Consider the following 230,686-nt stretch of genomic DNA (forward strand, 5'->3'; position numbering starts at 1 on the left):
GTTCTGCGCCGGCATGGACCTGTCGAGCGAAGGGAACGTGTTCGGCCTCGACGAGTCGAAGTCACCGAGCCTGGCCGACATGACCGACCTCGACAACCCCGAGCTGCGGCGGGTCAGGGATACCGGCGGCCGGGTAACCCTGGCGATCTACGCCTGCCGCAAGCCGGTGATCGCCGCGATCAACGGGGCCGCAGTAGGGATCGGCGCGACCATGACGCTGGCCATGGATGCCCGGCTCATGTCGTCCAAGGCCCGCTTCGGGCTGGTGTTTGGAAAGCTCGGCATCACTCCCGAGGCGTGTTCAACCTGGTTCCTCCCCCGGATCGTCAGCATGCCAACGGCTTTGGACCTGGTGTACCGCTCCGACATTCTCACTGCCGACGCTGCCCACGAGATCGGGCTGGCGCAGGCTGTCCACGAACCGGACGCATTGATCGCCGAGGCACGGGCGCTGGCCGACGCGTGGACGCGCGACCGCTCACCGGTCTCGGTTGCGCTCATGCGGCAGATGCTCTACCGGAATTCGACCGAGCCGCACCCGGTCGACGCACACCGGGTGGATTCCCTGGCGATGTTCTACACAAGCATCGGTGATGGCCACGCCGGTGTGCGAGCCTTCCTCGACAAGCAGCCACCGCAGTTCTCCGGCCAGGCATCCGAGATGCCGCCGTTCTACGAGGAGTGGATCACCGGCGGCGAAGTACGTCACTGATCAGATGCGGTTCGGTGCACGTTTGCGTCAACCGCAGTGGCAGCCGGCCCATACGATTGTTTGATGTCAGTGGGACGGCCTGGCCCGTGCGTTGGGTGATGCTTTCAGTTCTGTGCTGGCTTGTGCTGATTGTGGGTGGCTGTGCGCCGCAGCCGGATGTGACCGCGACCGATGACGACAACGGTGGCCATGTCCAACTCCGGAGCGGTCAGCTCTTCGACATTGTGCTCGCTGACGATTACGACCAGACCAGGTGCCAGTGGCGTCAGGAGCACAACTCCGGCCCCGAGGCCGTGGAGTACCTGGGCCAGCGTTACGAACCAGCCCGAAAGCCGCCGGCCGGAATCGGCAATGGCACCAATACGACGAGGTACCGGGCGCAGCAGACGGGAACTGCGCGGATCAGTCTGGTTGAGTCCGACAACAGCGACCGGGTGTGCCGCCGCTTCGTAGTAGATGTCACGGTGGGTCCGCCGAGCGTGTGGGACGGCTTCGCATCGGGAGCCGAGTACGTTTTTCCTTACGTGGCCGCTGTGGTCGTGTTGGCGACGGTGCTCGGATTGGTTGGGCGTCTGATGTACCTGCTGTTGCGGCGTCGGCGAGAGTGACTGCGGGCACCAGAGATCTTCAGATCAACCAAGAGTGCCGAAGGGACGCCTTCGATACCGAGCGCTCCAGTCCGTTGTCTATTTCGTGACGGCCTTCAGTTGTGCTCGTACCTGGTCGATTTGGTCGTATGCGTAGGTCACCATGGCGGTGACGCTGCTCGTCTCGCCCGTGCGGGCGATCGATTCGTAGACCTGGTCACCGAGGACCCCGCGCAGGTGAGTGATCGCGGTGCCCAGCTCGGGGTAGGCCGTGCTTGTGAGGGGACTGAACGCGAACCCGGCGATGATGGCCGCTGGTTCATCGCCCCCGAGCCGGGCGAAAAGGGCAGCGAGGACAGCCAGCGGGAAACGGATCATGGTGGTGTTGCCCGCGTCGTGAAAATTCCGGACCGCCAGTGCGACATAGTCGAGCGCGGCCAGCGGGTCGCCGTACTCGGCCTCGAGGCGAGACAGACTGCCGGCGATGCGTGTTTCGGTATTGCGGTTGCCGCTCTCCTGGGCGATCACCAGACCGCGACGCTGGGCGTCCAGCGCCGCGGCGGGATCAGTGTCGCCGAACGCGTAACCGTAGGCGTAGAGCGCGAACGAGAGCGCAGCCGGGTTGTCGGTGGCCTCGGCAACCTCGATCAGGCCGTTCGCGGCGGCCCTCGCCTCCTCGTCACACCCCGCAACCGTCAGCGCAATGGTCAGGAATGCCTTGGTGATCCCGTGGGTGTCGTGACCCAATGCGAGCCGGGCGCGGCACCACTCGACCTGCCGTTCGGGCTGGCCGGAGTGCAGGTATGCAGCGCCGAGCGCGCCCTCGAAGCCGAACGGCACCTCGTCGTGACGGCCACTGCCCATCACCAACTGGCCGGCGTCGCTGTAGCCGACAGCTGCCTCGATCCGTCCGGGCCACCAGCACAACGACGCCATCGCATACAGGAATGCGAGTGACGGATGGTCGGCGGGACGGGCGAGCTCGATGAGCTCCTCGGTCCACGCTATCGGCTCGTAACTGTGCATCCAAAAGCCAAGCCATGCCGTCCATGTCGCGATGGTGGCGGCGACGTCGAGGTCACTTTGGTCCACTGCCCACCGAAACGCAGACCGTAGATTGGACAGCTCAAGGGTGTACCAGTCGTAGGCGTCCCGTTGGCGGGGACCATCCCACAAATCGAGAATGTCGGCTTCGCGCCCGGCGAAATGGCGAGCATGCGCGGTCCGGGCCTCGGTTGCCGAACCGTGCGCGACGAGTTGCTCCCCGGCGAACTGGCGGATCGTCTCCAGCATCGAAAACCGGGTCCGGCCTGAGGAACGTTCGGTGATCAGCAGTGACTTGCGCACCAGGGCGTCGAGCGAATCGAGGACAGCGTACTCGTCGGGGAAATCCAATCCCGCTACTGCGCAGGCGCTTTGGAGGTCAAAGCCCCCGGCGAACACCGAACACCGCTCCAGCAACACCCTTTCAGGATCATCGAGGAGATCGAAGGACCACGCCACCGTGTGGCGCAGCGTCTGGTGGTGTTCCAAACCCCGCCGTGACCCGACCAGTAGCTTGAATCGGTCATCGAGACGATCCCGCACCTCTGTTGGTGTCATCGACGCTATCCGCGAGGCCGCCAACTCGATGGCCAACGGGATCCCGTCGAGACGGCGACAGATCTCCATCACCGCCTCGGCTTCATCGGCCCCGGCTAGCGAGAATCGTTGTGCCACACTACGGGCACGCTCTGTGAATAACGTCACGGCTGCCGAGTCGACGCCTCCGGTCACATCCAGCGAGGGCACCAGCCACAGCTGCTCATCGGCCACTCGCAGTCCTTCGCGGCTCGTAGCCACGATCCTCACCGTCGCCGACTTCGCCAGGATCGCCTCGATCAAGTCGGCGGCGGCGTCGCGCACGTGTTCGCAGTTGTCTATCACCAGCAGCCGGACTCGGCCCTCCAACGCTGCGGCGACACTCTCGGCCACACTCTTGTCCGGTTGCTGAGTGATGCCCAATACCGTCGCCACCGCATCGGGTACCGCAGCCGGATCAGCCACCGCGGCCAGTTCGAAAAACCAGACCCCATCGGGAAATTCGTCGGCGAGGCGTCCCGCGACCTCCAGAGCAATGCGCGTCTTGCCCACCCCGCCTACGCCGGTCAGTGTGACCAGCCGATGCGAACGCACCGCCACTCGGATATTGGAGACCTCGGTGTCACGGCCTATCAGGCTGGTGACCGCCCGGCGCAAGTTCCCCGGGGTCGGGTCCGGGGTCCGCAAGGGTGGAAAGTCCGTGGCCAGGCCGGGCGCTTGTAGCTGAAACACCGTGATCGGGGCCGGCAGGTCTCGCAACCGTCGCGGCCCCAGATCGACCAGGTCGAGGCCGCTCAGCAGGTTGGCCGTCGAGTCCGACAACAGGATCTGGCCGCCGTGCCCGGCGGCCATCACCCGTGCAGCCCGATTGAGCACCGTGCCGAAGTAGTTGTCGTCCCGCAGTTCAGCCGCCCCGGTCGCGATCCCCATTCGCACAGGCAGCCCGAGTTCTCGCTGGGCCGCGACCGCAGCGTCGACAGCAGATTCGGGAGACGCGAAAGCAGCGACCACGCCGTCCCCGGTGTGACTGAACAGAAACCCAGCGTGCTTCTCGATGACCGAGCGCAGGACCTCGTCGTGCACCAGCAGGGCTGCCCGCATCTGGTCGGCGTCAGCTTCCCACCGACGAGTCGAACCCTCGATGTCGGTGAACAGGAACGTCACGATCCCCGAAGGTCGGCCCCCGGCTGACACTCGCACAGGATGTCACATAATACGCTGCTCAACGCCGCAATCACGACGAACTTTCGAGGTTCTCGAAGCTTTCACGATTCCGGTTTCGACGGCGCTTCTGCCATTCCAGAACGGAGTTCGCCGCACCGGACTGGAACCTACAACGATGCGACCGCGTTCACCTCTTGCCACATAACGCTACGCGCAGTAGCGTAACGCCGCGTGACCCGGAGCTTCCATGTCGGCCAGCCATTCACCACGCCCGATGCCGACATCGCGGCGGCGTTAGAGCAGGTCAGCGTCCCGACGCTGCTGCTCTCGCTCGTGCACATCACCGGCGACCCGCGCTACATCCGCGAGTTCAAACAGGCCGGACTGTTCCTCAACGAGGTCCAGGGCTTCATGAGCGAAGAGGACAAAGCGCGGGTCCGTGAAGTAGCCCTGCCGATCGTCGCCGACTACCGCGATCGCGGTTGCCCGGTCCCCGACCCGCTGCCCGCCGAACTGGTCAGGGAGATGCTGGACTGGGCGGCCTGCGAGCCGGTCGACGAGGACAACCTGCCACTGATGCTGGAGGAGCTCGACCTCGAGGGTGTCGACCCGCGCAGGCCCACGACACTGCAGGACACTGCAGACTTCAGTGTCATCGTGATCGGCTGCGGAGAGTCCGGGGTGCTGGCCGGGGTGCGCCTCAAGCAGGCCGGTATCGATTTCACCATCGTGGAGAAGAACGCAGGCCCCGGTGGAACCTGGTGGGAGAACAGCTATCCCGGCGCCCGCGTCGACGTGGCCAATCACTTCTACTGCTACAGCTTCGAACCCAGCAATCACTGGGACCACTTCTTCGCCGAACAGCACGAACTGCGCCAGTACTTCCGCGACGTGGTGGACCGCCACGATCTCGAACAGAACATCCGGTGGAACACCGAGGTGGTCTCCGCCGCATGGGACGACGGGATGTGGAGCGTCACCGTGCGCTCGGCTGCCGGCACCGAGACACTGCAGGCCAACGCCGTCATCACCGCGGTCGGTCAACTCAACCGGCCCCAGATCCCTGACTTCCCCGGCGCGGAAACCTTTGCGGGACCGGCATTTCACTCCGCGGCGTGGGACCACGACGTCGACGTCACCGGCAAGCGGGTCGCCCTGATCGGCGCGGGCGCCAGCGGCTTCCAGATCGCCCCGGCCATCGCCGACAAGGTCGCCCACCTCACGGTCTTCCAGCGCACCGCGCAGTGGATGTTCCCCAACCCGATGTACCACGAGCCGGTCGCCGACGGGGTGCGCTGGGCGATGGAACACCTGCCGTACTACGGCCGCTGGTACCGGTTCCTGCTGCTGTGGCCCGGAGCCGACAAGGGCCTGGACGCCGCCCGGGTGGACCCCGACTACGACGACCAGGGTAACGCGGTCAGCGAGATCAACGCCATCGCCCGCATCATGTTCACCGACTGGATCACCACCCAGGTCGGCGACGATGCCGAACTGCTGGCCAAGGCGCTTCCTGACTATCCGGCCACCGGCAAGCGCACGCTGCAGGACAACGGCAGCTGGCTGGGCACGCTCAAACGCGACAACGTGGACCTGATCCGCACCCCGATCGAACGAATCACGCCGACCGGGATCGTCACGGCCGACGGCCAGACGTACGACGCCGATATCATCGTGTACGCCACCGGTTTTCGTGCCACCGACGTGCTGTTCCCGATGACCATCACCGGACGTGACGGCATCGACCTGCACGACGCGTGGGGACAGCGTCCCTACGCCTACCGCGGCATCACGGTGCCGGGCTTCCCCAACTTCTTCATGACCTACGGTCCGGGGACGCACCTGGCCCACGGCGGCAGCCTGATCCTCAACTCCGAGCTGCAGATGCGCTACATCAACCAGTGCCTGGAGCATCTGATCACCGAGGGCCTGCAGACCATGGAGCCGCTGCCCGAGCCGACGAAGGAATGGCACCGGCGCTCGCAGGAGGCCATCCGCCAAACCGTGTGGGCACAGCCCTCGGTCAAACACTCGTATTTCAAGAACGCCGACGGTGAGATCCACACCGTCAGCCCGTGGCGGCTGAGCGAATACCGTTCTGCCATCAACGAACCCATCTGGTCAGACTTCACAGTGCAGGAGGCATGAGTATGCGCGCAGTCGTCGTCGACAGCGCCGGCCAGGTCAGCGTCGAAACCCGGCCGGACCCGGTCCTGCCCGGTCCCGACGGGGCCATCGTCAAGGTCGAGGCCGCCTCGATCTGCGGCTCGGACCTGCACTTCCTGGAGGGCCACTACCCGATCGCCGATCCGGTCTCCGTCGGGCATGAGGCCGTCGGAACGATCGTCGAAATTGGCCCGGAGGTCACCGGATTCGCCGTCGGCGACCGAGTGCTGGTGTCCTCGGTGGCGGGGTGCGGGCATTGCAGTGGCTGCGCGACCCATGACCCGATCCGCTGTGTGCAGGGCCCCCAGATCTTCGGTACCGGATTCCTCGGCGGCGCCCAGGCCGAACTTCTCGCGGTACCCGCTGCGAACTTCCAGCTACTGAAGATGCCGGAGGGCATCAGCACCGAGCAAGCTCTGCTGCTGACCGACAACCTGGCCACCGGCTGGGCCGCGGCCAAACGCGCCGACATTCCGGTCGGCGGTTCCGTCGCGGTGATCGGCCTGGGCGCGGTCGGCATGTGCGCCCTGCGCAGCGCCATCACCCTTGGCGCGGCAAAGGTTTTCGCCGTCGACCCGGTTGAGGCCCGGCGCGAACGCGCGGAGGCCTCGGGAGCCATCACCTTCGCCCCGCCCTCGGCCCAGGCGATCCGGGAGGCCACCGGCGGTCTCGGCGTGGACTCCGTCATCGACGCGGTGGGCATGGACGCCTCGATCAACGACGCCATCGACGCCGCCCGCGCCGGCGGCACGGTGTCCATCGTCGGCGTGCACGATCTGCAGCCGTACCCGATGCCCGCGCTGGGCTGCCTGCTGCGCAGCCTGACCATCCGCTTCACCACCGCGCCGGTGCAGCAGACCTGGCCTGAGCTGATCCCGCTGCTGCAGGCTGGCCGCCTCGACGTCGACGGCATCTTCACCACCACGATGTCGCTCGATGACGCCGCCGAAGGGTACGCCAAGGCGTTCTCCCGCTCGGGCGAGGATCTGAAGGTTCAGCTCAAGCCGTAGCCGCCCAGTAGCACTGATTGACAACGTCTTTCGAGAGAATAAGAGACGTCACGAGTCAGCTCGCTGTCAATTCACTGTGAACTTCATGAAAGCCTCTACCTCCCAGCACAATCGGCCCCGCATACAACACATCGTTGTTCTATGCAAATTTTCGTGAGTCGCTTCACAATCCGGAATTAACTCGCCGACAACGGAATAACCGCTGCGGGGTGGACGGTTAAACGGACACGTGCGCCAATCGAACTCGATAGTTGACTGTCCGAACGCGGCGCCCCGGCGCCGGACACTGCCAACAGCCCACTTCGGGTGGCGCTGATGCGTCAGGGACCACTCGCCGGCCGATATCCCGCCGTGGCCACCATGGTCACGTTGGCGTTGATCCCCTACCTGGCGCTGTCGGCAGCCGTCGACCCGCTGGTCCCGATCATCTCCGAGCAGCTGGACATCTCGACCCAGACCATGAGCCTCGGCTTCGGCCTGGGCAATGCCGCCTATGCGGTGGGCACGGTCCTGGCAGTGCAGTTCGCTCAGCACCTGCCCCAGCGCAGGATGCTGCTGGCCTATGCGGTGGTACTCGTCGTGGGCTCCATGTTGGCGGCCTCCGCGCTCAACGGGGCGATGTTCATCGGCGGTCACATCCTGCAAGGGCTGGCCACCAGCATGCTGCTGATCGCCGCGGCTCCGCCGCTGACCATCGGCTTCCCCAGGGACAAGCTGCGCTACACCGCCGTGATCATGAACATGGCCGTGTTCGGAGCCGTCGCTCTCGGCCCGTTCATCGGCGGTGCGCAGGCCGAGGCCCTCGCGTGGCGCCCATTGTTCTGGATCGTCGCGGCGATCGCCGTCGGGGCCCTGATCATGGCGGCCCTGACGTTCGAAGACGCGCCGCCGGCCGATCTCGACGCACCGCGTGACCTGAAGGCCATCGGCCTGGCATCGGTCGGCTGTGCCGCCGCTTTCATCGGTGCAGCGCAACTCACCAGCCACGATTTCACCGACCCCGCGGTGAGCGTGCCGATGCTCGGTGGGCTGGCGCTGATCGTGGTGCTCATCGTCTACCAGTTCAGGGCCCGCCGCCCGTTGCTGACCGTCCGCACGATGCTGACCAGTTCGATCCCCGTCGCCGGGGTCGGCGTCGCCCTGTTCGCGGCGGCCGCGTCGGTGGCGGCGACGGCTCTGACGGCAGAAGTTTTCATGCAGACCTACAGCCCGGTGCGGGTCGGTCTGTTGTTCCTGCCCGAACTCGGCGGTGCCATCGTGATGGCCTTCGTGTTCGGGACCGTCATCTCCAAGCGCTCGATCCACTACCTTCCGCTCATCGGCATGGGGCTGCTCGCGGCGGGAATCGTGGTGTTCCGGCTCGCGATTCCGGCGAACCAACCGCTGGCTCTGCTCGCCTCGGCGCTGACCGGGCTGGCGTTGGGCGCCACAGTGGCGCCCGCATTGTTCGTCGCCGGGTTCTCACTGCAGTCCAATAGCCTCCAACGGGTTTTCGCCATCATCGAGTTGTTGCGGGCCGTGGCCGCCTTCATGGTCGCGCCAATCTTCGCCCATTTCGCCGCGACTGCCGCCGGTGGCCTGACCGCAGGTACGGGCGACGCCTTGTGGATCGGATTCGGACTGTCGGTCGGCGGTGCGATCTTCGGGGTGGCGGTCTATGCACTCAGCGGGGCCCGGCCTCAGCGGCCCGACCTCGACCTGTTCCTCGACGGCGAATCCCCGGCCTGGTATTCGCCACCGCTGCTGGCGCGCCTACGTCCGGGCCTGACCGCGCCGGTTGCGCCACCTGACCGGGCCCGTCCGGCCCTGCCATCCGAGCGCGGCACGCCCGGCGCCTCCGCCGGGCCGGTGCTGCTCGCCTACGACGGAACACCACGTGCCGCGTCCGCCATCGAACAGGCCGCGGCCGAACTGTCCGTCGACCGCGCTGCTCTGGTGGTGTGCGTGTGGCAGCCCGTAGATGTCGGTTTCACGCCTGTGGAGACAACGCATTTCGACGCCGACCGGGCCACCGAGGTACGCCGGGCCGCTGAGCAGACAGCTGCCCACGGAGCGTCACTGGCGACCCGGGCCGGTTTCTCGGCGCGTAGCGTGGCCGTGGAGGCAGCGCCCATCTGGAAGGGCATCGTCGAGGCCGCTCACGAACACAACGCGAGCCTGATCGTGGTCGGCCCGCACCGGCGCAACGGTCTGCTGGGACATCTGGAAGGCAGTGTGGCCGGCGCAGTCGTCGCACACGCCACCACGCCGGTCCTGGTCATCCCCGAAGACTGTCGCCGTTCACCCTGCGCCGAGGACGCAGCCCACCCGAACTTTCACGCCGTGGCCGCAGGATCAACCGGGGATCGCGCGTAGTTTCGCAGATTGTCCCGCAGCGTGGACACACCGCGCTGCATGGTCTTGAGTTCGTCCAGTGACAGACCGGTCGCCGCCAGCAGGTCCATCTCCAGGGCCTGCTCGCGGAGTTCGCGGCCGGCGTCGGTGAGGCTGATGACCACCTGACGCTCGTCGCTGGGATCACGCTGCCGCGTCACGTATCCCAGCGCTTCGAGCTTCTTGAGGATCGGCGTCAACGTGTTGGACTCCAGGAACAGCTTGTCCCCCAGGCTGCCGACCGTCTGGTGATCCTGCTCCGAGAGCGCGACGAGCGCGATGTACTGCGTGTACGTGATGCCCTCTCTGTCCAGGATCGGCTTGTAGGCCTTGCCGTACGCGAGGTTGGCCGAGTAGATGGCAAAGCACAGGAAATCGGACAGTTGCGGAGACTCGGGTGCCATGGTCAAAATTATATCGGATCCGATTTAATCGGATGGGATGAAATGTACGACCCTCCACGTTCATCTCTAACGCATCCAATTGGATCCGACCATCCACTCGAAGGAGAACGCCGTGACCACCAGCCAGACCGACAACGTGCTCTACACCGCCCAGACCCACACCACCGGCGGGCGTCAGGGTGAGGCCTACAGCTCCGACGGCAACCTGGACATCCAGCTGACCCCGCCCGGCGGCACCGGTTCCGGCACCAATCCCGAGCAGTTGTTCGCGGCCGGGTGGTCGGCGTGCTTCCTGAGCGCCATGGGCCTGACCGCGGGCAAGCACAACGTGAAGCTGCCCGCCGAGACCGCCGTGGACGCCGAAGTTGACCTGATCAACACCGACGGAGCATTTTCCCTGCGGGCGCGGCTGAACGTCACCATCCCGGGCGTCGATCGGGAGACCGCGCAGGCCATCGCCGATGACGCCCACCAGGTCTGCCCGTACTCGAAGGCGACCCGCGGCAACATCGACGTCACCATCAGCGTGGCCTGACACTCAGCGGCGGGCCGGGGTCACTCCTTCATATCCAGCACCGGTGTCGGCTGCCGGAAACCACGGGTGACCCCGGCAAGCCACACGAACCCCACTGCTAGCCAACACATCCCGACGATCAGCGTGAACCCGGACAAACTCGTCCACAGCCACGCCGTCAGCAGGAAGCCGATCACGGGCAGGACCAGGCTGCTGATCATCTGGGCGCCGTCACGTTCGCGCCGGTCGACGAAATAGTGCTTGATGACCGACAGGTTGACCACCGAGAACGCCACCAGCGCACCGAAACTGATCAGCGATGCCAGCGTGGCCAGGGTGATCACAGTGGCCAGCAACGACACGACCGACACCGCCAGGATCGCGTACACCGGGGTGGCGAACCGCGGCGAGACATGACCGAACACCGGGCGCGGCAGAATGCCGTCGCGGCCCATCGCATACAGGATCCGGGACACCGAAGCCTGCGACGTGATCGCGGATCCGAGCGCACCGGCAACATAGGCCGCAGTGAAGAAGGTCTGCAGGAACTGCCCGCCCGCGGTCATCATCAGGTCCAGGGATCCGGACTCGACGTCGGCGAACTGGTTGGAGGGGAACACCAGCTGACCGAGGTAGGACAGCACCACGAAGATCACGCCTGCCACCGCGGTGGCGATCATGATCGCCCGTGGCACAGACCGCTTCGGGTCCTTGGCTTCCTCTGACAGCGTCGATACCGCATCGAAGCCCAGGAATGACAGGCACAGGATCGCCGCGCCGGCCAGCACCGGGCTGAATCCGGTTGCGCTACCGTCCCCGTGGATCGGTGCCATCAGGTCGACCGTGCCCAGGCTGAACACCTTGGAGCTGGCCAGCACCAAGAACGTCACGATGAAGATCGCCTGTACCGCGATGATGACGAAATTCGCCCTCGCCACCGACACGATGCCGACCACGTTGAGCACCGTCACCGCGGCGATCGAGACCAGGACGAACACCCAGCCCGGAATCGCCGGCACCGCGGCATGCAGGTAGATCCCGATCACCAGATAGTTGATCATCGGCAGAAAAAGGTAATCCAGCAGGAGCGACCAGCCGGCGAGAAATCCGACCGGGGCGCCGAAAGACTTCTGCGCGTATGTGTATGCCGACCCTGCCACCGGGTAGGCGACGGCCATCCTGGCGTAGGACCGCGCGGTGAACACCATGGCGGCCAACGTCACCAGATATGCGACCGACAGCCTGCCGCCGGTGGTCTGGGTGACGATGCCGTAGGTAGTGAACACGGTGAGCGGCACCATGTAGACCAGGCCGAACAGCACCAAGGACGGCAGCCCCAGGGCGCGGCGCAGCCGCGTCTCGGTAACTTCAGCCAAATCGGACAAACCAGTTCCTCTCACTCCGCGGCCGAATAGACCTGCGTGCCCTGCAGATAGGTGGCGCGCACCTTCACCGCGGGAAGCTCCGATGGGGCGACGTACCTCGGATCACGGTCCAACCACACCAGGTCAGCACTCGCGCCCGGCACGATCTGGCCCCAATTACCCTCTGAGAACGCCTGATACGCCACGGCTCCGGTGTACGAGGACAACGCGTGCTCGACCGGAAGGACCTCTTGCGGAGTCCAGCCACCCACCGGCTCACCCTCGGATGTGCACCGCGAGACCGCGACGGCGATGCCATCCAGCGGCGCACCCGAGGAAACCGGCCAGTCCGATCCGAACGCCAGCGCGGCACCGGAACTCTCCAGCGTGCGCATCCGGTACTGCCGGTCCGCCCGTTGCGCCCCGAGCCGCGGGATCGTGAGCACCGTCATCAGGGCATCCATCTGCGCCCACAACGGCTGCATGTTCGGGATGACCCCGAGCTCGGCGAACCGGCCCAGGTCGTCGTCGTCCACCAGCTGAGCATGGGCGATCACCGGCCGCCGGTCCCGCGGACCATTGTGCCGCGCAACGTATTCGATGGCATCCAGCGCCTGGCGGACCGCGGCGTCACCGATGGCGTGAATGTGGATCTGCAGGCCCAGGTCGTCGACCTTCTTGGCCGCCTCGGCCAGTGCGTCGCCCTCCCACAACCGCATGCCGTGCGAGTGCAGGCCCGAACAGTACGGCTCCAGCAGTGCGCCGGTCTCGTTCTCCACCACGCCGTCGGCGAAGAACTTCACCGTCTGCGCGGTCAACAGCGGAGAGCCCGACGCCTGGACCCGGTCCCTGGCCGCGGCGTATTGGGTTGCCTGCGTATCGAAGTGGCGCGGATCGGCATAGAACGCCAGATTGAACCGCATGCGTAGGGCGTCCTGTCCTGCAGCAGCGAGGTAGGCGTCCAGTTCTGCCGGCTCAACCCACGCATCCTGAACCCACGTCACCCCGCGTGCCAGGTAGTAGTCGGCGGCCGTGCCCAAAGCGCCGATCCGCACCGCGTCGTCAAGGGCCGGCATGGCCGCGGTCACCAGGTCTGTGGCACCCCACTCACGCAGGGTGCCCAGCGGTGAGCCGTCGTCACGGCGCGGAATCTCACCGAGCACCGGCTCGGGAGTGTCGGCAGTGATACCGGCGCGCTGCAACGCAACCGAGTTGACCCAGACGGTGTGGTAATCCCAGGCCCGCAATACCACCGGTCGGTCCGGGACCGCCGCGTCGAGCCATCGCGCGTCGAACAAGCCACCGGGGGCGAGGCTGCCGTCATACGACGCGCCCACGATCCACTCCTGATCGGGGTTCGCGTCGGCGAACTCCTTGACCACTGCCACGATCTCGTCGATCGACCGGCAGGGTCGAACCGCGGGGCCCGCCGACTCCAGACCGCCGAACAGCGGGTGCGCATGACCGTCACCAAACGACGGCATCAGGAAGCCGCCCTCGAGGTCGATCTTCCGATCGGCCGCCGATGCCAATGCGTCGTCACCCACCGCCTGTACCACTCCATCGCCGACGAGCAGCGCATCGGTGGTGGTCGAGGGTGTCCAGACGGCACCGCCGTGGAAGAGAGTGGTCATGCGACTCCTAAAGCGAATAGAATTCGTTTATTCTGTGACCCAGACCACCCCGTTGTAAAGCGGTGGGATGAAATCAAGGGGGACAGATTTATGGGGCGTCCATCGATACCGATCCTGTCAACGGACCGGATCGCGAGTGCGGCAATGGATCTCGTCAGTACAACGGGTGGATTCACCATCCCCGAACTGGCCCGCAAGCTCAAGGTCAGCCCGTCATCGCTGTACAACCACGTCTCGGGACGCGAGGAGATCGTCGAACTGCTCCGCGAACGGGCGATGTCAGAAGTCGAGTTACCCGACATCGACGCCGACCGGCCGTGGGCGGAGACCCTGGCCGACATCATGCGCTCGTACCGCAACAGCTTCGCCCGCTGCCCGCGACTGATTCCCCTGCTCACCGCGCATGCCGTCAACAGTCGCCAGGCTCTGACGATGTACAACGCACTGGCCGTCACCCTGGCCCGCGCCGGGTTCAGCCCCACCGACACGCTGCGGACCATCACCCTGGTCGACAACTACGTGCTGGGGTCGGCCCTCGACCTCACCGCCCCCGACAAACCGTGGGAGTCCGGGGATCCAGTCGGCCCGGAGTTGACCGCCGCACTGGCCACCGGCGCACCCAGGCCGGCGCGTGCCGACGATGCATTCGAATACGGCCTGGCGGTGCTCCTGCGTGGGTTGGTCCGGACCTGAGCTACCTCATGTTGTGAATGCGACTATCCGCAGCGGTTGCGGAAATCAGTCGCCGGTTGCCGGATCCCCGTCAGTTCGGCCCGGATCTGCGGCTTGTCCTGGAGGTAGACCCGCACCGAATCGGCCATCTGGTCGTTCGACTGTCCCTTGAGGCTGGTGAAGAACGCGTTCACGTCGGGATGGGTGAACAGATACGCCGACGTGGCCGCGCGGACCCCGGCCATCACCCCGGCCAGGTCGGCGGCTGTGCAGTTCGGCCCCTCGGCAGCAGCGACGGGCGCGCCAACGGCCAAGAGCGACAGGCTGATTGCGCCGGAGGCGATCACACGGCTGAACATCGTGGCTCCTAAGTCGACTCGGATGAATGAGCTGAGGCTCATGGACGGCCCGGGCGCCAACCGCCGCCGCCTCCACCACCGCCGTTGTCAGGCCGGCCGGGGTCGAGGTTGATCTCCAGGCCCCAGTCGCCGCAATACCAGTCGTTGGCACACGGATACGGGTAGTAGGGACCGGCCTTCGGCGGCGTCGGTCCCCCGCCGCGGACACTGCCCTGTGCGCACACCGTGGAACCGCCGGCATCGACGCAGTCGGCGACGGCGGCCGGCGCGGCGGCAATGGAAATGGCGATCGGGATGGTCAAACCGGTCAGTCCGAGTAACACCGGACGCCACATGCTCCGCATGACCACTCCTCAATCGGTCCCGTTCACCCGAGAATAGAACCGGGGGACGCCCAATAGGCGCGATCGACAATAACCCGTCGCCGACGATTCTGCATGGGGCACCGGCGGAGTTCGTAACCGGTTGAACTCGCGAAGATCGCAAGCCTCCCTGCGGAACCGGGTGCTACCTAGCCTGACGCGCGTGAACGAAGACTGGCTGGCCGTGATCGTCGGCCTCACCCTACTGACCCTCGTGCTCGTCGGCGCCATCCCCGGCAGCGTGATCCCATGACCAGCACCGAGGAACTATCCGAACAGCGCTCGCCGAAGATCGGCTACGCCGTCGCCGGTGCGCTCGTGGTCATCGCGCTGGGCGCGGCGACCCGATTCCTGGAAACCCAGGTGCCCCACTGGGCATCCGGGACACCGCTGGCCAAAGTCGCCAAATCAGTCGAATTCCCGGTCTATGCAATCGCTCTCGGCCTGGCCGGCAACGCGATCCTGGCCAGGTTCGCCCTCCGCGACGCCCTCTCCCAAGGGTTTCGCACCGAGTTCTTCATCAAGACCGGCCTGGTCCTGCTGGGAGCGTCGATCAACCTCAAGGTGCTCGCCACTGCCGCGGGACCGGCGATCATCCAAGCGCTCCTTCTGATTTCGATCGTCTTTGGGTTCACCTGGTGGCTGGGCGGCCGGCTCGGCCTCGATGACAAACTGCGGGCGCTGCTGGCGTCGGCGGTCTCCATCTGCGGGGTGAGCGCGGCCATCGCCGCAGCGGGCGCGGTTCAGGCCCGGAAAGAGCAACTGGCCTATGCCGCATCGCTCGTCATCGTGTTCGCACTACCCTCGATCTTCCTGCTGCCCTGGCTCGCCGATGTGTTCGGACTGTCCGACGCGGTCGCCGGAGCCTGGATCGGCGGCAACATCGACACCACCGCGGCCGTGGCCGCCGCAGGCACGATCGCCGGTGAACAGGCGCTGCAGATCGCCACGATCGTCAAAACCACGCAGAACGCACTGATCGGCATCGTCGCGATCGCCCTCACCGCGTACTTCGCCCTGAAAGTCGAACGCAAGTCTGACAACCCTGACCCGGCGGTGGCACGCCCGTCCCTGCGCGAATTCTGGGACCGCTTCCCCAAATTCGTGCTCGGCTTCATCGCCGCATCGGTGATCGGCACGCTGTATCTGCAGTTCGCCGCCAACGGCAAGGCCGCGATCGCCACCGTGAACGATCTCCGGACCTGGTTCCTGATCTTCGCTTTCGTGGCCATCGGGCTGGAGTTCTCCCTACGCGGCCTGAAGGAAGCCGGATGGCGGCCCGTCCTGTTGTTCGCCGCGGCGACCGTGGTGAACATCGTGGTCGCACTGGGTTTGGCCTCGGTCCTGTTCGGCGGATTGTTCGGGACCTTCGCCACCGGGTAGCTAAACGGTTACCCTGGCTAAGTGGCGACAACCTGGTCGCGGCGACGGTTTTTCACGGTCACCGCTGGGATGGCCCTGGTTGCCGCATGTAGCACGCAAAAGCCCGGCGTAGTTGCGAAAGACGGTTCGGTGACCGTCCGCCACCTGTTCGGTGACACCAACATCCCGGGGCCACCGCAACGGGTGGTCAGCGCGGGATTCTCCGAGCAGGACGACCTGCTGGCCCTCGGCGTCGTGCCGGTCGCGACGACCGAGTGGTTCGGCGGTGAGCCGTTCGCGGTGTGGCCCTGGGCGCAACCGAAGCTCGGGGCCGCCCAGCCCACCGTGCTCGGCCTGGCCGACGGGATCCAGGTCGACGCGATCGCAGCGCTCAAACCGGACCTGATCGTGGCCACCAATGCCGGACTCGATGCCGACACCTTCGCCAAACTCTCCGAGATCGCCCCGACGATCGCGCAGCCCGGCCCCGACGCGTTCTTCGGACCATGGCGCGACCAGGCCACCCTCATCGGCCAGGCACTGTTCCAGAACGACGCAATGACGGGACTGGTCGCCGGCGTGGACGACCGGTTCAAAGCGGTGGCCACCAACAACCCGCGGTTCGCCGGCAAGAAGGCCATGCTGCTGAGCGGCACCTTGTTCCGCGACAGTGTGCAGACCCAGACGGGATGGCGTACCGAATTTCTCACCCAGATGGGCTTCGTCGTGCCCCCGACACCCGAGCTGATCCCACGCTCGGACTTCGCCCCCGTGCTCGACGCCGCCGATGTGCTGATCTGGACCACCGAGAGCGATGAGGAACGCGACGCCCTGCTGGCCGATCCGGGAATCGCCGAGCTCAAGGCCACCACCCGCAAACGGCACGTTTTCACCCCCAAAGACCTGTCCGGCGCCATCGCATTCGCCTCGCCGCTGTCCTACCCCCTGGTGGCCGACCACCTGCCGCCCCTGCTCAACCGGGCGCTGACCTGACAAGATGACCGGGTGACAAGCACCCAGGAACACTCCGAGCACCGCGGCACCGCCATCGTCGGCTCGGCCTACTATCCGGTGCTCGTCGCGATCTTCACGGCCCTGGTGATCGTCTCCAACGTCACCGCCACCAAGGGCGTCGCCTTCGGACCGGTCATCGGCAACTGGTCGATCATCACCGACGGCGGGTTCATCGTCTTCCCGCTCACCTACGTGATCGGCGACGTGCTCTCCGAGGTGTACGGATTCAAGGCCGCCCGCCGCGCCATCTTCCTCGGGTTCTCCATGAATGCCCTTGCCGCGCTCGCATTCTGGGTCACCATCTATCTACCTGCAGCGGACTTCTACACCAACCAGGAGCACTTCGAGAACATCGTCCACGCCTACACCCAGTTGATCGTGGCGGGCCTGGCCGGGTTCATCGTCGGGCAGACCATCAACGCCTGGGTCGTGGTCGCCATCAAGGAACGCACCAAGGAGAAGCACCTGTGGGCCCGCCTGGTCGGATCCACCTTCGCCGGCCAACTCGGTGACACCCTCGTTTTCTGCGGTATCGCGGCCAGTGCGATCGGCATCAGCACCTTCGGCGACTTCGTCACCTACACCGCGCTGGGCTGGATCTACAAGACCGCGGTCGAGGTGATCATGCTGCCGATCACCTACCGCGTGATCGCCACAATCAAGCGTCGCGAGCCCACATATCAGCTCGCCGTTTGAGGCTTCGATAAGGCACCTCTGGCAAGGTTCATAGAGCGGGCGCTTTCTTAGCTACTCGCGGGTAGCTTCAGGTCATGAGTGTGACATCAGAGGTGATGGACGCGACGGGACCCAGCCTGAACCCCGGCACCCCTCGCGACTATGGCGATCAGGCTCTGCTGCTCGAGTTCGACAGCACTGCCGACGTTTTGGCGTGGACCGCCAGTCTCACGGCGGCCCAACTCCTGGGTGTGGTCGATATCGTGCCGGCGTCACGCACGATCTTGATCAAACTGGCCGATCCCCGCTACCAGGCGCCCACGCGGCAACGGCTGGGCAAGTTGCAGCTTCAACCCGGGTCAGCCCCGGTCCGCCCGGTCGGCCAGGCCGACGTGACCATCGACGTGGTCTATGACGGTGCCGACCTGCGCGACGTGGCGACACTGACCGGGCTGACCCCGGAACAGGTGATCGCGGCACACACCGGAAGCCAGTGGCAGGTCGGATTCATGGGTTTCGCACCTGGATTTGCCTACCTCGTGGGCGGTGACGAACGACTACAGGTACCGCGCCGAGCCGAACCCCGCACCAGCGTCCCGCCCGGGGCGGTGGCACTGGCCGGCGAGTTCAGCGGCATCTACCCGCGACAGTCGCCCGGTGGCTGGCAGTTGATCGGGCGCACCGACGCAGTGATGTTCGACGTTCATCGAGACCAACCGGCGCTGCTCACCCCCGGTACGTGGGTGCAGTTCCGGGCCATCGGCTAGTCGGCGAGGAGCACACCATGACCACCAGATTGGAAGTACTGCGCACCGGACCCCTGGCCCTCGTCGAGGATCTCGGCCGCCCAGGAATGGCCCACCTCGGTGTCACCCGCTCAGGTGCCGCCGACCGTCGGGCCCACACCCTGGCGAACCGCCTGGTTGCCAACCCCGGTGAGAACGCGACCATCGAGGTGATGTTCGGCGGGTTCTCCGCCCGGGTGGTCGGCGGCGATGTCTCGATCGCGGTCACCGGCGCCGACACTGACCCGGCCGTCAACGGAATACCGTTCGGCACCAACAGTATTCACCATGTGCACGACGGCCAGGTGATCTCCCTGGGCGCCCCGCATTCGGGCCTGCGCAGCTACCTGGCGGTCCGCGGCGGCATCGCCGTCGAACCGGTTCTGGGTTCACGGAGCTACGACGTGATGTCGGCGATCGGGCCGGCTCCGCTGCAACCCGGCGACATTCTGCCTGTCGGTGAGCACACCACCGACCTGCCCGAAACGGATCAGGCCCCGGTCGCGTCGATCAGCGACGACGTGCTGGAACTCAATGTGGTGCCCGGCCCGCGCGACGACTGGTTCGTCGATCCCGATGTCCTGATCCGGACCAACTGGCAGGTGACCACCCGCAGCGACCGGGTCGGGATGCGCCTGGTCGGCATGCCGCTGGACTACCGCTGGCCGGACCGTCAGCTGCCCAGCGAGGGCGCGACCCGCGGAGCAATCCAGATACCGCCCAACGGTTTTCCGGTGATCCTCGGCCCCGACCACCCCGTCACCGGCGGCTACCCGGTGATCGGTGTGGTGACCGACGAAGACATCGACAAGCTGGGACAGGTCCGCCCCGGGCAGACCGTGCGGTTGCACTGGGCACACCCGCGCCGACCGTTCGAGGGTTAGTCCCCGGCCAAGGTAGAGACACCGGCGCGTGGCGCTGGTAGAACATGGGTGTGCCTTTCCAGGATGTGAGCTCGCCGTCCGTCCGAGGCGGGATCCTGCACACCGCGCGCCTGGTTCACACCTCCGATCTCGACCACGAGACCCGCGAGGGTGCCCGACGCATGGTCATCGAGGCGTTCGAGGGCGATTTCAGCGACGCCGACTGGGAGCACTCACTCGGCGGCATGCACGCGTTCATCTGCCACCACGGCGCCCTGATCGCGCATGCCGCAGTGGTCCAGCGGCGGCTGATCTACCGCGACACCCCGCTGCGCTGCGGTTACGTGGAAGCCGTGGCGGTACGCGAGGATTGGCGCGGCCAAGGCCTGGCGACCGCCGTCATGGACGCCGTCGAACAGGTCCTGCGCGGCGCCTACCAACTCGGCGCCCTCAGTTCGTCCGACGCGGCCAGGGACATGTACCTCGCCCGCGGGTGGGTGCCCTGGCAGGGCACGACGTCGGTGCTGCGGCCTGCCGGTGTGACGCGCACACCCGAGGACGACCGGTCGCTGTTCGTGTTGCCGATCGATCTGCCGGCAGGCCTGGAACTCGATACCACCGCCGAGATCACCTGCGATTGGCGCGACGGGGACGTCTGGTAACCACCAGAACAACACGGGCTCACACACCTTCCGCGAAGCGGGTGAGCGGAATTTCACGGCCGGGTCACCGCAGGGCGCATCAGGGCAATAAACGCTTCCTAGCGTGTGCGCCATGCCCACTCTGCTGAAGTCGAATCGCGTCACCAACTGGGATCCCGAGGACACGCTGGCCTGGGAATCCGGAAACAAATACATCGCGCGCCGGAATCTGATCTGGTCGGTGTTCGCCGAACACATCGGCTTCTCCATCTGGTCCATCTGGTCGGTCATGGTGCTGTTCATGCCCGAGGCCGTATACGGCTTCACGGCCGGGGACAAGTTCCTGCTGGGCGCGACGGCCACTCTGGTGGGCGGATGCCTGCGGATCCCCTACACCCTGGCCACCGCGACGTTCGGTGGTCGCAACTGGACCGTGTTCTCCGCCTTCGTGCTTTTGATCCCCACGGTGGGAACCATGGTGCTGCTGGCCAATCCCGGCCTGCCGTTGTGGCCCTACCTGCTCTGTGCCGCGCTGGCCGGCTTCGGCGGCGGCAACTTCGCCTCCTCGATGACCAACATCAACGCCTTCTACCCGCAACGCCTCAAGGGCTGGGCACTGGGCCTCAACGCCGGCGGCGGCAACATCGGCGTGCCGATGATCCAGCTGGTCGGCCTGTTGGTCATCGCCACGGCGGGCAACCGGGCCCCGTACTGGGTCTGCGCCGTCTACCTCGTCGCACTGACCGTCGCCGGTATCGGCGCAGCGCTCTACATGGACAACCTCGAACAGCACAAGATCGACCTGAAAGCAATGAAAGCGATTCTGGTAGAACGTGATACCTGGGTGATCTCGCTGCTCTACATCGGCACCTTCGGATCCTTCATCGGCTTCGCCTTCGCCTTCGGCCAGGTTCTGCAGATCAACTTCACCGCCGGCGGCCAGACCGCGGCACAGGCATCCCTGCATGCCGCGCAGATCGCCTTCATCGGCCCGCTGCTCGGCTCACTGTCGCGGGTCTACGGCGGCAAGCTGGCCGACCGGATCGGCGGCGGACGGGTGACCCTGGCGGTGTTCGGCGGCATGATCCTGGCGGCCGGACTGCTCGTCGCGATCAGCGTGCTCGACGATCACACCGCCGGTGCGGCCAACGGCCTGATGATGATCGGCTATGTCATCGGGTTCATCGCCCTGTTCCTGCTCAGCGGCCTGGGCAACGGCTCGGTCTACAAGATGATCCCGTCCATCTTCGAGGCCCGCAGCCACTCCCTGCAGGTCAGCGAGGAAGAGCGGCAGCGGTGGTCCCTGTCGATGTCGGGCGCATTGATCGGATTCGCCGGCGCGATCGGCGCCCTGGGCGGTGTCGGCATCAACCTGGCCCTGCGCCAGTCGTACCTGTCCAGCGGATCAGCCACCGCCGCATTCTGGATCTTCCTGGCCTTCTACGTGCTGGCCTCGATATGCACCTGGTTCCGCTACGTCCGCCGGCCTGCTGCGACGGGCGTCACAACGGCCCCGGAAGACCGACACGCCTCGGCAATGGCCGGGTAATCACTTGGAAACACGAGAAACCTTCACTGAACCCATGAACGAGCCCGACTGGGCACCGCTCACCGGCTTTCGTGTGGCGGTGACCTCCGCCCGACGTTCCGACGAGCTGAGCGCGCTGCTGACCAGGCGCGGCGCGACGGTGACCAGCGCGGCCGCCATCACAATGGTTCCGCTGCCCGACGACGATGAACTACGCGCTCACACCGAGTCGCTCATCGCCGTGCCACCGGACATCGTGGTGGCCACCACGGGGATCGGCTTCCGCGGCTGGTTCGCCGCGGCGGACGGGTGGGGCCTGGCCGCCGAACTCGCCGACGCGCTGGGCAAGGCCCGCATCGTCTCCCGTGGCCCGAAAGCCACCGGGGCGCTGCGGGCCGCGGGCCTGCCCGAGGAATGGTCACCCGAATCGGAATCCTCCCGGGAAGTGTTGCGCTACCTCCTCGAACAGGGTGTGGCGGGGCAACGGATCGCCGTGCAGTTGCACGGGGCCACCGACGACTGGGATCCGTTCCCCGAGTTTCTCGACGAGCTGCGGGCCGCGGGCGCCGAAGTGGTGCCGATCCGGGTCTATCGCTGGCATCCCGCGCCACACGGCGGTGAGTTCGACCAGATGGTCGCCGGGATTGCCGAACGACGTTTCGACGCAGTCAGTTTCACCTCAGCCATGGCGGTTGCCTCGGTCTTGATGCGGGCCACCGAAATGGATATCGCCGACCGGGTGCTGTCAGCGCTGCGCACCGACGTCCATGCCATGTGCGTCGGCCCGGTCACCGCGCGACCGCTGGTCAGGCTGGGGGTGCCGACCTCGGCGCCGGAGCGGATGCGGTTGGGCGCGTTGGCCCGTCACATCACCGACGAGCTGCCGCTGCTACAGGCGCGGACCGTCCGGGTCGCCGGACACTCGCTCGAGATCCGGGGCACCTGCGTCCTGGTCGACGGCGCGGTCAAGTCGCTGTCGCCGGCCTCGATGGCGACCATCCGTGCACTGTCGCACCGGCCGGGGGCGGTGGTGTCGCGGTTCGATCTGCTCAGCGCGCTGCCGGGCACCGGAACCGATACCCACGCCGTGGAGACCGCGGTGCTGAGGCTCCGTACTGCATTGGGAGACAAGAACATCGTGTCGACGGTGGTCAAGCGGGGTTACCGGCTGGCCGTCGACGAAGCCGAGATGGCTCGGACACCATGAGCCTGGTCCTGGTGGCGCACGGAACCCGCAAGCCGGGCGGGGTGGCGATGATCGGCGATCTCGCCGCGCGGGTGTCCGACCTGCTGGGCCGGCCGGTGCACGTCTCCTTCGTCGACGTCGTCGGGCCGACCCCCAGTGAGGTTCTGACGTCCCTGCCCACCGACTGCCCGGCGGTGGTGGTGCCCGCCTTCCTGGCCGCCGGATATCACGTCCGCGTCGACGTACCCGCCCACGTGGCGGCCAGCGAGCACCCGGCCGTCACCGTCACCAAGCCGCTGGGCCCCTGCCCGGGAACGGTCCGGGTTCTGGCCGATCGACTCGTCGAATCGGGATGGCGGCCAGGCGATTCAGTGATCCTGGCGGCCGCAGGCACCTCGGACAGAAATGCCCAATCCGACCTTCGGCGCACCGCCGCGCTGCTGTCAGCGATGACCGGCGATCGCGTAGAACTGGCCTTCGCCGCCACCGGCGCGCCGAGTGTTGCCGAAGCCGTCTCCGCGCAACGCGGCCGCGGCCATCGCCGCATAGCTGTGGCGTCCTACCTGCTCGCCGACGGGCTTTTCCAGGACCGGCTGCGTGAATCCGGCGCCGACCTCGTCAGTGAACCACTGGGGACCCACCCCGGCATGGTCCGGCTGATTGCGAACCGCTTCCGTCGCGCCGGGGTACTGAGCCTGCCCGTTGCGGCGTAGCCGGATCGACCGCGCCAGGAGCGGCCCGGCCCACCCCGCGATCAAGAGAGCTCCGCCGGCACCCGCGACCGAGAACGTCGCAGATCGTCGCGCACTGACCATCGCCGAACATTGCTCGACGTAATCACTGGCCATGTATCCCGGCCCGGCGAGCGTGTGTTGATCCAGGTTCAGCCGGTCCTGCTGGGCGGCAACTTGGTAATCCGGATGTGCTCCGTTACCGCACGGGATGGGTTCACCGGCGCGATCCACGGCATTCAAACCCAAGGGCACCAACGTTGCCCCGAGTGCGCCCAGCATCGCTGCCGCCCCCACCAGATTCAATACCGAACGCCCAAACATCCCTTGTCAGCCCCTCTGACGACGCTTCCTTGAGAGGGAGTCTAAACACACCCAGCGAACTATTCTAGTTAGCCAGCGAGAGGCGCACCACACCTTTGATGACATTCACCGATGGTGCAATTCTGGCAAATTTCCCGGCGAAACCACCTCTGTACAGGTAGTTGACCGTTCAACTGAACTCTTCCGTCTTTGCCGGCGGCTCGCCGTGTCAGATCGGACCCGAATACTCAGCTATCGTTATCGCGATCATCGGGCGATTCGGCGGGAGTGCAGGTAAAGGTGCAGGTGACAACACCGGCGGGCGCTGCCCGCCACGGCGGCGTACTCGGCCGTGCGACCCGGTAACCGGGTCCCGGCCGAACGTCTGCGTGAACACCTGCTGAACACTCTGGCACGCACGTCCCGGCCGATGACGACCGCACAGCTACGCGACGACATGCACGAGCATTTCCGTGCACCGGTCGTGATCGAGTCCGTGTACCGCAATCTGACGGTGCTCGAACGACGCGGCGCCGTGGAGCGCCGCAAGCTCCAGGGGCGCGACGCCCACTGGAGCCGGGCGACCGATCAGGCCGCGAGCTGAACAAACCCGCCCGGCGTGACCCTGGTCCGGTAGACCGGGATCGCCACGGTGGTGTCATCGAGGCAACGACCGTCATCGAGCGCAAAGGCCTGCTTCTTGATCGGCGATTGCACCGTCGCGCACCCGCCACGATCACCCACGATCCCGCGGGACAGCACCGCCGCACCGGAGAACGGGTCGATGTTTCCCACCGCGTGCAACGAGCCGTCGTCGAGCCGGAACAGTGCCGCCTGCGAACCGTCTGGCAGCAGCACCGCGACGCCCCGGCAGGGCATCAGATAGTCATAGCGGCAGGCCGTCGTCCATTCCGAGAACCCGGGGGTGTAAACGTCTTTGCCGTCGTCGAGCAATGTCATTTCGCCTCCTGGAATCCACGGACCTTCGGCATCCCGATATCGGTAGCGCCCGGCACCTTCCGGCCGGCCCGCTCGGTGAACGTGATCGTCGGATCGTCCACGTCGGGCGCATTGACGAACGAGACGAAGCGGGAAAGCTTCTCCGGGTCCTCGAGCACGCCCTTCCATTCGCAGGCGTAGCCGGCGACGTGGCGCTCCATTGCCGCCTCGAATTCGGCTGCCAGACCGAGGGAGTCGTCGCACACGACCTCGCGCAGGTGGTCCAGTCCGCCATCAAGACCTTCCAACCAGGGGGCCGTCCTTTGCAACCGATCCGCGGTGCGGATGTAGAACATCAGGAAGCGGTCGATGTAGCGGACCAGTGTCTCGTCATCGAGGTCGCCGGCCAGCAGCTGGGCGTGCCGCGGTGACATCCCGCCGTTGCCGCACACGTAGAGATTCCAGCCCTGTTCGGTGGCGATGATCCCGACGTCCTTGCTCTGGGCTTCCGCGCACTCACGCGCGCACCCCGAGACGGCCATCTTGATCTTGTGCGGTGCGCGCAGGCCCCGGTAACGCTTCTCGATCTCGACGGCCATGTTCACCGAATCCTGTTGGCCGTACCGGCACCACGTGCTGCCCACGCAACTCTTCACGGTGCGCAGCGATTTGCCGTAGGCGTGCCCGGACTCCATCCCACCCTCGACCAGCCGCGCCCAGATCTGGGGCAACTGCTCCACCCGGGCACCGAACATATCGATACGCTGGCCGCCGGTGATCTTGGTGTAAAGGTCGAAATCCCTTGCGATTTCACCGATCAGGATCAGCTGCTCGGGGGTGATCTCACCGCCGGGCGACCGAGGCACCACCGAGTAGCTGCCGTTCTTCTGGATGTTGGCCAGGAAGTGGTCGTTGGAGTCCTGCAGCGAGGCCTGCTCACCGGAGAGCACGTGATCGGAGCTGGTGGATGCCAGGATCGATGCGACGGTGGGTTTGCATATGTCGCAACCCTTTCCGGTACCAAACTTCTCGATCAGACCGGAGAACGTACGGATCTCGGTGGCACTGATGATCTCGAAGAGTTCGGCCCGTGACTGGCTGAAGTGCTCACACAACGCCTTGGACTGCTCGACCCCCTCGGCCTCCAGCAACTGCTTGAGCAACGGGACGCAGGAGCCGCACGACGTGCCGGCCAGTGTGCACTTCTTCAGGCCGGGGACATCGGTGCAGCCACCACAGATGGCTTCCTTGAGATCGGCTTTGGTCACGTTGTTGCACGAGCAGATCTGCGCGATATCGGGCAGTGCACCGACACCGAGAGCCGAGGCCCCAGCCGCGCCTTCAGCGGCCGGTGCGATCAACGACAGCGGGTCGCCGGGCAGCTCGCTGGCGACCATCGGACGCAGCACCCCGTAGGCCGACGCGTCACCGACCAGGACGCCGCCGAGCAGCGTCTTGGCGTCATCGGAGAGGACCAGCTTGGCGTAGGTCTTCTTCACCGGATCGTTGACGACGACGTCCAGGCAGTTGGGCGTCCGGCCCTGGGCATCGCCGAAGCTGGCCACGTCGACGCCGAGCAGCTTGAGCTTGGTGGACATATCGGCCTCGGGGAACTCGGCGGCGCCGCCGAGCAACCGGTCGGCGACCACCTCGGCGCTGGTGTAGCCGGGGCCCACCAAGCCGTAGCAACGGCCCTCGATCGCGGCCACCTCACCTATCGCGTAGATACTGGGATCGCTTGTGACACACGATAAATCGGTCATCACGCCGCCGCGCTGCGCGATGTCGAGACCCGCTTGACGGGCCAGCTCGTCGCGCGGACGCACACCGGCTGCGAACACGATCACGCTGGCGTCGACGCTGCTGCCGTCATTGAGCGACACCCGCACCGAGTCGTCGGTCTGGGATTTCTTCAGCGGCTTGTGCCTCTGCACCGGTTGGATGCTCTCGGTGCCGACTCCGGTGTGCACCTCGATGCCGAGACCCCGGATCATCCGGTTCAGCAGTGCGCCGCCGGCCGGATCCAGCTGGGCCGCCATCAGGTGCGGCGACATCTCCAACACGTGGGTCGCCAGCCCGAACGCGCGCAACGCATTCGCGGCTTCCAGGCCGAGCAGGCCGCCACCGATCACCACACCGACCGGCGTTTTCGAGTCACGCGCGGCCAGTGCGCCGGCCCGGATGGCGTCCAGGTCATCAAGCGTGCGGTAGACGTGGCAGTGCGGCAGGTCGTGACCGGGCACCGGCGGCACGAAGGCATACGAGCCGGTCGCCAGTACCAGCGCGTCGTAATCGATGCTCTGACCGTCGACGGTCCGCACGGTCCTGCCGTCCCGGTCGATCTCGGCCACCGCACAGCCCAGCCGCAAGTCGACCAGGTCGTCACCGGCATAGTCGTTGCCCGGCAGAGCCAGCCGGCCCCGGTCCCAGTGCTCGGTGTAACCGGTCAGGCCGACCCGGTCATAGGCGGCGTCAGCTTCCTCGGACAAGACGGTGATCCGCCAGGTGCCCGCGGCGTCACGGGACCGCAACGCCTCGACGAAGCGGTGTCCCACCATGCCGTGTCCGATGACCACGACGTTCTGTGTTGACGACATACGGCGAGGTTAGGAACCTGAAGTTGCCGAAATGTCGCCCTGTGTGAATCGCCCGTCACGGTGTGCTCACGGTCCGCGCGCCGCACATGTGAGATTGCGGCGCGGTACGCCGGTCAGCCCAGTTGATGCGCCAGCGCCCGGCCGATGACCCGGGCAGCCTCGTCAAAGCGCTGCGGATCGGGCCCGGAAAAGTTGAGCCGCAGGTACGGTCCGGACGGCTCGGCGGGAAACCACTCATTGCCCGCCGCGACCAGCACCGACTCGGCCTCGCACTCACGCACCAGTCGCTGCAGGTGGATCGCATCGGGCAGGCGCACCCACAGGTGCAGCCCGCCGCGGGGCACCTGCTCCAACTGCACGCCGGGCGCATGCTCGGTCAGCGCGGCGATCAACAGGTCACGCCGGGCCCGCAATTGCTGACGCACGTCACGCAGATGCGTCCGCCAGGCCGGCTGGGTCACCACATCCAGCGCGGCGGCCTGCAACAACCCACTGACATACATCGACTCCGCACCGCGATCGGCCAGAATCCGGTCGCGCGCAGGACCTCTGGCCACCATCGCCGCCACCCTGATCGACGGCGACACACTCTTGGTCAGCGACCTCAGATAGATGACGTGACCCGCGTCGTCGGATGCCACCACCGGTCTGGAGGTGCTGTCGATGCCGAAATCATGCGCCCAGTCATCCTCGATCAGGAAGGCGCCGCGACTGCGCACCACCTCCAGCACCTGGCCGGTGAGTTCAGGATCCCATTGGGCACCAGTCGGATTGGAGAAATTCGGCTGGGCGTAGAACACCCGGGCACCACTCTCGGCGAAAGCGCGCGAAAGTTCCTCGGGCTCAGGCCCTCTCGGACCGCTCGGCACCGGCACCAACCGCACACCACACTGGGCCGCAGCCAGAATGGCTCCCCAGTAGCTGGGCGACTCGATCAACATCGGCTGCCCGAACCCGACCAGGGCCCGGAAGATCGAGCTCAGACCGCTCTGACTCCCGGGCAGCACGATCACCTCACGCGCTGTCGGCGCGGTCACACCGGCGCCGAACGCCTCAGCCAGTTCCTGGGCAAACCAGGCCTGTAGGTCGGGCCGGCCGGGTGCCGGCGCCGGGCTCAGCGCAGCGTCCCCGCGGGCGGCCCGCGTGATTGCGGTGCGGACAAGTCGCTGAGGAAGCAATTCGCTGACGGGATAGCCGGAGTGCAACGCGATCAGGTCGGGCGCGACGCTACGCAGCGGAGTCGACAGTGCCGGGATCCGCGCCTGCGGGGACCGCAGGGCGGCCGTCTGCCAGCCGTAGTCGGGAAGACGCGCGCTGCGCACCGCACGCACGAAGGTCCCGACCCCCGGCCGGCTCTCCACCAGACCCAGGCTGCGCAGTGTGCGCATGGCCTTGGCCACCGTCACCGGGCTGGCCGCATAGTCCGCCACCAGAGCGCGGTTGGACGGTAGCTGGGCACCCGGCGGCGCGGTGGTGATCCATTTTCGCAGGCCGGACACGATGCGCTCAGTGCTATCGTTATCCATGTTGATACAGAGTAGCGCTACTCGGAATAGTTCGTCGGCGCTATCCCACCCTGGCTTGTGGTGGGGATTGCTGGGCGTGACGGCCTTCTCGTTCACCATCGTGTTCACCAAGTTCGCCACCGGCGGACTGTCCCCGCTGTTCATCGGTGCCGGGCGCGCCGTCGTCGCCGCCGCCATCGCGGTGGCCGCCCTGGCGCTGACCCGGCAGGCACTGCCCAGAGGCGGGCAGTGGGTGCGGTTGGCCGTGGTGGCAGCCGGCGTCGTCGCAGGGTTTCCGCTACTCACCTCGTATGCGCTCACCGTGGTTCCGGCCAGCCACGGTGCCATCGTGGTCGCACTGCTTCCGGCCGCCACCGCGGTGTGCGCGGTACTCCGCGGACATGAACGCCCGCCGGCCGCGTTCTGGACGTTGGCCGCCGCCGGGGCCCTGGCGGCAGTGGTGTTCGCGATGGTGCACGGCGCCGGACTCGGCCATCTGAGCTGGCCGGACCTGCTGCTGTTCGGGGCGGTGCTTGCCGCGGCCGTCGGGTACGCCGAAGGCGGGTTGCTGGCCAGGGAACTCGGCGCCTGGCAGACCGTGTCCTGGGCCCTGGTGGTCGCGGCGCCGGTGATGCTGGGCTTGACTGCGCTGGCCGTCGTGCAGCAACCGCCGCACGCGACGCCGGCACAGTGGGCCGCGTTCGGCTACCTGGCGGCCGTCAGCATGTATCTGGGCTTCTTCGCCTGGTACCGCGGCCTTGCCATCGGGCCCATGACCCAGGTGAGCCAGGTGCAGCTGATCCAGCCGGTGATGACGATCGGCTGGGCCGCCCTGTTACTGCACGAACGACTGGCCTGGTCGACGGTGCTCGGCGGCGCCGTGGTCATCGGGTGCGCGGCGCTGGCCGTCCGCGTCCGACTCAGGTGATTCCGATCCGACATCGAAAGCCGGTGGAATCCCTTGGATTCCAACGGCTTTCGGATGATTCAGAGCTTCACCGGGTAATCTGAGCTGTACACGTCGCTACGTATCCGTCCGGGTGCCGGGGGGCCTTCGACCGACACCCAGGCCTCGGTCGCACCGTCCATCGCCGGTCCGGAGACAGTGATGGTGGCGGAGCCGGCCGCATCGGTGTGCAGCACTGCGCCCGCCACACCGGGATCTCCCGGATTGCACGTCGCCACACTCGCCCGCGGCAGCTGGATGAGCCTGACCCGGTAGTCGGTGTCGGCCGTGGCCGACTGCAGCGTCACCTGGGCACTTACCTGAGCGCCGTCAGATCCGACGTGGGCGAACCCGCCCCCGCTGCCCGACCCCATACCGTCGAGGAACAGCCCCTTCTGGAAATCGCACCCCCGGATGTGGTTCGACAACGGCACCATCGTCGTCGCCCCAGCCGGCGCCGCGCCGACCCCACTGAGCACCACCGCACCGGCGGCAACCAGTGTCACCACACTTCTTCTGCGCCAACCCATCGCTGCATCCCGCCTGCTCGACGTATCAGTGCGTCATTATTGGCACAGAACGCACGTCGAGAAGCGGCAGTTTGCACAAAATGGCCGATCGGCTCGGCAGGGGATGACTACCGCCAGCGCCCGAGCACCTCTTTGGCCCGCGCGCTCAGCACGGCCTGCAGGAACGGTCCGAAGGTAATGCGCCCCACGCCGATGGCCGCCAACGCGGCGAGGTCTGCGGAATCGGCCGGAACAGTCACGCTGACCGGCAGCGGCACCGCAGAAACGAAGCGCCCCAACCCTTCCGGGTCGGCCAGGCCGGCCGGGAACAGCGAATCGGCGCCGGCGGCCGCCGCCTCGGACAGGCGGGCGATCCCCCGATCCACACGATCGGCGGCGTCGCCGTCTTTGCGCAGGAACAGGTCGGTGCGCGCGTTGATCACCACGTGCACCCCCGCGGCATCGGCGGCCGCGCGCAACTGCCCGACCAACTCGGCATGCTCAGCCGGGCTGCGCAGCCGCTTGTCCTCCTTGTGCACGGTGTCCTCAAGGTTGAAGCCGACCGCGCCGACGTCGAGCAAGCCTTCGATCAGCCGCTCCGGCCGCTCGCCATAGCCGGATTCGATGTCCACCGACACCGGCACATTGACCGCGTCGGTGATCTGACGTACCCGGGTCAGCAGGTCGTCGAACGACATCACCTCGCCATCGGCCTTGCCGATGGACTCGGCCAGCGGGTGACTGCCCACCGTGAGCGCGGAGAACCCCTCGCCGACCGCCAGCCTGGCCGACCAGGCGTCCCAGACCGTGGGCAGCACAACGGGGTTGCCGGGTTGGTGCAGCGCCAGCAGGGCCGCGGCCCGCTCCTGCAACGTGGTCTCACTCATAGGTCCTCCAGGTGCTCAGATGTCCTGCTCAGATGTCCTTCGGCCGGCCGCGAAGCCGGCGAAACCAACACTACGACCCCGGTTCCCGGGGCTCATCTCGTCAACGGCAAGTCGAGGATCCTGACGTGATGCGCATCACGTCCCGATCGTGATGTGGCTAGCATTGGTTGTCGTACTGTGAGCCCCGACACCTTCAGCCCGAGGAGGTCACTTGTCCACCACCACTGAGTTCTCCGAACTGCACAACCTGATCGGCGACATGCGTCGTTGCGTCACCACGTTGGCGTCAAAGTACGGGGATTCCCCCGCCATGCGCCGCGTAGTGAACGACGCCGAGCGGATCCTCAACGACATCGAGCGGCTGGACATCGATGCCGAAGAGTTGGAGATGCGTCACGGCGTGACTCGACAAAAACCAGGCCGCGAAAAGATCGGCATCCCCGACACCCAATACGGCAGCGAGTTCTGGCAGGACGTCGCTGACGAGGGTCTCGGCGGATATCGCTGAGCTCACGGGCGCCTGCCGCCCGAAGCACAACTGAAACTGAAGAAAGGGAACCGTGAGCGCACCCACTGCTGACCGTCGCGCGACCGGGGTCTTCTCGTCCACACGAGCGCAGATCCCCGAGCGCACCCTCCGGACCGATCGGTGGTGGCAGTCGCCCCTGGTCGTCGATCTCGGCTTCGCCGCGTTCGTCATCTATGCGACTGTGCGCGCTTTCCTGCAGAGCAATTACTACGTACCGCAGTACCACTACCTGACGCCGTTCTACTCACCGTGCGTCAGCCAGGGCTGCACCCCCGAGGCCAGCCACTTCTGGCCACAGATCCTTCCCGACGTGTGGTGGCTGCCCTATGCGGCCCTGTCGCTGCCGTTCCTGCTGCTGTTCCGGCTGACCTGCTATTACTACCGCGGCGCGTACTACCGCTCCGTCTGGCAGTCGCCCACCGCATGCGCGGTCGCCGAACCGCACGCGAAATACACCGGCGAGACCCGGCTGCCGCTGATCATCCAGAACACCCACCGGTACTTCTTCTACATCGCCGGCGTCATCTCGCTCATCAACACCTACGACGCGATCATCGCGTTCCATTCGGACAAGACCGCCAGCGGCTTCGGTTTCGGGCTCGGCAATCTCATCTTGCTGGGCAACGTCATCATGCTGTGGGTCTACACGCTGTCCTGCCATTCGTGCCGTCACGTCGCGGGCGGACGCCTCAAGCACTTCTCCAAACACCCTGTGCGGTACTGGATGTGGACGCAGATCAGTAGGCTCAACGTCCGCCACAAGCTGTACGCATGGATCACGCTGGGCACCCTGATGCTGACGGACTTCTACATCATGCTGGTTGCCAGCGGAACCATCTCGGACCTGAGATTTATTGGTTAACAACCAATTACACAAATAAGGGATAAAGACTGCATGACTTCTCCTGATGCTCTTCGCGCAAGCGGCTCATCGGAACCTGATGGTCCTCGCGCAAGCGGCTCATCGGAACCTGATGGTCCTCGCGCAAGCGGCTCATCGGAACTGGAACGGCACTCCTACGACGTGGTCGTGATCGGTGCCGGTGGGGCTGGACTACGCGCCGTGATCGAGGCACGCGAACGCGGTCTGCGGGTCGCGGTGGTGACCAAGTCGTTGTTCGGTAAGGCCCACACCGTGATGGCCGAGGGCGGCTGCGCCGCGGCGATGCGCAACGTCAACACCAAGGACTCCTGGCAGGTGCACTTCGGTGACACCATGCGCGGCGGCAAGTTCCTCAACAACTGGCGGATGGCCGAACTGCACGCGCAGGAAGCCCCGGACCGGGTGTGGGAGCTGGAGACCTACGGCGCGCTGTTCGACCGGACCAAGGACGGCCGGATCAGCCAGCGCAACTTCGGCGGGCACACCTATCCGCGCCTGGCCCATGTCGGCGACCGCACCGGACTCGAGATCATCCGCACGTTGCAGCAGAAGATCGTCTCGCTGCAGCAGGAGGACAAGAAGGAACTCGGCGACTACGAGGCCCGGATCAAGGTCTTCCACGAGTGCTCGATCACCGACCTGATCAAGGATGGGGACCGGATCGCCGGCGCCTTCGGCTACTACCGCGAGACCGGCAACTTCGTGCTGTTCGAGGCCCCCGCGATCGTGCTGGCCACCGGCGGTATCGGCAAGTCATTCAAGGTGTCGTCGAACTCCTGGGAGTACACCGGCGACGGCCACGCCCTGGCCCTGCGCGCCGGGTCCGGCCTGATCAACATGGAGTTCATCCAGTTCCACCCGACCGGGATGGTCTGGCCGTTGTCGGTGAAGGGCATCCTGGTCACCGAGGGTGTCCGCGGCGACGGCGGAGTGCTCAAGAACTCCGAGGGCAAGCGGTTCATGTTCGACTACATCCCCGCGGTGTTCAAGGGCCAGTACGCCGAGACCGAGGAAGAAGCCGACCAGTGGCTCAAGGACAACGACTCCGCGCGGCGCACCCCTGACCTGCTCCCCCGCGACGAGGTGGCCCGCGCCATCAACTCCGAAGTGAAAGCGGGCCGCGGAACGCCACACGGCGGGGTGTACCTCGACATCGCCTCCCGCATGACGACCGAAGAGATCAAGCGCCGGCTGCCGTCGATGTACCACCAGTTCATGGAGCTGGCCGAGGTTGACATCACCAAGGACGAGATGGAAGTCGGCCCCACCTGTCACTACGTGATGGGCGGTATCGAGGTGGACCCGGATAGCGGTGGAGCCGGCACGCCCGGTTTGTTCGCGGCAGGCGAGTGCTCGGGTGGTATGCACGGCTCGAACCGCCTTGGCGGCAACTCACTTTCGGATCTGCTGGTGTTCGGCCGACGCGCCGGACTCGGTGCCGCCGACTACGTGCAGGCACTGCCCGAGCGACCCAAGGTGTCGGAGGCCGCACTCATCGAGGCCACCGAACTGGCGTTGGCGCCGTTCGAATCTCACGCGAACCCGGAGAATCCGTACACGCTGCACGCCGAACTGCAGCAGTGCATGAACGACCTGGTCGGCATCATCCGCAAGGCCGAAGAGATCGAGGAAGCGCTGACCAAGCTGGCCGAACTGCGGACCCGTGTGCACAACGTCAGCGTCGAGGGTGGTCGCGTCTTCAACCCGGGCTGGCACCTGGCCATCGATATGCGCAACATGCTGCTGGTCAGCGAGTGCGTCGCCAAGGCCGCACTGGCGCGCACCGAAAGCCGCGGCGGGCATACCCGCGACGACCACCCGGACATGGACGCCAACTGGCGCAACACCCTGCTGGTGTGCCGCGCGTCGGGCGAGGATCAGGTGGTGCCGGACGTGACCGTGACGCCGGAGCAGCAGCTGCCGATGCGGGAAGACCTACTCGCCACGTTCGAACTGTCCGAACTCGAAAAGTATTACACCGCACAAGAACTGGCCGAGCACCCCGATCGGAAGGGCTGAGCATGAGTGCCTACAACGCGAACCTGCGCGTCTGGCGCGGCGACGACACCGGTGGCGACTTGCAGGACTACACCGTCGAGGTGAACGACGGCGAGGTGGTGCTCGACATCATCCACCGGCTGCAGGCCACCCAGGCCGGTGATCTCGCGGTGCGGTGGAACTGCAAGGCCGGCAAGTGCGGATCCTGTTCGGCAGAGATCAACGGCCGCCCCCGGCTGCTGTGCATGACCCGGATGTCGACCTTCGACCCGGACGAAACCGTCACCATAACGCCCCTGCGGACGTTCCCGGTGATGCGCGACCTGGTGACCGACGTTTCGTTCAACTACGAAAAGGCCCGCCAGATACCGTCATTCACCCCGCCGAAGGATCTGCAGCCCGGTGAGTACCGGATGCAGCAAGAGGACGTGGAGCGTAGCCAGGAATTCCGCAAGTGCATCGAATGCTTCCTGTGCCAGAACGTCTGCCACGTGGTGCGTGACCACGAGGAGAACAAAGAGGCGTTCGCCGGCCCGCGGTTCCACATGCGGATAGCGGAATTGGACATGCACCCGCTCGACGTCGTGGACCGCAAGGACATGGCTCAGGACGAGTTCGGGCTGGGCTACTGCAACATCACCAAGTGCTGCACCGAGGTGTGCCCGGAGAACATCAAGATCACCGACAATGCGCTGATCCCGATGAAGGAACGCGTGGCCGACCGCAAGTATGACCCGATTGTGTGGTTGGGCAACAAGCTGTTCAGGCGGTAATCGCCGGAGTTCACCCACCGTTCGCCCACCGATCCCCAGGGGTCGGTGGGCAACATTTTTGGTGTGGCTGCCCCCAGCTAGCCGTTGCTAGGCTCAGCTGACATCACGCTCGCTGCGACGGGGGATACGCATGCAGTTGTCCGGACCTCAGCTGTCCCATGAGGACCTCCAACGGGTCGGCGGGACGGTCCAATACCTGCAGAACGCGCTGTCAGCGAAGATCGTCGGTCAGAAAACCCTGCAGCAATCCCTGCTGATCGGCCTCATCGCATCCGGCCACGTCCTGCTGGAAAGTGTTCCCGGCCTGGCCAAGACCACCGCGGCGAAGACCCTCGCAGAGAGTCTGGCCGCGCGTTTCCAGCGCATCCAGTGCACCCCGGACCTGCTGCCCAGCGACATCACCGGCGGTCAGATCTGGGACCAGAAGAACGGTGAGTTCAAGGTCTCGTTCGGACCCGTGCACGCCAACGTCGTGCTGCTCGACGAGATCAACCGGTCCTCGGCGAAAACCCAGAGCGCGATGCTGGAAGCCATGGAGGAGCGTCAGACCACGATCGGCGGAACGGTCTATCCGCTGCCCAACCCGTTCCTGGTGCTCGCGACGCAGAACCCGATCGACCAGGAGGGCACCTACCAGCTCTCCGAAGCGCAGATGGACCGCTTCATGCTGAAAGACATCCTCACCTACCCCACGGCCGAGGAGGAAGAGGAAGTCGTCGCCCGGATCGCCGGCGGGGTGTTCGACGCGCATCCGGAAGCCGGCAACGGGCAACTCGATACCCAGCGGGTGCTCTGGCTGCAAGCCATGTTCAAGCGCGTGTTCATCGACCGCTCGATCGTCAGGTACGCGAGCTACATCGTGAACGCGACCAGGTACCCCAAGAACTACCTGGAGCCCCAGCTGGCCGATCTCATTCAGTTCGGCGCCAGCCCGCGCGCCACCATCGCCCTGTGCCGGGCGGCCTGCGCCCACGCCCTGCTGGAAGGCCGGCCGTACGCGGTACCCGATGACGTCAAGGCCGTCGCCAAACGTGTTCTCCGGCACCGGATCATCCTGAAATTCCAGGCCTCGGCCCAAGGCATCACCCCGGAGTATCTCGTCGACGGTATCCTGCACCGCGTGCCGACGCCGTAGCGAGCCACGATGGGGGACATTCTCAACCGGGTCCGCGCCCAACTCAATTTCGACCCTCGGGCCGTCGGGATGCGGCTGCGGTCACACCGGGTGCTGGAGGGCGGCCACACCTCCTTGCAGTTCGGCCGCAGCGACGATTTCGTCGACCTGCGTGAGTACACCTTCGGCGACGACGTCCGCGATATCGACTGGAAGGCGTCGGCGCGCAACACCCACCTCGTCGTCCGCCGGTACGTCGCGGAGAAGACCCAGGAGTTCCTGCTGATCGCCGACACCGGGGCGAACCTGCTCGCCCACGCCCCCAGCGGGGAGAGCAAGCGCGACCTGGCGATCCTCTCCCTCGGGGCGGTCGGTCTGGTCGCCTCGGCGCAAGGGGACAAACTCAGCCTGGTCTACGGCGACGACCGAGGATCGTCCATCGAGCCGGGCAAGACCGGTGAGGACCATCTGGAGCAGATGCTGACCCTGCTCAGCCATGTCAGTATCGAGGTCGGCAATCCGTCCAACATCGTCAGGCAATTGGAGTTCGTCGCCGGCACCCTCGACAAGCGGTACTCGATCTACATCGTCTGCGATCAGCCACAGGTCACACCGGAACTCGTCGCGGCCGCGATGACGGTGCGGGGGCGCAACGCAATTCACTGGATCCTCATCGAAGACCTCGACATCCTCGGCCAACCGCGCACCGCGGACGAGGTACTCGACGTCGCTACCGGCAGAGCCCTTCTGACACCGTCGGTGCTGGGCGCCAAGGTGCTCGACGCGTACCGCCACTCCGAGGCCGCACGGATGGCCGAATGGCAGTCGTTCATCGCGCAACTCGACAGTCCGTGTGTGCGGATCGCGTCGCGAGCCGACATCGCCCCGGCCCTTTCCGTGCTGAGCGAGGGACGGCGCTGATGCACAGTTCACTCGAATTCCTGTTCCCCCCAATGACCTACTCGGTGTGGTGGGTCATCGGCGCTGCACTGCTCGTGCTGCTCGTCATCGGCTGGATCGTCGGGGTGATCGTGTGGACGCTGCCGATCGAGGTCCTACGACGCGTCCCGGTCCTCCGCGCCATCAGCTACCGGGTGCTGCGGTTCAAGTTCTCCCGATCCCTGAGCAAGGTTGAGCAGCAGCATCACGACGGTCAGCTGTCCACCCGCGATGCATTCCACGAAATCAGCCGAATCTTCCGAAATTTCATCGACTTTCGTACCGGCTATCAGGCGCGACGCATGACGGCCACCGATGTCGCGCAGAGCCCCTTGGCCGGTGCTGCCCTGAATGTCCTGGCCATGACCTATCCGGGACAGTTCGATGAGGCCGACCCGCGCACCGTACCGAGTGTGGTCGACGCGGCGCGGACGGCGGTGCTGACATGGACCTGAAATGGCCCCTGCTTCTGCTACCGATCATCGCCGGTATCGGTGTTGCGGTGTGGTACGCGACGCGACGCACACGGTACGGCTGGCAGGGCGAATTGCCTTACCTGGCAAGGTCGTACCGCCTCACCACGCTTCCCGAGTATCAACGCGCGCTACGCCTGCACGAACGCCTTTCCGTCGCGGCCCTGGTGATGGCGATCATCGCCGTCTTCATGCTCATCGGCGCGACCGTTCGACCGACGAAGACCTACGAACCCCAACTGGCCGGCTCGGACACCCCGCACGTCGACATCATGCTGTGCTTCGGGCCGTACTACAGCATCACCATGTCCGACGGGTTGGCCATCGATCAGCTGATGACGATCTTCCGCGACAAGGTGGACGGGTTCGGCAACCAACGCATCGGAATGACCAAGGAGTTCTATCGCAACTTCCCGGTCACCTCGGACCTCCCGTGGGTGTCACAGCGACTCGGTGAAATCGCCAAGGTTGCCCAAGGTGCGTCGTCGAAAGACGATCCCACTGCGGCCTATTCGACAGACACCGAACTTTTCGACCGCATTTCCGCCCGGGGCACGATCAACGACACCCTCGCCATGTGCGCCATGGGTCTGCCCGCGGTGGGGTCGGACAACGGTCGCGGCCGGGCGATCATCTACGTCGGCGATACCAAGAGCTACAGCGACACTCCCCCGACGTATTCCGACGCCATGCTGGCCGGGATCGTCAAGGACGCCAAGATCCAGGTGAACACCATCGTGCCCGGCACCCTCACCGGCGAGTCAGTCGACAAGCTGGTCAAGGATTCCGGCGGCCGGCAGTACCTCTACACCGAGGTGGGCGGGTTCAACGACGCCCCCACTCCGAGGAAGATCGACAATCAGAAGGACGAGCTGTCCGGTGCGGTCGACAAAATCCTGTCGAACCCGCCGCAGTCCACCCTGGATGACGAGCGCAAAGAAGAACTGCATCCGTTCCAGTGGGATGTTCCGGACATTCTGCTGCAGATTGCCTTGATCGCGACGGTCGCGCTCGCCGCGGCACGATTGGGGATGCGGCTGTGAAACTCAGTGTCGCCCCGGTGTTTCCGATCTGGCTGATCGTCGTGCTCGCACTCCTGGCCATCGGCCTGCGGGTTGGGGCAACCATCGCCACGTCCCGCAGGCAGGGCAGGATGCCGGAGCGAAGGGCATGGCTGCGGCTCGGTATGGCCGTGCTGGCGATCGTCTGTCTCGGGCTGGCGGCCACCCGTCTCGGTGACGAATCCCGCGCCGAACGCCCGCCCCGGCTCACCAGCACCGCAGAGGAATCGAACATCAACGTGTTCCTGGTGATCGACCGCTCGGCGGGCATGACCGCCGACGGTTTCGGCAGCTCGGGATCGACTGATTACCGAGACCTCGAATCACGTATGAAGGGCGCCATCAACGACGCCCAGGTGGTACTCACGAAGTATCCGGACGCCCGGTTCAGCGTGATCTCCTACGCCGACACCGCCCGCGTCGACTGGCCGATCTCGCGCGACGAGTGGAGCCTTGCGCCGTTCCTGCAGAACTTCAAGCCCTATGGGGACCGGTCTGCCGATGCAGTGGTGAAAACCAATGTTGCGGCAGCTAATTCGCTGCTGAAGGAACAACTCAACGCCGCATCGCGCACGTATCCCGGATCTGCGAATCTGGTCTTCGTCTTCGGCGCGGGCAGCGATCCCGGCGAGTGGGCCTTCGACATCCCCCAGGCCCAGGTGTCCGGCGGAGCCGTGTTCGGCTACAGCACCAACGAGGTCAAACCGCGGATCTACGCCGGCGCCAACTACGACACGGTCGACGTACCGCTCAACGAGGAGGCGCTCAACACCGCGGCCGACAGCCTGGGGATTCCGTTCCACAAACGTGAGCGCGGACTGTTCAGCGCCGACGAACTCCCCTCGGCTGCGCCCCAGGCCGTCCCCGCCGACCCGGTGATTCCCAAAGTGCCGCACCCGGACCGGACCGAGTTCTACTGGTTTTTCACTGCGATCGCCGCGGTGCTGCTCGGTGTCGAACTGTACGGACTGGTGGGACACTGGCTGAGGCGCAAACGGGGGGCGGTATCGAAATGACGCAAACGCTCCCACCTGCCGAAACCGGCCAGGCTCAAGAGCCCGAGCCGACAAGGCCCGCCGGCAACCGGCCCAGCCGCCTGCGGTTGCGGCGCAAGCTTCTGCTGTGGTCCATACCCGTGCTTGTCCTGCTGCTCCTGTTCGCAGTCAAGGTCGCCAGCGTCGGCATCCTCGGCAACAAGCTCCCGCGCCAGTTCGCGGCCCGCGATGACGGCGCCATGCAGAACACCTTGGAGTGGATCGATGTCGGCAACTTCGGGCGCGGTTTCCGCGAGAAGCTTGCTGCCGGAGACCTTCTCATGCTCCGCGGTGACATCCCCGGTGCCTTCGAAGAATTCAAGGCGGCACACGAGAAGGAGCCGAGCGCGTGTCCGCCGCGCGGCAACTTCGCCCTGGTGTCGGAAACCCTGAGCGACAACGAACTCAAACAGGGGCACTTCACCAAGGCCCGCGAAATCCTCACTCCCGCGGCGGAGGCGGCCAAGGGCGACACCGGATGCTTCACGACGTTCCCGTCCGCGAGCGCCGACGTCCGCGCCTTCGTCGGCGAGACGCCAGAGCGGTTGTCCAACAAGCTCGCAGCGCTCAAGGCCGGTGCCCTCACCAAGACTCCCGACGGCTACGACTACAAACGGGCACCCGGCGGGGGCATCGACTTCACGGAGTCCAAAACCGGGCCCTGCCCCTACGTGGACGACGAATCCCGCATGAAGGAATGCATCACGCTGCGCGACCGGGAGGTGGCGCAGAAGACCGAGGCCGCGAAGCAAGCCAAGGAGCAGGAAGACAAGGCCAAACAACAGCAACAGCAGCCACCCGCTGACCCCAACCAGCCGCCACCGCCGCCACCGCCGCCACCGCCGGGTCCCCCGGCACCCGGGACAGGCCCAGGCACCAAAGCCAACGGGGCACCGCAGTATCCCGACCACGTGGAGCTTCGCAAGGCCGGCCAGCCCGGCTACTGCGAACCCGACGGGACACCGCTCGGCCGACTGACCGCAGCCCTGTGCGACACGGCAGGACCGCAGCCGTGACCGGGCCCGACGGCGCGCCGAACCAGTGGTCGTATTCGGCAGCTCCCAGCGCCGCGAACCCCCGCAAGCTGTCCCGGCGGACGATCATCGCCGGAAGCGTCGGGCTCGCGGTCGTGGTGTTGCTCGTCGTGGCGCTGGTGGCCTGGTTGGCCTGGCCACGGTCGGCCCCCGTCGAGCAGGCGGACAGTCCCCATGACCGCAAGCCGTTGCTCAGTGACAAGCCGCCGACGATGATCCTCAACGCGATCGACTTCAACTCGCTGTATCCGCCGGGCTACACCGACTACGACTCGTCCAAGTCGGTGCGGCAGTCGGACGGCACCTACGACCCGGACCGGGAATACACGGAGACGTCGTCACCGCCGGGGTGTACCTGGAAAGACGATCCCATCGAAACCGGCAAATACGATTTCACCTTCAACGAGAAAAAGGACCCGGAGCGGTACGAGCACGCCCGCATCTCGCGGTTGATGTTCCCGGTCGACGATCCAGGCGGCAACAAGGCACAGGATGGGGATGACAGGACGTCCTTCGTGCTCACCGTGTTCCCCGCCAAGGATCCGAACAGCCTCGACTACGCCCGCCAGTGGTATGAACGCTGCCAGAACGCGAAGACGACCACGACGGTCACGAAGTTCGGGCAGGTCGTCGAGACCACCACAGGCACGGTCGACAACATGGTGACCAATGCACCCGAGTCGGCGGCCGACGACTCCTTCGCCGTGACCACCAGCAAGAAGGACGTGTGTGACTACTACGGCCTGGTCCGGGGAATGATCGTCAACGTCGCGTGCCCACCCATCCAGAAAGAGGCCGGCGCCCAGTTGTTCCGCAAGGTCATCATCGGCTTGCAGGAGATCTGAACCGCACGCCGGGATTCGGCGCGTAGGCTCAAGAAAGCAGCCAATCAGCGTCGAAAGGCAGCTTCATGAGCATGGGACAGACTCACAGCGTCACCGAGATCCGGACCGCGATCCGGGAGCTGTCACTCCGGGCCGACCTGGCCCGGAAAGAGGGCCGCCCGGACGATGCCGGCGAGATCGAACAACGCATCGCCAAATACCGCGACGAACTGGCCGCACGGCCCTGAGTCGGTGATCCGAAGCCCGAAGGCGCCGGGAGGTCAGGCGCCGAGCTTGCGGAATGTGCTGCGGTGGAACACGATTGGCGCGACATCGGCATTGACGGTGATGTCGCTGACCCGCAGCACAACGATGGTGTGATCGCCGGCCTCCACCAACTGCTCGATGGCGCTCTCCAGCCACACGCTGGTTCCGTGGATGAACACGGCGCCGGATTCGCGCGACTCGGTCTCCAACCCGGCGAACCGGTCCCCGGTCTTGGCGGCAAGCGTGCGGGCCGCGTCGTCATGGGATTCGCCCAGCACGCTGATCCCCAGCGACGGGAGGTCCTTGAGCTTGGGCCAGGTGGTCGAAGAGTTCTGCACACAGAACGACACCAGCGGCGGATCGAGCGACACCGGCACGAAGGTGCTGGCAGCCAAGCCGACCAGAGTGCCCTCTACCTCGGCAGCAATCGCGATGACACCGGACGGAAAGTGGCCGAACGCCTCACGCAGCGTTGTCGGGCTCAGTTCTGTTGCGCTCATAACACCTCCATCTTCACACAGCGCCTTCTCATCCATGATCCGACCTCAGCCGTGCAGCGCCCGGCCCAGTCACGGAATATCGTCGTCTGCCCGCCAGAACCGATGCAGACTGTCCCGCACCGCACCGCGGCGCTCGACATGGCATGGAACTCCTTGGGCGGCAACGCCATCTGAACGGGCGCCGTCGACGGACCGCCGAACCAGGTACCGCACTACTGCAATCTCACGCAGCGCTGGGCGCTCAGGCGTCCAACCGAGCGAATTCGTCCTGCCGATACTGTTCCGCGCAGGCGGCGCGGCGGATCTTGCCGCTCGTCGTGGTGGGTATCGACCCCGGAGGAACCAGAACGAGATCTCCGACATTCAAGCCGTGCGCATTGGAAATCGCGGAGGTGACATCGCTCTTGATCGCGGTGAGCCAGTGCCCCGCCTCGACCGGGGACTCGCCTCGCTTCTTGAGCTCGATGACGGTGACCAGCTTCTCGGTGCTGTTCACCGGAACCGAGATCGCCGCGACCCTGCCCCCGGTGATCTGCTGGACCGTCGCCTCGATGTCCTCGGGGTAGTGATTGCGCCCGCGGATGATCAGCAGATCCTTGATCCGACCGACGATGAAAAGGTCACCGCCGGAGACGAAGCCCAGGTCACCGGTTTTCAGCCACGGTCCGTGGGCTGTACCCGGCGACGGGTCGACGAGGGTGGCACCGAAGCACTGCTGCTCCTCCGGTGGCCTGCTCCAGTAGCCGGCCGCGACGTTGTCGCCGTGCACCCAGATCTCTCCGACCGCGTCCGGCGGGCATTCCCGGTTGGTGTCGATGTCGACGATCCGCACCACGGGCGACTGCGGCAGCGCGTACTGGACCAGCGCTGTGCCGGCTCTGGCCGCACAACGGCGAGCGCGGCCCGCCGCCAACTCGTCGACATCGAAATGAACATCCTCCGCCGACTCAGACCACGTGCCGGTGGCCACGAAGACGGTGGCCTCCGCCATCCCGTACGACGGACGCAGCATGTGGTCCCGGAAGTTGAAGTGCGCGAACCTGTCGGCGAAGCGCTCCAAAGTGGCAGGCTCCACACGCTCGGCGCCATTGATGATGCCCACCACCCCACCCAGGTCGAGTCCGGCGAGGTCCGCATCCTTGGTCTTGCGGGCGGCGAGGTCGAAGGCGAAGTTGGGCGCTGCCGAGAAGGCAGAGGGATTCTCGGCCAGCGCCCGTATCCAGCGGGACGGCTTCTCCAGGAACGCAACCGGGCTCGTCAACGCAGCGCGATAGCCGCTCAGGATGGGTGCGCACACACCCAGTACCAGCCCCATGTCGTGATAGAAGGGCAACCACGACACGATCGTGCGGTTCGCCGTCGATTTGCCGTCCGTATCCGAGAAGAAGCAGCGCATCAACTGCTCGAAATTCGCCTGCAGGTTGCGGTGCGAGATCATCACCCCGGTCGGCAACCGGGTAGAACCCGAGCTGTACTGCAAATACGCCGTATCGGGGAACTCGACAGTGCCGAAGTTCGGAGCGTCGCCGTGTCCTTCCTGCGCATCCACGTCCAAGGCGTCGATCTGAACGATCTTCGGTGCGGTGTCCAGGCGTGACTGATCCACGTAGTCGCCGACATCCTGCGCGACCGCAGAGGTCGTGAGGACAACCGACGGCGCGGTATCGACGAAGACCGCACTCACCCGGTCGTGGGTCGAGCCGCGGTGGGGCAACGGAAGCGGAACCGCGATCAACCCGGCCTGCATGGAACCGAGGAACGCCAGGATGTACTCCAGGCCCTGCGGGGCGAGGATCACCGCCCGGTCGCCGACCGAACCGTTCAGGCGGATCTGCCGTGCGACATTCATCGTCCGACGGGACAGCTGCGACCACGTCACGGTCTCGGAGACCCCGGCCGGGTCGTCGGTGTACTCGGTGAACGTGAAGGCCACGTCGTCCGGACGCAGACTGGCACGTCCGTGCAGCATCGAGAGAATGGTTGATTGGGGCGAAGTCGTCGTCAGCGTCATGTCACGTCCGTACTAAATCGTCGAATCCGTCGGCTCGCGCGCCGCTGTCAGTGTCCGCCGGACAACAGGGACAACGCACCGTTGGCGATCTCCGACATGGGGTCGGTGCCACCGCCGAACGTCGCGTCGTTGGCCGGTGCGGTGACCTCCGCGGGGTCGAAACCATGCACCGGATCCACGGTGATCGGAGCGGTGGCCGGGTCGTCGTTTCGCGAATAACCCGCGTTCACCCGGGGCAGCAGTATCGCGTCCAGCTGATTCAGCGTGCCCTGGTCATATCCGAGGTACTTGAAGGGCAAGACCAAGGGAAGGTGCTCTTCGGGTACCAGGTACGTCGTCGTCGTCGCACCCTTGGAGTTGACCGTCGTCCTGATGTTCTGCGGCGGAACGTTGCTCGGATTGGTGAAGGCGATCGCGGTGTGACCGGTGGCCAGGCCGGCGACCGCATTGATCACGCTCATCCAGTTGTCGGGCCGGTCCGGCCAGTCGGCGATGCTGTCGTAGGCCGAGATGAACTGGTCGGTGTGGTACTGGCTCTCCACGGGCTCCGGGATGCGGTAGTCCATGAACGGCACGACGCTGCCGACCGGGAAGTTCTGGGTCAGGAAGCTCTCCCCGAAGGGATGCTTGGCGATCGGGTCGCCGAACGTCGCGAAGGACAGTTGGTCCGGCGGCGGGGCCGTCGGATCGTTGGCCAGTCGCGCCTTCACCGCATTGAGCACGAGCGCGCCCTCGGACAGCCCCATCGCTCTTCCCTTGCCGCCACTGCGGATGGCGGCGTCGAGGTTTCCTTCTCCCTCGTCGACCGACTCGCCGATGCTGGGACCGTCGAGACCCAGACCGGGATAGATCTGCTCTCCGATCGGCCCGATACCAGGGAAGAGACGCTCCAGGGTGTGCCCCTGAACCTGCCCCGCGGGGTAATCGACCTTCACCCGTTTCATGCCGGGGAACCACTGCTCACCCGTCATCCGGATGTACTCGTCATAGGGAATACCGAGGACGTGGGCGCCACCCAGGGCGTACGCGGTCCCGGGGTCTGCCGGTGCGGGCGCACCGCCGTTCGATGTCCCGGGGGCCTGGGTGTCATCGGCGGCTGCCGATCCAACGCCGAAACATCCTGTGACACCGGCAGTTACCAGGACCGTCAGTCCTGCGAGTAGCTTCTTCATCTTGGCACCTGCCCGCTTTGCTTCGTTTCGAGTTTTCCATACATCACGTGTGCGCGCTTCCTGCCCTGGTCACGCGCTGGTTGCCGGTGTGCGTAGCGATTTCTGATCGCCCATTCGTGACGGCCACCAGTTGGCCTTGCCGATGAGCGCAGCGATGGCCGGCACCGTGATGGTGCGCACCACGAAGGTGTCCAGCAAGATGCCGACTCCGATCACGAAGCCGCCCTGCACCACCATGCCGATGCTGGAGAACATGAGACCGGCGACCGAGGCCGCGAAGATGAGGCCCGCCGCGGTGATCACCCCTCCGGTCGAACTCAGTGTGCGAATGATGCCGTACCGAATGCTGTGCGGAGACTCGTCCCGCATTCGCGACACCAGGAGCATGTTGTAGTCGGCTCCGACCGCGACCAGCACCACGAAGGCCAACGGCGGCACGCTCCAATGCAATTGCTGGCCGAGTAGCGATTGGAACACCAGCACACTGATGCCCAGTGCGGCCAGGTAGGAGATCACCACCGACGCGACGAGGTAGATCGGCGCGACGATCGAACGCAGCAGCAACATCAGGATCAGCATCACGACGACGAGGGTCCCGATGATGATGAACCGGATGTCCTGCTGGTAGTAGTCACGCGTATCCCGCAGCCCGGCGGGGAAACCGCCCATCGATATCGAGGCGTCGGCGAGCGTGGTGTTCGGCTGCGCGCCCCGGGCTATGTCCTGGATCTCGTTGACCTGGTCCATGGCCTCGGGACTGAACGGGTTGAGCTTCGTCTGCACCAGATACCGCACCGACCTGCCGTCCGGCGAGACGTACGCCGCGGAGGCCTTCTTGAACTCCTCCATGTTCAGCACCTCGGGCGGGATGTTGAACCCCGCCTGCGCCGGATCTGCGGCGTCGCTACGCATCGTCAGCAGAAATGCCGAGGCCTGGTCCAACCCAGCTGAGATCACCTTGACCTGCTTGACGAGTTCGTCCACCCCGCCGGCCACTTCGCGACTTCCACCGGCCAGACGGTTGGCGCCGCTCTGCAAGTCCTTCAAGCCCGACTGCGGACCGCCGGGCTTGTTCATCCCCATGGCATTGGCCGCCTTGGTGACGCTGGCGAGTGCCGCGTTCAGCTTCTTGACCGTGGCGTTGAGAGTCTGCCCGGCGCCGACCCCCTGGAGCTGGTGCGCCAGATCGTTGATGTTGTCGAGGCTGCCGTCCTGGTTCGCGTCCATGAGCCGTTGCATCTGGATGCGGCTATCACTGCACGAGGGGTTGGCATCGCAGACCGCATTGCCGTTCAACGCCATCAGCACCGGCCCGATCCAGGCGAATATGTTCTTGACGGCGGAGAAGTTGTAACCCATGGAGTTGGACAGCGCGTTGATGCTGTCGACCAGCTTGGCCGCGGTGTCGACGTCCTTCACGAGCTTGTCGCCACCGTATTCAGTGCGCACGGAGGAGACCGCGTCGACCGCGCTCTGGAGACTGGGCGCAATCTGGTTGATCTGGGTGCGCACGTCGGCGAGGCTGCCGGCCAGCGTGTTGGCCCCGGCCGACAGTCGGTTGAGGTCGCTCGAACGCTGGTCGATCTGGGTGGAACCGTTGGCCAGCCGGTCGCCGACGATGCCGGCCTGGAAGGTCGCCCGGAATTCCGCGGGTACCTCACCCAGGGGCCGGGTGATGCCGCTGACCAGGCCGACGTCCGGTAGCTGGGCGACACGCGAAGCCAACTGCTCCAGGTCTGCGAGACCACGCGGTGAGCGCAGGTCGTGCGGTGACTGGATGAGGATGTATTCGGGAATGGACTGTGCGATGGGGAAATGGCGTTCCACCGCGGCGTACCCGATCGAACTCGGCGCCGACGCGGCCACCACCTTGCGATCGTCGTAGTTGTAGCGGGCAAAGATCGCGGCGCCGGCCAGCAGCGCCAACACCAGAAGGCTGGCGACGAGATGCGGAACCGGTCGGCGAACGATGCGGATTCCCGAACGCCGCCAGAACCGCGCGGTCAGCTCGCGCCGGGGCTTGACCCAGCCGCGGGGCCCGACCAGGGCCAGGATGGCCGGCAACAGGGTCATTCCGGCCAGATACGCCACGCCGATACCGATCGCGGCCGACACCCCGACCGTTTTGAACACACCCATTTTCGTGAAGCTCAGCAGCAGGAACGTCAGCCCCACCGTCGCGGCAGATGCGGAGATCACCTTCCCGATCGACATCATCGCGGCCCGAACGGCCTGGTCGAAATCGTTGTCCGATCGCAGATAGTCGTGATAACGGCTGATCAGAAAGACTGCGTAATCCGTGCCCGCACCGGCCATGATCGCACTCAGAAATACGACGGACTGGTTCGAGACACCCGCACCGGTCAGCTGGGAAAAGCCCGCCACCAGTGCCTGCGCGATAAGCAGGGACGACCCGATCGTGATCAACGGCAGCAGCATCGTGACAGCGCTGCGGTAGACCAACAACAACACGGCCAGGACCAGGACGGCGATCGCGATCTCGATCGGGAGTCGATCGTTCTCCCCCGCGACGGTGAGATCGGCGGCAGTGGCCGCCGGACCGGTGAGATGCACGGCCAGCGGGCTGCCGGCCGTGCTGAGCTTGACGATGTCGGAAACCCGGTTGAACGAGTCCATTGCCCGCGGTGTGCCCAACTCCCCCACCAGGCCCACCGGGAGTACCCAGGTGGTCTTGTCCTTGCTGGTCAGGAACTGTCGCAGTTGTGGGGTGCCGATGAAATCCTGCACGCTCTCGACATCAGTCACGTCGTCGCGCAGCGCGTCCACAAGCTTGCGGTAGGTCGCCTCGTCTGAGGAGCCCAGCCCGTTCTCGTTGATCAGGGCCACCAACAACAGGTCGTTGTTGCCCGATTCGTGGAACGCCTCGGTCATCTTCTGAGCGGTGACGCTCGACGGCGCATCGTTGGGCAGGATTGCCAGCGGGTGCTTCTCGGCCATCGCGCCGAGGGAGGGGAACGTCAGCGGCAGGGCGATCAGCAGTGCGGCCCAGGTCCCGATCACTGCCCAGGGCCACCGCACCACAAAATCGGCTAACCGTCGCATGTCACCCTCACCTTCACCTTGAAGGCGGAGCAAAGCGGAAAATCGATGACCATTGTTTGCTCTCCGCTACGCGACCCGGCCCCAGTGCCCGCTGTCAGCAACTCGTGACGACACCGATTTCATCGCCCCCAAGTAGCGGGTGACCGACTTCTTGGCGACCGGGTTGTCGGGATGCATGATCGCCATGACCGTGCCTTCGCCGTACCGGAAGATGTAGATCGTCAATTGGTATGAGAACCGGTTGTCCGGATACATTCCGATGTTGTTTGCCAGCCCCATGTCGCCCGCCGCGAGGATGGCGTTGAGCGGCGCCGCTCCACCGTGCAGAAAGTTCGATACCGGGAAGTTCGGCTGTGGCCAGTTCAACCACGGCGCCAACTCCAACACGCGGTAATACGGAACTCTCGCCATGTCCAGGCCCGAATCGAAAGACTGCTGCGCCGCCCAGGCCGCATCGTTGAAAGAGGCCGCCGCCACCGGAACGGTGATCGGTATCAGTCCGGTGAACCAACCCTGTGTCATGAAATTGTCGCCGCCTGTGCGGGAATCCCTCGGCGTGAGGCCGTAGTAGGTAAGCGCACCGGTGAACTCGTGCTCTACCAGGCCCAGACATGCGAACAACCCACCGACAAAGCGGGCGCCGGCTGCCGCGCATGCACCGTCGAAACGTTCCGTCTGTGCCGGATCCATCAGGACCTCAGTGGACCAGGCGCTGCTGGTCGACTCGTTCGGATTCCCCAGTGGCAGCGGGAATTCCGGAAATCCGTCCCGGTTGTTCTCGGCGAAGTCGATCCAGGCACGCACTCCAGGCGATTCCAGGGTCAACGCCGACGTGTACTCACGCTCGCGGATACAGAAATCATCGAAGCTACCTGCATCAGGAAGCGTGAGGGCCTGACCGCTGCCGCTCATCGCGGAATACATTCCGTTGGCTTCCATCATTGTGGTGCCGATCAACGTCGCGTCTCCGTGGACGTGATCCATGGCAGCGAAGAAAGTGAAGTGTTCCTCGTTCTGGATGATGCCGAACGTAAAGCAGCCCCATTCCAGGGGATTCGGTATGCCCACGACGTGAGCGTGAATTTCGTCGACGGTCAAGTTGCCCTGGTCGACCGGCACAAACTCGATATCGGACGGGTTTTCGATTGCATGCCTGACGAATTGGCCGTCATCGCCTTCTTTGAACCAACTCCGGAATGTGTCGTGCCTGCGCAGGTATGTATTCACGGCGTGGTCCATGGCCGAGATATCACATTGTCCAGCAACCTCACAGCTAGCGATGATCTGCCGCGAGAAGTTCAATCCCGCCGCTTTACGCTGGCTGTAATTACGCAGATGTTGGCCCTGCATGTAGCTAACCGGCACCGAGCTGACCGGTGCGCTTCTTGCCGTTTCCTGAGCCGCGGCCGTCGGATGCCAGGAGGTCACCGAGCCAGGGCTCAGCGACCATTCATCAAGTGCGCCAACAGTTATCTTACCGATCCGCAAAACTCAGGCCCTCCCAGTAGTGCTCTGCGCACGGCCACTCTCCGGGCCGGCGGGACCCCCCGGGGCATCAACATACCCGTCGTTCCACCAAGACGGCTCAGAGAGCTTGCTGAGGGAAGTTTGACCGGGCAAGGGGAGTCGCGCGCGCCACAGGTTCGCATGCAATAGTGGATCGAAGTTGATCTTCAAGCGCTTTCGGGGGGTGCGCGGAGGTGTAGTTCTGCACGCCGATGCGAGGAGGACAACGGGATGAAATCCGTTGAACGTCCAGACGAACAGTTCGCACGCTTTGCCATCGTTGGCTATGCTGCGCGTTTTCCAGGGGCCCCAGACGCCGACGGTTTCTGGGACCTGCTGAGGACGGGACGCGAAGGGATCTCCGACGTACCCGAAGACCGCTGGGACGTCGAGGAATTCTTCGATCCGGAGCCCGGCACACCAGGCAAGGTGGTGACCCGCCGTGCGGGTTTCGTTGATGACGTAACCGGATTCGACGCGCCGTTCTTCGGCATGTCGACACGCGAGGTCCGGTTGATGGACCCGCAGCACCGGCTCCTGCTGGAAACCGCCTGGCGCGCGGTGGAACACTCGGGTACCGCGCCAACAGCATTGGCTGACACCAACACTGGCGTGTTCGTGGGTCTGGCCACCCACGACTACCTCGGAATGGCCTCTGACGAGCTGACTTACCCCGAGATCGAGGCCTACATGGCCATCGGGACTTCGAATGCCGCGGCCGCGGGCCGGATCAGCTATCGATTGGGTCTGCAGGGACCCTCGGTCGCGGTCGATACCGCGTGCAGCTCGTCGCTGGTGGCGATCCATCAAGCGTGCCAAGCACTTCGCTTAAACGAATGCGATCTCGCCCTGGCCGGCGGTGCGAACGTCCTGCTCACACCCGCCACCATGATCACTTTCTCCAGTGCCCACATGCTGGCACCGGACGGCCGGTGCAAGACGTTCGACGCGGCTGCCGACGGCTATGTGCGCGGCGAGGGCTGCGGCGTCATCGTCATCAAGCGCCTCGAGGACGCCGTCCGCGACGGTGACCACATCCGGGCCGTGATCCGCGGCAGTGCGATCAACCAGGACGGCGCGTCGGGTGGATTGACGGTGCCCAACGGCGTCGCTCAGCAGCGCGTCATCGCTGATGCGCTCAAGCGCGCCGGCCTCGAACCCAAAGAGGTCGACTACCTGGAAGCGCACGGCACCGGGACATCGCTGGGTGACCCGATCGAAGCCCAGGCCGCAGGTGCGGTACTCGGCACCGGACGCGAACCCGGGCAGCCGTTGTTGATGGGCTCGGCCAAGACGAACATCGGCCATCTGGAGGCCGCCGCCGGCATCGCGGGCGTCATCAAGGTCGTCCTGTCCCTCGAGAACGAGTTGCTGCCGCAGCACCTGCACTTCCAGAACCCGTCGCCGCACATCCCGTGGGACCGACTCGCGGTCGAGGTGGTCAAGGAGGCCACCCCCTGGGAGCGCAACGGCACGCCACGCATCGCGGGAGTCAGCTCGTTCGGATTCGCCGGGACGAACGCCCACGTCATCCTGGAGGAAGCGCCCGAACCGGCGGCAGCTGGTCCGGTGGAGCAGCCCCAACCGGAACGGTTCGGCATTCTCCCCCTCTCGGCACACACACCCGCCGCATTGGTGCAGGTCGCTGAGCAATATCGCGATTGGATGAGCGCTCACCCCGAGGCCACCCTGGCCGACGTGTGCCACACCGCGGGGGTCGGACGGGCACATCTCGAGCACCGGGCAGCGCTGGTGGTCGATTCGAGGGAATCCGCCATCGAACTACTCGGCGCGCTCGCCGACGATCGCCCGGCGCCGGGCCTGATTCGCGGCGAATCCCACGACAAGCCCAAGACGGCCTGGCTGTTCACCGGCCAGGGCAGCCAGTACGCCGGCATGGCCCGGGAGCTGTTCGATTCAGAGCCGGTATTCGCCGAGACGCTGAAGCGCTGCGCGGCGGCTGTCGCCGACAAGCTCGACAAGCCCCTGTTGGACGTGATCTTCGATCTGGACGCCGCCGATGAGCGCTCGCGTGAAGAACATGATGCCGAAGCGACACTGCGCAGGACCTCGTATGCACAGCCCGCCCTGTTCGCAGTCGAGATGGGCCTGGCCCGGCTCTGGCAATCGTGGGGCTTCGAACCCGACGTGGTGCTGGGTCACAGCGTCGGCCAGTACTCGGCCGCATGCGTCGCGGGCGTGTTCGGTCTGGAGGACGGCGCCCAGTTGATGGCCGAACGAGGTCGCCTCTTCGGCAGCTTGCCCGCGGGGGGCCGCATGGTCGCGGTGTTCACCGCCGCCGAGCGGGTAGAGAGCCTCATCGACGAGTTCCCCACGCTGTCGGTTGCCGCCTACAACGGTCCCAACACGGTGCTGTCGGGGTCCGCGGAGGAACTGGAGAGGGCCGTCGCCGGACTTACCGCCGACGGCGTGCGGTGCGACTGGCTCGAAACCAGCCACGCATTCCACTCGGCGCTGCTGGATCCGATCCTCGACGAATTCGAAACGTATGCAAACCGTTTCACTTTCAACGCACCACAACGGATTCTGATCGACAACCGCACCGGCGCGGCGCTGGGCAGGAGCGTGAAGCTCGATGGCGCCTACTGGCGCAGGCATGCCCGCCAACCGGTGGAGTTCGCCAAGAGCGTGCGCACCCTTGCCGACATGAACTGCAAGCTGCTGGTCGAGATCGGGCCACGGCCGGTGCTCACCGCCACGGCCCTGGGGGCTTGGCCCGACCAGGCCACCGCGCCGCGGGTGATCGCGTCACTGCGCCGCAACACCACCGACCAGCGGCAGATCACCGAGGCCGTCGCCGACGCGTACGTCCTGGGTCACCTGCCCGAATTCAGCGCGTTCCGGCACCCGCACGCGCGGAAGCTCGATCTGCCCACCTACCCGTTCGAGCATCGCCAGTACTGGTATCGGGACAATCGGGAAGAGCCCAACCAGCGACAGCACGTTGCCGGTCCGCGCACCCAGGCCGTTCGCCTTCTCGAAGACGGCCGCCTCGAGGAACTCGCGACACTGCTCGACGGCGCGGGCGGTGACGGTCAGACCCTGGACGTGCTGACCAAGCTGGCAGCGCAACACAACCGCCAACGATCGACCGAGTCCATCGCCGACGACCGCTACGAGTTCCGCTGGGAGAAAGCGGTTACTCCGCTGTCGGGCGCGGACTCCGGAGAGTCGTTCACCTGGCTGCTCATCGGTGAGCAGACCCCGGCGGTCCAGCCACTGGTCGACGCCCTGACCTCGCGCGGGCAGCAGCACCGGTTCCTCGCGCTGCCGACGTCCGACGCGGACACCGATCAACTTGCAGATGCGTTGCGCACTGCGGCTGCAGACGGTTCAACACTTCGCATCCTTCACGTGGCAGCCCTCGACGGGGAACCGGAAGCCAAGACCGTGCCCTCGATGAGGTCACTGCTGCGGATGCAACACCAAATCCTGGCCGGAACGCGACGTCTCTTCCGCGCCGCGGCCGAGGCCGACCTGAGGGCTCCGATCTGGCTGATCACCCGCGGCGCACAACACGTCACCGATGCGGACACCGTGGCGCCGGAACAGAGTGCCCTGTGGGGATTCGGTCGCGCCGCGGCGCTGGAGCTCCCGCAGCTGTGGGGCGGACTGGCCGACCTGTCCGAAGGCGGTGCCGGCGAGTGGACCGCGCTGCTCAACCGGATCACGACGTCGGCCGACGCGGCCCGGCGGGAAGACCAGATCGCGTTGCGCGATCAGGCGGTCTATGTCCCCCGGCTGGTTCGCCGGGAGGACCTGCCGAGCGGCACACCGTTGGAACTGCGTGGTGACGCAACGTATCTGGTGACCGGCGGACTGGGTTCGATCGGCCTGGAGATCGCCGGATACCTAGCCGCCCACGGCGCCAAGCACCTGGTGCTGACCAGCCGCCGCGCGCCCAGCGAGGCCGCCACGCAACGCATCACCAAACTCGGCGACCAGCACGGCTGCGACATCCGCGTGGTGGCTGCCGACGTCGCCGATGCGCACGACGTCGCACGCCTGTTGAAGACCGTGGCTGCCGAGCTGCCGCCGCTGGCGGGCATCGTGCACGCCGCGGGCGAGCTCGGCACGACCCCGCTGGCCAACCTGGACGACGACGAGGTAGATCGCGTCTTCGCCGGGAAGGTCTGGGGTGCCTGGCATTTGAGTGAAGCAGCGGCAGAGGCGAAGCTCGACTTCTTCATCAGCACCTCGTCGATCGCCTCGGTCTGGGGCGGATACGGTCAGACCGCCTACGGTGCGGCGAACGCCTTCCTCGACGGACTGGCCTGGCGACTGCGCGAGCAGAATATCCCGGGGACCAGCGTCAACTTCGGTCCATGGGCCGCGGGTATGGCCGACGCGGAGTCTCGTGCGCGGCTGGATCAGCGTGGTGTCCGGACACTGCCACCCGCCGACGCACTGGCCGGGCTGGCCGACGTCGTAGCGGCTTCCTCGGCGCAGGGAGTCGTGGCCCGGATCGACTGGGCCCGCTTCCTGCCGCTGTACCAGCAGGCGGGCCGGCGGGGATTCCTGGCAGAGCTGGAACGTGAGGTACCGGCACAACTTTCGAACGCGGCGCCCACCACTGCATCCGGCAAGACGCAGCTGGTCGAACGCCTGGCCAATGCTCCGGTGCAGCAACGCAAGAAGCTCCTGACCGACCACCTGCGCGACGCTGTCGCAGAGGTGACGCGCGTGGACTCATCGGAGATCCGCGAGGACGCCGGGTTCTTCGACCTCGGCATGGACTCGCTGATGGCCGTCGAGTTGCGGCGCCGCATCGAGCAGGGAGTGGGCGCGGAGATCCCCATCACGCTGGTGATGGATTACCCCCGGATCTCCGACGTAGCCGAATATCTGCTCGGCGACGTGCTCGGACTCAACGAACAGGCCAAGCCGGCGCCGCAACCGGCAGCCGTGACAGCACGCACGGACGAGCCCATCGCGATCGTCGCCGTGTCGTGCCGCTTCCCCGGCGCACCCAACCCGGAAGCCTTCTGGGACTTGCTGTCCGGCGGCGTCGACGCCATCAGGGAAGTACCCGAAGACCGATTCGACATCGACGAGTTCTACGACCCGGACCCCGAGACAGCAGGCAAGACCTACACGCGCTTCGGCGGATTCCTCGACGGCATCGACGGATTCGACCCCGAGTTCTTCGGCATCTCCCCGCGTGAGGCCGTCTGGATCGAGCCGCAGCAACGGCTGATGCTCGAAACGGTCTGGGAGGGGCTCGAAAGGGCCGGGTACTCGCCGGCCGCGTTGCGCGGTAGCCGGACCGGCGTCTTCGCCGGGGTGGCCGCCAACGAGTACGCGCACCTGCTGTCGTCGGAGTCGATCGACAAGATCGAGCCGTACTTCATCACCGGCAATGCCCTCAATGCCATCTCCGGCCGGGTTGCCTTCGCACTCGGATTCGAAGGCCCGGCAATGGCAGTCGACACCGCGTGCAGCTCGGCGCTGGTGGCGATCCATCAGGCCTGCCAGGCGTTGCACTCCGGCGATTGCGACCTCGCCTTGGCCGGCGGAGTGAACGTCCTTCTTTCCCCGGTGACAGTCGTCGCCGCATCCCGCGCACGCATGCTCTCCCCCGTCGGGCGGTGCAAGACCTTCGACGCCTCCGCGGACGGCTACGTACGCAGTGAGGGCTGCGGCGTTCTCGTGCTCAAGCGGCTGAGTGACGCGGAGCGCGACGGAGACCGGATCTGTGCGGTCATCCCCAGCAGCGCGGTGAACCAGGACGGTGCGTCCAGCGGCTTGACCGTGCCCAATGGTGGTGCACAGCAACGGCTCATCGGAACGGCGCTGGCCCGCGCCGGGTGGACCGGCGGGGACGTCGACTACCTCGAAGCGCACGGGACGGGAACCCCGCTCGGCGATCCGATCGAGGTCCAGGCGGCTGCGGCCGCCTACGGCACCTCGCGTGATACCGACCGGCCGCTGCTGATGGGCTCGGTCAAGACCAACATCGGTCACACCGAATCCGCCTCGGGCGCAGCGGGTCTGATCAAGGTCGTGTTGTCGTTGCAGCATGAAATGCTGCCGCAGAGCCTGCACTTCGACACCCCGTCGCCGCACATCCCGTGGGATTCACTGCCGGTACAGGTCGTGGACAAGGCGACCCCCTGGCAGACCAACGGCCGGCCGCGCCGCGCCGGCGTGAGCTCGTTCGGGTTCACCGGCACAAACGCGCACGTGCTGATCGAGGAGGCGCCCGCACGACCGGCCGCCGCCGCCGCCGCCGCCGCCGAGGAACATCCGACCGACGAGGTCGCGACGGAGTCGCCGGCTCCGGCCGAGCAGGTCGCTGTGCTGGCGCTGTCCGCGCGGTCACCGGAAGCACTCGTGGCGCTGGCACAGCGTTACGAAGGGTGGCTGAGTGCTCACCCGGACGCCGACCTCACCGACGTATGCCTGACCGCCGGAACCGGGCGGTCGCACTTCGAGCATCGGGCTGCGCTGGTCGTGGATTCGATCGAGGAGGCGCGCCAGGGTCTGGCCGACCTGGCCGACAACCGGACGCGACCAGGTGTGGTGCGTGGCGAGCACACGAACCAGCCGACAACGGCATGGTTGTTCACCGGGCAGGGCAGCCAGTACCCGGGGATGGCACGCGAGTTGTTCGACACGGAGCCGGTTTTCGCCGAGACCGTGACGCGGTGCGCCGACGCGATCCGGGGCATGCTGCCACGTCCGTTGCTCGAGGTGATGTTCGCGACCGGTAGCGGTGCGGCAGAAAGCCTGCGGGACACGTCATATGCACAGCCGGCGCTCTTCGCCGTCGAGATGGGTCTGGCGCGGCTGTGGCAGTCATGGGGCATCGAACCCGATGTCGTGCTGGGCCACAGCGTCGGCCAGTACGCGGCCGCATGCGTCGCCGGGGTCTTCAGCCTGGAGGACGGTGCCCGACTGATGGCCGAGCGGGGCCGATTGTTCGGCAGCCTGCCCGAAGGTGGACGGATGGTGGCGGTATTCGCCGACCCCAAGCACGTCGAGGAGATCGCCAACAAATTCCCGCGGGTTTCGGTCGGCGCCTACAACGGGCCCAACACCGTGCTCTCGGGCCCGGGCGACGACCTCGAGGAGATCGTCACCCAGTTCGGTGACGAGGGGATCCGCTGCACCTGGCTGCAGACCAGCCACGCGTTCCACTCGGAACTACTGGATCCGGTGCTCGATGAGTTCGAGGCGTACGCAGCGCAGGTGCAGTTCGCCGCACCGACGCTCCCCCTGGTCTGCAACCGCACCGGAGCCATCCTGACGGCCCAGACCCCGCTCGACGCTCCGTACTGGCGGCGGCATTCGCGTCAGCCGGTGCAATTCTCCGAAAGCGTCCGTACGGTCGCGGCACTGGGCTGCTCGGTGTTGATGGAGATCGGGCCGCAACCGGTGCTGACCAGCGCGGCGGTACAGGTATGGCCGGAGCACCTGGCCGCACCGCGGGCGATCGTCTCCCTGCGCAAGGGCATCGGCGATCGGCGCCAGGTCGCCGATGCGCTGGCCGCAGCCTATGTCGGCGGCCACCGACCCGACTTCGCAGCGGTGCAGCGCAAGCCCGGCCACAAGATCGAGTTGCCGACATATCCGTTCCAGCACCGGCGCTTCTGGCCCAAGTCGGCCGGGATCGCCATGGACGGCGGGGTCGGATCGGCGTCCGCCGGGATCCAGGGCAGTGCAAAGGATCTCGCGTCCGGCGACTCGGTGTACACCAGCAGGATCTCCGTCAAGTCGCAGCCGTGGCTGTCCGACCACGTCATCTACGGCACCGTCGTCGTCCCCGGCGCGACGTATGCCGCGATGGCGTTGGCCGCCGTCGGCACCCCGGCCCACGCCAAGGACGTCTTCTTCTACGAGCCGATCATCCTGCCCGAGAAGAGTTCCCGCGAAGTGCAGCTGACCCTGCATCCGCTGGACGACGGCGGTGGGTGGAAGTTCCAGGTGCACAGCCGCCCCTACGGGGAACGTGACGCAGATTGGTCGCTGAATGCCGAAGGCACCGTTGTCGCCGGCGTGGGCGACAGCACCGAAGATCCCCCCACCGAGGAAGATCCGATCGACGAGACGATCGAGCGGTTGAACCGGATGCGTCCGCAGGAGCTGTTCGAGACCTTCGCCGATCTGGAATTGGCCTGGGGCCCAACCTGGTCCGGTTCCCTGAAGTCGCTGTGGCTCGGTGAGGGCGAGGCGATCGGCGACATCCTGGTCGGCGAGGAACTCGCCGAACAACTCGGAACCGAGCCGATGCACCCGGTCCTGATGGACCTGTGCACGGGCGTCGCCTTCCCCGCGTTCCCCGCGCTGCTCGCGGCCGAGCAGGGCATCAACGATCTGTTCCTGCCACTGCGGTACGGCCAGGTGACGTTGAAGGAGAAGATGCCCCGGCGGTTCTACTGCCGCGCCAGGTGGCACGAGAGCGCCCTCGACAGCGAAACCCAGGTCTTCGATCTCGACTACATCGATCGGGATGGCCGTCACCTGGGCGGCATTCGCGAGTTCACCGTCAAGCGCGCACCTCGCGAAGCATTGCTGCGTGGTCTCGGTGGCGACGCCACCCGGCTTCTGTACACCCTGGGCTGGCATGAGGTACCGGTGCCGCCGTCGGAGCCTGGGGCCGAAAACGCAAGCGGCACCTGGCTGGTCGCCGGATTCGACGAACTCGCCGCCAAGGTGCCGGGCTGCATCCCGCTCAACCGGAACGCCGATCCGGAACTCCTCGGACAGGTACTGGCGCAGGCTGCAGAGCGCGGTCTGCCGTTCTCCGGTGTCGTCTGGCGCGCCGCCACGCCGAGTGCACAGGAGGCCGGCGCCGATGGCACCGCACGCCTCGAGACCGAGATCGAGAATCTGCTGAGCGCCGTGCACACGGTGCAGGGCGGTTCACAGAACGGCAGTGTGAAGCTTCCGAATGGTCTGTGGATCGTCACCGAGCGGGCCGTGGCCACCGAATCAGGTGAGCCGGTGGATCCGGTGCAGGCGGCGCTGTGGGGATTCGGGCGCACCACGATCAACGAGGAACCGGCGTTGCGCGCCAGGCTCATCGATTGCGACGGCTCACCAGAGGCCGTACAGGCGCTGGCGAATCTGCTGGCCACTCCGGTGGATGAGCCGGAAATCGCTGTGCGGCAGGGCAAGCTGCTGGCCTCACGGCTGTTGCCGTGGGCGCGCAGTGGGCATCTCACGGTGCCGCGCGGGAGCGATTACGTCCTGGCGCCCACCGAACGCGGTGCGATCGACAACCTGCGGATCACCGAGAAGGAGGTGCCCGCGCCGGACGAGGGTTATGTCCAGGTACGGGTGGAGGCCGCGGGGATGAACTTCCGCGATGTGCTCAACGTCCTCGGCCTGTACCCGGGCGATCCGGGGCCGATCGGCGGCGACTTCGCCGGCATCGTCACGCAATTGGGTGACGGTGTCACGGGGCTCGAGGTGGGCCAGCGCGTCTACGGCTCCATGCAGGGCGCCTTCTCCAGCCGGTTCAACGTGCCTGCGCAGTTCCTGGCGCCGATCCCGGACGGGGTGAGCGGTGTGGAAGCCGCGACGATTCCCGCCGCGGCGCTGACGGTTCGGCTGTCGTTCGACTGGGCCGACCTGAAGCCCGGCGACAAGGTACTCATCCACGCGGCCAGCGGCGGCGTGGGCCTGGCAGCCATCCAGATGGCACAGGCCAAGGGGGCGACGGTGTTCGCCACGGCCAGCACCTTCAAGCGGTCGACGCTACGCAAGCTCGGCGTCGAACACGTCTACGACTCGCGCACAACGGATTTCGCCGAACAGATCCTGGCGGACACCGACGGCAAGGGCGTCGACGTGGTCCTCAACAGCCTGACCAGTGAAGGGTTCATCGAGGCGACGCTTCGGGCCACCGCGCAGAACGGCCGGTTCGCCGAGATCGCCAAGCGCGATATCTGGACTGCTGAGCAGATGGCCGAGGTCCGCCCCGACATCGCCTACGAGATCGTCGCGCTGGACACGGTGATGCTCACCGAACCCGACCGCATTCGCGACCTGCTCACCGAGGTGTCAGAGGGGCTGGCCGCAGGCGAGTGGACGCCGCTCCCCGCGGAGATCTACCCGCTCACCGAGGCCAGGGCCGCGTTCCGCCGCATGCAGACCGCCAAGCACATCGGCAAGATCGTGCTGCAGATCCCGACCGCGTTGCAGCCGAAGGCCGATCGGACGTATCTGATCACCGGTGGCCTCGGCGCGATCGGCCTGCACACGGCGAGCTACCTCGCTCAGCTCGGGGCCGGCGACATTGTGTTGACCAGTCGGCGCGCACCCGATGCGGACGCGCAGAAGTTGATCGAGGAGATCACCGACCGCTACAAGACCCGAATCCACGTCTTCACCGCCGACGTCGGCGACGAGGCCGAGGTCGCGAAGCTCCTGGAGCGGATCCGGGCGGAGCTGCCGCCGCTCGCCGGTGTGGCACATCTGGCCGGCGTGCTCGACGATGCGCTGCTGGGCCAGCAGAGTTTGGAGCGGTTCCGGACGACGTTGGCGCCCAAGGCCTTCGGTGCCGGGCACCTGGACCGGTTGACCAAGGACGACGAGCTGGACTTCTTCATCGTGTCCTCTTCGGTGTCCAGCTTGTTCGGTTCACCCGGGCAGTCCAACTACGCGACGGCCAACGCGTTGCTCGACGGTCTGATCGCGCAGCGCAGGGCGCAGGGCCTGCCGGCCACGGGCATCAACTTCGGACCCTGGGGTCAGGGCGGCATGGCATCCTCGGAGGCGGCGACCGCGAATATCAGTGCTCAGGGCCTGATTCCGCTGGATCCGTCGGCGGCGCTCGCCGCCCTCGCCGAGGTCGTCGCCAATGGGACCGGCCAGGCGGCCGTCATCAAGGCCAACTGGCAGCGGGCCGCGAAGGTGCTGGGAAGCTCGCGTCCACCGATTCTCGATCTGGTGTTGCCGAGTGCCGTCGGTGAGATCGTCGGTGACAGCGAGGTTCTCAAGCAGCTGCTCGAGATCCCGGTGCCGCAGCGTGCCGGGTTCGTGACCGAGTTCCTGCAGAAGGAGGTGCAGAACTTCCTGCGCCTCGCCTCACCGCCGGCCGCAACCAGCCGCTTCCTGGATCTCGGCACGGACTCGCTGATGGCGATCGAACTCCGCAACCGGCTGCACACTCAGTTCGGCGGCAAGTTCACGCTCAACGCGACGGCGGTGTTCGACTACCCGACCATCGGAGGGCTGGCCGAGTATCTGGTGGGTCAGCTGCCCGATGCGGAGTCGTCGGAGTCAGCGGAATCTCCGCAGCAGGAGGAGCCGCAGCAGCCGCCCGTGGCGGAAGCCGCGGCGGAGACACCTGCCGAGGCTGCCGAGGAGCAGTTGGCAGACTGACCCTCGCGCGAGAAGACGCGGAGGTACCCGGAAACGCTGGTTTTCGGGTACCTCCGCGTCTGGTCGGCAGGAAAAATCAGGACATGCCGGCTGCCGCTCCACAGCTGACGTGCATCGGAAGGCAATCTGCCCAAGGCTGATTGACCACCATGTCGTCGACGTAGCCTCGCTCGAACTCGCCGGTGGCAGCGTCGACGAGCCGGTACTCCTGTCGCTTGATATGGATCGGTTGCGAATCGAGGATCACCACGCGAACCTCGCCCGGCTCGAACCCGCAGCGCCGTTGCATCGCCTCGACCAGACACTTGTTGTGCACGTGGCCGTCGCCGGAATTCCAGCCGACGAGCATCGCACAGACCTGCTCGCCCTCGCAGATGTTGTAATCGGCTTCGTCATGGCCTGTCATCGCCCGGTGTGCCAACGTGAACAGCGCGCGCCCGTGAGTATCGCCGCGGCACTGCGCGGCACTTTAGATTTGGGCGGTCAGCAGATGCTTGCGTCAGCAACGGTGGGGGTGAGCTCGCGCCACATTCGAGTAGCGAACTACGCAAGCAACTGCGGTCTGTGTGGCGCAATCTGATTGCAGCGGCGCACAGAACCGTGCGAAAGGGAGCGCTTGCGTGGAGGGATCTGCAGATGAATGCCTCAACCGCCAACACGTCTTTCGTCGTAGCCGGCATGTCGCTACTGGGTGTCATGTTCACGCTGGTGTGGAATGCCGCGCAGCAACGGCGGCTCGCCGAACTGCAAGCCCATCTGGCGCGGGAGCAGGAAGCGCAGTCGAAAGCAGCTCAGGCCGCACGCCTGGTAGCCCGATTCCGTGATCCGTTGCTGGAGTCAGCATTCGACCTGCAAAGCCGCCTCTACAACACCCTGAGCAAGCGGGGCACCTTCAGCTGGCCGAATGACAGCTACTACCTACCGAGCAGCCTGTTTCTGGTCGGACAGTTCTTCGGCTGGGTGGAAATTCTGCGGCGTGACATGTTGTATTCCGATATCGCAGACGTCGGAGAAGCGAAGGAGCTCATCGTCCGGGTTCGCAAGATCCAGGACCTCTTCAGCCAAACATCGAGCAAATACCAAGATTATCGGTACATCTATCGCGTTGAGCAGCGGGCGATCGGCGAGATCATGATTCAAGGCGACGGCAACGGCGCGGCGCTCGGCACCACTATCGGCTACGCGACCTTCCGGTGCCGCCTCGACGATGACCAATTCGCACGGTGGTTCTCGCGTTTCGAGGCGGGCCTGCAAACATCACCTCAACCGGACAACCCCGACCGACTCAGAGCGATACAAATCGCAATGGTCGACCTCCTCGACTTCCTTGACCCCGATCACGAGCGCTTCCCCGACAATCGCGATCGTCTCGCGAGCGATGTCGCCGTCGGGTGATCAATCAGATCCAGCGGGTCGCCTCCACCTCGGCTGGAAGCGGTGGGTGCAACGGCACGTCGAGGCCGTCGTAGATGCCGGGCTTCTGGGTGGCCAGCCAATCGATCGCACCGAGCAGACGGTTGGCCGCGGTGGTGTTGCCGCCGTCGGCGCGAGTCCCGCCCGGGACGTCGGCGCGAACCACCATCGTCAGTTGCGGATCGCCGTCGATGATGACGCGGTGGTCGCCCACGCCCTCATCGGGCTCCGGCCAGTCCGGCGCACAGGCCGGGTCGATGCGGGTGATGTGCTCGATGACGACCCGCTCGACACCGCCGGCCCAACCGATGACCTGGAGGCGGAACGCGCCCTGCGTACCGGCCTCGAACCGGCCCATGACGTTGTCGACGGCCTCGGTCAGCGGCAGCCGTTCGACCGTCTCGGTGATCTCGTCGATCTCCAGTCCGAGGCCGCGGCCGATGAGCCTGACATTGCCGCCCCACACCATGGTCGGGATCGAGGGCAGCAGCATCATCGGCGTCTCGTCCATCGAGCCACCGAAACCACACAGCACCCGCACCGAATGCGGCTGGTTGTAGGTGGAGTAGTCGAAGATCTCCTGACACCGGATGGTCCGGATCCGGGTACACAGCCCGGCGGCGATCACCGCCAGAGCGTCATTGCCCCAACCCGGGTCGACGCCGCTCACCAGAAGGGCTGAGTTGCCGGCCGCCGCGGCGTCCGTGAGCCGCTCGACCCACTCGGCCGGAGCCGACGCCGGGTCGTAGAGCGAGTACAGCGACGGGGTCACCACTTGTTTGCCCGCGCGCAGGCATTGCTCGATTTCGGCGATGGCCTCCTCCGGACGGATATCGCCGGAGGACATGTAGGCGACCGCGTCGCACTGGGCGAGCGCCGCGTCGACGTCGGTGGTGGCGATGACACCCGTCGGGGCGTCGAGCTTGGCGAAAGTCGCAGCGTCGCGACCAGCTTTGTCCTCAGATGACGTGATGACTGCAGCCAATTCCAGCCCCGGGAATGCCGTGGCCGATCGGATGGCTGTCGCACCCATGTTTCCTGTACCCCACACCGCGATTCGACGCATCCGCCCACCCTAATGGTGATATTCGTGAGGATCGTCACATTGTGACGAAACTGCAGACCAGAGGCGTTTTGACCAGGGGGTACAAGCTTCGATCAACCACTGGGTTGGTTAGCCCGCAGAAATTGCTCAGAGTCTCTTTGCGTTGAAGTTACCGAACGGTATAGTTGGCCGCAGTTACTGGTGGGTAACTTATCCCGAGTACCCAACCTCAGGTGGCATTCTCACAAGGAGGAAAAGTGAGCCACTACAAGAGCAATGTCCGTGACCAGGTCTTTAACCTGTTCGACGTCTTCGGCCTCGACAAGGCCCTCGGCGCCGGTGACTACACCGACCTGGACGCCGATACGGCCCGCGAGATGCTCAGCGAAATGGCTCGCCTGGCTGAAGGCCCGATCGGCGATTCGTTCGTCGACGGCGACCGCAACCCGCCGGTGTTCGATCCCAAGACTCACACCGTCACGCTGCCCGAGCCCTTCAAGAAGTCGGTGCGCGCAGCCATCGACGGCGGCTGGGACAAGGTCGGCCTCTACGAGGAGCTCGGTGGCGTGCCCGCCCCCAAGGCTCTGCTGTGGGCGCTCAACGAGCACATCCTCGGCGCCAACCCCGCCGTGTGGATGTACGCCGGCGGTGCCGCCTTCGCGCAGATCTTCTATGACAACGCCACTGAAGAGCAGAAGAAGTGGGCCGTCCTGGCCTCCGAGCGTGGCTGGGGCGCCACCATGGTGCTCACCGAGCCCGACGCCGGTTCGGACGTCGGCGCCGGCCGCACCAAGGCCGTCAAGCAGGAAGACGGCTCCTGGCACATCGACGGCGTGAAGCGGTTCATCACCTCCGCCGATTCCGATGACCTGTTCGAGAACATCTTCCACCTGGTGCTGGCCCGCCCCGAGGGCGCCGGCCCGGGCACCAAGGGTCTGTCGCTGTTCTTCGTGCCGAAGTTCCACTTCGACTTCGAGACCGGCGAGCTGGGCGAGCGCAACGGCGTGTACGTCACCAACGTCGAGCACAAGATGGGCCTGAAGGTTTCGGCCACCTGTGAGCTGACCTTCGGCCAGCACGACAAGCCTGCCGTGGGCTGGCTCGTCGGCGAGGTGCACAACGGCATCGCGCAGATGTTCGACGTCATCGAGCAGGCTCGAATGATGGTGGGCACCAAGGCCATCGCGACCCTGTCGACCGGCTACCTCAACGCTCTCGAGTACGCCAAGGAGCGCGTGCAGGGTGCCGACCTGACCCAGATGATGGACAAGGGCGCCCCGCGCGTCACCATCACCCATCACCCCGACGTGCGTCGCAGCCTGATGACCCAGAAGTCCTACGCCGAGGGCATGCGCGCGCTGTACCTGTACACCGCGACCTTCCAGGACAAGGACGTCGCCAAGACGCTGCACGGTGTCGAGCCCGAGCTCGCACACAAGGTCAACGACCTGCTGCTGCCGGTGGTCAAGGGCTTCGGCTCGGAGCAGGCCTATGCCAAGCTGACCGAGAGCCTGCAGACCCTGGGCGGTTCCGGCTTCCTGCAGGACTACCCGATCGAGCAGTACATCCGCGACGCCAAGATCGACTCGCTGTACGAGGGCACCACTGCCATCCAGGCGCAGGACTTCTTCTTCCGCAAGATCGTCCGCGACAAGGGCCAGGCGCTTGCGTTCGTGGCCGGCGAGATCGAGCAGTTCATCAAGAACGAGACCGGCAACGGCCGCCTCAAGACCGAGCGTGAGCTGCTGGGCACCGCACTGGCCGACGTCCAGGGCATGGCCGCCAGCCTCACCGGTTACCTGATGGCCGCTCAGGAAGACGCCGCCAGCATCTACAAGGTGGGTCTCGGCTCGGTGCGCTTCCTGCTGTCGGTCGGCGACCTGCTGCTCGGCTGGCTGCTGGCCCGCCAGGCCGCTGTGGCGATCGAGAAGCTCGACGCCGGCGCCACCGGCGAGGAGCGCACCTACCTCGAGGGCAAGATCGCTGCCGCTTCGTTCTTCGCCAAGAACATGCTGCCGCTGCTGACCAGCACCCGTCAGGTCATCGAGACCATCGACAACGAGGTCATGGAGCTCGACGAGGCTGCGTTCTAAGAAGCTCGTGCGAAATCGCCCCCGGGTCACCCCGGGGGCGATTTTGTTTCTCGGCCCAATGTTGGCTTATGTGTCACCTTCGGCCAAAATGTCGAACACAAGCCAACATTCGGCGGGCAACCTGCACCAGGCAAACTGGTCCCATGACCGAAGCTCGCGGCATCCTGCTGGTCGTCTCCCTGATGGCGACGACCGCGCTCACCCTGGCCCTTGGGATCACCGATCCGGCCGCACCGATGTCGTATCCGACCAAGTTCCTGGTGTGGAACCTCGTACTCGCGTGGATCCCGATGGTCTTCGCGATCGCGTTCGATCTGGTCGAGCGCCGGCTGTGGCTGCTGCCGCTGGGACTGGGCTGGTTGGCGTTCCTGCCGAATGCCCCGTATCTGGTGACCGATCTGGTCCATCTCGGCGAGGGCTACGAGCTGTGGCGCCATGTGCTGCAGTACGGGTTCGCGGCGTGGACCGGGATCCTGCTGGGCGTGGTGTCGCTGCTGCTGGTGCATCAGCGCCTTGACGACGAATTCGGCTCGTTCTGGGGCTGGCTGGTCGTCGTGCTGTCCGTGGCGGCGTGCGCTGTCGGCGTGGTCATCGGCCGCTTCCAACGATGGAACTCCTGGGACCTGGTGACCCGGCCCGATGCGGTGGTCGCGGCGACGTTCGACTGGATGCGCTCACCGCTGTCCTACGTGCAGTCGACGGGCGTGGCGATAGCGGTCGCGGCGTTCTTCGGGTTGGCCTATCTGACGATCTGGGCGCTGCGCGGATTGCGTTGAGCCACCGACCCCGCCGCGCTGCGAAGTCAGAAGCGGGTCAGGCTGGGCATCAAGACATCGTCCACGAGTGCCCGAACCGTCTCCTCGGTCGGCGGACGTCCCGGGATCAGGGATCGAAACACCAGATATCCCGGCATCACATCCCAGAGTTCGTTGTGAACCGCCGCGGCGTCGATCTCTCCCCGGTCGACCGCGTCCGTCAGCACCTCGGTCATCAGCATCTTGCGCTGCAGAACGAACTGGTTCTGTAGGGCGGCGCTCAATTCCGGGCTGTGCGCAACCTCGGACATGATCGCGCTCATCGTGCTGCCGTGCTCCCGTGCCTGGGTGCACACCGACGCGCCGATGCTCAGCAGGTCGGCCCGCAACGAGCCGGTGCGGGGCGGGACCAGCTGGATCCGGGTGCCCTCGATGAAAGCTGCCAGGACGAGATCCGTCTTCGACGGCCACCGGCGGTAGATCGTGGCCTTGCTCGACTTGGCTTCGGTCGCGACGGCTTCCACGGTCAACCGGTCGTATCCGTGCTGCTGCAACAGCCGCAGGGTCACCGCCAGCAACTCCGCCTCACGCTCGGTCCATTGCGAAACCTGGGCCGATACATCCTGCGTAGAAGCGGGCGACACGCGGAGGACCTTTCGTCGGAGGAAGCCAAGTCAACTGGCCATAACTCTTGCCCCCGCCAAGACTGTACCGTACGGTACCGTTCAGACGCATTAGAACGGCCAAGACTCCCGCCGGACGGCGCGGTCACGATCGTTGTCGAAAGGCTCTGAGATGCAGGGGATCTCGGTAGGAAGCCTGGTCCGGCGGCGCTGGACGGTGATCGTTGCCGTGCTCGTGGTGGCGGTCGTCGCCTTCACCGTCAGCCGGCTGCACGGCATATTCGGTTCGGACAACCAGGTGTCACGCCCCAGCGCCGACGCCCTGGAGAACACCGGATACAACCCGAAGCGGGTTCTCTTCGAAGTGTTCGGATCGCCGGGTTCGGTCGCCACCATCAATTACCTGGACATCGACGCACAACCCCAGCGGGCCGAAGACGTGACGCTGCCGTGGTCGCAGACGCTGGTCACCGATGACCCGACCATGTTCGCCGACCTGCGGGCGCAAGGGGACGGCGAGTCCATCGGGTGCCGCATCACCGTCAACGGTGTGGTCAAGGACGAAAGGTCCACCGAGAACGTGAACGGCTACATCGCCTGCTTGGACAAGTCAGCATGAGCGGGCAGCACGCAGAAGGTGAAGTCGTCGGTTCCAGGACGGCGCGGACCATTCGCCTGCTCGCCGTACCGATCGTGCTGGTGTGGGTCGCCATCGCCGCACTGACGAACATCCTTGTGCCACAACTGGAGGTCGTCGGTGCCGCGCGCTCGGTAGGCCTGAACGCGCCCGACGCGCCATCCACGATGGCGATGCGACACATCGGTCAGGTCTTCGACGAGTTCAGCTCCGACAGCGCAGCCATGGTCGTGCTCGAAGGCGACAAGCCGCTCGGGGACGACGCCCACCGCTTCTACGACACGCTGGTGAAACGACTGGCCGAGGACACCAAGCACGTCGAGCACATTCAGGACTTCTGGGGAGACCCGCTCACCGCGGGTGGCTCACAGAGCAAGGACGGCAAAGCCGCGCTGGTGCAGGTGTACCTGGCCGGCAACCAGGGCGAAGCGTTGTCCAACCAATCCGTCGACGCCATCCGTGAGATCGTGGCGAGCCTCCCGCCACCGCCCGGGGTCAAGGCCTACGTCACCGGCGCCGCACCGCTCATCACCGACAACTTCGAGGTCGGCAGCAAGGGCACCGAAAAGGTCACCGGCATAACCTTTTTGGTCATCGCAGTGATGCTGCTGGTGGTCTACCGCTCGCTGGTCACCATGCTCATCATGCTCGTCACGGTCCTCATCGAACTGGCCGCTGCGCGCGGCGTCGTGGCAGCGCTCGCGCATTCCGGGGTCATCGGCCTGTCCACCTATTCGACGAATCTGCTGACACTGTTGGCAATCGCCGCGGGCACGGACTACGGCATTTTCATCATGGGCCGCTATCACGAAGCACGTAGCCGTGACATGGACCGGGAGACCGCGTATTACGACATGTTCCGTGGGACGGTGCACGTCATCGTCGGCTCCGGACTGACCATCGCCGGCGCCGTGGCCTGCCTGCACTTCACCCGGCTGCCCTACTTCCAAACCTTGGGCATACCCGCCGCCATCGGCGTGCTCGTGACGCTGGTCGCCGCACTGACGCTGGGACCCGCCGTACTGACCATCGCCAGCCGATTCGGACTCCTCGAGCCGAAACGCAACCCCCGGGCGCCGCGATGGCGCCGCATCGGTACCGCGATCGTGCGTTGGCCCGGTCCCATCCTGGTGGTGTCGTGCCTGATCGCGCTCGTCGGCCTGCTCGCCCTGCCGGGGTACAAGACCAGCTACGACGGCCGCCCCTACCTACCGGAATCGGCACCGGCCAACGTCGGCTATACCGCCGCCACACGCCATTTCTCGGAGGCCCGACTGAACCCAGAGCTGTTGATGATCGAAACCGATCACGACATGCGCAACCCCGCGGACATGCTGGTCCTCGAACGTGTTGCCAAAGCCGTTCTGCACACCCGCGGCATTGCCCTGGTCCAGTCGATCACCCGTCCACTGGGCACGCCGATCAAGCACAGCTCCATCCCATTTCAGATCAGCGCGCAAAGCGCCAGCCAGATCATGAATTTGGGTTACCAGCAGGACCGCGCGGCCGATCTTCTCAAACAGGCCAATGAGCTATCGAACACGATCAACATCCTCAAGCAGCAGGTCACGCTGCAGCAGGCCAGTGCCGCCGCCACCCACGAGCAGACCCAGGCCTTCCACGACACCGTCGCGATCGTGAACGACCTGCGCGACAAGATCGCCAATTTCGACGATCAGTTCCGGCCCCTGCGCAACTATTTCTACTGGGAACCGCACTGCTTCGACATCCCGATGTGCGCGGCGCTGCGGTCGGTCTTCGACGCGCTCGACGGGATCGACAAGCTCAGCGACCAGTTCGGGCAGATCACCGCGAGCCTGGACAAGCTCGACGCCCTCCAGCCGAAACTCGTGGCGCTGCTACCGCCGCAGATCGCCATCCAGGAGCGCAACCGGGACCTAACTTTGTCCAACTACGCAACCACGGCCGGGACCAACTCGCAGTCCCAGGAAGCCCTCGAAAATTCGACCGCGATGGGACAGGCCTTCGACTCCGCCAAGAACGACGACTCGTTCTACCTACCGCCGGAAGCGTTCGACAATCCCGACTTCAAGCGCGGCCTGAAGCTGTTCATGTCGCCCGACGGCAAGGCCGCCCGCATGATCATCACGCATGAGGGCACTCCCGCTACGCCCGAGGGCATCTCACACATCGACGCGATCAAGGACTCCGCGTTCGACGCGATCAAGGCCACTCCCCTGTCGGACGCCAAGATCTACGTGGCCGGAACCGCTTCGGCGTACAAGGACATTCAGGACGGGGCCAAATACGACCTGCTCATCGCCGCATTGGCCGCGATCAGCCTCATCCTGCTCATCATGATGTTCATCACCCGCAGCCTGGTCGCCGCAATGGTCATCGTCGGGACGGTCGTGCTGTCATTGGGAGCGTCGTTCGGTCTGTCGGTCCTGGTGTGGCAGTACATCTTCGGCATCCAGCTGTACTGGATCGTGCTGGCACTGGCCATCATCCTGCTGCTGGCCGTCGGCGCGGACTACAACCTGCTGCTGATATCCCGATTCCAGGAAGAGATCGGGGCAGGGCTCAAAACAGGCGTCATCCGCGCCATGGCCGGGACCGGCCGGGTGGTGACCGCGGCCGGTCTGGTGTTCGCGGCCACCATGTCCTCGTTCATCTTCAGCGATCTCATCGTCCTCGGCCAGATCGGCACCACCATCGGCCTCGGCCTGCTCTTCGACACGTTGATCGTGCGGTCGTTCATGACGCCGTCGATCGCGGCACTCCTCGGCCGGTGGTTCTGGTGGCCGCAGATCGTGCGACCCCGCCCTGCCAGCCGGATGTTGCGCCCCTACGGATCTCGTACCTCGGTTCGCAAACTGCTCGAGCCGGAGCCCGAGCCCGCTCCTCAACCCGGCTCGGCCTAGGAATTGTCAAGCGAGCGCAGCAATGCCCTTGTGCGGGCCCGGGTTTCGGGCGACGCATCGAACACCACCCCGACATATTCGTCCACGCCAATCGTTCCGAGTGACCGAATACGTTCTGCCACAGTACTTTCGTCGCCGATGATCGCGGCATCCTCAGGTCCGGCGTAACCCTCCCGGTCGAGCATGGCCCGGTAGGACGGCAGATGCCCGTACATCGCGAACTGTTTGGCGGCCTGGGCACGGGCCCCGTCGACATCGTCGGTGACGCTGACCGGAAGTGCCGCGACAACGCGGACCGGACGGTCCCCGGCCGCCTCCCGCAGCGTCGGGGCCACATGTTCGGCCAGGGTGGTCGGGCCCGTCATCCACGTGACGGTTCCCGCCGTGCGACGGCCCGCGAGTTTGAGCAGTTGCGGCCCCAGTGCGGCGATGTACACGTCGGGCGCCGGCGCCCCGGGGATCTGCAGGGCACCGCGCGTGGTCACTGTCTCACCCGGCGCATCGGCGGGTTCGCCGGCCAACAGCGGCTGCAGCCCGTCCAGATACTCACGCAGCCGCCGCACCGGTTTGTCCCACGGAATACCCCACATGCCCTCGGTCACCGCAGCATGCGTCATGCCGAGGCCGAGCAGGAACCGGCCACCACTGATCAGGCTGAGCGTGAGCGCGCGCTGGGCCAGCAGCATCGGGTGCTGATTCTGGATCGGGATGACGCCCGTGCCCACCTCGATCCCGTCGACCTCACGAAACGCGACCGCAAGCACGGTCAGGAGGTCGGGTTCATAGGGCATCTGCGTCATCCAGACCCGCCGGAATCCCTCGTCGTGCAGCTGGGCGAGATTCTCTACCGTGGCGTCGACCGGCGAGCGGCCGCCGGTGTCACTGAGTGAGGCGATAAGGCTGATCTCCATGGCACCACGCTATGCGGAGAGCGGGCCGCATGGGGCAAGAAGAGGAGGGGGATTAAGACAAAAAGGGCGGGTTCGGGAGGACACCTGGGGGCGTTTCAATTCGTCTCACGCAGCCGGTCTTTCACCCCTGTACCGACTCTTTGGATCAGTCACTCCCGAACCCGTCGTAGGCTCGATCGTACGCCTCGGGTACCCCTCAAACCAGAGAAAAGTACGGCCGAATTTTGCCAAGAGTTAGAAGCTAGGTCGCCCCGTGTTGCCGTCGGGTCGGGGGGTCAGACGGCAACACGGAGCTACCCATGTATCGACCTCTATGCCGCGGCCGTTACACATCCCCAAAAGAAACTTTTCGGATGTTTTCGCGGCGGCGGTCAAGCCTGGTCACGCCTCCAGCTCGATGGTCGGGCTCCGCAAGCTACGCCTCCAGCCTGATGGTCGGGCTCCGCAAGCTACGCCTCCAAGATCGCGGTGACGCCCTGTCCCCCGGCCGCACAGATGGAGATCAGTCCGCGCACCGGCTGACCCGTTTGCTTCTTCTTTTCCGCCAGCTGCTTGGCCAACTGCGCCACGATCCGGCCACCGGTGGCCGCGAACGGGTGACCCGCGGCGAGCGAGGAACCGTTGACGTTGAGCTTGGTGCGGTCGATGCTGCCGAGCGCCTTGTCGAGGCCTAGGCGCTCCTTGCAGTACTCGTCGGATTCCCACGCCGCCAGCGTGGCCAGCACCACCGAGGCGAACGCCTCGTGGATCTCGTAGAAGTCGAAATCCTGCAGTGTCAGTCCGTTACGGGCGAGCAGTCGGGGCACCGCGTAGGTCGGTGCCATCAGCAGGCCGTCGGGCCCGTTGACGTAATCGACGGCGGCGGTCTCCGCGTCGACGAAGTACGCCAGCGGCTCATGGCCGTGAGCCTGGGCCCAGTCCTCACTGGCCAGCAGCGCCACCGAGGCACCGTCGGTCAGCGGGGTCGAGTTGCCCGCGGTCATGGTCGCGTCACCGGCCTTGACGCCGAACACGGGTCGCAGCTTCGCCAACTTTTCTACCGTGGAATCGGCCCGCAGGTTGTTGTCGCGATACAGCCCGAGGAACGGGGTGACCAAATCGTCGAAGAAGCCGCTGTCGTAGGCGGCGGCCATGTTGCGATGGCTGGCGGCGGCCAGTTCGTCCTGGTCGATGCGCTTGACGCCCATCTTCTTGGCGGTGACCGCGGCGTGCTCGCCCATCGACATACCGGTGCGCGGCTCACTGTTGACCGGGATCTCCACGCCCAGCGCGGCCGGCAGCTTGCCGACCAGCTTGAGCCGGTCGAGGTTGGACCTGGACCGGCGCAGGCCCAGCAGCACCTGGCGCAGGTCGTTACCGAACGCGATGGGGGCATCCGAGGCGGTGTCCACACCACCGGCCGCGGCGACCTCGTACCGGCCGGCGGCGATTCCGTCGGCTGCGGCGATCGCGGACTGCAGGCCGGTGCCGCAGGCCTGCTGCAGGTCGAAGGCCGGCGTGTAGGGCGACAAAGCGCTGCCCAGCACGCATTCGCGCATCAGGTTGAAGTCGCGGCTGTGCTTGAGCACCGCGCCACCGATCACCGCACCGAGGCGCTCACCGGCCAGATCGAAACGCTCGATCAGCCCGTCCAGCGCGGCGGTGAACATGTCCTGGTTGGAGGCGTTGGCATAGGCGCCGTCGGACCGCGCGAACGGAATCCTGTTGCCACCCAAAACGGCAACGCGTCGCCGGGTCGTGTTGTTGGCCATCTGTTTGCCCTCCACTGTCGGGTTGTCCGGGGCTATATTACCCACTGTTCTTACTCTGGAGTAAGTTCGGTATGGACAACGCAGTACTGCGAAGCGAAAGGCAGCTGAAGTGGCTTCCGACCTGTTCTCCCAAGTGGTCAACTCCGGGCCGGGATCGTTCCTGGCCAAGCAGCTGGGCGTACCGCAGCCCGAGACTCTGCGCCGCTACCGCGCCGGGCAGCCGCCCCTGGCCGGCTCCCTGCTGATCGGCGGCGAGGGCCGCGTCGTGGAGCCCCTGCGCGCCGCGCTGGCCGGCGACTACGACGTGGTGTCCAACAACATCGGCGGCCGCTGGGCCGACTCGTTCGGCGGCGTGGTGCTCGACGCCACCGGCATCGCCGACGCCGCCGGGCTCAAGGAGCTCTACCAGTTCTTCACCCCGGTCCTGCGCAACCTCGCCTCGTGCGCCCGCGTGGTCGTCATCGGCACCACCCCGGATCAGGCCGGCAGCGTCAACGCCCAGATCGCGCAGCGCGCCCTGGAGGGCTTCACCCGCTCGCTGGGCAAGGAACTGCAGCGCGGCGCCACCGCATCACTGGTGTACCTGGCCGCCGACGCCAAGCCCGCCGTAACGGGCCTGGAGTCCACCCTGCGCTTCATCCTCTCGGCCAAGTCCGCCTACGTCGACGGGCAGGTCTATCGGGTCGGCGCCGCCGACTCGACGCCGCCGGCGGACTGGGACAAACCGCTGGCCGGCAAGGTCGCCGTGGTGACCGGTGCGGCCCGCGGCATCGGCGAAACTATCGCCGAGGTGATGGCACGTGACGGCGCGACCGTGGTCGCGGTGGACGTTCCCCAGGCCGCCGAAGATCTGGGCAAGGTCGCCGAGAAGGTCGGCGGGAGCGCCCTGACGCTCGACGTCACCTCAGAAGATGCAGTCGACGCCATAATCGCCCATGTCACCGCACAGCATGGCGGCAAGGTCGACGTGCTGGTCAACAATGCCGGCATCACCCGCGACAAGCTGCTGGCCAACATGGACGAGAGTCGCTGGGATTCCGTGATCGCGGTGAATCTTCTTGCCCCGCAGCGTCTCACCGAGGGCTTGGTGGCCAGTGGCACGCTCGGCGAAGGCGGCCGGGTGATCGGCCTGTCCTCGATGGCCGGCATCGCCGGTAACCGCGGGCAGACCAACTACGCCGCCACGAAGGCCGGGATGATCGGGCTCACCGAAGCATTGGCGCCGGTGCTGGGCGAGAAGGGCATCACCATCAACGCCGTGGCACCCGGGTTCATCGAGACCAAGATGACCGACGCCATCCCGCTCGCCACCCGTGAGGTCGCCCGCCGGCTGAACTCGCTGTTCCAGGGCGGCCAGCCGGTGGATGTGGCCGAGCTGATCGCCTATTTCGCCAGCCCGGCGTCAAACGCGGTCACCGGCAACACCATCCGCGTCTGCGGCCAAGCCATGCCGGGGGCGTGAGCACGTGAACAACATGCTCCGTGCCGTCGTCGGCGCATTGCCGTTCATCCCGCGCGACGAAACCCTGCCGACCCACACCATCACGGTCGAGGACCTGCCCATCGACCCGGCTAACGTCGCGGCCTATGCCCAGGTGACGGGGCTGCGGTTCAGCGACACCCTGCCGCTGACCTACCCGTTCGCGCTGACCTTCCCGACGGTGATGTCGCTGGTCACCGGATTCGATTTCCCGTTCGCCGCAATGGGTTCGGTGCATATCGAGAACCACATCACGCAGTACAAGCCGATCAAGGTGACCGACGCGGTCAGCGCGGCCGTGCATGCGGAGAACCTGCGTGAGCACCGCAAGGGCCTGCTGGTGGACATCGTCACCGAGCTCAAGGTCGGCAACGACACGGCGTGGCACCAGGTGACGACGTTCCTGCACCAGCAGCGGACCAGCCTGTCCGGTGAACCCAAGCCGGAGCCGCAGAAGCAGCCGAAACTGCCGCCGCCCAACGCCGTTCTGAACATCACGGCGGGCCAGATCCGGAACTACGCGTCGATCGGCGGGGACCACAACCCCATCCACACCAACGCGATCGCCGCCAAGCTGTTCGGTTTCCCCACTGTCATCGCCCACGGAATGTTCAGCGCCGCAGCAGTTCTGGCGAACATCGAGGGACAGCTGCCCGATGCGGTCAAGTATTCGGTGCGGTTCGCCAAGCCGGTGGTGTTGCCGGCGAAGGCCGGGCTCTACGTCGAGCGCGACGCCGACGGCTGGGAGCTGACTCTGCGCAATCTGTCGAAGGGTTACCCGCACCTGTCGGCGACGGTCAGCCCGTTGCGCTGAGCCACTGCGCGAGGGGAGCTGGTGGCCGTCTACGACCACCAGGCTCCGCCGCCGACCGCCGACCGCCGGCACAAAGGCGCGAATAGCGGGTTTTGAGGACCGCTGCAGAGCCCTACTGCATGCAAAGACATTGGCCCAGCAACTCACATCTGGTTCGCGCTGGCGGTAGCCTCACCTCACCGAAAAGCTAGGGGGCAGCAATGAGCCAGGCCGACGAGAACGATCTGCCGGCGGTGCCACCGCTAGGGCCGCCGCCACCTCCGCAGCCCCTGCTCCAGCCCAATCTGAGCCCGCCGCCCGGCTACCTCGGCAGCACCGGCCCACACCCCTACCCGTACTACCCGGCACCCGCGGTCCACGTGACCGTGCACGCCCCGCCCGTGGCCGCGAAAAACCCGGGGCTCGCAGCCTTGCTGGCCGCACTGTTTGGATGCCTGGGCATGCTCTACGCGACTGTGCCTGGCGCCTTCATCATATTCGGCATCAACGTGCTGCTGTTCTTGGTCGGCCTCTTCACCCTCGGCATGACCTGGTTCCTCTGGTTGTTCACCTGGATCGGAGGCGTCGTGTGGGCCTACATGGCCGCCGACGCGCACAACAAGAAGTTGTTGCCCGCGCCGCCGTACTACCCTCCGCCGTCACATTGAGCCCAATGTGCCCGTTCGACGGATTCCGAAGGCATCCCCGAGCCGCGCGCGGCCAAGGTCCCCAGGAGACATGTTCACGGACCCTGACGTGTGCTTCCTAGTCAGTGATCGGCGGCCAGAAGGGCGCGCCGGGTCGGCGAGGTTCTCGGGTTTGTCCACCGCCCAGTGGAGCTAGGCGCTGGGTACCGCGTCCCCCGAAGTGCGCCGCAGATCGGCGAATTCGGAGATCGATGCGGAGGTGACCGACGCGACCGGCCGGGCGTTCGGCGCCGACGCGTCCGACTTGGACACCATCACCACGTTGTCGATGTAGGGCTGGATGGTCGTGCTGTTCTGCACAGTCGACACGATCACCAACTGGAAGCCGAACTTGCGGAACGCCGACAACGCCTGCTGGGCGAACTGCGGATCCGATTTGGAGAACGCCTCGTCCAGCATCAACTGGGCGAACAGCGGCCGGGTGTCGTCGCTGTCCGGGCTGGCCAGGTTGAAGCTCAGCGCCCCGGCCAGGCAGAAGGCCATGAGCTTCTCCTGCTCACCGCCGGAGTTGTCACCGGAGTTGCTGTAGGTCCGGATGACCTCGCCGGTCCGGGCGTCGCGCTCCTCGCAGTACAGCACGAACCGGTTACGCACATCCAGTGCATCACGGGTCCACTGGCGATCTTCGGGTGTGTTGCCGGCCAACAACTTCCGCAGTTGCAGGATGTCGGTGTACTGCTCGAACATCGCGGTCTCATCACCGAAGCTCACCAAGGACACCCGGGATGAGATGCGCTGAGCCTTCTCGTTGAGTTCGTCGACCGCGGCCAGGTGCCGGGTGCCGGCATGCAGGGTCAGCCGGGTGCCGCGGTTGAACTCCACCGCGCCCAGCCCGGTGTTGACGCGGGCGATCTGCTCGGTGATCCGCCGCGCCTCGTTGTCGGCGATCATGTGCAGGTTCAGGATCGCGCCCGGGGCCTGCTCGGTGATCAGCCGCTGCATACGCTCGTAGGCGTCGGGCAACTCACGCTCGTCGATACGACGGCACAGCGCCACGTAGTCGTGCACCCGCTCGTCGAACACATCGCTGTCGTTGGGGATGGCGTCGGGGAACGAACTGTCGTAGGCGGCCATGATGCCGGCCAACTCGTCGTGCGACCGGTTGCGGTCCGCCCGCAGCCGGTCCCGCTCGCGACTGATCACCCGGGTCAGTTCGCTTCGGTACGACTCGGATTCGAGCAGTTCGAGGGTCAGCGCGATGTCGGCGGCATATCCGTCGATGGTGTCGCGGGCATGCTGCGGGAGCACGTGGGAGCCGAGCCGCTCGGTGAGGAGCTCGCTCAGTTCCAGCAGCGCAGTTCGCCTGCGGTCCAGCGTGGTCTCGCGTTCGTTGAGCGACCCGATCTGCTGGATGACCTTCTCGACGCGTTCCCAGCATTCATCGGCCCGCTGTTGCAGCCGCTCGGCGTCGGGGTTGTCGGAGACCAGCAGATTGTGTTCGTCCTGCAGCCGCTCGAGCATCTCGTCGACCGAGTCGGTGTCGATGTCGCTCCACTGCATGAACTGGTCACACAACGCCCGGCAGGCCCTCTCACGGGACTGCAACTGGCCGCGGTGCTCGTCGAGCCGCTCGCGGGCACTGCGTGCCGTCTGGTACACGTCCTGCGCGGCAGTCAGATCATCTTGCAGCGCTTCGACTTTGGCTGCAGTACCGCCGAGGAAGATGTAGTCCGACGGGCGCAGCCGCGACCGGTCGTCCTTGATCGACAGCCGGCCGCTGTCCTTGCGCAGGCCCTGGTCGGTGACGGCGCGGGACTGTTCGGTGAACTCGCCCGGCCCGTCGACACATACGTGATCACCGATGCTTGCAACCACGTTGAGCGCCTCCACCGCACTGTCGTGCGTCGGGTCGGCGAGCTGGAGTTTGGTGGCCAGGGTGTGCGGCGGCGGGGTGCGCAACTGAGATCCGTGCTGGACGTGCTGCAACTGGATCCGTCCACGCATGTCGTTCTCGTTGACGAACCGCAGCGCCCGTTCCATGTAGGCATCGGGCACCAGCAGACGTAGGCCGGCCCCGCGCAACACCTTTTCGACGGCCAGCCGCCACCGCGACTCTTCGGGCTTGAGCTCCATCAACTCAGCCACGTAGACCAGATCACGCTCGGAGATGTCGAGCGCCCGCGCAATACGTGCCCGCATCTCATATTCGGTCCGCGGCAGCGGGGAACCCAGTCGTTGCACCCGCTCCAACTCAGATTCGATACTCTCGCGCGCCTCGCGGGCCCGCACTTCCTTCGCCGAGGCCTCGACGTAGGGCTGGTTGCCGGTGAACAGTTCACGATGCAGCCGGTCGGCCTCGTCCATCAAGGTCTCACGCAGCGACCAGAATTCCTCACCGTTGTCCGGCGGGGTCAACCCCAGTGCGGTGACCTTGTCCTCGTAGCCGCTGCGCCGGCGCGATACCTCTTCACTGATCCGCTCGGCCTCGGTCAGACGTTGTTGCAGCGGGACGAGATCCACGGTGACAGTGTTGATCTGCGCCATGAGTGAGTTGTGCTCGTTCTTGAACTGACGCTGCTGGGAACCGAACTCGTCACGCTGGGCGCCGAGCTGGGTGATCTGATCGTCGAGATTGTCGATCTCCGGGCCGGACTGGGCCAGCCGGAGGTGGTCGACATAGTCGCGGACCATCGCGTTGTCGATCGTGTCGATCACCCCGAACTTGGCCGCCTCGTCGGCGTAACGCGCCTGTACCGCAGCGATGTTGCCCAGGGTGTTGCGCTTGCGCCGGGCCACGTCGAGCAGGCCGCGGGCCTCGACCAGCGGGTTGATCTGGTCCAGGGCCTCTTCCACACCGCTGAGGCTGGCGGGCTCGTCGAGCATGAACTCGCGGACGAACTGTTCGAGACCGCCAACGCTTTTCAGCGATTTCGCCTTACCCAGCAGTTGCTGGGCGGCCTCCGAGGCCCGGATGCCGATGCTCGCGTACAGCTGGGCCAGGTACTGGGTTTCACTGCGGCCACCAGTCCAGCCGTCGTCGCGGAAAACCGCAGCGTCATAGCCGTTGGCCGCCCACCGGTTGCACAGGCCGAAGATGTCGCGGTCGGCGTCGATCAGGTAGTACCGGCTGCCCGGATCCGAGGTCTTCTCGGCGGCAAGCCATTTGAGCACCAGCCCGGTGACCGAGCGCCCGGTGCGGTCGCTGTAGGTGACCGCGACCGCCGACCAGGCCGGGCCTGTCCCGCGCAGGTACATGATCTGACGGCTGGTGCCCTCGCGTCGCTCGCCCCACGCACCGCGGACGTACTTGTCCACGGTGCGCTTGCCGGTGCCCGCCCCTGCGGCCGTGGTATCGCCGGAGGCATTGAAGTTGCGCCGGTGTGAGGGCAGGAAAGCCAACGAAATCGCATCCAGCAGTGAGGATTTACCACTGCCCGAGGATCCGGTGATCAGCGTGCCGTGCTGACTGAACGGGATCGAGTGATACCCATCGAACACGCCCCAGTTGATGACCTGTAGACGGGACAGCGCGAACTGGTTGGTCGGTTCAGCCATGAGCGTCCACATCGTCGGAGAGCCGTTCGGATACGTCGGTGTCGTCGGGGTCATCGACTGTGCCGTTCGCGGCCCGCTTGAGCTGCTCGAACTGCTGTTGCAGTTCGGTGATCATCGAGGCCGTCATGATCGCGTTGACCACCGGGCTGATGGTGAAGCTGTCCTCGTCCTCGCGGTTGCGGGCCAGCATGTCGATGTCGGTGAGCCGCTCGATCGCGTTGTCGATCCGTTTGTCGAACGACGCGGTGTCGCGGTCGGTGTCGTTGTTCACCCCGGCGAACAGTTCGTGGATCTCGTCGCGGCTGATCAGGACGTTCTCGTCGCGCGCCGCCGCCCGCATGAGCTTGGCCAGGTGCAGGGCCAGGATCGAGTCGTAGGTGTTGAGGGTCTCGCGTCGCAGCAGCCGGCGCCGCCACTGCGATTCGTAGTCGGCCTGCTCGACGTAGGCGATGTCGTGATCGTCCGAGATACACAGCCGCATATCGAGTTCCGAGAGCCGCACGGTGAGCTCGGTGCGATACCGGGTGACCCACGACCACAGCTCCGAGTGATTGTCCTTGCTGACGTAACGCCGCGACAGCAGGTGCTGCAGGGCCCAGCAGGCCCGGTCGGGTAACTCGCTGACATCCCCGTCGAAGCGGGGCGCGCGACGCTGATCGGTGGAGCGTTCGACGGTGTCGATGCTCGGCAGGGCATCGAAGTCGATCGCCGTATTTGAGACCGGCACTGCATCTGAGACGGGAGAAGTTTCCGGGGTGTCGGTCATAGCATGCTCTCACTGGCAGTAGGGATCGGCTCGGTGAAAACCAGTCGGGGGATTTCGATTTCACGGTCGGTGCCCTCCAGGGACCGGAAGCGCACCCGGACGGATTCGACGTCGGCGGTGGCGTGCTGCTTGAGTGCCCAGGACCACAGCACGATCACATGCCCGAGATACGCCGAGTCCAGCATGCCTATCGCGTCGGGCAGCGACACTGGCCCGGCCGCCACCGCGCCGTTGATCAACTCGGCCAGCTCGGCGGCGTCGACCTGGGACGCCAATGCCGAGAACGCCGACAGATTCACCTCGCCGTCGGCGGACTCCGCCTGCGACGGCGGGATCGCGTCACGAATCTTGAAGGCAACGGCGCCAATCGAATTGAGATCGGTGCGGACCAGCGGCACCTCGACGCCGATCCGGCTGTCGGCCAGCGAGACGCTGAGCAGTTCGTGCGCGCTGGCCAGTGCATCGTTGAGCTGACGGGTGACGCCACGGCTGTGTTCCAGCGTGCCGGAGGCGACGAAGCGTTTGATGCGGCGGGCGCAACGCTGCCGGGTCCGGCCCACCTCTGCCGTCTGCGCCGACACCAGGCTGAAGAACCCGGTCATCACCTCACGCAGGCCCGGGTCCAGGAGCGGCAGCTCACGGGTCACCGCCTCGATATCGGTCACCAGCGCGGCCCGCTGCTCGGGGTCCTGGATCATCCGGGTGAAAGCGGTGTAGGAGGCACTCTCACGGGAGGCGAACAGTGACTCGTAGTCGTCGAACAACTGACGCTGGCGCTCACGGTAACCGAGATCGGTATCGGCGGAGGCGTCCAACAGTCGGGTGGTGATGCGGTTGAGCATGGCGCCGTACTGCCCGATGTCGGAGACGATCTGCTCCATCTGCAAGGCGATGGCCCGTGCCTCATCCTCGACGTCGACCAGGTCCGGTTCGGGCCGCTGCCCCTGCTCGAGGGCATCCAATTCGTCACGCAGCTTGGCGATCTCGGCTTCGATGTCGGCGCGGATGCGGTCCGGGTCGTTGCTGACCTGGCCGGCCACCCGGTGCAGACCGGCAGCGATACCGGTGATCGAACCGCCGGTCGCGATCGTGTCCTCACGGCGCATGCGGCGGGCGAAATCCACCACGGCCCGGGCCTCGTAGGTCAGGTAGCAGACGTTGCGCTCGGCGTCGCCGGACTGCTCGGTGATCCGGTGCAGCCACCCCTGGCTGGCCCAGTATTTGATGACGGCCAGGCCCGACTGCTCGGTCTCGGAGCCGAGGTCGGCCAGGTCGCGTTCCAGCCGGACCACCAGATCGGTCTCGGTGAGTTTGGTGCCCCGGTCCAGGTGGCGTTCCATCAGCGTGAGGTAGGTGGCCAGGTTGTTCGTCACCAGCAGCCGGGCCGAGCGTGACTCGGCCACCTCGCGGTTGAGCTGGTAAAGCTGGTCCAGCGACGAGCCACCGGTGCCTGTGTCAGGCATTACCGGGCTCTTCGGTCGCGATGAACATTCGCACCACTCTAGGCGGCCGGCGCGACTGGTTCCGACGCCAGTTCGGTTTGCTGTTCACCATCGAGACCGGCCGTTGTGACCTGCGCCTCGCTCACCTGCCCTAGAGTCATCCGGTGACTCCCGCCAAGGTGCCGCCCGCTCGTTTGGTTCGCGCGGTCGAACGCGTCCGCCATCATCTGCATCGGCTGTATCGACGCGCGGTACCGCCGCCCGCGGCGATGCTGGAGCTGATCCTGGGCGCCTGGGTGGCCCAGGGCATCGCGGCCGCCGCACAGCTCGGAGTGGCCGACGCGCTGGCCGACGGCCCGCTGCGTCCCGACGAGCTGGCGCGCCGGGTCGAAGCGAACCCCGACACCCTCGACCGGCTGATGCGAGCCCTGGTCAGCGAGGGCGTCTTCCGCCGCACCCGCGACGGACGTTATGCACTGAACCCGCTGGCCGACACCCTGCGCACCGATGCGCCGGTGTCCGTCGGCGCGATGGCGAAATTCGTGGGCTCACCGGAGCACCGGGAGCACTGGAGCCATCTCGGCGACGCGGTCCGCACCGGTGAGGCCGTCATCCCCAAGCTGCGTGGCCAGGCGACGTTCGACTACATCGGATCCGTGCCTGAGCTCGCCGCAATCTTCAACGACGCGATGACCAGCATCTCCGAGCTGGCCATCGCCCCGGTCACGGCCGCCTATGACTTCACCCGGTTCGGCACCATCGCCGATGTCGGCGGCGGGCACGGCCGGCTGCTCGCCGCGGTTCTGACCGCTGCCCCGACGGCCCGCGGCATGCTCTACGACCTGCCGCAGGTGGTCGAGGGCGCACCGGCGATGTTGGGCAAATACGGTGTGGCCGAACGGGTTCAGGTGGTTCCCGGGTCGTTCTTCGACAGCGTGGCCGCCGGCGCCGACGCCTACCTGCTGAAAAACATCATTCACGACTGGCCCGACGACGACGCCCTGACCATCCTGCGCAATGTGCGCGCCGCCGCCACACCGGGGACCACCCTGCTGCTCATCGAGGCGGTCATCCCCGACCACGACCGCGAGTTCCTCGGCAAGTGGATCGACATGGAGATGTTGGTCGGCATCGCCGCGAGGGAACGCAGCGCGGACGACTACCGCCGCCTCTACCAGCAGGCGGGTTTCCAGCTCACCCGCGTCGTGGAGACGGCCTCGCCATTCAGCGTGGTGGAGGGTACGGCGGTCTAATCCTCATTCGCACACGGCGAGGTCGCGGACACGTCGAGTCTGTAGGTACCGGCGGGACTGACTTCAGCCTGTACCGAGACGCTGTACCCGCGACTGTCCTCGTAGGCTTTGTTGTTCGGCGGTTCCGGCTCTGGGCGGGTCCACGGGATGGGTTTGAACCCCTGATCGCGCAGGGTGTCGATACGGGTGAGGGCTGCCTGGACGAGTTCGGGTGCGGGATCGGGAATCGAGGCATGGCGGTACACCCGCCAGGGTGGCCCGTCGGGCATCAACGCATCGTTTGTTCGGCAGCCATGCAAGGCCGCGAAGGCGGGATCGGGATCGATGGGCCTGCCGACGATCATCGACACATAGCCCGCCACCACTCGGGAGGCTTCGGTGACAGTCAAGGTGATGGGTTCCATCGTCGCCTCATCGTCCATGTGCGGATCATCCTTGCGCAACGGCCCGCACGAAGTGGTGACCATCACGACCAGAGCCAGGAAAAGTGCTGCGAGATATCTCATTTGACCTGTATCTGTGGCCCGCGGCCGGGGTTGTCGGTCACCCGCGGATTGTCCCACGGGTGCTGGCGTCTTTCGTAGGATCCGTCGTCATCCCAGGGCAACTCCGGAATTTTGGGTGCGCCGAAGCCGCGTGCCGTATCCGACGCCTCGGCCCGGAAGTTCCCGTCGTCACCGATATCGATATCCATATAGTTGGTCTCGATCCCGCGCTCGACGTAGCCGGTGGCCTCGCCACCACTGATGACGGCGACCATATTTTTGAACGCGTCTGATTTAGGGTCGTTCCAGTATTCTCCGTGTGCGTTCTGCCCCACGATCACCTCGCCGTGGTGGCCACCCCCGAGCCCGTAGTACCCGGTGTCCAGGCGGGTGACACCGGGTATTTTGTCGGGGTCAGTCGCCGAGGGCAGGCCACCCAGCGGATTGCCCACCTGCCCGTCGACGGTGTGCGGAATCCCGGGTATCGAGTCGATCCATTGTTGATCGGTGGCGTCACGGGGCAGCGACTGAACCGGCCCGATCGGATCTCCCGGCGCGGTCATCGAATAGCGCTGAACGTCCGGATTCGGGTTGGTGTATTCGCCGGAGAGAATGCCGGTGCCCGCCGACGAGGCATGCAGGACGCGATCGGCGCGCAACCCCATCTGCTCGGCGGTTCCGACGATCGCGCCACCGTAGGAATGGCCGATATAGGTAACCGGTGTCCCTGCCGCCCCCGCACCCACCTCCCGGTCGATCTCATGGCCGAACGACACCAGCTTGGGAGCCATCGACGCAGCGTACGACGGGTCCGTCGCGTCGGTCAGCAGATCTTGGGGGAAGTCGTCGCCCATGTACAGGAAGACAGGCGATTCCGATTGATCTGCCAACTCCACCGCCGCTTTGTGGTTCGAGCCGCTGCCGTTCAGGTTGGTGCCCGTGCCGGGAACCACCACACCGACGCCCTTGATCCCCGGCTTGATCTCGCCGATCATCTCGATCATCCGCCCGTTGCCCTCGGTGGAGAATCCGACGAACTTTCGTGGCACCATCGTGCCGCTACCGGGAGGAAACTCGATCGGTTCAAGCATGGCTCGTAACTGCTTGACCCGGGCCTCATCTGGTGACGGCTTTTTCAGCTCTTCATCCAATGCGTTGCGGATGTTGATGTTGTTGGCTTCGATTCTGGTATCGAACGGCACACCGTCGGTGTTGCCCATCACCTGCGGGTCGGCGAGCACCATCTCGTGCAGGGTTTCCGGGCTCAGGCCCGCCAGGAATGCGGCCCGCTCGTCAGGCGTCATCCCGGCCAGACGCTCGACGAGTGCCTTGGGGCTGTTCGGATCGGGCGCCTGCTTGGGATCGGGCGCATTGAGCGCCGCTACGGCGTCCCGTACCTGTTGTCCGACCTTGTTGTCGGTGGTCTCGAACTGCGCCAACATCGTCTTCAGCTGCGCCGATGCCTTTGCGGCCATCGCCTGCACCAGCATCCGGTTCACCGGACTCAGCTTCGCGTAGAGATCGAGCACGCTGCCGGGACGGACCGACACGGTTCCGTCGTCAGCGACCTGCCAACCCTGCCCTTTCAGCTTGTCGACGGTGCCCACGATGCGGCTGCGTTGTTGCACCAGTTCGGTACCGCCGTCCTGCAAGGCCGAGCGCAGTGCGGACAGAGAGTCATGGAGCCGCTGCATACGTTCCAATGACGCGGTGGCGCCGGCGATGGCGGCATCGGCCGAGGTGCCCGTCCAAGAAGCGCGCAGCTGGTCGATGGTGGCCCGTTGCTGATCCATCTGGGCGGCCAGAGTGGCTGCCCGGGTACCGATGTCGGCGCCACTCTGCACCAGTGCCTCCGGGTGGGAGGCTTCCACCTGAGAGATCGAAACCGACATGTCAACCCGCTGGTAGCGCTGAATTCAGACGACGGGCGTACTCCTCATCGGTGCGCTGATAGGCACTGGCGGCATCGGTCAATTTGCCTGCATGCGCACTGATTTCGCCACCGACGGCCGTGGCGGCGCCTTCCACGATCGAGGAGGCCTGACCGCAGGCCGCGCCGCTCTGCAGGCCCGGCATCGCCGCTGCCGCCGCACTAAGTGGTTGCCCGACCTGAAGGCCGGTGATGGCCCCACCGACCGCGGTCTCAGCGGCAGCGGCCGACCGCAATACGGCCGGAGCAACTTTCAGCTCGGAACCCATACCGGGAGCGTACTGCCCTCATCAGGGGTGTCCGGACACCAATTATGAGATGCAGAGTGCGCGGGCAACGGCCGCTAGCCTGCTGTGACCGACTGCGTTCCCGCGTCCGACGGGGTGCCCTTCAGGCCACGCCAGAACAGGTTGATCATCAATTCGGCGGCCTCGTTGACGTCGGCGTCCCCGGTGCTCACCCGGCTGGCGATCGCCTCACCGGCACCTACGAGCGCCACCGCCATCATCTCGAAATCGCTGTCGGGCTGAGGATTACGCGTGCCGGTACTGAGCAACCGGGCCACCAGGTCGATGATCCGGTCGCGACCCTCGCGGACGGTGTGGGCGAACGCCTGCGAGCTGGTGGCCTGGGTGTACAGCACCATCCACGACGCCCGGTTGGCATCGATGTAGGTCAGGAACGCCAGCACCGCGCTCCGCAGCAGTTCCTTGGGGCTCTGGGTGAAGTCGATCTCCCCGCGCACCACGTCCACGAACCGGGTCAGCTCGCGGTTCAGACAGGCGCCGAACAACTCCTCTTTGGAGCCGTAGTAGAGGTACAGCATCGGCTTGGAGATCTCGGCCTCCGCGGCGATCGCGTCCATCGACGTCTCGTGATAGCCGTTGACCGAGAAAATCTGCACGGCAGCGTCGAGCATCTGCTGTTCGCGTACGGCCCGCGGCAGCCGCTTGGTTCCACCTGCCATCCGAACAGAATAAGCGTCCGGTTGACGGTCAGGGCAGCAGCTCAGTGCGCCGTTCGCCAAACAGCTGTATTCCTCGGACGCCTTCGGGCCACGCGAGCTGCACCTGCTGGGTTCGGTGTTGTGGCGGCGCACCATGGGGCTCACGCTGGGTGAGTGGGTGCGGACCGGGACTGCATTGAGTCCGACGCGATCCGCATCGTCGACATGATCGGCGTGCACAACGCCGATCGCGTCTACTCGCTGTGAACCATGACAGCGCACCGCTTCTCGAGGTCGTGACCTCGGTGAGCTAGCAGTGCACCCCGCCCTTGGCATCCACATTGCGCTGCACCGCAGCATCCACCGCAGCCTGGTTCAACTCACCATCGGCCAGCGCCTTCTCCAGGCCGTCCAGCACCGCGGGCACCTCGTCGGTGGTGATCCACAGCGCGTTGTCGGCTCCGGCCTGGAAGGCCTTGAGCACTGCCGCAGCCACTCCGTAGCGCTGGTTGATCGCGGCCATGCTGGACAGGTCGTCGGTGTAGACCAGACCGTTGAAGCCCGGGCCGCCGTATCCGCCCGAACGCAGCAGTTGGTACGCGGCGGGGCTGAGGCTGGCCGGATCGGTACCGGTCAGGCCCGGTACCTCCAGGTGCCCGAGCATGACGGCCACCGGAGCCTGGGTGGTCAGGGTGGCGTAGGGCACCAGATCGTTGGCCTTCAGATCCTCCAGTGGCGGGGTGGTCACCGAGCCGGTGTGCGAGTCACCTGAGCCGTGACCGTGGCCCGGGAAGTGCTTGAGCACCGGCAGCACCCCGGCATCCCGCAGTCCGCGGGCGTAGGCACCGGCGTACTCGGTGACCTTGGCCGGGTCGTCCCCGAAGGACCGGTCGCCGATGACGGTGTCGTCGGCATCCGAGGTGACGTCGACAACGGGCGCGAAGTCCACGGTGATCCCGAGGCCGCGCATCTTCTTTCCGCGCTCCAGCGCGATGCCGTACACCTCGTCGGCGGACTTGGTCTGGGCCAGCACCCGCGCCGAAGGCTGCTCGCCGATCAACGAGGCCAGCCGCGAAACCCGGCCGCCCTCCTCGTCGACGGTGACCGCCAGCGGCAACGGGCCGGCGGCCGAGATATCGGGGAGGGATCCGTCGTTGAGCATCGACAGGTCGGTCCAGCTGCCGATCATGATGCCGCCGACGTGCTGGTCAGCGACCACGGAACGGGCGTCTGCCGCGTCCTTGATACCGACGGTCAGCAGCTGGGCCAGCTTGTCGCGGGGTGACAGGGCCGCCAGGTCACACACCGGTGCTGCCGGCATCGGCGCGTGGGTGGACATCGGCTTCGTGTCCGAAGATTGAGACTCCGGTGCCGGAGCGCTCGGGGAGCAGGCCAGCAACAGCCCGGACAACGCTGCGAAAGTTGCGACGAGACGCGGTGAAGCCATGGGGCCCGACCTTAGCCGCTGAGCTAGCGGTAATCGATTCTCTGCGTGTCGACCCAGGTCCGCCTCACACGGATCAGGGATGTCGCCGTGCTAGGTTGGCCGGGTGAATCGGTTCGTCGTACCCTCTGCGGCCAGCATTGTCGTCGGCCTGTTGTTGGGGGCGGCTGCCGTTTTCGGTGTGACGCTGATGGTGCAGCAGGACACGAAGCCTCCGCTGCAAGCGGGCGACCCGGCATCATCCGTGCTCAACAGGGTCGAGTACGGCGACCGGTCCTAGCTTGGATGTGCCGCTAACGCGGCGGGCGGCTGACCTGCCACTGTCGCGGCGCTGGTTATGGGTGGTCGCCGCGGCGACACTGCTCCTGACTTTCGCCCAGGCGCCCGGAGAGGTATCGCCCGACACCAAGCTCGACCTCACCGCCAATCCTCTGAGGTTCCTGGCTCGCGCCTTCAATCTGTGGAACAGCGACCTGCCGTTCGGGCAGGCGCAGAACCAGGCCTACGGCTACCTCTTTCCCCACGGGGCTTTCTTCCTCGCCGGCGATCTGCTGGGGATTCCCGGCTGGGTTACCCAACGACTGTGGTGGGCACTGCTGCTGACGGTGGGCTTCTGGGGAATGCTGCGCCTGGCCGAAGTCCTGGGCATCGGCAGTCCCAGTTCGCGTGTCCTGGGCGCACTCGCCTTCACGCTGTCACCGCGTGTGCTGACCACTCTCGGTGCGATCTCGTCGGAGACGCTGCCGATGATGCTGGCACCGTGGGTGCTGCTACCGATCATCCTGGCGTTTCGCGGGGATCGGAATCTGCGGCTGATGGCTGCCCGGTCCGCAGGCGCCGTGGCGCTGATGGGTGCGGTCAACGCCGTCGCGACCCTGACCGGCTGCCTGGCCGCGATCATCTGGTGGGCGTGTCACCGGCCGAACCGGCTGTGGTGGCGATTCACCGCGTGGTGGTTCGGCTGCACGGCACTGGCCGTCGCCTGGTGGGTCATCTCGCTGGTGATGCTGGGCCGGATCAGCCCGCCATTCCTCGACTTCATCGAATCCTCGGGTGTCACCACACAGTGGATGTCGCTGACCGAGATGCTGCGCGGCACCCATACCTGGACCCCGTTCGTGGCATCGACCGCCACCGCAGCGGCGTCACTGGTGACGAGCACGGTCGCGGTGCTGGCCACCACTCTGGTGGCGGCGGCCGGGCTGGCCGGGCTGGCGCTGCGCTCGATGCCTGCGCGGGGCCGCCTGATCACGATGCTGTTGATCGGCGTGGTGCTGCTGGGCCTGGGCTATTCCGGGGGGCTCGGTTCCCCGGTTGGGGCCGCTGTTCAGGACTTCCTGGACGGAACGGGCACGCCGCTGCGCAACCTGGCCAAGCTCGACCCGGTGCTGCGACTCCCGCTGGCGCTGGGTCTGGCGCATCTGTTGGGCCGGATCCCGCTGCCGGGCAGCGCCCCTCTGCGGGTGTGGGTGCGGGCCTTCGCCCGGCCCGAACGCGACAAGCGCGTCGCGGTGGCGATCGTGGTGCTCGCCGCGCTGGCAGCCGGAACGTCGCTCGCCTGGACCGGCCGGATCACCCCCGCCGGAACCTTCACGGCGATCCCGCAGTACTGGCACGACGCCGCGGACTGGCTCGACGAACACAACACCGACCGGGGCCGGGTCCTGGTCGCACCGGGTGCCCCGTTCGCCACCCAGACCTGGGGCAACAGCCACGACGAACCGTTGCAGGTGCTCGGGTCGAGTCCGTGGGGCGTGCGTGATTCGATCCCGCTGACTCCGCCGGAGACGATCCGCGCGCTGGATTCGGTGCAGCGGTTGTTCGCCGCCGGCCGCCCTTCCGCAGGGCTCGCCGACACCCTTGCCCGGCAAGGCATTTCGTATGTCGTGCTGCGCAACGATCTGGACCCCGACGTGTCCCGATCGGCCCGGCCGGTACTGGTGCACCGTTCGATAGAGGGATCTCCCGGGCTGTCCAAGATGGCCGAGTTCGGCGAGTCGGCGGGGCCGGGGACGTTGGAGGGCTTCGTCGCCGACAGCGGCCTGCGCCCGCGTTATCCCGCCGTCGAGATCTACCGGGTGGACACCGGCGGAACCAATCCGGCCGCACCGTATCTGGTCGACACCGACGCGATGACCCGGGTGGCCGGCGCACCCGAGGCGCTGCTGCGCCTCGACGAGCGCCGCCGCCTGGCCGGCCGAACCCCGCTGGGGCCGATGCTGCTGACCGCCGACGCCGAGCGGGCCGGCCTGCCGGTACAACCGGACGGATCCGCCGGGGTGATCGTCACCGACACCCCGACCGCGCGCGAGATCGACTACGGCCGCGTCGACGACCACGCCTCGGCGATTCGCACCCCCGACGACGCCCGCCACACCCACAACCGCGTCCCGGACTACCCGTCCGACGGGGCGGCGCCGGTCTACGGCAAGTGGAACGGCGGACGCGTATCGGTGTCGAGTTCGGCGGCGGACTCCACCGCGCTGCCCAACGTCGCACCGGCTACCGGGCCCGTCGCGGCCATCGACGGCGACGGTTCGACGTCGTGGGTGTCCAACGCCCTGCAGGCCGCTGTCGGCCAGTGGTTGCAGGTCGATTTCGATCACCCGGTCACCAACGCGACGCTGACCATCACCCCCAGTGCGACGGCCGTCGGCGCCCAGGTGCGCCGCATCGAGGTGGCCACCGCGACCGGCACGAGCAGCCTGCGCTTCGACACCGCCGGCCAGCAGTTGACCATCCCGCTGCCGGTCGGCGAGACACCGTGGGTGCGAGTCACCGCGGTCGCCACCAACGACGGTTCTGCCGGTGTGCAGTTCGGCATCACCGATCTGTCCGTGACGCAGTACGACGCATCGGGATTCGCCCATCCCATCAACCTGCGGCACACCGTTGAAGTCCCCGCGCCTCCAGCGGATTCGGTTGTCGCACAATGGGACCTGGGAACCGAACTACTGGGCAGGCCCGGGTGCGCCGACAGTCCGACCGGAGTCCGGTGCGCGGCGGCGCTGGCGCTGGCCTCCGAGGAGCAGGTCAACCTGAGCCGCACGCTCACGGTGCCGACGCCCACCGACGTCGAGCCGACGGTGTGGATCCGGTCCCGTCAGGGACCCAAACTCGCCGATCTCGTCGCCCAACCCGGGACCACCCGCGCCTCCGGTGACGCCGACCCGATCGACGTGCTCGGTTCGTCCTATGCCGCCACCGACGGTGACCCGCGCACATCATGGACCGCACCGCAACGCGTTGTTCAGTTCAAGGCACCACCTACGCTGACGCTGAAACTGCCTGCGCCGACCGAAGTCGGCGCGCTGCGCATCGATCCCGGCGCCGGCCAACCGCCCGCTCACCCGACACTGGTCGCGATCGACCTGGGCGACGGTCCACAGACTCACAAGCTCCCCGGCAACGGTGAGCCACAGACCGCACAGCTCAAACCGCGGGTGACCGACACCATCACCGTGTCACTGCTGGGGTGGAACGACATCATCGACCGCACCTCCCTGGGCTTCGACCAGCTCAAGCCGCCCGGGCTGGCCGAACTGACCGTCCTCGACATCCACGGCAAACCCATCGCCGCCGCCGATTCCGCAGCCAATCGCAAACGGACGGTGTCGCTTCCGTGCGGGCAGGGTCCCATCATCGGCGTGGCCGGCCAGTTCATCCAGACCTCGGTGCGCACCACCGTGGGGGCGCTGCTCGATGGTGACCCGATTCCGGCCCTGCCATGCGGGACCGGTCCGATCGCCCTGCCCGCCGGGCAACAGGAACTCCTGGTGAGCCCCGGTGCAGCGTTCGTGGTCGACGGCGTCGAGCTCAACACGCGGGCGGCCGCCCAACTACGCACGGCCACAACAACACCCGTCGCCACCCCGGTGTGGTCACCAGACCACCGGCAGGTGCAGGTGCCGGCATCAGACAAAGCCCGGACCCTGGTGGTACCCGAAAGCGTGAATCCGGGGTGGATCGCGCGCACCGCCGATGGCGTCGCCCTGACGCCGGTGAAGATCAATGGTTGGCAGCAGGGCTGGGTGATCCCGGCCGGCAAGGACGGGCCGGTGACGCTGTCCTTCCCGTCGAACCGTCCGTACCGCGTCGGGCTGATCGGCGGTCTCACGTTGCTCCCGATACTGGCCCTGCTGGCACTGTGGCCGGCCCGGCGCCGCAGCCCGGATCTCGATCCCGTGCGACCATGGCAGCCATCTCCGAACCTGATCGCGGCCGCGGTACTCGCGGTGGGGACGGCCATCTCCGGCCTGCCTGGACTGCTGGTGGCCGGTGCCACGCTGGGAGTGCGCTACCTACTGCGTGATCGCGACGGTTGGCTGCAGGGACTGACCGTCGCCGCGGCCGCGGGCGGGCTCACGCTGGCCGGCGCGACGCTGAGTCAGTACCCCTGGCGCTCGGTCGACGGTTATGTCGGACACTCGCCGTGGGTGCAGCTGCTGGCGTTGCTGTCGATCACCTTCGTCGCGGCATCCACGATCACATTTGAGCGAACCCCTCGACCAACACCCGAGGCGACCGCCACCCCGCCGACGCCCGGGCCCGCCGACCAGGACTGAGCTGGACCGGCGCCAGAATATTTGCCGTAGCTGTTGACAACGCACATATGCGGTACTTACGGTACCGGCACGCGTGGCGCACGCCCCGGAACGCCCTTTGCTACATGGGGGACCACAGGTTGCGGACCAGGATCGTGCAGGACTGAGTGCATTAACTACGCAGTCAGTTCGCAGCCCGGCCATCTGGCTTAGCTGTGTTCGCGCGGCTGTGCACAATGCAGTGCGCACGGCTGCGGTGTCGGCGGCAGAGGGGTTCGCCGACACCGCACTGGGGGTCAACGCCATGGGGCGGGGCGACCCCAGCCCCCCGATAACGCGCCGACACTACGGTTTATGACGAATTCCCAGCGAAATCTGTCATAAACCGTAGCGTCGGCGGATGTAGGTGGCGGGTGCCGGTCAGGCGGTGGTCGCCAACGCCCGGGCATCCTCGTCGGCGAACGTGTCCTCCAGCGTCAGCGGGGAGTAGTCCAGGTCGATCTCCTCGAGCGGTCGGCCCCGGGCACTGCTGATGGTGCCGAACCGGCGCATTCCCTTGTCTGCGGAGTACTGCATGAACTCGTCCTGCACCAAGCCGAACGGGATGTCCGGCGCATAGAGGGCGAAGCCCTCCTCGGTGAGCCTCAGCGCCAACGGGATGAGCTCGTTCATCCGCTCCTCGAACACTGCCCAGTTGGCGTCATCGGCGGCGACGTGACGGCGACAGGTGAACGTGCCCCACGCCATGTGCCGACGTTCGTCGTCCCCGATCCGCCCGATCAGCTCCTGCATCCCGGGCAGGATCCCGCGATCGACGCAAATCTTGTGCCACGCATAGTATCCCGTGAGGGCCAGCATTCCTTCGACGATGTGGTTGTAGGTCACCGACGCCCGCACCTGAGCGGCCGGCGACGGGTCGGTGTACAGCGCATCCAGCGACCGCGGCAGCTCCTCGTAGAACATCTGCCGGTACGCCGGAAGCTCGTCGAAGTAGTTGTGCAGATCGTCGGCGATACCGACGGCGTCCAGCCACATGCGGAACACCTGGGTGTGTTTGGCCTCCTCGAAGGCGAACTGGGTCAGGTACATCTCGTCGCCCAGGCGGCCCTCGGCCCGCATCGCGGTCATGAACGGCTGGATGTCCTTGGTGACGGCCTCCTCACCGGCGATGAACTCGGCGCACAAACGGGTGGCGTATTCACGTTCCCGATCTGTCAGCGCCTCCCAGTCCGCCCGGTCACGGGAGAAATCGATGTCGGCCGGATCCCAGAACTTCGCGTTCCCTCCGGCGAACAAGCGCAACGGCACGCTGTCCCAATTGAGACCGCCTTTGGCAAGCGAACCGAACTGTGTGTGTGACATGGGAATTGACCTCCTCAGGTCTGCCGGGCTGGTTGATCGGATGCTGAGAATGCGGCCGACAACACCCCGACGAGGCGGCGTACGGCCAGTGCCGGCTGTTCCGGGGTTGGCTCATCGAGGCCGAGAACCGGATCCATCCCGCGCACATACGGCGCCAGCGCCAGGTGCGGAATGATCATCAACAACAGCGACAACAGCGCTTCCGTATCGGCGTCCGCCCGCAGGTCACCCCGGTTCTGCGCGTCCCGGACGAGAGGGCGGAGCACCTCGAGATAGTGACGGTGGATCACCGTGCGCACGCTGACGCGGGCATCGGTGTCCACCTCGAAGCTCGCCGCGGCGTGCAACGAGCGGTCCTGGGGGTGGTCGGCGAAGTAGGCCACCCAATCGTCGAGCAGGTCGGTGAGGAACTCGAAGAACGGGCGGCTCGAATCGAGGGCGCGGATGCGTTCCTCCATGTACGCCCGCACGCGCTGGCTGCCAATATCGGCGATGAATGCGTACATGTCGCGCTTGTCCGCAAAGTATTGGAACAGGCTGCCTTTCGCGACGCCGGCCTTGCGGGCGATGACGTTGAGGCTGCCGCGGGAGTATCCGTGCGCCCCGAACTCCGCCTCGGCAGCCGCGATGACCGCGGCCCGACGAGCGGGATCGACACGTGCCCAGGTGACCGTTGGCATCTGCGCCTCCAGGTTGAATGACCACTGGTCATATTACTGTGATGGCGCTCACAGTCAAGGAGTTCGCACGGCGATCAGATGATGCGAAATCGGCTCACCCTCGACCCACCGTTCCACCGACTGCTCGATGAGCAGGTCATTGCCGGTGAGACGGGTGCGGTGCTGTCGCACATGCTCATCCCAGGACCGCACCACGAACGCCTCGACGAAAACCGCGTCGCGCTCGGCGCTGCGGAACAATTGCCATTGCGTGGCCCCGGTGCGCTGCCGGGACCTGCCGAGCACGCCCATGGCAGCGAAGAACTCGGCCTCGTGTTCGGGTTCCACCCGGTAGGAGGTCAGTACCAGGACGGGACCATCGGGCGGTGCCGGCTCGAACACCAGCGCCGGTTCGGGCCAATGCGCGGAGGGCGTGAGGTCGAGATCGCCGGTACGCGTGTGCAACGGCCACCACCAGGCCGATATCGCGCAGAACCCCAGCAGGCCGGCACTGATCAGCAGCGCCGTCACGGTGCTGGTCGTGCCGGCCACCAGGCCCCAGACCAGCGAGCCGATGGCCTGGCCGCCCATGAAGGTCAGCTGGTACACCGACAGCCCGCGGGCGCGCACCCAGGCGGGCAGGCTCAACTGCATCGAGGCGTTGAGGGTGGAGAGCGCCAGCAGCCAGGATGCGCCGCCGATGACGAGCGCGGCCAGGACGATGCCGAAGTTGTGCACCAGCGCGAGAACTGCAGTGGCCCCGCCGAATCCAAGCCCAGCGACAATCAGCAAGGCGTTCAGGCCGAAGGCGGACTGCAGCCGGCCCAGGACGAGCGCACCGAGCACTGCCCCGACCCCAAGGGCTCCCAGCAGCAGCCCGTATCCCGACGACGACAACCCGAGCTGACGCTCGGCGATCACGGCCAGCAGGCCCCACAACGCGCTGCCCGGCGCGATGAACAACATCGCCCGCAGCAGAATCCGCCGGATGATCGGCGAACTCCGGATGAACCGGCCACCGGCGCTGAGCGCGGCCAGCGGTCGCTCGGCCGGCAGCAGCTGCTCGGCGACGGGGCTGCGCCAGAGCAGCAGGACTACCACGATGCCGGCGAACGACACCGCGTTGAGCGCGAACACCAGCGTCGGGCCGGACAGCGATACCAGCGCGCCGGCGATCGCCGGACCGATCGCGCGGGCCCCGTTCAGGCTCATGCTGCCGAGCGCGGCGGCGGCGGGAATCTGTTCGCGTGGAACAAGATCCGGCTGGATCGCCTGCCAGGCCGGAGCGGTCAGCGCCTGCCCGCAGCCGATCAGGAACAGCAGGGTCAGCAAGACCGTCGGTGTGGCCAGCCCGGCCCCGGTCAGCGTCGCCAGCGCCGCCACCCCGGCGGCCATCGCACCCTGGGTGGCCAGCAGCAGCCTACGGCGGTCGACCAGGTCAGCGAGCACGCCCGACGGCAGCGCCAGCAGCATCACCGGCAGCGTGGTGGCGGTCTGCACCAACGGCACCAGCACCGGGGCGCGCGGATCCCCGACCAGCATCCACTGGGCGCCCACCGTCTGCATCCACGTCCCGAGGTTGGAGACGAACTGTGCGATCCACAGCGCCCGGTAGATCGGCGATGCCAGCGGCGCCCACGTCGACGTTGCGGTGACGGCCATCTGCATGATCGTGCCAGTGCTACTGGGGCATAGTTGGGACATGGCTGAAGTCCGCAACATTCCCGAAGCACGCCATTACGAGATCACCGTCGACGGCGAACATGCCGGCCTCGAGGCCTATGTCGACTCCGGCGACCAGCGCATTTTTTACCACACCGAGATCGACGATAAATTCGGCGGCCGCGGCCTGGCGGGCGACCTGGTCTCCGCGGCGCTGACCGATGCCCGCGCCGCCGGCAAGCGCATCGTCGCGGTCTGCCCGTATGTCGCGAAGTACGTGCAAACACACCACGACTTCGACGACATCCTCGACCCGGTCACCCCCGAGGTGCTGGCCGTGGTCGAGGCCAACGCGGGGTGAGCGGGTAGGCCTTGAGCTAGGCCTTGGTGGCGGTCACCAGGAAGGCGGGCATCTGCGTGCGACCCTCCGGCAGGGCCGCGTACAGCTGAGCCGGCCGGATCTCGTCGATCTGCCAGTGACGTGAGACCACCTCGCGCAGTTGATCTTCGGTGAACTGGGTCGGGCCGGGACCTTCCTGGTCGCCGAATGCGCCGGCACCGAAAGCCAGGATGTAGAGCCGCGCACCGGGGGCGGCGGCACGGTAGACGGACTGCAGGTAGCCGTCGCGGAGTTCGGCGGGCAGTGCATGCAGCAGGCCGCTGTCGAAGACCGTCGAGAACCGGCCGTCGTATCCGGTGAACGACGAGATGTCAGCCTGCGCGAATGTCACGTCGTCCAGCCCCCGCTCTCGGGCGGTCTCGGTAGCCGCCGCGACGGCGGTGGGGCTCAGGTCCAGCCCGACGACCGAGTGGCCGCGTGCGGCGAGCGCCAGTGCGAGTTCGGCGTGACCGCACCCGGCGTCGAGGACCTCGCCTCGGACCGCACCGTCGGTGTCGATGATCGCTGCGTATTCCGGTTGCGGTGCACCGATGCTCCAAGCCGGTGTCTGCTGCTGCCGGTAGGCGTCGTCCCAGTCGATGACGTGTGTCATGTCATCCATCCCTTCATTTAGTTCAAATTTGTACTATATTGACTGTAGGTCGGGAACGACGTATTGACAAGGCGATGCTTCACACTGTTGAGATCTGAACTAGTTGATCGATTGGAGGAACATGACGCGAATGCTCTCCACTGCCGAGGTCCGGACCTGGCGGCCCTACATCGAGTCCAGCCTGCGCTTGGAGACGCTGCTGGACGAGCGCCTCCGGGAGGCCACGGGCCTGAGCCTGATGGACTATCACCTGTTGATGCTGCTGACCACCGCCCCCGACCACCGCCTGCGAATGAGCGAACTTGCCGAGAAGATGGTGTTCTCGCGCAGCAGGATCACCTACCAGATCAACTCGATGACCAAACGCGGTCTGGTGCTGCGTGAACCGGTTCCCGAGGACCGCCGCGGCTACCGCGCCGTGCTGACCGCCTCCGGCGCCGAAGTACTACGCGACGCCATGCCACTGCACGCCGAGTCGGTACGCGAACTGTTCTTCGACCACATCCGGCCCGACGAACTCGACTGCATCGAGCGGGTATTCACCCGGCTACACGACACCTTGCAGCACGACGAGCTGCAACCCGACGACGAAAGCCTTTCATCATGACCTTCACCGCCGCCGAACTGTCCTACCTGCGCGAGCAACCCATCGGACGCCTGAGCACCGTCGGCCGTAACGGCGATCCGCAGATCCGCCCGGTCGGGGTTCACCTCGGCCCCGACGACGCCACCATCGACATCGTCGGACACGCCCTCGCGTCGACGCAGAAGTGGCGCAACGTACTCGGCAACCCGCAGGTCGCCTTCATCGTCGACACGGTCCACTCGGTGCGCCCACCCGATGCCCGCGGCATCGAAATCCGTGGCACTGCAACGGCACTACCCGATGCGGGCACCACCGATGGCGGCCTGTCCGGCGACATCATCCGGGTCGTGCCACGCCGGATCATCAGCTGGGGGCTCGACGGTACCGGCACCGCCGCGCGGGACTGGACCGAATCCCCACACGCAGCGGGCTGACCCACCTAGCATCGGCAGCGTGCCGACAGTCAACACCGCCCACGGATCCATCGACACCTCCGACCTCGGCGTCACGCTCATGCACGAGCACGTCTTCATCATGACCAGCGAGGTCACGCAGAACTATCCGGACAGTTGGGGCAGCGAGACGGACCGCGAAACCGACGCCATCGCCCGGCTGAACAACCTCAAGGCCAACGGGGTGGACACCATCGTCGACCTCACTGTGGTGGGACTCGGCCGCTACATTCCACGCATCGCCCGCATCGCCGCGGCAACCGAGATCAACATCGTCGTCGCCACCGGTCTGTACACCTACAACGACATTCCGATGACGTTCTGGTTCAACGGTCCCGGCACCGCGATGGCCGGGCCCGAGCCGATGACCGAACTGTTCGTCCGCGACATCGAGGAGGGCGTGACCGGAACCGGTATCAAGGCCGCGATCCTCAAGTGCGCCACCGACGAACCCGGCGTCACCCCCGGCGTCGAACGGGTCCTGCGGGCGGTGTCGCAGGCACACCGGCACACCGGGGTACCGATCTCCACCCATACCCACGCCGCCACCCGGCGCGGCCTGGAACAGCAGCGCATCTTCGCCGAGGAGGGCGTCGACCTGTCCCGCGTGGTGATCGGCCACTGCGGTGACACCACCGACATCGGCTATCTCGAAGAGTTGATCGCCAACGGCTCCTACATCGGCATGGACCGTTTCGGTGCAGACATGTTCCTGCCGTTCGAGGACCGCGTCGCCACCGTGGCGACCCTGTGCGAACGCGGTCACGCCGAGAGGATGGTGCTCTCGCACGATGCCTGGTGCCACTTCGACGCACTACCCGACAAGGTGACGGCGATCCTGCCCGGCACCGGCTACCTGCACATCCACAATGACGTGCTGCCCGCGCTGCGCGAGCGCGGCGTCACCGAGGAACAGATCACGACGATGCTGGTGGACAATCCACGCCGGATCTTCGACCGTCGGGGCGGGTACTGAGATGACCGACGCGATCCCGCCGATCCCCACCCAGGTCAGCCAACTGGCCGCTGCCGACCCCGACCGGCCGGCGGTGACCTGTCAGGGCATCACGCTCACCCGGGACGAACTGGACCGATCCAGCAACCGACTTGCCCGCGCCTACGCCGAACGTGGTGTGCGACAGGGCGATTACGTCACGATCAGCCTGCCCAACTCGATCGAGTGGGTGCAGGCCGTGCTGGCCACCTGGAAACTCGGCGCGGTGCCGCAACCCCTGTCGCCGCGGTTGCCGGACGCCGAGTTCGCCGGGATCCTCGCACTGCGCCCCCGGGCCCTGGTAGTCGGTCGCGACGCCGGTGAAACACCTTGGCTGCCCGCCGGTTTCACGCCAGATCCCGACCTGTCCGATGCACCGCTGCCCGAGGCGGTCGCACCGACGTGGAAGTCGATGGCCTCGGGCGGCAGCACGGGACGCCCGAAACTGATCGAAGCCGGCGGCGACAGCCGGGTGCCTGCCCTGATCGGCGTCCCCCTGGGCGCCCAGCCCGGCGATGTCACGCTGATGTCGGTGCCGATGAGCCACAACACCGGTTTCACCACATTCGCCATCGCGCTGCTGGGCGGCCACCACCTGGTGCTGATGCCGCGCTTCGACCCGGCCGAGTTCCTGGCGCTGGTCGCCGAACACCGCGTGACGTTCCTGACCACGGTGCCCACCATCATGCAGCGCCTGCTGCCGGTGTACCGCGCCGACCCGAAAGCCTATGACCTGTCCAGCATTCGCCGGTTCTGGCACGTCGGGGCGCCCTGCCCGCCTGCGGTCAAGCAGGCCTGGATCGAGCTACTCGGACCCGAGGCATTGTGGGAACTGTACGGCGGCACCGAGTTGCAGGCGCTGACCTTCATCTCCGGCGAGCAGTGGCTGGCCCACCCCGGATCCGTCGGTGTCGTGGTGGCCGGCGAGATGAAGGTGCTCGACGACGACGGCCAGGAGTGCCCGCCCGGCGTGACCGGTGAGATCTACATGCGGCCCGGTCCCGGCAGCGCACCCACCTACCGTTACGTCGGCAGCACCGCCAAGAACCGTGACGGCTGGGACTCACTCGGAGATCTGGGGTATTACGTCGACGACGGCTCTCAGCGGTTCTTCTACCTCAACGACCGCCGGGTGGACATGTTCACCGTGGGCGGCAAGAACGTCTACCCGGCCGAGATCGAGGCCGCGCTGGCGGCCCACCCCGACGTACTGTCCTGTCTGGTCGTCGGCGTACCGCACGAGGATCTCGGACAAGTGCCGCACGCCCTGGTGCAGACGTGTGACGGGTCAGAGCTGGACGGTGAAGCGGTGCAAGCTTTTCTGCGCGAGCACCTGTCGGGCTACAAGGTCCCGGAAAGTGTGGAATTCGTCGACACCCCGCTGCGCGATGACGCCGGTAAGGCACGTCGCGCCGCAGTGCGCGACGAGGTCATCGCGCGGCTGGAGCAGGCTCGGGCTCATCGGTGATCGAGCTGTCCAGCGGCGGCACCGGGCTCTCATTCCGATACTCCCAGCGCCGCAACGCTTCCCGGCACGGTGATTCCACCAGCGCGTAGCTCACCGCGGCCAGGGCGAACCCGAACACCAGCGTCAGCACCAACACCACCAGCATCTGCCCGTTGAACAGGAACTCGCCGATCATCGGGAACACCATGGCCAGCGCAGCCAGGTGCCAGACGAACAAGCCGTAGGACCAGCGGCCCAGCGTGACCATCACCCGGTTGCCCAGAATCGGATGCGCGGTGCCGGGATGATCGAGGACCAGCGGGGCCAGCAGCGCGCCCGCCACGATCGCACCCATCGCGGTCTTCAGGGTCACCTGTCCCACCGAGCCCGGCCGCAGTCCTTCCAGACCGGCCAGCGGCGAGGCCGCGATCCCGAACGCCACCGCGGCGATGACCGCCATCAGCACCCGGCGCCGGGCCAGCCGGTGCACCCAGCCGAATGGACTCACGGTGAGTTCAGCCAGCACCATCCCCGCGGCGAACCAGGAGAAGAACGCCGGCGGCCAGTTCCACGGGTTGAGCCCGGTGGTGCCGGAGAACGGGATGCGCACCCACAACAGGCTCAATGCAGCCACGGCCATGATCACTCCGATGCGGGCCCGCACCGGTAACCGCCGCGCCAGCAGCGCGAGCACCGGCAGCGCCAGATAGAAGGTGACCTCCACCGACAGACTCCACATCTGGGTGAGCCCGGGACTGAGCGTCAGCGGTACGTAGATCTGGGTGAGGGTCAAGTTGGCCAGCCACACCGTCAGATCGCCCCTGGACTCTGGAAGCAGCAGCATGATCACCACGACGGCCACTACGTAGCCGGGCATGATGCGCACGATGCGGGATCGCAGGTAGTGACCGGTCCGCGGGCGGGGACGCAGGCCGCGGGCGGCGGCAGCATGCCCCCGCCACAGCAGGAACCCCGACAGCGCGAAGAACACGGCGACCGCAAGGTCGAACCGGCCGAAGAACCGGCCGCTCACCCCGGTGGTGTGCCCGGTCTGGAAGGCGACGTGGGTGAGCACCACACCCATGGCGGCGCAGGCGCGCATGCCTTCGACGGCCGGCAGGAAGCTACGTGTCCCGCCGACCTGAGATTCCGGTCCGGTTTCCGGGCCGGGTGCTCCGGTGGCCACGGCGACCAGTGTGCCGCTCGATGGCAACCCCGCCAAACTGCGGGTTAACGCGCCGGGGAGATGTCACGGGAGTAAGTGATGCACTTAAATAGTGCTGTTAGGGTCGAACGGGTTTGCCTCACGACGAGTTGGCCCACACTGAAGGAGGCCCGGTTTGAACCGCGCAGTGGCGCTGCGTATCGCGGCATGTGGACTGATGGGGCTGGGTGCAGCTCTGCTCATCGCCGCACTGTTGTTGACCACCTATACCAAGGGCAAGATCGCCAAGATCCCGCTCAATCTCGATGCCAGCCTGGTCAGCGATGGAACCGCGACCGCTTTCGATCCGGCCTCCCTGGTGGCCGAGAAGTTCTCGGTGGACCGCAACGTGCCGGTCGCACTGCAGCAACAGGTCAGCGTGGAATCACCGTCCAACGCCGAGGTGGTGACGCTCCAGGTGGGCAGCACACTGCGGCGCACGGACCGTCAGAAGGACGGCGGCCTGCTGTTGGCGTTGGTGGACACCGTCACGATGAACCGCAGCACCGCGCTGGCCGTGTCCAGCGACAACAACCCGGGCGGTGCCCTGCAGAAGCCCCGGGCCATCGAGGATGAGAAGCCGCCGACCAACGTCGCGCTGCCGCACGAGGGCCTGACCTACCGGTTCCCGTTCGACACCGAGAAGAAGACGTACCCGTTCTTCGACGCGATCGCCCAGAAGGCGTTCGACGCGAACTACGACGGTGAAGAAGACGTCAACGGGCTGACCACCTACCGGTTCATCCAGAACGTGGGCTACGACTCCAACGGCAAGCTGGCCGAGCCGGTCAAGTACTCCTCGCTCTACGAGGACGACGCCGACAGTTCGGTCACCGCAAGCCCCGAGATGTGGGGCGTGCCCGGCGAACCCGATGAGCGGATCAAGATGGACCGCTTCTACGCCGCGCAGCGCACCTTCTGGGTCGACCCGGTGTCGGGCACCATCGTCAAGGCGCAGGACCACGGCTACCAGTACTACGCACGTGACGCCCTCAAGCCCGAGGTGACCTACGTCGACTACAAGGTCACCTACAACGAGGAGACCGTGGAGTCCCAGGTCGCAGCGGCCCAGGACGAGCGTGACCGGGTCGCTCTGTGGACCCGCATCCTGCCGATCACGTTCACCGCGCTGGGCCTGCTGGGACTCGTCGGCGGCGCCGTGGTGGGTTCGTTCGCGATCCGCGCCGAGTCCACACTGATCGATCCCGGCCTCGACACCGCCGATCACGGTTTCTTCGATACCCAGGGATTCCAAGTGCCCGGCGCCGAGGCGAAGACGGAGAAGCTGCCCGCTCAACGACCATCCGATCTACCGCCGGACCGCTGATCTGAGCCTGCGCTCTGCCCTGCTGCCGGCCTACGCGCTGGCACTGTCGTTATTGGTAACCGGGCCCCTGCTGGGGCCCGGTTACCTGCTTTTGCGGGACGCCGTCTCCACACCCCGCTCCTACCTGACCGATGCCGCCCTGGGCCTGACCGAGGCCGCACCCCGGGCTCTGCCGCAGGACTTTTTTGTCGTCCTGACCTCGACCGTGCTGGACGGCGGGATCGTGGTCAAGGTCCTGCTCGTTGCGGGCCTGTGGCTGGCCGGTTGGGGCGCCGCACGTCTGGCCTCGACGGTGTTGGGACCCGGCCTGCCCGGCCAGTTCATCGCGGCGACGCTGGCCATCTGGAATCCCTACGTGGCCGAGCGGTTGCTGCAGGGGCATTGGAGTCTGCTGGTCGGTTACGGCTGCCTGCCCTGGGTGGCGGTGTGTGTGCTGCGGCTACGGAGCGGGTCCGACTCCGGGGCGATGTGGGGTCTGGTGTTCTGGATCGCGCTGGCCGGGTTGACGCCGACGGGACTGATGCTGGCCGCCACGGTCGCTCTCGTGTGTATTGCGGTCCCCGGCGACGGCTGGCGACGTCTGCGCGTCGCCGCGCTCGCGTCGGGAACCTCGGTTTTGGCCGCGACGCCGTGGTTGGTGGCTGCCGCTGTCGGCGGCACGGTGTCATCCCCGGTATCGGCTGGCGGAGTTCATGCCTTCGCGGCCCGCGCCGAGCCCGGCCTGGCCACCTTGGGCAGCCTGGCCGGCCTGGGTGGCATCTGGAACGGTGATGCCGTACCCGGCTCGCGCACAACACTTTTCGCCTTGGTTGCCACCTTTGTACTGGTCGGCATCGTCGCGCTCGGCCTGCCGGTGGTGGCGCGCAACCGCACGGTGGTACCGCTGCTGATCCTGGCCGCGGCAGCCGTGCTGATCCCGGCCGCGATGGCCACGGGCCCCGGGTTGGCGTTCGTCGACGCGACGATCCGGGCGATACCCGGCCTCGGCGTGGTGCGCGACGGACAGAAATGGGTGGCCCTGGCCATGCCCGGCTACGTCGTGGCCGCCGCCGCCGCGCCGGTCACCTTGCGTGGCCTGCGGGTACCGGCCGCCGCCGCTGCCGCGGTGTGCTGCGCGGCGCTGATCGCGGTACTGCCAGATCTCGCCTGGGGCGTCGGCAATCAGATGCGCGCGGTGCAGTACCCCCCGAGTTGGGCGGCCGCGGCGGCGCAGATCAACTCTGACCCCCGGCCGGTGACCGTGCTCCCCCCGGACAGCATGCGTGAATTCTCCTGGGCGCCTGGCGCTCCGGTGCTCGACCCTCTGCCCCGGTGGTTGCGCGCGGACGTGTTGACGACCGGGGATCTGTCCATCGGCGGCCAGACTGTACCCGGCGAAGGGGTACACGCCCGGGCCGTGCAGGACCTGGCGCTCTCGGGTGCAACCGATCAACAACTCGCCGAGGCCGGGGTGGGCTGGGTGGTGCGCGAGTCCGATCGTGGGGTCGCGGTGCAGTACGTCGGCGGCTCGGCGCCTGCGGCGTCACATCGCGGCGTGATGATCGCCGCGCACCTGGTGTGGCTCACCTTGCTCGTTGCCGGCGCGGCAGGAATGGTGTTGCGGCGCAACGTCTACCGGCAGTCGGCTGCTTAGAGCGAAGTATCCACCGCGAGCAGGATCTTGCCGCGCACATGCCCTCCGGCGACCCGCCGATGCGCCTCCCCCGCCTGATCGAGCGGCATGATGTCGATCTCCGGCGCCTGGATCCGGCCCGCGGCGATGGCATCCACCAGACCGTTGAGCTGACGCTCCTGGTTGGCGTAGTTCGACATGATGGGAACGACGGTGACACCCAGCTCGGCGGCCCGCTCGGGATCGGGCATCGGCTCGTCGGCGATCAGCGTCGCGATCGGCGTGACGATCCCGCCGCGTTTCAGCATCTCGATCGAATCAAGGAGGCTGCCCTGGCCCACGGTGTCCACAACCAGGTCGACGCCGTCTGGCGCCCATTCCCGCACCGCCGCCAGGACACCGCCCTGGCGGTAATCGATGGCGAGATCGGCACCGAGCGAGCGGACGTAGTCGAGGTTGGCGGGTCCGCAGGTGGCCGCCACCTTGGCCCCCGCCATCGTGGCCAACTGGATCGCGATGCTTCCCATGCCGCCCGCGCCACCGTTGATCAGGACCGTTGAGCCCGCAGTGGTCCCGCCCACGTCGAACAACGCCTCCCAGCAGGTGATTCCGGCGGTCGGCAGCGCCGCGGCGTCACTGAAGGAGACATGGTCGGGTAGCTTCACGACCCGCTCCCGGTCCGAGGCCACGAACTGCGCATAGGTACCGCGCTCGCCCCGGCCCATGTTCGATGCCGTGACCACCCGGTCGCCGACCGCGAGATCGGTGACGTTCTCCCCGACCTCTGCGACCAGGCCGGCGGCGTCGAAACCGAGAACGAACGGGAACTGGTAGTCGAAGAACCGGGCGAGCCACCCCTCCCGGTTCTTCCAGTCGGCCGGGTTCACTCCCGCATAGGCGACCTGGACGATCACGCCGTTGGGCGCCGCCTGCGGCCGCTCGACGGCGGCCATGTGTAGGACCTCGGGTCCACCGAACTCTTCGAGGACCATGGCCTGCATCATCGGCTGAGTAGTCATGTGCCGACGGTAGGGCCGACCCCACCCCTGGAGGCCAGGAGGTTTCAGTCAATGAGACGACGGCCGACCGGCTTTACACCAGCCCGCTGACGTAGCTTCCCTCGTGCACCGATTCGAGCACCGCCCGCATCGCGTCCGCGCTGAGCGTCCAAGAGAATTCGTCACTGCGGGCCTGAGCCTTGCTACCCAACTGGACCCGCAGCACCGGGTCACTCAACAGCTGATGCAGCCCGGCGACCAGTGCGTCACGGTCCTCCGCGAGTAGCCCGGTGACCCCGTCGACGATCGAGTCGGTCAGCCCGCCGGATGCGCGGTAACCGATGGTCGGTACCCCGTGCTGGGCGGCCTCGGTGACCGCAAGTCCCCAGCCCTCTTTCCGTGAGGGCAGCACATGTACCCAACTCTGCTGCAGCACACGGTGTTTGGTCTCTTCATCGACGTGCCCGTGGAACGTCACCAAATCGGAGATGCCGAGCAGTTCGGCGTGTTCGACCAGTCGTTTCCGCCACCAGCCGCCGCCCAGGATGTCCAGGTGCAGCCCGGGAATCTTGGTGCGCAGCGTCGCGACGGCTTCCAGAGCGTCTTCGATCTGCTTGTGCGGCACCAGCCGCGACAGCACCACCAGACGCGGGCTGGTGGACCGCGGCAGCTCCAGTGTGGGAACGGGAGCCTCGTCAAGTCCATTGCGTACCACCGCAATACGGCTGGAATCTACCCCGAGCTCGTTGAGATCACGGGCCGAGGGCAGGGACACGGTGACGTACTGGTTGCGGCGGTGCAGTCGCGGCGAGAGTTTGGACTCGACGAACCAGCCGATCCGGCCGCGTACCGGGCCGGCCACCGGCCACAGTTCCCGGTGGCAGTGGTGCACGAGCACCGCCACGCGACGACCGAAGGCCAGCCGGGCCAGGAACGGCAGCCCGTTCTGGGTGTCGACGACCACATCCGGCCGGACCCTGCGTAACGGCCCGAGGCCGACGCGGGAGGCCACCATGGCCAGCCCGGCCCAGATGTACACGCTGTAAGGTCCGCCGGCCCGATTGATCTGTACGCCGTCGACCACCTCGCGCCGGGCCGCACCCGGGTACCGCGCGGTACGCAACGTGACGTCGACGCCGTCGTCGGCCAGGCACGCGCCGATCCGCTGCAGATACGCCTCACTGCCGCCACCCTGGGGGTGCCCCGTATCGCGCCAGCAGAGCAGCAGGACGCTCCGTAGGCGACGGTCGGGACGGGCAGACATCGTGTTGAGGGTACCGGTCAGTAGGTTGGGCGGGTGCAGCCCAGCAACATCTCGGCGCGCTTCGCCCGCCGGGCAACCCTGAACCGGTCAGTCCGCCTGCTGGCGCAGTTCCGGTTCGAGCAGACCGAACCGGCCCGTTTCTACGGCGCGCTGGCCGCCGACACCGTCGACATGGTCACTGATCTGTGGACGTCGACCACCGGCCGATCCCCTGCCGGACGCACCGTGCTCGACGTGGGCGGCGGGCCCGGCTACTTCGCTTCGGCCTTCGACGCCGCGGGGATGCACTACATCGGGGTGGAGCCGGACCCCCGAGAGGCGCACGCCGGAGCCGCGAGGGCGGCGACATCCGGCCTGAGCCCGGCGGTCGATTCCGCCTCGGGCACCTTTGTCCGGGCCTCGGGGATGGCGCTGCCGTTCGCCGACGACAGCGTCGACATCTGCCTGTCCTCGAATGTCGCCGAGCATGTGCGGCACCCATGGCGGCTCGGCAACGAGATGCTGCGGGTCACGAAACCGGGCGGGTTGGCGGTGTTGTCCTACACGGTGTGGCTCGGCCCGTTCGGCGGCCACGAGATGGGGCTGACGCACTATCTGGGCGGAGCCCGGGCAGCCGAGCGCTACACCCGCAAACACGGTCATCGACCCAAGAATGACTACGGCTCGTCATTGTTCGCGGTGTCGGCGGCCGACGGCCTGCAGTGGGCGGCCGGCACCGGTGCGCTGATCGCGGCATTTCCGCGCTACCACCCACGATGGGCCTGGTGGATGACCTCGGTGCCAGGGTTGCGGGAGTTCTTGGTGAGCAATCTGGTGTTGGTTCTTCAGCCATCGTGACCGTCTACTGGAACAGGTTCTCGTTTTTGCGGGAAATCTAGGTAATGTGACGTCCATGACACAGAGCGCAGCCGCCCTAAGGACGGAATTCGACAAACTGTTCATCGGCGGCCATTGGGTGGAGCCTTCGACGTCCGACGTCATCGAGGTCTTCTCCCCCGCGACCGGTGAGAAGGTCGGCCAGGTCCCGCTGGCCGCCGAGGCCGACGTCGACGCCGCGTGCGCCGCGGCCCGCAAGGCGTTCGACGAGGGCCCGTGGCCCCACATGTCGCCCGAGGAGCGCCAGGCCGTGCTGGCCAAGGCCGTCGAGCTCATCAACGAGCGTGCCGACGACTTCAAGCACCTACTGAAGCTGGAGACCGGCCAGCCGCCGACCATCGTCGACATGATGCAGTTCGGCGCGGGTGTGTCCAGCCTGCAGTACTACGCCGGCGCGGCCGACAAGTACGACTGGAAGGACATCCGCGACGGCATCTACGGCCAGACGCTGGTCATCAAGGAGCCGATCGGCGTCGTCGGCGCCGTCATCGCCTGGAACGTGCCTTTCTTCCTGGCCTGCAACAAGCTCGGCCCGGCCCTGCTCGCCGGCTGCACCGTGGTGCTCAAGCCGGCCGGTGAGACCCCGCTGACCACAAACCTGTTCGCCGAGGTGCTCGCCGAGGCCGGCCTGCCCGAAGGCGTGCTCTCGGTGGTGCCGGGCGGACCGGAGACCGGTCGCGCCCTGACCGCCAACCCTGAGCTGGACAAGTTCACCTTCACCGGCTCCAGCGGCGTCGGCAAGGAGATCGGCAAGATCGCCGCCGAGAAGCTCAAGCCCTGCACGCTGGAACTCGGCGGCAAGTCCGCGGCGATCATCCTCGAGGACGCCGACGTGGACTCCACCCTGCCGATGCTGGTGTTCTCCGGCCTGATGAACTGCGGGCAGGCCTGTGTGGGCCAGACCCGCATCCTGGCACCGCGGTCCCGCTACGACGAGGTCGTCGAGAAACTCTCGGCCGCCGTCGCCGCCATGCCGGTCGGCCTGCCCGACGATGCGGCCGCGATGATCGGCCCGCTGATCTCGGAGAAGCAGCGCGACCGGGTCGAGGGCTACATCAAGAAGGGCGTCGAGGAAGGTGCCCGCATCGTCACCGGCGGCGGTCGCCCCGAGGGCCTGGATTCGGGCTGGTTCGTGCAGCCGACGGTGTTCGCCGATGTCGACAACTCGATGACCATCGCCCAGGAGGAGATCTTCGGGCCGGTGCTCGTGGTGATCCCGTTCGACACCGAGGAAGACGCGGTGCGCATCGCCAACGACTCGCCGTACGGCCTGGCCGGCAGCGTGTACACCACGGACTTCCCCAAGGCCGTCGAGATCGCCTCGAAGATCCGCACCGGCACCTACGCGGTGAACATGTACGCGTTCGATCCGGGCGCCCCGTTCGGCGGATTCAAGAACTCGGGTATCGGACGCGAGAACGGCCCGGAGGGCATCGACGCCTACACCCAGGCCAAGAGTGTGCTGCTGCCGTTTGGCTACACCCCGGAGTAAAACTCCTCGAGATTCGTAAAGGCGCCCTGGAACTGCGGTTTCGGGGCGCCTTTCGTTTCGGCGAGACGGCGCCGACAGCCAATGTTCAGGTTCGCCAACTAGCGTGGCGCGGGTTCATCCGGTACCGAGACGCAAGGAGATTTCCATGGCAGTTTCCGTTGATCTGGCCAAGTCGCTCGACAAGGCCTACGAGGACAAGTCGCTCAAGGAGATCCTGGACGCTTCGCCGGCGGCACTGGCCGGGGTCACCGACGCCGATGCCGAGCATCTCGCTGCGGCGTTCAACATCAAGACCGTGCGCCAGCTCGGGGCCAACAAGTTCTTTGCGGTGGCCGCAGCTCTGGTCGCGCTGGAGACCGCCGGCTAGACCGTTTGCCCAGCAGACGCAGAATCGCCCTTTTCACCTAGGAGAAGGGCGATTCTGCGTTTGGTCGGCTGGGAATCAACGACCCTGGAACTTGGCGGCCCGGCGTTCGATGAAGGACTGCACGCCTTCGGCGGCATCGGCGGTACCGAACAGTTCGGCGACCACCGGACGCAGTCGCGCAATCGCGGCGGCGTCCCCTTCGCGGCGTGCGGTGTGCGCCGAGGCCAGGGTGGCGCGAACTCCGAGCGGTGCGGCGCGATCGGCGATCGTGTGTGCGATCTCGCGGGCCATGGCGACGGCCGCGTCGGCATCCGGCGCGACTTCCTGGATCAGCCCGATGCGGTACGCCTCGGCCGCGTCGAACTCGTCCCCGGTCAGCAGCCACCGCATCGCGTTGCCCCAGCCGGTCTGGCGCGGTAGCCGCAGGGTGGCGCCGCCGAAGGGGTAGATACCGCGCAGCACTTCGATCTGGGCGAACCGGGTGTCCTCTGCGGCGATGCGGATGTCGGCGGCCAGGAGCAGTTCGATGCCGAGCGTCAGGCACCGGCCCTGGGCTGCGGCGACGACCGGCTTGGTCCAGTCGCCGTCGAGGCGCCAGGGGTCGCGCCCGCCTTCGGGAGTGGGCAGTTCGCCGCTGGCCACATGCGGTGCGACGTCGACGAGATCGAGGCCGGCGGTGAAGTGCTCACCATGGGCGAACAGCACCCCGACGCGCAGGTCGTCGTCGGATTCCAGCAGCCCGTACGCGAGCGCCAGATCGGTGAGCATCGCAACGTTGAATGCGTTGCGTTTCGCTGGACGGTTCAGTCCGATCAGCAGGACGTGGCCGTCCCGCTGCAGCGTGAGGGTTTCCAGGGCCGGATCGGTCGTCATAGAAGCAGTCAACGCCTGCTCGCAGAATTATGCAAGACACCATAATTCTGCATCGGCCCACCGGCCCGCCGGGAACCTGTTCAGAATCAGTTCACCTGCTAGTCTTTTCGCTATAGGCATGTTTGTTAGATACTCGACACCATGCGAGAATTCCACCATTTCTATGGTGGAAGACATAGAAGGGCGGTGCGCGATGTGGGTCGTCGAACTCAACCTCGCCGGTCACCGGTTCACCCGTCGGGTCCGCACGCCACACACCCAGGTGCGCACCATCACCCCTCGGATGCTGCTTCGCTGTTCCTCGCAATTCCTGCATGACCGCGTCGCCTGACACCACCGCCAAGCCACGGAACAAGCGTGGCTCGACCCGCGCCCGCATGCTCAGCAGCGCGGTCGAGGTGTTGCGCGAGCGGGGCGCGGCAGGCGTCACGATCGACGAAGTACTCACCCGCAGCGCCGCACCCCGCGGTTCGGTGTACCACCACTTCCCCGGCGGACGTCGCCAGATCCTGATCGAGGCGCTCCAATTCGCCGCGGACACCATCGGCGACGTCATCGGCGCCGAAACTTCGGACACCGCATGGGATCTGGTGCACCGGTTCGTCGAGTTCTGGGAACGTGTGCTCACCGGAAGCGATTTCACCGCGGGTTGCCCGGTGGTAGCCGTGGCGATCGCCGACCCGGACGAAGAACCCGATCTCGCCGCGACGGCCGGCGCCATCTTCGACCGCTGGCGCACAGCCCTGGCCGCAAACTTCGTCGCCGACGGTTTCGACGCATCCGACGCGTCCTCCCTGGCGGTCATGTGCATCGCAGCCCTGGAGGGCGCCGTGGTGCTGTGCCGATCGTCGCGATCGGTCGAACCCCTGCACGATGTCGCCCGCCAACTCGAATTCCTGATCAAATCAAGGGAATTCGTTCTTCGTAACGGCGTTCCCCGGCTCACTCGACCGTCTACGCCCTGACCCACCGGGCGCAGACGAAATCGCCGTTGAGCGCAGATTCGGCCAGCGCCCACTCGGAACGAACGGGCAGCACCGGCGACCCCGCACCCAGTGAGCAGGGCGCATAGCTGACGATCATCTCGTCGATCAGCCCGGCCGTGACGAACTGGGCGGCGACCTCTCCGCCGCCGACCACCCAGACGTCCCGGCCCGCCGCGGCCGCCCTCAGCTTGGGATGCAGTTCGGCTATATCGCCGGAGAACACCTGCACCGGATGCCCTATGGACACGATCTCGGGCCGGTGGGTGAGCACCCACGTCGGCTGCTCATACGTCCACTCGTCGGGTTGGTTCTTCACGATCCACTCGTAGGTCGACGACCCCATCACCAGTGCGCCAATGGTTTTGATGAATCCGTCGTAGCCGAACGGGCCCTGCTGATCGATGTTCCGCGAGATCAGCCAATCCAGGCTGTCCTCGGTGTCGACGATGAAACCGTCCAAGCTCGATGCGGTGTAGTACACGGTCTTCACGGATCAGTCCTTCCTCATCCATTCGAGTGGGTCACCCCGGTCGACGGCTACCCCGTGGCGGGCCAGCATGCCCCGCACGACGGCCCGCCGATGCGCCGAGTAGGTCAGCACGTGCGCGATGATCCCGTACAGCTGAAAGGATTCCGGCGGATCGCACAGTGCATCGATGACGGTGTCGCCCAACCGTCCGGCAGCCGAGTATTCGGAGATCAGTGTGGTCCAGCGCTTTCCGATAGTGCGATGATGCGCGGCGAGTTGCTCGGCGGTCGCCTGACTGGTCGTGGCCCGCGCGGGAAAGTCCCGGCCCTCGATGGTGGCCAGCCAGACCTCTTTGGTCCACACGATCGCCCCGAGCACCGCCGCGACGCTGGGCTCCGGACCGTCCCAGTCCAGCACCACCTGCCCCGGCGAGATCTCCTGCGCCCATTGCTGTTCGGAGAGCCCAGCCGACTCACTGATCAGGTACTCGGTGTCGGCGACATCGTGCACGAGCATGAACTGGGCGACGTCCGGGCCGGCGGCCTCGTCCGGATCGGCGTCGCACCACAACGACTGGGGCGGATGGAAGTGCACCCCGTTGGGAGCGGTCAGCCGGAATCCCACATCGTCGGCACGTGACGGCGGCACCCCGAACGCGCGGCGGAAGGCCCGGGAGAACACCTCGGCCGACGACCAGCCCTCGGACTCGGCCACCTCGGCCACCCCGGCACCCTGCTGCAACCGCCAGGCCGCGCGCTCGAGCATGACGCGGCGGCGCAGCGCCGCCGGTGGTTCTCCGGTCAGCCTGCGTACCTCCCGGGAGAAGTGAAACTCCGAGGCGTAACTGCTGCGGGCCATGTCGCCGACGCCGGAGTTGTCGTCGTCGACGACGGCATCGAGCAGTTCCCGCAGCCGGTCACGCCCGTTCGATTGAACCTCCACGGTCACCGAGTATGGTCGGCCGGCCGCCCTGGGAACATGACATTTCCTGCTGTGGTCCGTTGCTCGTCGGCGTCAGCTGTCGAGCACCTGCGCCACTCGGGCCTCGATGTCGACACCGTCCAGATCGGTCAGGTTGATCCCGAACCGCTCGGTGAGCGCGTCGAGAACCTGTGCGGCCGTGTCGAAGCGGATGCGTTCGGTCTCACCGTGCCGGTGGATGGCCAGGTTCCGGCCGCGCAGGTTGAGCCGGGCGTCATCGGTGACCAATGCCGCGGTCAGCCCGACGACGAAGATGCCGCCGGGATGCGTTGACACATACCAGCTTCCGACTTCCAGGTCGATACGCGGTTGCGGCACGGTGGTGAACCGGTACAGCGGCTGCCATTGCCCGCGAACCTGAGCGGCCAGTTCGTACTCCGGCTCATGGCGGGTGGGCAGCTCGAGCAGCCGGTAGGGCTCATGGCGGGTCTGCTGCACTGCACCGGTCTGCAGCCGGATCGGCGACGACAGCGTCTGCCCGCCGAAGCCGACGTCGACCAGGAAGCGTCCGGCCTCCCCGGGAACCGTCACGGCCAGCACATTGTGGGTGAGCGCGGGCAACGGGGCGTCAGGTTCCTTCATCCACACCACCCGCCCGGCGAGCCGGTCGACGCCGTACCCCAGCTCGTCCAGGGCGTGGCCGAGCAGTCCGTTGTGCTCGTAGCAGTAGCCGCCGCGGCGTCGGGTTATCAGCTTGTCGGCCAATGCCTCTGCACTGAGATCGGCGACCGGGATGCCCAGCAGCGGGTCGAGGTTCTCGAACGGGATGGATCGGCCATGCGCGGCGACGATGTCGTGCAGCGTGTCCGGATCGGCTGACGCGGAACCCTGATAGCCGATCCGGTCGAAATACGCGGTGAGGTCGAATCCCATGGTCGCCATGATGGTGCCTCAACGGTGGTTGAGGTCAATCGCGGAGGACACTGGCCGCATGGCTGCACATCTCACCGAGCGCCTGCGGGAGGACCTGTTGGCCCGCTGGTCCGAACCCCACCGCAGGCACCACAACGTCGTGCACCTGCGCGAAGTACTCGACGCGATCGGCGCCCTTGCCGACGACGGGCTGCACTTCGACCGGGAAGCCGTCGAACTCGCGGCGTGGTTCCACGACGCGATCTACGAGATCGGTCGCGACGACAACGAAGACCGGTCGGCAATGTTGGCCCGCGAACTGTTGGGCGGATCCCATGACCGCGACGAAGTGGCGCGCCTCGTCCTGGCGACCAAGTCCCACAAGGTCGACGCCGGAGACATCAACGGCGCGGTGCTCAGCGACGCCGATCTGTCGGTGCTCGGCGCGCCCGCGCTGCGTTACCGGCAGTACGCCGACGCGGTCCGTGAGGAGTACGCGTCGGTGCCCGACGACGTCTTCCGGCCCGCCCGGGCGCGCGTGCTCGCGGCGTTGCTCGACGGACCGATCTTTCACACCGCACCCGGCCGAGGGCGCTGGGAAGACCAGGCCCGGCGCAACGTCGGCGAGGAGATAAGCGAGCTCAGCTCATAGCGACGCCACGTGAGCTGTGGTTTTGAGAGGATTGCCAGCAGCTACTCAGCGGTAGGTAGATGAACCCACAAAGCAAATGGGTTTTTTGCCCTCGACCTGGGTACACTAGCAAAACTAGAACACGTTCCAATCCACATAGGGGGACCCTGTGGCCGCGACCGATATCGACCCGTCCGAAATCACCAAATGGGATCCGGGCCTGACCGAGAAGGTCATGGGCCTGCTGCGGCCACTCATCAAGGGCTACCACCGCGCCGAGGTGCGCGGGCTGGACAGCTTCCCCAATGGCGGCGCCCTGGTGGTCTCCAACCATTCCGGCGGCCTGTTCGCCCTTGACGTACCGGTATTCGCGACGGGGTTCTACGAGAAGTTCGGCTACGAGCGTCCCGTCTACACCCTCAGCCACGACATGCTGATGACCGGCCCGACCGCGGCCTTCTTCAAGAAGACCGGCTTCATCCGGGCCAACCATGAGAACGCCGACGAGGCACTGCGCTCGGGCGGCGTGGTCGTGGTGTTCCCCGGCGGTGACTATGACGTGTATCGGCCGACCCTGTCGGCGAACAAGATCGACTTCGGCGGCCGCACCGGTTACATCAAGGCAGCGATCAACGCCGGCGTGCCGATCGTGCCGATGGTCGGCATCGGCGGCCAGGAGACCCAACTGTTCCTGTCCCGCGGCACCGGGATCGCTAAGGCACTCGGCCCGATCGCACGGATGGCCCGCACCAAGATCGTGCCGGTGTCGTTCGGATTCCCCTTCGGCCTGTCCGCGGTCCTGCCGCTCAATGTGCCGTTGCCTACCAAGATCGTGATGACGACGCTGCCGCCGATCGACATCGAGGCCGAATTCGGCGAGAACCCCGACATCGACGAGGTCGATGCGCACGTCCGCCGGGTGATGCAGCGCGCGCTCGACAAGCTGGCCGACGAGCGCCGCTTCCCGGTGATCGGCTGAGCAACGGTGAATCCGCTCGATCTGCTGTCAGGACCACTGGACCGAGTCACCGACACCGTCGGCCTGGTCACCACAATGCGCCGCGCCGGCGTCATCACCGTGATGCGCCCGGACAAGTACCTGCGCATCGCTGCGGCCATGGCCCGCGAAAACATGAGTGTCACTTCAGGCTTTGCGGCGTCAGCCCAGCGTTGCCCGAACCGGCCCGGTCTGGTCGACGAGCTCGGCACGCTGACCTGGCAGCAAGTCGACCAACAGGCCGACGCCCTGGCCGCCGGCCTGCAGGCGCTGCCTACTGGTGAACCCAAACTGCTCGGCATCATGGCCCGTAATCACCGTGGCTTCGTGCTGTCGCTGATCGCCGCCAACCGCATCGGCGCCGACGTGCTGCTGCTCAACACATCCTTCGCCGCGCCGGCCATGGCCGAGGTGTGGGCACGTGAGTCCGCCGGCAAGACCAGTGCCGTCATCTACGACGAGGAGTTCACCGACACCGTCGACCGCGCCCTCTCCGACCGGCCCAGCGCCGCACGGATCGTGGCGTGGACCGACACCCACGCCCACGACGTCACGGTCGCCAAGCTCGTCGAGCAGCACCGCGGCCAGGAACCGCGGCGCTCGAGCGACAAGGCGCGCCCAAAAAGTAAAGTGATCTTGCTGACCTCGGGCACCACCGGAACTCCCAAGGGCGCCAAGCATTCCGGTGGCGGGCCCGAGGTACTGAAGGCGATCCTGGATCGCACCCCGTGGCACACCGAAGAGCGGGTCGTGGTCGTCGCGCCGATGTTCCACGCCTGGGGTTTCTCCCAGCTGGCCTTCGCGGCGTCGATGGCCTGCACCATCGTCACCCGGCGCAAGTTCGATCCCGAAGCCACGCTCGAGCTCGTCGACCGGCACCGGGCCAAGGGCCTGTGCGTGGTGCCGGTGATGTTCGACCGGATCATGGACCTGCCCGAGAACGTGCTGAATCGCTACGACGGCCGCACGCTGCGGTTCGCCGCTGCATCCGGATCACGCATGCGCCCCGACGTCGTCACCGCCTTCATGGACCGGTTCGGCGACATCATCTACAACAACTACAACGCCACCGAGGCCGGCATGATCGCCACCGCGACCCCTGCCGACCTGCGCGCCGCACCCGACACCGCCGGTAAACCGGCCGAGGGCACCGAGATCCGCATTCTCGACACCGAATTCCGGCGGGTCCCCACCGGCGAGGTGGGCACCATCTACGTCCGCAACTCGACGCAGTTCGACGGCTACACCGGGGGCCCCACCGTCAAGGGCAAGGACTTCCACGAGGGCTTCATGTCCTCGGGCGATGTCGGTTACCTGGACGAGGCGGGCCGGCTCTTCGTGGTGGGCCGCGACGACGAGATGATCGTCTCCGGCGGTGAGAACGTCTACCCGATCGAGGTGGAGAAGGTCCTGGCCGGCCATCCCGACGTCGCCGAGGCTGCGGTCATCGGTGTCGACGACGAGAAGTACGGTCAGCGACTCGTGGCGTTCGTGAGGCTCTCCGGCGCCGCCACCGCCGACGACCTCAAGGCGTATGTTCGGGAGAACCTCGCCAATTACAAAGTGCCGCGGGAGATCACCGTGCTCGACGAGTTGCCACGCAACAGCACCGGCAAGATCGACCGCCGTCAACTCCAGGAGATCGTGAATGGCTGAACGCCGACGGCTGCTCGCAGCCGCCGCCGAGTTGCTCAACGCTGCCAACGCAGTAAAACCGCTCGGGCGCAGGGGTTACACCACCGTACAGTCCTTCGCGTTCGGCTGGCCGACCTCGGAGAACGCCCCGCTGGTAATCAGCGTCTCGGCGCTCGATGCGCTGCGCCGCGGCATCCGGGGCGACTACCGCACCGCGGGTGGCCGAATCTCGCTGCTGCTCAAGGTGATTTCCTGGGGACTGCTGGTGCTGGTGCACCGGCGCGGTGTGCAATCCCGGCCCTATTTCGAGAATCCGGTGCACGAAGCCCTGGCCGACGAGTACCCGTCGACGGTGCGGCCCTTACGTCGTGGTGAGGTGTACTCCACCGCGATGAGCCGGCACCGCTACGCCCGTAGGACCGTCCACTACGGCCCGCACCGAGCCAACCTCGCCGACATCTGGATGCGCCCCGACCTGCCACGCGACGGCAAGGCGCCGGTGCTGCTGCAGGTCCCGGGCGGGGCATGGATGATCGGGATGCGCCGGCCGCAGTCGTATCCGCTGATGAGCCACCTGGCCGAGCAGGGCTGGATCTGTGTGTCGATCGGCTACCGGATCAGCCCACGCCACCCGTGGCCCGACCACATCATCGACGTGAAGCGGGCGTTGGCGTGGGTGAAGGAGAACATCGCCGAGTACGGCGGCGACCCGGACGCGGTGTGTATCACCGGCGGTTCAGCGGGCGGGCATCTGACCGCACTGGCCGCGCTGACCCCGAACGACCCCAAGTGGCAGCCGGGATTCGAGGACGCCGACACCTCGGTGGCGGCCGCGGTGCCCGTCTACGGTCGCTACGACTGGTTCAGCACCACGGGTCCCGGGCGCGAAGAGTTCATGGAGATCCTGGAGCGACTGATCGTCAAGTTGCCGCTGGCCACCCATGATCAGGTGTACCGGGACGCGTCACCGATCACGCTGGTACACCCCGATGCACCGCCGTTCTTCGTGCTGCACGGGACGAACGACTCACTCATCCCCGTGGTGGAAGGCCGCGATTTCGTCGCCGCACTGCGCAAGGTGTCGAATTCGCCGGTGGTCTACGCCGAGATCCCGCACGCACAGCACGCCTTCGACATTTTCGGCTCACCGCGCGGGCACTACACGGCCGATGCCGTCGCGGAGTTTCTGACCTGGGCGCGGGCCCGGGCTCAGCTCACCGCGGGCGCCGCTGCAGGTCGGTAAGCTCCTGAAGATGTCCGTACCGGACACCGAGATCGCCACGCTGGCCGCCGGCCTACCCGACGGCGCGGTGCTCACCGACCCTGCCGTGATCGAGGGCTATCGCCGTGATGCCGCACTCGATCCCGAGGCGGGCGTGCCGCGAGCCGTGGTGCGGGTCACCAGCACCGAGGACGTACAGGCCGTGCTGCGGTGGGCGAGTGCACACCGCGTCGCCGTGGTGCCAAGAGGCGCGGGTTCGGGGCTCGCCGGCGGCGCCAACGGGGTCGACGGCGGCATCATCCTCAGCACCGAACGGATGCGGCAGATCCGCATCGACACCGCGAACCGCACCGCGGTGGTGCAACCCGGCCTGCTGAACTCCGAGGTGAAGCGGGCCGCCGCCGAGCACGGCCTGTGGTATCCGCCGGATCCCGGCTCTGTCGACATCTCCTCGATCGGCGGGAACGCGGCGACCAATGCGGGTGGATTGTGCTGCGTGAAGTACGGGGTCACCAGCGATTACGTACTGGGAATGCAGGTGGTGCTGGCCGACGGCACCGCCGTCACCCTCGGCGGCCCACGGCTGAAAGACGTCGCCGGTCTGTCGCTCACCAAGTTGTTCGTCGGCTCTGAAGGCATCCTCGGGGTGATCACCGAGCTCACGCTGCGGCTGATCCCGGCGCAACCTCCGGCGTCGACGGTGGTCGCGGTGTTCGCCTCGGTGGAGGACGCCGCGGACGCGGTGGTGGCGATCACGGCCAAAGTTCGGCCGGCCATGTTGGAGTTGATGGATCACGCCACCATCAACGCGGTCGAGGACTACCGCCGCATGGGCCTGGACCGTTCGGCACAGGCATTGCTGCTGGTCCAGTCGGATGCACCCGGCGCGGCGGCGGAGGAGATCGCCCACATCGCCGAGGCCTGCGAAAAGTCCGGGGCCACCGAGGTTTACGCGACCGATGACCCTGAGGAAGGGGCTGCCTTGACGGCGGCCCGGCGGTTGGTGGGCCTGGCCCTGATGCAGCTGGGCACGTTCTTTCTCGAGGACGTGACGGTGCCGATACCCGACCTACCGACGCTGGTGGCCGGCATCAAGCGGATCGCCGAGGATTGCGATGTGCTGATCTGCGTCGTCGCTCATGCCGGCGACGGGAACACCCATCCGGTGGTCGTGTTCGATGCCGATGATCCGGACATGACCGAGCGTGCCCGGCACGCGTTCGCCCGGGTGATGGAACTCGCGATCGCGCTGGGCGGAACCATCACCGGCGAACATGGTGTCGGCCGGCTCAAAAGGGATTGGCTGCCACTACAACTCGGCGACGACGTGATGGCGTTGACCCGTCGCATCAAGGATGCCCTCGACCCGCTCGGCATCCTCAATCCAGGCTCGGTGCTGCACTGAGCTGATCCCGCCGAGACTACGGTTTCTGATGCCACAGCCCGTAATTGCGTCACAAACCGTAGCCTCGGCGGGGAATTTCAGCTTTCGGCCAGCACCCCGTGGAGCGCCTTCTTGGCCTCGTTGATCGCCGCGAGCAGATTCGTCCGCACCTCACCGAGCTTGGCCTTCTGTTCGTCGGTGCCAGTGAACGCGATGGTGCGGGCCAGACCCGCGACCTCGTGCAGGCCGGTGCGAATCTTGATGACGTCGGCGAACTTGCCCACCTTGCCCAACAGTGCGTGGGCGGTCTCACTGGTGACTCCGCGCCAGGCCAACAGCTGGGTGCCGAAATCGGTCAGCGTGGCAACACCGTCGGAAACGGTGACCACACCGCGGCCGGCCAGCGCCGCGATGGCCAGTTCGACGATGTCCAGCGGCGGGGTGATAGCTCCGCCGGTGGCTTCGGTCGTGCGCTCGACGATCTGCTCAGCCGTGGCCGGACCGTCGAGCAACAGTGCCGCCGTGCCGACCGCCGCACGCTTGAGCGCAAAACCTGGCCCGAAGCCTCCACCGAAACCACCGCCCAGGCCGCCGCCGAAGCCGGATGCGCCGAACCCTCCCGGGCCGAAACCGCCCTGTCCTTCATGGCCGCAGCTGCCGCCGCCGAATCCCGCCGGACCCCAGCCGCCACCAAATCCTCCAAAACCCATGTCACACATCCTTTTCCAGTTCTCATCCGGACCGACGGAACGCGGCCCAGTAGGTGTATCAAGTTCCTTGATACGCTCGCTCGGGAGACAATTCAATGAGATCTGGCTGAGAACTGGTTGAGCTGTGGGCGAAACTGTGCGACCGATCTGGATGGTCGCCGAGGGCGGCGCATGTGAGGATGCCAGCTATGACTGCCCCCGACAGCGAGCCGCTGGGTTACCTCCTGCACCGGGTGGCTGCAACATTGCGGCCAGAGGTGGCCGCAGTTCTCGCCCCGCTCGGACTGGGACTCGCCGAGTTCGTCTGCCTGCGGATCATCGCATTGAATCCCGGGCTCACCAGCGCCGAACTGGCCCGCTTCACCAACGTCAGCGCGCAAGCCACCAACCAGTTGCTGCACCGCCTGCAAGGGGCGGGCGCTGTGCACCGCCCCGATACGGCCGCGGCGGGAAAAGGACTGCCCGCAGAACTCACTCAGTCGGGCCGAGCGTTGCTCACCCGCGCCGAGGACGCCGTCCACATCGCCGATCAACGGGTACTGGACCGCCTGACGCCCACCGAACAGCGGCAGCTCAAAGCGTTGTTGCGTAAGGCGGGACGTGACGACACCGCATGCGGACCGGTCGGCTCCTGACGCAGGTCACCGTGGCTTCGGAGCGGCCAACTCGGCCAGTGCGGACAAGAACAACTCATCCATCCGCGGACTCAGCTCCGACAACGTCGCGGCGCCCGCATGACTGGCTGAGCCGAATACCCGATCGAGCGCGTCGGCATCGGCGGGTGCACCAATGGACAGGCAGAGGCAGGCCACGCCGTCGGCCCGCAGTTCTTCGAGTGCCTTGGCGGCGTCGGCCTGAGCGTATCGACCCTCGTAGCCATCGTCGTACGGGAAGCCGTCGGAGAGTACGAACAGCAGCCGGTGTGGCGTTCCCGCTTGAGATCTGAGGATTTCACCGGCACCGCGAATACCCGCCCCGAGCCGGGTGTAGCCGAATGGCTGTAGTTGGCTGAGCCGGGATCGCTCGGCGGCACCGAAGCGTTGCTCGAAGGTCTTGACGGCAGGCAGATATACGGCTTGGCGGCCTTGGGAGCGGAAGCCGTAGACGGCCACTCGATCACCGAGTTCTTCGAGCGTGGCCGCGAGGGTCGCGGCCGCCTGCAACTGATGGTCATGCACCGCCAGACCGTCGGTGTCGGTATCGGTGACCGAGCCCGAGACGTCGAGCAAGATCAGAACACCCAGGTTGCGGTCCAGGTTCCGTCGTTCGGTGTAGATATGCTCCGGTGGCGCATGGCCCGAACGCAGGTCGACGAACAAGTCGACGAGGGCCTCGGTATCCAGTTCGTCGCCATCGGCGCGCCCACGCAAGATCTTCGCCCCCAGGCCCACTCGCGACAGCCGCTGTCGCAGAACGTGATCCGGCGCCATGCCGGCGGGTGTCACCTCCGCCGCGGAGGTCAGCGGAAAATCGATGACCCGGCACCACTGGGGCCGGTAGCGGTTGTTGTGGGTATCCCATTCCGGGTACAGCGCACCGCCCACACCCACGGCGCCATCGGTCCCGTCCTTGTCGGCGAACTCGATCCGCGTGGGCAAGGGCTTGGCATTTGTCCCCGCCCCACGGGCCCGGCGAACCGAACCCATCGGCAGCTCAGCGCCGGCGCCTTCATCGCCGAACGAGCGGGAGCCGCCGAACATCTTCCGGAGAAATTCCGAGAGAGCGCGCGAGGTGAAGGCCGGCGCCTCGAAAAGCTTGAGGATCTTGCTGTCCTCGGATGACGCTTCGTCATCGTCATCGTCATCGTCATCGTCATCGTCGGAGGATTCACCGGCCGATGCCGGGGCGAATGACAGCTGTACGTCCCGGGAGTCCGAACCGGAGCCTGCGGTGTCGTCATCGGATTTCAGCAGTAGCGACGGTTTGATGACCCCGAACCATTCGGGCGGCCCGGCCACCTTGCGGCGCGATCTGGCCAACCCGAGTGAGTCGGCCGGCCCGGCCGAGGCCAGTCCACCTTCAGGACATATGCTGGCGGCCAGCGGGATTCGTGGGGCCAGCTCGGCGAGGGCGCGACAGCCCTCTGTCGACAGGTAACGCGTCGCGAGCGCAGGCCGGCCCCGCAATGCTCGGACGAACTGCCGGTCCAGGCTTCCCGCTGCCAGCAGGGCACATTGCAGCACCAGCTCACGGCGTTGCTCGGCCTCGGAGAGCTCCGCCGATACGAAGACGACGCGGCCGTCGGTGTGGGCGGGCTGACCGGCCGGGGCCGGCGCCACGTCGACTGCCCATCCTGCGATGAAGGTCGCCAGCAGTCGAAACCGCTGCAGGCCTGGAGGTTCGGCCGTCGTCACGTCAGATTCAGGACGCCGTCAGCAAGCTCACCGAGGGCGCGCACCACGTCGGGATCATCGGACAGCGCCCGCACGATCGCCGCTCGTACGGCGCTGCGCACCGGCAAGCCCTCTGCGATCAGCCCGCCGGCCAGGATCAGCATGCGCGTAGAGGACGCCTCGCGCAGTGGAGAACCCTGTAGGTCTCGGATGGCGTTGCCGAGTCGGACCAGGGCCTCTGCCGTTCCCCGGTCGATCCCCGCCTCATGAGCGACCACCTCGACTTCGATGTCGGCGGGCGGGAAGTCGAGTTCGATCGCCACGAACCGCTGGCGGGTCGATTCCTTGATGTTCTTCAGAACACTCTGGTAGCCGGGGTTGTAGGAGATGACCAACTGGAATCCGGGCGCTGCGGACAGGGTGGTGCCGAGCCGATCGACCGGCAGTTCGCGCCGGTGATCAGCCAGAGGATGGATCACCACGGTGGTGTCCTGACGCGCTTCGACGATCTCGTCGAGGTAGCAGATGGCACCTTGACGGACTGCCCTGGTCAGCGGTCCGTCGACCCAGACTGTTTCTCCGCCCTTGAGCAGAAAGCGTCCCACCAGATCCGCCGACGTCATGTCTTCGTGACCGGCCACGGTGATCAGTTCGCGCCCGAGCTCGTGCGCCATCGCCTCCACGAAGCGGGTCTTCCCGCATCCGGTCGGACCCTTCAGCATTACCGGCAATCCGCGCCGGGCCGCTGCCTGGAACACCTCGGCCTCGTCACCCACCGGCCGGTAGAACGGCGCGGGTGCCTCGACGGCGAGCTCGACGGTGTGATGATTTGTCGGCATCAGTTCTCCGGCATGAACGGCACGACCGTCGGGAGTTGTGCGCCTTCCGGCAGGACCAGCTGACCGTCCGTATTGATGAAGCCGGACCGCTTGGTGGGTATCGGCAAAACCGGGTCCGGGCAGGGGGTGTCCGTGCCGGCACCGCAGATGCCGCCGGTGAAGTACGAGCGCTTCACGTGGTCCTCGGGCCACGGGTCCGAGTGCATGCCGATCCACTGGGCGGGCAGGTTGTAGAAGAAGAAGAAACACGCGCTGACCCCGGCAAAGATCGCCAGGAAGCGGACGAACTGCTGCTTGGCGAATCCGCCTCGGACACGGTCGATTCCGCGCTCGACGACGGTGCGCCCGCGGTCGTCGGTGAAGAACCGCAGACAGCACAGGGCCGCCTGGACGCCACCCCACATGAGTCCCTCATAGATCGGCCACTGGTAGTAGGTGCCGGCATTGAACGACACCGACCGGATCGCGCCGGGGTAGGTGTAGAACCCGATCGGCAGCATGACCAGCGCCTCCATCACGAAATCGAAGACGAACGCCATCGCATACGTGACCAGGATCAGCCGCATGTTGCTGATGTTCGGCCAGCGGTTCTTGATCTTGCGCATGAGCCAGCACCCGACGATGGTGATCAACAGGACGCCGTAGGCGTAACCCGGCACGTTCGTCAACAACGGTTCGGCGACCTGGCGACCGGGTTCCTCCTGTGACACCCAGCCCGGGATGTTCGACGACCAGGAACCCCGATTGAACAACCAGGTGTTGTAGGTGCACCAGGTGTTGAAGTAGTTCAGCAGCGGATCCTGGAAGAACATCAGGCCCATCGACACAAACAGCATGCCGTCCAAGGTGATTCGACGTTCGCGGCGCCAGGGCCTGATGAAGAACCACCAGATGGCGAACGGCAGACCGACCCAGAGCACGACCGCATTCGCGATCAGGGGGATCTTCATGTAGAGCGGCGGCTCATGGATGCCGCCCGGCACTCGTTCGAAGTAGGGGCCGGTGATCCAGCTGATCCATACATACAGCTGCAAGGCCAGCAGCGCCCCGCCAATGGTGGCCCAAACCTGGACCGGTTTGACCGTGGGCTGCACCTCGGCGCCGATCGATGCCGCGCCGCCGAGTGGCCCGGACGTCGCGGACTTGCTCTTACTGGACAGGTCGCTCACGACACTGCCTCCTTCTGGTTGCCGTATCAGCGCACGCGTACTGAACCGTGAGTCGAATCGCGAAAGAACCCCTGCTACAAGGGATTGCCCATGCGCTCGTCCGAAATATACCGCTCGGTATCTCAAATACCAAGAAGTTTTTTGGGTCTGTGGCAGAATCTCGTGCATGGTCGAGCGGTGGACACGGGAGCGGCGCCTTGAGCGCACCCGCTCACTGCTGCTGGATGCGGCTGAGGCGGTTTTTGCCGAAAAGGGCTTCACCGCAGCATCTCTCGATGACATCGCCAATGTCGCGGGCTACACGAAGGGCGCCATCTACAACCACTTCGCCACCAAGGAAGATCTTTTCCTGGCGGTCAGCGACAGGTACTGGCGCCGGTATTTCGACAACTTCGCCGAGGTGATGTCCGCAGCGAGCCAGGTCGGGGAGCCTGAGCTCGACGAGATCGCCAAGCGCTGGCGTGAACTGAGCCGTGACCGGGGCGCCGAGCACGCCGCGTTGGGCCACGAGTTCACCCTCTACCTGCGGCGCAATCCCGACGCTCGGGAACGGGTGGCGGCCAAGCGAGCTGAGGTTGTCGAAGCGCTCAGCGCGTTCATCGCCACAGGCATGGAACGCCTGGGCGCAACGCTGCTGATTCCGGCGTCGACGTTCGCCCAGGTGCTGATAGCCACCAGTGAGGGTGTGGTGCTGGGCAGCGAACTCGACGATGTCGACCTCTACCGGCCCATGGTGGAGATGTACGTGTCAGCGATCAAACTGCCCTGAGGGCGCCGTCCACACCAACCCGACGCCGAAACTACGGTTTCTGATGCGATCAGACGAAATTCCGTCACAACCCGTGGTCTCGGCGCGGAACTGCAACCTCAGAAGACGCGCACCTGACCTTCGAGCACCGGAACGGTCTCCGGCAGCTTGTAGGTCTGAATCCCGTTGCGGAACATGATGTTCTCGCGCGCATGCTCGGGGAGGTGCTTGACCAGCCAGCGGGGATCGTCGAACGTCCAGTGCGGGTAATCCGACGAGAACAGCAGGATCTTGTCGCACTCCATCCACTCGAAGGCCCGCGACAGCTCGGTCTTGTCCTCGGGGTAGTCCAGCGGTTGGGTGGTGAACTTGATGTGGTCCTTGACGTACTCCGACGGCTTGCGCTTGATGTCGAGGTACCCCTTCCGCGCCTTGTAGATGGCGTCCATCCGCCACATCAACGGCAGGATCCAGGTGAACGCATGCTCGACGAACACCACCCGCAGCGTCGGGAACCGGTCGAACACCCCGTCGAAGATCAGGCTCATCACCTGGTTGGCCGCCAACAGTGAGTACGTGACCATGAAGTCGTGGTTGTAGCTGGGTAAACCCACCGGCGGGAGCGGGAGTTCGTCGTACTCGCCGCGGGACAGATGGCAGCTCACGGTGATGTCATGCTTGGTGGCCGCCGCCCAGATCGGGTCGTACTTCGGGTCACCCCACGACGGCCGCGGCTCGGCCTTGATCAGGATCTGCGCCATGTACGGGTGGCCGGCCCACCGCTCGATCTCCTGTGCCCCCAACTCCGGGGCTTCGACCGCCAGGCAGATGGAGCCACGCCAGCGCTCGTGCCAGTTGTTGTGACTGTCCAGCCAGTGGTTGGCCTGCCAGTCGTTCAGCGCGCAGTTCATCACATGGTTGGCCTCGGGAATGTGGGCCGAGTATGCCGCGGGTTCCAGGATCGCGATATCCGACCCGGCCTCCATGATCAGCTGCCGGAACGCGAGATCGGGGTCGCTGCCCGCGAATTCGCCGTCGGACGGGAAGGTATCGGTGCGCATCGCGTAGGCATGCGCGTAATCGGGAGCGTCGTAGTAGATCAGGTCGCCGACATCGTGGGTGTTGAAATACCTGGATCGCCACGGCTCGGGGATGTACTGACCGAGCTCGCCCCGGCGGGGCACGGGATGCACGTCGGAGTCGACGCATCGCACCGCGATGCGTTCGGCGGCCGGAATCCTGGGCGAGGTGGTGGTGGTCATCGTCATTCCCTCTCGATCACCGGGTGGCCGCGACGGCGATGGACTTGGTCTCGAGATAGCCGTCGAGCCCTTCACGGCCGAGTTCCCGGCCGTAGCCGCTGTCCTTGACGCCGCCGAACGGTGCGAACGGATCCATCGTGTACCCCTGGTTTACCCCGAAAGTGCCGGTTTGTACACGCTCGGCGATCCCGATCCCCCGCTCGGGATCGGCCGTCCACACCGAGCCGGCCAGGCCATAGTCGGAGTCGTTGGCGATCGCGACCGCCTCGTTCTCGTCCCGGTACCCGATTACGGTGAGGACGGGACCGAAGATCTCCTCGCGGGCAATACGCATCGAGTTGTCGGCGCCGGCGAACAGGGTGGGCCGGACATACCAGCCGGTGTCCACGCCGTCGGGTAACTCGGTGCCGCCACAGACCAGCCGGGCGCCCTCGCGCTGGCCGAGGTCGATGTAGTCGCGTACGCGCTGCTGCTGCCGTCGGGACACGAGTGGTCCCAGTTCGGTGGCGGGGTCGGCGGGATCGCCCACGACGAGGGCAGTCATCCGGTCGGCCAGGGCGTCGACGAACTCCTGCTCCCGGGAGGCCGGGACGACGATGCGGGTCAGTGCATTGCAGATCTGGCCACTGTTGGACAGGCTGGCCGACCGCACCCCGGCCGCGACCGTCGCCGGGTCGGCGTCATCGAGGATGATGGCCGCCGACTTGCCGCCGAGCTCGAGGCTGACCTTGGTCAAGTTGGCGGCGGCGGCCGCCGCGACGGCGCGGCCCGCGGCACTCGAACCGGTGAACGAGACCTTGTCGACGCCCGCGTGGCCCACCAGGTTGGCGCCGACGGTGGCGTCCCCCTGGATGACGGAGACGACGCCGTCGGGCAGACCGATCTCCTTGAGCATGTCGCTTAAAAGCAGTGCATCCAGCGGGGATTCGGGTGCGGGCTTGAGCACCACCGCACAGCCGGCCAGCAGCGCGGGCACCAGCTTGGTGACGATCAGGAACTGCGGCATGTTCCACGGCACGACGGCCGCGACGACACCCACCGGGTTCTTGCGCACGTGGACGTCCGCTCCGAAGAAACCGGCGCGGACCTCGCGCCAGGGGTAGGTCTCGGCGAGGTCGCAGAACGCGGACATCATCATCGTCGGAAGCCCGACCTGCGCGCGCTGGGCGAAAGTGATCGGCGCACCCATCTCGGCCGAGATGAGTTGGGCCATCTCACCGCGTCGTCCGGCGTAGATCTCGGCGAGGCGCCGCACCGCCGCGATGCGTTCCGCCGGGTCGAGCCGTGGCCACGGTCCCTGATCGATGGCCGCACGAGCGGCCGCGACGGCAGCGTCCACCTCGGCCGGCCCGGCCGCCACCACTCGAGCGATGGGTTGCTCGGTGTGCGGGGAGATCACCTCCACCGCGTCGGCAGGGTCGCCGTCGAGCGACCAGTCGGCCTCGATTCCGAGGTACTCCCCAAGATGCTGATCCATCCAGACTCTCCCGCCTGTCGAATTCAGAGTATCAACTACTTGTTATTGATGAAACAGCCGTCTACCGTCAAGCCTGAAGCCCTGGCCGGCATGTGCAGCCCCATGTCGGCATCATCGGTCGAATCACATCTCTTTAGGAGCGGGCATGGCTCGGTTTCCCAAACCGGCTGAAGGCAGCTGGACTCAGCACTACCCGGAGCTGGGCACCGGCCCGGTGTCGTATGAAGACTCGATCAGTCCGGAGATCTATGAGCTGGAGCGCAAGGCGATCTTCAAACGCGCCTGGTTGAATGTCGGCCGGGTCGAACAGCTTTCACGCAAGGGCAGCTATTTCACCCGGGAGATGAAGGCCGCCAACACCTCTATCATCGTGGTGCGCACCAAGTCCGGTGAGGTCAAGGCCTTCCATAACGTCTGCCGTCACCGCGGCAACAAGCTGGTGTGGGATGACATGCCGCTGGAGGAGACCAGCGGGGTGTGCCGGCAGTTCACCTGCAAGTACCACGCCTGGCGTTACGACCTGGACGGTGAGCTGAGCTTCGTCCAGCAGGAGTCCGAGTTCTTCGACCTGGACAAGAGCCGGTACGGCCTGGTTCCCGTGCACTGCGAGGTGTGGGAAGGGTTCATCTTCGTCAACTTCGCCAGCAATGCTGAAGCCCCCGAGCAGTCACTGCGCGACTTCCTGGGCCCCATGATCACCGATCTGGAGGGCTACCCGTTCGACAAGATGACCTCGCGATTCACCTATCGCTCTGAGGTGAAGGCGAATTGGAAGCTCTACATGGACGCCTTCCAGGAGTTCTACCACGCACCCATACTGCACGCGAACCAATCCCCCACCGCCTACTCGAAAGCTGCCGCCGAATCGGGCTTCGAGGCACCGCACTACCGGATCGAGGGGCCGCACCGCCTGGTCAGCACGTCCGGCGTGCGGGCCTGGGAGATGCCCGACGAGATGCGCAAGCCCATCGAAGACGTTTGCCAGAGCGGACTTTTCGGCCCCTGGGACAAGCCGGACCTCGGAGAGATGCCGGCCGGGCTGAATCCCGCCAAGTGCGATCCGTGGGGGTTGGACTCGTTCCAGCTGTTCCCCAACTTCGTCGTGTTGTTCTGGGGCCAGGGCTGGTATCTGACGTACCACTACTGGCCAACCTCGTTCAACACGCACACCTTCGAGTGCACGCTGTACTTCCCGCAGCCACGCACACCACGCGAGCGGTTGGCCCAGGAGTTGGCTGCGGTCTCCTTCAAGGAGTACGGCCTGCAGGACGCCAACACCCTGGAGGCGACCCAGAGCTCGATCGAGACCCGGGTGGTCGATGAGTTCCTGCTCTGCGATCAGGAGATCCTGCTTCGGCACCTGCACAAGGAGACCGCGGCCTGGATCGACGACTACCAGCGCAAGACCGCGGGAGTGTGAACCGATGAGCATTCTGCCGGCCGAATTCGCCGACCTCGAACAGTTTTCGGACTGGTGCCTGCCCAGTGAGCCGCAGCGCTACGGCAAGCGGTTGGACAGCACCATGACCGAGATGCAGGCCTTCTACGACGCGATCACGCCGCGGGCCGAGGAAGCGATCAGCTTCTGCGACAAGTTCAGCCTCGACGACTTGCCCGAGGACGTGCTCAACCTGATGCACCTGCTGTATTCGATGATCACGGTGTCGTTCCCGGTGGAGTGCTGGAAGCAGCCACGGGTACCCGATTCCGGTGCGACATCGTTGGACTGCGTCGTCGAGCCGGTTCCGTGAGCGAACCCGAGAGCTCGACCACGATTCTGCGCGCCGCCCGTTGGGTGGACGTGGCCGGCGGCCAGGTCCGGTCCCCGGCGGTTGTGGTCATCGAGGGCAACCGGATCACCGCGGTCAACCCCGAAGGGCCGCTATCGGATTCGGCCACCGTCATCGACCTGGGAGACGCCACCCTGCTGCCCGGGCTGATGGACATGGAGCTCAACCTGCTGATCGGCGGCCCCGGTAATCCCGGCGGCCTACCGACTCCGATGCACGGCGTGCAGGACGACCCGGCGTACCGGACGCTGCGCGGCGCGGTCAACGCCCGCACCACACTGGACGCCGGGTTCACCACCGTCCGCAACCTGGGCCTGATGGTCAAGACCGGCGGCTACCTGCTCGACGTCGCACTGCAGCGCGCGATCGACCAGGGCTGGCATCAAGGGCCGCGCATCTATCCGGCCGGCCACGCCGTCACCCCCTACGGTGGGCACCTCGATCCCACCGTGTTCCAGCGGTTGGCACCGGGCATCATGCCGCTTTCCGTCGCCGAGGGCATCGCGAACGGGGTACCCGACGTCATCGCGTGCGTGCGCTATCAGATCCGCCACGGCGCCAAGCTGATCAAGGTGTCGGCCTCCGGCGGCGTGATGTCACACAGCACCGCGCCGGGCGCCCAGCAGTACTCCGATGCCGAATTCGCCGCGATTGCCGACGAGGCACACCGCGCAGGCGTCAAGGTCGCCGCGCACGCCGTCGGCGACACCGCGATCCAGGCCTGCATCCGCGCCGGTATCGACTGTATCGAGCACGGATTCCTGGCCAGCGACGAGACGATCCAGATGATGGTCGACCACGGCACGTTCCTGGTGTCCACGACGTATCTGACCGACGCCATGGCGATCGACCGCATCGCACCCGAACTGCGCAAGAAGGCACTCGAGGTCTTCCCGCGCGCAAAAGCCATGCTGCCCAAAGCTATTGCGGCCGGAGTTCGCATCGCCTGCGGCACCGACGCCCCGGCCGTCCCGCACGGCGAGAACGCGAGGGAATTGTGCGCACTCGTCGAACGCGGGATGACCCCGATGCAGGCGTTGCAGGCCGCGACGGTGGTGTCCGCAGACTTGGTCGATGCCGCCGACGAACTGGGCCAACTGGCCCCGGGCTACCTGGCCGACGTCATCGCCGTTGCGGGCGATCCCAGCGTTGACATCGCGACGACACTCGATGTCCGGTTCGTGATGAAGGACGGAGTCATCTACAAGAAAGCGGTGCGCTAGCGTCGAGGTGAGGCGTGTGGCAGGAGAACGAGGATGGATCTGACCGAGAACACCTTGTGGTGGCTCAAACAGGCGTTCTATTTCTCGCTCACCGAGGTCAACGAGTCGGTCAAGGAGCACGGGGTCACCACTGCCCAGATCGGTGTCCTACGCCAGTTGACCAATCAACCGGGCCTGTCCGGCGCCGAGTTGGCCCGTCGGCTGCTGATCACCCCGCAGGGCGTGCAACTCGCACTCACCGCGTTGGAGAAGCGGGGCCTGGTCGAGCGCAAACAGGATCCCCAGCACGGGCGCATTCTGCAGGTCTTCCTCACCGATGAAGGCCGGGCGGTGGCCTCGGCCGTCGTCGCCGATGCCGTCACGGCCCACGAGCGGGTGTTCGGCGTACTCAGTGACGAGGAGCAGGAGCAGTTGAAGGCGCTCCTCCGCCGGGTGATCGAACAGGGCACGGGCCACACGCCGCACTCCGATCACATCGACCCATGAAATCTCCGTCTCCCGCTAGGGCGAGCAGCCAGGCCTATTTGCGGCGTCGCCGGCCGATGCCCAGCAGCCAGTCGGGAAACGCCAACCCGTGGATGATCCGTTGCGTCCGGAAGTACTGGCGCGGAAGCGATGCCGTGTTGTAGGGCAAGTCGTATTTCTCGCACAGCTCCCGCACGCGGACACTGACCTCGGGGAGGCGGCGGCTCGGCAGGTCAGGGAACAGGTGGTGCTCGATCTGGTAGCAGAGGTGCCCACCCGAGATCGCCAGCAGCGGGCCCGCGTCGAAATTCGCCGTTCCGAGTATTTGCCGTAGGTACCACTCGCCGCGGGTCTCGTCCTTGACCACCGCGGGGTCGAATGTCTCAGCACCGTCGGGGATGTGCCCGCAGATGATGTTCACGTACACCCACAGGTTGCGGATCACGTTCGCGGTGAGGTTGGCCGCCAGCGTCCGGCGCCACCGGCGCAGGCTGAGGGCGGGTAGGAACACGTAGTCCTTGGCCAGCTGGCGGACGGCCTTGCCGACGAACTTCCGCTTCTCCATCGCGAGAGCGTCCGACGTGTCCTGCCGGAGACGCTCGGAGTGCAGGCCGTGCAGGGCGATGCCCCACTCGAACATCGCCGCCAGCACCAGGTTTCGTACCGGAGTCGCCAGGTGGACCCAGCGCCACGGCTGCTCCGTGGTGACCCGATGCAGGCGGTAGCCGATGTCCTCGTCCATACCGAGCACGTTGCTGAAGACGTGATGCCGGTAGTTGTGGGAGTAACGCCACTGCGCCGAATGCCCGACCATGTCCCACTCCCAGGTGTTGGAGTGGATTTCGGGGTCGTTCATCCAATCCCACTGACCATGGGAGATGTTGTGGCCGAGTTCCATGTTCTCGATGGACTTCGCGTATGCCAGCGCGCACGTTCCCACCAACCAACCGGTCTTCGACCGGCTGCCGGCGATCACCAGGCGGGACGCGACATCGAGTGCCCGCTGGAAATGGATGACCCGACGGATGTAGGCCGCGTCCGCCGCCCCGAGCGACTCCTCGACGTCTCGGCGGATCACGTCGAGTTCATAGGCGATCTCTTCGACGTCCTCGCTGCTCAGATGCAGGTAGGCGGGAACATCGGCGATCGCCATCAAGGTGTCCTCGGGGTGGTGCGGCAGGTAAAGCGGCGCAATCACCGCGAGCGTCAGTCCGCAGCCTAGAGCCTCGGACTTACCGACGGGTAATCGAGGTCCGCCGGGCAGGCGAAATTCCGGCCCCGTGCGTTCGGTCTGCGCACCTCTACCGGAGTTTGCTCTGCCCCTAACACCGCCGTCGATATCTAGCACTTGAGATCAATGACAAGTACTTGATATTGTTGGTCGCGATGGAGACATCGACGACACCCCGCCATGAACCCGCCGACGTGACCGACGCCGACGGGTTCACCCCGTTGCGGATCAAGCAGGTGGTCCGGGAGACCGCCGATGCCGTATCGCTGGTGCTCGATGTTCCCGAGCCGAGCAAGGGCAGATTCGGTTACCTGGCAGGCCAGTTCGTCACCCTGCGGGTGACGATCGACGGTGCCGAACATCGCCGGTGCTATTCGATGTCCTCATCACCGGCCGTCGAGTCAGATCTGCGGATCACCGTCAAACGCGACCGCGACGGCCTGATCTCCAATTGGATCAACGACACCGCGGCCGTCGGCGACGTACTGCACATCGCACCGCCCGAGGGGCGCTTCGTTCTCACCGCCACCGAGCGCGACGTCGTCACCTTCGCGGGTGGCAGTGGCATCACCCCGGTGTTCTCGCTGGTGCATTCGGCACTGGCCGCCACCACCCGTAAAGCCCGGCTGTTCTACGCCAACCGCAATCTCGACTCGGTGATCTTCCGGGAGGCGTTGGCCGACCTGACCGACACCCACAGCGGGCGCCTTGAGGTGCATCACCACCTCGACGACCTCGACGGCGTCGTCTCGCCGCAACGCATCGCCGACTTCATCGGCGGTACCGAACTTGAAGGCGGGGGCGCGCGCTCCCAAACCGAGTACTACGTCTGCGGGCCCGCCCCGTTCATGGACACCGTCGAGAGGGTCCTGCTCGACGCCGGGATCCCCAAACAGCAGGTGCATCTGGAGCGGTTCAGCGTCGCTGCGATCCCCCCTCCCGACCCGGCCGAACCCGTGGTCACCGAAGAGGTCACGATCGAACTCGACCGCCGCACCGTTACCGCGCCCTACCGCGCCGGCAACACCCTGCTGCAGACCGCGCGACTGGCCGGCCTGAAGGCTCCGTCATCCTGCGAAACCGGTTCGTGCGGAACATGTATGGCTCAAGTGGTCGAGGGCAGCGCACGCATGCTCAACAACGACGCCCTCGACGACGACGAAGTTGCCGAAGGCTGGGTGGTGACGTGCCAGGCACTGCCCACCAGCCGCACAGTGAGGGTGGTCTATGAGTAAAACCAGCGTGAACAGGGTGGCCGTGGTGACCGGCGGGGCATCAGGCATGGGTGAAGCGACCTGCCACGAGTTGGGGCGGCGCGGCCATCAGGTCGCCGTGCTCGACGTGAATGCCGATGCCGCTCAACGTGTCACCGATGATCTTCGATCATCCGGCGTCACCGCCTTCGCGGTGGGCGCCGACATCACCGATCGTGCCGCGGTGGAAGAGGCCTTCGGGAAGGTCCGCAGCGAACTCGGGCCGGTCGGCATCTTGGTGACCAGCGCGGGGATGTTCGGGTACGCATCGTTCGCCGAGATCACCGAGCAGTCCTGGGCGCAGATGCTCGAAGTGAACCTGAGCGGGACTTTCCGCTGCTGCCAGGTCGCACTGCCGGACATGGTCGACGCCGGATGGGGTCGGATCGTGATGATCTCCTCGTCGAGCGCCCAGCGCGGTACCCCGTTCGCGGCCCACTACGCCGCGTCGAAAGGTGCCCTGTTGACCCTGACGAAATCGCTGGCCCGCGAGTACGCCCCGCACGGCATCACGGTCAACAACATCCCGCCATCGGGTATCGAGACCCCCATGCAGCACCAGTCACAGGCCGCGGGCTACCTGCCGCCCAATGAGACGATCGCCGCCAACATCCCCCTCGGCCGGCTCGGCACCGGAGCGGATATCGCTGCCGCCGTGGGGTTCCTGTGCTCCGAGGAGGCCGGTTTCATCACCGGACAAACCCTCGGGGTGAACGGCGGCGCAGTGATGTAGCGGCGCCCAGCCGCCCCAAGCAGTCCCAGAACGCACTAGTCACACGGAGGTTCACATGGCAACCAAGTGGCCCAAACCGGCTGAGGGATCCTGGACCGAGCACTATCCCGACCTGGGTACCGGGCCGATCCCGTTCCGGGACTCCATCTCTGAAGAGTTCTATGCCCTGGAGCAGGAGGCCATCTTCAAGCGGGCCTGGCTCAATATCAGCCGGGTCGAGGAGACACCCGACGTCGGCAGTTACATCACCCGCCAGATCGAGGCCGCCGATGCGTCGCTGCTCCTGGTGAAAGACCATGACGGCGGTATCCGCGCCTTCCACAACCTGTGCCGCAGACGCGGACACACACTGGTACCGGCGGACTTCCGCGCGACCGAATTGCGCAGCACCGGAAATGAGTTCGAATGCCGGCACTGCGGGTGGCGTTACGGTCTCGACGGAAAGCTGATATCGCTGCCCGACGCGGACGGCTTCGCCGGTCTGGACACCGCCGACTACGGCCTGGTCCCGGTGCACTGCGACGAGTGGGCCGGTTTCGTGTTCGTCAACTTCGACCGCGAACCGCGCCAAAGCCTGCGCGACTTCCTCGGCCCCATGGTCACCGCACTCGATGACTACCCGTTCGGCAAACTCACCGAGCGCTACGACTGGGTGGCGCACAACAACAGCAACTGGAAGATCTTCGCCGACGCCTTCCAGGAGTACTACCACGTACCGTCGCTGCACACCCAGCAGGTGCCGCCGGAGGTACGGGATCCCAACGCCGGCTTCACCTGTGGCCACTTTCAGCTCGACGGTCCGCACCGGCTCGTCTCGACGGCCGGCACCCGGCGCTGGCTGTTGGCACCGGAGTACATGTACCCGATCGAGCGGGCCACCCAGAGTGGTCTGGTGGGTCCGTGGCGGACCCCCGACATCGGTGACCTACCGATGCACGGCCTCAACCCGGGCAACATCGAGCCATGGGGCATCAGCAACTTCCAGATCTTCCCCAACCTGGAGATCCTGATCTACGGCGGCTGGTACCTGCTCTACCGCTACTGGCCGACGTCGCACAACACCCACCGGTATGAGGCGTTCACGTATTTCCATCCGGCCCGGACCGTGCGCGAACGCGTCGAGCACGAAGTGGCCGCCGTGGTGCTCAAGGAATTCGCCCTGCAGGACGCCGGCATGCTCGGCGGCACCCAGGCCGCGCTCGAGTACGACGTCATCGACGACTACCCGCTCAGCGATCAGGAGGTCCTGGTGCGGCACCTGCACAAGATGGCGGTCGACTGGGTCGAAACCTATCAGCGCGACCGCGCGCCGGCAGGAGCATGACGATGACCTCCCGACTGCCCAGCGCCTTCGCCGAACTGGAGCCCTACGCCGAAATCTGGTGTCTGCCAACGGAGACCGAACGATGGGATCGCCGTCTGGCCAGCACCATGCCGGAGATGCACCAGTTCTACGACGCCTTCTTCCCGCGCGTCGAAGAGGCGATCGAGTACTGCGACAAGTTTCCGCTCGACGACATTCCCGACGATGCGCTCAACCTGCTGCACCTGATCTATTCGCTGATCATGGTCGCCATGTCGGTGGAGATCATGCACCAACCAGCTCCGACCGATTCCGCCGACGCCGTGATGATCCGCACCGGCGAGCCACGGCCATAACACCACCGAACACCGAAAGGACGCACCTGATGAGTGTGTTGACCATCAACAAGCTGACCACTTCGGTGGGCGCCGAGGTTGTCGGCGTCGACCCCGAACGCCTGGGCACCGACGACAGCCTGGGGGCCGCGGTTCTGGACGCCCTGGAGGACAACGGGGTGCTGGTGTTCCACGGCCTGCACCTGAATCCAGAAGCCCAAGTGGCCTTCTCGCAGCGACTGGGCGAGGTCGACCGCTCGGCCGACGGCCACCACCCGGTGTCGGGCATCTACCCGATCACCTTGGACAAGACGAAGAACAAGGCGGCCGAATACCTCAAGGCGACGTTCGACTGGCACATCGACGGCTGCACGCCCATGCACGACGAATGCCCTCAGAAAGCCACCGTGCTGTCCGCACTGGAAGTCGCCGCGCGGGGCGGCGAGACCGAGTTCGCCAACACCTACGCGGCCTACGACTCGCTCGATGAGGCCGAGAAGGAGCGCTACCGCGCGCTGCGTGTGGTCCATTCCCTCGAAGCCTCGCAGCGGCGGGTCTATCCGGATCCGACACCTGATCAGCTGAGCCGTTGGCAGGCCCGGCCTACCCACGAGAACCCGCTGGTGTGGACGCACCGCAACGGGCGAAAGTCGTTGGTGCTGGGCGCTTCGGCGGACTACATCGTCGGCATGGATCGCGACGAGGGCCGGGCCCTGCTCGCCGAACTCCTCGCCCACGCCACCACCGCGGACAAGGTGTACAGCCACAAGTGGTCGGTCGGTGACACCGTCATCTGGGACAACCAGGGAGTCCTCCACCGCGCCGCGCCCTATGAGCCCAACTCCCCCCGCCACATGCTGCGCACCACGGTGCTCGGCGACGAACCCATCCAGTAGCCCAGCCCCGCGAGCGACAGTGTCTGTACGCAACACACCGTGAATTGGCGGACTTTTGCGGTCGCTCGTCGGGGCAGCCCACTTACGCCGGACCTGTCAGCTACCGTCGATGACCCTGATGATCGTCTTGCCCGCGGCGCGCTGTGCCGGGTCGAATGCCGACACCGCATCCGAGAGCGGGAGTACCGCTCCGACCGACGGCCGCAGCCGGCCCCTGCGGAGTTTGCGCTCCAGCATGACTAGTTGTGCCTGGTCGGGCTCGACGACGAAGAACACTGCTCGAGCGTCCACCGGCTGAACCCGCGGCGGTTCGGCGATGGTGACCAGGGTGCCGCCCGGCCGCACCAACTGCGCCGAGCGATCCAGGATCTCACCACCGATCACGTCGAAGACCACGTCAACCTGGCCGACGGATTCTGTCCACCCGGGTTCGAGATCCACGAACACGTCGACACCCAGATCGAGTGCGGCGGCGCGCTGCGCGGCTCGCCCACTACCGATGACCCGGGCTCCGCAGGCGTGAGCCAACTGCCCCGCGATCGATCCGACCGCGCCCGCCACCCCGTGGATCAGCACGGTCTGCCCGGCCGTCAGGTGCCCGTGGTCGAACAATCCCTGCCAGGCCGTCAGGCCCGAGATCGGAACTGCGGCCGCAACAGTGTGGTCGACATCGGCCGAAAGCAGCGCAAGATTGCGCGCCTCGACGGCTACGTACTCGGCGAGTGTGCCGTTGCGGGCCCAGTCGGTGATCCCGAAGACCCGCTGCCCGATGGTCAGACCCGTTGTGCCATAGCCACGTTCGACAACGACGCCCGAGACTTCATGCCCCGGAACGGCGGGGGTCCGGTCCCGCCCGGCGCGATCGACCCACGTTCCCGGCCAGTCCAGCTCGCCAGGGGTGAACGCGGCGGCGTGCACCTGGACGATGACGTCATTCTCGGCCGCATGCGGGTACGGAATCTCGGACAGCGACAGTCCGGCGACTCCCGCTGCGCGGTCGCCGGTGATAACTGCTTTCACGGTTGTTTCCTCGTTTCTCGGCTAGCCGATCTTGATTTGACGCGCGCTCGGATGCCGCAGGTGGTCGCGGGCCTTGATCTCGTCGGGATCCAGCATGGTGATCATGTCGACGCCTGGAGCGCAGATACATACCGCCAGGAACATCGCGCGGTGGTGCGGCTCCAGGTTGGCGACCTGGTAGTGGACCACATCCCCACCCGGCTCCCAGAAGGCTTCGCCCGCAACAATTTTCCGGGGCGCCTCACCCTCCAGCTCGAACAGGATCGAGCCCTCCAGGACGTAACCGAAAACTGGCCCCGAGTGACGGTGCGGCTGCACGCCCGGGTCGGCCGGCGGGATCTCGATGATCTGCGTCATCGCATGCGCTCCGTCGGGAATCCACGGCGGGGTGACAGACAGTAGATCGGTGACCGTGACATTTCCTGCAGCCAGCATTGTTGATTTCCTTCGTTCGAACCGTTGCCCTTCCATCAGACCAATGCCGGTCCATCAAGTCCAACGAACAATATTGATCATCTCTATCGCGAAACGAGATACTTCGATCATGGAACTTCGCCAGCTTGAGTACTTCATCGCGGTCGCCAGTGAGATGAGCTTTTCCCGAGCCGCGAACCAGACGCATGTCGTCCAGTCGGCCCTGTCCACGGCGGTGGCGAAACTGGAGAAGGAACTCGGAGTGGAGTTGTTCGACCGCTCCAAACACCAGATCAGGATCACGCCTGCGGGAGAGTTGTTCCGTGAGCACGCCCGCCAGGTGGTCCAGACCGCGCGGCTGGCAAAGGACGCGGTGAGCGCGTACCACGGGGAACTGACCGGAACCGTCGACCTCGGATCGCTGATCTCGTTCGGGACGCTTGACGTACCGGAGATACTCGGCGACTTCCACCGCGACTATCCTCTTGTCCGCATCAGGTTGCGGCAGAGCCAAATTGGCTCCATGGCCTATCTTTCAGCGATCACCGACGGTTCGCTCGACCTCGCTCTGGTGTCAGCCCCCGACCGGTTCCCCGCCCGCGTTCAGATGCAGTTGCTGTGCCGGGAGCCGATGGTGTTCGTCTGCCGCACCGATCATCCGCTTGCAGACCGCAATGACGTCGAGGTCGCCGAACTCTGCGATGAGGATCTGATCGGTTTTCCGTCCGAATTCGGGCTCAGACGTCTCGTCGATGCCGCATTCGCGGCCGCCGGCGTCGCAGCACGGGTGTCCCACGAGGTGGCTCTCGAGTACTCGATCGCCGGCCGCCTGGTCCGACACGGGCTCGGCACCATCGTGATGCCCGCCAGTGAGGCCGCCCACTATCCGGACCTGCGCGCCATCGAGATACGACCGGCGATCATGTGGGATATCTACCTCGCCTCAGCCGAACAGTCACGGCTCGGGCCCGCCAGCGCCAAGCTGGCAGAATTCCTCCTCGCCTCCGCCCCGGCACCGCGAGTTAAGTCACGCTCGGAGTAAGCGCAGTCAGGCGCTGTGCACCACGAGATCGGCGGCGCGGTGGGCGATCATCATGGTGGGCGCGTTGGTGTTACCCGATGTCAACGTCGGCATCACCGATGCGTCGATGACACGGAGTCCGTCGATGCCGTGCACGCGCAATTCGGGGTCCACGACCGACGCGTCATCGGTACCCATGCGGCAGGTTCCGACGGCGTGGCCGATGCTGGTTTCCCGCCGGGCCAGCCACGCATGATCCTGCTCGCCGGTGTTCTTGTACGCGCCGGCAACGCCTTTCATCGCCGGGGACCCCTCCACGACATCGCGGGCAAGGCTCATGCCCTTGAACAATCGCTCGACGTCGCCGCCGTCGCCCAAACGCTCGAACTCGATCCGGGCTTGCCCGTTGTGCAGTCCGACCCGGCCCCGGGCCTGCGGATGCATGAGCACGGTGTACACCGTGAACCCGTCGACCCGTTCGATCGCGGTCCGGCCTGTGCTGGCATCGAGTTCGTAATGTATGGGGCTGACCGCGATTTGGAAGTCGTCAGTGAAGATCTGGGCTTCGAATGGCGACATGGTGAGTAGGCCGTCGCCGTGAATCAACAATGAGCGAATGCCCTTGAGCGCCCCGACCGGTCCGAGCGTATTTGCCGTGGGCACCTTCGATTCCCAGAACTGAGTGCCGACCAGGTGATCTTGGAAGTTCTCGCCGACACCGGGTAGGTCGAGTGCGGTGCCCGACGGTCCGATGCCTGAACGCAACAGCAAGGTCGGTGAGCCGATGGCACCTGCGCTCAAGATAACTTCCTGGCGGGCAAGAAGTTTGCGGCCCCGATGTTCGATGCCGACGGCCCGACCGTTCTCGATGAGGACCTTCGACACTGTCGTCCTGGCGAGCAGCCGCGGCCGTCGATCTCGCGGTAGTGATCGAAGGAAGCCGCGCGCCGAGGAGACCCTCAGGCCTCGATGCTGATTGACCTGGGTTCGAGAGACGCCCAGTTGCGACCGACCGTTCTGGTCCGGGTTGAGATCATGTCCCGCCTCGGTGGCGGCAGCGATGAACGCCTCGTCAACCTCGTGGCGGTGCCCACACCACGACACCGGAATCGGTCCGGCGTCTCCGCGATACTCGTCGCCGCCGCTGACCCAGTTCTCGATTGCCTTGAAATGCGGCAGAACCTGATCGAACGACCAGCCCTGGCATCCGGCCGCGGCCCAGCCGTCGTAGTCCGCGGCGCGTCCGCGCACATAGACCATGGCGTTGATCGATCCGCTGCCGCCGATGATGCGGCCGCCCGGGAAGTGCTCGACGATGTCGCCCTTGCTCGGGTCGGGTGCGCACTGGTGTTTCCAGTTCGCGGTCATGTAGAGCGAGGCAATCCCGGTCGGTATGCGAACGTCGGGCCGATGATCGGTACCGCCGGCTTCCACCAGCACCACGTCCGCACCTGCCGACGCCAGCCGTGATGCCACGATGGATCCGGCCGAACCCGCACCGACGACGATGAAGTCGGCGACGTCTCTATCTGCCACGGAAGGGAGGTTAGCCGCGACGCAGGGCTGCCCGCGGGCATTCCTCGATCGCCTTTGCGGCGACTTCTTCCAGCTCGGCCGGGACCGGATCGAGTTGGACCACCGAATAGTCGTCCTCATCGAGTTGAAAAAGCTGCGGAGCGAGTTTCTCGCAGATGCCATTGCCCTCACACCGATCCAGGTCCACTTCGACGCGCACGGCAACCTCCAGAGGAGTTTATCCAAGTTCTACTTGTATAAAGGCTACCCCTCGTCCGGCGAGCAGACGCGCAGGTACCCGGAAATTGCTGCGCCCGTTGGTGTGTGCGGATCTCTCCAACGGCGGCCAATGCCATTGCGCGCCGTGTAGCTTTGGGCGGCATGCACCCCGCGCAAGTGTGGAGGGAGCCGGATGAGCCGGCGTACGACCAACCGCGGCTGACGGACGAGCTGCTCGACGCCGCCGAAAGTCAACTCGGTGTGCGATTGCCTGAAGCGTTGGTCGCCCTGCTGCGTGTGAAGAACGGCGGGGTTCTTCAGCTCCGCTTTCCGCTCGAACGTAATTACAACACCGTCCACTACTCCATCCGGGGCGTCGGCCCGAACTGGCCGAGAGTCGAAAAGGAGGCCTGGTGGCACGATCCGGAGTGGGGCCCGCCGAGACCTGTCGACGCCGAGTGGTTGATTCCCTTTGACGGCGACGGGCATTGGGACCTCTGTCTCGACTATCGGAGTTCACCAACAGATTCGTCTGGCTTGCGACTGCACCCGGCAGTCGTAGTGGTCGACACCGAGGAACTTGAGCCGAACATCGAGTCCTTCGTCGCGGAGTCGTTTGATGACTACCTCGCCCAACTCGTGCCACCAGACGACGAGTGAGTCGAAGCGTGCGCGCCAAGCCGGAGCATCCGTTCTGGCGCCGCGGCTCTAGGAGTTACCACCACCAAGCGGTTTCAACAGGGTCCCCAGCCACCGCACCGGCGCCGGCCAGCTACGACTCTCCTCCTGTGGCATTCCGGCGGCGCGGGGTGACAGCGGCTTGCGCCACTGATTGATCTCCACTTCGATTCGCTGATGGCGTGACCCCGACCAAAACGTAGTCAGACCAAAACCCTCGGCCACGGCCACGATTCGCTCGCCGACCATGGTGTCGGTGCGGTCCTTGACCTCCTCCGCCGCCGCTTCGTCGCCGTCGTAAGATGCGCGAACCAGTGCCTCCGGCAAGTCCGGATGCGCTCGAAAAGCGCTGTACCCCAATACCAACTGCGGTGTGGATTCACCGAGTCGCAGTGCATCCTGCTCGTGGAAGAAGGTGTAGGCCCACTCGCGATAGCGATACCAATCCGGTGGATCCGGGTTGAGGGTGCGCTCGTCGTCGATCTCGCTGGTGCCGCAGGTCATGCAGCACGAGAAGCACATCCGGGCCAGGATGCCCTCCGATTGCAGCTGCGTGAACGTGTCCTTCAGCCGACCGTAATCACCGGTGTCGGGCCAGGCAGCCTGCTCGGCCAGACGCGCATCCCACATCGACCGCAGCAAGACGGCCGCTTCATCCGGCTGCACGACCTCGGAATCGGATGCCCACACGAGCAAGTCGTCGTAGTCCCAGAACCCAGCGACCAATCGGAGCCTGAGCTCCTCTTTCAGCTCGGCGAGATCGCCAGGCTCCGAGTCCCCGATGTCCATTGGTGGAATCCTTTCTCTGGGTTATGGCGATATCCAACGCAGCCGCCACGGCGGTGCACAGGAGGTGTCGTCGAGGACCCATTCCTGGATGGACACGATGATCCAGACCGCCGCGATGGCCAGCACCACAGCTCCGGCCAGAGCAAGCGGTGTTCGCCATCGCACGCGGAGGCAGTAGAGCCACGCATACGCCACCCCCGACAGCGCTGCCACGATCCAGAACGTCATGAAGATTTCGAATTGGATCACAATGCCCAGGGCAGCGGCGTCGGTGCCGTGTCGGCAGTCCAGCCATCGAGGGATCAGGAGTACCAAGAGCCCGTAGGCGCTGACCACCCCGAGCAGTGGTCCCAGCCACCACCCAGCCCAACGCATCGCCTATTGCGGCATCGCAGACTCGACCACCGTCAGCTTGTCCGAAAGCCCTGCGACCCTACGAATCTCGCGGAACTCCTCGACCATGCCGTCAGTGACCTCGTGCGGATCATCGACAGTGGCATCGTCGGAGAGCACCGAGATGTTGAGCTGGTCGACATAGCTCCACACCGTGATGTTCAGCCCGCTGCCGGTCGTAATGGGCCCGACCGAGTAGATCTCGGTGACGGTGGCACCGCCGACCTTGCCGCGCTCCCGCGGTCCCGGCACATTCGAGATGTTGAGGTTGAGCACTTTGTTCTGACCGTCCTGATGGGACAGCCACTTGAACATCGCCTCGACGGGCGCCGGTGGCATGTAGGCGGCCCAGCGCGCAATCAGTTCCGGACCGATCAGTTGATGACTTTCCTTGGCGAGGGCGGCCGCGTCATGCGCACGCTGTACCCGCTCGGCGGTATCGGCGACATCCACCGGCAGTGCCACCAGCACGCCGCTGAACCTGTTGCCCGAGATGCGATCCGGTGAGAAGTCGAAGCTCATCGGCACCGAGGCCAGCAACGGGTGGTCGGCCTGGCCGTCGTACTTGAGCGACAACGCGCGTAGCGCTCCCGACGACATGGCCAACACCAGGTCGTTGATCGTCACCCCGAGCTTCTTACTCGTCTCCTTGACATCGGCTAAAGCCAAAGTGGCCGTGGCGAACAGGCGTTTCTCGCCGAGGATGTGGTTCATGAAGCTGGGCGGCGGCGTGAAGGGGCGGGTCAGCTCGGGCGACAGCTTGCGGTGGCTGCGCCGGACCCGACCCAGCCCCTGGGTCGTGTAGCGGACAGTCCCGGGCACCCGGCCGAGTTGACGCATGTGATCGGCGAACGCCGAGCGCACCAGTTCGGTCTTGGTGGGCGCCGGGTCGGTGGCATACGAGTCGTCGTCGCGCTGCGGGCCGTCGCGCAGGTCCATGCCGCGGGCCAACAGATTCGCCGAGGCGACCCCGTCGGCCAGTGCGTGGTGAATCTTGCCGACGACCGCAATGCGCCCGTCGGCCAGACCTTCGACGAAGTACATCTCCCACAGCGGCCGGCTGCGATCCAGCGAGGTGCTGCCGATCTCGCCGATGGCCTCGTCCAGTTCGCGGCGCCCGCCCGGCGCGCGGACTCGCCACGGCCGGACGTGGTACTCCAGGTCGACGTCGCAGTTCTCCCGCCACATCGGGTGGTGGAACTTGAACGGGATGTCGACGAGTTGGTAGCGGAACGGGTCGAGCTTGTGCAGCCGCCCGCGGATCACCTCCCGGAACTCGTCGATCCCGAAAGTCCGCTCACCCATGCCTTCGAGCGCGATGACCGCGATCTTCAACGTGTGCATGTGCACGTTGGGCGTCTCTGTATAAAGCAGGAACGCGTCCCAACCACTCAACCGCTTCACGGTGTCCCTCCCCAGGTGTGGAAACGCCTATATGACCGCTTTAGCCTCGTCCATCGCCCGGTTTCGGTGAATCTGGTTGAGGAACAAACCAATTGCCGTGGCCATCGTCCCGGTTCTGGCCCCGTCCGTCATATCGAAGGCGTGTCCGGCGCCGGGCAGCTCGATGTAGCTGACCACTGCCCGCGACACAGCCTTGAGCTTGTCGACGAAGCTGCGGGCCTGCGCCACCGGGATGACACTGTCGCCGGTGCCGTGAATGACCAGGAACGGCGGCGCGTCGGGATGGATCTGCGCGATCGGTGAGGCCTGCCGGAAGATCTCCGGATGGCGATCGAGCTTGCGGCCCACCACGATCCGTTCCAGGAAGTCGACGAACCGGACCCGCTCGTCGGTGGAGCGGTCCTCCCAGTCGTAGCGCCCGTAGATGCCCACCACGGCGTCGACCGATGTGTCGGCCCCGTCCGGCAGATCCCCCTGGAGATCCGGGTCGTTCGGGGTGAGCCCGGCGAGTGCGGCCAGGTGGCCACCGGCCGAGCAGCCCGCGAGGGCGACGAAATTGCGGTCGCCACCGAACTTGTCGACATTGGCCCGCGCCCAAGCGATTGCGGCCTTGACGTCGGTGATGTGCCGCGGCCAGCGGTGATGCGGGGCCACCCGGTAGTCGATCGACAGACACACCCAACCCTGCTGAGCCAGATGTGACAACAGCGCGTAGCCCTGCAAGATCCGGCCGCCGTGCACCCAGGCACCCCCCGGCACGAACAGCAGCACCGGCGCGGGTTCGGCCGGTAGATCCTTGGGCCGCCACACATCGAGCAGCTGGGCCGGGTCGTCGCCGTAGCGCACCGAGGTCCGGTACACGTCGCGCCGATACTCCATGGTGTGCCACAACGGCGGCACGCTGTCCGGAGCCGGCCAGTCGATGGCCAGGTCAGCCGGCGAGACCACGCCGCGCAGCGCCTCCTGGGCGACTGTGTTGGTCTGCTCCCGCTCCGCCTGCCGCAACTCACTGTTGTCCGGCGCGAGCCAAGACTTCGCCGAGGAGGTGACGAATTCGGGCAGGTGACGGAACCCCCACACACTCATGGCGGTGAGGGCACCGAGCGGTTCCAGGTGCTTGCCCACCACCGGTAGCGAAGCCGATGCCACGCTAAGTGCCAGCATGTGGTCAGCAGGCTTGGCATGCAGCAACCATCGTGCTCGATCAGCGAGCGTCGGTGCGGGGTACCGGTTATCCGGTCGTGCCGTCATTGCGCGAGCGTACCCCGCAGCGTATTGACTCCGGCGACAACTTCGCCGACTTGTTCACCTGACGTCAAGATGTGACCTGCATCACATCGACTTCTACGCGTAACCCCCGTTAGCTTCGCTAACCATGACTAAGTCTGCGCTGGCCATCACCGAAGAGCACCAAGACCTCGCCGACGCCACACTCGGGCAGTTGAACCGGCTCGACAGTCGCGCAGCCGCCCGCGCCACCCTGGAGAAGGCCGGCAGCTACCCCGACGAGATCTGGTCGGCCGGCGCCGGACTCGGCTGGAACGGCCTGGCCATCTCCGAGGAGTACGGCGGCTCAGGGTTCGGTCTGCCCGAACTGGCCGTGGTGGCCGAGGTCGCCGGGCGCGAACTGTGCCCGGGACCGTTCCTGCCGACCGCTTCCGCCGCGGTGGTCATCGACCGGTACGCACCGGATTCCGTTCGCGCCGAACTCCTTCCAGGCCTCGCCAGCGGTGCAACAGTGGGAGCACTCGGGCTGGCCGGCTCGGTGAGCGTCGGCGCCGACGGCCTGCTCGGCGGGCAGGCCCGCGCGGTACTGGGCGCCCCCGACGCGCAGGTGCTCGTGCTGGCCGCCGGCGACGACATCGTCGTCCTGGACGCCATGGCCGACGGAATCACCGTCACCGCACAGGATTCCCTGGACACCACCCGCAGCATCGGCGCGGTGGATCTGCGCGCGGTGGCGGTCGACGAGAGCCGGATCCTGCGCGGCGCCGCACGCCCGGCCCGCACGGTGTTCCGCATCCTCGGCTCGGCGGAGGCGGTCGGCGTGTCCTGGGCCGCACTCGATATGGCGGTCGAGTACGCGAAGGTGCGCGAACAGTTCGGTCGCACCATCGGCACCTTCCAGGCCGTCAAACACCACGCCGCCAACATGCTCGTCGACGCCGAACAGACCACCGCCGCAGTGTGGGACGCTGCCCGCGCAGACAACCTCGACGGTGCCTGGTTCGCCGCCGCGGTGGCCGCAGCCCACGCCATCAGGGCCCAGATCTTCTGTGCGCAGAACAACGTTCAACTTCACGGCGGCATCGCCTTCACCTGGGAGCATGACGCGCACCTGTACCTGCGGCGGGCCCGGACCCTGGCCGCGGTACTCCGTGACGGCGCCGATCCGCTGGTCGACGTCGTCGACGGGCAGCGCAGCGGGCAGGCGCACGGCGCGTCCTTCTCGCTGCCCGAGGAGGCCGAGCGGTACCGCCAGGACGCACAGGCGGCAGCATCAGAGGTGAAGGCGCGGCCCGAGGACAAGCGCCGTGACTACCTGGTGGATTCCGGCTACCTGGTGCCGCACTGGCCCAAGCCGTATGGCCGCGCCGCGGATGTGTTGGAACAGCTGGTGATCGAGGAAGAGTTCACCGACGTCGAACGCGCAGATATGGGGATCACCGGCTGGGTGACCCTCACCATCGCCCAGGCCGGCACCGACGATCAGCGCGAGCGCTGGGTGGAGTCGGTGCTGCGCGGGCAGGTCATGTGGTGCCAGCTGTTCTCCGAGCCGGGCGCGGGTTCGGATGCGGCCGCGGTGCGCACCGCGGCCAAGAAAGTCGACGGCGGCTGGCGGGTGACGGGCCAGAAGGTGTGGACCAGCCTGGCCCAGCACTGCCAGTGGGGCCTGGCCACCGTGCGCACCGATCCCGACGCGCCCAAACACGCCGGCGTCACCATGATGGCGATCGACATGAAAGCCCCTGGGGTGACGGTGAATCCGCTGCGCGGGCTGACCGGGGACGCACACTTCAACGAGGTCTTCTTCGACGACGTGTTCGTCCCCGACGCCGATGTCGTCGGCGACGTGAACAAGGGCTGGCTGGTGGCGCGCGCCACCCTTGGCAACGAGCGCATCTCGATCGGTGGCGGGTCGGCGGCGCCGACCGGATTCGACGCCGACGAACTGGTGGCGCTGATCGACGCGGATCCCGACGGGGCCCGCTACGTGCGCCGCGCCGGCGAGGTGATCGCCGTGGGCCACACGCTGCGACTGCTGAACCTGCGCCGGGTCAGTCGGGCCATCGCCGGCACCGAGCCCGGACCCGAGGGCAATGTCACCAAGCTGCTGGTCGCCGAGCATTCCCAGCATCTGACCGAACTGGGCATGGATCTGGTCGGCTCGTCCGGGGTCACCGGCCAGACGCCGAAGCTGACCCGGGCGTACCTGGGCAACCGGGCCATGACCATCGCCGGCGGGACCTCCGAGATCACGCGCAACACCATCGCCGAGCGCATCCTGGGGCTCCCCCGCGACCCGCTGCTGAAGTAGCGCCCGCTGGGCGGTCTACACCGTCGGGACCGTACCGCCATCGACAACCAGATCAGCGCCCACGATCGACGACGCGACATCAGACACCAGAAACCCCACCACCTCGGCGACCTCGGCAGGCAGGGCCGGCCTGCCCAGCGGGATGCCACCGAGTGCGGACATCAGCGATTCGAGGGCGTCCTCGCGAGATCCGCCGGCGGCCCCGGCGATACGATCGACCAACGCTTCGGCGGCCGTCGTCTGGATGAAGCCAGGCGATACGGTATTGACCCGAATCCCCTTGGGCGCCAGCTCATTGGCCAGGCCCTTGCTGTAGGAACGCAGCGCCGCCTTGGCCGCGGCGTACCCCAAGGTGCCGTCATAGAGCGGCATCCGGCTCTGGATCGACCCGATATGCACCACCGCACCCCGGCCGGCTTCGATCATCATCGGCAGTAGCGCGCGGTCCAGCCGGACCGCCGCCAGCAGGTTCAGGTTCAGCTCGTCAGCCCAGTCCTGATCGCCCAGCGCCGCGAATCCCCCGGGTGTGGCGCCGGAGCCACCCGCCGTATGGACCAGGATCTGGGCCCCGCCGTTCGCGCGGATGTGAGACGCCAGATCAGCGACATCGGCCACTGAGGTCAGGTCCGCGGCAACGAAATCGTCTGCAGCCAAAGCGGTGTCACCAGGGCGCTGTCGGGCCACGGCCGTCACGTGTGCGCCGGCTGCCCGCAGCCTGGTGACTATCGCGGCACCCGCACCCTTGGTGCCACCGGTGACGACCGCGCGCCGTCCCGCCAGGGCGTTCACGCATCCGCCCGAAAGACGGGCCAGCACAACGTTGTCCGCCACAGCGTGGAATCATCGGTATCCCACGTAAACCGCTCATAGTACTCACGGAGCGGTCCCTCGACACTGATCTCCTGCCGCGTCGCGTACTCACCGAGCGCGCTGTAGGCCAGGTCGACATCATCGTGGGCACCGCGGTGGCTCGCCACCACAAGGTCGGCGGCCGGAATGGTCTGCGGCCTGACCCGTCCGACCGGACGGACCTGACCGTCGACCGGGATGAACACCGTCGCGGTGCCGCGGTCGCGGGCGAAGATGTCGAACCCGAAAAGCGCCGCGGGGCAGCCGGCCGACGCCAAGCCCGGCTCGGCGTGGACAGCGCCCCGCAGTTCGTCGACCGCGCCCTGCCACCAGTCAATGAGCTCGTCCCGATCCACAGTCGTGGTGATGGCAGCAGCGGGAGTTGCTGGGATACTTCGGTATTCGATGCTGGATGCCTCATCGGGCGGCTCCAGGATCGCCCGCAGCGACTCGACAGCGCCGCGGGTCTGGGCGAGCCGGTCTTCCAGCCGCTGCAGATGGTCGCTGATCAGCGCGTTGCGGGCGGCAGGCGCAGCGGCCAGCACCGCCCGCACATCGGCGATCGGCATGTCGAGCTGACGGAGGCGACGCACCACCTGGGCCGTCGCCACCTGCTCGACGTTGTAGTAGCGGTAGCCGGAAGAAGGGTCGATACGGTCAGGTATCAGCAGGCCGACCTCGTGGTAGTGCCGCAGCGTCTTGACCGGCAACTGCGTCATCCGCGACAGGTCCCCGATCGACAGATCAGTGGTCATACGCCCAGTGTGAAGGCTCCCCCAGGGGGAGACTCAAGACCGACGATCACCGTTGGTACGTCGCCCCCGACAACAGCGGATCCGGCAGCACGGTAGAACTGACAGTGTGACCGCGACCACAACCTTCCACCCGGACCTCGAACGCATCGCCCGTTTCATCCCGCGTCAGCTGGTGACCAGGCGTTCACTGCCGGTGCTTCAGCGGCTGACCAGCCTGCAGAACCGGCAGACACCCAAGGACGTCGAGGTCCTCACCTTGAGCTCCGGTGTGGGCGTGCGGCTGATCCGGCCGACCGGGGTCACCGAGCCGACTCCGGCGCTGCTGTGGATCCACGGCGGTGGCTACGTACTGGGCAGCCCGGCGCAGGACGATGCCCTGTGCCGACGCTTCGCCCGGCAACTCGGCATCACGGTGGCGGCGGTCAAGTACCGCCTGGCGCCGCAGAACCCCTACCCGGCAGGGTTGGAGGACTGCTACGAGGCACTGACATGGCTCGCGGGACTTCCCGCGGTCGACGCCTCACGGGTCGCGGTCGCCGGCGCCAGCGCAGGTGGTGGATTGGCTGCCGCCCTTGCGCTGCTCGCCCGTGACCGCGGCGAGGTATCGCTTGCCGCACAGATACTCGTGTACCCGATGCTCGACGACCGCTCGGTGGGCCCCGAGCTGGAGAATCCCGGGCACCGGCTGTGGACGCAGGGCAGCAACAAATTCGGCTGGTCGGCCTATCTCGGCGGAGCCGATCCGGCGACCGCGGTGCCGGGGCGTCGTGACGATCTGGCCGGGTTGCCGCCGGCCTGGATCGGCGTGGGGACGCTGGACCTGTTCCACGACGAGGACATGGCCTACGCCGAGCGGTTGCGGGCCGCCGGGGTCGAATGTCAGGTCGAAGAGGTATACGGGGCGTTCCACGGATTCGACCAGATCGCCGCCAAAACACCGGTGGCCCAAGCCTTCATGGCCAGCCAGTGCGCGGCCCTACGGGCGGCATACGCCTGATTCCCGCTGGTGGCGCAGGTACCTGCAGGCGCGTTCCAGCAGGCAGCGGTCGGCCGCCGGGAGCGCCCTGACCCTGGTCACCAGCGCAGCGACGATCCGGGCGAACCGGGCGCGCAATTGATCGACCGTCATGCCGAACTCGAGCCAGACGTCGTCCTCGCGCGGACCCCCGTAGGGAGCCCACGCGAGGACGAACTTCAGCAGGAAACGTTCGAAGGAGTCCATCTACCGACCAGGTTGGTGTTCCAGTCGCGGTGGACTTCAGTCTCGAACACTGTTGTCCTCGAACACGATCCGGCCGATCAACTCGTAGCGGCGCGGATCGCGCAGCTTGAAGTAGGTGGCCATGCCCGCACCAAGAACGAAGATTCCCACCACGATCCACGGGGTCAGCTTGAACAGCAGTGTGCCCGAGGCGGTACCGGCGGCGGCATCTTTGTGTTCCCACAGCAGGTACACGACGTACAGCATGCCGATCCCGCCGAGGCCGGGGGCGATGAGCGTCTTGAACCAGTGCTTGGACACCGGGTGGTTCTTGCGGATGTGGAAGTAGCTGATCACCGAGAAGGCACACAGCGACTGCACGATCAGGATCGCCATCGTGCCGAGGATCGCCAGCAGTGTGTACATGTGCACGTACGGGTCCATCCCGGCGAACAGGAACGCAAGGATGATCACCAGGGTGATCCCGCTCTGCACGAATGAGGCGATGTGCGGCGACCCGTGTGTGGGATGCGTTGCGCCGATGGTCTTCTGCAGGCTCTTGGACAGACCTTCCCGACCCAGTGCGTACAAGTAGCGCGAGGCACAGTTGTGGAAGGCCATGCCGCAGGCGAACGAACCGGTGACCAGCAGGATGTTGAACACCGTGATCGCCCACTCGCCGTAGGAGCTGCGTACCGGGCCGAAGAAGATCTCCGACGACGTCGCGGAATCCTGCGCGAGTTCCACCGCACGCTCCGGTCCGGTGCCGGCGATCGCCATCCAGGACACGAACACGTAGAACGCACCGACGCCGAGCACGCTCAGCATGGTGGCCCTGGGGATGATCTTCTTCGGGTTGCGCGACTCCTCGCCGTACATGGCAGTCGATTCGAAACCGACCCACGACCAGAAGGCGAAGAACAGACCCAATCCGGCACTGGCACCGGCGATTCCGGCGGCCGGGGAGAACGCACCGATGGGGTTGATGGTCTCGGCGATCGCGAAGCCCTGCGGACCGCCGCCCTTGACCAGTACCGCCAGCGCACCGAGCGCCAGCATGACGATCTCGGTCACCAGGAACACGCCGAGCACCTTGGCGGTCAGGTTGACGTCGAAGTAGGTCAGGACCGCGTTGATCACCAGCATCAGCAGCGCCGGGATCACCCAGTGGATATGGATGCCCAGTTGGGTCTGCATGAGGTTCTGGAAGAAGAACGAGAAGATCCCGATCAATGAAGCCTCGAACACCACGTAGGCCATGGTGATCAGTCCGCCGCTGGCCATCCCGACGATGCGGCCGAGGCCGTGGGAGATATAGCCGTAGAAGGCGCCGGTGGTGGTGATGTGCTTGGCCATGGTCGCGTAGCCCACGGCGAAGAGGCCCAGGACGACGGTCGCCACGATGTAGCCGGCCGGTGCATGCGAACCATTTCCGAAGCCGACGGCGATCGGGACGTTGCCGACCATTGCCGTGATCGGAGCGGCGGTGGCCACCGCCATGAAGATGACGCCGACGGTGCCGACGGCGTTGCGTTTCAGTCTCTGTACGTCGTGAGCTGTGTCTTCACGCCCGTCGACAGCTTGATCGGTCATCTATCGGGATACCTTCCAGGTAACAGTGGAGTCCCTGATGTGGCCTGGGCCACAGGTGAGACCTACGTATATTGGCACTACCAAAACCGATTGGCAAGCACTTCTTGCAACCATTGACACAAATGGTTGCAACCGTTTACGGTGAGTCCCATCACAGCTACCGAGTAGCTCAAGAGGGAGCCGCATGTACGACTACGGCACGTTCACGTTCGAGTCCAAAGCCGAAGTGCTGGACAAGGCGAAGACGTTCTGGAATCCAGACAAGACACAGTTCTGGACCGACACAGGTGTCGATCTGGTGATCGACCGCCGCGAAGGCTATTTCCTGTGGGACATGGAGGGGCGTCGTCTCATCGACATGCACCTCAATGGCGGTACCTACAACCTGGGTCACCGCAATCCCGAAGTGATGCAGGCGATTACCGAAGGCATGCAGCACTTCGACGTGGGCAACCACCACTTCCCGTCGGTAGCCCGCACCGCGCTGGCGCAACGCCTGGTGGAAACCGCGCCGGCGTCGATCAAGAAGGTGGCGTACGGGTCCGGCGGTGGCGAGGCCATCGACATCGCACTCAAGAGCGCCCGACACGCGACCAAGCGCCGCAAGATCGTCTCGATCGTCAAGGCCTACCACGGCCACACCGGCCTGGCGGTGGCCACCGGCGACGACCGGTTCGCCAAGTTCTTCCTGGCCGATCAACCGGATGAGTTCCTCCAGGTGCCGTTCAACGACGTCGACGCGATGGAGCGGGTACTGGCCTCCGGCGACATCGCCGCGGTCATCATGGAGACCATCCCGGCGACGTACGGATTCCCGCTCCCCGCACCGGGTTACCTGGAGGCGGTCAAGGCGGCCACCGAAAAGCACGGCACGCTCTACATCGCCGACGAGGTGCAGACCGGCCTGATGCGCACCGGCGAGCTGTGGGCCATCACCAAGCACGGCATCGAACCCGACATCCTGGTTACCGGCAAGGGCTTGTCCGGCGGCTTGTACCCGATCACCGCAGCCCTGCTGGGTGACCGTGCGGCAGGCTGGCTCGACGAGGACGGGTTCGGCCACATCTCCACCTTCGGCGGTTCCGAACTCGGCTGTGTGGCCGCGATGAAGACGCTGGAGATCTCCACCCGCCCTGAAGTGCGCTCGATGGTCCACTACATCTCCGACATCTTCGACCACGGACTGCACCGCATCCAGGCCGACAATCCGGACTGGTTCATCGGCATCCGACAGAACGGCGTGGTGATCGGTCTGGAATTCGATCACCCCGAGGGCGCCAAGTTCGTGATGCGCGAGCTTTACCAGAACGGCGTGTGGGCGATCTTCTCGACGCTGGATCCCCGTGTGCTGCAGTTCAAACCGGGCCTTCTGCTCTCGCGCGAGCTGTGTGAGGACGTCCTGGACCGCCTCGCTGTCGCGGTGGCCCGGGCCAAGACCGCTGCCACCGGACGGAAGGCATCATGACGAATATTGCGCAGGCCGGCCACATGCTCGAACGCGCCCGCTGGGCCGCGGCGGCATATGCCGACTACGACCAGGCCGCGGTGTCGGCGATCGTCACCGCGGTGGCCGACGCCGGCTACGCCGAGGCCGAACGGTTCGCCGCCGAGGCGGTCGCCGAGACCGGCATGGGCGTGGTGGCCGACAAGGTGACCAAGAACCGGGCGTGCTCACGTGGCATCGTCGACTACTACCGCGGCGAAGATTATGTGTCGCCGCGCCTCGACGAGGCCCGCAAGATTGTCGAGCTGCCCCGACCCGCGGGCGTGGTGCTGGCACTGACGCCGACCACGAATCCCGTTGCCACGGTGTACTTCAAGGTGATCCTGGCGCTGATGACCCGCAACGCCGTCGTCGTCGCTCCACATCCGCGGGCCAAGCAGTGCTCAGCCGACGCTGCCCGCGTGCTCGCCGAGGCCGCCGTCGCGGCCGGCGCTCCGGACGGCATCGTCCAGGTGGTCGACGAGCCGTCGATTCCTCTGGTGCAGACGCTGATGGCCGACGAGCGCACCGACGTCATCGTGGCGACCGGCGGCACCGGCGTCGTGCGCGCCGCGTACTCGTCGGGCAACCCGGCGCTGGGCGTCGGCCCGGGCAACGTCCCGGTGTTCGTCGACGCCAGCGCGGACATCAACGCCGCGGCCAAGCGGATCGTGGACAGCAAGGCGTTCGACAACTCGGTGCTGTGCACCAACGAGTCGGTGCTGATCGTCGAAGAGGCCGTCGCCGACAAACTGCGCTCGGCGCTGACCCGGGCCGGGGCGCACATCCTCGACGAGGACGGCGCCCGGCGGCTGCGGGCCTACATGTTCGCCGACGGACACCTCAACACCGACGTGGTCGGACGCGACGCCGCGTGGATCGCCGGTCAGGCCGGCCTGCGGGTCACCCCCAAGACCCGCGTACTGATCGCGCCGTTCGATGACGTGATCAGCGAGGAGATGCTGGCTCACGAGAAGCTGTCGCCGGTGCTCGGCATGACCACCGCGGCCGACGCCGCGCGTGGTATCCGGGCGGCCCGGGCCGTGGTGCGCATCGGCGGGGCCGGACACTCCGCTGCCATCCACAGCGAGAACCCTTCGGTGATCACCGATTTCGCCGCTCAGGTACCCGTGCTGCGGGTGTCGGTCAATGTCGGCAACTCGACCGGTAGCTCCGGGCTGGACACCAACCTGGCGCCATCGATGACCATAGGCACCGGGTTCGTCGGGCGAAGCTCGATCGGGGAGAACCTGCAGCCGCAGAACCTGATCAACTGGGCCCGTATCGCCTACAACAGCGACTCCGGCGTGCCGATGGGCAACTTCGCCGGCATCAACCCGTGGCACGCACCGGCCGGCCTCGTGCCGGAATACCCGCGCGCCTCCAACGATCGCGACGGTGTGCCCGTCACGCCGCGCCGCTCGTACCCGACCATCAACCGGTCGTCGGATCCCGGAATGGACACGCTGCGGGCCGAATTGCGCGCACTCGTCGTCGAAGAACTCGCACAACTGATCAAGAGGTAGGGCAGTGGCTGAACTTCGTTCCTTCATCTTCATCGACCGGCTGCAACCGCAGACCATGTCGTATCTGGGCACCTGGATCAAGGGTGCGCTGCCGCGGGCCAACCAGGCCGCCCAGATCATCGAGGTGGCTCCCGGTCTGGACATCGAGGGCGTCACCGACGTCGCCCTCAAGCACGCCGAGGTCAAAGCCGGAATCCTGGTGGTCGAGCGGCAATTCGGCTACCTGGAGTTCCACGGGGAGACGGGCGCGGTCAAGGCCGCCGCCGATGCCGCACTCGATGAGCTGGGCGGTGACACCGGAAGCGCGGTCTCGCCGAATGTGCTGGCCTCGCGGATCATCTCCAGCGTCGACCACCAACATGCATTCCTGATCAACCGCAACAAGATCGGGTCGATGGTGCTGCCCGGTGAGTCGTTGTTCGTGCTGGAGGTCCAGCCGGCGTCATACGCCATCCTGGCCACCAACGAGGCCGAAAAGGCCGCCGACATCAAGGTGGTCGACTTCCGGATGATCGGTGCCACCGGCCGCGTCTACCTGTCCGGCACCGAAGCCGATATCCGCACCGCAGCCGACGCGGCACGGGACGCACTCGCCAGGGCGACTGCATGAGCAGCATCAACCGCGACGAACTGCGCGCCCTCGTGCGTGAGGTGGTGCGGGAGGCGGTCCGGGATGCCGGAGCCGCCGCCAAGACTCCGGGGCCGGTGGCTGTCCCCCCACCACCGGCTCCGGCTCCAGCGGCGACAGCAGCCACCCAGTTCGGTGTGGAACCCACCGGGCCCCGCGCTGTCGACGGCAAGAACCGCAGCGAGACCGTGCAGCTGTCCAACGACCGCGACCTCGACAGCTTCGTCCGGAAACTGTTGCGGCTCTTCGAAAGCCCCAAGACCCGCGCTGATCTCAAGACCGGAAGGCTCAGTTTCCGGTTGGCCGGATCGGCCAGGTCCTCGGGCGGCGGGGCCATCCACCGCATCGACACCGGCGCCGTCACCGAACGCCAGATCGCCGACCTGGCCGGCGGCACGCTCGTGCTCGGCCGCAAGGCCGTGCTCACCCCGCTGGCCCGGGAGAAGGCCCGCACCTTGGGAATCAAGATTGAAAAGGAGCCAAAGTGCTAGCAGCGACTGTCACCGGCAACGTGTGGTCGACCCGGCGCATCGACGGTATCCCCGCGGGCGCGTTCCTCGAGGTCGAGGTCGACGGCACCGGATCGAAGCTGATCGCCTTCGACGTCCTGGGCAGCGGCGTGGGCGAGCACGTCCTCGTGGCCCAGGGCTCGGTGGCCTCGGGCTGGTTCACCGGAACCCCGCCGCCCGTTGACGCCCTCATCATCGGATCCATCGACACCAACCCCAACAAATAAGGAGAAACACCCATGTCCAGCAACGCAATCGGATTGATCGAAACCAAGGGCTACGTGGCTGCGCTGGCCGCCGCCGACGCCATGGTGAAGGCCGCCAATGTCACCATCACCGATCGTCAGCAGGTCGGTGACGGACTGGTCGCGGTGATCGTCACCGGCGAGGTGGGCGCCGTCAAGGCCGCCACCGAGGCCGGTGCCGAGACCGCCTCGCAGGTCGGCGAACTGGTCAGCGTGCACGTCATCCCGCGTCCGCACAACGAGCTCGGCGCGCACTTCGCGGTCGCCAGCAAGTAGCCATGCCGACCAAAGCGGAGGAGAGCACACGGATCCGCACCCAGATCCGTGTCTACCTGTTGGTGGAGGATCTGCAGCGCCAGTTCGCCGCATACCTCGGAACGCCGACCCGGGCCCGGGGATACCCACCGTATGAGGGTGAGCATGCGCTGATCGTCGAGGTGTCCCCCGCCCTGGCCATCGAGCGGGTGATCGACCTGGCCCTACGCGAGGTTCCGGGTATCCAGCCCGGAATCCTTTACGTGGAGCGCCAATTCGGTGTCCTGGAGATCCACTCGGCCAATCTGGAGGATGTCCGGCGGGCCGGCGAGGCGATCCTGGCCGGCACCGGCAACAAGGCCTCCGACCAGCTACGGCCCCAGGTGCTCTACCACGACATCATCGAGAACATCACCGATCAGCATGCGGTGATCCTCAACCGCAACCGGCAGGCGTCGATGATCCTGCCCGGGCAGTCTCTGCTGGTCTACGAGATGACCCCGGCGCTGTTCGCAGCGGTGGCGGCCAATGAGGCGGAGCGCGCCGCACCCGGGCTTACTGTGGTGGACGTGCAGATGATCGGTGCTGCTGGAAGGCTATACATCGGTGGCAGCACCGCGGATGTGACGGTGGCACGGGACCGGATCACTGCAGTGCTCGACGGTATCGAAGGACGGGATCACTAATGGTCATCACCGACGAGATCGATGTCGCCCAACTGGCGTTACGCCAGTACGACATCGGGACGGATGCGACGCTGCGGTTGCTGAACCTGTCCGAGAATGCCACGTATCTCGTCGAGGATGGCAGCACCCAGTCCATCCTTCGGGTGCACCGACAGGACTACCACCGGCCCCATGAGATCGAGTCCGAACTGGACTGGCTGCAGGCCTTGCGGACCGACAGCGACGTCACGGTCCCGACAGTGCTGCCGACCCGGGACGGACGCCGCCTGGTCACCGTCAACTGTGACGGAACTGACCGCCACGCAGTTCATTTCGGCATGGTTGCCGGGGCCGAGCCCGACGAGAGCGCGCTGACTCTCGACGATTTCCACACGCTGGGCCGGATCACCGCTGCGCTGCACGATCATTCGCAGCGGTGGGAGCGTCCGGCCGGGTTCGGCCGATTCTCCTGGGACTGGGAGCACAGCCTGGGCGGGAAGCCGCGCTGGGGCCGCTGGCACGACGCCTCCGGCGTCGGTCCCGCCGAGCAGCAGGTGCTGGAGCGCGCCCAGGCGCTCCTGCACGATCGGCTGCATGCCTACGGCACCGGGCCCGACGTCTACGGCCTGATCCACGCCGACCTGCGGCTGGCCAATCTGCTGGTGGACCCCGACCCCTCGGGATCCCCCAAGATCACCGTCATCGACTTCGATGACTGCGGATTCGGCTGGTATTTCTACGATTTCGGTACCGCGGTTTCATTCATCGAGGATGATCCAGCATTGCCGGAGTGGCAGGACGCCTGGGTGAACGGTTACCGCACCCGACGCGAACTGCCGGCTTCCGACGAAGACATGCTGGCCTCCTTCGTCCTGCTGCGCAGGCTGCTGCTGCTGGCCTGGATGGGCACCCACAGTCACTCCAGAGAATCGGCCACCAAGGCCATCAGCTATGCCGCCGGAAGCTGTGAACTCGCCGAGCGCTACCTGCGCTCCAACGGCCTCACCCTGACCTGACCTCAAAGGACCTCACTATGTTCGCTTCTCTTCAGGGCCGCTCGGCCATCGTCACCGGCGGCAGCAAGGGCATCGGCCGCGGCATCGCCCAGACGTTCGCCAACGCCGGTGTGGACGTCCTGATCACCGGCCGCAACCAGACCGACCTCGACGACGCAGTCGCGGCATTCGCCGACGCCCCCGGGCGGGTCAGTGCCTTGCGCGCCGACGTCACCAGCCCCGAAGATGCCCGTCAGGTGGTCAGTACTGCCGTCGAGCGGCACGGCGGACTGGACATCGTCTGCGCCAACGCCGGCATCTTCCCGTCGGGGCGCCTGGAAGACCTCACCCCCGACGACATCGATCAGGTCCTCGCGGTGAACTTCAAGGGCACCGTCTACATCGTGCAGGCCGCGCTCGCGGCACTGACCGCCAGCGGCCACGGACGCGTCGTCATCACGTCGTCGATCACCGGACCGATCACCGGCTACCCCGGGTGGTCACATTACGGTGCGTCCAAGGCTGCTCAGCTGGGCTTCCTGCGCACCGCGGCAATGGAACTGGCGCCCAAGAAAATCACCGTCAACGCCGTCCTGCCCGGCAACATCATCACCGAGGGCCTGGGCGAAATGGGCCAGGATTACCTCAACCAAATGGCCTCGGCAGTGCCTGCGGGGCGCCTCGGATCGGTCGCCGACATCGGTAATGCGGCGTTGTTCTTCGCCACCGACGAGGCCGCCTACATCACCGGACAGTCGCTGGTCGTGGACGGCGGACAGATTCTGCCCGAATCGCACATGGCGATCGCTGAACTCTAGTTCAACCCGGATAGAATTGGCTGTACCAATACACGGGTAGGGGGCCGGGGTGGCAGTTCACAGCGAAGAGTTGCGCAGGCGCATCGTCGCCGACATCAACGCGGGCACCCCCGGCGCCAAACTCGGCAGTGAGCGTGACCTCGCCGAACGCTACGGCACCAGCCGTTCCAGCCTGCGCCAGGTGCTGGCCGCGCTGGAGGAAGCCGGGTTGGTACACCGGGTGATCGGCCGGGCCGGCGGCATCTTCATCAGCCACGGGCAGGTGGAGCGGCACCTCTCCGATGTGGTGGGTGTGCCCGCCTTCCTGGCCAACCAGGGTTATGTCGCCGGCACCCGGGTGCTCTCGACGCGCATCACCACCCCCGACGACGCCACCCGGAGCGCGCTGCGCCTGGGCCCGGCCGACTACGTCATCGAGATTCAGCGCGTCCGCTTGGCCGACGGCTCGCCCATCTCGCTCGAGCATGCGCAGTTCCCCGCGGACGCCTTTCCCGGCCTGCTCGACCAGCAGCTGGGTGGGTCACTCTACGAAATCCTGCAATCCCGATACGGTTTGGTCACCGGCCGGGCCGATGAGCGTATCGAGGCTGTCAGCGCCACCAGCAATGAAGCCACCCTGCTCGGCATCAAGCCCAAGGCGGCACTGCTGTTGATCACACGGGTGACCTACGACCAGAACGGTTCCCCGTGCGAGTTCTCCCGCGACCTGTTCCGCGGGGACCGGACGGCACTCGCCGTCACGGCGAAGGGCAGCGGCATCGCCACCCATGCCGACGCCAACACCGCCTCTGTCACGCTGCAACGCCAAGCCGGCTGACTTCGTCTCACTCCCTACGGAATACGACGACCTGCCGGGCACCGATCGGTCAGTCGCCGACCTGGCCGATCTTCTGCTTGCCCAGCTTGAGGTCCAGACCGTCCAGCAGCCGGCGTAACAGCTGCGTAAGCTGTTGTTGTTCAACGGTATCCAGATGTCCGACCAATTCGGCTTCGCGCCCCAGCACCCGATCGACGAGCTCTTCGACGAGCGCATGCCCAGCCGCGGTGAGTTCCACATCGACCTTGCGGGAGCCGTCACCGCGGGTGGTGCGGAAGACCAGACCGTCGCGTTCGGCCCGGGCGACGCGCTGGGAGATCGCTCCAGCCGTGACCATCGTGGCGTCCGCGAGCTCCCTCGTGGTCAGTCGATACGGTGCGCCACCACGGCGCAACACCGACAACAGGTCGAGAACGGCAGTGTCCGCCCCGGCCGCAGCCAACGTACGTCGCCGGTCCTCGCCCAGAAGTTTCGCGGCATGCCAGATGCGCGTGACGATGCCGATCGGCCCCACTTCGGTGCCTGGACGTTCCTCCGCCCATGCCAATGCGATCGCATCTACGGGATCATCCGGATCAAGAGACATCGTCACCTCGTTTAGCCCTAAACGATCTGTTATGTTTAGACCTAAATAATCTACCTCCACTGTGGATCAAGGAGTGACAATGGGACGCCTCGTCGTGGTTACCGGTGGCGGGACCGGAATCGGTAAGGCCATCGCGCAACGCTTCGCCGCCTGCGGAGATTCGGTCATCATCACCGGCAGGCGCCGCGACGTGCTCGAACGTGCGGCGGCTGAACTGTCGGGAGACGTCACGCCCTCATGTTTCGACGCCACCGATCTCGACTCGGTCGAGACACTCGCCGCATCCCTCGACCGCATCGACGTACTGGTCAACAACGCCGGCGGCAACCGCGATTTCGACGCAGGCACCTCCGGCTCATCCCTGCGCGCGGTCGCCGACGCGTGGTCGTCGAACTTCACGGCCAACGTGCTCTCAGCAGTCGTGATGACCACCGCGTGCCGCGCCAAGTTCGTCGACGGCGGATCGGTGGTCACCATCGGTTCGATCGCGGCCGACCAGGGCTCGGGCTCCTACGGCGCGGCGAAAGCCGCTGTCGCCTCGTGGAACGTCGACCTGTCGCGCCAGCTCGGATCACGCGGCATCACCGCCAACGTGGTGTCGCCCGGCTACATCGCCGACACCGAGTTCTTCCGCGACAAGCTGTCCGGGCAACGCCGGGGCGAGCTGATCGCGGCAACCGCGACCGGCCGGGCAGGTACACCGGACGACATTGCAGACACAGTGGCATTCCTCGCCTCACCTGGGGCGCGCCACATCACCGGCCAGGTGATCGCGGTCAACGGCGGAGCCCTAGCGACCCGATGAGCCGTCAGGCCCTTCACGGCGGGGGAATACCCACATCAGCCCGACCCCCACACACGCGGCCGTCATCACCGCGAACGCCGTCGGGAACGAGAACGACGTGGCCAGCGCGCCGACGGCCAGAGACCCCAGGCCGGTACCCGCGTCGAATCCGACGTTCCAGGCCACACTGACCGCGCCGCGGGCGTGCTCACCGGTGGCGGCGAACGCCTGCACCAGGGTGAGGTTCTGCAAAGCGCCGTAGGCGATCCCGAGCAGACCGCAGCCGACGATCACCAATGCGCCGCCCATGCCGATACCCACGGCGATCACGGCCAGCCCCGCCGCGCCCACGCCCAGCATCGGGGCGATGAACCTGGCGGGGCCATGACGATCGGCAACCGCTCCGATCAACCACCGGGCCAATGCCGCTGTGCCGGTCATGGCCAACAACGCTCCGAGTGCGGTTGTGGCGCCACCCAATTGAGGAGCGAAGGTCAGGATGCCGCCGCCTGCCGCGGTGACCACCACGAGTGCGGAAATCGGGCCGACCAACCCGCCGAAGCCGCCGAGCCGTTCCGAATGGGGCTCGTGCGCCAGGCTCGGAGACGGGCGGGCGAATGCCAGCGGCACGGCCAACAACGGGACGGCCGCCAGCGTGAACACCAGTTGATAGCTGACATTCTCGGCCAGCCACGGAGCCAGCGGGGTCAACACGAACTGCGGTGCCGCGATGGCCAGCCCGTACGCTCCGATCGCCCGGCCTCGGCGCTCCTGTGGGATCAGTGCGGCGATACCCCTGACGCTGCAGACCGTCAGGATGCCGAAGCCCAACCCCCGCAACGCTGCCAGAAGCAGCACCTGCCACAGGGATCCGGTCAGCGGGTGCAGCACTGCCGGCACCCCCAGCAGCATCAGGCCGAGCGCCTGGGTTACGGCCCAGCCCGCCCGCCGTAACAGCCGACCGACCAGCAGTTGCGCGACCACGGTGAAAAGCATGAGCACGCTGTTGACCGCACCGGCGCCCAGGTTGTCGGCGCCGATGCGCACCGCCCACATCGGGGCAGCCGGCAGCAGCAGCGAAAAGCCGGCGAACCCCAGTGCGGCACAGGCCAACAACGCGGGCATGCCTGGTACCCGCCACACGCTGTCCCGGGTCACCGCTGGGACACCACCGAACCGGCGATGATGGTGGCGGCCACCAGGTCGGCGTCGAGCGCATCCACCACCCGCTGCGGGGAGCCCGCCAGCAGGCACAGGTCGCCAGGCTCGCCGGGGGCGACGCGCCGAGACCGGGCCGGATTCCCGGCGCTGCCCAGAAACAGCGTCAACGCGCGACGCCCCGAGATCCGTTCGACCGGGTTCAGCACCACACCGCGCGGGGTGCGGCGATGTACCGCGGCGCGCATTGCCGCCCAGGGGTCGGGATTCCCGAACGGCGCATCGGTGGACAGCGCCACCGGCACCCCGGCCGCCAGCAGGGTGGCCAGCCGCCACAGCTGATCGTGCTCGGCGCCAGGCACATCCGTCCGGTACTGGTCGCCCCGCTCGGCGACGAAGTTGGGTTGGGTCACCACCGTGATCCCCAGGGCGACGAGGTCGTCGATGCAGTCCACGGGCACCATCGCGGCATGCTCGATCCGGTCGGCGGGATGGCTGCCCGCGGCGCGCAGTGCGGCGACGGTGACGACGAGCTGGGCCGAGGTCACGCAGTGCACCGCCACCGGTACGCCGGCCCGGTGGCGTTCGGATATCCAGGCGGACAACGCGTCCAGGTCGAGTTCGTCGTCGTGCAGGATCCGCTTACCCGGAGCCAGACAGTGCACGCGTTGCATCAGCCCCACCGGGCGATCGGCAGGTCGCAGGTCGGGGGTGGCATCGGTGACACCCGTAACCCCATAGCCGGCCAGGCGGGCGCTGAACTCCTCGATCTGGGCGGGACGACGCTGCAACGCATCTGACCAGGTCCGGTCCGCGCTGCGCAGCCGCCCGTCGGGGTGATCGCCCAATCCCAGGGCCGCGAGGCCGGGCGAGTTCACCGTCCACATCACCCCGCTGCGATGCTGCACCCGCACCGGTGTGCCAGGAACCAACCGGTCCAGCGAGTGGCGGTCCAACGGGCCCGCCACCGCATCGTGGTAACCGACAGCCCGGATCCAGCCGTCGCTGCCCACGGCCGCGGCGGTCAACGCCCGAGCCAGTCCTGCCTCGTCGGCCACCTCGGCGGGGCCGACCCGGATCGAATCCTGCTCGGCCGCAGCCGAGTGCACGTGCAGATGGTGATCGTGCAGCCCGGGAATCACGGTGCCGGATGCCGCGTCGAGCACCTCTTCGCCAGGCTCGGGCGACAACGACTCGGCGACCTGCTCGATGGTTTCGCCCACCCGGATGTCGACCACAGCTCCGTCAAGCAGTGTCGCGCGACGAATCAGCATGGGGCCACGGTCCGTTCCGCCACCAACCGGCGCACTGCCCCGTTGTCGGCCCCGAGTTCCGGGCCGGCCGGCCCGGCGGCGGGACGCGCCGGTGGCGTCGCCTCGTGATCGTCGCCCTCCAGATAGCCATACCCGGCAGCCACCGCCGCCATCGAGAATTCGATCAGCTCACCGCCTCCGCGTTCCCGCGATGCCGCCACCGCAACGGCGGCGTGCAGTCCGGTGAGCGGGTCGGCAATGGCGTCACCGCTGAATACCGGTGTGCCGTCCTCATATCCGACCAGGCCGCCGGATACCGCGGCATCGTCGCCGAACGCCACCCAGTCGGCTCTCTCCCCGACGGTGCCGTGCCCGGTGATGCGCAACCAGATCCGCCCGGGCCTGGGGGCGACCGTATCGGGGCCCAGCCCACGCCGGGCCAGCGCAGCCGGCCGCGAAGCCTCGATCACCACGTCGGCCGCCTGGATCAGCGCGGCGAGATCGCGGGGGTTGTCGAAATCGGTGGCGTACGACAGCTTTCCACCGTTCATCCAGTCGAAGAATTCCGGTGCCCCGGAACGGGTCCCGTCCGGGCGGCTCCGGCTCTCGACCTTGACCACGGCGGCCCCGGCCCGGGCCAGAAGTTGTCCGCACAGCGGCCCGGCCCACATCGACGACAGGTCGGCCACCAGCATCCCGGCCAACGGCGCGGCCCCGGGCGGTCCGAGCGGGCGCATCACCGGCGGCGCGGGCGGGGTTTCACCAAGCACGCCCACCGGCAGTCCGAGCAGGCGCGCGCGTTCAGCCACCTCCGTGGAGCTGGTTTCCGCAACCCACCTCCGGATCGCCGGCCAAGGATCGGCGCCTACCGAATCATGCTGCAGCAGTGCGGGGATCATGGCGGTGTCATCGGGGCGTGAGAGGGTCAGGGCGCACCATCCGTCGCGGGTGGCCAGCAGATGTGTCGCCCCGCCCGCCGAGATCGGCCCTCGGGGCGCGATGTCCAACAGTGCGGCGCGGCCAGTGAGCAGTTCGGTGGCGTCGACCGTCACCCCGGTGTGTGCGGTGAAGCCGTCGGCGACCGTCTGGGCCTGCCTCAGCAGGGCCCTTGGAATCGCCAACTGCGCCATCAGAACTGCAGCGCGCTGAACCGCCAGTCCAGCACCTGGCGGTCGGGGTCGTCGGGTCCACCGGCCGCGTACACCAGCGAGCGCAACTTCAGCACCCCGGCGTCGGCCGATTCGACATGCAGCTCGCTGAACAGGGTGTCACCCTCATGTACGGGACCGGTGTGGTCACAGGACTCCCAGCCCAGGACCGTGACCAGGTTCGGCAACAACCGGCCGGCCTGGGCCAGGGCCAGTCCGATGGTATGCCCGCCGTACACCAGGCGCTGGCCGCCGGTGCGCCAATCATGATGGGTGGCAGCGATGTTCAAGGTCAGCCGAGCCAGTTCCGGGGCACTGCTGACCACGTCGGCAGTGCTGTGCAACACCGCGCCGGCCAGGCCCGGATCGAAATGTGGTCCGGGCACCCGCGTGCGGAAGGCGTCGGCGTCCCAGCCTGCGGTGGGGTTCGGGGCTGCCGCAGCGGCCCCGACCCTCGACAGGTCATCGGCATGCCGGGTGTCCATGTCGTCCCTGGACAGTGGGAGCATCGCGCAGCGGTAGAAGTCGAGAACCTTGCGGTCCGTCTGGTCGACGGTCGTCATCCTTAGGGCGGCCAGGCCGGTGGCCGCTCGTCCGGGCTTCGTCGAATTCTGTTTGAGACCAACCACTTCCGTGCGGGTGTACAAAGTGTCGCCGATCACCGGGCAGCGGTGGAACGCCAGGCCCCGGTAGAACAGGTTCGCCTTGACCCGCTGCGTCACCAGCGTGCTCTGACCGATCGCCACATCGCAGACCAACCCCGGGTGCGCCAGCGGACCCGACTCCCCCGTCACCGCGGTGGCGAGCTCGGTGTCGAGCGCCAACCGCAGCCGGTCGCCGAGGATCGCCTGATGCGTCGCAGCCGCACCGGCGGTCAACGTCATCGACGGTGCGGTGTCGAATACCTGGCCAACCACCAGGTCATCGAAGTACGGACCACCCTGTTTCACATCTCGCACCTTAGGCCACCTCATCGACCAGGCCCCACGCCTGCGCCGTTGCCGCGTCGATGGTGTGCCCGGAGAGCACCAGGTAGGCGGTGCGCCACCGGCCGATGCGTCGGGTGATGCTCACCGTGCCGCCCGCCCCCGGGATCAACCCGAGGGCCAGTTCCGGCAGGCCGATCGTGGCATCGGGATCACAGCTGACCCACCCGCAGAACGCCGCCATCTCCAGGCCACTGCCCAGCACCTGGCCGTGCACCTCAGCGCGGCAGCGACGCCCCAGCCTCGCCGTCAGTTCGTCGAGCACCAGCGCCGGACTGTGCCGGGTGCGAGCCAGGTGGGCGCTCGCCGGGTCGGCGAACGAGCCGAATTCAGCCAGATCGCCGCCGCTGCAGAAGGATCGGCCGTTGCCGCCGAGCACCACCTCGTCGACCGATGAGTCCAGCCGCGCCACCTCGAGGGCCTCGAGCAGCGCACCCCGGGCGTCGGTGGAGAACGCGTTGTGCCGCGCGGTCCGGTTGAACCTGACGTGCAGCGTGTTCCCGTCGCGGTGGGCCTGCACCGGTTCGGGTAACTGCGGCACGGTGGCCGGCCCGCGTTCGGCCAGCCACCGGGCGAATTCGGATCCCGATTGCAGCGTCGAATACGCCAGGGACTCGGTGACCAATCCGGCGCGGGTCGGCCCGGCCGGATCAAGCGAACGCAGCACGTCGTCACACACCGCCGCGGCCTGCGGCCAACTCCGGCAGCGCTCCGTGAGTTCGTCCACGACCTGCTCGACCGAACCCACGGTGACGGCCCGCCGGTCCGGACACAGGTGTTCGGTCAGCGTGAACGTCACGTCATCCGTCGGGGTGTCGACCCCGACGCGGATGCCCGCGGGCAGTTCCAGGACGGTCACGAGTACTTGTTTATCAGCTCCTGCTTGTACAGCTTGCCGGTGTCGGTACGGGGCAGCTCAACCTCGAACGAGATGGTCCGCGGGCACTTGTAATGCGTCAGGCGTTCACGCAGCCAACCGAGCAGCTCCTCGGCGAACTCGGGCGTGGCATCCACCGGGTCCACGGTCTGCACCACACCCTTGACGCTCTGGCCCATCTCATCGTCGGGAACGCCGAACACCGCGGCGTCCATCACCTTGGGGTGCACGACGAGCATGTTCTCGGCTTCCTGCGGGTAGATGTTCACCCCACCCGAAATGATCATGTGATGACGCCGGTCGGTGAGGTACAGATAGCCGTCCTCATCGACATACCCGATGTCTCCCACCGTCTTCCAGCCGTGCGAGTCACGCGAGGATGCGGTCTTCTCGGCGTCGTTGAGATATTCGAAATCGGCGCCGCCCTCGAAGAAGATCTCACCGGCCTGACCGGGTGGCACTTCCTGGCCGTCCTCGTCGAGGATGTGCACGAGGCCATTCATCGGCTTGCCCACCGAACCCGGGTGCGTCAGCCAATCTTCGGCGAAGATCACCGTCGCACCGATGGCCTCGGAGGAGGCGTAGTACTCGTCTACGATCGGCCCCCACCAGTCCATCATCTGCTTCTTGATCTCGACCGGACACGGTGCGGCCGCATGCATGACGCGCCGCAGGCTCGACAGATCGTACGAATTACGCACGTCCTCAGGCAGTTTCAGCATCCGGGTGAACATCACCGGAACGAACTGGCCCTGGGTGACCTTGTGCTTTTGGATCGCGTCCAGGCAGACTTCGGCGTCGAAACGCTCCAACACAACGGTGGTGATGCCGGCGGCCTGAATCTGCATGGACCACACCGACGGTGCCGTGTGGTACAGCGGGGCGGGGCTCAGATACACCGAATCCGGCTGCATCCAGAACCCGACGAGGGCCGACATCATGCCGGGGGTCTCCGACGGCGGCACATGCGGCAGGTCACGCTTGATGCCCTTGGGCCGGCCCGTCGTTCCCGACGAGTACTGCAACAGATCGCCGTCCAACTCGTCGTCGATCGGGGTGGCAGGCAGGTCCGCGACGACCTCCGGGTAACGCTTCCAACCGTCCAGTTCACCGTCGGCAATCAGCAGGGTGCCCGGCAGGCCGTTGGGCAGTTCCTTTTCGAGGCCGCTCAGGATGTCCTTGAGCACGGCCGAGCCGACGATGGCCTTGGCCCCGCTGTTGTCGATGATGTAGGCCGCCTCGGCCGCGGTCAGGTGTGTATTGATCGGCACGTAGTACAGCCCGCTGCGGCGGGCCGCCCACATCACCGCGTGGATGTGCTCGTTGTTCTCCATGAGAATCGCGACCACATCGCCCTCTTGCAGCCCCTGCTGCCGGAAGTAGTGGGCCAGCCGATTCGCGCGGGCTTCGAGCTCACCGAAGGTGACGACGGTGCCCGTGGGGTGGAGGATGATCGCCGGCTTTTCAGGGTTGGCCTCGGCATGCTCGCGGATCTGCATGATGGCACTGTAACCGGCGCCACTTGACAGGTGTCAATTAGGGCGGGATTACACCGCCGGGCACGGCGTGAGCAGGTGTTTGACTACAGAAGCACCGACAGCGCCCCGCACCGCCAATCCCAAGTCCAGCCGCGCCCGCCGGACCTACGATGTCCAAACGCCCAGCGGATCTAGCGTGGGGAGCGCCGATGCGATCGATCGAAGCGCGCTGAGGACGACATCGACATGCCGTCGGGGGTCGTCACGTTCGTGTTCACCGACATCGAAGGCTCCACCCGACGGTGGGAAGCCGATCCCGAAGCCATGCGAGCAGCGTTGGAGTCCCACGATGAAGTGCTGCGATCAGCGATTGAGGCCCACGACGGTCAGGTGTTCAAACACACCGGTGACGGAATGTGTGCCGTGTTCACCTCACCAGCGGCCGCCGTCGACGCCGCCATCACCGCGCAACGTGGTCTGGAATTGCCCGTACGAATGGGAATCGCCACCGGCGAAGCCGAACGCCGCGACGACGACTATTTCGGCGCCGTCCTCAACCGCGCCGCTCGAGTGATGGCGGCCGGTCACGGCGGGCAGATTCTGGTTGACGGCATTACCAGCGGTCTGCTGATGGAGGTCGATTTGATACCGCTGGGGCCCAATAAGTTACGGGACATAGTCAGACCCGTTGAGATCTTTCAGGTCAACGCGGAAGGCCTCCGCGCCGACTTCCCGCCGTTGGCAACCGCCAATGCCGCGCGCGGTAATCTGCGGATCCCCACCACGAGCCTCATCGGACGTGAGACCGAACTCGATGAGCTGAGCACGACTCTGAAATCACACCGCCTGGTGACACTCACCGGTGTCGGCGGTGTCGGCAAGACCCGCCTCGCACTGGAGTTGGCCTCACGGTCCGCCGACAGGTATCCGGATGGGGTGTTCGTGATCGAACTCGCCGCGGTCGGTGACCCCGTCGCCGTACCCGATGAGGTCGCGGCCGTTCTCGGTATCACCCAACAGCCGGGATTGAGCGTCTCCGACAGTGTCGCTATCGCGTTGGAAGGCCGAACACGTCTGCTGGTGCTCGACAACTGCGAACACGTCCTGGATGCCGCGGCCGATCTGGTCGAACGGATCTTCGCCCATTCCGTCACCGTCGGAGTCCTGGCCACGAGCCGGGAAGGACTCCGACTCAACGACGAACAGCTCTGGCCAGTACCGTCGTTGGACATCCGGGCAGGCAACGACTCTGCCGCCGCCGCATTGTTCATCGACCGGGCGCAAGCGGTATCACCCAATGCCACGTTCACCGCACCGGCTGAGGCCGCCGCTGTAGTCGAGATCTGCCACAGACTCGACGGGATTCCGCTGGCGATCGAGCTTGCGGCCTCCCGCACCGGGTCAATGACAGCTACCGAGGTTCGGGATCGGCTCGATGATCGCTTTCGATTGCTCATAGGAGCACGTCGCGGGTTGGAGCGCCACCAAACGTTGCACCACGCAGTGCAATGGTCCTATGACCTCTTGGACAGAGATGAAAAGACGCTGCTGGCAAGGTGTTCAGTGTTCGCCGGCGGGTTCAGCCTGGCCGGAGTATGTGCGATCGCCGACTCCGATGACGAACTCGTCGCTGTGGATCTCCTCGATGCCCTGGTCCGCAAGTCGCTGCTGGTAGCCGACCGGACTTCGGCGAAGACTCGCTTTTCGATGCTCGAGACGATCCGTCAATTCGCAGAGGAACAACTCGTCCGCGCCGGTGACGGCGAAAGTGTGCGCACCGCGCACGCACGCTACTTCGCGAGCTTGGAGCCCGAAGCGCTTGCACTGTGGGACAGCCCGCGTCAGCGGGAGGCCTACGCATGGTTCTCCGGCGAACTACCGAACCTGCGTGCGGCATTCCGGTGGGCTGCCGACCACGGCGACCTCGATACCGCGGCCACGATCGCAGCGACTTCCATCTTCTTCGGGTACTTCCTCGAGCAATGGGAACCACTGGCCTGGGTCGAGGAGATCATCCCGCTCGCGAAAGCCACACACCATCCACGACTGGCGCAGCTCTACGTCGGCGCCGCCAACTGTGCCGCACTGGGACGGCTCGATGACTTCGACGAGTACGCCAATGCGGCCCGGGCGGCGATCGAGAGCGGCGAATTCGACGACGTCGGCGATGAGCTCTCGTGTGTGGTGGCCGCCGGATACAGCACGACAGGTCGGCCCGAACGGGCTGTTGAGTGGTGCCGCGCCGGCATCGCACGTAGTCCGAGCCGCCACACAGCGAGCGAGTCGGTGATGGTGGTGTCCTTGGCCGTCTGCGGAGCCATGACCGAAGCAATCGAGGTGTCGCAGAATCTGCTCGCGGTCGCTCTCGCCGCCAACAATCCCAGCCTGGCCGGAGCCGCGCTGCTCGGATATGGCTGGGCCCGGCGGGAGACCGATCCCACCGCGGCGTACGAAGCCCTTCGCCGGGCATTGGCGATCGCTGACGAAAGCGGCGATCGACAGCAGACATCCATCATCGCGGGGCTCCTGACCGGACTGGCGGCCGACCGCGGCGAATTTACCGAAGCCTTCGACTACATCACCCAAACCGTCCGGCACTACTACGATTCCGGCACCACGGAGCTCATGCGCGTCACTCTTGGACTGCTCGCGGCGTTGCTTGCTCGACTAGGCATCCACGAGCCGGCCGCTACCGTCATGGGATTCACCGCAGCCGCAATCGGGCACCCGAGTTTTCCCGAGATCGTCGCCGCGATCACCCATCTGCGCGATGTTCTCGGCGACGACCGCTACCGATCGCTCGCTCAGACCGGTGCCGGCATGACGACCACCGAGATTGCCGACTACGCATTCGAACAGATCGGCCGGGCCCGGTCCGAATTGCGCACCGCGGGGTAACCCCCAGTCAGTCCGCACCGATCCCACGCAGCAGCAACATCAGGCTGGTGCAGGCGTCGTCGAGCGGCTGCAGCGACCTGGCGCTGCGGCACTGAATGATGGCGCCTTCGAGTGAGCTGACGATGAAGCTGCCGAGTGAGGCCGCGGTCGCTGCGTCAACACCCTTGGATTCGATCGAAGCCGCGATCACGCGCGCCCAATCAGCAAACACCGCTGCCGAGGCTTCCCGTACCGCGAGCGCATCCGGCCCGGCCTGGGCGGCCGCCACGATGGGGCATCCTCCGGTGAACTCACTGTCGGTGAGGTTCTGTTTCCAGCCGCCGACGAAGGCACGGATCACGTCCTCGGCGGGCAACGCCTGCGTCAACTCTTCGATCCTGGCGGTGATGATCCGCCCGGCCTCCAGCGTCGCCTGCTCCATCAATTCAGTTTTCCCCGCAGGAAAATGCTGGTAGATCGACCCGCGGGCGGTATTGCTGCGGTCCAGCAGATCGCTGAGACCCGTCGCATGTACGCCGTACTCACGCATCAGCTCGATGGCGCTCTGGATGAGACGCTCACGCGGGCCCGCCACTGTCGCCACCCTCTCCAACACCTGAATAGACCGATTGGTCCATCCTAGTCGACCATACATAGACCGATTGATCTACGATGCCGAAATGCACGATCTCGCGATCTTCGGCAAACTCACACGCGCCTGCGCCAAGCACGCCTGGTGGGTTCTCGGCGCCTGGCTGGCCCTGGCCGGTGTGCTCAACCTGGCCGTCCCCCAGCTGGAACACACGGTCGCCGAGCACTCGGCGCCGTTCACCCCGGAAAGCCAGACCACCGAAACCCTGCGACAGATGTCCCGTGACTTCGGCGTCCCCGACACCACCGCGATCGGCAGCATCGTGGTGTCCAGCGACCGGGCACTCGGGTCCGCCGACACCGCGTACTACCGCGACATGGTGTCGCGATTGGTGGCCGACAAGGACGACGTCGCATATGTGCTCGACACCTACGGCACCCCCGGTCTGGAGAAACTCGGCCTGAGTCCCGACGGGAAGGCCATCCATCTGATCGTCGCGACCACGGGCGACGTCGGCTCCACCCGCGCACACCGGTCCACCGAGAACGTCCGCGCCGCAGTCGAGGCCTTGCCGCGCCCACCGGGCGTCGACGTGCATTTCACCGGTGCCGCGCCGACGCTGTCGGACCTGTTCTCCGCCATCGACACCTCGCTCGCCATCATCACCGTGGTTTCGGTCGTGCTGATCACGCTGTTGCTGCTGGCGGTGTACCGGTCACTGCTGACCGCGATGATCCCGCTGCTCACCGTGGGCATCTCGTTGGGCGTGGCCCGCCCGGTGATCTCGTGGCTCGGCGGCAACGAGCTGCTGTCGGTATCCAACTTCACCATCGCCCTCGTCACCGCCATGGTGCTCGGCGCCGGTACCGACTACGGCATCTTCCTGCTGGCCAACTACCACGAGGGCAGACGGCGCGGGATGTCCGTCGACGACTCGGTGGCCCGCTCCGGGGCACACACCGCGGGCATCGTCATCGCGTCGGCGCTGACCATCGCCGGCGCCGGAATGGCCATGGTGTTCACCAAGATCGGCATGTTCCGCACTGCCGGCCCACCGATCGCGCTGGCGATCGCGATCACCATGGCGGTCAGCCTGACACTCACCCCGGCCATCATGGCGCTGTGGGGCCGGCGCGGTTTCGCCGAACCCCGTCCGCTCGACGAACGCCGATGGCGCCGACGCGGAGCTGCGATCGTGCGCCGGGCACCTGCCCTGGTTGCCGCATCACTGGTGTTCCTGCTTGCGACCAGCGCGGTGCTGTTCACGTTCCAGCCCAACATCGACGAGAACGCCATGCAGTTGCGGTCCACCGACAGCAAGCGTGGCTACGAGGCCGTCTACCGTCATTGGGGTGTCAACGAAGCGGCCCCGGAGTTCGTCACCATCCGGGCCGACCACGACATGCGCAACACCAACGATCTGGCCGCGCTGGACCTGATCGCGATGTCGATCGGCAATCTCCCGCAGGTCGCCTATGTCCGATCCATCACCCGACCCGATGGAAAGCCGTTGCCCGAGACAGCGATCGGATCGCAGACCGCTCAGGTCGGTGATGGCTTGGCCGACGCACACGACCGCGTCGAGCAGGCCATCCCTCAACTGAAACAGCTCGCGGCCGGGGTGACCCAACTGCACGACGGTTCGGCAGGCGCCGCAGACAGGCTGCCCGAGCTCGCCAAGGGCGCCCACGACCTCGTCGCCCTCACCCGAAACCTGCTCGGCACCCTGGAATCCGCGAACCGGGTGGTGAACAACGTCTCGGACGGATCTCTCGACGTGGCGACCGTGGTCCGCACCATGGCCGGCGCCACCGATGCACTGGACCGTGCGGTCAACGAAATCGATTCCACCCGAGACAAATTGGCCGCTCCCACGGCTGCCATGCATGCGGTGTTCGATCCACTGACGGCAGCCGTGCCCGGGCCTGACTGCGCTGCGGACTGCCTGCGGGCGCGTCAGGCCTTCGCCGACCTCAACGCGGCCACCAGTGGGCGGGCGCTGCTCGCGATCAACGGCCTGACGCTCGCCGCGCCGCTGGTGCCCGAGCGTCCGGTGAGCACCGCGCTGGACACCCTGCCGGATCTCCGCGCCGGCATCAAGGGTCTGCGGACCATGCTCGACCAGCTCGGCACCCGTACGCCCGAGCAGACCCGAGGCGACCTCAACCGGCTGATGTCCGGAATCAACGAACTGTCAACGGGTCTGAGTCGGCTCACCACCGGTCTGGGCCAGGTCAAATCCGGCACCGACACCATGGTGGCGCTGACCACCGAACTCGGTGCCGGGCTCAACCGGGCATCGGACTTCCTGCACCGGCTTTCCGCCGACACCGCGACCGGCGCGGGGCGCGGCTTCTACCTACCCGAGGAAGGCCGCAGCGATCGCCGGTTCACCGCAGGTGAGCGGCTGCTCATCTCGCCGGACGGCCACAGCGCCCGCATGATGGTGGTCTGGTCGGTCAACCCGTACGGTGCCGAGGCGATGGGTGCGATACCGGATGTCATCGCCGCGGCGAACAATGCCGCCACCGGCACCGTCCTCGAGCACGCGAACATCGAATCGACCGGCCTGGCCTCGCTGTCGCAACGTCACCTCGACCAAACCTGGCGTGACTTCGCACTTTTCGGTGTCGTCGCGGTGGCGGCCGTGCTGCTGGTGTTGATCGTCATGCTGCGCAGCCTGGTGGCACCCGTGCTGATGATCGCGGCGGTGGTGCTGTCTTTCGGTGCCGCGGCCGGAATGTCCACCCTCATCTGGCAGCACATCATCGGTATCAACCTGGACTGGTCGGTCTTCCCGGTGTCGTTCATGGCGTTGGTCGCCGTCGGCGCCGACTACAGCATGCTGTTCGCCGCCCGCATCCGCGAGGAATCCCACAGTGGCGTGATCAGCGGGATAATCCGCGGGTTCGGCAGCACTGGAAGCGTGATCACCACCGCGGGAGTCGTTTTCGCGATCACCATGTTCGCGCTCACCAGTGGGACGGTGCTCAACTTGGTGCAGATCGGGTCCACTGTCGGCATCGGTCTGCTGCTGGACATCACCGTCGTGCGAACCTACCTCGTTCCCGCCGCGATGAGCCTGCTGGGAGAACGGATGTGGTGGCCGGCACGCGCGAGCTCACCGGCGTAACGCCTTCGCCGCCAACGCAAACGCGCACCCTCGTGAAGTCACGAGGGTGCGCGTAATGCTGACGCGTGGCGGCGTGTCCAGCAGACACGCACGCTCGCGGGGTCAGGACTCAGACAGGCGGTGCTTGAGGGCGTCGAACTCGTCCTTGATGCCGGTGGGCAGCTTCTCGCCGACGAACTCGAACCACTCCTCGATCAGCGGGAGCTCGGCCTTCCACTCCTCGGCGTTGACGGCCAGGGCCTCGTCCACGTCGGCGGGATCCACGTCGAGCCCGGACAGGTCCAGGTCGGCCGCCGTCGGCACGATGCCGATCGGGGTGCTCTTGCCGTCGGCCTTGTGCTCGATGCGCTCGATGGCCCATTTCAGCACGCGGCTGTTCTCACCGAAGCCGGGCCACAGGAAGCGGCCGTCGTCGCCGCGGCGGAACCAGTTGACGAAGAACACCGCGGGCAGCTTCGACTCGTCGGCGTTCTTGCCGATGTTGATCCAGTGCTGGAAGTAGTCACCGACGTTGTAGCCGAGGAACGGCAGCATGGCCATCGGGTCGCGGCGCACGGTGCCGACCTTGCCTTCGGCGGCGGCGGTCTGCTCGGAGCCGAGGGTGGCGCCGATGAAGACGCCGTGCTGCCAGTCGCGGGCCTGGGTCACCAGCGGGACCGTGGTCTTGCGGCGGCCGCCGAACAGGATCGCCGAGATCGGCACGCCCTCCGGGTCATTCCACTCCGGCGCCAGCGTCGGGCACTGGGCGATCGGGGTGCAGTAGCGCGAATTCGGGTGCGCCGCCTTGGTTTCCGCCTCCCGCAGGTTCCAGTCCTGGCCCTTCCAGTCGATCAGATGATCGGGCTCGCCCTCCAGGCCTTCCCACCACACGTCGTTGTCGTCGGTCTTGGCGACGTTGGTGAAGACGGTGTTGCCCGCGGCGATGGTCTTCATCGCGTTCGGGTTGGAATCCCAGTTGGTGCCGGGAGCGACACCGAAGAAGCCGAACTCGGGGTTGACGGCGTAGAGGCGGCCGTCCTTGCCGAACCGCATCCAGGCGATGTCGTCACCGACGGTCTCGGCGCGCCAGCCCGGGATGGTGGGCTGCAGCATCGCGAGGTTGGTCTTGCCGCAGGCCGACGGGAACGCCGCAGCGACGAAGTAGGACTTGTTCTCCGGGGAGATCAACTTGACGATCAGCATGTGCTCGGCGAGCCAGCCCTCGTCGTGGGCCATCGCCGAGGCGATGCGCAGCGAGTAGCACTTCTTGCCCAGCAGCGCGTTACCGCCGTAACCCGAGCCGAAGCTCATGATCTCGCGGGTCTCCGGGAAGTGGGTGATGTACTTGGTGTCGTTGCACGGCCACGGCACATCCTTCTCACCGGGCTCCAGCGGTGCGCCGATCGAGTGCAGCGCCTTGACGAAGAAGCCGTCGTCGCCCATCTTGTCGAGCGCAGCCCGGCCCATCCGGGTCATGGTGCGCATCGAGACTACGACGTACTCGGAATCGGTGATCTCCACACCGAGCTTGGGGTCCTCGGCGTCCAGCGGGCCCATGCAGAACGGCACCACGTACATGGTGCGGCCACGCATCGAGCCGCGGTACAGATCGGCCATGATCCCGCGCATCTTGGCGGGCTCCATCCAGTTGTTGGTGGGGCCGGCGTCGATCTCCCGCTCGGAGCAGATGAAGGTACGCGATTCCACCCGGGCGACATCTGAGGGATCGGAGAGCGCCAGGTACGAGTTCGGCTGCTTCTCCTCGTTCAGCTTCTGGAAAGTGCCCGCCTCGACCAGGTGGGCGGCCAACCGGTCGTACTCCTCGGCAGACCCGTCGGCGAAGACCACCCGGTCGGGCTGAGTCAACTCTGCGACCTCCTGAACCCAGGCCAGCAGTCCCTGATGTTTCGTCGGTGCGGTGTCCAGACCCGGAATGGTCGCTGAGGTCATCAAATTCTCCTGCGTAGGTTCGTGTAACCCAAGCCGCGTCACGACGCGGTCACGGCTACCCCTTGGGTAGAGGTTAACGCGGGTGACATACCCACGGTGAACCAGTGGTATGTCCGATCACTCACAGGAACGATTCAGATGAACGTTATCAGCCGGTTACTCGTCAGTAGCGTCGCTGTTGCCGTACAAATCCGCCCGGACCGCGTTCAGCGCGCGCTGTAACGGCGGGATCCGACGGTCCCGCTGAGCCGCCGCCCGCGCGGTGGCGATGGCATGTTCACGCAGTTCGGCGTCCATCGCGGCAGTCTTCTCGGCCGCCGCGGCGGTCTCGGATTCCTCTCGCGCCGCCAGTTCGGTGGTGAGTACGGTTTCCGCGGCGAGCACCCGCGTCGCGACGAGTTCTTCCACCGCCGAACGCAGGGTCGTGGTGATCTCACCGACCCAACGGTCCAGTACCGCCCGGTCGTGCAACAGCCCGCGGGTGCCGACCACCCAGACCGCCAGCAGCAGACCCACCACCGCGCCGACCACGAGTCCGGCCACGGCCAGTCTCGGCGCCGCACCGACCAGCAGCCGGCTGACCGCCACCGCGACACCCAGCCCGAAGCCCGCGCCCAGAACCAGCATCAGCCGCGTCTCGGGCGTGCGGGATTTCAGCGGCGGCGACGACAGGTCGGGCACCACCGCCGGCTGCGCCGGCAATCCAGCCTGCGCCGGCGCAGCCGACCCCGCAGGGAGGGGCAACTCGAGTTCCGCCGCGACCCCACGCAGGTGTGCGGTCACGCCCTCATCGACCTCGCCGACAACGTCGCCGGCGCGCTGACGGGCGTACTCCTCGAACGTCGCAATCCGACGACGACTGATGCCGGCGACATCCTCCTGCAGTTCGGTGCGCACCGAATTACACCGGTTGCGGGCGAAGTAGCCGAGCTGAACCCGGGCCTGCTGCATCTGACTGCGCAACCCGATGCTGCGCTCGGTGCGGGTCAGCCTGCGGGCCCTGCCCACCTCGGCGCGACGCTCCCGCAACACATCCACCCGCGCCTGACGGTCAGCCCCGGATCCGTCGGCCTCATACCTGCCGATCACTGCTTCCAGGCGAGTTTCCCAGGCGCGCAGCCTGTTCCGGCGCGCGATGTCGGGATCAGACAACTGACTTTTGAGCAGTTCGACGAGTTCATCGAGCTGCGGCTCACCCAGATCGGGCGCGGCCGACACCCCCACCCAGGGCATGCGCTCGTAGCGCTCGTCGCGCCCGCTCAGGATCTCCGCATCGGCGTCGCGCACATCGCGCCAGTCGCGGTACGCATCGATCTTGGACACCACACCCACCACCACGTCGGTGTAGCGCGAAGCCAAATCGACCAGGGCACAATCGGATTCAGTGATCGGGGCGGCCGCCGAAACCACGAACACCACGGCCGCCGGTGCCTCACCGGCCACCAGTTCGGTGGATTCGACGAACGTGGTCTGCGGCATCCGCTCCCGCAACGCCGCCATCACACTCGTCGATCCGGCCAACCACGGGCCGGCCACCAGCACCGCGTCGCGGGTGTCCACGCCCGGCGTGTTCAGGCCGGGATCGATCGCTGCCACCACGGCGTCAGCCGCCGCCACGGCTTCCGCCACGGCCTCATCCCGGGCCGTATCCACGTCGGTCATCGTCCCTTACCCGCCGCACCCAACAGTCTCAGTGACCCTCGCACTATGTCGTCGCCACAACTGCGGTGCAAGGCATTCACCGGACCGTCACGGTAGCGCTGCCAGTGGCGGGCCCGGCACAGATGGGCGTCACGGTCAGCTCCGGGATCCACCGTCAGCCCGTCGGCCTGCACCACATCGACGGCCGCGGCCATCACCGCGATCACCGTCTCGTCGGCGGCAAGAAAGCGTCCCACCGACGGGCCGCCGACCGCGCGCAGCTCAGCCAGCGCCCACCGCACCCGCCGATACCAAACCGACGCGGCCGCGGTATCGATGGCCCCCACCACCCGATCGACCTCACTGAGCCGTCGCAACAGCCCGGGCAGGCTCTGGGCAGCCGCGCCCCGGCTCAACGCCAGCGTGGTGTGCGCGATCCCGAACCGGTCGAGACGTTGCAGCAGCTCGGCGCGCACGGCGCGTTCCACCCGGTGCGGACCCGCCACAAAGGCGTCCGCCGAGTTCAGATCGGCCGGCTCAGCGGCCAACAACCGGAGTGCGTCGACCAGTCGCTCCGACAGGACCGTCCGGCTCAACAGCGCGACCATCGGCACCACCGGCACTCCGGCCAACTTCTGCAGGCGGCCGGCCCGGTGATGGGCGGTCGCGACCGGACCTCCGGGCCCGGACCCGGCCAGATCCGACTTGTTGAGGACGACGATCGCCGGCCGACCCGCGCGGGCCAGCTCGGCGAGCACAGCCTCATCCTCGGGTTTGAGCACCTCGGCGATCACGACCACCGTCACGTCGCCGGTATCGGCGATCTGCAGACCGGCGCCGGCAACGGCGCCTTCCACCGTGCTCACGCCGACCCCTCTGCGCCCGCGCACACTGACACTCAGCGGAGCCGAAACCCGCGCACTGATCTCCGCCAACCGCGCATCGCCGTCACGGTCGGCAAAGCGTGTGAGCTCGTCTGCGAAAATCTGGCGGCCTTCCCTGCGTGGTGACGGGCGCAACCCCGGTGCCTCACGAAAAATCGTGACACGGCCCGGACGGACTCGCGAACGGATGTTTAAGCCCTGGCAGCTGGAGGCAACTGTTGGGTATCAATCTCTACCACGATGCGGGCACACCGCCCCCGATAAGAGACCATGGACGGATGCACCCGTCCACGTCCGATGTCGGTGGGCCGGCGCCGGCAGATGAGGCGGCCGACGTGCCGTCCGCCCAGCCGCACCGTTTTCCCCGGGTGACCAGCTTCCGCACCCGGCGGTCGACGCTGTCGCCCGCCCAGCAACAAACCTGGGACCGGCTGTGGCCCGAGCTGGGCATTCAGGCCCGCGACGAGGATTCGACACCAGTGTCCGACCTCGACACCGCGGTCTGGTTCGGCCGCTCGGCCCCGCTGATCCTGGAGATCGGATCCGGCACCGGCACCTCCACGCTGGCGATGGCCCAGGCCGAGCCGGACTTCGATGTGATCGCGGTGGAGGTCTACCGCAAAGGCCTGGCCCAGCTGCTCAGCGCGATCGACCGCTCCATGCAGACCTCATCGCCCGTCACCAACATCCGCTTGGTTCGCGGGGACGGCGTCGATGTGCTGGAGCACATGTTCGGTAGCGGGAGCCTGACCGGCGTGCGGGTGTACTTCCCGGATCCCTGGCCCAAGGCCCGCCATCACAAGCGCCGCCTGCTGCAGCCGGCCACGGTGGCACTGATCGCCGACCGGTTGCGTCCCGGCGGAATCCTGCATGCGGCCACCGACCACGCCGGTTACGCCGAGCACATCGCCGAGGTCGGCGACGCCGAGCCACGGCTGCGCCGGGTCGCGACGGACGCGGCTCTGCCCATATCGGTCGAGCGTCCGGTCACCAAGTACGAACGCAAGGCCCTGGCCGGCCCCGACGTCACCGAGTTGGTGTGGGAGAAACTGCCATGAGTGTGACCGAAGACATGCAGGACGACACCGCGCAGGTAGAGGCCCGATCCGGCGCCGGATCCGACACGCCGGCCGGCACGCCCCCACGCCGGGTGCTGCTGGTGTGGGATGCGCCGAACCTCGACATGGGACTGGGCGCGATCCTGGGTGGCCGCCCCACCGCGGCGCACCGTCCCCGCTTCGACGCGTTGGGCCGCTGGTTGCTCGGATACGCCGCGGACCTGTCCGCCCAGCCCGGCAACTCCGCCGAAGACAACACAGACGTGTCACTGGAGCCCGAGGCCACCGTCTTCACCAACATCGCCCCAGGTAGCGCCGATGTGGTGCGCCCGTGGGTGGAAGCGTTGCGTAACGTGGGTTTCGCCGTCTTCGCGAAGCCGAAGATCGACGACGACAGCGATGTCGACAGCGACATGCTCGATCACATCGCCCTGCGTCGCAGCGAAGGACTGGCAGCGGTCCTGGTTGCCTCGGCGGACGGACAGGCGTTCCGGCAACCACTGGAAGAAATAGCCCGTGAGGGCACCCCGGTGCAGGTGCTCGGATTTCGCGAACATGCGAGCTGGGCGTTAGCGTCGGATACCTTGGAGTTTGTCGATCTGGAGGACATTCCCGGTGTGTTCCGGGAACCGTTGCCACGGATCGGCCTGGACTCGCTGCCCGAGCAGGGAGCATGGCTACAGCCGTTCCGGCCGCTGTCATCGCTACTGACCGCGCGTGTGTAACAACTGAAGACCTTCGTCAGTCAAAACGCGGGTCACCACGAGTTTTAAAAAGCGTTAGGAGCCTAAGTGTTCGCCTGGTGGGGTCGAACGGTGTACCAGTTCAGGTACATCGTCATCGGTGTCATGGTGACGCTGTGCCTGGGTGGCGGCCTCTACGGCGCCAGTCTCGGAGAGCACGTCACGCAGAGTGGTTTCTACGACGAGGGCAGTCAATCGGTCCGGGCGTCGCTGTTGGGCGACGAGGTCTACGGCCGTGACCGAACCAGCCACATCGTCGCCATCCTGACGCCGCCGGATGACAAGAAGGTCACCGACAAGGCGTGGCAGAAAAGGGTCACCGAGGAACTGGACCAGGTGGTCAAGGATCACCCGGATCAGATGGTCGGTTGGGTGGGTTGGCTCAAAGCCCCTGACACCACCGACGAACTCGTCAACCAGATGAAGACGCAGGACCTGAAGCACACCTTCATCAGCGTGCCGCTCAAGGGCGATGACGACGACACGATTCTGAAGAATTACCAGGTCATCGAACCTGACCTGCGGAAAGTCAACGACGGCGACATCAAACTGGCCGGGCTGAACCCACTGGCCAGCGAGTTGACCGGCACCATCGGCACCGACCAGAAACGCGCCGAGCTGGCGATTGTGCCATTGGTCGCCGTGGTGCTGTTCTTTGTGTTCGGCGGAGCGGTCGCCGCGGCCCTGCCCGCAATCATCGGTGGCCTGACAATCGCCGGTGCTCTGGGCATCCTGAGACTCACCGCCGAATTCGGGCCGGTGCACTTCTTCGCCCAGCCGGTTGTGACGATGATGGGCTTCGGCATCGCGATCGACTACGGCCTGTTCATCGTCAGCCGGTTCCGAGAGGAGCTGGCCGAGGGCTATGACACCGAGGCCGCGGTACGAAGATCGGTGATGACGTCGGGACGAACCGTCGCGTTCTCCTCGGTGATCATCGTGGCGTCCTCGCTGCCACTGCTGCTGATCCCGCTCGGCTTCCTGAAATCGATCACCTACGCCATCATCGCCTCCGTACTGCTGGCGGCATTCCTTTCGATCACCGTGCTGCCGGCTGTGCTGGCCATCCTGGGACCCAGAGTCGACGCACTTGGTGTGACGACATTGCTGAAGGTGCCGTTCCTGGCCAACTGGCCGTTCTCCCGGAAGATCATCGACTGGTTCGCCGAGAAGACCCAGAAGACGAAAACCCGCGAAGAAGTCGAGCGGGGCTTCTGGGGCAAGCTGGTCAACGTCGTGATGAAGCGGCCCATTGCCTTCGCCACGCCGATCCTGGTCGTGATGACCCTGCTGGTCATCCCGCTCGGCCAGCTCGCGCTGGGCGGTATGAGCGAGAAGTACCTGCCGCCGGACAACTCGGTGCGCATGGCCCAGGAGGAGTTCGACAAACTCTTCTCCAGTTTCCGGACCGAGCCGCTGACCATGGTCATCCAGAGTGACGACGGCAAACCGGTCACCGACCAGCAGCTCGCCGAGCTACGTTCCAAGGCCGCGACGGTGTCCGGCTTCACCGACGCCGACAACCCGGCCAAGATGTGGCAGGAACGCAACGCACAGGAAAGCGGAACCAAGGATCCGTCGGTGCGCAGCATTCAGAACGGCCTGGTCAACAGCAGCGACGCACCCGCGAAGATCAACGAACTGCGGGCCTTGCCCGCACCCCACGGCACTCAGGTCTTCGTGGGCGGCACGCCGGCTCTGGCGCAAGACAGCATTCAGAGCCTGTTCGACAACCTGCCGCTGCTGGCGGTGATCCTGGTCCTCACCACGACGGTGCTGATGTTCCTGGCGTTCGGATCCATCGTGCTGCCGATCAAGGCCGCACTCATGAGCGCACTGACACTCGGGTCCACGATGGGCATCCTGACCTGGATGTTCGTCGAAGGTGGTCACGGTTCTGGGCTGCTCAACTACACCCCACAACCACTGATGGCACCGATGATCGGTTTGATCATCGCGGTGATCTGGGGTCTGTCCACCGACTACGAGGTCTTCCTGGTATCCCGCATGGTGGAGGCCCGGGAACGCGGCATGTCCACCGCGGAGGCCATTCGCATCGGCACCGCAACCACCGGCCGCCTGATCACCGGTGCGGCACTGGTGCTGGCAGTGGTGGTCGGTGCGTTCGCCTTCTCCGACCTGGTGATGATGAAGTACCTGGCTTTCGGTCTGCTCATCGCACTGCTGCTGGACGCCACGGTGATCCGGATGTTCCTGGTGCCGGCCATCATGAAGCTGCTCGGCGACGATTGCTGGTGGGCTCCGCATTGGATGAAGCGCATTCAGCAGAAGCTCGGCCTCGGTGAGACCGAACTGCCCGACGAGCGCAAGCGCCCGATGGCGCAGGAGTCCGGCGAGGATCCCCGCGCACTGGCCGGCGTCGGCGCCCTGCCGGCACCGCGGCCGCACGATCCGACCCATCCTGCGGCTGAGCCCAGGCGCCCGCAGATGCCGCGGACCAACGCCCCCTCGGCCGCGGGCACGGCGCGGATCACCCCGCCTCAGGCACCGGCCCAGCAGCAGCTCCCGCCGCAGCCCAACCAAGAGCCGACCACCACGCGGTTCGCGATGGCCCGCAACGCCGTGCGCAACGCGGTGAACACGGCGGTCAACACGGTCAACACCGCGACCGGCAACACCAACGCCGGCACGGAGCGCACCCCGCAGCCGACCGCGCGGCCCGGTGGGGCTCCGGCAGGACCCCCGCAGCGTGAAGATCGTGAGATCGAGTCGTGGCTCGGTGCGTTGCGCGGCGGCCCGGCCAAGGGCGGCCCGTCCAACGGCACCCCGCCGCCTCCCCCACCTCCCGCGCCACCGGCACCGCGACCCTCGGCCGACGCCACCCGTGCAATGCCGCAACAACAGCAGCGTCCGCCCGCCGCCGGTGAGAGCGCGCCGACGACGGCGTTCAACGCGCAGCGTCCGGGACCGGGTCCGGGACCGGGCCCGAATCCGCCGTCACGCCAACGTGATCAGGATCCGTCGACCCAGAAGTTCAACCCCCACGACGACGAACCTCCGCGTCGCGGTGGCGGGATGAGCGCGCAGGATCTGCTCCGCCGCGAGGGCCGGCTCTAGGAGCCCGTTGATCGAATGTTGGCTTGTGCTCGATGATTCGCTGAAATCTCGAACACAAGCCAACTTTCGGCGCTAGTCCTCCAGCTGGTCGGGCGTGGCATCGATCAGCACGCCTTCGGCATCCTCCTGCCGGGCCTCCTCGGCGTCCGGGTCCTCGGACAGCAGAACCCGCGTCGCGCTGTTGATGAACGCCACGGTGGGCACCGCGAGCAGGGCGCCGACGATGCCGGCCAGCACACCACCGCCCGCGATGGCCAACACCACCGCCAGCGGGTGGATCGACACCGCACGGCCCATCACCAGTGGTTGCAGCACATGCCCTTCGAGCTGCTGCACGGCGATGATCAGTCCGAGGGTGATCAGGGCGTAGACGAAGCCCTTGGCCAGCAGCGCCACCACCACCGCCAGGAATCCGGCGACGACCGCACCGACCAGCGGGATGAAGGCGCCCATGAACACCAGCGACGCCAGTGGCAGCGCCAGCGGGATGCCCATGATCGCCAGGCCGGTACCGATGCCGACCGCATCGACCAGGGCCACGAGGAACGTGGCTCGCATGTAGCCGCCCAACGAGTGGAAACCGGCCCGCCCGGCGTCCTGGACCCGGTCACGCACATGGGTGGGAAACACCTTGGTGACGAACGCGAAGATGCTGCGCCCGCCCTGCAGCAGGAAGATCAGCGTGAACAGCACCAACAGCGCGCCGGTGAGCAGCTCGGTGAGGGTGCCCGCGGTGGACAGCGCACCGGTGGTGAGCTTCTCCTGGTTGCGTTGCAGCGCCTCGATCGCGGTGTTGCCGGCCTGGTCGATCTGCTCCTTGCTCAGCTGCAGCGGGCCGTTGATCAGCCAGTTGCGCAGCCCGTCGATGCTTCGGGTCACCTGTTCCACGAGTTGTGGTGCGCCTTCGATGAATTGGGAGATGACGAAGCTCAGGATGCCGCCGACCACCGCGAAACTGGCCAGCAATACCAGCGCCACGGCGGCTCCGCGCGGTGCCCCGCGGCGGTCCATGAAGTCGACGGCGGGCAGCAGCAACGCCGCAACCATGGTGGCCAGCGCCACCGGCACCACGATCACCTCAAGGTGTTTGATCAGCCACAGCAATGCCAGGACGGCACCCAAGATGACCAGCAGTCGCCATGACCAGGCAGCAACCTTGCGGACGAACGGCGTAACGGCCTCATCAGCAACTGGATCCAAAGACATGCCGGTAGCCTAATGCGGCGCGCCGCCGCAACCGGTGATGTCGTCGCTACCTGCGCGGCTACCCTGTAGGGCGTGTCACAGGACGCGCCGGCCGACACAGCCCGGGACCGGGCCGGCTCCACGCGCGGCAAGTACTGGTGGGTGCGATGGGCGATCATCGCACTCGCGGTCACGGTGCTCGCTGTGGAGGTGACCCTGGTCTGGGACCAGTTGGCGAAGGCCTGGCGCAGCCTGCTCACCGCGAACGGATGGTGGGTGCTGGCGGCAGTCGGCGCCGCGATGGCCTCGATGCACAGCTTCGCCCAGATCCAGCGGACACTGCTGCGCTCGGCTGGAGTACCCGTCAAGCAATGGCGTTCGGAGGCGGCGTTCTACGCCGGCAACGCGCTGTCCACCACCATGCCCGGCGGCCCGGTGCTCTCGGCGACGTTCGTCTATCGCCAACAACGCATCTGGGGGGCCTCGCCGGTGGTGGCCTCGTGGCAGCTGGTGATGTCGGGGGTGCTGCAGATCGTGGGCCTGGCACTGCTGGGCCTCGGCGGGGCGCTCATGCTGGGCGCCAGCAAAAACCCACTGTCGCTGATCTTTTCGCTGGGCGCGTTCCTGGCGATCATTCTGCTGGCCCAGGCCGTGGCCACCAGACCGGAACTGATCGACGGTATCGGCGCCAAGGTGTTGTCGTGGGTGAACTCGTTGCGCGGCAAGCCCTCGAACGCCGGACTGGCCAAGTGGCGCGAGATCTTGCAGCAACTGGAGTCGGTCAGCCTGGGCCGCCGGGACCTCGCGTTGGCGTTCAGTTGGTCGATGTTCAACTGGGTCGCCGACGTGGCCTGCCTGGCCTTCGCCTGCTATGCCGCAGGCGGTCATCCGTCGCTGGCCGGGGTCACCGTCGCCTACGCCGCAGCCAGGGCGGTGGGGGCGATCCCCTTGATGCCGGGCGGTCTGCTGGTGGTGGAGGCCGTACTGGTGCCCGGGCTGGTCTCCTCGGGAATGACGCTGGCCTCGGCCATCTCGGCGATGCTGATCTACCGGCTGGTCAGCTGGATCTTCATCTCGACCATCGGCTGGGTGGTGTTCTTTTTCATGTTCCGCACGGAGAAGGACATCGATCCCGACGCCGGCGGGCCGGCAATTCAACCGGACGCCGGCGGGCCGGCAATTCAACCGGGCGCCGGTTCGGCCCCGACCGACACTCCATCCCCGAATTCCGAATCCTGAAACCCCAGCGCTAGGAGACGTCCATGCGAATCCGGTACGCGATCGGAGTTCTCACGCTGACCTTGGCGGGATGTTCTTCGGCGCAGACTCCGCAGTCGGAGACCCCCACGACCACCACCCCACCGCCGGTGGTCACGCCGGTGGTGGGATCGGTTCTGGCCGAACCGGTCCCGGTGGCGGCCACCGATGGCCGCACCCACCTGGCGTACGAGTTGATGCTGACCAACACCTCACCGGGCACCGTCACCCTCAACTCGCTGAGCACCGCGACCGGTGACCGCAAGTTGCTCACCCTGTCCGGGGACAGCCTCAAGTACTGGACCAGGGCAGTGGGTAATTCCGCTGTCGGAACCAATGTGATCGGCCCCGGACAGAGCGCGTACGTGTGGCTGGACGTGATCGCCGACGATCCGACGCAGGTGCCAGGAGAACTCACCCACGAACTCGGGATCACCGTGGCCAAGCCGATGCCGCCGCTCGTCCCACCGACCCTGACCGAGTCCCTGGCGCCGGTGTCTGTCCAGACCCGTAAGGCGGTGTCCATCTCCCCGCCCCTGACCGGCGACAACTGGGTCGACGCCAACAGTTGCTGCGATATGACACCGCACCGCATGGCACTCAATCCGATCAACGGAAAGGTCTGGGCGGCAGAACGATTCGCGATCGACTATGTACAGCTCGGCGCCGACGGCCGGGTATTCGCGGGCGACCGGGCCAAGGTCACGAGCTACCCGTATTTCGGCTCGGAGATCCACGCGGTGGCCGATGGACCCGTGGTGGCGGTGCTCGACGGCCTGAATGAGCAGGTTCCCGGTGTCACACCGAACGGCCTGACCCTGCAGCAATACGGCGGCAACCACATCGTGCAGGACATCGGTGACGGCAACTACGCGTTCTACGCGCATCTGCAACCGAACAGCCTCAAGGTCAAGCCCGGGGACAAACTCAGCACCGGGCAGGTCATCGGCGCCCTTGGCAACTCCGGCAACTCCGATGCACCGCACCTGCACTTCCACGTGATGGACGGCCCGGATCCATTGGCATCCAATGGTTTACCATTTACCTTCAAATCGTTCCAGCTGAATTCCCGGCTCACGTCACTGAGCGCCGCCGACGCACTCTTCGACGGGAAACCGGCCGCACGGCAACCGGGCTTCGCCGAGCGCGACCAAACCGACGTCAGCCCACTGGTACTGGATGTGATGACTTATGCGACGAGCTAGCGGCACGGCCTTCCTGGCGGACCTGATCTGTGTGGTGGTGTTCTGCACGATCGGACGGCGCAGCCACGCCGAAGGACTGACCGTCGTCGGGGTCGCCGAGACCGCATGGCCGTTCCTGACCGGGACCGTGGTGGGCTGGCTGCTGTCCCGCGGTTGGCAGCGCCCGACGTCGTTGGCACCCACCGGCGTCGTGGTGTGGATCAGCACCGTGGTGGTCGGCATGGTGCTGCGAAAACTGACCTCGGCCGGTGTGGCCGTCAGCTTCATCGTGGTCGCCTCGCTGACCACCGCCCTGCTGTTGCTGGGCTGGCGCGCAGTGCTCGCCGGGCTGCGGCGCCGTCAATCCGCCTGAGCCGCATCCTCTGTCGGCGAGGCCGACGCGGCCACCGTCAATGTGGCCCGCAAGCCACCGAGCGGCCCGTCGGACAACGTGATCTCACCACCGTGCAACTGGGCCTGCTGCGCCACCAGCGCCAACCCCAGTCCGGAGCCGCCTGCCATCGCGGTGCTACCCCGGCGGAATCGACCCAGCACGGTCTGATGCTCCTCGACCGGTAGTCCACGCCCATTGTCGTCGACGGTGATGATGAGGAACTCCTTGCTGCGGTGGGCGGTCAGCACGATCCGGGTGGCCTCGCCGTGGACGACCGCATTGCGCACCAGATTGTCCACCGCGATGCGCAGCCCACCGGGCCAGCCCAGCACCAGACCGACGTCGTCGGCCACCTGCACGTCGATCCGGACATGCTCACTGCCCCGGGCGTTCTCCCTGACCACCCGGTCGAGCAGATCGGCGATGTCGATCAGTTCGCGGTCCTCGGCCTGGGCCAGTTGCCCCGAGGCGAGTTGGCCCAGCGCGGTGATGATGGCCTCCACCCGGCGCTGTGCGCGGGACAGGTCGGCGACCACCTCGTCGCGTTCGGATTCGGGCAGGTTGTGGATGCGCAGCGTGTCCAGGTCCGCCCGCATCGCGGTGAGCGGGGTACGCAACTCATGCGCGGCGTTGGCGGCGAAATCCTGTGCGGCCTGAAGGGAATTGGTGGTGGCGCGCTGCGCGGCGGCCAGGCGGGTGAGCATGCCTGCCATCGCCTCCGACAGGTCCTCCGCCTCCCGCACGCCGCGCACCTTCGGCATCGTGTCGGTGCCGCTGTCCAGTTTCGAGGTCTGCTCGGTGAGCTTGCGCAGCGGCCGGATGGCCGGCCCCGCCAACAGCCAGCCCAGACTGCCTGCCACCAACACCGTCGCTACACCGAACACGCTGTACAGCGGAATCCTGTTGGGGCTCAACAAGATACTGTCCGCGCGGATACCGATGGACATCAGCACGCCGCCGTGCTGGTCCACATGGACGGTGCGCACCCGGTAGTCGACGCCGTTGACGTCGACGGTCTCGGTGCCCGGCGGCAACGCAGGCAACTGGAAGCCCCGCTGGAACACCACCTGCCCCGTCGAACGCGACCGGCCGGTGGTCAACACGCCGCGCGTCGGATCCTGGAGATGCTCGGGGTTGATGCTGGCATCGACGATCGAATCGAGCCTGCGATCCAACTGCGCAGAGTCGTTGTTGGCTAACACCACCGACGTCAGGATGGTGAACACCGCGACCACTGCCGCGGCCGCCAGCGCCGAGGCCACCGCGACCCTGGTGCGCAACGACGCGGAACGGATGAAGCCGAAGGCTCGCACCTAGTGCTGGTTTCTCACGGAATCCATCACGCATCTTCCCGCAGGACGTACCCGATCCCCCGGACGGTATGGATCACCCGGGGCACGTCGGGTCGCTCGAGCTTGCGCCGCAGATACGAGATGAAGACGTCGGCCACGTTGGTATCCACATCGAAGTCGTATCCCCAGACCAGCTCGAGGAGCCGCTGCCGGGACAACACCACACCGGTGTTCTCCGCCAACACCGCCAGCAGGTCGAATTCCCGCTTGGTCAGGTCGACACGGTCCCCGCCGACGAACACCAGCCGGCGGGCGGTGTCGATGGTCAGCGCCCCGACGGTCATGGTGTCCGACGGACGGTCGGTGTGGCTGGCCCGGCGCAACAATGCGTTGAGGCGTGCCACGAGTTCGCCGAGGTCGAACGGTTTCGTCAGGTAGTCGTCCGCACCGGCCTCCAGCCCCGCGATGCGGTCGTTGACCGTGTCACGCGCCGACAACACGCAGATGGGGATCTCGTTGCCCAATGCCCGCAGAGCGGTGACCACGGCGACGCCGTCGAGTTCGGGCATCTGAACGTCGAGAACGAGCGCGTCGTGCGACTCGTTCGACAACAGGCGCAGTGCCTCTTTGCCGGACGCCGCGACCCGGACATCGAACCCCGAATGCCGCAATCCGCGGGCAACCGAAGTGCGCACATCCGGGTCGTCGTCGACCATCAGCACCGTGCGGTTCACGCTGTCGGGTGTCACGTGTCCTTCGCCGCTGGCGGGGGTAGCTTCCACCCGCACTCGGTTACGGGATGGAAGGAGCCGGAGCTTCGCCGCAGCGGTTCTTCAGGTCTACCAGCGGCTGGCGGATCCCGGTCAGCTCGGCCTTGGTCTGCGGGTTTGCTGCCAGGTAGTCCTGCACCTTGGTGCGAACCTCGTCCCGCGGCAGTCCTTCCAGACTGGTGAAGAAGTTGTTCACATCGGGATGGGTGAACAGGTACGCCGAGGTCGATGCCGATACGCCCGAAGCCACGCCGGCCAGATCGGCTGCGCTGCAGTTGGGAGGGTTGTTCGCCGGATCGTCGGCAAGCGCCGACGGGATGGCGCCGAACAGCATCGCACCGGCTACAGCGCCGGCGCCGGCCACGCCAGCTACCACGCGCCGCGCATTTCGGGCCGAGAGCAACATGGTCAAGCTCCTTCATCGGATGGGGAAGGCCGTAACCCCAAACGGTTATCGGCTCAGGAAAGCTAAGCAGAATCCGGGGCGACTTTCCTGCCTTGTGCGCAAACCGCCGCGCCGGGTCGCGAACCCGCAGTTCAGCGGCGTCGCCGCCACGACGCGACGGCGGCCGATCTAGCGCGCCGAGGCCGTGGCGGGACCCGGAAGCGGACCGGAGCCCGGTGCTACGGCCGAAGCCCGTGGGGATTGCGCGGGCACCGCGACGCTGGGCACCCCGACGTTCTGCGCCGAGGGCAGCGTGCCCGGCAAAGCACCGGCGGCCGCCCCGCCGCCCTGTGACTGGGTGGCCTGCATCAGCCCCATCAGCTGCGGCAGGGTGACCGGCAGCTTGCAGCGCGTACCCAGGACGGTCAGGGGTTGCTGCAGCTGCTGGATGTCCTTGGCGGCCTGCGGGTTGGCGTCGAAGTAGGTCTTGAGGGCCGAGATCGACTGGGCTCCACCCTGCTGCTGGCTGATCGTGGTCAGGGCCTGGTTGGTCTGCGGATGCGTGTCCAGGTAGTTGCCGATGTTGGTGGCCACGCCGCCCGCGGTGCGGGCGACCTCACTGGCCGCACACGGATCGGTCGCAGCCGTGGCGGACGGGACCATGAGCGCGGCCACCGCCGCACCGCCTCCCGCGATCGCCGCGAGAGCGACGGCCAGCGAGCGGCGCAATCCACCGTTGGTCGGTTGCATGGAGAACTCCTTCAGCGTGGGCCCCGGCGCACACGTCAGCCGGGGTCGTCCTCAGCTATGTCGCCGGACAGCGCCGTTCCGTTAGCGGCGGGCGGTCACGTAACGCTACGTATGTCGGCTGTGGATATAGCTGTGAGAAGTCTCAGGGCGATCTCAGAACCTGAAGAGAGCGGGCCACCCTACACCGGTGGAGGTACGCTCTCGCTGACACAAGCCAGGACACGCCCAGCCATGTCGGGGGGAGAAAGCGGGGACCTCGCATCCAGCAGTTCATGATGCGCTTGAGCAGCTATCTGCGCAGATTCCGCTGGGCGGTTTTCGCGACATGGTTGCTGCTTCTGGTGCCCTCGATCTACCTCGCGATCAACCAGTCGTCCAATCTGACCGGCGGCGGTTTCGATGTTGAAGGTTCACAGTCGCTCCACGTCCAGCGGCAGCTCGAGGAACATTTCCCGAATCAGGGCGCATCCCCGCTTGCCCTGATCGCGGCTCCCCGCGCCGACGCCTCGTTCGAGGACATGAACTCCGCGGTGTCGCGGTTGGAGAAGATCGCGGGCCAGGTGCCCAGCGTCAAGATGGTGCCGAATCCGCAACAGCCGGCCCCGCAGCCGGACCGGCCGTACGTCATCACATTGCAGTTGGACTTCAACAACACCGGCGCGGTGGACGTGGCCAAACAGCTGCGCCAGAAGGTCGGGGTGCACGGCGAAGACCCCGGTGAGAGCGAGAACGGCAAGGTCAAGTTCTACGTCATCGGGCAGGGCGCCCTCGGTGCGGCCGCCACCCAGGCCACCAAGCACGACATCGCCGCGGCCGAGAAGTGGAACCTGCCGATCGTGTTGATCGTGCTGCTGGCGGTGTTCGGCTCGCTGGCCGCGGCGGCGCTGCCGCTGGTGCTCGGCATCTGCACAGTCGTGGTGACCATGGGCCTGGTCTATCTGCTGTCGATGTACACCCAGATGAGCGTGTTCGTCACCTCGACGGTGTCGATGTTCGGTATCGCCCTGGCCATCGACTACTCCCTGTTCATCCTCATGCGGTACCGCGAAGAGCTGCGCGCCGGGCGTGATCCGGCCGATGCGGTCGACGCGGCGATGGCCACTTCCGGTCTGGCGGTGACGCTGTCGGGACTCACGGTGATCGCCTCGGTCACCGGCATCTACATCATCAACACCCCCGTCCTGGTTTCGATGGCCACCGGCGCGATCCTGGCCGTCGCGGTCGCGGTGCTGACCTCCACCACGCTGACCCCGGCGGTGCTGGCGACGTTCGGCAATGCCGCGGCCAAGCGATCGTCCTACCTGCACTGGTCCCGGCGTGCCGAGGCGAGCCAGTCGAGGTTCTGGACCCGCTGGACCGGCGCCGTGATGCGTCGCCCGTGGGCCTCGGCCGTCGGCGCGACAATCCTGTTGCTGATCCTGGCGGCGCCGGCGTTCGGCATGGTGCTGGGCAACAGCATGCAGCGCCAGTTCGAGCCCACCCACGAGATCCGCGGCGGGGTCAACGCCGCCGCCGACGCATTGGGTCCCGGTGCGCTGGGCCCGGTGCGGGTACTGGTGACGTTCCCCGGAGAAGACGGCGCATCCTCATCCAAGGGCACCGCCACCCTCGACGCGGTCCGCCAGGAGATGACCAGGACGCCGCACGTGGTGAACGTGCAGCCGCCCGTGTTCGCCGACAACAACACCAGCGCGCTGCTGTCTGCCGTGCTGTCGGTGGATCCAGAAGACCTGGCCGCCCGCGAGGCCATCGACTGGATGCGGGACAACCTGCCCGCGGCGGCCGGGTCAAACGCACGAATCGATGTCGGCGGTCCGACCGCCCTGATCAAGGACTTCGACGACCGGGTCTCCAGCACGCAGCCGCTGGTGTTCCTGTTCGTCGCGCTGATCGCCTTCGTGATGCTGTTGGTGTCGATCCGGTCGGTGTTCCTGGCGCTCAAGGGTGTGCTGATGACGGTGCTGTCGGTGGCCGCGGCCTACGGCAGCCTGGTGGTCGTCTTCCAGTGGGGCTGGTTCGAGGAACTGGGCTTCGAGAAGATCAGCTCGCTCGACAGCACCGTTCCGCCGTTGGTCCTGGCAATGACCTTCGGTCTGTCGATGGACTACGAGATCTTTCTGCTCACCCGGATTCGGGAGCGGTTCCTACAGACCAACAACACCCGTGACGCGGTTGCCTACGGAGTCAGCACGAGCGCGCGCACCATCACCAGCGCCGCGTTGATCATGATCGCCGTGTTCATCGGGTTCGCTTTTGCCGGCATGCCGCTGGTGGCCCAGCTCGGTGTGGCCTGCGCGGTGGCCATCGCGGTCGACGCGACCGTGGTCCGGCTGATCCTCGTGCCCGCCCTGATGGCCATGTTCGACGAATGGAACTGGTGGCTGCCGCACTGGCTGGACCGGCTGTTGCCCGAGGTGGACTTCGAGAAGCCGTTGCCCAAGGTCGAGGTCACCGATCTGGTGATCATCCCCGACGACATCTCCGCGCTGGGTCCGAGCGGATCAGACCTGCGCATGATGGTCCGAACCGCCGCCCGGATGAAACATCTTGCCCCGCAGACGATCATCGTCACCGATCCGCTGGCGTTCAGCGGCTGCGGCAAACCGTCTGCGCGGCTGGCGGCGCGGCGGCCGGGCGGCCCGAAACGCTGCCCCGGCGTGCATCCGGTGACGATGTGGCGGGGCAGGCTTTCGGTAGCCGTGGACGCGTTGGAGGCCGAGGCCGACGCGCAGCGGGCTCCGATGGAACGCCTCGGCCCGGTCGAGACCACCAACGTGCAACTGCCGACCGGTGATCGGCTACAGATCCCGACCGGCGCCGAAACGCTGCGTCTGAAAAGTTATCTGGTCATGTGCCGCAACAGCACCAAAGACTTTGAAGAGTTTGCTGATCTTGCCGAGTCGATGGAAACCGAGACTGCAGCTCTGGTGTTGTCGGGCATGGACCGGTATTACTGTGGGCAGAACCCGAAGAGCAGATGGGTGGCCACGCAGCTGGTGCGGCGTCTGGCCGACCCGCAGCCGTCCGATGAACACGAGTTCGCGATGTCGGACCCGGATGCAGCTGCCGAATGGGAGAAGGTCAGGCAGCGCTGCCTGTCAGTTGCGGTAGCGATGCTGGAGGAGGCGAAGTGACGTTGGCCCCCGACGTCCGGGAACCGAGGGATGCGCGGACTGCGCGTCGTGACGAGATTCAGCCGGCTCAATCGTCCACTCGGCGTCCCCAGGGACCTCAGGCCCAACGCCCCGCCGGGCAGCGCGCTACTACTAGTGCCCAACGGACTACCGCTCAGCGGACGACGACACAACGCACCGACGCTCAGAAGCCCGCCACGACTCAGCGGCCCACACCCGCTCAGCGCGCCGCTTCGGCTCAGCGCACGACGGCACCGCGCGAGACGGCGTCACGCACTTCCGGGCAACGCAATTCGGCACAACGCCCCCAGAATGCGCCCACCCAGGTACAACGGACACAGGAGCAACGCACTCCTGGGCAGGACACCAAGGGACAGCGCACACAGGGGCAAGGAACGCAGACACCACGCACACCGGTACAGCGCTCGCAGCAGCCGGCACAGCCACGACAGCCGCGTCAGGGCCAGGCCGCGCCGCCGCAGCGTCAACCCGCCTTCGACGACCGGCCGGTCGAGTACTGGCCGACCGCGTCGATCCGTGCGGCCCTGGAGACCGACGACATGGCGGTCTGGCAGCGCATCGTCGCCGCGATCAAGCGTGACCCCTACGGCCGGACGGCCCGGCAGGTCGAAGAAGTGCTGCAGACCGCCCGGCCGTACGGAGTGTCCAAGGCGCTGTCGGAGGTCCTGGTGCGCACCCGTGAGCACCTGGAAGCCACCGAGCGCGCCGAGGTGGCCCAGCAGATCCAGGCCATGCTGCGCCGCTCCGAACTGCAGGCGCCCGAATTCGCCTCGCGCATCGGGATATCCAACGAGTCCTTCGCCGATTATCTGGAAGGCACCACCAGCCCACCGGCCTCGCTGCTGCTGCGCATGCAACGACTCTCGGACCGGTTCGCCAAGCTCTCCTCACAGCGTTCGGCCAAATAGTCCGGATCATCCGGAGCCCACATGACAGCCCAAGCGGCGACGGTGCAGCGCGTCCTGCGTGAGACCCGGTCCGTGGCGATCGTCGGCGCCTCGGCCAACCCCGAGCGGGCCAGCCACGAGGTGTGGACGTACCTCAAGGCGGCCACCGACTACACGCTGTACCTGGTGAACCCGACCATCACCGACGTGGAAGGTACACCCGTCTACCCCAGCCTGGCCGCGCTTCCGGAGGTACCGGACCTCGTCGACGTGTTCCGCCGGCATGACGAGATACCGCACGTGCTCGCCGACGCCATCGCGGTCGGAGCCAAGACCCTGTGGCTGCAACTGGGGTTGCGCCACGATCAGGTGGCCCGCGACGGCGCCGCCGCCGGGCTGACGGTGATCCAGGACCTCTGCCTGAAGGTCGAGTACGCCCGCTACTCCTAACGCTGTCGGCCGTACAACAGCAGCAGAGCGGCGATCCGCCGTTCTGGGCCGTCCAGGCTCCCCTGCAGAATCCGCTCGGCCTTTTTCATGCGCAGCCGGACGGTGTTCGGATGTACGTTCAGCGTCGCCGCGGCGGCGTTGACGTCGCCCCAATTCTCCAGCCAGGTGCGCAGCGTGACGGAAAGTTCGGTCCCGTCCGTGCTGTCGAAGTCGCGGACTTTCTGGAGTTCGCTGTGTACCACCGACTGCACAGCAGTCGCCGCACGCCGCAGAACGATGGTGTCCCACACTTGCTCGTGCGCCGCGGACCTGAGATCGAGGTGCAGCGCGGCGGCCAGGGTGTCGTCGGCCTCCACGCGGGCCGCCGGCAGGCCTGCATTGCCGGAACTCGATCGACTCGCTCCGACCGCCCCCGGGGATGCTGATCCGACGATCTCGCACAACCACGGCCAGCCTCCCGGCCCCTCGCGCTGCCCGACCAACGCGTAGACGGCTTCATCGATGTCGACGAGAACCGGATCCTCCCACGACTTCTTTCGCAGGAAGGTACGCCACAGAGCCAAGTCTTCTCGCGCGTCCGCCGGCGAGAGCCGCTGCAAAGCAACAACTCTGACGGGTTCAGACAGAAGCGGTATGTCCTGCCCGGCGGCGCCGGCCGCTCCGGTCAGCGCCGCCCGTAGCTGAGCTGCCGAATAACGGCCGGTCAACTCGAGTTCGGCGCAGAATCGCACGAGATGCAAGGCGACCGCGGTGCTGGCCGCAGAAAGCCGCACCTCGAGATCCGCGCCGAGATCGCCGTCGAAAATCGCCCAGATCGACCCGACCAGTTGCCCACCGACGCGCAACGGGATGACGAGGCGTTGCGCAAACCCAGGCTCCTCGGCGGGCACCAGAAACGGTCGGTTCTCCCGGGCCAGCCGCTTCAACGCCCCGCTGGCCCGCAGTCGCTTCAACACATCGGTGGGAACTGCCCGCCCCATGATGGTGGAGGTGCGGGCCATGTCTGCGGTCTGCGTCGTTGCTGAGTAGGCGATCACGCGACTCCTGGCATCCTCGATGGTGACCGAGGAATTCAGGATCGTCGCGACCACTTCCGCCAGGGCGAAGAGCCCCTGCTGCGCTGACGCCGCCCCGGCCACCGCCGACTGCCCCTCAAGCAGCAGGCCCCGGGCGAACCAGACGAAGTGCGACCACTCCATCAGCGGGTTCAGGCCCGCGAGGGTGACACCTCGCGCTGCAGCGTGAGCACGGATCTCGGGGGGAACCGGCTGCGGCAGCACCACGGCGGCAGCGCCGGTGGTCGCCGCCGCATCGATGATCTGCAACTGCACCCGCTCGTCGGTGGCCCCGACGGCGGCGATGAGCGAGCCGGCGCCGGGCGGCTGCCGGTCACCCCACAGATGCACCGCTACCACCGCGCGCGGCTGTCCCTCCACCAACGTGGTGACCACCCCTGCGCCCAGCGCTTCGCAAAGGTCTACACCGTGGAGCATAAGCCGATTGTAGATACCGCACAGTCGTCGACGAGCATGGTGTCACGTTCGAACAGTGGTGGATCACGTTGCAGCCCACAGTATTGAGCCGTGAACACACGCAACAGTTCCTCGGCGAAGCAGGTGGCCGTGATCGGCGCGGGCATGGTGGGGTTGTGCACCGCTTGGCATCTCCAGGAGTACGGCGTCGATGTCACGGTCTTCGACCGCGACGACGTTGCCGCAGGGTCGAGCTGGGGCAACGCCGGGTGGCTGACACCGAGCATCGCCACTCCCTTGCCAGAGCCGGCGGTGTTGAAGTACGGCCTCCGCGCCCTGCTGAGCCACTCATCACCAGTCTATGTTCCGCCGACCGCCAGCCCGAATCTGCTGCGGTTCCTTGCTCAGTTCGCGCGCAACAGCACCGCGAAGCGCTGGGAAAAGGCCATGAAGGCGCTGATTCCACTCAACAACGAGGCGCTGGACGCGTTCGCGGAGATGGAACTTGATCTTACGGAAAAATCCGCTGCTGCAGCACCTTTCATCGCCGCATACCGCACGGCTGCCGACCGGGAGGTGCTACTCGAGGAGATCAAGCAGATCCGGGCGGCGGGTCAGTCGGTCAACTACGAACTGCTCGACGGGGCCGAGGCCCGCGCACAGGAACCAGCACTCTCCGCCGAGATCAACGCCGCGATCAAGATTCTCGATGAGCGGTTCCTCAACCCCGCCGCCTTTGTCCACTCTGTCGCGGACGCCGTCGAGGCCCGCGGCGGAACAATCGTGCGTGACACGGATGTGGACCGGATCGACGACAACGCAGGCGGTGTCCGCATCGCCGGTCGTTCCTTCGATGCCGTGGTGGTCGCTACCGGAGCCCGGCTCAACCGTCTCGTTCGGCCCTTCGGCGTCAAGCGACTGGTCCAGGCCGGACGCGGATACAGCTTCACCGTGAAGGTCGACCACCTGCCGATCGGACCGGTGTACTTCCCCGCCCAGCGCGTGGCGTGCACTCCCGTCGGCGACCGCCTCCGTGTCGCCGGAATGATGGAATTTCGCGACGTGGAAGCGCCTTTGGATCCGCGCCGGATCCGGGTGCTGCGCGATGCCGCAGCGGGCCTGCTCACCGGCGCCCACCTGGACGAGCGTGAGGATGAGTGGGTGGGAGCCCGCCCGTGCACCGCTGACGGCCTGCCCCTGATCGGCCGGTCGGCCAGCCCGCGGGTGTTCATCGCCGGCGGCCACGGCATGTGGGGCATCACGCTGGGCCCGATCACCGGAAAGCTTCTCGCGCAACAGATCACCACAGGACAAACTTCGGCCGCGCTGCGCGCCGTCGACCCGCTTCGATGAAGGGAACTCAATTCTCATGACCGAACTGCAGACGATTTCCTCGACGAAGGCACCGGCAGCGGTCGGCCCCTATGTGCAGGCCGTTGCGCACGCAGGTGTCCTCTACTGCTCCGGTTCCCTGCCGCTGAATCCGGCCACCGGGACCATGGAGGCTGCCGACATCGCTGCCGAGGTGCGGCAGAGCCTGACCAACCTCGCCGCGGTCTGCGCCGAAGCAGGCACCGATCTCAACCGCACTCTGCGGACCACGATCTACACCACCCAGCTGGCCGCATTCGCCGACATCAACGCCGCGTACGCGGAATTCTTCGACACCCGGGTCCCGGCCCGCACCACGATCGAGGTGGCGGCGCTGCCGCTGGGCGCCACGGTCGAGATCGATGCGATTGTCGCGCTGCGCTGAGGTCCGGCCCGGGAGCCGGTGATCGGCCGGCTCCTACCGCGAGTGCAGCGGGGTCACATTGTCGACGAGCCAATGCCCGTCGGTTTTGCTCAGGGCTACCCGCAGCGCCATGACCGCATTGTCGGTGGGTTTGCCCGGCGCACTTTGAGTTCCGCGCATGACCACGGCCACACTGGCCACCTGCGGACCCAGTGCCTCGACCCCGGCCGAGATGGTGGCGGCCGTGGCCGACACGTTCTTGCTCGCCAATTCCTTTGCCACATTGGCGAATTCGTTCTTGAACTGCTGAGCCTGATCCGGCGACATCATTCCCGTCGCGCGGTCGATCGAGGCGGTCGGGCTCTGGGGGCTGAACGTGGCGGTGGCCTCCGAGACGCTGCTGGCGATGCGCACCACCTCGTCGCGGTCGTTGTTGAAGGTGCGGTCGGGCACGGTCCAGCGCAGGTATCCGACCGTCACCGCGGCCACCACGGCGGCTGCGGCCACACCGGCGACCGCGAGCCGCAGTCCGGGGGCATCGTCGTCGGTGCCCAATGTCACGCCGTCGCGACGGGCCAGCACGATGTTGACGATGATGCCCTGCACGATCAGCAGGCACAGCACCGAGCACAGCGAGACCCACCACAGCGGCCAGGACAGCGCCAGCCCGATGTACAGCAGCGCCGCAACGGCCGCCAGTGGGGCCGCGATGTCGAAGGCCAGGACACGCAACCGGTTTCTCATCGGATCGGCTCCAACCGCGAGACCATCAGCGTGCCGTCGACGTCGGAGACATCCAGACGCAGTGTCCAGCGCACGGTCTGGGGCTTGTTCGTGCCGGCGTTCTCGCTGACCGAGGTCGCGACCACCAGCACGGTGTCGGTGCGCGACACCATCCCGGCGAGCTCCGCCTTGGGTGCAGGCGCCGGGCGACCATCAGGGCCTGGCGGCGGGTGGTACAGCGACTCGATGGCCACCGAGTCGATCTGCCCGGCGGTGCGCGCCTGCAGCCGCTGCACCAGATCGCGGTAGGGCTGCACGGCTGCGTCGAAATCGGCGTTGAGCTGCCCGACGGTGCCCTCGCGCAGCTTCTGCATACCGGCCTCGACCGAGTCCTTGTTGATGTTGATCAGGACGTTCGTCCAGTCGGCCGCGGTCCGCAGCACCCGGGTCTGGTAGGCGCGCTCGGCGGACTCGCTGCGGTGGCTGGACCACACCATGACGGCCAGGACCACCGCGGCGACCGCGATCAGTCCCGCCACCGCCGATGCGAAGCCGAAGCCGGTGATAACGCCATTGGGGTGATCGGCTGTGCTGTCCTTGCTGTCTTTGCTCGGCGCCTCGGGCATGGCCGTGAGGGTACCGGCAGCCAAACCGTCCCAGCGCACCCGCGGCCTTCTGGAAGAATGTCGGGGTGACGGTAGAAGCGATCAAGTCCGGTATCGACCTGAGCCATGTCGACCCGCAGGCCCGCCCGCAAGACGACCTTTTCGGCCACGTCAACGGCCGTTGGTTGACCGACTACGAGATTCCCGCCGACCGCGCCACCGACGGCGCCTTCCGGCTGCTGCACGACCGCGCCGAGGAACAGATCCGCGATCTGATCACCCAAGCGGCTGCGTCCGGCGCCGCAGCAGGCACCGACGAGCAGCGCATCGGTGATCTGTACGCCAGTTTCATGGATGAGCAGACCATCGCCACCCGCGGCCTGGCGCCGCTGCTGGCAGAACTCGCCCTGATCGACGGCGCTGCCGACAGCGATGCGCTGTCCGCCGTCCTGGGCGGGCTGGAACGCACCGGGGTGTCCGGCGGCGCCGGTGTGTACGTGGACACCGATTCCAAGGACTCGACGCGGTATCTGCTGCACATGAGCCAGTCCGGTCTCGGGTTGCCCGACGAGTCGTATTACCGCGACGAGCAGCACGCCGAGATCCTGGCCGCCTACCCGGGACACATCGCCCGGATGTTCACCTTGGTGTACGGCGGGGATACGGCGGCGAACCAGAGTGAGACCGCGGCCCGCATCGTCGCGCTGGAATCCAAACTGGCCGCCGCGCACTGGGACGTGGTCAAGCGCCGCGACGCCGACCTGACCTACAACCTGCGGAAGTTCGCCGACCTGTCCACCGATGCCCCCGGATTCGACTGGACCGGTTGGCTCGGCGCTATCGGCACCACCCCCGAGAAGGTCTCGGAGCTGGTGCTGCGTCAGCCCGATTACGTGTCGGCGTTCGCCGCGCTGTGGGCGAGCGAGGACCTGGAGGACTGGAAAGCGTGGATGCGCTGGCGCGTGATCCACTCGCGCGCCGGGCTGCTGACCGACGAGCTGGTGGAGGAGAACTTCGACTTCTACGGCCGCACCTTGAGCGGCACCGAGCAGAATCGCGACCGGTGGAAGCGTGGAGTCTCCCTGGTGGAGGGCCTGATGGGCGATGCCCTGGGCAAGCTCTACGTCCAGCAGCACTTTCCGCCCGAGGCCAAGGCGCGGATGGACGAGCTGGTGGCCAACCTACGCGAGGCGTACCGGGTCAGCATCAACGAGCTGGACTGGATGACGCCGGAGACCCGGGCCAAGGCGCTGGTCAAGCTGGACAAGTTCACCCCCAAGATCGGCTATCCGGCCCGCTGGCGGGACTATTCGGCGCTGGTGGTCGAGCGCGACGACCTGTACGGCAACTACCACCGTGGCCATGTGGTGAATTCCGACCGCGAGCTGGCCAAGCTGGGCGGTCCGGTGGACCGCGATGAATGGTTCATGACACCGCAGACGGTCAATGCCTACTACAACCCGGGAATGAACGAAATCGTCTTTCCCGCAGCGATTCTGCAGCCGCCGTTCTTCGACGCCCAAGCTGACGACGCCGCCAACTACGGCGGAATCGGCGCGGTGATCGGCCACGAGATCGGCCACGGTTTCGACGACCAGGGCGCCAAGTACGACGGCGACGGCAACCTGGTGGACTGGTGGACCGATGCCGACCGCGCCGAGTTCGGGGTCCGCACAAAGGCTTTGATCGACCAGTACGAGCAGTTCAGCCCGCGCGGGCTGGAGGTCTCCCACCACGTGAACGGTGCGTTCACGGTCGGGGAGAACATCGGCGATCTCGGCGGGCTGTCCATCGCCCTGCTGGCCTATCAGCTGTCGCTCAAGGGCGAGGAGGCGCCGGTGATCGACGGGCTGACCGGCGTGCAGCGCGTGTACTTCGGCTGGGCGCAGGTCTGGCGCACCAAATCCCGTGACGCCGAGGCGATCCGGCGGCTGGCGGTGGATCCGCACTCTCCGCCCGAGTTCCGCTGCAACGGCGTCATCCGCAACATCGACTCGTTCTACGAGGCATTCGAGGTGGCCGATTCCGACGAGCTGTACCTGGAACCGGCTCAGCGCGTGCGCATCTGGAACTAAGGCCGGTGGGCCTGTTCGTCTGGAAGATTGGGAGCGGCTTTGGTTGACGATGTTCGTCACGACGAGGATCCGGACGTCGAATGGTTCTGGGACGTCATAGCGGAGGCCTCGCGGAGCCGCGATCACCTTCGTGAAATTCTTGGACGACTACCGAAGGGCGCCGTCTACAAGTTCCAAGATCTATTCCTGGACTTCGCCGCCGAGCTCCAAGACGAGCCATATCGGTCCAATCTCGGGCCCGACGAGTCTGAAGATGGCCTGGAAGATGCAGCACACTGGGTGGTCAGCCAAGGGCGGGTGAGATATGAAGCGGTCCTCGCAGAGCCAAGCCTGATGCCGTCACATGTCGACGTCGGTGATCCAGCCAACCTTGGTGGGCTCGCTTACGAGGTCTACTTTCACCGGTTCGGGGAGCCACTCGAATTGATCTAGCCCGGATACCAAAAACCCCGCAGCGAGCTGCGGGGTTTTTGGTATCGGCGTTCGTCTAGAACATCTGCCAGTCGGACGCTCCGTCAGGCGTGTTGTACCAGCCGCCACCGGTGTTCTTGATCACCACCGGGTCGCCGCTGCCGAAGTTGTCGTAGAACCACTTGGCATTCTCGGGGCTGAGGTTGATGCAACCGTGGCTGCTGTTGCTCTTGCCCTGCTGGGCGACCGACCACGGGGCGCTGTGGACGAAGACGCCGCTGTTGTCGATGCGGACCGCGTCCTGCACCTTGAGCTTGTAGCCCTCCTTGGAATCCACCGGCACCCCGTAGGTGGAGGAATCCATGATGATGTCGGGGAACTTCTCCAGCACGTAATAGGTGCCGTTCTTGGTCTCGTGCTTGCCGTCGGGCTTGCCCATCGACACCGGGAAGGTCTTCTCCAGCTTGCCGTTGCGCAAGATCTCCATCTGGTGAGCCTTGTCGTCGACCGTCGCCACCAGGTAGTCGCCCACCCGGAAGCTCGACTTCGTGCCGGCCGCGTCGATGTTCACCACGGTGTTGGACGGCCAGAAGTCCTGCGGCCGCCAGCGCAGCTGCGTGTCGGTCACCCAGTAGAAGCGGCCCGCCACCGGCGGGTTGGAGGTGATCCGGATCGCGTCCTGGGCCATCTGCCGGTTGGCGATCGGCCGCTGGAAGTTGATGTAGATGGGCTTGGCGACACCCACCATGGAGCCGTTGACCGGGTTGAACGACGGCGGCAGGAACGGCGCCTCACCGGTGAACGGTGTGGAGCTCTGCCCGGGCGCGGTGCCCTCGAACGGGACGGTCGGGGAGCCGTAGTTGATGATCGGCGCGGGTGCCGCGGCAGCGCCCGGCACGGTGGCGGCGGGTGCCGCTGCGTCGGCCGGCGGCGCGAACGGGTCCGGCGCGGGCGCCGGGACAGCAGGGTCGACGGGTGCCGGCGGCACCTCGGGGTCTGCATAGGCGGATGGGCTGAGCACCAGTCCACCGGCGAGCCCCGCAGCCATGAAAGCAGTGATCAGTCGACGTTTTGCCGATTTCGGCATGAGTAACCTCCAGACAGCACAACTTGCTCCAGTGTCTCACAGCGCGACCACCAGCTACTGCCGCGAGAAGCCGTTATTCCCCGACAGCGACCGATTCCACGGCGCTGAACTGCGGTGTTTATCGACTGTGAGCCTCGTTGCGTTACTTCTCGCAGACCCCGCAGGAAACTGTGAATACGCCGCGAGACAACGCGACACCAATCATCGCGACGATGATCAGGGCCGCGGCGGCGCCAACGGTCGGGGCCGCGCCTCCGTGGTCGTAGAGGCCGCCACCGATCAGCGCACCGCCCATGATGCCGACCTGGAAGGCCGCGACGTACCGGCCGGAGGCGCCGTCGGGGTCGTCCGGAGAGGTGCGCATCGCCGAGGCCTGAAGCATCGGCGGCAAAGCCGTCGACGCCGCGCCCCAGACCACCACCGCCCCGGCACCGAGCGCCACCACGGCCGGCCCGGACCACGATTCGAGGGCCAGGACCGACAGGGTCAGCAGCGCAGCGGCCAGTGCGGCCAGACAGCTCACCACCGAGGCCTTGGGCCACAGGTCCAGCGGCCGGGCCATGGCAGCCATCCCGGCCAGGCCGGCGATCCCGAAACCGGCCAGTAGCCAGGCCAGGTGCGGGCCGTGTATCCCGACCACGTCCCGAATGATCACCACGATGAAGGTGAAGGCGATGAAATGCCCGGTGACACCGATCAGCGTGAGTATCGACAGGGTCAGCAGGCGACGGTTGCGCCGGTAGGTGCGCGGTGCCCCGGGCGCCGGTGTGACGGCGGACGCCGGCGCGAGCGGCGGAAGCATCGTCCACGCGGCCAGGGCCACCACGGCGGCGGTCACGGCGATCACCGCCACCGCAGGCCGCCAGCCCCACACCGCGCTGAGCGCCGCGGAGAGCGGATTACCCACGACCAGGGCCAGGCCCGTGCCCACGTAGACCGCCGCGGTAGCCCTGCCGGCGTGGCTGGCCGGGACCAGTCGGGCGCCGATCGGCGCGATCACCGACCACATCAGCCCGTGGGCCAGCGCGCACAGCACCCGGCCGCCGGCCAGCACCGCGAAGTTGGGTGCGAGCGCCGAGATCACCTGTGAGACCGTCAGGCAGACCAGGGTGGCGACCAGGGTCCGGCGTCGCGGCCAGCGGGCCGTCAGGCGTACCAGGGCGACCGTGGTGAGCGCGGCGACCAGCGCATAGCTGGCCATCAGCGTGGCGACCAGGCCCTCACTGACCTGAAGATCGGTGGCGATCGCCGGCAGCGCACCGACGGGGAGCATCTCGGCGGTGACGTAGATGAACGCCGCCGCCGCGAGTATGGCGAGTTGCGTGGCAACGCGCGGTGTCCACGGGCTGGTGTGGGCGTGGAGCGATTCGCCGGTGACGCTGAAGGTCATGCTGGAATGCCACGGTAATGCCATAACGTTGCCGTGCGTGGTTGCCGACCCGAGAGGATGCGCAATGGTTGCAGTGCCCGATGGCTATGAGGATCTGTTGACGCGACCGCTGTTCGGCCATCTGGCCACCACCAGACCCGACGGCACCGTGCAGGTGAATCCGATGTGGTTCGAGTGGGATGGCACGCACCTGCGCTTCACCCACACCACCAAGCGCCAGAAGTACCGCAACGTGACGGCGCATCCCGAGGTGGCGATGTCGATCCACGATCCCGACAACCCGTACCGCTATCTGGAGGTGCGCGGTGTGGTGGACGAGATCGTGCCCGACCCGACGGCCGCGTTCTTCCTGGCCCTCAACGACCGCTACAGCGGTTCACTCAACGAGGCGCCGCCGGACGCCGCCGACCGCGTGGTCCTCGCGGTCCGCCCGACGCTGTTCAGCAAGCACTGATTCAGCTCGGCGTCGTGAGTCCGCGTTCGTAACGTCAGGGCGGGATGCCGGCGCTCCGGCCGCCACAGCGTTACGAACGTGAGCGGCACACCGCCGACCGCGCACGTTCACCGGGGCGCACAATCGATTCTGTGATTGTCGCCTTCAGCATCAGCCCGAACGGTGGGGACGAGTCCGGCAGTGTCAGCGCCGCGGTGGCCGAGGCCGTGCGGGTGGTGCGGGCCTCGGGCCTGCCCAACGAGACCAACGCCATGTTCACCAACATCGAAGGTGAATGGGATGAGGTCATGGCCGTGGTGAAACAGGCCGTGGAGGCCGTCGCGGCGGTCTCCTCGCGGGTCAGCCTGGTGTTGAAGGCCGACATCCGGCCCGGCTACACCGGGCAGCTCACCGCGAAGGTCGAGCGGATCGAGCAGGCGCTGGGCGACTAGGAGCGGACCAGGCGGGCGATTGCGGCCGATGCTTCGGCCAGCTTGGCCTCTGCCTCGTCACCGCCTTCGGAGACCGCCTGCGTCACACAATGTCCGAGGTGCTCGTCGAGCAGACCGAGCGCCACGGATTGCAGGGCGCTGTTGACGGCACTGATCTGGGTGAGTACGTCGATGCAGTACTTGTCCTCGTCGATCATCTTGGCGATGCCCCGGACCTGACCCTCGATCCGGCGCAGCCGTTTGGCGTAGTTCTCTTTCTGCGCCGAGTAGCCATGAGCACCCGAGTTTTCAGCCACGTCCATGACCCCATCATACCGGTACCCCACCGGGGTATCCATATCCATTTGGCCGGGAGAAATGGTGCGAGCCGGTCGCCGACCCCGCTCGTGATCGGGTTCCTCATGGGACTCGACCTGACCACCAAGTCCACGGAGTGGACGGGCTGACCTGCACTGCGGGTCAGCCCGTCGATTGCTCTATACCCCCCTTGGGTATCGTAAAGAATTTGGGCGGCTAACTAACCGAGGGGCATACTTGCCTTCATGTCTTCCGAGACCCCTGACACTTCTCTTCGCGCAAGCGGCACCAGGTCCAAACCGGAGCCCGATATCAAGCCCCGCAGCCGCGACGTCACCGACGGCCTGGAGAAGGCCGCAGCCCGCGGAATGCTCCGCGCGGTAGGGATGGGCGACGACGACTGGGTCAAGCCGCAGATCGGCGTGGGGTCGTCGTGGAACGAGATCACCCCGTGCAACATGTCGCTGCAGCGGCTCGCCCAGGACGTCAAGGCCGGCGTGCACGAGGCCGGGGGCTACCCGCTGGAGTTCGGGACCATCTCGGTGTCCGACGGCATCTCGATGGGCCACGAGGGGATGCACTTCTCGCTGGTCTCCCGCGAGGTGATCGCCGACAGCGTCGAGACCGTGATCCAGGCCGAGCGCCTGGACGGCAGCGTGCTGCTGGCCGGGTGCGACAAGTCGATCCCCGGCATGCTGATGGCCGCCGCCCGTCTGGACCTGGCAAGCGTCTTCTTCTACAACGGTTCGATCATGCCGGGTGTCGCCAAGCTCACCGACGGCACCGAGAAGGAAGTCACCATCATCGACGCCTTCGAGGCGGTCGGCGCGTGTGCTCGTGGGCTGATGTCCCGTGAGGACGTCGACATCATCGAGCGCGCGATCTGTCCGGGTGAGGGCGCGTGTGGCGGCATGTACACCGCCAACACCATGGCGTCGGCGGCCGAGGCACTCGGCATGTCGTTGCCGGGCAGCGCGTCCCCGGTGGCTGTGGACAAGCGGCGCGGCGAGTTCGCCCGCAAGTCCGGCGAGGCCGTCGTCGAGATGCTGCGCCGCGGCATCACCGCCCGCGACATCCTGACCAAGGACGCCTTCGAGAACGCCATCGCAGTCGTGATGGCGTTCGGCGGCTCCACCAACGCCGTGCTGCACCTGCTGGCGATCGCCCGTGAGGCCGAGGTCGAGCTGACCCTGGCCGATTTCACCCGCATCGGGGCCAAGGTTCCGCACCTGGCCGACGTTAAGCCGTTCGGCCGCCACGTGATGAAGGACGTCGACGAGATCGGCGGCGTGCCGGTGGTCATGCGCGCGCTGCTGGATGCGGGTCTGCTGCACGGCGATTGCCTGACCGTGACGGGTAAGACCATGGCCGAGAACCTCGCCCACATCGCGCCGCCGGACCCCGACGGCAAGGTGCTGCGTGCGATGGACAACCCGATCCACCCCACCGGCGGCATCACGATCCTGCACGGATCGCTGGCCCCCGAGGGCGCCGTGGTGAAGTCCGCAGGCTTCGAGTCCGACGTGTTCGAGGGCACCGCAAGGGTTTTCGAGCGCGAGCGGGCGGCCCTGGACGCGCTGGAGGACGGCACCATCACCCACGGCGACGTCGTGGTGATCCGCTACGAAGGCCCCAAGGGCGGCCCGGGTATGCGCGAGATGCTGGCCATCACCGGCGCCATCAAGGGCGCCGGGCTGGGCAAGGACGTGCTACTGATGACCGATGGCCGGTTCTCCGGTGGGACGACGGGCCTGTGCGTCGGGCACATCGCCCCCGAAGCCGTCGACGGTGGGCCGATCGCGTTCGTCAAGGATGGCGACCGGATCCGGCTCGACGTCGCCAGCGGCACGCTCGACCTGCTGGTCGACGAGGCCGAGTTCGAGGCCCGCAAGGCCGGTTTCGAGCCGCTGCCGCCGCGGTACAAGACCGGCGTGCTGGCCAAGTACACCAAGCTGGTCCAGTCCGCCGCCGTCGGCGCCGTCTGCAACTAGGGATTCCCCTGCACCGCGAGCGACCGTGTCTGTACGCCAACACGCCGTAGATTGCGTACATTCACGGTCGCTCGCGGTGCAAGTCCCGGTGGTAGCGTGACATTGGGCGTGCAGGAACGCCCGACGTCCGCTCGAAGAGGCCAAGCCTCCCTGCACACTGAGTTGCCTTGTGACTGACCTCTTCTCAGCCCGATTCGCGGACACGGGCTCTTGAGAGGAGGCCGTCATGGCCAGCCGTCTGCCCAGCAATCCCTCGATCGACCATCTCCGCGATGAAGCCCGGGCGTTGCAGCGCGCGAATCGCGCACCGCTGCACGAAGCCCAGTTGGCCGTCGCTCGCTCGTACGGTTTCAGCAGCTGGCCCAGGCTCGTGCATTACCTGCGCGACGCAGCCGACCTCGGCATCGACCCCGGCGCGCTCGACGAGAACGCCCTCAAAACCGTCGACCGGTTCTGTTCATGGGCATCGTTGCGTTACAACGAAACCGACGCTCCGCCCCGGTGGCAGGCCGCCGCGGAGTTGCTCAGCACCGACCCGGATCTGGTCGACGAGCACATCTGGGCCGCCGCGTCGGCCGCGGATCCGGCGGCAGTCTCCCGACATCTGACGAACCGGGCGGCACTCGCGAAGACCGGGGGCGGACCGTTCGGCTGGGTGCCGCTGATGTACCTGTGCTATTCGCGGGTTCCGTTGGGCCGCAGCGCCGACGACGTCCTCGCCACCGCGGCACTGCTGCTCGACGCCGGCGCCGATCCGAATGCCGGCTATCTCTGGTGCGGAATGTCGACACCGTTCACGGTGCTGACCGGCGTGTTCGGCGAGGGTGAACAAGGGTCGCGCCGCCAGCCCCGGCATCCGTTCGCCCCCGACCTGGCCACGCTTCTGCTCGATCGCGGCGCACATCCGGCCGACCAGCAGACGCTGTACAACCGGATGTTCCGCGCCGACGATTCGCACCTGGACCTCTTGTTCGCCCACGGCTTGGCCGATGCCGGTCCGAGCCCGTGGGAGGTGCGTCTCGGCGAGGCGATGGAAACCCGCCCCGAGATGTGGAGGCGCCAGGTCAGTTGGGCGGCCGAGCACGGGTTCACCGCGCGGCTCGACCTGTTGGCCCGGCACGGAGTCGACGTATCCGGAGTCGACGTGGTCGCTCCGGTGTTCCCCGACGATCCGAATGCTCTCGATGACGAAGGTGCGACAGCCCTGCACCAGGCCGCGTGGTCCGGTGACCTCGAGCTGATTCGGCGTCTCCTCGGTGCCGGGGCCGACACCACCATCACCGACCGGAGATTCGGCTCCACTGCACTGGATTGGGCCGAGTATGCCTACCAGACCGAGGCAGCCGACGTGCTGCGTCGGCACGTCACGCGAGCCCCTTCGGACCACGACGGATGATCGCGGCGAGCTGCTCGCGTGAACTGGCGCCCACCCGCTGGCAGGCCCGGTACAGATGGCCTTCGACACTGCGCACCGACATCACCAGCCGCTCGGCGATCTGCTTGTTGGTCAGCCCCGCGACGACGAGTTCGACGATCTCGCGCTGCCTTCCGGTCAGCGGCTGTCCGGCCGGGTTGCGCATCGCCGGGGTGCACAGCCCGCCGCATTCGTCGGCGCTCTCCTGCGCCAACGCGGCCGCATATGCACTGCGCTTGCCCTGACCGTGGCGGCCGAACGCGACCGCGGCCTGCGCCATCGCGTCAGTGGCGGTGGCGCGGTCACCGAGGGCCCGGTATTCCCCTGCGGCGGTGAGTAGTCCGGCGCCGTCATCGGCCGCCAGGGCCTCGATATGGCGGGCCACCGTTTCGGCCAGCGGCAGTTTCAGCGTGTCGGCGAGCTCCCGTGCGCGCGCCGCGCCGGCGGTGTCGCCCCACTGTGCGGCCGTCTGCAGGCACAGCAGTTCATGCGTCGGCTGTTCACATCGCGCCGCGTCCCGGCCCGCCGTGCGCACTAGATCGATGGCATCGGTCAGCGCCCCACCGGCGGCCAGCGTCCACCCGGTGGCCATCGACATTGCGGTACCCACGAACACGTATTCGACGGGCACCAGCTGCCCGACACCGGCCAGCGCTTCGGTTGCTGCAGCGACCTGGCCGAGTTTGGCATACGCCTCGGCCAGCGCGAAACAGCTGGCGATACGCAAACCCGTTGTTATCTCATGTGTTTCGGCACCGGCGTACGCCTCATGCAGGTGCTTGACCGCAGCGGCCAGATCGGCTCGGACCAGTTCGGCGTGGCCGAGCAGGTGAGCGAGGTTGGCGTACACGAGGCCCGGGACATCGCGAGCCGACTCGTCCAGTCGCGCTGCCATCGCCGTGACTTCGTCGATACGGCCGGTCAACCGGCAGGCGCGACCGTGGACGGCACCGAACCAGAAGCGCATGGGCGATGATTCGAACGATGTGTTGGCCCGTTCGATTGCCTGCTCGGCGACGGTGTTGATGTCGTCGACGTGTCCCAGCGCGCCGAAAGCCATCATCAACGCGATCGAGGCCATCATCGCGTGGAAATCGGGTAAACCATCGAAATCCAGTGCAGCCCTGGCTTTTTCCTCCGCCTTCGCACAGTGCCCGAGTACCGCGTCGACACAGGCCTCGATGGCCAGGCGTTCCATCCGCTGCGCATCGGATTCTTCTGTGCCGGAAAGTTTTTCCAAGAGTGCGTGCGCATCGAGCGGCCGGCTGAGCATCCAGGCCAGGTTGGCCGCCCGAACCGTCGCCCAATGGTGACTGTCCGGCGCACCGTCGGCGCTGATGTCGCGCAGGACTGCTTCGGCCTCCTCGCCCCGACTCAGCAGAACCAGTGTCATGGCCTGCATCTGCGCGGCCTCGGGCGCGCCGCATTCGGCTGCGGCAGCGGCGAATCGGTTGGCGGCATCGGGATCGAGCAGAACCGCGGCGCAGCGGGCCGCCGTCAGATACAACTCCGGATCCGGTGGCAGGTCGGAGTGCAGCGCGAGCAGTGCCCGGCGGACAGTCGCCCACATATCCCCGTCGGCCTCCGACGCCAACCGCCGCGCGAGCCGCCCCCGGATCCTCGACAGGTGCATCTCACCGGCAGTGGCCCTGCGCAATTCGCCGTACAGCGGATGCGCGAGGGTCGCCACCAGGCCGCGCCCGGCGCGATCGACCCTGACCAGATGCATCTGCTCGGCGGCCTCCAGGTCGGCGGGCTCCACGAGGTCACCCAGGACGTCGACGCTCAGCGGCTCGCACTGCGAAAGCGTGTCGAGCACCAGCGCCATGCCGGGTTCGAGTTCACCGAGGCGGCGACCGACCATGTCGGTGATGCTCTGGGACACCGCCACATCGCCGTCCCACATCCACACCCCGGCCGATTTGCGCATCCGCCCGGCGGCGATCTGGTCCTTGACCAGCTGCAGCAGGTACAGCGCGTTGCCTCCGGTCAGTTTCCAGAACCGGCGCGTGCTGCGGCTGTCCACGGGGCCCGCGACCGCCAGTTCGATCAGCGTGGCGGCCGCTGCGGCGGACAGCGGCTCGAGGTCGATCCGGTCGAGCAGGCTGTCCTTCCACAGGGCGGTCACCGCGTCGGGTTCCGGTCCGCCGGAACGTGCGGTGACAACGAGGCGCACCCCCTGGGTCTGCGCCAGTTGGTGTACGACGTGCGCGGACAGCGCGTCGAGCAGGTGCGCGTCGTCGACGCCGATGACAACCTTGCCCATCCGTTGTTGGGCGACGAAGGAATCGATCACGCGCCGCACGTCCGGCAACGGGTCGCACATGCTCTGGCTGATCGATCCGGTGAACGCGCCGAGCGGGATGGCCCGCGCGGATTCGGTGCCGACGAACCAGCTGGTGCGGTGCCCGGATGCCGCTGCGTGGCTGAGGGCTTCCCGCGCCAACCGGGTCTTACCGACGCCGGCACTGCCGACGATCACCACACCGTGGTGCGTTCCCGGCCCACCAAGGCAGCGACGGATCGTCGCCAGTTCTTCTTCCCGCCCCGCCAGCTTCATGTCAGCAGTTCGTACCCGCCATCGCCGTCATCGGAAGTCCTGCGATTGCCCAGGATATGGCGTCAAACCCGCCTGTGGGGAGCAAATTGACGCATCCTCGGATACCCGGGGCGGCCCGGGCGCGCAGATCCCCGTCCAGCCGGGGTCCGGCTGGTCTACCAGGTGCGCCTACCGGCCGGTCTGCCGGTCAGGCGTGCCGCGCTTCGGAATTGCGGACCCGCATCCCGAAGTACATCGCGTTGAAGCCCAGCACCATCACGAGCGCACCGCTGATCACGTGCGACCAGATCATGCCGGCGCTCGGTCCACTGACAAACACCCACGGCGAGATGATCAGCCACACACCGAATATCGGCAGTGTCCAGGTCATGCCGTGCGCGCGATCCAGCGCGAAGCTGAAACACATTGACAGGAACGCGATCGCCCCTCCGACGATCAGATCGTTGACCGTCAGCCTGTTGAAGGCGTCGTAGCCGACGATCCAGGGTGACAGCGCGACGTACATCGCCGTCAGCAACGTCAGGCCGAAGGTGACCTGCGCGGCCATCGACTCTGCAACACGGTCATAGCTCGCCCGCAGGGCCAGAATGTCCGGATGTAGATCGATCGATGAATGGACCGTACTCATTTCTTATCCTTTCCGTTACACGGCAAGGCGTTTGGGCCCTACCGCCCCCATCCATCGCTTCCCAGATTACGCCGCTACGGGCGCGATGGCGTCGGGTGCGGGCGGCCGCCGACGCCGGCCAAGTAAGGTGTTCTCAATGCGGTGGCGCAGCAACGTCCGAACGGATGAACCCACCGGCCCCCGTCAGCAACTCGGCTGGTTCGCAACGCTCTTCGCGATGGCGTTGCTGTTCCATTACTCCGACAGCCAGCCCCTCGCGGTGTTGCCGGCATTGCCGGCCGCCCTGCCCGCCCTGATATTTCCCGGCTCGGTGGCCGCAGCCGGTCTGGCCGTCGCGGCCGGCGCCACGGTGGCGGCGCTGAACCTGCCTGCGGCCGCGAACCATCTGGTGCTGAGCCTGCTGATCGCCGTCGCACTCGGTACCGCGGCATTGTGGGCACTGGCCACCCGGAACCGACCGGGTGAACCGGACAACTTCGTCGAGCGCTGGCTGGATGCCGCGCGGAGCCCCATCGGCCTTGTGTTGCTCGTGGTCTACCTGTTCACGGTCTTCGACAAGTTGAACACCGCCTACTTCACCCCGGCCACCTCGTGCGGCAGCGAGCTGTTCGGCCAGCTCATCTGGCTCAACGGCTTCGACGATGTGACACCGAGCCAGAGCGTCGGCGAGTTCGTCGGCGTCGCTGCGGTGGTGATCGAGGCCGCCATTCTCGGATTGCTGGCGGTGCCGCGGCTACGTTTCTGGGGCGTGCTGCTCGGGGTGGGCTTCCACTCGATACTGGCGATGGCCTCGTTCTACGACTTCGCCACGGTCGTCTTCGCGGTGTACGTACTGCTGGTCCCGACCGAGGTGTTCGTGACCTTGGCAGCCCGCGCTTCTGCGCTGCGCCGCGTCGCGCTCACCGGCTTCGCGGCCCATGTGCTGGTGAGTGTGCTGTCGAGTTCGGCCGACTCACCGTCGAGCCCGGTCGGCCTGCCCTGGCACACCCTGCTCGTGCTCACCTGGTTCGTCGCGGTGGTCCCGTTCATGGTCGCGCTGCTGCGCGCGTACCGCTCCGCGCAGGGGGCGGGTGTCCGCGCCCCGAATTGGCGGTTTCGTCCGCTGGTGCTGCTCATCGCCCCGCTGCTGGCGTTCGCCAACGGGGTGACGCCGTATGTGGGCCTCAAGACGGTGGCGAACTACTCGATGTTCAGCAACCTGCATACCGAGGAAGGCGCCACCAATCATCTGTTGCCCGGCGTCACGGCACTCCAGTTGGCCGACTATCAGCGCGACACCGTCACGGTGGTCGGGATGGAGTTTCCGCAGCAGTCGGCCGACCTGACATACCTTCGCCGACAGGTCCGTTGGATGTCGGAAGACCCCCCGGTCCGCATCCCCTGGCTCGAGCTGCGGCGCAGTGTGATGCTGTGGCAGGACGCAGGCATCAGTGGCGTCCGGATTGCCTATCTGCACGACGGACCGCCGCGCGTGGTGGACGATGCGACAAAGGATCCCGTGCTCGCGGCGCCGCTGCCGTGGTGGCAACGGCATCTGCTGGCCTTCCGCGCCATCGACTCGGGTTGGGGCGCCGACATCTGCCGCTGGTAGCCGCCGGACCCAGCACCGCGTAACCCAGCACCGCGAGCGTGCGGCTCTGCGGCCAACACGCCGCCCGACATCCAGCAGTTTGCGCACGTTCAGACGATGCCGAATGACGCAGAATCGCGGAGTGGACATTGCAGACCGTCTGAAACTCGAGGTACCGGTGCTTCAGGCAGGCATGGGCGGCGGCATCGCAGGAGCACCCCTGGCATCCGCGGTTTCAGCGGCAGGCGGGCTGGGCACCTTGGGGCTCGTGCCGCCGAGTCGGTTGAAGGCGGCCATCGCAAGCGTCCGCGAACAGGCGCCCGGACGTGCGGTCGCGGTCAATCTGTTGATGCCGTTCACCCGTCGCCCTCATATCGAGGTCTGCCTCGAAGCGAAGATCGACATCGCGGTGATGGCCTTCGCGATCGACCGGGCCTTGATCGAACAGCTGTCCGCAAGCGGTGTTTTCGTCATCGTGATGGTCGGCACCGAACAGCAGGCCGCGGAGTCGCTGGCCTACGGGGCCGACGGATTGATCGCGCAGGACCGTGAGGCGGGCGGGCATCTGGTCGGCACCGTGGCGCAGGCGGATTTCCTGCCAAAGGCATTGGTACTGGCGGGTTCCCGCCCGGTCTTCGCCGCAGGTGGCATCGCCACCGCAGCCGATACCCGCGCCGCGCTCACTGCCGGCGCTGCGGGCGTGGTGGCCGGCACGCGTTTCCTGCTCACCCACGAGTCCGGAGCACATCCGGTGTACCGGCAACGGATCCTCGATGCCGACCGAACGCTTGAGACGACGGTGTTCGGCCTCGCCTGGCCGGAACGGCATCGGGTGATTCCGAACGCGACAACCGATCGCTGGTGCCACCCCGACGGCAGGGCACGCCGCTTGCCGGCGGCCATCAACAAGTACAGCGCGCCACTGTCCCGAGTCCCCGACCGCGGCGACGGCGCCCTCCTGCGCCTGCAACACCCGAGACTGCCGTTCCTCACCCCGATCACCCTCACCGCCGACATGCCGGCGACGTGGGCAGACCGTGCCGCGCTCTACGCCGGTGAGACCGCGCTACGGCTCAACGAAGTCACCTCGGCAGCGCAGGCCGTGGCAGACCTCGCGCCGTGAGCTCAGCGCGCTCGGCGCACCGCGAGCGTGCGCAGAATGCCGGTGAAATACGGGGTCAGGCGACGCCGATCCGCTCCGGATCGCGGTAGCTCTCGGCCTGCGCGGCGATCACCTCGGGCGTCGGCAGCGGCTCGGCGCGGTCCAGGTACACCCCACCGGCACGGAGGGTGTCGTCGACCAGCAGCCAGATCCAGCGCACGAGGTCGGCCACCAGCCGGTCCTGTGCGGTTGAGCCCGGTTGGTCGAGCCACCGGCCGGTGGTCGATTCCACCAAGCCGACGATGGCGAACGCCAGTGGCTGCGGGTCGGTGTCCACACCGAAGGCGTTGAGGTACACCGTGAACAGCACGCCGAGCTGGGTACCGATGGTCAATCGGATGTCGGCGATGGCGTCGGGCGCCGAGCCGTCCTCGCCGAGCGAACACCGGGCCAGATAGCGGTACAGGTTGCGGTGCTCGACGAGGAACCCGACGTGGGCGCCGACGCTGGCCTCGATGATCTGGGCCATCGATCCGTGAGGTGTCCACAGCGGGGCGAGTTCGGTGTTGAGCATCTCCGCGGCGCGCTGCGCGATCGCGCGTTGCAGGTCGGCCGCGCCGGCGAAATGTCGGTAGAGCTTCGTGCGGGTGACGCCGACGTGCGCGGCGATCTGCTCGGTCGACGCCTGCGGGCCGTGCTCGGCGATCGCCGACAATGCGGCGTCGACGAACTCGACCCGCCGGCGTTCCCGCTGGCCGGCCCATCGACTCACCGAACCGCTGCCCTCAGTTGCCACGGCTACACCCTAGCCAATCTAGTGGTACATGACGTACCATTTCCCGAACTGGTACGTCATGTACCACTAGATCTCGAAGGGAACGACGCAGATGGATGCGGTAATCGCACTTCGTAGAGCAGCAGGTCTGCCGGCAGTTGCCGAACCCCTGGAACCGGCCGAGGACTACGGCTTCTTCGGCCCCGGATCGGTTACCTGGAAGGTGTGGAGCTACCCCACATCACTGCTGATCGGCTTCTCGCGTGCGGTCACCATCGAGCACCTCGATCCGTTCCTGGCCGCCGCGGTGGACGCCACCGGGCAGGTCTACAGCCGCACCCGCCTGCGCTACGACCGGACCATGCAGTACTTCGCCCTGGCGGCCTTCGGCGACGCCAAGTCCGTCCTCGACGCGGCCGAGATCCTGGTCAAGATCCACTCCAAGGCCATCGGCACCGAGCCCATCACCAAGCGTCCGTTCGACGCCAACGATCCGCATTCGCAGTTGTGGATCCACCTGACCGCGTGGCACTCGATCCTCTACAGCTACGAGATGTTCGGCCCCGGCAAGCTGTCGGCCGAAGAGGAGAGCCGGTACTGGGAGGAATGCGCGCGGGCAGCGGAGTTCCAGACCATCAATCCCGACGACGTGCCGCGCACCCGCGAGGGCATCCGCGAGTACTTCGAGAGCTTCCGGGCCGACCTGGTCGGCTCCGAGGTGGCCCAGCGGATGATGGATTACCTGGTCGATCTGGGCTACCACATCCTGCCCGAGCGGATGCCGCGCTGGATGCGCAAGGCGTTCAACATCCCGATGCGCGCCGCCATCATCGCCACCATGCCGCAGTGGATGCGCCTGCTCGGCGGCATCCCGCAGCGCCGGTACGCCGACATCGCGGCGCGCGCGGTGGTCCGCCCCTTCCTGCGGGTCATCGCCGCCTATCCGCGCCTGGAGCTGGCAGTCCTGGACCTGACCACGCCGAACACCACGCCCATCGTCGGCCCCACCCTGGTGGACATCCCGGCCAGGAACACGGTCACCTACACGCCCGCCGAGGCTCGGGCGAAGTGGGGCAAGCAGACCCCGTTCGAGCAGTACAGTCAGATCGTGGCCAAGCGAGAGATCGGACAGGGTCCGACCCCCTACGCCCACAACCACCACGACGCATTGGTCCGATTCGACAAGAGCGTGAGCTGAGATGACCGAAACGCAGATCGACGAGGCCCTCGAGGAACTCGTCGAAGGTGAAAAGACCTGGGCCTCCCTGTCATTGGCGGCCCGACGCGGATTACTCGACGAGGTGCGCGCACTGACTGCGCGGCACGCCGCCGAGTGGGTGGACGCCGCCGTCGGGATCAAACAACTCGACCCGTCCTCGCCGCTGGTCGGCGAGGAATGGATGTCCGGTCCGTACTCACTGGCGGCCGGGCTGGGCGCGCTGTCGGAGAGCCTGGCCAAGCTCGAAGCGGGCCGCAGCCCGCTCGACGGCGCCGAGTTCGGTTACGCCCCCGGCGGCCGCACGACGGTAAAGGCCTTACCGCTCAACACCTTCGACCAGCTACTGCTGTCCGGGTTCAGCGCCGAGGTGTGGCTGCAGCCCGGAATCGAGAAAGCCGACGCAATACGGTCGGCCGGTCTGGCCCAACGCGACCCGTCCCGCACCAACGGCGTGGGCGCGGTACTGGGCGCGGGCAACATCTTCTCGATCGCCCCGCTGGACACCATCTACGAGCTGTACGCCAACAACCGGGTGGTGGCCCTCAAGCTCAACCCGATCACCGATCCACTGCTACCCGTGCTGACCAAGGTGCTGGCCCCGTTCATCGCCGTCGGCGCGGTGCGCATCCTGACCGGCGGCGCCGAGGCCGGGACATACCTGGTGCGGCACAAGCTGGTCGACCACGTGCACATGACCGGTAGCGCCCTGACCTACGACGCCATCGTGTTCGGTACCGGGGAAGAGGGCGCCCGACGCAAGGCTGCTGACGAGCCGGTGCTCGACAAGGAGATGACCGCCGAGCTCGGCGGGGTGTCACCGACGATCGTGCTGCCCGGCACCTGGAGCAAGGCCGATATCGAGTTCCAGGCCAATCACGTTGCCACACAACGACTCCACAACAACGGCTACAACTGCGTGGCCGCGCAGGTGGTGGTGCTGCCCAAGCGATGGGCGCAGCGCGACGAGTTCATCGCCGCCATCCGCAAGGCCGTCAACGACGCCCCGGCGCGGGCCGCCTACTACCCCGGTTCCGACGTCAGGGTCGCGAGCGCCGACACGTCGTATCCGGACGCACAGCACCTGGGATCCAACGGGGCCCGGGTCCTGGTGGTCGATCCGGCTGACCGCGAAGCGTTGTTGTGCACCGAATACTTCGGTCCGGTACTCGGTGTGATCGAGCTCGACACGGAAGACGACAGTTCCGGTGAACGATTTTTCGAGGAGGCCGTGCGCGTCGCCAACCACGAGTTCGTCGGCACCCTCGGGGTCAACATCATCGCCCACCCGAGCACCATCGCGGGCCTCGGCGACAAGTTCGACCACCTCGTCGAGCAGCTGCGCTACGGCACCATCGCGATCAACGCCTGGACCGGCGTCGGCTACCTGACGCCGACCGCCACCTGGGGAGCCTTCCCGGGACACAAGCGCAACGACATCCAGAGCGGAACCGGCGTGGTGCACAACGCTTTTCTGCTCGACCGCCCGGAACGCACAGTGGTCCGGGGCCCGTTCCGGCCCGCGCCGCGTTCGGTGTTCGGCGGCGAGTGGTCGCTGTCGCCGAAGCCGCCGTGGTTCGTCAACAACCGCACCGCGGCGACGACGGGCCGACTGCTGGTGGACTTCGCAGCGGCGCCGGGTTGGGGCAAGATGCCCGCGATCTTCGCGTCGGCGCTGCGCGGTTAGGTGCGCGACTAGCCGGAGACGGCCGGCGCCACGGCGGGCAGCAACCGCTGTGCGCAGTCCAACAAGACCCGGTGCAGCACCTCGTCGGAGATGTCGTTGAGCGCGGGATCGGTGGCACTGCCATAGACACCCGAGGCGAGTACCGACATGCAGATCCGGCCTGCGGCGTCGGGTTCGGGGCCCAGCAGGATCACGGTGAGCCGTTCGATCGTGTCCTGGAGTTCGGCCCGGTCCTGCACCAGAGCGTCGATCACCGGGTCGCCGTGGAACACCGCGGTCACCCGCCGGTGCCGCACGGCCATCTCGACCATCCCGCTGACGGCGGCTTCCCGTCGGGCATCGGGAGTGGACATCGCCTCGGCGATGCGGACCAGCCGGATCATGTCGTCGAAGACGGGCTGGATGACGGCGAGTGCGATCTCGTCCTTGGAATGGAACTGGTAGTAGACGGCCGCCTTGCTGACTCCGAGGCGGTCGGCGATCATCTGCAGCGACGTACCGTTGACACCGTGCTCTGCGAACAGGCTCAACGCCGCCTCGAGCACTCTCTCGCGGGCAAAGCCACGCGGCGCAACAGCCTTCGCCACACCCGTCCCTTCGTCGCGCTGAGCGTACCGAACGCGGTCTAGATCACAGCGTCAATAGCCAAACTAACTTGATTGAAGTTAGCCGACTGTATAGGTTTCACTTTACATCCGGCAAGGAATCCTGCGGGGGAGGAGTGTTGATGCCAAGTTCGTGCGTGTCACAGCCTGCAGACCTTCTCGACCGTCTCGACGCCTTTCTGATCACCGCTGCCGAAACCGGCATCGAGCAGGTGGTTTTCCTGGCCTCCGATCTGGACCCGCGTCCGTATCAGCTGCCCTGGCCCGCCGGCACCCGGGTGTACGTCGTCGACCATCCGGCGATCCTCGACGTCAAGACCGACGCCATGGCCGGCTTCGCATCCACGACCGCCGTGCACGGCGTGGCCGCCGACATCAGCGGAAACTGGCCCGCCGCGCTCTCCCGGGCGGGATTCGACGCCGACCGGAGCACCCTGTGGAGCGTGGAAGGCGTACTACCCTTCATTCCATCGGATGAGCAGCGTCGACTCATCGGCGACATCACCGTTCTGAGCGCCCCGGGCAGCCGGCTGATCTCGGAAATCTCGGTCAGTCCGTTCCGGGACGATTCCGACGGAGACGTCGCCGCCGATGTCGACGTAGAAAGATGTTGGCGGGAATCCGCCGATGCCGACATGCTCACCAAATGGCAATGGAGCTTCGCAGCTAGCCAGTACGTCACTGCGTACCTGACCTCCGAAAGGCCGACCAGCGAATATGAAGCTGTTGAGACGGTTCTGGATTCCGTTGATCATCATCGTGGTGGTGGTGGTCGGCGGGTTCACGGTGATGCGGGTGCGCACGTTCTTCGGCGCAGGCGACGGCTCCGGCCTCGCCAGCGCGAAGGTCGATGACACCAAGCCCTTCGACCCCAAAGTCGTGGTCTACGAGATCGACGGCGTCCCCGGTGCGACGGCGGACGTGAACTACCTCGATCTCGACGCCCAGCCCCAACGCATCGACGGGGTCACCCTGCCCTGGACGCTGCGCCTGGAGTCCACCGCACCGTCGGTGTTCCCCAACATCGTCGCGCAGGGCGACGGCAACACGATCAGCTGCCGCATCACCGTCGATGACGAACTCAAGGACGAGAGAACCTCCAACGGCGTGAACGCCCAGACCTTCTGCTTGGTGAAATCTGCATGAGCAATTACGACACCCCGACCGACTCGATCCCGGTCAGCGGTCCACAGCACGCCCAGCCCGCCGAGCACGGCGGGATCGCCAAGTGGATCCGGCGACTGGCCATACCGATCATCCTCGGCTGGATCGCCGTCATCGCTCTCCTCAACGTGATCGTTCCCCAGCTCGAAGAGGTGGGGAAGATGCGGTCGGTGTCGATGACGCCGGACGACGCGCCGTCGATGATCGCGATGAAGCGTGTCGGCGAGGTGTTCCAGGAGTTCAAGTCCAACAGCTCGGTCATGGTCGTGCTCGAGGGCGACAAGCCGCTGGGCGACGAGGCACACAAGTACTACGACGAGATCGTCGCCAAGCTTGAGGCCGACAAGAAGCACATCGAGCACGTTCAGGATTTCTGGGGCGACCCGCTGACCGCATCGGGTGCCCAGAGCTCCGACGGCCTGGCCGCGTACGTGCAGGTCTACACCGCCGGTAACCAGGGCGAGGCGCTGGCCAACGAATCGGTGGAGGCCACCGAACACATCGTCCAGAGCGTCACGGCACCGCCCGGCGTCAAGGCATACGTGACCGGCCCGGCGGCGATGGCGGCCGATCAGGAGATCGCCGGTAACCGCAGCCTCGAGATGATCACCGCCCTGACCTTCGTGGTCATCATCATCATGCTGCTGTCGGTCTACCGCTCCGTCGTGACGGTGCTGCTCACCCTGGTCATGGTGATGCTGTCCCTGTCGGCTGCCCGCGGTCTGGTCGCCTTCCTGGGCTACTACAACATCATCGGGCTCTCGACGTTCGCCACGAACCTGTTGGTGATGCTGGCCATCGCCGCCTCAACGGACTACGCGATCTTCCTGATAGGTCGATATCAAGAGGCCCGAAGTGTCGGCGAAGACCGAGAACAGGCCTACTACACCATGTTCCACGGCACCGCCCACGTCATCCTGGGTTCGGGCCTGACCATCGCCGGCGCCACGTTCTGTCTGCACTTCACGCGCCTGCCCTACTTCCAGTCGCTGGGTATCCCGCTTGCCATCGGCATGGTCATGGTGGTGCTCGTCGCGCTCACCCTGGGCTCGGCGACCATCGCGGTGGCCACCAAGTTCGGCAAGACGCTGGAGCCCAAGCGGGCCATGCGCACCCGCGGGTGGCGCAAGATCGGTGCGGCCGTGGTGCGCTGGCCGGGGCCGATCCTGATCGCCACGATCGCGCTCGCACTGATCGGTCTGCTCGCGCTGCCGGGCTACAAGACCAACTACAACGACCGCAAGTACCTCCCGGCGGATCTACCGGCCAACACCGGGTACGCCGCGGCCGACCGTCACTTCTCGCAAGCCCGGATGAACCCCGAGTTGCTGCTCATCGAAAGCGATCACGATCTGCGCAACTCGGCGGACTTCCTGGTGATCGAGCGGATCGCCAAACGCATTGTCGGCGTGCCGGGCGTCTCCCGGGTCCAGGCCATCACGCGCCCGCAGGGAACGCCGATCGAGCACACCTCGATCCCGTTCAACATCAGCATGCAGGGCACGACCCAGACGATGAACCAGAAGTACATGCAGGACCGCATGAAGGACATGCTCAAGCAGGCCGACGAAATGCAGGTCACCGTCGACACGATGACCAAGATGATCGCGCTCATGGAACAGATGCGCGACGTCATGGGCAGCATGGTCGGCAAGATGCACGGAATGGTCGACGACATCAAGGAATTGCGCGACCACATCTCGGATTTCGACGATTTCTTCCGGCCGATCCGCAACTACCTGTACTGGGAACCGCACTGCTACGACATCCCGATGTGCTGGTCGATCCGGTCGGTGTTCGACACCCTCGACGGCGTCGACACCATGACAGCGGATTTCGAGCAGATCGTCCCTGACATGGACAAGATGAACGCACTGATCCCGGTGATGATCGCGAACATGCAGCCGATGATCACGACCATGAAGACGATGAAGACCATGATGCTGACCATGCAGGCCACCCAGGGCGGCATGCAGGATCAGATGGCGGCCATGCAGGACAATTCCACCGCCATGGGTCAGGCCTTCGACACCGCCAAGAACGACGACTCGTTCTATCTGCCGCCGGAAACCTTCGACAATCCGGACTTCAAGCGCGGCATGAAGATGTTCCTGTCCCCCGACGGGCACGCGGTGCGGTTCATCATCAGCCATGAGGGCGATCCGATGAGCCCCGAAGGGGTCGCTCACGTCGAACCCATCAAGCTGGCCGCCAAGGAGGCCATCAAGGGGACCCCGCTGGAGGGCTCCAAGATCTACCTCGGCGGCACCGCGGCCATGTTCAAGGACATGCAGGAAGGCGCCAACTACGACCTGCTGATCGCCGGAATCGCCTCGCTGTGCCTGATTTTCATCATCATGCTGATCCTCACGCGAAGCGTGGTGGCCGCCGCGGTCATCGTCGGCACCGTGGTGCTGTCCCTCGGCGCCTCATTCGGCCTGTCGGTGCTCATCTGGCAGCACCTGATCGGGCTGGAGCTGCACTGGATGGTGCTGGCCATGTCGGTGATCATCCTGTTGGCCGTCGGTGCGGACTACAACCTGCTGCTGGTCTCCCGGTTCAAAGAGGAGATACATGCCGGGTTGAACACCGGCATCATCCGCGCCATGGGCGGTACCGGGTCGGTGGTCACCTCGGCGGGTCTGGTGTTCGCGTTCACCATGATGTCGATGGCGGTCAGCGAACTGGCCGTGATCGGTCAGGTCGGCACCACGATCGGTCTGGGTCTGCTGTTCGACACCCTGGTCATCCGCTCGTTCATGACCCCCTCGATCGCAGCGCTGATGGGCAAGTGGTTCTGGTGGCCGCAGATGGTGCGTCAGCGGCCCAAGCCCGAGCCGTGGCCGAAGTCGATCCAGCGCGAGCCGCAGGACTCGTTGGCCTAGCCCCTCAACTCATCCCCGCGAGACCTATCTCCGCGAGCGACCGTGTTTGTACGCCGACACACCGTGATCTGCGTACAAACACGGTCGCTCGCGGTGCAGGACGGGCCTGCGGCACAGCGGATTACCTGACGAGCGCGACGGCGAAGCCATCCCAGCCCTTGGTTCCCACGGTTTGAATGGCGGCGGTGTCCAACCCTGGATGGCCGCCCATCATCTCCAGCATGTCGCGCACGGCCTGCGCCTGTGCGTCGTCGGCCGCCGGCGCGAGTACCCGACCGAACCGGGTGACGTTGTCCACCACGATGATCGAGCCCGGGTGGCCCAGTCTGATCGCCCACTCGACGTAGCGAACGTTGTTCTCCTTGTCGGCGTCGATGAAGACGAGGTCGAACACGTCACCGCGTTCGGCCAGCCGCGGCAGCGTGTCCAGCGCGGCCCCGACGATCACCTCGATGCGGTCGGCGACACCGGCCCGCTGGAAATTGGCCTGCGCGACCTCGGCATGACGTGGCTCGTATTCGAGCGTGACGACGCTGCCGTCCGGCCCCACCCCGCGGGCCAGGTTGATGGTGCTGTAGCCGGCCAACGTGCCGATCTCCAGCACCCGACGCGCCCCGGAGATCGTCGCGAGCAGCGACAGCAGTTTGCCGTGCTGAGCCGACACCTCGATGGCCGGCATGTCGGCGGTCTGTGCGGATTGACGCGCCGCGATCAGCGCCTCGTCCTCGGTGCGCAGCACCTCGTTGAACATGGCATCGACTTCAGCGGGCTCGGTCACCTGCGCCAGGCTAACGCAGATCAGACAACGCCCTCTTTTCCGTAAACCATGCGCAGCACCAGGCCAACCTCCGGTCCCATGATCGTCGCGCACAGTTCGCAGTAGGCGGCGACGAAGGCCGGCCCGTGGGCCGGGACCGCCTGGCTCACGTGGTGGGCAAGTTCGTGCAGTACCACCAACTCTCGCAGCGCCCAGGTGTCGCGCGCGGGGACGGCGATGACGGCCTTGCCGTCGATCAGCTCGTAGTGCGCCGCGGTGGCTCCCCGCCGGGCACGGACGGTCAGCGGTTGTGCGCCGATGCGGGCGACGACGTCGTCGACGTAGCGCTGTACCGAATCGACGGATCCGAACTTCGCCTCCGGCGGCAGGGTGAGCGACGTGCCGAAGAAGTCGATGGCGCGCGAACTGTGTTGGGCCGCACGGTCGAACATGGTGCGCACGAACTGTTCGGCGGCATACACCCTGGCCCGCTGGGTGTCCTTGGCGCTCACTGCTCCAGGGCGCCGCGCGCGCCGGAGATTTCCTGGTTCGCCCCCAGACGCGCGTGCCGACCGGCGCGGTCCCCGGCCCGGCGGGCAGCCGACGAGTACCCGGCGGACGCACTCGTCGCCCGCCACGTCCCACGGGCCTGCGATGCCTCGCGGTAGAAGCCGCGTAGCTCGATATCCTTGTCTCGCAATGCGATAGCGGTCCCCGGCCGGTCGGCCTCGTCGGCCTCACGTTGGGCGTCCTCGCGGGCCTCGGTCAGGCGCTGGCCGATACGTGCGCCGAAGGCCAGCTGGAAGTTGAGCCGGGCGGTGATCGTCGAGGTCGGACGATGCGCGCCCGAGGCGATGTAGGCCTCCGACGCCTTGACCATCTGCAGCAGCAGGCTGGTGTAGAGCGCGTGGGTGGCGTCGATGTCCTCGGCGAAGCCGTAGGCGTAGACGAAGGTCGAATTGGACGCCACATCGCATTTCACGTCATTGGCCATCCCGATGACCACGAACAGCTGCACATAGGTGCGCAGCCCCTTGGTCCCGGCCGCACCGATGGTGATGGTGCGTTGCACAGGCATCTGCGCCTTGGTGCGCTCGGATGAATGTGCGCGGGCCAGGGCCAGGTCGATCGAGGTGGCGGTGGCCAGCCGCTGGGCGGCGGCCATGAACGCCTCGGCCTCGTGGAGGTTGTCGGTGCCCTCGGCCTGACGCAGCAGTGCCGCGATGCGCGCCAGCATCTTGTCGTCAGACATGCGCGATCCGCTCCGCTTCTCGCTCGTCGGTCATGGCGCGATCCTAGAAACCACCTCTGACATCACTTCCCCGCAAAGCCCCCGACCGCGTCGACCACCTGGGGCGACAACGATCCGGGCTTGCCGTAGTTGGCGATGCTGTCGGTGGGATCGTCACGCAGCACGTGATTGACGCCCTTGAGCTCGACCACCGTGAGTGCGGTGTGCTTGAGCGCGCCGATCAGCGGACGCTCGGTCTCGCAGCTGGCCTGGGCGTCGGAGTCCGAGCAGGTGAGCAGTACCGGCATGCCGTCGGGCAGCGCGGCGGCCAACTGCAGCGGGTCGATCTTGTCGGCCTCGATGATGGCGTTGAGGTTGTCCTTGTTGACGATCGCGCTCAGACCCTCGGGGAGATCGGCGGGCACGGTCCCTTTGGTGCGGATCTCGTCCACGGCGGCCAGCCAGGCGGTCAGCACCTCGGGGGTGGCCCCGGCACGAACCCGGTTCGTGATGATGTCCAGGTAGCGGCCGGACAGCGGTTGAAACAGGGCCAGCGAGTGGACCTTCGGATCAGCGGCACCGCCCAGGGTCATGGCATGGATGGCGCCCTCGCCCACCGCGTAGATCGACAGCTTGGCCGCGTCGGTGTCGGGCTGCCCGGCCAGGAAGCGCAGCGCGGCGGCCGCGCCGGAGGTGTAGACGCCGCTGACCACCTCGGTGGGTTTCTTCTCGTAGGGGCCGAGCTTGGTGGCGCCGGTGCCGATCTTGTCGTAGCGCAGGGTGGCGACGCCCTTGTCCGACAACGTTTCTGCGAGCTGGCGCATGTTACCGACGGGGCCGACGACCTTGTTGTCGCCGTTGCGGTCGGTGGGTCCGCTCTCGGAGATCAGCAGCGCGGCCGGGCCCTTCGTGCCCGCGTGCCGGTAGGTCCCGTGGGTGGTGAGTCCGTCGGCGTCGAATGTGACGTCGGTGTCGGTCCACGTCGGCTGTTGATCCCCCGACTCCTTCGCACCGCAACCCGCGACCAGCAGCACCGAAAGCAGTGCCACGACGAGCTTTCTCACAGGTGCGTCTCGATCCAGGCCGTCACGTCGTCGAGGACAAGGCCCTTCTCGGGCTCGTTGAACACCTCGTGGAACAGACCCGGGTACACCTTGAGGTGCACATCCTCGGAGGCCACACATTCGACAAGGCGGTGGCTGCCCTCGACGGGCACCAGGCTGTCCTTCTCACCGTGCACCACCAGCAGCGGCGCGGTCAGGGCCGAGGCGCGCTGCGGCATGGTCTCCCCCACGATGATCAGTGCCCGAGCGATGCCCGCGGGGACCTTGCCGTGCCACACCAACGGATCGGCCTTGTAGGCCGCCACCACCTCGGGGTCACGGGACACGGCGTTGGCGTCGAGGTTCTCCACCGGCAGCCCGGGCGCGATCTTGCCGAGCGCCTTGGCCACGACCGCCAGTACCGACGACACCGACGCCTGCGCGGCCACCGCGGGCCCGGACAGCACCATCGCGGTGTATTCGTCGGGATATTCGACGCCGTAGCTGAACACGATGCCGCCGCCCATGCTGTGCCCCAGCAGGAGGCGCGGGAGCTGCGGGTACTCGGCCGAGGCGATACCGACCAGCGTGTGGAAGTCGCCGACGTACTCGGACATGTCGCGCAGGTACACGCGCTTACCTCCGGAACGGCCGTGACCGCGGTGGTCCAGGGCGTAGACCACCAGCCCGGCCTCCCCGAACCGCTGCGCGACGTGGTGGTACCGGCCGGCGTGCTCGCCCAGGCCGTGGGAGAGGACGACGACGCCGCGCGGTGCGGTGTCTGGCGTCCATACGTCGTAGACGATGCGGACCCCGCCGACGCCGTCAAAGGTCTGTTCACTGCGGGTGCTGGTCACCCTGGCGAGCGTAGCCGCACTGGTCGGACATTTTCCGGTCGTAGTTGTCGGTGATGCTGCGTAAGCTCGCGAATGTGACGGTCCTCGCTCACCGCCTCGATGACGACAGTCCGGCCGATGCGTTCCTGGCTGATGCCCAGCGCTACCGCCGTGAGCTGCTGGCCCACTGCTACCGGATGACCGGCTCGCTTCACGATGCCGAGGATCTGGTGCAGGAAACCTACCTGCGCGCCTGGAAGGCGTACGGGGGTTTCGAGGGCAAGTCCTCGGTGCGTACCTGGTTGTATCGCATCGCCACCAATACGTGCCTGACCGCGTTGGAGGGTAGGCAACGCCGTCCCCTGCCCTCGGGCCTGGGCAATCCGAGTTCGTCGCCCACCGATGAGATCTCCGAGCACCACGAGATCCCGTGGCTGCAGCCTCTCCCCGATTCCACCGACGACCCGGCGGATCCCAGCACGATCGTGGGGACCCGGGATTCGGTGCGGCTCGCGTTCGTCGCGGCGCTGCAGCATCTGTCACCCCGCCAGCGCGCGGTGCTGGTGATGCGCGAGGTGCTGCAGTGGAAAGCCGCGGAGGTTGCCGGCGCCATCGGAACTTCGACGGCGGCGGTCAACAGCCTGTTGCAGCGCGCCCGAGCCCAGCTCGACACGGTGGGCCCCAGCCAGGACGATGCGATCGACCCGCCGGAAACCCCGCACGCACAGAACCTGCTGCGCAACTACATGGCTGCCTTCGAGGCCTACGACATCGACAAGCTCGTCGAGCTGTTCACCGCCGAGGCCATCTGGGAGATGCCGCCGTTCGACACCTGGTATCAGGGTCCGCAGGCCATCGGCGACCTGTCCCGCTACAAGTGCCCGGCCGAGAAGGCCGGGGACA

Annotated in this window: 200 protein-coding genes and 3 pseudogenes (2 of these 203 running past the window's edge); 113 read left to right on the top strand and 90 right to left on the bottom strand. The window is 66.4% G+C overall.

The features are described from left to right. Together AB0I14_RS03990 and AB0I14_RS03995 are read left to right on the top strand one after the other, a co-directional pair. Positions 1 to 712, top strand: partial view of a crotonase/enoyl-CoA hydratase family protein gene (locus tag AB0I14_RS03990; RefSeq protein WP_358016100.1) — the 3' portion only. The gene continues 179 nt to the left of window position 1, outside the view; the window shows 712 of its 891 coding nt (coding positions 180-891); its start codon lies off the left edge, out of view; it ends in the stop codon at positions 710 to 712. Positions 713 to 870: 158 nt separating this feature from the next. Further along, on the top strand, positions 871 to 1,320 hold the full coding sequence (locus AB0I14_RS03995; RefSeq protein ID WP_358016103.1) for a hypothetical protein: 450 nt from the start codon (positions 871 to 873) through the stop codon (positions 1,318 to 1,320). A 78-nt stretch (positions 1,321 to 1,398) separates the two neighbouring features. Here the strand turns inward: AB0I14_RS03995 and AB0I14_RS04000 are convergent, their stop codons facing one another. Continuing rightward, positions 1,399 to 4,044: an adenylate/guanylate cyclase domain-containing protein gene (locus AB0I14_RS04000; protein WP_358016106.1), complete on the bottom strand. Its 2,646-nt coding sequence runs from the start codon at positions 4,042 to 4,044 to the stop codon at positions 1,399 to 1,401. Positions 4,045 to 4,275: 231 nt separating this feature from the next. Here AB0I14_RS04000 and AB0I14_RS04005 point away from each other — a divergent pair, with 231 nt between their 5' ends. The 3 genes from AB0I14_RS04005 (at position 4,276) to AB0I14_RS04015 (ending at position 9,575) form a co-directional block, all read left to right on the top strand. After that, on the top strand, positions 4,276 to 6,192 hold the full coding sequence (locus AB0I14_RS04005) for an NAD(P)/FAD-dependent oxidoreductase (protein ID WP_358016109.1): 1,917 nt from the start codon (positions 4,276 to 4,278) through the stop codon (positions 6,190 to 6,192). Positions 6,193 to 6,194: 2 nt separating this feature from the next. Then, complete coding sequence (locus AB0I14_RS04010) at positions 6,195 to 7,220, top strand: alcohol dehydrogenase catalytic domain-containing protein (protein ID WP_358016778.1); 1,026 nt, start codon at positions 6,195 to 6,197, stop codon at positions 7,218 to 7,220. Between the two features lie 315 nt (positions 7,221 to 7,535). After that, on the top strand, positions 7,536 to 9,575 hold the full coding sequence (locus tag AB0I14_RS04015) for a universal stress protein (RefSeq protein WP_358016112.1): 2,040 nt from the start codon (positions 7,536 to 7,538) through the stop codon (positions 9,573 to 9,575). Here AB0I14_RS04015 and AB0I14_RS04020 read toward each other — a convergent pair. Then, positions 9,536 to 9,997, bottom strand: a complete 462-nt coding sequence (locus tag AB0I14_RS04020; protein WP_358016115.1) for a MarR family transcriptional regulator — start codon at positions 9,995 to 9,997, stop codon at positions 9,536 to 9,538. The genes AB0I14_RS04015 and AB0I14_RS04020 overlap by 40 nt on opposite strands. 112 nt (positions 9,998 to 10,109) lie before the next feature. Between AB0I14_RS04020 and AB0I14_RS04025 the strand changes: the two genes are divergently transcribed. Beyond that, entirely contained in the window at positions 10,110 to 10,532 is a 423-nt protein-coding gene (locus AB0I14_RS04025) for an organic hydroperoxide resistance protein (RefSeq protein WP_358016118.1), read from the top strand. A 20-nt stretch (positions 10,533 to 10,552) separates the two neighbouring features. On the opposite strand, the gene AB0I14_RS04030 is transcribed toward AB0I14_RS04025, so the two are convergent. Beyond that, positions 10,553 to 11,896 carry an amino acid permease gene (locus AB0I14_RS04030; protein WP_358016121.1) on the bottom strand — a complete coding sequence of 448 codons (1,344 nt, stop codon included), beginning with the start codon at positions 11,894 to 11,896 and terminating at the stop codon, positions 10,553 to 10,555. An 11-nt stretch (positions 11,897 to 11,907) separates the two neighbouring features. After that, positions 11,908 to 13,509: an amidohydrolase gene (locus tag AB0I14_RS04035; RefSeq protein ID WP_358016124.1), complete on the bottom strand. Its 1,602-nt coding sequence runs from the start codon at positions 13,507 to 13,509 to the stop codon at positions 11,908 to 11,910. Between the two features lie 90 nt (positions 13,510 to 13,599). Here AB0I14_RS04035 and AB0I14_RS04040 point away from each other — a divergent pair, with 90 nt between their 5' ends. After that, positions 13,600 to 14,202, top strand: coding sequence for a TetR/AcrR family transcriptional regulator C-terminal domain-containing protein (locus AB0I14_RS04040; protein ID WP_358016127.1), 603 nt, complete (start codon positions 13,600 to 13,602; stop codon positions 14,200 to 14,202). Between the two features lie 23 nt (positions 14,203 to 14,225). On the opposite strand, the gene AB0I14_RS04045 is transcribed toward AB0I14_RS04040, so the two are convergent. Continuing rightward, the gene (locus AB0I14_RS04045) at positions 14,226 to 14,540 is read right to left on the bottom strand and encodes a heme-binding protein (RefSeq protein ID WP_358016130.1); all 315 of its coding nucleotides are present in this window, start codon (positions 14,538 to 14,540) and stop codon (positions 14,226 to 14,228) included. Positions 14,541 to 14,578: 38 nt separating this feature from the next. Further along, entirely contained in the window at positions 14,579 to 14,875 is a 297-nt protein-coding gene (locus AB0I14_RS04050) for a hypothetical protein (protein ID WP_358016781.1), read from the bottom strand. A gap of 276 nt (positions 14,876 to 15,151) precedes the next feature. On the opposite strand from AB0I14_RS04050, the gene AB0I14_RS04055 reads away from it, so the two are divergent. The 10 genes from AB0I14_RS04055 (at position 15,152) to AB0I14_RS04100 (ending at position 24,594) form a co-directional block, all read left to right on the top strand. After that, positions 15,152 to 16,285, top strand: coding sequence for a putative sulfate exporter family transporter (locus AB0I14_RS04055; protein WP_358016133.1), 1,134 nt, complete (start codon positions 15,152 to 15,154; stop codon positions 16,283 to 16,285). Between the two features lie 21 nt (positions 16,286 to 16,306). Then, positions 16,307 to 17,257, top strand: coding sequence for an ABC transporter substrate-binding protein (locus AB0I14_RS04060; protein ID WP_358016136.1), 951 nt, complete (start codon positions 16,307 to 16,309; stop codon positions 17,255 to 17,257). Positions 17,258 to 17,269: 12 nt separating this feature from the next. Further along, a complete protein-coding gene (locus tag AB0I14_RS04065) occupies positions 17,270 to 17,974 on the top strand; it encodes a queuosine precursor transporter (RefSeq protein WP_358016139.1) in 705 nt (234 codons plus the stop codon). A 95-nt stretch (positions 17,975 to 18,069) separates the two neighbouring features. Further along, a complete protein-coding gene (locus tag AB0I14_RS04070; RefSeq protein WP_358016784.1) occupies positions 18,070 to 18,720 on the top strand; it encodes an allophanate hydrolase subunit 1 in 651 nt (216 codons plus the stop codon). Between the two features lie 17 nt (positions 18,721 to 18,737). Beyond that, positions 18,738 to 19,622 carry a 5-oxoprolinase/urea amidolyase family protein gene (locus tag AB0I14_RS04075; protein ID WP_358016142.1) on the top strand — a complete coding sequence of 295 codons (885 nt, stop codon included), beginning with the start codon at positions 18,738 to 18,740 and terminating at the stop codon, positions 19,620 to 19,622. Between the two features lie 50 nt (positions 19,623 to 19,672). Further along, complete coding sequence (aac(2')-Ib, locus tag AB0I14_RS04080; RefSeq protein WP_358016145.1) at positions 19,673 to 20,263, top strand: aminoglycoside N-acetyltransferase AAC(2')-Ib; 591 nt, start codon at positions 19,673 to 19,675, stop codon at positions 20,261 to 20,263. Between the two features lie 121 nt (positions 20,264 to 20,384). Next, entirely contained in the window at positions 20,385 to 21,791 is a 1,407-nt protein-coding gene (locus tag AB0I14_RS04085; RefSeq protein WP_358016787.1) for a nitrate/nitrite transporter, read from the top strand. Positions 21,792 to 21,825: 34 nt separating this feature from the next. After that, a complete protein-coding gene (locus AB0I14_RS04090) occupies positions 21,826 to 22,977 on the top strand; it encodes a uroporphyrinogen-III synthase (protein WP_358016148.1) in 1,152 nt (383 codons plus the stop codon). Beyond that, on the top strand, positions 22,974 to 23,669 hold the full coding sequence (locus tag AB0I14_RS04095) for a sirohydrochlorin chelatase (protein WP_358016151.1): 696 nt from the start codon (positions 22,974 to 22,976) through the stop codon (positions 23,667 to 23,669). Before AB0I14_RS04090 ends, AB0I14_RS04095 begins: the two co-directional genes overlap by 4 nt. 673 nt (positions 23,670 to 24,342) lie before the next feature. Next, positions 24,343 to 24,594, top strand: a complete 252-nt coding sequence (locus AB0I14_RS04100) for a transcriptional repressor (RefSeq protein WP_358016154.1) — start codon at positions 24,343 to 24,345, stop codon at positions 24,592 to 24,594. Here AB0I14_RS04100 and nirD read toward each other — a convergent pair. The 3 genes from nirD to AB0I14_RS04115 all read right to left on the bottom strand — a co-directional run bounded on the left by nirD (position 24,579) and on the right by AB0I14_RS04115 (position 29,052). Next, positions 24,579 to 24,950 carry a nitrite reductase small subunit NirD gene (gene nirD, locus AB0I14_RS04105; RefSeq protein WP_358016157.1) on the bottom strand — a complete coding sequence of 124 codons (372 nt, stop codon included), beginning with the start codon at positions 24,948 to 24,950 and terminating at the stop codon, positions 24,579 to 24,581. The two genes, AB0I14_RS04100 and nirD, sit on opposite strands and share 16 nt — an antisense overlap. Continuing rightward, positions 24,947 to 27,526, bottom strand: coding sequence for a nitrite reductase large subunit NirB (nirB, locus tag AB0I14_RS04110; protein WP_358016160.1), 2,580 nt, complete (start codon positions 27,524 to 27,526; stop codon positions 24,947 to 24,949). Before nirB ends, nirD begins: the two co-directional genes overlap by 4 nt. A 113-nt stretch (positions 27,527 to 27,639) precedes the next feature. Continuing rightward, the gene (locus AB0I14_RS04115; protein ID WP_358016163.1) at positions 27,640 to 29,052 is read right to left on the bottom strand and encodes a PLP-dependent aminotransferase family protein; all 1,413 of its coding nucleotides are present in this window, start codon (positions 29,050 to 29,052) and stop codon (positions 27,640 to 27,642) included. On the opposite strand from AB0I14_RS04115, the gene AB0I14_RS04120 reads away from it, so the two are divergent. Beyond that, positions 29,051 to 29,959 carry a DMT family transporter gene (locus AB0I14_RS04120; protein WP_358016166.1) on the top strand — a complete coding sequence of 303 codons (909 nt, stop codon included), beginning with the start codon at positions 29,051 to 29,053 and terminating at the stop codon, positions 29,957 to 29,959. The genes AB0I14_RS04115 and AB0I14_RS04120 overlap by 2 nt on opposite strands. Before the next feature lie 59 nt (positions 29,960 to 30,018). On the opposite strand, the gene AB0I14_RS04125 is transcribed toward AB0I14_RS04120, so the two are convergent. Together AB0I14_RS04125 and AB0I14_RS04130 are read right to left on the bottom strand one after the other, a co-directional pair. Beyond that, on the bottom strand, positions 30,019 to 30,483 hold the full coding sequence (locus tag AB0I14_RS04125; RefSeq protein ID WP_358016169.1) for a hypothetical protein: 465 nt from the start codon (positions 30,481 to 30,483) through the stop codon (positions 30,019 to 30,021). Between the two features lie 131 nt (positions 30,484 to 30,614). Next, positions 30,615 to 31,373 carry an isocitrate lyase/phosphoenolpyruvate mutase family protein gene (locus tag AB0I14_RS04130; RefSeq protein WP_358016172.1) on the bottom strand — a complete coding sequence of 253 codons (759 nt, stop codon included), beginning with the start codon at positions 31,371 to 31,373 and terminating at the stop codon, positions 30,615 to 30,617. 211 nt (positions 31,374 to 31,584) lie between these two features. On the opposite strand from AB0I14_RS04130, the gene AB0I14_RS04135 reads away from it, so the two are divergent. From AB0I14_RS04135 to AB0I14_RS04190, 12 genes are all read left to right on the top strand, one after another. Then, positions 31,585 to 31,881 (top strand): hypothetical protein, encoded by a 297-nt coding sequence (locus tag AB0I14_RS04135; RefSeq protein WP_166907934.1) that lies wholly within the window; start codon positions 31,585 to 31,587, stop codon positions 31,879 to 31,881. A gap of 52 nt (positions 31,882 to 31,933) precedes the next feature. Further along, positions 31,934 to 32,764, top strand: coding sequence for a hypothetical protein (locus AB0I14_RS04140; protein WP_358016175.1), 831 nt, complete (start codon positions 31,934 to 31,936; stop codon positions 32,762 to 32,764). A gap of 141 nt (positions 32,765 to 32,905) precedes the next feature. Next, positions 32,906 to 34,804 (top strand): fumarate reductase/succinate dehydrogenase flavoprotein subunit, encoded by a 1,899-nt coding sequence (locus AB0I14_RS04145; protein WP_358016790.1) that lies wholly within the window; start codon positions 32,906 to 32,908, stop codon positions 34,802 to 34,804. 2 nt (positions 34,805 to 34,806) lie between these two features. Continuing rightward, positions 34,807 to 35,556, top strand: a complete 750-nt coding sequence (locus AB0I14_RS04150; RefSeq protein WP_358016178.1) for a succinate dehydrogenase/fumarate reductase iron-sulfur subunit — start codon at positions 34,807 to 34,809, stop codon at positions 35,554 to 35,556. 130 nt (positions 35,557 to 35,686) lie between these two features. Continuing rightward, positions 35,687 to 36,691 (top strand): AAA family ATPase, encoded by a 1,005-nt coding sequence (locus tag AB0I14_RS04155; protein ID WP_358016181.1) that lies wholly within the window; start codon positions 35,687 to 35,689, stop codon positions 36,689 to 36,691. 9 nt (positions 36,692 to 36,700) lie between these two features. After that, the gene (locus tag AB0I14_RS04160; RefSeq protein WP_358016184.1) at positions 36,701 to 37,591 is read left to right on the top strand and encodes a DUF58 domain-containing protein; all 891 of its coding nucleotides are present in this window, start codon (positions 36,701 to 36,703) and stop codon (positions 37,589 to 37,591) included. After that, positions 37,591 to 38,064, top strand: coding sequence for a hypothetical protein (locus tag AB0I14_RS04165; RefSeq protein ID WP_358016187.1), 474 nt, complete (start codon positions 37,591 to 37,593; stop codon positions 38,062 to 38,064). Before AB0I14_RS04160 ends, AB0I14_RS04165 begins: the two co-directional genes overlap by 1 nt. Continuing rightward, positions 38,055 to 39,125: a hypothetical protein gene (locus AB0I14_RS04170; RefSeq protein WP_358016190.1), complete on the top strand. Its 1,071-nt coding sequence runs from the start codon at positions 38,055 to 38,057 to the stop codon at positions 39,123 to 39,125. The genes AB0I14_RS04165 and AB0I14_RS04170 overlap by 10 nt, the downstream gene beginning before the upstream one ends. Further along, positions 39,122 to 40,159, top strand: coding sequence for a VWA domain-containing protein (locus AB0I14_RS04175; protein ID WP_358016192.1), 1,038 nt, complete (start codon positions 39,122 to 39,124; stop codon positions 40,157 to 40,159). Before AB0I14_RS04170 ends, AB0I14_RS04175 begins: the two co-directional genes overlap by 4 nt. Continuing rightward, a complete protein-coding gene (locus AB0I14_RS04180; RefSeq protein WP_358016194.1) occupies positions 40,156 to 41,193 on the top strand; it encodes a hypothetical protein in 1,038 nt (345 codons plus the stop codon). Before AB0I14_RS04175 ends, AB0I14_RS04180 begins: the two co-directional genes overlap by 4 nt. Continuing rightward, complete coding sequence (locus AB0I14_RS04185; protein WP_358016197.1) at positions 41,190 to 42,056, top strand: hypothetical protein; 867 nt, start codon at positions 41,190 to 41,192, stop codon at positions 42,054 to 42,056. Before AB0I14_RS04180 ends, AB0I14_RS04185 begins: the two co-directional genes overlap by 4 nt. A 71-nt stretch (positions 42,057 to 42,127) precedes the next feature. Next, entirely contained in the window at positions 42,128 to 42,283 is a 156-nt protein-coding gene (locus AB0I14_RS04190; protein WP_358016819.1) for a hypothetical protein, read from the top strand. Positions 42,284 to 42,316: 33 nt separating this feature from the next. On the opposite strand, the gene AB0I14_RS04195 is transcribed toward AB0I14_RS04190, so the two are convergent. The 5 genes from AB0I14_RS04195 to AB0I14_RS04215 all read right to left on the bottom strand — a co-directional run bounded on the left by AB0I14_RS04195 (position 42,317) and on the right by AB0I14_RS04215 (position 50,536). Continuing rightward, positions 42,317 to 42,802, bottom strand: coding sequence for a flavin reductase family protein (locus tag AB0I14_RS04195; protein WP_358016200.1), 486 nt, complete (start codon positions 42,800 to 42,802; stop codon positions 42,317 to 42,319). Positions 42,803 to 43,043: 241 nt separating this feature from the next. Continuing rightward, positions 43,044 to 44,813, bottom strand: a complete 1,770-nt coding sequence (locus AB0I14_RS04200) for an AMP-binding protein (RefSeq protein ID WP_358016203.1) — start codon at positions 44,811 to 44,813, stop codon at positions 43,044 to 43,046. Between the two features lie 47 nt (positions 44,814 to 44,860). Beyond that, the gene (gene pe / locus AB0I14_RS04205) at positions 44,861 to 45,985 is read right to left on the bottom strand and encodes an acyltransferase PE (RefSeq protein WP_358016206.1); all 1,125 of its coding nucleotides are present in this window, start codon (positions 45,983 to 45,985) and stop codon (positions 44,861 to 44,863) included. 69 nt (positions 45,986 to 46,054) lie between these two features. After that, positions 46,055 to 49,048 (bottom strand): RND family transporter, encoded by a 2,994-nt coding sequence (locus tag AB0I14_RS04210; RefSeq protein WP_358016209.1) that lies wholly within the window; start codon positions 49,046 to 49,048, stop codon positions 46,055 to 46,057. A 66-nt stretch (positions 49,049 to 49,114) separates the two neighbouring features. Then, positions 49,115 to 50,536, bottom strand: coding sequence for a condensation domain-containing protein (locus tag AB0I14_RS04215; RefSeq protein ID WP_358016212.1), 1,422 nt, complete (start codon positions 50,534 to 50,536; stop codon positions 49,115 to 49,117). A 249-nt stretch (positions 50,537 to 50,785) separates the two neighbouring features. Here AB0I14_RS04215 and AB0I14_RS04220 point away from each other — a divergent pair, with 249 nt between their 5' ends. Next, positions 50,786 to 61,906 (top strand): type I polyketide synthase, encoded by an 11,121-nt coding sequence (locus AB0I14_RS04220; RefSeq protein WP_358016215.1) that lies wholly within the window; start codon positions 50,786 to 50,788, stop codon positions 61,904 to 61,906. Between the two features lie 76 nt (positions 61,907 to 61,982). On the opposite strand, the pseudogene AB0I14_RS04225 reads toward AB0I14_RS04220, so the two are convergent. Further along, positions 61,983 to 62,360 (bottom strand): annotated as a pseudogene (locus tag AB0I14_RS04225) (DUF3556 domain-containing protein); the annotation flags it as partial. Positions 62,361 to 62,542: 182 nt separating this feature from the next. Here AB0I14_RS04225 and AB0I14_RS04230 point away from each other — a divergent pair. Next, complete coding sequence (locus AB0I14_RS04230) at positions 62,543 to 63,301, top strand: hypothetical protein (RefSeq protein ID WP_358016218.1); 759 nt, start codon at positions 62,543 to 62,545, stop codon at positions 63,299 to 63,301. Positions 63,302 to 63,305: 4 nt separating this feature from the next. On the opposite strand, the gene AB0I14_RS04235 is transcribed toward AB0I14_RS04230, so the two are convergent. Continuing rightward, positions 63,306 to 64,385 carry a dihydrodipicolinate reductase gene (locus tag AB0I14_RS04235; protein WP_358016221.1) on the bottom strand — a complete coding sequence of 360 codons (1,080 nt, stop codon included), beginning with the start codon at positions 64,383 to 64,385 and terminating at the stop codon, positions 63,306 to 63,308. 236 nt (positions 64,386 to 64,621) lie between these two features. On the opposite strand from AB0I14_RS04235, the gene AB0I14_RS04240 reads away from it, so the two are divergent. Then, positions 64,622 to 66,457: an acyl-CoA dehydrogenase gene (locus tag AB0I14_RS04240; protein WP_358016224.1), complete on the top strand. Its 1,836-nt coding sequence runs from the start codon at positions 64,622 to 64,624 to the stop codon at positions 66,455 to 66,457. 143 nt (positions 66,458 to 66,600) lie between these two features. Further along, entirely contained in the window at positions 66,601 to 67,233 is a 633-nt protein-coding gene (locus tag AB0I14_RS04245) for a DUF1361 domain-containing protein (protein WP_358016227.1), read from the top strand. A gap of 26 nt (positions 67,234 to 67,259) precedes the next feature. On the opposite strand, the gene AB0I14_RS04250 is transcribed toward AB0I14_RS04245, so the two are convergent. Next, the gene (locus AB0I14_RS04250) at positions 67,260 to 67,856 is read right to left on the bottom strand and encodes a TetR/AcrR family transcriptional regulator (RefSeq protein ID WP_358016230.1); all 597 of its coding nucleotides are present in this window, start codon (positions 67,854 to 67,856) and stop codon (positions 67,260 to 67,262) included. 151 nt (positions 67,857 to 68,007) lie between these two features. Here AB0I14_RS04250 and AB0I14_RS04255 point away from each other — a divergent pair, with 151 nt between their 5' ends. After that, positions 68,008 to 68,454 (top strand): MmpS family transport accessory protein, encoded by a 447-nt coding sequence (locus AB0I14_RS04255; protein WP_358016233.1) that lies wholly within the window; start codon positions 68,008 to 68,010, stop codon positions 68,452 to 68,454. After that, the gene (locus AB0I14_RS04260) at positions 68,451 to 71,357 is read left to right on the top strand and encodes an MMPL family transporter (protein ID WP_358016236.1); all 2,907 of its coding nucleotides are present in this window, start codon (positions 68,451 to 68,453) and stop codon (positions 71,355 to 71,357) included. The genes AB0I14_RS04255 and AB0I14_RS04260 overlap by 4 nt, the downstream gene beginning before the upstream one ends. On the opposite strand, the gene AB0I14_RS04265 is transcribed toward AB0I14_RS04260, so the two are convergent. Together AB0I14_RS04265 and AB0I14_RS04270 are read right to left on the bottom strand one after the other, a co-directional pair. After that, positions 71,354 to 72,268, bottom strand: a complete 915-nt coding sequence (locus tag AB0I14_RS04265) for a TIGR03564 family F420-dependent LLM class oxidoreductase (protein WP_358016239.1) — start codon at positions 72,266 to 72,268, stop codon at positions 71,354 to 71,356. The two genes, AB0I14_RS04260 and AB0I14_RS04265, sit on opposite strands and share 4 nt — an antisense overlap. Positions 72,269 to 72,717: 449 nt before the next feature. Beyond that, the gene (locus tag AB0I14_RS04270; protein WP_358016793.1) at positions 72,718 to 74,019 is read right to left on the bottom strand and encodes an acetyl-CoA C-acetyltransferase; all 1,302 of its coding nucleotides are present in this window, start codon (positions 74,017 to 74,019) and stop codon (positions 72,718 to 72,720) included. Between the two features lie 109 nt (positions 74,020 to 74,128). Here AB0I14_RS04270 and AB0I14_RS04275 point away from each other — a divergent pair, with 109 nt between their 5' ends. The 3 genes from AB0I14_RS04275 (at position 74,129) to AB0I14_RS04285 (ending at position 76,960) form a co-directional block, all read left to right on the top strand. Next, positions 74,129 to 75,481, top strand: coding sequence for a 3-oxoacyl-ACP reductase (locus AB0I14_RS04275; RefSeq protein WP_358016242.1), 1,353 nt, complete (start codon positions 74,129 to 74,131; stop codon positions 75,479 to 75,481). Positions 75,482 to 75,494: 13 nt separating this feature from the next. After that, a complete protein-coding gene (locus tag AB0I14_RS04280) occupies positions 75,495 to 76,313 on the top strand; it encodes a MaoC/PaaZ C-terminal domain-containing protein (RefSeq protein WP_358016796.1) in 819 nt (272 codons plus the stop codon). Between the two features lie 200 nt (positions 76,314 to 76,513). Further along, positions 76,514 to 76,960: a hypothetical protein gene (locus AB0I14_RS04285; RefSeq protein WP_358016245.1), complete on the top strand. Its 447-nt coding sequence runs from the start codon at positions 76,514 to 76,516 to the stop codon at positions 76,958 to 76,960. Positions 76,961 to 77,131: 171 nt separating this feature from the next. Here the strand turns inward: AB0I14_RS04285 and AB0I14_RS04290 are convergent, their stop codons facing one another. Genes AB0I14_RS04290 through AB0I14_RS04300 form a run of 3 tightly spaced genes read right to left on the bottom strand, consistent with a single transcriptional unit; the run spans position 77,132 to position 82,723 of the window. Continuing rightward, the gene (locus AB0I14_RS04290) at positions 77,132 to 80,494 is read right to left on the bottom strand and encodes an ATP-binding protein (protein WP_358016248.1); all 3,363 of its coding nucleotides are present in this window, start codon (positions 80,492 to 80,494) and stop codon (positions 77,132 to 77,134) included. After that, positions 80,487 to 81,260, bottom strand: a complete 774-nt coding sequence (locus tag AB0I14_RS04295; RefSeq protein WP_358016251.1) for a DUF4194 domain-containing protein — start codon at positions 81,258 to 81,260, stop codon at positions 80,487 to 80,489. The genes AB0I14_RS04290 and AB0I14_RS04295 overlap by 8 nt, the downstream gene beginning before the upstream one ends. Continuing rightward, positions 81,257 to 82,723, bottom strand: a complete 1,467-nt coding sequence (locus tag AB0I14_RS04300) for a DUF3375 domain-containing protein (RefSeq protein WP_358016254.1) — start codon at positions 82,721 to 82,723, stop codon at positions 81,257 to 81,259. The genes AB0I14_RS04295 and AB0I14_RS04300 overlap by 4 nt, the downstream gene beginning before the upstream one ends. A gap of 143 nt (positions 82,724 to 82,866) precedes the next feature. On the opposite strand from AB0I14_RS04300, the gene AB0I14_RS04305 reads away from it, so the two are divergent. After that, a complete protein-coding gene (locus tag AB0I14_RS04305; RefSeq protein ID WP_358016257.1) occupies positions 82,867 to 83,955 on the top strand; it encodes a methyltransferase in 1,089 nt (362 codons plus the stop codon). On the opposite strand, the gene AB0I14_RS04310 is transcribed toward AB0I14_RS04305, so the two are convergent. The 4 genes from AB0I14_RS04310 to AB0I14_RS04325 form a co-directional block, all read right to left on the bottom strand. Further along, the gene (locus tag AB0I14_RS04310; RefSeq protein WP_358016260.1) at positions 83,952 to 84,461 is read right to left on the bottom strand and encodes a hypothetical protein; all 510 of its coding nucleotides are present in this window, start codon (positions 84,459 to 84,461) and stop codon (positions 83,952 to 83,954) included. The two genes, AB0I14_RS04305 and AB0I14_RS04310, sit on opposite strands and share 4 nt — an antisense overlap. Continuing rightward, positions 84,458 to 86,332, bottom strand: coding sequence for an alpha/beta hydrolase (locus AB0I14_RS04315; RefSeq protein WP_358016263.1), 1,875 nt, complete (start codon positions 86,330 to 86,332; stop codon positions 84,458 to 84,460). Before AB0I14_RS04315 ends, AB0I14_RS04310 begins: the two co-directional genes overlap by 4 nt. A 1-nt stretch (position 86,333) precedes the next feature. Beyond that, entirely contained in the window at positions 86,334 to 86,639 is a 306-nt protein-coding gene (locus AB0I14_RS04320) for a type VII secretion target (protein WP_358016265.1), read from the bottom strand. A gap of 74 nt (positions 86,640 to 86,713) precedes the next feature. Beyond that, positions 86,714 to 87,337: a TetR/AcrR family transcriptional regulator gene (locus AB0I14_RS04325; protein WP_358016268.1), complete on the bottom strand. Its 624-nt coding sequence runs from the start codon at positions 87,335 to 87,337 to the stop codon at positions 86,714 to 86,716. 46 nt (positions 87,338 to 87,383) lie between these two features. Between AB0I14_RS04325 and AB0I14_RS04330 the strand changes: the two are divergent. Further along, positions 87,384 to 87,583, top strand: a pseudogene (locus AB0I14_RS04330) (amidohydrolase); the annotation flags it as partial. A 43-nt stretch (positions 87,584 to 87,626) separates the two neighbouring features. Here AB0I14_RS04330 and AB0I14_RS04335 read toward each other — a convergent pair. Continuing rightward, on the bottom strand, positions 87,627 to 88,763 hold the full coding sequence (locus tag AB0I14_RS04335; RefSeq protein WP_358016271.1) for a glycoside hydrolase family 3 N-terminal domain-containing protein: 1,137 nt from the start codon (positions 88,761 to 88,763) through the stop codon (positions 87,627 to 87,629). Positions 88,764 to 88,866: 103 nt separating this feature from the next. On the opposite strand from AB0I14_RS04335, the gene AB0I14_RS04340 reads away from it, so the two are divergent. Then, positions 88,867 to 89,040: a DUF2613 domain-containing protein gene (locus tag AB0I14_RS04340; RefSeq protein WP_003891682.1), complete on the top strand. Its 174-nt coding sequence runs from the start codon at positions 88,867 to 88,869 to the stop codon at positions 89,038 to 89,040. Between the two features lie 7 nt (positions 89,041 to 89,047). Further along, entirely contained in the window at positions 89,048 to 93,325 is a 4,278-nt protein-coding gene (locus tag AB0I14_RS04345) for an alpha-(1->3)-arabinofuranosyltransferase (RefSeq protein WP_358016799.1), read from the top strand. 399 nt (positions 93,326 to 93,724) lie between these two features. On the opposite strand, the gene AB0I14_RS04350 is transcribed toward AB0I14_RS04345, so the two are convergent. Genes AB0I14_RS04350 through AB0I14_RS04360 form a run of 3 tightly spaced genes read right to left on the bottom strand, consistent with a single transcriptional unit; the run spans position 93,725 to position 96,993 of the window. Next, the gene (locus AB0I14_RS04350) at positions 93,725 to 94,666 is read right to left on the bottom strand and encodes a R2-like ligand-binding oxidase (RefSeq protein ID WP_358016276.1); all 942 of its coding nucleotides are present in this window, start codon (positions 94,664 to 94,666) and stop codon (positions 93,725 to 93,727) included. Positions 94,667 to 94,680: 14 nt separating this feature from the next. Further along, positions 94,681 to 95,346 carry a TetR/AcrR family transcriptional regulator gene (locus AB0I14_RS04355; RefSeq protein ID WP_358016279.1) on the bottom strand — a complete coding sequence of 222 codons (666 nt, stop codon included), beginning with the start codon at positions 95,344 to 95,346 and terminating at the stop codon, positions 94,681 to 94,683. A gap of 54 nt (positions 95,347 to 95,400) precedes the next feature. After that, on the bottom strand, positions 95,401 to 96,993 hold the full coding sequence (locus AB0I14_RS04360) for an MFS transporter (RefSeq protein ID WP_358016282.1): 1,593 nt from the start codon (positions 96,991 to 96,993) through the stop codon (positions 95,401 to 95,403). Positions 96,994 to 97,027: 34 nt separating this feature from the next. Here AB0I14_RS04360 and AB0I14_RS04365 point away from each other — a divergent pair, with 34 nt between their 5' ends. After that, positions 97,028 to 97,348, top strand: coding sequence for a GNAT family N-acetyltransferase (locus AB0I14_RS04365; RefSeq protein WP_358016285.1), 321 nt, complete (start codon positions 97,028 to 97,030; stop codon positions 97,346 to 97,348). A gap of 16 nt (positions 97,349 to 97,364) precedes the next feature. Here AB0I14_RS04365 and AB0I14_RS04370 read toward each other — a convergent pair whose 3' ends face one another. Continuing rightward, entirely contained in the window at positions 97,365 to 97,979 is a 615-nt protein-coding gene (locus AB0I14_RS04370) for a class I SAM-dependent methyltransferase (protein ID WP_358016287.1), read from the bottom strand. Between the two features lie 121 nt (positions 97,980 to 98,100). Here AB0I14_RS04370 and AB0I14_RS04375 point away from each other — a divergent pair, with 121 nt between their 5' ends. From AB0I14_RS04375 to AB0I14_RS04390, 4 genes are read left to right on the top strand one after another with little or no spacing between them, the layout of a single operon-like run. After that, positions 98,101 to 98,586 carry a MarR family transcriptional regulator gene (locus AB0I14_RS04375; RefSeq protein WP_358016290.1) on the top strand — a complete coding sequence of 162 codons (486 nt, stop codon included), beginning with the start codon at positions 98,101 to 98,103 and terminating at the stop codon, positions 98,584 to 98,586. Continuing rightward, complete coding sequence (locus tag AB0I14_RS04380) at positions 98,583 to 98,999, top strand: PPOX class F420-dependent oxidoreductase (RefSeq protein WP_358016293.1); 417 nt, start codon at positions 98,583 to 98,585, stop codon at positions 98,997 to 98,999. The genes AB0I14_RS04375 and AB0I14_RS04380 overlap by 4 nt, the downstream gene beginning before the upstream one ends. 19 nt (positions 99,000 to 99,018) lie before the next feature. Further along, complete coding sequence (locus AB0I14_RS04385; protein ID WP_358016296.1) at positions 99,019 to 99,993, top strand: phosphotriesterase-related protein; 975 nt, start codon at positions 99,019 to 99,021, stop codon at positions 99,991 to 99,993. 1 nt (position 99,994) lies between these two features. Continuing rightward, positions 99,995 to 101,479, top strand: coding sequence for an AMP-binding protein (locus AB0I14_RS04390; RefSeq protein WP_358016298.1), 1,485 nt, complete (start codon positions 99,995 to 99,997; stop codon positions 101,477 to 101,479). On the opposite strand, the gene AB0I14_RS04395 is transcribed toward AB0I14_RS04390, so the two are convergent. After that, positions 101,442 to 102,560 (bottom strand): acyltransferase, encoded by a 1,119-nt coding sequence (locus AB0I14_RS04395; protein ID WP_358016802.1) that lies wholly within the window; start codon positions 102,558 to 102,560, stop codon positions 101,442 to 101,444. The two genes, AB0I14_RS04390 and AB0I14_RS04395, sit on opposite strands and share 38 nt — an antisense overlap. Before the next feature lie 238 nt (positions 102,561 to 102,798). On the opposite strand from AB0I14_RS04395, the gene AB0I14_RS04400 reads away from it, so the two are divergent. Together AB0I14_RS04400 and AB0I14_RS04405 are read left to right on the top strand one after the other, a co-directional pair. After that, the gene (locus AB0I14_RS04400; protein ID WP_358016301.1) at positions 102,799 to 103,989 is read left to right on the top strand and encodes a DUF3068 domain-containing protein; all 1,191 of its coding nucleotides are present in this window, start codon (positions 102,799 to 102,801) and stop codon (positions 103,987 to 103,989) included. Between the two features lie 19 nt (positions 103,990 to 104,008). Further along, complete coding sequence (locus tag AB0I14_RS04405; protein WP_358016804.1) at positions 104,009 to 105,622, top strand: hypothetical protein; 1,614 nt, start codon at positions 104,009 to 104,011, stop codon at positions 105,620 to 105,622. On the opposite strand, the gene AB0I14_RS04410 is transcribed toward AB0I14_RS04405, so the two are convergent. Further along, positions 105,619 to 106,620 carry an NADP-dependent oxidoreductase gene (locus AB0I14_RS04410; protein ID WP_358016304.1) on the bottom strand — a complete coding sequence of 334 codons (1,002 nt, stop codon included), beginning with the start codon at positions 106,618 to 106,620 and terminating at the stop codon, positions 105,619 to 105,621. The genes AB0I14_RS04405 and AB0I14_RS04410 overlap by 4 nt on opposite strands. A gap of 73 nt (positions 106,621 to 106,693) precedes the next feature. Beyond that, positions 106,694 to 107,863, bottom strand: a complete 1,170-nt coding sequence (locus AB0I14_RS04415) for a glycosyltransferase family 4 protein (protein ID WP_358016307.1) — start codon at positions 107,861 to 107,863, stop codon at positions 106,694 to 106,696. Positions 107,864 to 107,911: 48 nt separating this feature from the next. Here AB0I14_RS04415 and AB0I14_RS04420 point away from each other — a divergent pair, with 48 nt between their 5' ends. From AB0I14_RS04420 to AB0I14_RS04430, 3 genes are all read left to right on the top strand, one after another. Continuing rightward, a complete protein-coding gene (locus tag AB0I14_RS04420) occupies positions 107,912 to 108,700 on the top strand; it encodes a class I SAM-dependent methyltransferase (RefSeq protein WP_358016807.1) in 789 nt (262 codons plus the stop codon). A gap of 55 nt (positions 108,701 to 108,755) precedes the next feature. Beyond that, on the top strand, positions 108,756 to 110,231 hold the full coding sequence (locus AB0I14_RS04425) for an aldehyde dehydrogenase (RefSeq protein WP_358016310.1): 1,476 nt from the start codon (positions 108,756 to 108,758) through the stop codon (positions 110,229 to 110,231). Positions 110,232 to 110,376: 145 nt separating this feature from the next. After that, positions 110,377 to 110,598, top strand: coding sequence for a hypothetical protein (locus AB0I14_RS04430; protein WP_358016313.1), 222 nt, complete (start codon positions 110,377 to 110,379; stop codon positions 110,596 to 110,598). A gap of 75 nt (positions 110,599 to 110,673) precedes the next feature. On the opposite strand, the gene AB0I14_RS04435 is transcribed toward AB0I14_RS04430, so the two are convergent. Then, positions 110,674 to 111,471, bottom strand: coding sequence for a crotonase/enoyl-CoA hydratase family protein (locus tag AB0I14_RS04435; protein WP_358016316.1), 798 nt, complete (start codon positions 111,469 to 111,471; stop codon positions 110,674 to 110,676). Between the two features lie 166 nt (positions 111,472 to 111,637). Between AB0I14_RS04435 and AB0I14_RS04440 the strand changes: the two genes are divergently transcribed. Next, on the top strand, positions 111,638 to 111,802 hold the full coding sequence (locus AB0I14_RS04440; protein WP_358016319.1) for a hypothetical protein: 165 nt from the start codon (positions 111,638 to 111,640) through the stop codon (positions 111,800 to 111,802). Beyond that, positions 111,786 to 112,436 carry a TetR/AcrR family transcriptional regulator gene (locus tag AB0I14_RS04445; protein ID WP_358016321.1) on the top strand — a complete coding sequence of 217 codons (651 nt, stop codon included), beginning with the start codon at positions 111,786 to 111,788 and terminating at the stop codon, positions 112,434 to 112,436. Before AB0I14_RS04440 ends, AB0I14_RS04445 begins: the two co-directional genes overlap by 17 nt. On the opposite strand, the gene AB0I14_RS04450 is transcribed toward AB0I14_RS04445, so the two are convergent. The 3 genes from AB0I14_RS04450 to AB0I14_RS04460 form a co-directional block, all read right to left on the bottom strand. Continuing rightward, on the bottom strand, positions 112,426 to 112,947 hold the full coding sequence (locus AB0I14_RS04450; RefSeq protein WP_358016324.1) for a dihydrofolate reductase family protein: 522 nt from the start codon (positions 112,945 to 112,947) through the stop codon (positions 112,426 to 112,428). The genes AB0I14_RS04445 and AB0I14_RS04450 overlap by 11 nt on opposite strands. 3 nt (positions 112,948 to 112,950) lie before the next feature. Beyond that, on the bottom strand, positions 112,951 to 113,874 hold the full coding sequence (locus AB0I14_RS04455) for a helix-turn-helix domain-containing protein (protein WP_358016327.1): 924 nt from the start codon (positions 113,872 to 113,874) through the stop codon (positions 112,951 to 112,953). 66 nt (positions 113,875 to 113,940) lie between these two features. Continuing rightward, complete coding sequence (locus AB0I14_RS04460; protein WP_358016330.1) at positions 113,941 to 114,780, bottom strand: arylamine N-acetyltransferase; 840 nt, start codon at positions 114,778 to 114,780, stop codon at positions 113,941 to 113,943. Positions 114,781 to 114,838: 58 nt separating this feature from the next. Between AB0I14_RS04460 and AB0I14_RS04465 the strand changes: the two genes are divergently transcribed. The 5 genes from AB0I14_RS04465 to AB0I14_RS04485 all read left to right on the top strand — a co-directional run bounded on the left by AB0I14_RS04465 (position 114,839) and on the right by AB0I14_RS04485 (position 120,649). Then, positions 114,839 to 115,411 carry a hypothetical protein gene (locus tag AB0I14_RS04465; protein WP_358016333.1) on the top strand — a complete coding sequence of 191 codons (573 nt, stop codon included), beginning with the start codon at positions 114,839 to 114,841 and terminating at the stop codon, positions 115,409 to 115,411. Between the two features lie 148 nt (positions 115,412 to 115,559). After that, complete coding sequence (locus tag AB0I14_RS04470; RefSeq protein ID WP_358016336.1) at positions 115,560 to 116,369, top strand: 1-acyl-sn-glycerol-3-phosphate acyltransferase; 810 nt, start codon at positions 115,560 to 115,562, stop codon at positions 116,367 to 116,369. 6 nt (positions 116,370 to 116,375) lie between these two features. Then, entirely contained in the window at positions 116,376 to 118,043 is a 1,668-nt protein-coding gene (fadD12, locus tag AB0I14_RS04475; RefSeq protein ID WP_358016339.1) for an acyl-CoA ligase FadD12, read from the top strand. Further along, positions 118,036 to 119,265 (top strand): alpha/beta hydrolase, encoded by a 1,230-nt coding sequence (locus AB0I14_RS04480; protein ID WP_358016342.1) that lies wholly within the window; start codon positions 118,036 to 118,038, stop codon positions 119,263 to 119,265. The genes fadD12 and AB0I14_RS04480 overlap by 8 nt, the downstream gene beginning before the upstream one ends. A gap of 10 nt (positions 119,266 to 119,275) precedes the next feature. Then, positions 119,276 to 120,649 (top strand): FAD-linked oxidase C-terminal domain-containing protein, encoded by a 1,374-nt coding sequence (locus AB0I14_RS04485; protein ID WP_358016345.1) that lies wholly within the window; start codon positions 119,276 to 119,278, stop codon positions 120,647 to 120,649. Positions 120,650 to 120,726: 77 nt separating this feature from the next. On the opposite strand, the gene AB0I14_RS04490 is transcribed toward AB0I14_RS04485, so the two are convergent. Further along, entirely contained in the window at positions 120,727 to 121,338 is a 612-nt protein-coding gene (locus AB0I14_RS04490; protein WP_358016348.1) for a hypothetical protein, read from the bottom strand. 188 nt (positions 121,339 to 121,526) lie between these two features. On the opposite strand from AB0I14_RS04490, the gene AB0I14_RS04495 reads away from it, so the two are divergent. Beyond that, positions 121,527 to 121,973 (top strand): MarR family transcriptional regulator, encoded by a 447-nt coding sequence (locus AB0I14_RS04495; protein ID WP_358016351.1) that lies wholly within the window; start codon positions 121,527 to 121,529, stop codon positions 121,971 to 121,973. A 6-nt stretch (positions 121,974 to 121,979) separates the two neighbouring features. On the opposite strand, the gene AB0I14_RS04500 is transcribed toward AB0I14_RS04495, so the two are convergent. The 3 genes from AB0I14_RS04500 to AB0I14_RS04510 are packed head-to-tail and all read right to left on the bottom strand — an operon-like array spanning position 121,980 to position 125,679. Continuing rightward, on the bottom strand, positions 121,980 to 123,692 hold the full coding sequence (locus AB0I14_RS04500) for a VWA domain-containing protein (RefSeq protein WP_358016354.1): 1,713 nt from the start codon (positions 123,690 to 123,692) through the stop codon (positions 121,980 to 121,982). Then, on the bottom strand, positions 123,689 to 124,510 hold the full coding sequence (locus AB0I14_RS04505; RefSeq protein ID WP_358016357.1) for a CbbQ/NirQ/NorQ/GpvN family protein: 822 nt from the start codon (positions 124,508 to 124,510) through the stop codon (positions 123,689 to 123,691). The genes AB0I14_RS04500 and AB0I14_RS04505 overlap by 4 nt, the downstream gene beginning before the upstream one ends. Continuing rightward, positions 124,510 to 125,679 carry a spirocyclase AveC family protein gene (locus AB0I14_RS04510; protein WP_358016360.1) on the bottom strand — a complete coding sequence of 390 codons (1,170 nt, stop codon included), beginning with the start codon at positions 125,677 to 125,679 and terminating at the stop codon, positions 124,510 to 124,512. The genes AB0I14_RS04505 and AB0I14_RS04510 overlap by 1 nt, the downstream gene beginning before the upstream one ends. 166 nt (positions 125,680 to 125,845) lie before the next feature. On the opposite strand from AB0I14_RS04510, the gene AB0I14_RS04515 reads away from it, so the two are divergent. Then, positions 125,846 to 126,448 (top strand): helix-turn-helix domain-containing protein, encoded by a 603-nt coding sequence (locus AB0I14_RS04515; protein WP_358016363.1) that lies wholly within the window; start codon positions 125,846 to 125,848, stop codon positions 126,446 to 126,448. A 98-nt stretch (positions 126,449 to 126,546) separates the two neighbouring features. Here the strand turns inward: AB0I14_RS04515 and AB0I14_RS04520 are convergent, their stop codons facing one another. Both AB0I14_RS04520 and AB0I14_RS04525 read right to left on the bottom strand, forming a co-directional pair. Next, a complete protein-coding gene (locus tag AB0I14_RS04520; protein ID WP_358016366.1) occupies positions 126,547 to 127,689 on the bottom strand; it encodes an amidohydrolase family protein in 1,143 nt (380 codons plus the stop codon). A 16-nt stretch (positions 127,690 to 127,705) separates the two neighbouring features. After that, a complete protein-coding gene (locus AB0I14_RS04525) occupies positions 127,706 to 129,166 on the bottom strand; it encodes an aldehyde dehydrogenase (RefSeq protein ID WP_358016369.1) in 1,461 nt (486 codons plus the stop codon). A gap of 145 nt (positions 129,167 to 129,311) precedes the next feature. Between AB0I14_RS04525 and AB0I14_RS04530 the strand changes: the two genes are divergently transcribed. From AB0I14_RS04530 to AB0I14_RS04545, 4 genes are read left to right on the top strand one after another with little or no spacing between them, the layout of a single operon-like run. Next, entirely contained in the window at positions 129,312 to 130,586 is a 1,275-nt protein-coding gene (locus AB0I14_RS04530; protein ID WP_358016372.1) for an aromatic ring-hydroxylating dioxygenase subunit alpha, read from the top strand. Positions 130,587 to 130,590: 4 nt separating this feature from the next. Continuing rightward, on the top strand, positions 130,591 to 130,917 hold the full coding sequence (locus tag AB0I14_RS04535; protein WP_358016375.1) for a hypothetical protein: 327 nt from the start codon (positions 130,591 to 130,593) through the stop codon (positions 130,915 to 130,917). Further along, positions 130,914 to 132,179: an amidohydrolase family protein gene (locus AB0I14_RS04540; protein ID WP_358016378.1), complete on the top strand. Its 1,266-nt coding sequence runs from the start codon at positions 130,914 to 130,916 to the stop codon at positions 132,177 to 132,179. The genes AB0I14_RS04535 and AB0I14_RS04540 overlap by 4 nt, the downstream gene beginning before the upstream one ends. Positions 132,180 to 132,212: 33 nt before the next feature. Beyond that, positions 132,213 to 132,665 (top strand): MarR family transcriptional regulator, encoded by a 453-nt coding sequence (locus tag AB0I14_RS04545; protein ID WP_358016381.1) that lies wholly within the window; start codon positions 132,213 to 132,215, stop codon positions 132,663 to 132,665. A 34-nt stretch (positions 132,666 to 132,699) separates the two neighbouring features. On the opposite strand, the gene AB0I14_RS04550 is transcribed toward AB0I14_RS04545, so the two are convergent. Further along, complete coding sequence (locus AB0I14_RS04550; protein WP_358016810.1) at positions 132,700 to 133,797, bottom strand: acyl-CoA desaturase; 1,098 nt, start codon at positions 133,795 to 133,797, stop codon at positions 132,700 to 132,702. A 233-nt stretch (positions 133,798 to 134,030) separates the two neighbouring features. Between AB0I14_RS04550 and AB0I14_RS04555 the strand changes: the two genes are divergently transcribed. From AB0I14_RS04555 to AB0I14_RS04575, 5 genes are read left to right on the top strand one after another with little or no spacing between them, the layout of a single operon-like run. After that, positions 134,031 to 135,110, top strand: coding sequence for a ferredoxin--NADP reductase (locus tag AB0I14_RS04555; RefSeq protein ID WP_358016384.1), 1,080 nt, complete (start codon positions 134,031 to 134,033; stop codon positions 135,108 to 135,110). Beyond that, entirely contained in the window at positions 135,103 to 135,861 is a 759-nt protein-coding gene (locus AB0I14_RS04560) for an SDR family NAD(P)-dependent oxidoreductase (RefSeq protein ID WP_358016387.1), read from the top strand. Before AB0I14_RS04555 ends, AB0I14_RS04560 begins: the two co-directional genes overlap by 8 nt. 55 nt (positions 135,862 to 135,916) lie before the next feature. Beyond that, a complete protein-coding gene (locus AB0I14_RS04565; RefSeq protein ID WP_358016389.1) occupies positions 135,917 to 137,185 on the top strand; it encodes an aromatic ring-hydroxylating dioxygenase subunit alpha in 1,269 nt (422 codons plus the stop codon). Then, a complete protein-coding gene (locus AB0I14_RS04570; protein WP_358016391.1) occupies positions 137,182 to 137,520 on the top strand; it encodes a hypothetical protein in 339 nt (112 codons plus the stop codon). The genes AB0I14_RS04565 and AB0I14_RS04570 overlap by 4 nt, the downstream gene beginning before the upstream one ends. A gap of 29 nt (positions 137,521 to 137,549) precedes the next feature. After that, on the top strand, positions 137,550 to 138,395 hold the full coding sequence (locus tag AB0I14_RS04575; protein WP_358016394.1) for a TauD/TfdA family dioxygenase: 846 nt from the start codon (positions 137,550 to 137,552) through the stop codon (positions 138,393 to 138,395). A gap of 96 nt (positions 138,396 to 138,491) precedes the next feature. On the opposite strand, the gene AB0I14_RS04580 is transcribed toward AB0I14_RS04575, so the two are convergent. Together AB0I14_RS04580 and AB0I14_RS04585 are read right to left on the bottom strand one after the other, a co-directional pair. Then, positions 138,492 to 139,415 (bottom strand): NADP-dependent oxidoreductase, encoded by a 924-nt coding sequence (locus AB0I14_RS04580; RefSeq protein ID WP_358016397.1) that lies wholly within the window; start codon positions 139,413 to 139,415, stop codon positions 138,492 to 138,494. 21 nt (positions 139,416 to 139,436) lie between these two features. Next, positions 139,437 to 139,850 carry a cupin domain-containing protein gene (locus AB0I14_RS04585; protein ID WP_358016400.1) on the bottom strand — a complete coding sequence of 138 codons (414 nt, stop codon included), beginning with the start codon at positions 139,848 to 139,850 and terminating at the stop codon, positions 139,437 to 139,439. A 109-nt stretch (positions 139,851 to 139,959) separates the two neighbouring features. Here AB0I14_RS04585 and AB0I14_RS04590 point away from each other — a divergent pair, with 109 nt between their 5' ends. Continuing rightward, the gene (locus AB0I14_RS04590; RefSeq protein ID WP_358016403.1) at positions 139,960 to 140,871 is read left to right on the top strand and encodes a LysR family transcriptional regulator; all 912 of its coding nucleotides are present in this window, start codon (positions 139,960 to 139,962) and stop codon (positions 140,869 to 140,871) included. 6 nt (positions 140,872 to 140,877) lie between these two features. Here AB0I14_RS04590 and AB0I14_RS04595 read toward each other — a convergent pair whose 3' ends face one another. After that, entirely contained in the window at positions 140,878 to 142,386 is a 1,509-nt protein-coding gene (locus tag AB0I14_RS04595; protein WP_358016406.1) for a GMC family oxidoreductase N-terminal domain-containing protein, read from the bottom strand. A gap of 10 nt (positions 142,387 to 142,396) precedes the next feature. Beyond that, positions 142,397 to 142,585 carry a ferredoxin gene (locus AB0I14_RS04600; RefSeq protein ID WP_358016409.1) on the bottom strand — a complete coding sequence of 63 codons (189 nt, stop codon included), beginning with the start codon at positions 142,583 to 142,585 and terminating at the stop codon, positions 142,397 to 142,399. Positions 142,586 to 142,746: 161 nt separating this feature from the next. Here AB0I14_RS04600 and AB0I14_RS04605 point away from each other — a divergent pair, with 161 nt between their 5' ends. Continuing rightward, positions 142,747 to 143,244 (top strand): SMI1/KNR4 family protein, encoded by a 498-nt coding sequence (locus tag AB0I14_RS04605; protein ID WP_358016412.1) that lies wholly within the window; start codon positions 142,747 to 142,749, stop codon positions 143,242 to 143,244. A gap of 48 nt (positions 143,245 to 143,292) precedes the next feature. On the opposite strand, the gene AB0I14_RS04610 is transcribed toward AB0I14_RS04605, so the two are convergent. The 4 genes from AB0I14_RS04610 to AB0I14_RS04625 are packed head-to-tail and all read right to left on the bottom strand — an operon-like array spanning position 143,293 to position 147,099. Next, entirely contained in the window at positions 143,293 to 144,051 is a 759-nt protein-coding gene (locus AB0I14_RS04610; RefSeq protein ID WP_358016414.1) for a hypothetical protein, read from the bottom strand. 21 nt (positions 144,052 to 144,072) lie between these two features. Then, positions 144,073 to 144,426 carry a hypothetical protein gene (locus tag AB0I14_RS04615; protein WP_358016417.1) on the bottom strand — a complete coding sequence of 118 codons (354 nt, stop codon included), beginning with the start codon at positions 144,424 to 144,426 and terminating at the stop codon, positions 144,073 to 144,075. A 3-nt stretch (positions 144,427 to 144,429) separates the two neighbouring features. After that, entirely contained in the window at positions 144,430 to 145,848 is a 1,419-nt protein-coding gene (locus AB0I14_RS04620) for a wax ester/triacylglycerol synthase family O-acyltransferase (protein WP_358016420.1), read from the bottom strand. A 27-nt stretch (positions 145,849 to 145,875) separates the two neighbouring features. Continuing rightward, complete coding sequence (locus tag AB0I14_RS04625; protein ID WP_358016423.1) at positions 145,876 to 147,099, bottom strand: alpha/beta hydrolase; 1,224 nt, start codon at positions 147,097 to 147,099, stop codon at positions 145,876 to 145,878. Between the two features lie 124 nt (positions 147,100 to 147,223). On the opposite strand from AB0I14_RS04625, the gene AB0I14_RS04630 reads away from it, so the two are divergent. Beyond that, positions 147,224 to 149,386, top strand: coding sequence for an acyl-CoA dehydrogenase (locus AB0I14_RS04630; protein WP_358016426.1), 2,163 nt, complete (start codon positions 147,224 to 147,226; stop codon positions 149,384 to 149,386). Between the two features lie 15 nt (positions 149,387 to 149,401). Here AB0I14_RS04630 and AB0I14_RS04635 read toward each other — a convergent pair whose 3' ends face one another. Together AB0I14_RS04635 and AB0I14_RS04640 are read right to left on the bottom strand one after the other, a co-directional pair. Beyond that, positions 149,402 to 150,217, bottom strand: coding sequence for an SDR family oxidoreductase (locus tag AB0I14_RS04635; protein WP_358016429.1), 816 nt, complete (start codon positions 150,215 to 150,217; stop codon positions 149,402 to 149,404). After that, a complete protein-coding gene (locus AB0I14_RS04640; protein ID WP_358016432.1) occupies positions 150,172 to 150,990 on the bottom strand; it encodes a MerR family transcriptional regulator in 819 nt (272 codons plus the stop codon). The genes AB0I14_RS04635 and AB0I14_RS04640 overlap by 46 nt, the downstream gene beginning before the upstream one ends. 106 nt (positions 150,991 to 151,096) lie before the next feature. On the opposite strand from AB0I14_RS04640, the gene AB0I14_RS04645 reads away from it, so the two are divergent. Beyond that, the gene (locus AB0I14_RS04645) at positions 151,097 to 151,987 is read left to right on the top strand and encodes an alpha/beta hydrolase (protein WP_358016434.1); all 891 of its coding nucleotides are present in this window, start codon (positions 151,097 to 151,099) and stop codon (positions 151,985 to 151,987) included. Here the strand turns inward: AB0I14_RS04645 and AB0I14_RS04650 are convergent. Then, entirely contained in the window at positions 151,967 to 152,212 is a 246-nt protein-coding gene (locus tag AB0I14_RS04650) for a hypothetical protein (protein ID WP_358016437.1), read from the bottom strand. The genes AB0I14_RS04645 and AB0I14_RS04650 overlap by 21 nt on opposite strands. Positions 152,213 to 152,248: 36 nt before the next feature. Continuing rightward, the gene (locus AB0I14_RS04655; protein WP_358016440.1) at positions 152,249 to 153,784 is read right to left on the bottom strand and encodes an APC family permease; all 1,536 of its coding nucleotides are present in this window, start codon (positions 153,782 to 153,784) and stop codon (positions 152,249 to 152,251) included. A 184-nt stretch (positions 153,785 to 153,968) separates the two neighbouring features. Between AB0I14_RS04655 and AB0I14_RS04660 the strand changes: the two genes are divergently transcribed. The 10 genes from AB0I14_RS04660 to AB0I14_RS04705 are packed head-to-tail and all read left to right on the top strand — an operon-like array spanning position 153,969 to position 161,725. Continuing rightward, positions 153,969 to 155,249, top strand: coding sequence for an aminotransferase class III-fold pyridoxal phosphate-dependent enzyme (locus tag AB0I14_RS04660; protein ID WP_358016443.1), 1,281 nt, complete (start codon positions 153,969 to 153,971; stop codon positions 155,247 to 155,249). Beyond that, a complete protein-coding gene (locus AB0I14_RS04665; protein ID WP_358016446.1) occupies positions 155,246 to 156,793 on the top strand; it encodes an aldehyde dehydrogenase family protein in 1,548 nt (515 codons plus the stop codon). Before AB0I14_RS04660 ends, AB0I14_RS04665 begins: the two co-directional genes overlap by 4 nt. Positions 156,794 to 156,797: 4 nt before the next feature. Further along, a complete protein-coding gene (locus AB0I14_RS04670) occupies positions 156,798 to 157,403 on the top strand; it encodes a BMC domain-containing protein (protein ID WP_358016449.1) in 606 nt (201 codons plus the stop codon). Continuing rightward, complete coding sequence (locus tag AB0I14_RS04675; RefSeq protein WP_358016452.1) at positions 157,400 to 157,912, top strand: hypothetical protein; 513 nt, start codon at positions 157,400 to 157,402, stop codon at positions 157,910 to 157,912. The genes AB0I14_RS04670 and AB0I14_RS04675 overlap by 4 nt, the downstream gene beginning before the upstream one ends. After that, positions 157,906 to 158,157: a EutN/CcmL family microcompartment protein gene (locus AB0I14_RS04680; RefSeq protein WP_166907759.1), complete on the top strand. Its 252-nt coding sequence runs from the start codon at positions 157,906 to 157,908 to the stop codon at positions 158,155 to 158,157. The genes AB0I14_RS04675 and AB0I14_RS04680 overlap by 7 nt, the downstream gene beginning before the upstream one ends. A 12-nt stretch (positions 158,158 to 158,169) precedes the next feature. Then, positions 158,170 to 158,451: a BMC domain-containing protein gene (locus AB0I14_RS04685; RefSeq protein ID WP_044514625.1), complete on the top strand. Its 282-nt coding sequence runs from the start codon at positions 158,170 to 158,172 to the stop codon at positions 158,449 to 158,451. A gap of 2 nt (positions 158,452 to 158,453) precedes the next feature. Next, on the top strand, positions 158,454 to 159,116 hold the full coding sequence (locus tag AB0I14_RS04690) for a microcompartment protein (RefSeq protein ID WP_358016457.1): 663 nt from the start codon (positions 158,454 to 158,456) through the stop codon (positions 159,114 to 159,116). Continuing rightward, positions 159,116 to 160,111 carry a phosphotransferase gene (locus AB0I14_RS04695; RefSeq protein ID WP_358016460.1) on the top strand — a complete coding sequence of 332 codons (996 nt, stop codon included), beginning with the start codon at positions 159,116 to 159,118 and terminating at the stop codon, positions 160,109 to 160,111. The genes AB0I14_RS04690 and AB0I14_RS04695 overlap by 1 nt, the downstream gene beginning before the upstream one ends. Positions 160,112 to 160,128: 17 nt before the next feature. Next, the gene (gene fabG, locus AB0I14_RS04700; protein WP_358016463.1) at positions 160,129 to 160,908 is read left to right on the top strand and encodes a 3-oxoacyl-ACP reductase FabG; all 780 of its coding nucleotides are present in this window, start codon (positions 160,129 to 160,131) and stop codon (positions 160,906 to 160,908) included. A gap of 49 nt (positions 160,909 to 160,957) precedes the next feature. After that, the gene (locus AB0I14_RS04705) at positions 160,958 to 161,725 is read left to right on the top strand and encodes a GntR family transcriptional regulator (protein ID WP_358016466.1); all 768 of its coding nucleotides are present in this window, start codon (positions 160,958 to 160,960) and stop codon (positions 161,723 to 161,725) included. A 49-nt stretch (positions 161,726 to 161,774) separates the two neighbouring features. Here the strand turns inward: AB0I14_RS04705 and AB0I14_RS04710 are convergent, their stop codons facing one another. After that, positions 161,775 to 162,311 (bottom strand): MarR family transcriptional regulator, encoded by a 537-nt coding sequence (locus AB0I14_RS04710; protein WP_358016469.1) that lies wholly within the window; start codon positions 162,309 to 162,311, stop codon positions 161,775 to 161,777. A 79-nt stretch (positions 162,312 to 162,390) separates the two neighbouring features. Between AB0I14_RS04710 and AB0I14_RS04715 the strand changes: the two genes are divergently transcribed. Beyond that, entirely contained in the window at positions 162,391 to 163,116 is a 726-nt protein-coding gene (locus tag AB0I14_RS04715) for an SDR family oxidoreductase (RefSeq protein ID WP_358016472.1), read from the top strand. Here AB0I14_RS04715 and AB0I14_RS04720 read toward each other — a convergent pair. The 6 genes from AB0I14_RS04720 to fadD4 all read right to left on the bottom strand — a co-directional run bounded on the left by AB0I14_RS04720 (position 163,102) and on the right by fadD4 (position 170,016). After that, positions 163,102 to 164,253: an MFS transporter gene (locus tag AB0I14_RS04720; protein WP_358016475.1), complete on the bottom strand. Its 1,152-nt coding sequence runs from the start codon at positions 164,251 to 164,253 to the stop codon at positions 163,102 to 163,104. The genes AB0I14_RS04715 and AB0I14_RS04720 overlap by 15 nt on opposite strands. Continuing rightward, on the bottom strand, positions 164,250 to 165,527 hold the full coding sequence (locus AB0I14_RS04725; protein WP_358016478.1) for an amidohydrolase family protein: 1,278 nt from the start codon (positions 165,525 to 165,527) through the stop codon (positions 164,250 to 164,252). Before AB0I14_RS04725 ends, AB0I14_RS04720 begins: the two co-directional genes overlap by 4 nt. Next, positions 165,521 to 166,636 (bottom strand): CoA transferase, encoded by a 1,116-nt coding sequence (locus AB0I14_RS04730; RefSeq protein ID WP_358016480.1) that lies wholly within the window; start codon positions 166,634 to 166,636, stop codon positions 165,521 to 165,523. The genes AB0I14_RS04725 and AB0I14_RS04730 overlap by 7 nt, the downstream gene beginning before the upstream one ends. Beyond that, the gene (locus AB0I14_RS04735; protein ID WP_358016813.1) at positions 166,636 to 167,538 is read right to left on the bottom strand and encodes an acyl dehydratase; all 903 of its coding nucleotides are present in this window, start codon (positions 167,536 to 167,538) and stop codon (positions 166,636 to 166,638) included. Before AB0I14_RS04735 ends, AB0I14_RS04730 begins: the two co-directional genes overlap by 1 nt. A gap of 76 nt (positions 167,539 to 167,614) precedes the next feature. After that, positions 167,615 to 168,499: an enoyl-CoA hydratase/isomerase family protein gene (locus AB0I14_RS04740; RefSeq protein ID WP_358016483.1), complete on the bottom strand. Its 885-nt coding sequence runs from the start codon at positions 168,497 to 168,499 to the stop codon at positions 167,615 to 167,617. Continuing rightward, positions 168,496 to 170,016, bottom strand: a complete 1,521-nt coding sequence (gene fadD4, locus AB0I14_RS04745) for a fatty-acid--CoA ligase FadD4 (RefSeq protein WP_358016486.1) — start codon at positions 170,014 to 170,016, stop codon at positions 168,496 to 168,498. The genes AB0I14_RS04740 and fadD4 overlap by 4 nt, the downstream gene beginning before the upstream one ends. Positions 170,017 to 170,241: 225 nt before the next feature. Here fadD4 and AB0I14_RS04750 point away from each other — a divergent pair, with 225 nt between their 5' ends. After that, a complete protein-coding gene (locus AB0I14_RS04750; protein WP_358016489.1) occupies positions 170,242 to 172,893 on the top strand; it encodes an adenylate/guanylate cyclase domain-containing protein in 2,652 nt (883 codons plus the stop codon). 7 nt (positions 172,894 to 172,900) lie between these two features. On the opposite strand, the gene AB0I14_RS04755 is transcribed toward AB0I14_RS04750, so the two are convergent. Next, a complete protein-coding gene (locus AB0I14_RS04755) occupies positions 172,901 to 173,467 on the bottom strand; it encodes a TetR/AcrR family transcriptional regulator (protein WP_358016492.1) in 567 nt (188 codons plus the stop codon). 85 nt (positions 173,468 to 173,552) lie between these two features. On the opposite strand from AB0I14_RS04755, the gene AB0I14_RS04760 reads away from it, so the two are divergent. After that, positions 173,553 to 176,597 carry an MMPL family transporter gene (locus AB0I14_RS04760; RefSeq protein WP_358016495.1) on the top strand — a complete coding sequence of 1,015 codons (3,045 nt, stop codon included), beginning with the start codon at positions 173,553 to 173,555 and terminating at the stop codon, positions 176,595 to 176,597. 102 nt (positions 176,598 to 176,699) lie between these two features. Here AB0I14_RS04760 and AB0I14_RS04765 read toward each other — a convergent pair whose 3' ends face one another. From AB0I14_RS04765 to AB0I14_RS04775, 3 genes are all read right to left on the bottom strand, one after another. After that, a complete protein-coding gene (locus tag AB0I14_RS04765; protein ID WP_358016498.1) occupies positions 176,700 to 178,526 on the bottom strand; it encodes a phosphoenolpyruvate carboxykinase (GTP) in 1,827 nt (608 codons plus the stop codon). Positions 178,527 to 178,682: 156 nt separating this feature from the next. After that, positions 178,683 to 180,188, bottom strand: coding sequence for a hypothetical protein (locus AB0I14_RS04770; protein WP_358016501.1), 1,506 nt, complete (start codon positions 180,186 to 180,188; stop codon positions 178,683 to 178,685). Next, positions 180,185 to 181,033 carry a hypothetical protein gene (locus AB0I14_RS04775; RefSeq protein ID WP_358016504.1) on the bottom strand — a complete coding sequence of 283 codons (849 nt, stop codon included), beginning with the start codon at positions 181,031 to 181,033 and terminating at the stop codon, positions 180,185 to 180,187. Before AB0I14_RS04775 ends, AB0I14_RS04770 begins: the two co-directional genes overlap by 4 nt. Positions 181,034 to 181,311: 278 nt before the next feature. Here AB0I14_RS04775 and trmB point away from each other — a divergent pair, with 278 nt between their 5' ends. The 3 genes from trmB (at position 181,312) to AB0I14_RS04790 (ending at position 185,930) form a co-directional block, all read left to right on the top strand. Further along, positions 181,312 to 182,109, top strand: a complete 798-nt coding sequence (gene trmB / locus AB0I14_RS04780) for a tRNA (guanosine(46)-N7)-methyltransferase TrmB (protein ID WP_358016816.1) — start codon at positions 181,312 to 181,314, stop codon at positions 182,107 to 182,109. Next, positions 182,106 to 182,834 carry an NYN domain-containing protein gene (locus tag AB0I14_RS04785; protein WP_358016507.1) on the top strand — a complete coding sequence of 243 codons (729 nt, stop codon included), beginning with the start codon at positions 182,106 to 182,108 and terminating at the stop codon, positions 182,832 to 182,834. The genes trmB and AB0I14_RS04785 overlap by 4 nt, the downstream gene beginning before the upstream one ends. Before the next feature lie 66 nt (positions 182,835 to 182,900). Continuing rightward, positions 182,901 to 185,930: an MMPL family transporter gene (locus AB0I14_RS04790; RefSeq protein ID WP_358016510.1), complete on the top strand. Its 3,030-nt coding sequence runs from the start codon at positions 182,901 to 182,903 to the stop codon at positions 185,928 to 185,930. A gap of 72 nt (positions 185,931 to 186,002) precedes the next feature. On the opposite strand, the gene AB0I14_RS04795 is transcribed toward AB0I14_RS04790, so the two are convergent. Next, the gene (locus tag AB0I14_RS04795) at positions 186,003 to 187,136 is read right to left on the bottom strand and encodes an AI-2E family transporter (protein WP_358016513.1); all 1,134 of its coding nucleotides are present in this window, start codon (positions 187,134 to 187,136) and stop codon (positions 186,003 to 186,005) included. A gap of 72 nt (positions 187,137 to 187,208) precedes the next feature. On the opposite strand from AB0I14_RS04795, the gene AB0I14_RS04800 reads away from it, so the two are divergent. From AB0I14_RS04800 to AB0I14_RS04810, 3 genes are read left to right on the top strand one after another with little or no spacing between them, the layout of a single operon-like run. Next, entirely contained in the window at positions 187,209 to 188,354 is a 1,146-nt protein-coding gene (locus tag AB0I14_RS04800; protein ID WP_358016516.1) for a YbhN family protein, read from the top strand. Between the two features lie 23 nt (positions 188,355 to 188,377). After that, entirely contained in the window at positions 188,378 to 189,577 is a 1,200-nt protein-coding gene (locus AB0I14_RS04805; RefSeq protein ID WP_358016519.1) for a M23 family metallopeptidase, read from the top strand. After that, positions 189,564 to 189,929: a DUF3054 domain-containing protein gene (locus tag AB0I14_RS04810; RefSeq protein WP_358016522.1), complete on the top strand. Its 366-nt coding sequence runs from the start codon at positions 189,564 to 189,566 to the stop codon at positions 189,927 to 189,929. The genes AB0I14_RS04805 and AB0I14_RS04810 overlap by 14 nt, the downstream gene beginning before the upstream one ends. Here AB0I14_RS04810 and AB0I14_RS04815 read toward each other — a convergent pair. From AB0I14_RS04815 to AB0I14_RS04830, 4 genes are all read right to left on the bottom strand, one after another. Beyond that, positions 189,917 to 191,263, bottom strand: coding sequence for a HAMP domain-containing sensor histidine kinase (locus AB0I14_RS04815; protein ID WP_358016525.1), 1,347 nt, complete (start codon positions 191,261 to 191,263; stop codon positions 189,917 to 189,919). The two genes, AB0I14_RS04810 and AB0I14_RS04815, sit on opposite strands and share 13 nt — an antisense overlap. Before the next feature lie 26 nt (positions 191,264 to 191,289). Then, complete coding sequence (locus AB0I14_RS04820) at positions 191,290 to 191,958, bottom strand: response regulator transcription factor (RefSeq protein WP_167769574.1); 669 nt, start codon at positions 191,956 to 191,958, stop codon at positions 191,290 to 191,292. Between the two features lie 76 nt (positions 191,959 to 192,034). Beyond that, a complete protein-coding gene (locus AB0I14_RS04825) occupies positions 192,035 to 192,418 on the bottom strand; it encodes a heme-binding protein (protein ID WP_358016528.1) in 384 nt (127 codons plus the stop codon). Between the two features lie 168 nt (positions 192,419 to 192,586). After that, positions 192,587 to 193,147, bottom strand: a complete 561-nt coding sequence (locus AB0I14_RS04830; protein ID WP_358016531.1) for a hemophore — start codon at positions 193,145 to 193,147, stop codon at positions 192,587 to 192,589. Positions 193,148 to 193,419: 272 nt separating this feature from the next. Here AB0I14_RS04830 and AB0I14_RS04835 point away from each other — a divergent pair, with 272 nt between their 5' ends. From AB0I14_RS04835 to AB0I14_RS04845, 3 genes and pseudogenes are all read left to right on the top strand, one after another. Beyond that, positions 193,420 to 196,281, top strand: a complete 2,862-nt coding sequence (locus AB0I14_RS04835; RefSeq protein WP_358016534.1) for an MMPL family transporter — start codon at positions 193,420 to 193,422, stop codon at positions 196,279 to 196,281. 482 nt (positions 196,282 to 196,763) lie between these two features. Next, positions 196,764 to 197,210 (top strand): annotated as a pseudogene (locus tag AB0I14_RS04840) (hypothetical protein); the annotation flags it as partial. A 21-nt stretch (positions 197,211 to 197,231) separates the two neighbouring features. Beyond that, the gene (locus AB0I14_RS04845; protein WP_358016538.1) at positions 197,232 to 197,639 is read left to right on the top strand and encodes a CoA-binding protein; all 408 of its coding nucleotides are present in this window, start codon (positions 197,232 to 197,234) and stop codon (positions 197,637 to 197,639) included. On the opposite strand, the gene AB0I14_RS04850 is transcribed toward AB0I14_RS04845, so the two are convergent. After that, positions 197,636 to 199,132, bottom strand: a complete 1,497-nt coding sequence (locus tag AB0I14_RS04850; RefSeq protein ID WP_358016541.1) for a helix-turn-helix domain-containing protein — start codon at positions 199,130 to 199,132, stop codon at positions 197,636 to 197,638. The two genes, AB0I14_RS04845 and AB0I14_RS04850, sit on opposite strands and share 4 nt — an antisense overlap. A 90-nt stretch (positions 199,133 to 199,222) precedes the next feature. Between AB0I14_RS04850 and AB0I14_RS04855 the strand changes: the two genes are divergently transcribed. After that, positions 199,223 to 200,464, top strand: a complete 1,242-nt coding sequence (locus AB0I14_RS04855) for an FAD-dependent oxidoreductase (RefSeq protein ID WP_358016544.1) — start codon at positions 199,223 to 199,225, stop codon at positions 200,462 to 200,464. Positions 200,465 to 200,480: 16 nt separating this feature from the next. Continuing rightward, positions 200,481 to 200,867 (top strand): Rid family detoxifying hydrolase, encoded by a 387-nt coding sequence (locus AB0I14_RS04860; RefSeq protein ID WP_358016547.1) that lies wholly within the window; start codon positions 200,481 to 200,483, stop codon positions 200,865 to 200,867. A gap of 33 nt (positions 200,868 to 200,900) precedes the next feature. Here AB0I14_RS04860 and AB0I14_RS04865 read toward each other — a convergent pair whose 3' ends face one another. Beyond that, on the bottom strand, positions 200,901 to 201,590 hold the full coding sequence (locus tag AB0I14_RS04865) for a hypothetical protein (protein WP_358016550.1): 690 nt from the start codon (positions 201,588 to 201,590) through the stop codon (positions 200,901 to 200,903). Next, entirely contained in the window at positions 201,587 to 202,195 is a 609-nt protein-coding gene (locus tag AB0I14_RS04870) for a hypothetical protein (RefSeq protein ID WP_358016553.1), read from the bottom strand. Before AB0I14_RS04870 ends, AB0I14_RS04865 begins: the two co-directional genes overlap by 4 nt. Positions 202,196 to 202,260: 65 nt before the next feature. Here AB0I14_RS04870 and AB0I14_RS04875 point away from each other — a divergent pair, with 65 nt between their 5' ends. Together AB0I14_RS04875 and AB0I14_RS04880 are read left to right on the top strand one after the other, a co-directional pair. Further along, entirely contained in the window at positions 202,261 to 204,249 is a 1,989-nt protein-coding gene (locus AB0I14_RS04875; protein ID WP_358016556.1) for a M13 family metallopeptidase, read from the top strand. A 39-nt stretch (positions 204,250 to 204,288) separates the two neighbouring features. Then, positions 204,289 to 204,681 (top strand): DUF4240 domain-containing protein, encoded by a 393-nt coding sequence (locus AB0I14_RS04880; protein WP_358016559.1) that lies wholly within the window; start codon positions 204,289 to 204,291, stop codon positions 204,679 to 204,681. Between the two features lie 55 nt (positions 204,682 to 204,736). Here AB0I14_RS04880 and AB0I14_RS04885 read toward each other — a convergent pair whose 3' ends face one another. Further along, the gene (locus AB0I14_RS04885; protein ID WP_358016563.1) at positions 204,737 to 205,747 is read right to left on the bottom strand and encodes a L,D-transpeptidase; all 1,011 of its coding nucleotides are present in this window, start codon (positions 205,745 to 205,747) and stop codon (positions 204,737 to 204,739) included. 142 nt (positions 205,748 to 205,889) lie between these two features. Continuing rightward, entirely contained in the window at positions 205,890 to 207,137 is a 1,248-nt protein-coding gene (locus AB0I14_RS04890; protein ID WP_358016566.1) for an MFS transporter, read from the bottom strand. Positions 207,138 to 207,201: 64 nt separating this feature from the next. On the opposite strand from AB0I14_RS04890, the gene AB0I14_RS04895 reads away from it, so the two are divergent. Together AB0I14_RS04895 and AB0I14_RS04900 are read left to right on the top strand one after the other, a co-directional pair. Continuing rightward, complete coding sequence (locus AB0I14_RS04895) at positions 207,202 to 207,591, top strand: PPOX class F420-dependent oxidoreductase (protein ID WP_358016569.1); 390 nt, start codon at positions 207,202 to 207,204, stop codon at positions 207,589 to 207,591. 131 nt (positions 207,592 to 207,722) lie between these two features. Beyond that, complete coding sequence (locus tag AB0I14_RS04900) at positions 207,723 to 208,022, top strand: MTH1187 family thiamine-binding protein (RefSeq protein ID WP_358016572.1); 300 nt, start codon at positions 207,723 to 207,725, stop codon at positions 208,020 to 208,022. Here the strand turns inward: AB0I14_RS04900 and AB0I14_RS04905 are convergent. Then, on the bottom strand, positions 208,019 to 208,324 hold the full coding sequence (locus AB0I14_RS04905; RefSeq protein WP_358016575.1) for a metal-sensitive transcriptional regulator: 306 nt from the start codon (positions 208,322 to 208,324) through the stop codon (positions 208,019 to 208,021). The genes AB0I14_RS04900 and AB0I14_RS04905 overlap by 4 nt on opposite strands. A gap of 240 nt (positions 208,325 to 208,564) precedes the next feature. On the opposite strand from AB0I14_RS04905, the gene ilvD reads away from it, so the two are divergent. Then, on the top strand, positions 208,565 to 210,310 hold the full coding sequence (gene ilvD, locus AB0I14_RS04910; RefSeq protein WP_358016578.1) for a dihydroxy-acid dehydratase: 1,746 nt from the start codon (positions 208,565 to 208,567) through the stop codon (positions 210,308 to 210,310). Positions 210,311 to 210,536: 226 nt separating this feature from the next. Beyond that, positions 210,537 to 211,706 (top strand): ankyrin repeat domain-containing protein, encoded by a 1,170-nt coding sequence (locus AB0I14_RS04915; RefSeq protein ID WP_358016581.1) that lies wholly within the window; start codon positions 210,537 to 210,539, stop codon positions 211,704 to 211,706. On the opposite strand, the gene AB0I14_RS04920 is transcribed toward AB0I14_RS04915, so the two are convergent. Both AB0I14_RS04920 and AB0I14_RS04925 read right to left on the bottom strand, forming a co-directional pair. After that, on the bottom strand, positions 211,675 to 214,284 hold the full coding sequence (locus AB0I14_RS04920) for a LuxR C-terminal-related transcriptional regulator (RefSeq protein ID WP_358016584.1): 2,610 nt from the start codon (positions 214,282 to 214,284) through the stop codon (positions 211,675 to 211,677). The genes AB0I14_RS04915 and AB0I14_RS04920 overlap by 32 nt on opposite strands. 187 nt (positions 214,285 to 214,471) lie before the next feature. After that, entirely contained in the window at positions 214,472 to 214,912 is a 441-nt protein-coding gene (locus AB0I14_RS04925) for an SPW repeat protein (protein ID WP_166907688.1), read from the bottom strand. A 136-nt stretch (positions 214,913 to 215,048) separates the two neighbouring features. Between AB0I14_RS04925 and AB0I14_RS04930 the strand changes: the two genes are divergently transcribed. Together AB0I14_RS04930 and AB0I14_RS04935 are read left to right on the top strand one after the other, a co-directional pair. Next, a complete protein-coding gene (locus tag AB0I14_RS04930; RefSeq protein ID WP_358016587.1) occupies positions 215,049 to 216,503 on the top strand; it encodes a hypothetical protein in 1,455 nt (484 codons plus the stop codon). A gap of 121 nt (positions 216,504 to 216,624) precedes the next feature. Next, a complete protein-coding gene (locus tag AB0I14_RS04935; protein ID WP_358016590.1) occupies positions 216,625 to 217,605 on the top strand; it encodes a nitronate monooxygenase in 981 nt (326 codons plus the stop codon). 55 nt (positions 217,606 to 217,660) lie between these two features. Here AB0I14_RS04935 and AB0I14_RS04940 read toward each other — a convergent pair whose 3' ends face one another. Continuing rightward, a complete protein-coding gene (locus tag AB0I14_RS04940) occupies positions 217,661 to 218,380 on the bottom strand; it encodes a TetR/AcrR family transcriptional regulator (RefSeq protein ID WP_358016593.1) in 720 nt (239 codons plus the stop codon). A gap of 91 nt (positions 218,381 to 218,471) precedes the next feature. Here AB0I14_RS04940 and AB0I14_RS04945 point away from each other — a divergent pair, with 91 nt between their 5' ends. After that, on the top strand, positions 218,472 to 219,557 hold the full coding sequence (locus tag AB0I14_RS04945) for an oxygenase MpaB family protein (RefSeq protein ID WP_358016596.1): 1,086 nt from the start codon (positions 218,472 to 218,474) through the stop codon (positions 219,555 to 219,557). Between the two features lies 1 nt (position 219,558). After that, positions 219,559 to 221,262 (top strand): aldehyde dehydrogenase family protein, encoded by a 1,704-nt coding sequence (locus AB0I14_RS04950; protein ID WP_358016599.1) that lies wholly within the window; start codon positions 219,559 to 219,561, stop codon positions 221,260 to 221,262. Positions 221,263 to 221,270: 8 nt separating this feature from the next. Here the strand turns inward: AB0I14_RS04950 and AB0I14_RS04955 are convergent, their stop codons facing one another. Beyond that, the gene (locus tag AB0I14_RS04955; protein WP_358016602.1) at positions 221,271 to 221,849 is read right to left on the bottom strand and encodes a TetR/AcrR family transcriptional regulator; all 579 of its coding nucleotides are present in this window, start codon (positions 221,847 to 221,849) and stop codon (positions 221,271 to 221,273) included. A 155-nt stretch (positions 221,850 to 222,004) separates the two neighbouring features. Here AB0I14_RS04955 and AB0I14_RS04960 point away from each other — a divergent pair, with 155 nt between their 5' ends. Genes AB0I14_RS04960 through AB0I14_RS04970 form a run of 3 tightly spaced genes read left to right on the top strand, consistent with a single transcriptional unit; the run spans position 222,005 to position 225,916 of the window. Further along, complete coding sequence (locus AB0I14_RS04960) at positions 222,005 to 222,721, top strand: SAM-dependent methyltransferase (RefSeq protein ID WP_358016605.1); 717 nt, start codon at positions 222,005 to 222,007, stop codon at positions 222,719 to 222,721. Next, positions 222,636 to 223,013: an MmpS family transport accessory protein gene (locus AB0I14_RS04965; RefSeq protein ID WP_358016607.1), complete on the top strand. Its 378-nt coding sequence runs from the start codon at positions 222,636 to 222,638 to the stop codon at positions 223,011 to 223,013. The genes AB0I14_RS04960 and AB0I14_RS04965 overlap by 86 nt, the downstream gene beginning before the upstream one ends. Beyond that, a complete protein-coding gene (locus AB0I14_RS04970; protein ID WP_358016610.1) occupies positions 223,010 to 225,916 on the top strand; it encodes an MMPL family transporter in 2,907 nt (968 codons plus the stop codon). Before AB0I14_RS04965 ends, AB0I14_RS04970 begins: the two co-directional genes overlap by 4 nt. A 121-nt stretch (positions 225,917 to 226,037) precedes the next feature. Here the strand turns inward: AB0I14_RS04970 and AB0I14_RS04975 are convergent, their stop codons facing one another. The 5 genes from AB0I14_RS04975 to AB0I14_RS04995 all read right to left on the bottom strand — a co-directional run bounded on the left by AB0I14_RS04975 (position 226,038) and on the right by AB0I14_RS04995 (position 229,804). Further along, positions 226,038 to 226,694: an O-methyltransferase gene (locus tag AB0I14_RS04975; RefSeq protein ID WP_358016613.1), complete on the bottom strand. Its 657-nt coding sequence runs from the start codon at positions 226,692 to 226,694 to the stop codon at positions 226,038 to 226,040. Between the two features lie 20 nt (positions 226,695 to 226,714). Next, on the bottom strand, positions 226,715 to 227,185 hold the full coding sequence (locus AB0I14_RS04980) for a TIGR04338 family metallohydrolase (RefSeq protein ID WP_358016616.1): 471 nt from the start codon (positions 227,183 to 227,185) through the stop codon (positions 226,715 to 226,717). Then, a complete protein-coding gene (locus tag AB0I14_RS04985; RefSeq protein ID WP_358016619.1) occupies positions 227,182 to 227,925 on the bottom strand; it encodes a DUF2786 domain-containing protein in 744 nt (247 codons plus the stop codon). Before AB0I14_RS04985 ends, AB0I14_RS04980 begins: the two co-directional genes overlap by 4 nt. Before the next feature lie 62 nt (positions 227,926 to 227,987). Continuing rightward, a complete protein-coding gene (locus AB0I14_RS04990) occupies positions 227,988 to 228,968 on the bottom strand; it encodes a hypothetical protein (RefSeq protein ID WP_358016622.1) in 981 nt (326 codons plus the stop codon). Continuing rightward, positions 228,965 to 229,804, bottom strand: a complete 840-nt coding sequence (locus AB0I14_RS04995; RefSeq protein ID WP_358016625.1) for a lysophospholipase — start codon at positions 229,802 to 229,804, stop codon at positions 228,965 to 228,967. The genes AB0I14_RS04990 and AB0I14_RS04995 overlap by 4 nt, the downstream gene beginning before the upstream one ends. A 44-nt stretch (positions 229,805 to 229,848) precedes the next feature. Here AB0I14_RS04995 and AB0I14_RS05000 point away from each other — a divergent pair, with 44 nt between their 5' ends. Continuing rightward, positions 229,849 to 230,686: the 5' portion of a sigma-70 family RNA polymerase sigma factor gene (locus AB0I14_RS05000; RefSeq protein WP_358016628.1), read on the top strand. 188 nt of this gene lie beyond the right edge of the window; only the first 838 of its 1,026 coding nucleotides appear in the window; the start codon lies at positions 229,849 to 229,851; its stop codon lies beyond the right edge, outside the window.

Origin of the sequence: Mycobacterium sp. NPDC050441 (assembly GCF_040655355.1) — a bacterium.
Lineage (GTDB): Bacteria > Actinomycetota > Actinomycetes > Mycobacteriales > Mycobacteriaceae > Mycobacterium.

Bases quoted from the DNA above. Each gene is read 5' to 3' on its own strand.
- AB0I14_RS04010 (WP_358016778.1), top strand. From the start codon at position 6,195: ATGCGCGCAGTCGTCGTCGACAGCGCCGGCCAGGTCAGCGTCGAAACC.
- AB0I14_RS04015 (WP_358016112.1), top strand. From the start codon at position 7,536: ATGCGTCAGGGACCACTCGCCGGCCGATATCCCGCCGTGGCCACCATG.
- AB0I14_RS04020 (WP_358016115.1), bottom strand. From the start codon at position 9,997: ATGGCACCCGAGTCTCCGCAACTGTCCGATTTCCTGTGCTTTGCCATC.
- AB0I14_RS04035 (WP_358016124.1), bottom strand. From the start codon at position 13,509: ATGACCACTCTCTTCCACGGCGGTGCCGTCTGGACACCCTCGACCACC.
- AB0I14_RS04040 (WP_358016127.1), top strand. From the start codon at position 13,600: ATGGGGCGTCCATCGATACCGATCCTGTCAACGGACCGGATCGCGAGT.
- AB0I14_RS04045 (WP_358016130.1), bottom strand. From the start codon at position 14,540: ATGTTCAGCCGTGTGATCGCCTCCGGCGCAATCAGCCTGTCGCTCTTG.
- AB0I14_RS04050 (WP_358016781.1), bottom strand. From the start codon at position 14,875: ATGTGGCGTCCGGTGTTACTCGGACTGACCGGTTTGACCATCCCGATC.
- AB0I14_RS04055 (WP_358016133.1), top strand. From the start codon at position 15,152: ATGACCAGCACCGAGGAACTATCCGAACAGCGCTCGCCGAAGATCGGC.
- AB0I14_RS04070 (WP_358016784.1), top strand. From the start codon at position 18,070: ATGGACGCGACGGGACCCAGCCTGAACCCCGGCACCCCTCGCGACTAT.
- AB0I14_RS04075 (WP_358016142.1), top strand. From the start codon at position 18,738: ATGACCACCAGATTGGAAGTACTGCGCACCGGACCCCTGGCCCTCGTC.
- AB0I14_RS04090 (WP_358016148.1), top strand. From the start codon at position 21,826: ATGAACGAGCCCGACTGGGCACCGCTCACCGGCTTTCGTGTGGCGGTG.
- AB0I14_RS04095 (WP_358016151.1), top strand. From the start codon at position 22,974: ATGAGCCTGGTCCTGGTGGCGCACGGAACCCGCAAGCCGGGCGGGGTG.
- nirD (WP_358016157.1), bottom strand. From the start codon at position 24,950: ATGACATTGCTCGACGACGGCAAAGACGTTTACACCCCCGGGTTCTCG.
- nirB (WP_358016160.1), bottom strand. From the start codon at position 27,526: ATGTCGTCAACACAGAACGTCGTGGTCATCGGACACGGCATGGTGGGA.
- AB0I14_RS04120 (WP_358016166.1), top strand. From the start codon at position 29,051: ATGTTGATACAGAGTAGCGCTACTCGGAATAGTTCGTCGGCGCTATCC.
- AB0I14_RS04115 (WP_358016163.1), bottom strand. From the start codon at position 29,052: ATGGATAACGATAGCACTGAGCGCATCGTGTCCGGCCTGCGAAAATGG.
- AB0I14_RS04130 (WP_358016172.1), bottom strand. From the start codon at position 31,373: ATGAGTGAGACCACGTTGCAGGAGCGGGCCGCGGCCCTGCTGGCGCTG.
- AB0I14_RS04150 (WP_358016178.1), top strand. From the start codon at position 34,807: ATGAGTGCCTACAACGCGAACCTGCGCGTCTGGCGCGGCGACGACACC.
- AB0I14_RS04155 (WP_358016181.1), top strand. From the start codon at position 35,687: ATGCAGTTGTCCGGACCTCAGCTGTCCCATGAGGACCTCCAACGGGTC.
- AB0I14_RS04160 (WP_358016184.1), top strand. From the start codon at position 36,701: ATGGGGGACATTCTCAACCGGGTCCGCGCCCAACTCAATTTCGACCCT.
- AB0I14_RS04165 (WP_358016187.1), top strand. From the start codon at position 37,591: ATGCACAGTTCACTCGAATTCCTGTTCCCCCCAATGACCTACTCGGTG.
- AB0I14_RS04170 (WP_358016190.1), top strand. From the start codon at position 38,055: ATGGACCTGAAATGGCCCCTGCTTCTGCTACCGATCATCGCCGGTATC.
- AB0I14_RS04180 (WP_358016194.1), top strand. From the start codon at position 40,156: ATGACGCAAACGCTCCCACCTGCCGAAACCGGCCAGGCTCAAGAGCCC.
- AB0I14_RS04190 (WP_358016819.1), top strand. From the start codon at position 42,128: ATGGGACAGACTCACAGCGTCACCGAGATCCGGACCGCGATCCGGGAG.
- AB0I14_RS04195 (WP_358016200.1), bottom strand. From the start codon at position 42,802: ATGAGCGCAACAGAACTGAGCCCGACAACGCTGCGTGAGGCGTTCGGC.
- AB0I14_RS04200 (WP_358016203.1), bottom strand. From the start codon at position 44,813: ATGACGCTGACGACGACTTCGCCCCAATCAACCATTCTCTCGATGCTG.
- pe (WP_358016206.1), bottom strand. From the start codon at position 45,985: ATGAAGAAGCTACTCGCAGGACTGACGGTCCTGGTAACTGCCGGTGTC.
- AB0I14_RS04210 (WP_358016209.1), bottom strand. From the start codon at position 49,048: ATGCGACGGTTAGCCGATTTTGTGGTGCGGTGGCCCTGGGCAGTGATC.
- AB0I14_RS04220 (WP_358016215.1), top strand. From the start codon at position 50,786: ATGAAATCCGTTGAACGTCCAGACGAACAGTTCGCACGCTTTGCCATC.
- AB0I14_RS04230 (WP_358016218.1), top strand. From the start codon at position 62,543: ATGAATGCCTCAACCGCCAACACGTCTTTCGTCGTAGCCGGCATGTCG.
- AB0I14_RS04235 (WP_358016221.1), bottom strand. From the start codon at position 64,385: ATGCGTCGAATCGCGGTGTGGGGTACAGGAAACATGGGTGCGACAGCC.
- AB0I14_RS04245 (WP_358016227.1), top strand. From the start codon at position 66,601: ATGACCGAAGCTCGCGGCATCCTGCTGGTCGTCTCCCTGATGGCGACG.
- AB0I14_RS04255 (WP_358016233.1), top strand. From the start codon at position 68,008: ATGCAGGGGATCTCGGTAGGAAGCCTGGTCCGGCGGCGCTGGACGGTG.
- AB0I14_RS04260 (WP_358016236.1), top strand. From the start codon at position 68,451: ATGAGCGGGCAGCACGCAGAAGGTGAAGTCGTCGGTTCCAGGACGGCG.
- AB0I14_RS04265 (WP_358016239.1), bottom strand. From the start codon at position 72,268: ATGGAGATCAGCCTTATCGCCTCACTCAGTGACACCGGCGGCCGCTCG.
- AB0I14_RS04270 (WP_358016793.1), bottom strand. From the start codon at position 74,019: ATGGCCAACAACACGACCCGGCGACGCGTTGCCGTTTTGGGTGGCAAC.
- AB0I14_RS04280 (WP_358016796.1), top strand. From the start codon at position 75,495: ATGCTCCGTGCCGTCGTCGGCGCATTGCCGTTCATCCCGCGCGACGAA.
- AB0I14_RS04285 (WP_358016245.1), top strand. From the start codon at position 76,514: ATGAGCCAGGCCGACGAGAACGATCTGCCGGCGGTGCCACCGCTAGGG.
- AB0I14_RS04290 (WP_358016248.1), bottom strand. From the start codon at position 80,494: ATGGCTGAACCGACCAACCAGTTCGCGCTGTCCCGTCTACAGGTCATC.
- AB0I14_RS04295 (WP_358016251.1), bottom strand. From the start codon at position 81,260: ATGACCGACACCCCGGAAACTTCTCCCGTCTCAGATGCAGTGCCGGTC.
- AB0I14_RS04300 (WP_358016254.1), bottom strand. From the start codon at position 82,723: ATGCCTGACACAGGCACCGGTGGCTCGTCGCTGGACCAGCTTTACCAG.
- AB0I14_RS04310 (WP_358016260.1), bottom strand. From the start codon at position 84,461: ATGAGATATCTCGCAGCACTTTTCCTGGCTCTGGTCGTGATGGTCACC.
- AB0I14_RS04315 (WP_358016263.1), bottom strand. From the start codon at position 86,332: ATGTCGGTTTCGATCTCTCAGGTGGAAGCCTCCCACCCGGAGGCACTG.
- AB0I14_RS04320 (WP_358016265.1), bottom strand. From the start codon at position 86,639: ATGGGTTCCGAGCTGAAAGTTGCTCCGGCCGTATTGCGGTCGGCCGCT.
- AB0I14_RS04325 (WP_358016268.1), bottom strand. From the start codon at position 87,337: ATGGCAGGTGGAACCAAGCGGCTGCCGCGGGCCGTACGCGAACAGCAG.
- AB0I14_RS04335 (WP_358016271.1), bottom strand. From the start codon at position 88,763: ATGGCTTCACCGCGTCTCGTCGCAACTTTCGCAGCGTTGTCCGGGCTG.
- AB0I14_RS04350 (WP_358016276.1), bottom strand. From the start codon at position 94,666: ATGTCACACACACAGTTCGGTTCGCTTGCCAAAGGCGGTCTCAATTGG.
- AB0I14_RS04355 (WP_358016279.1), bottom strand. From the start codon at position 95,346: ATGCCAACGGTCACCTGGGCACGTGTCGATCCCGCTCGTCGGGCCGCG.
- AB0I14_RS04360 (WP_358016282.1), bottom strand. From the start codon at position 96,993: ATGCAGATGGCCGTCACCGCAACGTCGACGTGGGCGCCGCTGGCATCG.
- AB0I14_RS04365 (WP_358016285.1), top strand. From the start codon at position 97,028: ATGGCTGAAGTCCGCAACATTCCCGAAGCACGCCATTACGAGATCACC.
- AB0I14_RS04370 (WP_358016287.1), bottom strand. From the start codon at position 97,979: ATGACACACGTCATCGACTGGGACGACGCCTACCGGCAGCAGCAGACA.
- AB0I14_RS04375 (WP_358016290.1), top strand. From the start codon at position 98,101: ATGACGCGAATGCTCTCCACTGCCGAGGTCCGGACCTGGCGGCCCTAC.
- AB0I14_RS04380 (WP_358016293.1), top strand. From the start codon at position 98,583: ATGACCTTCACCGCCGCCGAACTGTCCTACCTGCGCGAGCAACCCATC.
- AB0I14_RS04390 (WP_358016298.1), top strand. From the start codon at position 99,995: ATGACCGACGCGATCCCGCCGATCCCCACCCAGGTCAGCCAACTGGCC.
- AB0I14_RS04395 (WP_358016802.1), bottom strand. From the start codon at position 102,560: ATGCGCGCCTGCGCCGCCATGGGTGTGGTGCTCACCCACGTCGCCTTC.
- AB0I14_RS04410 (WP_358016304.1), bottom strand. From the start codon at position 106,620: ATGACTACTCAGCCGATGATGCAGGCCATGGTCCTCGAAGAGTTCGGT.
- AB0I14_RS04415 (WP_358016307.1), bottom strand. From the start codon at position 107,863: ATGTCTGCCCGTCCCGACCGTCGCCTACGGAGCGTCCTGCTGCTCTGC.
- AB0I14_RS04425 (WP_358016310.1), top strand. From the start codon at position 108,756: ATGACACAGAGCGCAGCCGCCCTAAGGACGGAATTCGACAAACTGTTC.
- AB0I14_RS04430 (WP_358016313.1), top strand. From the start codon at position 110,377: ATGGCAGTTTCCGTTGATCTGGCCAAGTCGCTCGACAAGGCCTACGAG.
- AB0I14_RS04435 (WP_358016316.1), bottom strand. From the start codon at position 111,471: ATGACGACCGATCCGGCCCTGGAAACCCTCACGCTGCAGCGGGACGGC.
- AB0I14_RS04445 (WP_358016321.1), top strand. From the start codon at position 111,786: ATGACCGCGTCGCCTGACACCACCGCCAAGCCACGGAACAAGCGTGGC.
- AB0I14_RS04460 (WP_358016330.1), bottom strand. From the start codon at position 114,780: ATGGGATTCGACCTCACCGCGTATTTCGACCGGATCGGCTATCAGGGT.
- AB0I14_RS04465 (WP_358016333.1), top strand. From the start codon at position 114,839: ATGGCTGCACATCTCACCGAGCGCCTGCGGGAGGACCTGTTGGCCCGC.
- AB0I14_RS04480 (WP_358016342.1), top strand. From the start codon at position 118,036: ATGGCTGAACGCCGACGGCTGCTCGCAGCCGCCGCCGAGTTGCTCAAC.
- AB0I14_RS04485 (WP_358016345.1), top strand. From the start codon at position 119,276: ATGTCCGTACCGGACACCGAGATCGCCACGCTGGCCGCCGGCCTACCC.
- AB0I14_RS04490 (WP_358016348.1), bottom strand. From the start codon at position 121,338: ATGGGTTTTGGAGGATTTGGTGGCGGCTGGGGTCCGGCGGGATTCGGC.
- AB0I14_RS04495 (WP_358016351.1), top strand. From the start codon at position 121,527: ATGACTGCCCCCGACAGCGAGCCGCTGGGTTACCTCCTGCACCGGGTG.
- AB0I14_RS04505 (WP_358016357.1), bottom strand. From the start codon at position 124,510: ATGCCGACAAATCATCACACCGTCGAGCTCGCCGTCGAGGCACCCGCG.
- AB0I14_RS04515 (WP_358016363.1), top strand. From the start codon at position 125,846: ATGGTCGAGCGGTGGACACGGGAGCGGCGCCTTGAGCGCACCCGCTCA.
- AB0I14_RS04520 (WP_358016366.1), bottom strand. From the start codon at position 127,689: ATGACCACCACCACCTCGCCCAGGATTCCGGCCGCCGAACGCATCGCG.
- AB0I14_RS04525 (WP_358016369.1), bottom strand. From the start codon at position 129,166: ATGGATCAGCATCTTGGGGAGTACCTCGGAATCGAGGCCGACTGGTCG.
- AB0I14_RS04530 (WP_358016372.1), top strand. From the start codon at position 129,312: ATGGCTCGGTTTCCCAAACCGGCTGAAGGCAGCTGGACTCAGCACTAC.
- AB0I14_RS04535 (WP_358016375.1), top strand. From the start codon at position 130,591: ATGAGCATTCTGCCGGCCGAATTCGCCGACCTCGAACAGTTTTCGGAC.
- AB0I14_RS04545 (WP_358016381.1), top strand. From the start codon at position 132,213: ATGGATCTGACCGAGAACACCTTGTGGTGGCTCAAACAGGCGTTCTAT.
- AB0I14_RS04550 (WP_358016810.1), bottom strand. From the start codon at position 133,797: ATGGCGATCGCCGATGTTCCCGCCTACCTGCATCTGAGCAGCGAGGAC.
- AB0I14_RS04555 (WP_358016384.1), top strand. From the start codon at position 134,031: ATGGAGACATCGACGACACCCCGCCATGAACCCGCCGACGTGACCGAC.
- AB0I14_RS04560 (WP_358016387.1), top strand. From the start codon at position 135,103: ATGAGTAAAACCAGCGTGAACAGGGTGGCCGTGGTGACCGGCGGGGCA.
- AB0I14_RS04565 (WP_358016389.1), top strand. From the start codon at position 135,917: ATGGCAACCAAGTGGCCCAAACCGGCTGAGGGATCCTGGACCGAGCAC.
- AB0I14_RS04570 (WP_358016391.1), top strand. From the start codon at position 137,182: ATGACGATGACCTCCCGACTGCCCAGCGCCTTCGCCGAACTGGAGCCC.
- AB0I14_RS04575 (WP_358016394.1), top strand. From the start codon at position 137,550: ATGAGTGTGTTGACCATCAACAAGCTGACCACTTCGGTGGGCGCCGAG.
- AB0I14_RS04585 (WP_358016400.1), bottom strand. From the start codon at position 139,850: ATGCTGGCTGCAGGAAATGTCACGGTCACCGATCTACTGTCTGTCACC.
- AB0I14_RS04590 (WP_358016403.1), top strand. From the start codon at position 139,960: ATGGAACTTCGCCAGCTTGAGTACTTCATCGCGGTCGCCAGTGAGATG.
- AB0I14_RS04605 (WP_358016412.1), top strand. From the start codon at position 142,747: ATGCACCCCGCGCAAGTGTGGAGGGAGCCGGATGAGCCGGCGTACGAC.
- AB0I14_RS04610 (WP_358016414.1), bottom strand. From the start codon at position 144,051: ATGGACATCGGGGACTCGGAGCCTGGCGATCTCGCCGAGCTGAAAGAG.
- AB0I14_RS04615 (WP_358016417.1), bottom strand. From the start codon at position 144,426: ATGCGTTGGGCTGGGTGGTGGCTGGGACCACTGCTCGGGGTGGTCAGC.
- AB0I14_RS04625 (WP_358016423.1), bottom strand. From the start codon at position 147,099: ATGACGGCACGACCGGATAACCGGTACCCCGCACCGACGCTCGCTGAT.
- AB0I14_RS04630 (WP_358016426.1), top strand. From the start codon at position 147,224: ATGACTAAGTCTGCGCTGGCCATCACCGAAGAGCACCAAGACCTCGCC.
- AB0I14_RS04640 (WP_358016432.1), bottom strand. From the start codon at position 150,990: ATGACCACTGATCTGTCGATCGGGGACCTGTCGCGGATGACGCAGTTG.
- AB0I14_RS04650 (WP_358016437.1), bottom strand. From the start codon at position 152,212: ATGGACTCCTTCGAACGTTTCCTGCTGAAGTTCGTCCTCGCGTGGGCT.
- AB0I14_RS04655 (WP_358016440.1), bottom strand. From the start codon at position 153,784: ATGACCGATCAAGCTGTCGACGGGCGTGAAGACACAGCTCACGACGTA.
- AB0I14_RS04660 (WP_358016443.1), top strand. From the start codon at position 153,969: ATGTACGACTACGGCACGTTCACGTTCGAGTCCAAAGCCGAAGTGCTG.
- AB0I14_RS04665 (WP_358016446.1), top strand. From the start codon at position 155,246: ATGACGAATATTGCGCAGGCCGGCCACATGCTCGAACGCGCCCGCTGG.
- AB0I14_RS04675 (WP_358016452.1), top strand. From the start codon at position 157,400: ATGAGCAGCATCAACCGCGACGAACTGCGCGCCCTCGTGCGTGAGGTG.
- AB0I14_RS04685 (WP_044514625.1), top strand. From the start codon at position 158,170: ATGTCCAGCAACGCAATCGGATTGATCGAAACCAAGGGCTACGTGGCT.
- AB0I14_RS04690 (WP_358016457.1), top strand. From the start codon at position 158,454: ATGCCGACCAAAGCGGAGGAGAGCACACGGATCCGCACCCAGATCCGT.
- AB0I14_RS04695 (WP_358016460.1), top strand. From the start codon at position 159,116: ATGGTCATCACCGACGAGATCGATGTCGCCCAACTGGCGTTACGCCAG.
- fabG (WP_358016463.1), top strand. From the start codon at position 160,129: ATGTTCGCTTCTCTTCAGGGCCGCTCGGCCATCGTCACCGGCGGCAGC.
- AB0I14_RS04710 (WP_358016469.1), bottom strand. From the start codon at position 162,311: ATGTCTCTTGATCCGGATGATCCCGTAGATGCGATCGCATTGGCATGG.
- AB0I14_RS04715 (WP_358016472.1), top strand. From the start codon at position 162,391: ATGGGACGCCTCGTCGTGGTTACCGGTGGCGGGACCGGAATCGGTAAG.
- AB0I14_RS04725 (WP_358016478.1), bottom strand. From the start codon at position 165,527: ATGCTGATTCGTCGCGCGACACTGCTTGACGGAGCTGTGGTCGACATC.
- AB0I14_RS04730 (WP_358016480.1), bottom strand. From the start codon at position 166,636: ATGGCGCAGTTGGCGATTCCAAGGGCCCTGCTGAGGCAGGCCCAGACG.
- AB0I14_RS04735 (WP_358016813.1), bottom strand. From the start codon at position 167,538: ATGACGTTGACCGCCGGTGCGGCTGCGACGCATCAGGCGATCCTCGGC.
- fadD4 (WP_358016486.1), bottom strand. From the start codon at position 170,016: ATGCAGATCCGCGAGCATGCCGAGGCCAACCCTGAAAAGCCGGCGATC.
- AB0I14_RS04750 (WP_358016489.1), top strand. From the start codon at position 170,242: ATGCCGTCGGGGGTCGTCACGTTCGTGTTCACCGACATCGAAGGCTCC.
- AB0I14_RS04760 (WP_358016495.1), top strand. From the start codon at position 173,553: ATGCACGATCTCGCGATCTTCGGCAAACTCACACGCGCCTGCGCCAAG.
- AB0I14_RS04765 (WP_358016498.1), bottom strand. From the start codon at position 178,526: ATGACCTCAGCGACCATTCCGGGTCTGGACACCGCACCGACGAAACAT.
- AB0I14_RS04770 (WP_358016501.1), bottom strand. From the start codon at position 180,188: ATGACCGACGTGGATACGGCCCGGGATGAGGCCGTGGCGGAAGCCGTG.
- AB0I14_RS04785 (WP_358016507.1), top strand. From the start codon at position 182,106: ATGAGTGTGACCGAAGACATGCAGGACGACACCGCGCAGGTAGAGGCC.
- AB0I14_RS04795 (WP_358016513.1), bottom strand. From the start codon at position 187,136: ATGTCTTTGGATCCAGTTGCTGATGAGGCCGTTACGCCGTTCGTCCGC.
- AB0I14_RS04805 (WP_358016519.1), top strand. From the start codon at position 188,378: ATGCGAATCCGGTACGCGATCGGAGTTCTCACGCTGACCTTGGCGGGA.
- AB0I14_RS04810 (WP_358016522.1), top strand. From the start codon at position 189,564: ATGCGACGAGCTAGCGGCACGGCCTTCCTGGCGGACCTGATCTGTGTG.
- AB0I14_RS04820 (WP_167769574.1), bottom strand. From the start codon at position 191,958: ATGGTCGACGACGACCCGGATGTGCGCACTTCGGTTGCCCGCGGATTG.
- AB0I14_RS04825 (WP_358016528.1), bottom strand. From the start codon at position 192,418: ATGTTGCTCTCGGCCCGAAATGCGCGGCGCGTGGTAGCTGGCGTGGCC.
- AB0I14_RS04830 (WP_358016531.1), bottom strand. From the start codon at position 193,147: ATGCAACCGACCAACGGTGGATTGCGCCGCTCGCTGGCCGTCGCTCTC.
- AB0I14_RS04835 (WP_358016534.1), top strand. From the start codon at position 193,420: ATGATGCGCTTGAGCAGCTATCTGCGCAGATTCCGCTGGGCGGTTTTC.
- AB0I14_RS04845 (WP_358016538.1), top strand. From the start codon at position 197,232: ATGACAGCCCAAGCGGCGACGGTGCAGCGCGTCCTGCGTGAGACCCGG.
- AB0I14_RS04850 (WP_358016541.1), bottom strand. From the start codon at position 199,132: ATGCTCCACGGTGTAGACCTTTGCGAAGCGCTGGGCGCAGGGGTGGTC.
- AB0I14_RS04860 (WP_358016547.1), top strand. From the start codon at position 200,481: ATGACCGAACTGCAGACGATTTCCTCGACGAAGGCACCGGCAGCGGTC.
- AB0I14_RS04865 (WP_358016550.1), bottom strand. From the start codon at position 201,590: ATGAGAAACCGGTTGCGTGTCCTGGCCTTCGACATCGCGGCCCCACTG.
- AB0I14_RS04870 (WP_358016553.1), bottom strand. From the start codon at position 202,195: ATGCCCGAGGCGCCGAGCAAAGACAGCAAGGACAGCACAGCCGATCAC.
- AB0I14_RS04885 (WP_358016563.1), bottom strand. From the start codon at position 205,747: ATGCCGAAATCGGCAAAACGTCGACTGATCACTGCTTTCATGGCTGCG.
- AB0I14_RS04890 (WP_358016566.1), bottom strand. From the start codon at position 207,137: ATGACCTTCAGCGTCACCGGCGAATCGCTCCACGCCCACACCAGCCCG.
- AB0I14_RS04895 (WP_358016569.1), top strand. From the start codon at position 207,202: ATGGTTGCAGTGCCCGATGGCTATGAGGATCTGTTGACGCGACCGCTG.
- AB0I14_RS04905 (WP_358016575.1), bottom strand. From the start codon at position 208,324: ATGGACGTGGCTGAAAACTCGGGTGCTCATGGCTACTCGGCGCAGAAA.
- ilvD (WP_358016578.1), top strand. From the start codon at position 208,565: ATGTCTTCCGAGACCCCTGACACTTCTCTTCGCGCAAGCGGCACCAGG.
- AB0I14_RS04915 (WP_358016581.1), top strand. From the start codon at position 210,537: ATGGCCAGCCGTCTGCCCAGCAATCCCTCGATCGACCATCTCCGCGAT.
- AB0I14_RS04920 (WP_358016584.1), bottom strand. From the start codon at position 214,284: ATGAAGCTGGCGGGGCGGGAAGAAGAACTGGCGACGATCCGTCGCTGC.
- AB0I14_RS04925 (WP_166907688.1), bottom strand. From the start codon at position 214,912: ATGAGTACGGTCCATTCATCGATCGATCTACATCCGGACATTCTGGCC.
- AB0I14_RS04930 (WP_358016587.1), top strand. From the start codon at position 215,049: ATGCGGTGGCGCAGCAACGTCCGAACGGATGAACCCACCGGCCCCCGT.
- AB0I14_RS04945 (WP_358016596.1), top strand. From the start codon at position 218,472: ATGGATGCGGTAATCGCACTTCGTAGAGCAGCAGGTCTGCCGGCAGTT.
- AB0I14_RS04950 (WP_358016599.1), top strand. From the start codon at position 219,559: ATGACCGAAACGCAGATCGACGAGGCCCTCGAGGAACTCGTCGAAGGT.
- AB0I14_RS04970 (WP_358016610.1), top strand. From the start codon at position 223,010: ATGAGCAATTACGACACCCCGACCGACTCGATCCCGGTCAGCGGTCCA.
- AB0I14_RS04985 (WP_358016619.1), bottom strand. From the start codon at position 227,925: ATGTCTGACGACAAGATGCTGGCGCGCATCGCGGCACTGCTGCGTCAG.